The sequence below is a fragment of the Citrobacter sp. Cu231 genome (assembly GCF_030332265.1).
Lineage (GTDB): Bacteria > Pseudomonadota > Gammaproteobacteria > Enterobacterales > Enterobacteriaceae > Citrobacter > Citrobacter meridianamericanus.
Map to the genome: position 1 here is coordinate 1 of NZ_JAOWIE010000034.1, position 230,686 is coordinate 230,686.

Sequence of the window (230,686 nt, forward strand, 5' to 3'; positions counted from 1 at the left end):
GGTAATGACTCCAACTTATTGATAGTGTTTTATGTTCAGATAATGCCCGATGACTTTGTCATGCAGCTCCACCGATTTTGAGAACGACAGCGACTTCCGTCCCAGCCGTGCCAGGTGCTGCCTCAGATTCAGGTTATGCCGCTCAATTCGCTGCGTATATCGCTTGCTGATTACGTGCAGCTTTCCCTTCAGGCGGGATTCATACAGCGGCCAGCCATCCGTCATCCATATCACCACGTCAAAGGGTGACAGCAGGCTCATAAGACGCCCCAGCGTCGCCATAGTGCGTTCACCGAATACGTGCGCAACAACCGTCTTCCGGAGCCTGTCATACGCGTAAAACAGCCAGCGCTGGCGCGATTTAGCCCCGACATAGCCCCACTGTTCGTCCATTTCCGCGCAGACGATGACGTCACTGCCCGGCTGTATGCGCGAGGTTACCGACTGCGGCCTGAGTTTTTTAAGTGACGTAAAATCGTGTTGAGGCCAATGCCCATAATGCGGGCTGTTGCCCGGCATCCAACGCCATTCATGGCCATATCAATGATTTTCTGGTGCGTACCGGGTTGAGAAGCGGTGTAAGTGAACTGCAGTTGCCATGTTTTACGGCAGTGAGAGCAGAGATAGCGCTGATGTCCGGCAGTGCTTTTGCCGTTACGCACCACGCCTTCAGTAGCGGAGCAGGAAGGACATCTGATGGAAATGGAAGCCACTGGAGCACCTCAAAAACACCATCATACACTAAATCAGTAAGTTGGCAGCATCACCATCAATCCATAATAACCACTGCGCTTTGAACGTTGTTGCTGAAGCTCGGAAGCGAGTGAGTTTTTTCCAACCCCTTTCTCTCCCAGTAATAAAACAGGCAGTTCACTGTTTGCCAGCTTATTCAATGAATGATACAACTGAAACAGAGGAAGATTAGTTTGACTGACGACAAATTTTTCACTCTCTTCTGCGGCATATAGCTCGGGAATAGCAGGAGGCGTATTATTTAATAAAAGATTATGTCGGGAAAGGGCAATAAAGGCCAGTAAAGAGAGCTCTCCCCGTACTGATTCGAATAATTCAGCATGTTGAGGTGTAAAAGCATTAGCTCGATGACTAAATATACCCATCGCGCCAAGCCGTAGACCATCCAGGTGCATACGCATCAGGATTAGAGATTTGATATTACGAAAGCAGGTATTAACGACATATTCAGTCAGCGGACATTGGCTCAGAGTATCGATCACTTGGGTAGAGAAGTTATCTGAGTGATTGAATCGCTTGGCTATATTTTCAGGAATCGGGATGATATCCCGTTTCAGTCGCGCTGTTTTGTGCGTCGCTAATGCTAAAAACTGGATACAGCGAATATCGCTTCGATAATAGTTAAAGAAAATACCATCACAAACAATTGAATCAGGTATCGACTGTAGGCAGGCATACATGGATTTCTCCAGTTGTGTACTGCTACATAATGCGGTCCTTAGATGTGAAAATGTCCTGTCCATGGTATATCCATTGTTCACGGTAGACAAAATGTCGGAAAAATATTAGATATATTTATTGATTTTATTGCAACAGCCATGATGGTAACACTATGGCACAATAATGAAGGGGAAAAAACAGACAACAGTGATTTATAGACAGATTTACGCAAATAAAATAAGAAAATAATCCAGATGCATAAGCGCTTACTGGATTATTTAAGAGTAGTTGGCAAGTTTTGTTATCAGGCTTTTACACGCTGAATGTAGTCGCCAAATGCGGTCAACTGGCCGGTCAGGTGGTCCAGCGTGCTTTGATCGATCACTTCACCTGTTTGCGGGTCCACTTTATTCTGAATCACGCCACCCATAAATTCCGGCTTGTTCATTACCATCGCGTCGAGGAACACCAGGATTTGACGCAGATGATACTGGCAGCGCGCGCCGCCAATAGCGCCCATGGAGCTGGTCTGTATCAGCACCGGCTTGCCGGCTAATGGCTGATCGGGCAGGCGGGACAGCCAGTCGATGGCATTCTTCAGCCCTCCAGGGACAGAATAGTTATATTCTGGTGTGACGATGACGACACCGTCAGCTTTCCTGATTTGCTCTGCCAGCGCTTCTACACTGGCCGGAAAACCTTCATCTTGCTGGAGATCGGCATCATACAGTGGGATATCACCAATCGACGGCAGTGCGTTCACTTCCATTCCCGCTGGAGCAATCTTGGGCAGCGTACGGGCAACCATTCCATTAAACGAACCTTTGCGCAGACTTCCCAGTAACGTAACAACATTCATTGTTTCAGACATGGTGACTCCTGTTTCATCATAAAGGTTAAATCAAAGCGTATGGCTCTTCGCTGCGCATAATTGCGAGAACCGGATCAGACGACCCGTTGGCTCATTGGCGCGAGTCTGGATATCAGGCAAACTTTTCCAGTCCTGCTTACCATCAAACTCCCAAACCTTGAGTTTTTCAATGGCTGGCGAAACCGCAACCGACCACACCAGCACATCTTCCGCGTCGCAAATGGCTTCAATCTGTGCAACATGGGCACATTTCAGACGTCCAGCGCCGGGTAAAAGCTGGAGTTCGCGCGGATCGTCATTGCATACATCGCCAGTGAGTTTGAGTACGCTCTGGCGCAATGTAATGAGCTGCGCGCGCGCTTCGTTAGGATCGTTTTGATTGTTTATCCACAGATTCTCGTTGTTGGAAAAGCGCCAGGTTTCCGCTGAATTCGGATTGTGAAAGCCGCGAGTCGCCCGCTGAAGCTCCATATCCAGGCCGCATATTCCTTCCGTGGTTAGCGCAACGCCGACGATATTCCCGGCATAAGAAATCGAAAATCCCGGCAGGTTCTTATCGCGAAAAACTGGCTTTCCTTTGGAGTGAGTAGCAATCTCGGGCAGCGTACTGGTGCCGTAAAGCATAAACATCAGTTCAGCGAGAAGACTTCGGGAAGCCAGGAAACGTGTCCGGCGATGAGCAGGTAGATCTCTTGCTTCGATATGACATGGAGAAGGGAGGCGAGCTGATACCAAGTGTCCCTCCGTAAGAATCCCTCTGGCAAAATGTGTCGCCATTTTCGCTCCGTGATTAATGGTCCGTGATTATCACCAGAGTAACATTTACGCGGCTTTCGGGCAGGCTTTACTGCCTAAAAAGTAGTCGAAAATGGGATTCATTACGCGACATTTACATTTCTGTTGCAAAAGTGGTCGATACAGCAACATCGTAGCGGCGGATCGTCAGGACATATCGCGATAAAGCGCCTTGATCGTGTCTTTCAACCAGACGATCTTAGGATTATGACTGTTACGTTTATGCCAAAGAAGAGTGAACGGTACGCGCATTTTTTCCAGTTGTGCGGCATCAAATGGCATCGGTCGCGCCACGAGCGGGAGCTGGTAGAGTTGGTTATAACGTCGGCAATAGACCGGGGCTGTAGCTATCAGCGCGTGATCTGGCTGCGCGGCCATAAACAGCGACTGCTCAAAACCGGGCAGACATAACGCGATATTACGCTCACGCCCCATTTCTTGCAGGACTTCATCCAGCGCCCAGGTATCGCTTTGCTCCCAGCTAATGCTGATGTGCGGATAGCGCAGAAATGTGTCCAGATTCCACTCTTCTTGCAATGCCGGATGATCTTCACGCAGCCAGACGCAGGGGAGATCGGAAAACAGGACTTCATGGTCGATCGACAACGGCAGCAAACTTAACAGCTCACGCGAACGCGGATGGCTTTCGCGCCCGGTAAAGCCAATATCCACCTCGCCACGAATGATTGCATCCAGCGAATCATAGTCCCAGTTGCGTATTTTAATCGTCGCCTGAGGATAACGCTGATAAATCTGCCGGGAGAGCGCATTGAACATGATCATCACCAGTGGCGTTTCGGCTACCAAATCAAACTTCAGCCCACGCGGCGCTTCATGGTGTGGCTTATCCAACAGTTGGTTGCCCATTTGCATCCATTCCGCCAGGTTCTGCTCCATGCTGACCATCAGCGGCGTTGGCGTTAACCCAAGGGGGGTGTTCACAAACAGCGGATCGTCAAACCAGGTTCGCAGCTTCGACAACGACTTGCTGACCGCCGACGGCGTGACGTTCATTCGTTTGGCGGTTTTGGTGACGCTGCGCTCCTGCATCAGGAGCTGCAGGCAGAGCAATAAATTAAGATCGAGACTGCTGAGGGATTTCTTCATGAGTGAGCGCGGACCGGTTTGGGGCAACAGTGATAATCAGCATGATACTCACTATGCTACAGCCAATCAGAATCCCGATCAGCATATTCAGCGCATCAAGGCCGAGCACCGCTGCCAGCCAAATCCACAGCGAGGAACCGCAAACCTGAGCTATGCCTAACGCCGAGCTTGCCACCCCCGCACGCAGCGAGAACGGCCCCAGCGCCTGGCTCATGGCGACGCCGAAGCCGACCGAGAACCCGGCGCAGATTAAGGTCAGCCCAAACAGCGTGATCATGTGCGTGCTGGCCAGGGTTAACACCACTCCCGCAGACAGGAAGAGTACCTGTGAGGTCAGCATCAGAACGCGAGGCTTAAACACGCTCAGGGCGAATGGTGTAGAGAAAGAGACCGCCATACTGACGCCAGCGGTAATGGCCATGGTAGTGGCGTACTCGCCGCGGTCGAAGCCCATCACTTCCATCAGCAGAACAGGAGACGTATTCACAAAGGTCAGGATCACCGACACGCTGAGGGTGGTAATGGCCAGACGGCTCAGGAAAAAACGGTTCACCAGTGATTCGGTTGTGTGGTTCTTTTCCATCGTCGCCATAAGCGTCGCTGGGCGCGATTCTCGCAGGACAAACACCGACAGCAGACAAACGACTACTCCCATGCCGATCATCGTGTAGAACAGGCTCTGCCACGGGTATTTCAGCATAATCAAATGCCCCATCACCGGCGCCAGCACCGGCACGATGCAGGTGATACCGTTTAACAGCGACAGCACCTTCGCCCGGCGGCGATCGTCGAGCGTATCGCGCAGAATGGCGAAAGCCACCACATAGCAGCAGCCTGCGCCTACACCCTGAATAAAGCGGCCAACAAGAAACGGCGTACCGCTCTCGGCGAACGAACATAGCGAGGAGGCGACAATAAAAATGAGAGCACCCGCAATGGCGACGGGTTTGCGTCCTGACTGGTCGGCAATTTTACCGGCGAATAGCATCGCCGTTGCCATTCCCGCCAGATATACCGAAAACGCGATATGCAGTTGCGCCTCGCTGGCCTGTAAATCGGCCGCAATACGGGGCAGCCCCACCAGATACATATCAATTCCAGCGGGATAAAGCAGAACCAGGGCAAAACTGCAGATTAGAAAGCGTGTCATAGCGACCTCATGAGGAAAGTGGCGCTAAGAATACGGGGAGAGGGTTGTCTGTGCGAGTTGCCATTTGGACAACCGTGATTTCCTAAGAGGAAATCCATTGTTGATTCGGAATGTATTTATATTGGTTAATAAATGTACGAGATAAGATGGGTTAAAAATAGCAATACAAAATGCAAGGGATTGACATGGAAATTATTGGTGATAATACCTGCGTTACGAGTATAAAACCGAAAGGAAAAATCGTTTATTGCCGTGGTGAGCCGCATAAATACTGGCTTGAACTGCAGTTTGTCGATGAGAATAACATTCCTGTATGCGGGCTTAATGTCAGGCTGGAATATCGTCCGCTGACATCATCAGTATGGCATCAGCGTGAAAATAGCTACAACTCAACACCTCCTCCCAACCCTCCAGCGGGCGTTACCGACAATCAAGGATTGGTCCGGTTTGATGATCTTTACTGGATAACTGTAGATGTTAAGACGGATGGGCAGCAACTGGCTGATGTGATGACACTGCGGCCACTGGGTGTCAGACGTAATCCTAACAGCCAGCCAGAGAGTAAAAATATGTTCTGGTCGGGCATCCGTGACAATATCTGGCGCTCAAATGTACAGGAAAAAACAGAAGCGGCTAATCATGTGTATCACTATGTCACTATCGGGGAGTTATGCGACCGCCTACCGTTGATTGAAGGTTGGGATGAACCGGAGCCTCCGGAATTTCATTTCCCACCGAATCGCTCCCTGAGGGGGACGGAGATCCCCTGTGAACTGCTGGAAAAAAGACACGTTATTGAAATCTGTCCATTTCGGGCATGGGTATTGGCACTGCACGATACAAAAAACTATGACCTCGCCAACGCACTGAATCTCGGCATTATGGCTGACTTGGTTTATGCGGCAGAAAAAGATAATAAAACTATCAACTATTTCTTCCGGAATAAGTGTCAGGATCTATCATGCATTCCTCTGTTCGCTGAATTTCCTTCCTGGTACCACACGCTGGCGGTCGATGTCCCTTTTCATGACCGCTATCTCCCACCAGTGTATCTGAGCACGAAAGATAGTGAGCAACCGGAGGGGGACACCCGGCTCTTTACGGTGGAATGTGGCACGCATGTGCTGGTTGCATGGTGTGGGACTGATAGTCTGTTGAATGTGCTAACTGATTTATCATTTGCACCAAAGCGTTGTTTGCCGGAACTGGCTGGGGCGGGAAATGTTCATGGGGGATTTCTGGAGGCTTATGAGCTGGCTAAACGGAAATTTAAGGAACAGCTAGATTCTGTTAAGGCAATTTTAGATAAAGAGAAAAAACTTTTTATCTGCGGGCATAGCTTAGGCGGTGCGTTAGCATTGCTATATGCCGCAGAGATGAAAACCAATCAGCCTATACTGTATACCTACGGAATGCCGCGTACATTTACCCGTGCGGCAATATCTTTTTTGGGTAGCATTCCCCATTACCGGCACGTCAACGACAATGACTCAATCACGCAAATCCCTCCGGATGCCGATCTGGATAATGCGTTTTATGAGAAATGGGGACCATTAGGGGATAAGCTGGGGTTTGACTGGTCACTGACGACGACTGCCGGTCTTGGGGGCGCTGTGCGGGATCTAGCGTATCAATCTGTGGGGCTTGTAGAGAAAAAAGATCCATACTGGCATCACGGTAAAACGGTGATTTTTTTCCGGGCAGAGCAGTGTTCAATGCGGGTTGCCAGCCAGAACCACAAAAGCCTTCTCGACGGACAGATCTACACACGCCATTTTGTGGGCGTAAAACTATATCTGGTTCCTTCTCTGAATGATGAATGTCTGAAATCTAGCGGTGAGCATCAGGAAACGTTCATCCAGTGCCTCACTCCGCTCAGTCTGACAAAGACCTTTCCAAAAAATACCAATCCGACTCTGAACGGTTTAGGTACGGATCCGCAAAGTCATTCGATGGCGCACCGCTATTTGCCCTACATCCATAATCAACTGCTTGAACTGGCAAATCCGGAGCTAAAGATGAGAAGAAAAGAGATGCGGATGCGATTTCGCGATGAGGTTGAGAAAAGTGCATCCAGTAACGGGCAGCCGGATGAGATCCAGCGTAACCGTGAATTTCTGATGCTTCAGGATTTACTGCCGATAGCCCTGCAACTCATGGAGTCTGATGAAGTTGGCCGCAATGCCCTGACCCGTTTCGCGGCGGTGACGGAGGAAAGCGTTGAATTATTTTAATAGAATTAACGTCATTGTGTTAACTATCGCACTACTTTGTGGGTGCGGAGATAACACGGATCAGACGCTTTCCCCTCCTGATAATGCCCGACGTGTCAGCGTGTCATTCCGGATGCCTGAGGGCATCACTCTAATGCCGATGCAGGTACTTTACCGCTCTGAAAAGTGTATGGATAAAAGCTATAACTCCAGCTTTGAATCTTACCCTGTGCGGGGATACAACGGTTTTACGCAGCCTTTCGTCCGGCAGGGAATGGGGGGGCTGTGGCAGACCAGTATTGCCATTGATGGTGGTGGGCCGTGCCAGTGGCAGCTAAATTCACTGAGAGTAAGTTTCAGGATTGCGGATAATATTCCGTTGGTGAAAGGAAAAGAAGTCATTGAGACCAGTTATATCTTTGATTTTGGAGATTATGGCCTCAGTGATGGGTATGGGACAGGGAGGGCAAAAGAGGTCAGTGGAGATCTTGATTTAAAAACGGATTTTTTCCCTATGGTGGCAAACCATATTGATAACACAACGAGTTTGAAATTATTTGGTGGAAATACCGGCCCCGAAAAATGGCGAAGACGTTTTCGGCTTAGGGATACTCAAACCATCCTTATTGAGCCAGTCATTCATTTCGATAAAGTTGTTACTTTGACACCTCCAGATGCTCCAGGCAAACTTACGGCAACTTATCCCGATGGCAGTAGTGAAAAGATCCCGCATATTTATCCCAGCTATGAAAAATTGCTGTCGATGAAATGATAATTTATGTAGTTCCCGCCAGAGAACGTGCTGGCGGGATTTTTCATTAACGGCCAATTTCTGAAGAATTACTTACCAATACAGAAACTGGAGAAAATTCGTCCCAGCAGATCGTCGGAGGTAAATTCCCCGGTGATTTCACTGAGGTTTTGCTGCGCCAGACGTAGCTCCTCCGCCAGCAGTTCTCCGGCCCATGCGCCGAGCAGTTGAGCTTTACCCTGCTCGAGATGCTCCGCCGCTTCAGCCAGCGCTTGCAGGTGACGACGACGCGCCAGGAAGCCGCCTTCCATATTAGTTTCAAAGCCCATGCTCTGTTTGAGATGGTTACGCAACACGTCAACGCCTTCACCAGTACGTGCAGAGAGGCGAACCAGTGAGTGGCCATTTACTTCGCTAAGGCCAAGCGTCTCACCGGTAATATCCGCTTTGTTACGCACCACGGTAATTGGCAGTTTGGCTGGCAGACGGGCAATAAAGTCTGGCCAGATGTCAGCCGGGTCCACGGCGTCGGTGGTGGTTCCATCAACCATAAACAGCACACGGTCGGCTTGTTCGATTTCCTGCCACGCACGTTCGATACCGATGCGTTCAACTTCATCGCTGGCATCGCGCAGGCCCGCAGTGTCGATGATGTGCAGCGGCATACCGTCGATATGAATATGCTCACGCAATACGTCGCGAGTCGTCCCCGCAATGTCGGTCACAATAGCCGCCTCACGACCTGCCAGCGCGTTCAGCAGGCTCGATTTCCCGGCGTTAGGACGTCCGGCAATCACCACTTTCATCCCTTCGCGCAACAGGCTGCCCTGACGTGCTTCGGCACGAACAGCATCGAGATCGCTGATAACACTGTTGAGCTGCGCTTCAATCTTGCCGTCAGATAAGAAGTCGATTTCTTCATCCGGGAAGTCGATTGCCGCTTCCACATAGATACGCAGGTGAGTGAGCGCTTCCACAAGATGATTTACCCGTGCGGAAAATGCGCCCTGCAATGAGTTCAGCGCCGAGCGAGCGGCTTGCTCTGAGCTGGCATCGATCAGGTCAGCAATGGCCTCTGCCTGGGCCAGATCGAGCTTATCATTGAGAAACGCGCGCTCGGAGAATTCGCCCGGTCTGGCGATACGCAGCCCGGGAATCGTCAGAATACGTTTGAGCAGCAGATCAAGAATCACTGGACCGCCGTGACCCTGAAGCTCTAAAACGTCTTCACCGGTAAAGGAGTTCGGGCCGGGGAACCACAGGGCAATCCCCTGATCCAGCGCGCTGCCATCCGCGTCTTTAAACGGCAGATAGTCGGCATAACGCGGTTTTGGTAGTTTCCCTAGTACGGTTTCTGCGACCTCGCGCGCCTTCAGGCCGGAGATACGCAGGATACCCACGCCACCACGTCCCGGAGGGGTGGCCTGAGCGACGATGGTGTCGTTATGGCTCATGATAGTTCTCTTATAAATGTAAAAAAGGCGGTCTATTGACCGCCTTCTCTGGCATTAACTTTACCGTGAATACTCGAAATAATTCAAGTTGCAGGAAGGCGGCAAGTTTGTGAGCCCCAGGAGCTTGACTTCCGTAAGCTCCTGGGACAAGCAAATGCAGCCAACGCACCTGCGGCTTTAAGAATGAAGAGTATCAGGAGTTTTTCTTCTCGCGGCTATGCAAACCACGCTTCTCCAGACCACGGTAAATCAGCTGCTGCTGAATAATGGTTACCAGGTTGCTGACGATATAGTACAGCACCAGACCTGACGGGAACCACAGGAAGAACACGGTGAAGATAACCGGCATGAAGGTCATGATCTTCTGCTGCATCGGGTCGGTCACAGTGGTAGGCGACATCTTCTGGATGAAGAACATCGTGATACCCATCAGGATCGGCAGGATGTAGTACGGGTCCTGTGCGGACAGGTCATGGATCCACAGGATGAACGGCGCATGACGCAGTTCAACGGAGCCCATCAGCATGTAGTACAACGCCAGGAAGATTGGCATCTGGATGATCAGCGGGAAGCAGCCGCCCAGCGGGTTAACCTTCTCAGCTTTATACAGGGCCATCATTTCCTGGCTCTGACGCTGTTTGTCATCGCCCAGACGCTCACGCATAGCCTGAATCTTCGGCTGTAGCATACGCATCTTCGCCATGGAGGTGTACTGCGCTTTGGTCAGCGGGTACATGATGCCACGAACGATAAAGGTGATAACGATGATGGAGAAGCCCCAGTTACCCAGGAAGCTATGGATCCATTTCAGCAGCTTAAACAGCGGCTGAGAGATGAACCACAACCAGCCGTAATCCACGGTCAGATCCAGGTGCGGTGCAACGGCCGCCATTTTATCCTGAATTTCCGGGCCGACCCACAGGGTGCTGGTCATCGCGCCAGTCTGACCAGGCTGTACCAGAACCGGCTGTGCTTTATAGCCGATAGCAGCAATGCCGTTACCCAGATTAGCGGTGTAGAAGTTGTTGGTGCCGTCGTTACGCGGAATCCATGCCGTGGCAAAATACTGTTGCAGCATTGCAACCCAGCCGTCTTTAGCATTGACGTTCAGGTTTTCGTTGTCAGCAATGGTGTCGAATTTGTATTTCTCATACTTCTCATCCGGCGTGGAGTACGCCGCACCACGGAAGGTGTGCAGCGCAAAGTTGCTGCTACCGGTGTCGCGATGAGATGGCAGATTGATGGATTGCTTCAACTGACCAAAGGTGGAGACTTCCAGCGGTTTTTCGCCGGCGTTCTGCACACTGTAGTTAACGTTGACAGCATACTCACCACGCTTGAGTACAAACGTCTTGGTGAACGTGTTACCCGCTGCGTCAGTATAGGTCATCGGGATCTGCAGTTCGTTCTGACCGTCAGCCAGTACAAACGCGTCTTTTTCGACGTTGTACAGCGGACGCGGGCCGTTTGCCGGGTTATCCGGGCCGTCACGACCTGTCAGGCCACTCTGTGCTTGGTAGATGAACTGTGGCGTGGTTTCCAGTAACTGGAACGGTTCGGTAGAACCAAGTTCTTTCGGGTAAGCTGGCAGCGAAGCCTGTTCCACATCACCACCACGGGTGTTGATGGTCAGATCAAGCACGTCAGTTTTAACCGTAATCAGTTTCCCCTGGCCACTGGCCGGTACGCCTTGGTCTGCGGCGCTACCCGCTGCGGTGGTCGTTGTCTGCGTGGTCTGTTGGGCCTGAGGTTGCGGGTTTTTATCCTGCTCCCAGGCTTGCCAGATCATGAAAGACACGAACAGCAAAGCGATGACTAAAAGATTGCGTTGCGAATCCATCGTTAGTGTTCTCTGGTATCAAATGGTCCGGGCGGGACGGGATCGTCACCACCAGGGTGTAAAGGGTGGCATTTTAATACGCGTTTCACCGTCAACCAACTGCCTTTTATCACTCCAAACCTGCGCAATGCCTCAATTCCGTAGCTCGAACAGGTTGGAGTGAAACGGCAATGCGGCCCAAGCAGCGGACTGATCAGGCGTTGATAGACCCGAATGAGGGCTATCAGGACCCGCGAGCCAGGCGACAATGGCGACGCCATAATTTTTCCAACGCTTCCGAGAGAGCACGGTTATCGAGGTCAGCAACCCCTTTTTTCGCCACCACCACGAAATCCATTGCTGGAAGTTCGTGCTGACGTAAACGGAAGCTTTCACGCGTCAGACGTTTAATCCGATTGCGTTCATGCGCACGTTTAACATTTTTCTTGGCGACAGTAAGACCGATACGGGGATGCCCCAGCGAATTCAGGCGGCCGAGGATGGTGATTTGCGGCGTGCCAGCCCGTTGTGGCTGCTGGAAGACGAATGTGAAATGAGTGGGAGTTAACAAACGTAACTCCCTGGGAAATGCGAGCTTAACCACTCAGGGGCTAGCTTTTATTACTTAGAAACGGTCAGACGAGAACGGCCTTTAGCACGACGACGTGCCAGAACCTGACGACCATTTTTATTAGCCATACGAGCACGGAAGCCGTGAGAACGGTTGCGCTTCAGTACAGACGGTTGAAAAGTGCGTTTCATGGCGATTTCTACCTAAACTTGAATAAATTCACTGACTTTTGCGTATACCCGAACGAATTTCGAACGACTTACGCCACAGTGTGGGTGATTAAAGAGGCCGGATTGTAATAATTGTACACTCCGGAGTCAATTCTCTTTCCTTATTTCCCGCTTTTTTCCGCACGGTTTCGCGTAAAAAACAGGCAGCGTTGACGCCGTTAGGCGACCGTTACTCGCTGGGGGTAAGAATTATACGGGCTGGTGGATAAAGCGCAAGGATCGCCCGGGATCTTTATTAGATCGTTTAAGCAGTAAAGCATCTTTACTCATTAATTTTTTCAATATGCGCGCTAAAACCTGCAGCACTTCTCCAGGATCGTTTACACTTAGCCGATTCTGGATCATCCTGTGGATAAATCGGGAAGAATCTGTGAGAAACAGAAGATCTCTTTCTCAGTTTACGCTATGATCCGCGGTCCCGATCGTTTCCATGGATCCTGATCGGGTAAAAATTGCAGATAGCAATTCGCACGTCACCCTTTGCATAGGGTCTTGTCGGTGTGCGTCAACAATCATGAATGTTTCAGCCTTTGTCATTTATCGACTTTTGTTCGAGTGGAGTCCGCCGTGTCACTTTCGCTTTGGCAGCAGTGTCTTGCCCGATTGCAGGATGAGTTACCAGCCACAGAATTCAGTATGTGGATACGCCCGTTGCAGGCGGAATTGAGCGATAACACGCTGGCTTTGTATGCGCCAAACCGTTTCGTGCTCGATTGGGTAAGGGATAAATACCTCAATAATATTAATGGATTACTCAATAATTTCTGCGGAGCGGATGCCCCACAGCTGCGCTTTGAAGTCGGTACTAAACCCGTCACGCAAACGCTGAAAACGCCGGTCAACAACGTTGTGGCGCCCGCCCACGTGACCCAGCAAGTGCAACCGCAACGTGCCGCTCCGGCAGCGCGTTCTGGCTGGGATAACGTCCCGGCTCCGGCTGAACCTACCTATCGTTCTAACGTCAACGTCAAACACACGTTTGATAACTTCGTTGAAGGTAAATCTAACCAACTGGCGCGCGCGGCGGCACGTCAGGTGGCGGACAATCCAGGGGGCGCCTACAATCCGTTATTCCTTTATGGCGGTACGGGTCTGGGTAAAACTCACCTGTTGCACGCTGTCGGTAACGGCATTATGGCGCGTAAGCCAAACGCCAAAGTGGTGTATATGCACTCCGAGCGTTTTGTGCAGGACATGGTTAAAGCCCTGCAAAACAATGCGATCGAAGAGTTTAAACGCTACTACCGTTCCGTTGACGCGCTGCTGATTGACGATATCCAATTCTTTGCCAATAAAGAACGATCGCAGGAAGAGTTTTTCCACACCTTCAACGCCTTGCTGGAAGGTAATCAGCAGATCATCCTGACCTCGGATCGCTATCCGAAGGAGATCAATGGCGTTGAAGATCGTCTGAAATCCCGCTTCGGCTGGGGACTGACTGTCGCGATCGAACCGCCTGAACTGGAAACACGCGTCGCGATCCTGATGAAAAAGGCAGACGAAAACGACATTCGTCTGCCGGGTGAAGTGGCATTCTTTATCGCCAAGCGTCTACGCTCTAACGTGCGTGAACTGGAAGGCGCACTGAACCGCGTGATCGCCAACGCTAACTTTACTGGCCGGGCGATTACTATCGATTTCGTGCGTGAAGCGCTGCGCGATCTGCTGGCTTTGCAGGAAAAGCTGGTCACCATCGACAATATTCAAAAGACGGTGGCGGAGTATTACAAAATCAAAATTGCGGATCTGCTTTCTAAGCGTCGATCTCGCTCGGTAGCTCGTCCGCGCCAGATGGCGATGGCGCTGGCAAAAGAGCTCACTAACCACAGTCTGCCGGAAATTGGCGATGCGTTTGGTGGGCGCGACCATACTACCGTGCTTCATGCCTGCCGTAAGATTGAGCAGTTGCGTGAAGAAAGCCATGATATTAAAGAAGATTTCTCCAATTTAATCAGAACATTATCTTCGTGACGCTATGAAATTTACCGTTGAACGTGAACATTTATTAAAACCGCTTCAGCAGGTCAGCGGCCCGCTGGGTGGACGTCCTACACTGCCGATCCTCGGAAACTTGCTGCTGCAGGTTGCTGACGGCGCGCTTTCTCTGACCGGTACCGATCTCGAAATGGAGATGGTGGCGCGCGTGGCGCTGATCCAGCCTCATGAGCCTGGTGCAACCACCGTTCCGGCGCGTAAATTCTTCGATATTTGCCGCGGGTTGCCGGAAGGCGCGGAAATTGCCGTTCAACTGGAAGGCGATCGTATGCTGGTGCGTTCTGGCCGCAGCCGTTTCTCGCTGTCCACGCTGCCTGCCGCCGACTTCCCTAATCTGGACGACTGGCAGAGCGAAGTCGAATTCACGCTGCCACAGGCGACGATGAAGCGTCTGATTGAAGCTACGCAGTTCTCAATGGCGCATCAGGACGTGCGGTATTACTTAAACGGTATGTTGTTTGAAACCGAAGGGGAAGAGCTGCGTACCGTGGCGACCGACGGTCACCGCCTGGCAGTCTGTTCAATGCCTGTCGGTCAGCCATTGCCCAGCCATTCGGTGATCGTACCGCGTAAAGGTGTGATTGAACTGATGCGTATGCTTGACGGCGGTGACAACCCGCTGCGCGTCCAGATTGGCAGCAACAATATTCGTGCGCACGTGGGGGATTTCATTTTTACCTCCAAGCTGGTTGACGGTCGTTTCCCGGATTATCGCCGCGTACTGCCGAAGAATCCGGACAAACATCTGGAAGCCGGTTGCGATATCCTCAAGCAGGCGTTTGCTCGTGCGGCGATCCTCTCTAACGAGAAATTCCGCGGCGTGCGTCTGTATGTCAGCGAAAACCAGCTGAAAATCACCGCTAATAACCCGGAGCAGGAAGAAGCCGAAGAAATTCTGGATGTCTCCTATCCGGGTACTGAACTGGAAATCGGGTTTAACGTTAGCTACGTGCTGGACGTTCTGAACGCGCTGAAGTGCGAGAATGTGCGTATTCTGCTGACCGATTCCGTATCGAGCGTACAGATTGAAGATGCAGCGTCACAATCTGCAGCCTATGTCGTCATGCCTATGCGCTTGTAAAGAATATCGGGCTATCTTACTTGTTATTCTGGCTCCGGGCAGTGCTCGCAATCCTCACGTACTTCAGTACGCTCCGGTTGCTGTGCGCTGGCCGTAACCAGACTAACTGCGACGATAACGCCCTGGTTATGAGTTGATATGTCGCTATCCCGACTCCTGATTAAAGATTTCCGCAATATTGAAAATGCGGATCTCGCTTTATCTCCCGGCTTTAACTTCCTGGTAGGCGCTAACGGCAGCGGCAAAACCAGCGTGCTGGAAGCTATCTATACGCTCGGCCACGGCCGGGCGTTTCGTAGTTTGCAAATTGGCCGCGTGATTCGCCACGAACAAGAATCGTTTGTTTTACACGGGCGTTTGCAGGGTGATGAGCGTGAGACGTCGATTGGTCTGACGAAAGACAAACTGGGCGACAGCAAAGTGCGCATTGACGGCACTGACGGGCACAAGGTCGCCGAGCTGGCGCACCTGATGCCGATGCAACTGATAACGCCTGAAGGGTTTACTTTACTCAATGGCGGCCCCAAATACAGAAGAGCATTCCTTGACTGGGGATGCTTTCACAATGAAGCCGGCTTTTTCACTGCCTGGAGCAATCTGAAGCGGCTGCTCAAGCAGCGCAATGCGGCACTGCGCCAGGTAAGTCGTTATGAACAACTGCGCCCGTGGGATAAAGAACTGATCCCGTTGGCGGAACAAATCAGCGCCTGGCGCGCGGAGTACAGCGCCGGTATCGCGCAAGATATGGCGGATACCTGCCAGCAGTTTCTTCCCGAGTTCTCTCTCTCCTTCTCATTCCAGCGCGGCTGGGAGAAAGAGACAGATTACGCCGAAGTGCTGGAACGCAGTTTTGAACGCGATCGCATGTTGACCTACACCGCGCACGGTCCGCATAAGGCGGATTTTCGCATTCGTGCCGACGGCGCGCCGGTGGAAGACACGTTGTCGCGTGGGCAGCTCAAGCTGCTGATGTGCGCCTTACGTCTGGCGCAAGGGGAGTTCCTGACCCGCGAAAGCGGACGGCGCTGCCTGTACCTGATAGATGATTTTGCCTCTGAACTGGATGATGCGCGTCGTGGGCTGCTGGCCAGCCGCTTAAAAGCTACGCAATCTCAAGTCTTTGTCAGCGCAATCAGCGCTGAACACGTTATAGACATGTCCGATGAAAATTCGAAGATGTTTACCGTGGAAAAGGGTAAAATAACGGATTAACCCAAGATAAAATGAGCGAGAAACGTTGATGTCGAATTCTTATGACTCCTCCAGTATCAAAGTCCTGAAAGGACTGGATGCGGTGCGTAAGCGCCCGGGTATGTATATCGGCGACACGGATGACGGCACCGGTCTGCACCACATGGTATTCGAGGTGGTAGATAACGCTATCGACGAAGCGCTCGCGGGTCACTGTAAAGATATCGTGGTAACGATTCACGCTGATAACTCCGTGTCCGTTACCGATGATGGCCGTGGTATCCCAACCGGTATTCACCCGGAAGAGGGCGTTTCGGCGGCGGAGGTTATCATGACCGTTCTGCACGCAGGCGGTAAATTTGATGATAACTCCTATAAAGTTTCCGGTGGTCTGCACGGCGTAGGTGTTTCCGTCGTTAACGCCCTGTCGCAGAAACTGGAGCTGGTGATTCGTCGTGAAGGCAAAGTGCATCAGCAAACTTACATGCACGGTGTGCCGCAGGCGCCGCTGGCGGTCACTGGCGAAACCGAAGTGACGGGGACTCAGGTACGTTTCTGGCCAAGCCACGAAACCTTTACCAACGTCGTTGAGTTCGAATACGACATTCTGGCTAAGCGTCTGCGCGAGCTGTCATTCCTGAACTCCGGCGTGTCTATTCGTCTGCGCGACAAGCGCGACGGCAAAGAAGACCATTTCCACTACGAAGGCGGCATCAAGGCGTTTGTTGAATACCTCAACAAAAACAAAACGCCGATCCATCCGAATATCTTCTACTTCTCCACTGAAAAAGACGGTATCGGCGTTGAAGTTGCGCTGCAGTGGAACGATGGTTTCCAGGAAAACATCTACTGCTTCACCAACAACATTCCGCAGCGTGACGGCGGTACTCACCTTGCAGGTTTCCGTGCGGCGATGACCCGTACCCTGAACGCCTACATGGACAAAGAAGGCTACAGCAAAAAAGCCAAAGTCAGTGCCACCGGTGACGATGCCCGTGAAGGCCTGATTGCCGTTGTTTCCGTGAAGGTGCCGGATCCGAAATTCTCCTCTCAGACCAAAGACAAGCTGGTCTCTTCTGAGGTGAAATCGGCGGTAGAACAGCAGATGAACGAACTGCTGAGCGAATACCTGCTGGAAAACCCGTCTGACGCGAAAATCGTCGTCGGCAAAATCATTGATGCTGCGCGTGCTCGTGAAGCTGCTCGTCGCGCGCGTGAAATGACCCGCCGTAAAGGTGCGCTGGACTTAGCGGGTCTGCCGGGCAAGCTGGCGGACTGTCAGGAACGCGACCCGGCTCACTCTGAACTGTACCTGGTGGAAGGGGACTCAGCGGGCGGCTCTGCGAAGCAGGGGCGTAACCGTAAGAACCAGGCGATTCTGCCGCTTAAGGGTAAAATTCTTAACGTTGAGAAGGCGCGCTTCGACAAGATGCTCTCTTCTCAGGAAGTGGCGACGCTGATCACCGCGCTGGGTTGCGGCATCGGTCGCGACGAGTACAACCCGGACAAACTGCGTTATCACAGCATCATCATCATGACCGATGCGGACGTCGATGGTTCGCACATCCGTACGCTGCTGTTGACCTTCTTCTATCGTCAGATGCCGGAAATCGTTGAGCGCGGCCACGTTTACATTGCACAGCCACCGCTGTACAAAGTGAAGAAAGGCAAGCAGGAACAGTACATCAAAGACGATGAAGCGATGGATCAGTACCAGATCTCTATCGCCCTTGATGGTGCCACGCTGCACACCAATGCCCACGCTCCGGCGCTGGCGGGTGATGCACTGGAAAAACTGGTTTCTGAATACAACGCGACCCAGAAAATGATTGGCCGTATGGAACGTCGTTTCCCGAAAGCGCTGTTGAAAGAACTGGTTTATCAACCGACGCTGGCTGAAGCCGATCTCGCTGATGAAGCGAAAGTCACTACCTGGGTGTCCCAGCTGGTTAACGTGCTGAATGAAAACGAAGTTCACGGCAGCACCTGGAACAGCTTTGTGCGTAAAGACGCTGAACTGAACCTGTTCGAGCCGGTGATCCGCGTGCGTACCCACGGCGTTGATACCGATTATCCGCTGGAGCATGAATTTGTGACCGGTGGCGAATATCGTCGTATTTGTACGCTCGGCGAGAAGCTGCGCGGTCTTATCGAAGACGATGCGTTTATCGAACGTGGCGAGCGCCGTCAGCCGGTTGCCAGCTTCGAGCAGGCGTTGGAATGGTTGCAGAAAGAATCACGTCGCGGCCTCGCTATCCAGCGTTATAAAGGTCTGGGCGAGATGAATCCGGAACAGCTGTGGGAAACTACCATGGATCCGGAAAGCCGTCGCATGCTGCGCGTTACCGTGAAAGATGCGATTGCCGCTGACCAGCTATTCACCACGCTGATGGGCGATGCCGTTGAACCGCGTCGCGCGTTTATCGAAGAGAATGCCCTGAAAGCGGCGAATATCGATATCTAAGTCGTTTTGAACATTACGATCCTGACGAAAACGCCTGAATTTGTTCAGGCGTTTTTTTATGGTCTGTCTGAAGGTGATTAGATAATCTGCCGGCCAAAAGGAATGCAGTGAGCGACTATATTATTCACCGTAACGATAAGGTTCTCATTTTCAATATTTATTTGGATATCATCATCTCCTGAAAAGTCGGTGACAGTGATATGAATGACCCGCTTTTCTGTTGAACGCATCGTGAGATACGTCAGCTCTGATATTGAGGGATTGTTTGGCCCTTTGCCGTGGAAGAGCACGCTATTACCTGCCGATAAGCAATAAACCGTGAACTTATCCGGCGACTGCCAGCGCAATTTTACGGGGGTATCCAGATTAACGGCATCAACAGCCATAATGTGCGGGAAGAGCGTGACGGTGTGCCTGGTGCAGAGCGGTTCAGCATTAATCAGGTAACTGGTATTAATCTCCTGATTGTGCGGGTTATCAACTGTAATAATATCAATTAATAAGTCGCTACTTGTGGTGATGTTTCGACGAAAAACCACGTCTTTGTAGGCCTCTGCATCCCATTCGACGCGGGTTTTACTGTCAGGGAGCATTGGCATACTTTGCCACTCGACTTCGGTAACCAGTTGTACCGTGCCATTTTCTTCACGGTATAGCACCACGCTGGGATTTGCCGGTGCCTGGTTTTTCCCATTAATACAGAGTGTGTTATGTGAAAAAGAGTTCTTAAAGTAACCGTAATGCAGCGGTGCGCCGTAGCCTGTGGTACCAAGGTCCGGAAAAATTGCCCGGCCATTATTAAACACGGTTAACCCCAGTCGATCATAGTGATCGTGCTCGCCGCCATAAGGTGTGTGTTTGACACAAATAGCACGCCCAAGTTTATTCCGGATAATCGTCAGACCGCTTTCTGCTGTATGCAGCGTCTCCTGTGGTGGTAAAAGAGCCTGTGAAGGGAGCGTTTTCCCGTAAAATACTGCATCAATACTGTTTCGAGGGTGCTGGCTGTAAATCTGTTTTAATAGCTGTCCATATTCTGGTGTGTCGTAATACCACCAGGCAAACTCATAAATATCGCTATGCGTCAGTTTTTCCTGGCCGTTCACACAGTCGTTAATTTTCGGCAGCGTCATATCTGGCATTAACTGCGTCAGTGGTACGCTCAACATTTTTGGATACCAGGCGGTTTCCAGCAAACTGTAGTCCGAACCACGGGCGACTTTTTCATAGGCGAAAAATCCCTGCAGCGCGTAAAAATGGTAATGCAGAGAACCTTCAAACCACAAACCGTCAGGCATTAAGGCATGTTCTAACTGGTATCGAAGCCCGTACTGGCTGTTAACCGCAAATTCGAGATACGTTTTATCATCTAGCACAGCCCCAATAATGCCGATTGCAGCGCTGATTTTGACTTCATGGTTGTGGATCTGATTACAGCGATGTTGCATAAGGAAATCTGCTCCCGCACGTAAGAGACGTTCAGCGATATACAGGTCTTCCTCTGCGGTGAGTTTATTGCGGATAATGTCGAAGCCTCTGGCAAAATCGGAATGGCAGTTGGCCTCGCATAATGTCTGTGCATTTGCTTTTCCGGGGCCATTGTAGGGAATTCCGCCGTGCTCCTGATAATCCGGATAATATCTGGCGTAAAGCATCAGAATATCCCGCACTTTGCTGAGATAACGGGCCTCATCGGTCAGCAACCACAGTACCGCCAGTTCATAACACGCTTTTGCATTTAAGCCATTAAGCCAGCGCCACCATGCGCCATCATAAGGCTCACCGGAAAATGTTGTACCATCCACGGGGCAGCGATGCACTTCTGGCGAATGGCGATCCCACATTAAACGTACGCTGTGCTCCGGGCAAAAAAAGTAGTGGTTCCAGGTCGCGCATCCCGTTTCAGGAACCAGAACCGGATTATTGATAACATCGCTGTTGCTTGCTCTCAGCGCGTTTATCATCTCTGGCCTGGCGAGTTCACGGGCCTGCAGTACTTGCTTTTGTGTAAACTGCTTCATATCGTCCTCGTTATTTCACCAGCACCGATCCTGGGATCAGGATATTGATATCCTTAGGGTTTTCCTTTGTCATAATGGCTGCATTTTTAATGAAGCTCACATCCTGATACGCTCTTGCAGCCGCGAGTAATGGTCCTGTTGCTTCAGAAGGCGTATAGCGGATATCTTCATGCCCCCAGGCTGTCTGCGGCTTGCCGGTTTGTTCGCTTATTAGCAAAAAGGCTTTTTTCATCGTGCGGTTATCCAATTCGAAACCCCAGACATCATTTTGCGCTTTCTCGCCATAGCGTCCCATGTGTGCATAAGCGGATAGTGCAAAATTAGTGTAATGGAACGAGCGTGTGCGCTCGGTTTCAGATGTGATTTCCCCGGCAGCGTTTACCTGAGAAATCAGGTGGCGCAATTTGAAAATTTCCACCTGCCGTGATGCTTGCTGCTGTTGATCGGTAAACAGAGAAAATGCTGTAACCTGCGCGTCATACCATGCGCCGTGATTGTTATACCAGTTCGACTCTTCAAAGCCGTTGTGACTCGTTAACAACCATTGTGTATAGTCTGCATACCATTTTTTATACCCTTTCAGCGCCTGCGAGGGGATATGACCCGAGTTTTCCAGCAAAACAATGCTGTCAGCCACATCGATCAAAACGCGGGTATCGATAATCCCAATTCCACGTCCGTCGACTTTTCCGGGGATCGCCTGTGCATAGTTTAAGTTAGGGTTCATTCGGGTTTTACTGTCGAGAAACCAGGCCTGTAACAATTGCTGCGCTTTTTTCGCATATTTATCCTCGCCACTGTAAAACCACGCCAGCGCCAGCGCCCGAACATCATCGGAGAATTGCACCATGCGCTTACTGTCGGTACCGTTCGTTTTAGAATCCGGGTTTATTTGTCCATCTTTACGGATATAGGGCATGCCATTTTTACTATCAGGATTTGGCCACCAGTAGGGACCAAAGCTGTAGTAGTCATGTTTATTTCCAGAAACCGGCGTTAAGGTTTTGTCCATGACCGAATACACGGAATGAGTGAGCGCCATGTCAGCCTGTTGCAACAGTGCTTGCCAGGCTGGTGTGTATTGGACATCGTGTTGACTAATGCTTTGCTTGATGCTCAACATTTGTTCACAATCATAAGTCAGGCAAGGGTCATGTTGAGCGGCCAGGATAGTATTTTGTGAACAGAAAACCCCGCTGACAATTAATGCCAGAAAATGTATTTTACATTTCATCTTTTTTAGCCTGTTTATTCGAAGTTGATGGTTAATCCGATGCGGAAGCGGTTTTCTGTTAATCCTGACTCACTATTATATTTTCCTTGTTGCTCCATATAATCCCACTCAACATAAGGTTGAAATGTTTTGTTGAGTTTATATTTAATGACCAGATCATTTTCATAGGCACTTTTCTTGCCATTGTTATAATGGAAATCATTCACATAGCGATAGAACACGGGGTTATCCTGAATACTAAAGTATTCATTCTGCCAGCCGAGATATAAATCCAGTCGTTCAACGCTTCCTTTATCCTGAGTACCCGAAAGATCTTTTGAGTCATACTGATTCCAGTCATAACGAAAACGAACTCCAGAGTAGACCGTATCAGTCATATTCCAGATTATTTTGACGTAAGGGCGAACTTGTGCGCCATCGGTGCTCCAGTGATAAACTATCCCCGGCTGTATTGCCACCATTGGGCTTAGTTTATATTTATAGTTCCCTTCAATTTCATTGTAACTGATCGTGGATTGATCGAGGTTATCGTTACCTTGCTTATTATCGGTTTCCATACTCAGCCAGTAACCGGATTTAAAACTTTGGCTCATTTTAAAGCGAGACTCGTAACTATGGCTGGCCTCTTTATAGCCGCCACGCATATCAAATGTCATGGCGTGGCCGACGATAGGGCAGCAGCAAGCCGCCAGCAATAAAGCTGTTTTTTTCATAAAAAGTTTTCCTTGCCGATAATTTATGCCGTGATGGCTTGTGTGGTTTTTTTAGGTGTTTTTATTAGGGTCCACAGGAAAAGTGCGCCGATTAAATCGAAAACGCCCAATCCTACGAAAAAGGCGTTATAACCGATAACAGTAACCATGGCGCCGAGGAACAAACCAAATAAGAAATTACCCATACTACCGGTAAATGCGGCAAAGCCTGTTGCAGTCCCTACTTCCTGTTTAGGAAACAGATCGGAAGACATACTGATGACCGTGATAGACAGGCACTGGTGGGCGAAGCCCGCAACACAGAATAGGGCAATCGCAATATAAACATCGGTAACAAAGCCAACGGCTGCCATCGATAACATCAAAATAGAGGCGAACGTGAAGGTGATCCGTTTTGCATTCAGTACACAGAAACCTCGATTAACCAGTATGCGAGACAGATAACCCGCAAAGATACAGCCGAAATCAGCCGTCAGAAAGGGGAGCCAGGCGAACATTGCGATATGTGCCATATCCATATGGCGAACGGTGACAAGATACAGCGGCATCCAGTAATGCAGCGTTCCCCATGCAGGATCGGCCATAAAGCGGGGTAATGAGATAGCCCATAAATTGCGGTTAGTGATAATAGAACGAAGCGTCGCTTTTTCTTTTACCACTTCGATTTGGTCGGCAAGGACTGCATCATGTTCCGCTTTGATCAGTGCAGGATGTTGTTCTGGTGAGCGATAGAAAATGTACCAGATTACCGCCCATACAATTCCTATTGCACCAGTAACGACAAATGACATTTCCCAGTTGTAATTAACGATCGCCCACACGACTAACGGCGGCGCCAGCATCGCACCGACGGAGGTTCCCAGACTATAAACGCCACAGGCTAATCCTCTTTCCTTTGCTGGAAACCACTCGGCGGTAACTTTCATACCCGCCGGGTTAAAGGCGGCCTCCGTTAACCCTAAACCACCGCGCAGCCATGCCATTGGCAACCAGGTGCTACATAGGCCTGTGAGCATATTAAAGATTGACCACAGGGCCGCCAGTAGAGCAAAACTTAATCGCAAACCGAATTTATCGATAATAAAGCCGCATGCGATGCCGCCAATCGCATAAGTGAAGGGGAAGACAGAGACAATCCAGGAATACTGCTCGCTCGACAGCCCTAATGTTTTCATCATCTCAGGAGCAGCTACCCCGAGGGTGCTTCTTGCGAGATAGTTGGTAATGGTGCCCAGCATCACAAGGACGATGATATACCATCGCAAATTCTTAATTTTCATTGTTGGTCTCATGTATACAGTTAATGATTTTAAGAAACAGTGAATCTATAAAAATGAAACGCTGTTTTGTATGCATAAGACTCAAAAATGATATTAATTTCCGTGAGGAAATTCACACTTACATGAAGCAAAGAAATACACAAAATATTTTGTGTATAAAAAAATGAATGTGATATGTTGTTTTTTCCTTGTTTTTCATCGTGTTATTCATGACTCCTGAAAGGAAAAATAATTATTATGTGAAAGCAATGGAATATGCATAATTATTGTGAATAAAAAACATTAAATAATAGATTTTTAATATTGAAGTTTGTGATGGTTTATCTACTGATACCGTTTTATTTAAAATAAAATGTTAACGTGTCTATTGTCTGGAAGTTGGCGGAGTTTGTGATTTAATATCTATTGTCGATTTAATTTTAATAATCATACACAATGTTAATGATTAACTTTGTCGGTTAACGCGTGTGCGTAAACGGTAATGAGGATTGCTTTGTCGTTATTCAGCCCCTTTTCGTAGCTGTTTTTTGAGCGGAATCGCGTTAGCATGAGGATGGACTCATTTAATCCGGGGAACTCATGGCTATCAAACTTATTGCTATCGACATGGATGGCACACTTCTGCTGCCCGATCACACCATTTCACCTGCGGTCAAAACGGCGATTGCCGCAGCGCGAGCGCGTGGCGTAAATGTGGTGCTGACCACGGGGCGCCCCTATGCCGGCGTCCACAGCTATCTGAAAGAACTACATATGGAACAGCCCGGTGACTACTGCATTACCTACAATGGAGCGCTGGTGCAGAAAGCCGGGGATGGCAGTACCGTAGCGCAAACTGCGCTAAGCTATGACGATTATCGCTATCTGGAGCAACTTTCCCGGGAAGTCGGCTCGCATTTCCACGCTCTCGATCGCAACACGCTGTATACCGCTAATCGCGATATCAGCTACTACACGGTGCATGAATCGTTTGTCGCGACCATCCCGCTGGTGTTCTGTGAAGCCGAGAAAATGGATCCCGCAACCCAGTTCCTGAAAGTGATGATGATTGACGAACCGGAGATCCTCGATAAAGCCATCTCGCGCATCCCAGCAGAAGTTAAAGAGAAGTACACCGTACTGAAAAGTGCGCCGTATTTCCTCGAAATTCTCGATAAACGCGTCAATAAAGGTACTGGCGTAAAATCGCTGGCCGACGCGTTAGGAATTAAAGCCGAAGAGGTGATGGCTATTGGCGATCAGGAAAACGACATCGCGATGATTGAATACGCAGGTGTGGGCGTTGCCATGGACAACGCTATTCCATCAGTCAAAGAAATCGCCAACTTCGTGACCAAATCTAACCTCGAAGATGGCGTCGCGTATGCCATTGAGAAGTTTGCGCTGAATTAAGTCCGCTTCGTCAGGTTACAACCCGCGCTAAGCGCGGGTTTTTTTATGTCTCTTTTTACCGTCCAAATAACATCCCTTTTACCATTTGTAGTTTTTGTGATCTAAATTGTAGTACAACATTTATTGTTTGTACTACATTGGTCGTGTGACAACGATGATAGATATCATGGTCGTACTACAAAATTGAGGTGAATTTCAGCGGTGACGGTAAAGTAGAGCAGAACATTCAGAGCACAAGGACTATCCATGACTCTCAACAAGACCGATCGCATTGTTATCACGCTGGGCAAACAGATTATCAGTGGCAAATACGTACCGGGGTCGGCACTACCGGCGGAAGCGGATTTATGCGAGGAATTTGAAACCTCGCGCAACATCATTCGTGAAGTGTTCCGTTCGCTTATGGCGAAGAGGCTCATTGAAATGAAACGCTACCGCGGGGCATTTGTTGCACCACGAAACCAGTGGAATTACCTCGATACAGATGTACTGCAATGGGTGCTGGAAAACGACTATGACCCGCGTCTGATTAGCGCGATGAGTGAAGTTCGTAATCTGGTGGAACCGGCGATTGCTCGCTGGGCAGCGGAGCGGGCGAACTCGAGCGATCTGGCTGAAATCGAGTCGGCGCTTAATGACATGATTGCCAACAACCAGGACAGGGATGCTTTTAATGAAGCTGATATTCGCTATCACGAGGCGGTTTTACAGTCGGTACATAACCCTGTTTTACAACAACTTAGCATAGCGATTAGTTCGCTACAACGCGCGGTTTTTGAACGAACCTGGATGGGGGATGAGGCCAACATGCCGAAGACACTCCAGGAACATAAGGCGCTATTCGATGCGATACGGCACCAGGATAGCAATGCGGCAGAGCAGGCGGCTTTAACTATGATCGCCAGCTCAACACGAAGGCTCAAGGACATCACATGACAGCTCGCTACATCGCAATTGACTGGGGATCAACCAATTTGCGCGCCTGGCTTTACCAGGGCGACAAATGCCTGAAGAGCAGGCAATCAGAAGCAGGCGTTACGCGTCTGAACGGTAAATCTCCCGCAGCGGTGTTAGCTGAGGTTACACAAAACTGGCGCAACAGCGCCACCCCTGTGGTGATGGCGGGAATGGTAGGCAGTAACGTGGGCTGGAAAGAGGCTCCTTATCTGGCCGTTCCCGCCCAATTCTCTGCCATTGGCGAGCAGTTAACCTCTGTTGGCGACAATATCTGGATTATTCCCGGACTTTGCGTTTCTCGTGAGGATAACCACAATGTGATACGCGGCGAAGAGACCCAGCTATTGGGCGCCCGTACACTTTCACCCTCTCCTGTCTATGTCATGCCGGGTACTCATTGCAAATGGGTTCTGGCGGATGCACAGCAAATTCATGATTTCCGTACCGTGATGACCGGTGAGTTACATCATTTGCTGCTGCGCCATTCACTGTTGGGGGCGGGATTGCCGGAGCAGGAAGCCTCGGCCGGTGCATTCTCTGCGGGACTGATGCGCGGTCTCGCCACGCCAGCCGTTTTGCCGCAACTCTTTGAAGTTCGTGCCTCGCATGTACTGGGAACACTCCCGCGAGAGCAGGTTAGCGAATTTCTCTCCGGCCTGCTGATTGGCGCAGAAGTCGCCAGTATGAGCGAACAATTCGCTGCCGGGCAGGCTATTACTCTCGTCGCAGGTTCAGCCCTGACCTCACGTTATCAGCAGGCATTTCACGCCATTGGACGTGAGGTATCTGCAGTATCCGGCGACGCGGCATTTCAGGCAGGCATAAGGAGTATCGCTCATGCAGTGGCAAACTAATCTTCCGCTAATTGCAATATTACGTGGTGTAACGCCCGATGAAGCGCTGGCGCACGTCGGTGCGGTCATTGACGCGGGTTTCGATGCGGTAGAGATCCCGCTTAATTCCCCACAGTGGGAAAAGAGCATTCCGGCAATTGTGGATGCGTATGGCGACAAGGCTCTAATTGGCGCTGGAACCGTGCTCAAACCGGAGCAAGTTGACCAGCTTGCACAAATGGGCTGTAAGCTTATCGTCACGCCCAATATTCAACCCGAGGTGATCCGTCGAGCGGTGGGCTATGGCATGACAGTTTGTCCTGGTTGTGCGACCGCTAGTGAAGCCTTTACTGCGCTGGATGCTGGCGCGCAGGCGCTAAAAATATTCCCTTCATCCGCTTTTGGCCCTGACTATATCAAAGCGCTGAAAGCGGTACTTCCGCCAGATGTTCCTGTGTTTGCCGTTGGCGGTGTGACGCCGGAAAACCTGAATCAATGGATCAATGCAGGTTGTGTAGGTGCAGGACTGGGCAGCGATCTCTATCGCGCCGGGCAGTCTGTTGAACGTACCGTGCAGCAGGCTGTGGCATTTGTAAAAGCGTATCGAGAGGCAATGAAATGAAAATTACTAAAATCACCACGTACCGTTTACCCCCGCGCTGGATGTTTTTAAAGATTGAAACAGATGAGGGGATTGTTGGCTGGGGTGAACCGGTCATTGAAGGGCGGGCACGCACTGTGGAAGCGGCGGTTCACGAGCTTGGTGATTATCTGATTGGCCAGGATCCCGCGCGTATTAACGATCTCTGGCAGGTGATGTACCGGGCTGGTTTTTATCGCGGTGGTCCTATCATGATGAGTGCAATCGCTGGTATTGACCAGGCGCTGTGGGATATCAAAGGTAAAGTGCTGAACGCACCTGTATGGCAACTGATGGGGGGGCTGGTTCGCGATAAAATCAAAGCCTATAGCTGGGTTGGTGGAGATCGTCCAGCAGAAGTGATTGACGGTATTAAGAAGTTGCGCAGCATTGGTTTTGATACCTTCAAACTGAACGGCTGTGAAGAGATGGGCGTCATTGACAATTCGCGAGCCGTGGACGCTGCGGTAAATACAGTGGCGCAAATTCGCGAAGCCTTTGGCAATGAAATTGAGTTTGGCCTTGATTTCCATGGTCGTGTTAGCGCCCCGATGGCAAAAGTATTAATTAAAGAGTTGGAACAATACCGACCTCTGTTTATTGAAGAGCCGGTACTGGCTGAACAGGCTGAATATTATCCGAAGCTGGCGGCACAAACACATATTCCTATTGCTGCCGGTGAACGCATGTTCTCACGTTTCGAATTTAAACGCGTGCTGGAAGCTGGTGGCCTGGCAATTCTACAACCCGACCTGTCACATGCTGGTGGTATTACCGAGTGCTATAAAATTGCCGGAATGGCGGAAGCTTACGATGTGGCGCTGGCTCCGCACTGCCCGCTGGGGCCAATTGCGTTAGCTGCCTGTCTGCACATTGACTTCGTCTCGCGAAACGCGGTATTCCAGGAGCAAAGCATGGGTATTCACTACAATAAGGGCGCTGAGTTACTCGACTTTGTGAAAAACAAAGAAGATTTCAATATGGAAGGTGGATTCTTTAAACCGCTAATGAAAGCGGGTCTGGGCGTAGAAATTGATGAAGCTCGGGTGATTGAGCTCAGCAAAAATGCACCGGACTGGCGTAATCCGTTGTGGCGGCATGAGGATGGCAGCGTCGCCGAATGGTAAATGCGCGTTATACTTCGCACTGGTGGTTCGTTGGCTGTATTTTCTTACCCTGGTCGTATGCTCCCGGGGATGTGAAAACTTGCTGCCTTCACCCAGCACGAATTATTTAGCGCATTGCAGTTGAGTTATTAATAAAAAATTTAAATAAACCCTCTGTAAATTACAGGGCATGGTGAGCGGTATCGCTATGCCCAAAATCTGGAGACAGATTGCGATGGATATTTCAGTTACTACTGCAAAACCCGGGCGTCGTCGGTATCTGACGCTAATTATGATCTTTATTACTGTGGTTATTTGTTATGTTGACCGTGCTAATCTCGCCGTGGCATCGGCACATATTCAGGAAGAATTCGGTATTACTAAAGCGGAAATGGGATATGTCTTTTCTGCTTTTGCCTGGCTTTACACATTATGCCAGATCCCGGGCGGTTGGTTTCTCGATCGTGTAGGTTCTCGCCTGACCTACTTTATTGCCATCTTTGGTTGGTCGGTGGCAACCCTGTTTCAGGGATTTGCAACCGGACTAATGTCGTTAATTGGCCTACGTGCGATAACCGGCATTTTTGAAGCCCCCGCATTTCCCACCAATAACCGTATGGTGACCAGTTGGTTTCCTGAACATGAACGTGCATCTGCTGTAGGTTTTTATACATCAGGACAGTTTGTGGGACTGGCATTTCTTACACCGCTGCTGATTTGGATCCAAGAAATGCTGAGTTGGCACTGGGTATTCATTGTTACCGGTGGGCTCGGTATTATTTGGTCACTTATTTGGTTTAAGGTTTACCAGCCGCCGCGTCTGACGAAAAGTATCACCCAGGCTGAACTAGATTATATTCGTGACGGTGGTGGCCTGGTGGATGGTGATGCGCCCGTGAAGAAAGAGGCGCGTCAGCCACTGACCAAAGCCGACTGGAAGCTGGTGTTCCACCGTAAGCTGGTGGGCGTCTATCTGGGCCAGTTTGCGGTGACCTCCACGCTCTGGTTCTTCCTCACATGGTTCCCCAACTATTTAACCCAGGAAAAAGGCATCACTGCGCTGAAAGCTGGATTTATGACTACCGTCCCGTTCCTGGCGGCTTTCTTTGGCGTACTGCTTTCTGGTTGGCTGGCAGACAAGTTGGTGAAAAAAGGCTTCTCGCTGGGAATGGCGCGTAAAACGCCGATTATCTGCGGATTACTGATCTCCACTTGCATTATGGGGGCGAACTACACCAACGATCCGGTATGGATTATGACACTGATGGCCATCGCGTTCTTCGGCAATGGTTTTGCCTCTATCACTTGGTCGCTGGTCTCTTCACTGGCACCCATGCGCCTGATTGGTCTCACTGGCGGTGTGTTTAACTTCGTTGGAGGATTGGGCGGAATCACCGTACCATTGGTAGTCGGTTACCTTGCGCAGGATTATGGGTTTGCGCCTGCGCTGGTCTACATCTCTGCCGTTGCGCTGCTTGGCGCGTTGTCTTACATCCTGCTGGTGGGGGATGTGAAGCGCGTCGGTTAATGTTCTTTAACCAGCCCGTCAGACGTTATGGCGGGCTGCTCTTCCAGACCTAAGGGAATATGTGCCACGCCGCTGCGCATTATCCATTTACGGGAAAACGCTGACGTAAGTGCCCGGCTTTTAAGGATTTTGCCATACAGTTTGAGACGTATTTTACGGGTAGCTTTGCGGTAAGCGAGATTCATATCTGGCGCATCCCGCAGTAGTACAGATTTGAGAATCTCCGCGCTGTCCAGCGCATAGCTAATCCCCTCCAGCGAGCTGGCGCTGATAAAACCGGCCGCTTCGCCAATCAAAAATGCGTTTTCCTCACCACAGACGAAGTCTTTCCAGCGTGAGGGGAATAGCACCGTACATTTTTCGCTTTTCACCGGATTGCCGAATTGAAACTGGAACGCTTCCATCTTCGTTTTCAGCGCGTCAAAGCGTGCCTGGCCGTCCTTCATCGGGTAGGCGCCGCCAAAGATAAAATAGCCGTCTTTGCTGATACTCCAGGAATAACAGTCGGTTGCGTCGTTATCAAAAATACAGGAATAGAACGGCACAGGATGTTTTTCTGCAAACCATTGTTGAATAGCGACATATTTACGAATTTGATGCTGGGGGTAGAGATGACGGCGCACCAGTGAATTCGCGCCGTCGGCCCCGACCAGATAACGTGCGGTGATCTGTTGCTCCCAACCGTCGGCGCGGAAGATAACATGCCATTTATCGCCCTCGCGCCAGATTTTCCGACACAAGCTGTCGTGATACACCTGTACATCGTCGGGAATGAGAGATTTAAGCCATAAATCAAAGGCATGGCGGTTGATGTTTATGTAACTTCGCTGGTAGTTACGCGTCAAAGAGGCTGCAACATCAACCGTTTTAACGCTAAATATCTGTGGATTGGCGATGACATCAACGGGTAAGGTTATCCCATCGCGGATAAACGAACGCTGGGCATCCGGGGCCAGCAGGCCGCCACAGGGTTTAGTGAAACCTTCATTGCCGCACTGACGTTTTTTATCCAACGCGATCACGCGCATTTTTCCGCTCAACTGCCGCGCCAGCGCTGCGCCTGCCGGGCCTAATCCGATAATCGCTACGTCAAAATGTTCCATCTTTCTGTCCGCAAAAATGAAGATGACGATACGCTAAAGCCTGAAAGTGAAGTGCTTGTGAAGTATGATTGCTGAAATCGTCTTGTATCAGGGCATTCCATGAAGCAAATCACCTTTACGCCGCGTAATCATCAGCTTACCAATATCAACACCTGGACACCGGACAGCCAGTGGCTGGTTTTTGATGTACGTCCTTCCGGCGCATCGTTTACCGGAGAGACGATTGAACGCATCAATATTCACACCGGCGAGCTGGAGGTGATTTATCGCGCGACACAGGGATCGCATGTTGGCGTAGTGACCGTTCATCCAAAGTCGGAAAAGTATGTATTTATTCATGGACCTGAAAATCCAGATGAATCATGGCATTACGACTTCCATCATCGGCGTGGAGTGATTGCTACGCAGGCAGAAGTGAAGAATCTGGATGCGATGGATATTACTGCGCCTTACACGCCGGGCGCGCTGCGCGGTGGTAGTCATGTGCATGTTTTTAGCCCAAACGGCGAGTTTGTCAGTTTCACCTATAACGATCATGTGCTGCATGAGCGTTCACCGGCGCTGGATTTACGCAATGTCGGTGTGGCTGCGCCGTATGGTCCGGTGAAGGTATCCGCGCAGCATCCCCGTGAATACAGCGGGAACTCTTGGTGCGTGCTGGTGAGCCAGACGACACCAACGCCAAAACCAGGTAGTGATGAGATTAACCGCGCTTATGAAGAAGGCTGGGTGGGGGATCATGCGCTGGCATTTATCGGTGATACCTTGTCGGCAAATGGCGAGAAGGTTCCCGAGCTGTTTATCGTCGATTTGCCACGGGATGAAAACGGCTGGAAAAAGCCGGGCGAGGCACCGCTGGAGGGTTCTGAGGCGACAATGCCTGCGCCTCCGTCTGGCGTTGTTCAGTGTCGTCTGACGTTTACCCATAACCGTGCTTTCCCTGGGCTGGTGAATCAGCCGCGCCACTGGGTGCGCAGTAATCCACAGGCGTCTGAGATTGCGTTTTTAATGCGTGATGACGGCGGTATAGTGCAGCTATGGTTGATTTCCCCACAGGGAGGAGAACCACGTCAGCTTACCCGCTGCGAAACGGATATTCAGTCGGCATTCAACTGGCATCCGTCGGGAAAATGGCTGGGATTTGTACTGCAGAACAGAATCGCTTGTTGTGATGCTCAGACGGGAGATATTGATTTTTTAACGGAGCGTCACGGCAACCCGCCGTCGGGCGATGCGATCGTCTTCTCTCCTGATGGTCAACAGGTTGCGTGGATGAAAGACGTCGAGGGTTTCCGCCAACTGTGGGTGACAGAAACCGGGCGTTAACTTAAGGCGCTGGCATTTTTGCCGGAGGGATAACGGCGTTTGTGGCCTGCGTCCTCTCCTCGCTCTTTTCTACACGGGATCTCACCGAGCTATCTTTGCGAAAGAGGTCCCACGGAAGCAATACCGTATCCAGGACAACGGTAAACGGCATATCCAGAATCGCCAGCGACTTGGTTCCCCAGTTTGTATCACTTTCGCTAATCATTGTGGCACTGGCGCGCGTGCCAGGATACGTCCCTTCCTTGCCGCCGGTATGCGACATAATGCTGGAACAGCCGCTCACAAACGCCATCCCGCTGCACATTGTCAGTGTTACCAACATTTTTTTTATCATCATTTATTCATCTGTATTTATCGTGTTTGCATGGTGAGTTAAAGCGATCCGTTGCGAAAATAACATCACCATTTCGTCGCACTTTGGCGGCTATCGCGATTTAACGATAACAACTGCTCCCCCCAGTGTATGCAATAGACAACAAACTGCAAAAAAAGTCAGATGAATACGCTTGAAAAGTTTGGTTTAAGACCCACTTTTAGGATGTAGGCAAATGAAGGGCATGCCTGATGGGTGTCCTGGCTACCTGACCTGTCCATGATGGAAGGTCCATTATCCTCGCTGATTTCAGGAGCTATTGATTATGCGTAACTTTGATTTATCCCCACTGTACCGTTCTGCTATTGGTTTTGATCGCCTGTTTAACCTGCTGGAAAACAACCAGGGCCAGAGCAATGGCGGCTACCCTCCGTACAACGTTGAGCTGGTAGACGAAAACCATTACCGCATTGCGATAGCCGTTGCCGGTTTTGCTGAAAGCGAACTGGAAATCACTGCCCAGGACAATCTGCTGGTGGTGAAAGGCGCCCATGCGGACGATCAAAAAGAACGTACTTACCTGTATCAGGGCATTGCCGAGCGCAACTTTGAACGTAAGTTCCAGTTAGCGGAGAACATTCATGTTCGCGGCGCAAACCTGGTGAATGGTCTGCTGTATATCGATCTCGAGCGCGTAATTCCCGAAGCGAATAAGCCGCGCCGCATCGAAATCAACTAATTCTGTGGGCCGCTTCGGGCGGCCTTGTTAAATCATCGGCTTGCCGTCAGGGAGCCGACATGTACCTACTCGCTTCTTAGAAGGAGATTATTATGCGTAACTACGATTTATCCCCACTGCTGCGTCAATGGATCGGTTTTGACAAACTGGCCAACGCCTTACAAAACACCGGTGAAAGCCAGAGCTTTCCTCCTTATAACATCGAAAAGAGCGATGATAACCACTATCGCATTACGCTTGCGTTAGCCGGTTTCCGCCAGGAAGATTTGGATATTCAACTGGAAGGCACGCGTCTGACCGTGAAAGGGACGCCGCAGCAGCCAGAAAAAGAGACTAAATGGTTGCACCAGGGGCTGGTCACTCAGCCGTTCAGCCTGAGCTTTACGCTGGCTGAAAATATGGAGGTCTCCGGCGCAAGCTTCACTAACGGCTTGCTGCATATCGATTTGACCCGTAATGAACCTGAAGCCATTGCTCCACAACGTATCGCTATCAGCGAACGTCCCGCATTAAATAGTTAAATAGCTCCATGCCTTTGCCCCGCCAGAAATGACGGGGCTTTTTTGTGCTTTACCACCCATACATTGCGACTGTACTCTGCGAGAATCCATTTACTTAATGATGTTATTCACAGGGAACAGGATAATGAGTGATATAGCATTGACGGTCAGCGTTCTGGCATTAGTGGCGGTTGTCGGATTATGGATCGGCAACGTAAAAATACGTGGTGTGGGTTTTGGCATCGGAGGTGTACTGTTCGGCGGTATTATTGTCGGGCATTTTGTCGATCAGGCAGGGATGACCCTTAGCGGCGATATGCTGCATTTTATTCAGGAATTTGGCCTGATCTTGTTCGTCTACACCATCGGTATCCAGGTCGGACCGGGCTTTTTTGCGTCATTGCGCGTTTCGGGCCTGCGGCTGAATCTGTTTGCCGTGCTGATTGTCATCATGGGTGGCCTGGTCACCGCTATTCTGCATAAGCTTTTTGCCATTCCTCTTCCCGTGGTGCTGGGTATATTCTCCGGAGCGGTCACCAATACCCCGGCGTTGGGGGCCGGGCAGCAAATTCTGCGCGATTTGGGTACGTCTGGCGATGTGGTAGACCAAATGGGGATGAGCTATGCCATGGCTTATCCATTTGGTATTTGCGGTATTTTGCTCACCATGTGGCTGATGCGCATGATTTTTCGCGTTAACGTCGATGCTGAAGCCAGGCAGCATGAGTCCACACTGACCAACGGACACGCGCTAATTCAGACGATGAATATCCGCGTGGAAAACCCGAACCTCAACAATATGGCCATTCAGGATGTTCCGATCCTGAACAGCGATAAAATCATCTGCTCGCGACTGAAACGTGAAGAAACATTGATGGTGCCATCGCCGGGAACGGTTATCCAGATGGGGGACCTGCTGCACCTGGTCGGGCAGCCAGCCGATCTGCACAACGCGCAGGTGGTGATTGGTCAGGAGGTGGACACATCGTTGTCGACGCGCGGGACTGATTTACGCGTTGAGCGCGTGGTGGTCACCAACGAACAAGTGCTGGGTAAACGTATCCGCGATCTGCACTTTAAAGAACGTTACGACGTGGTGATCTCCCGCCTGAACCGTGCGGGGGTTGAACTGGTAGCCAGCAGCGATGCCAGCCTGCAATTCGGGGACATTCTCAATCTGGTAGGGCGGCCTTCGTCGATTGATGCTGTTGCCAATGTTGTCGGTAACGCGCAGCAAAAACTGCAGCAGGTGCAGATGCTGCCGGTATTTATCGGTATCGGACTGGGTGTTCTGCTGGGGTCAATCCCGCTGTTCATTCCGGGTTTTCCGGTGGCGTTAAAGCTGGGGCTGGCCGGTGGGCCGCTGATTATGGCTTTGATTCTTGGACGTATTGGCAGCATCGGTAAGCTGTACTGGTTTATGCCTCCCAGCGCTAACCTCGCGCTGCGAGAGTTGGGTATCGTGCTGTTTCTCGCGGTGGTTGGTCTGAAGTCAGGCGGTGATTTTGTTCATACCCTGACGCAAGGCGATGGCCTGAGCTGGGTGGGTTACGGTATTTTTATCACCGCGATTCCGCTGATTACCGTTGGCCTGCTGGCGCGCCTTCTCACCAAAATGAACTACCTGACGCTGTGTGGCATGTTGGCTGGCTCAATGACCGATCCTCCTGCGCTGGCGTTTGCTAACAACCTGCATGCCACCAGCGGGGCGGCAGCGCTCTCCTACGCCACCGTTTATCCGCTGGTCATGTTCCTGAGGATTATCACCCCGCAACTGTTGGCGGTGATCTTCTGGGGAATGGGTTAACGTCAGGACGGGTCCGGGTGGACGCGCCGTAAGTGGTAGTCCACCTGGTATTCGCTGGCGTTTCTGAACATGACTGAATAATTTAGAAATTCCCCGCTATCACTGTATGACAACGAGGTAATGCGTAATAACGGCGTCTGTTCAGGTACGTTCATCTGTGCGGAGAGCTGCTTATCGGCAAGAACGGGGGTCAGACTTTCATAGTTGCCGCTGATTGTTATCCCGCACTCTTTCTCAATGTAATCGAATTTTGACCCTTCCAGATGTGCCAGTGACAGATTACGGAATAATTTTACCGGCATGTAGCTGTCTTCAAGCATCAGCGGTTTGCCATCCACATAGCGAACACGGCGTGAGAAGTGGATACGTTCATTAATCTGGATACGCAGCTGACTGGCAATTGCCGGTGGTGCGGGCATCACTTCAAAAACCAGTACCTCACTGGTGACTTCTTTTCCCTGTCTCTTCAGCACTTCCGCCAGTCCGGTTAGATTGGTGGTTTCATGATGGACATCTTTGCGTGCTACATAAGTTCCACTTCCATGACGGCGTACGACCAATCCCCAGCCAATTAACATATCAATTGCTTTACGGATCGTCATTCGTGACACCGCAAACTCTTCGGCAAGTTTTTTTTCGCCAGGTAGCGGGCTACCGATGTTGTAATCAGAAGAATTCAGGCGAATTCGTAGTCGTTCCGCAATTGATTTGTAGATCACTACCAGACCTCTTTTTTCTTTTAATCACCGCACCATAGACCTTTTGATGTCTAACTTTTACGTGAAAAGTAGACCTCATTGTCGAAATTAAAACCATGAAAGCGATCACGAATCGTAGCGGCATACCATGTCCGGAGGATCGCAACTTTCTATTCTCGTATCAGGCCAGCAATGACGAAAAAAAAGGCCTCTCCCCCTACTGGTTGTTCTATGAGGATGTGAAAATGCTCAGTCAAATACAACGCTTTGGCGGCGCGATGTTCACCCCGGTGCTGCTGTTTCCCTTTGCTGGTATCGTCGTGGGTATCGCTATTATGTTGCGCAACCCGCTCTTTGTGGGCGAAGCGCTTACCGATCCCAACAGTTTGTTCGCCCAAATCGTTCATATCATCGAAGAAGGTGGCTGGACGGTATTTCGTAATATGCCGCTGATTTTCGCCGTTGGTCTGCCTATTGGTCTGGCAAAACAGGCTCAGGGCCGCGCTTGTCTGGCGGTATTGGTCAGTTTTCTGACGTGGAATTACTTCATCAATGCCATGGGTATGACATGGGGACATTTCTTCGGCGTGGATTTTAGCGCAGACCCGACTGCTGGCAGTGGTTTAACGATGATGGCTGGAATTAAAACGCTTGATACCAGCATCATCGGTGCAATTGTCATTTCCGGTATTGTTACTGCTCTACATAACCGTTATTTCGATAAACCCTTGCCAGTATTTCTCGGTATTTTTCAGGGGACATCGTTTGTGGTGATCATTGCCTTCCTGGTGATGATTCCCTGCGCCTGGCTGACGCTGCTGGGTTGGCCAAAGGTGCAAATGGGGATTGAATCTCTGCAAGCTTTTCTGCGTTCTGCAGGTGCGCTGGGGGTATGGGTGTATACCTTCCTGGAGCGTATTTTAATTCCGACCGGGCTGCATCATTTCGTCTATGGGCCATTTATTTTCGGCCCTGCCGCGGTGGAAGGCGGCATCCAGGTCTATTGGGCGCAACATTTGCAGGAATTCAGCCAAAGTACTGAGTCGTTGAAAACGCTGTTCCCTGAAGGTGGGTTTGCCCTGCACGGCAACTCGAAAATCTTTGGTTCATTAGGCATTGCTCTGGCGCTCTACTTCACCGCCGCCCCGGAAAACCGGATGAAGGTGGCGGGACTATTGATCCCCGCTACGCTCACGGCTGTGCTGGTTGGGATTACCGAACCGCTGGAGTTTACCTTCCTGTTTATCTCTCCCTTATTGTTTGCTGTACATGCCGTGCTGGCGGCTTCCATGGCGACGGTAATGTATCTCTGCGGCGTGGTAGGCAACATGGGCGGCGGTCTGCTTGATCAGTTCTTACCGCAAAACTGGATCCCAATGTTCCACAACCATGCCGGAATGATGTTCACCCAGATAGCGATTGGTCTGGCCTTTACCGTGCTCTATTTCGCCATCTTCCGCACCCTGATCCTGCGCTTCAACCTGAAAACGCCAGGGCGAGAAGACAGCGAAATCAAACTCTATACCAAAGCTGATTACAAAGCTGCTCGTGGGCAAACCACCGCCGCATCGCCGGAGACCAAACTGGGTCAGGCTGCGGGTTTTCTACAGGCGTTAGGCGGCGCAGGCAATATCGAGAGTATTAATAACTGCGCTACTCGCCTGCGTATTGCGCTTCACGACATGGCACAAACGCAAAGCGATGACGTCTTCAAAGCGTTGGGTGCGCACGGTGTTGTGCGCCGCGGCAACGGTATTCAGGTCATTGTTGGTTTGCACGTTCCTCAGGTACGCGAGCAGCTCGAAACGCTAATGAAATCTTCTTTATCAAACGAACAGATCCCCATGACGGAGGCAGTATCATGAAAAAATTCTCAGTGGTTATCGCAGGTGGCGGTAGTACCTTTACGCCGGGCATCGTGCTGATGTTGCTGGCAAATCAGGACCGTTTCCCGCTTCGTGCGCTGAAATTTTATGACAACGATGGCGCGCGCCAGGAAGTGATTGCTGAGGCGTGTAAAATCATCCTCAAAGAACAGGCACCGGAAATTGAGTTTAGTTACACCACCGATCCTAAAGCAGCATTTACCGATGTCGATTTCGTGATGGCGCATATCCGAGTGGGTAAATACCCAATGCGCGAACAAGATGAAAAAATCCCATTACGTCACGGGGTGTTAGGTCAGGAAACTTGCGGGCCGGGTGGGATTGCCTACGGAATGCGTTCTATTGGCGGCGTGCTGGAACTGGTGGATTATATGGAAAAATATTCACCAAATGCCTGGATGCTTAACTATTCCAATCCGGCGGCAATTGTTGCTGAAGCCACGCGTCGGCTGCGTCCAAATGCGAAAATCCTCAATATTTGCGATATGCCTATCGGTATTGAAGGGCGGATGGCGCAGATCGTTGGCCTTAAAGACCGCAAACAGATGCGTGTGCGTTACTATGGACTGAACCACTTCGGCTGGTGGACATCGATTGAAGATCTGCAGGGGAACGATCTGATGCCGAAGCTGCGCGAATATGTGGCGCAGTATGGTTATGTTCCTCCGTCAAACGACCCGCACACAGAAGCAAGCTGGAACGATACCTTTGCGAAGGCAAAAGATGTACAGGCGCTGGATCCAGATACCATGCCGAATACATATCTGAAATACTATCTATTCCCGGATTACGTGGTGCAGCACTCTGATCCGCAGCGCACGCGCGCCAATGAGGTGATGGACCACCGTGAAAAACAGGTGTTCGGTTCCTGCCGCGCAATCATTGAGGCGGGCAATTCTGCCGCTGGTGAGCTGGAGATTGACGAACATGCTTCTTACATTGTCGATCTGGCGGCGGCTATTGCCTTTAATACTCAGGAAAGAATGTTGCTGATTGTGCCGAACAACGGGGCCATTCATAACTTTGACGATGAAGCGATGGTCGAGATCCCATGCCTGGTAGGGCATAACGGCCCGGAACCGTTGACGGTGGGTGATATACCTCAGTTCCAGAAAGGGCTGATGAGCCAGCAGGTAGCGGTTGAGAAGTTGGTGGTTGATGCCTGGGAGCACCGTTCTTATCAGCGTTTGTGGCAGGCTATCACCTTGTCGAAAACCGTACCGAGCGCATCTGTGGCAAAAGCGATTCTTGATGATCTGATCGAGGCCAACAAAGCGTACTGGCCGGAATTGCACTAATCCTGTTGACCGGCATCCTTTGGGTGCCGGTCCGCATGTTTCAATACCGCCGACGGTGCATAGCCAAACTTGTGTTTAAACGCTTTGCTGAAATGAAACGAGTCAAAGAAGTTAAGCATATCCGCCACCTGTCCGACCGTATTTCCCTCCTGTTTTAGCAGTGACAGCGCCAGTTCCAGCCGGGCATCCAGATAATATTCCTTCGGCGTTTTGCCGGTATAACGTAAAAAAAGACGACGTAGCCAGGCTTCGCTACAGGGAATAGTTGCTGCCATCTCCGCTATGTTCCAGCGTTTTTGTAGGCTGGCATGTAGAGTGGCAATCAGTTTTTCAATTTGCATCCGCTGCGGGTCTTTTTTACCTTCAGCGTAAATAAGACAAATCCATTGATAAATCATTTTTGTAAGAAAAGCGACGGCCAGATTATTTTTCATTGAGTCTGAAGAAGTAATTAATCGTGAAACTTCAGCCAGCTCCTGATTATAAATGTCACCATTATAAATAATATTTTGTTGGCCTAGCGGAATATCCATTACGCTGGTTGGTGTGAACTCCATCCAGTATTGTTCCCATACTAACCCTTCGCAATGATAAGACTGTATATCGGTCGGTTTTAAAAAGATTATACAGTTCCCGTTGAGAGTAATCTGTTCGCCGCCTTTTAGCAGGATTTTTCCACAGCCCTGGACGGTATAGACGGCAACCCAAGAATTAGCTATCAGTGGCTTTTTCTTATCGCGCGGCCAAATAACCCGGTAATGTTCGTCGGCATAGGTGTGCCACAGCGAGATCAATGAAATTCCGCTTGAGATCACATTTTCGTTAATCAACAGGGGAATATTGTATGTAGTTTCGTTTTTTACATGCGAACTTTGCATCTTTCCATTCATTTTAATTTCCCGCCGGAGAATTATGCCCACAACCTGAACTTAACAGAAAAAATCCGTTCAGGGATATGACGTTTTTATTTTATGAAATCTGACTGCCTGACCCGGTGCGCAATACCTCCTGTTACACCCTACAGCTACCGGGACATAATGAAAAAAGGGCTATGAGATGAATACGCTACAAATTTTAAGCTTTGTGGGCTTTACGCTGCTGGTGGCGGTAATCACCTGGTGGAAGGTACGCAAGACGGATACCGGATCGCAACAAGGGTATTTTCTTGCCGGGCGTTCCTTGAAAGCACCAGTGATTGCGGCGTCACTGATGTTAACTAACCTTTCGACCGAGCAGTTGGTTGGTCTGTCTGGTCAGGCTTACAAAAGCGGAATGTCGGTCATGGGCTGGGAAGTTACCTCTGCGGTGACGCTTATCTTTCTGGCGCTGATCTTTCTGCCTCGCTATCTGCAACGTGGTATCGCTACGATCCCGGATTTTCTTGAAGAACGCTACGATAAAACAACACGGATTATTATCGACTTTTGCTTTCTTATTGCCACTGGCGTCTGCTTCCTGCCGATTGTGCTTTATTCAGGGGCGCTGGCGCTGAACAGTCTTTTTCACATCGGTGAATCACTCAATATTTCTCAGGGTGCCGCAATCTGGTTACTGGTTATTTTGCTGGGCATTGCCGGAATTATTTATGCGGTGATCGGCGGCTTGCGCGCAATGGCGGTGGCTGACTCCATCAATGGTATTGGCCTGGTGATTGGCGGACTGATGGTACCCGTGTTTGGCTTGATTGTGATGGGCAAAGGCAGTTTTTTACAAGGTATCGAGCAACTGACCACCGTGCATGCGGAGAAATTAAACTCAATCGGCGGAGCGAACGATCCGTTGCCGATTGGTGCGGCCTTTACCGGTTTGATTCTGGTGAATACTTTCTACTGGTGTACCAATCAGGGCATCGTGCAGCGTACGCTGGCCTCCAAAAGCCTCGCTGAAGGGCAGAAAGGGGCATTGCTCACAGCGGTATTGAAAATGCTCGATCCGCTGGTACTGGTATTACCGGGCTTAATTGCTTTTCATCTGTACCAGGATCTGCCAAAGGCGGATATGGCCTATCCGACACTGGTGAATAACGTGCTGCCTGTTCCTTTAGTGGGGTTTTTCGGCGCGGTTTTATTCGGCGCGGTAATCAGTACGTTCAATGGATTTTTAAACAGCGCCAGTACCTTATTTAGTATGGGCATATACCGGCGAATTATTAATCAACATGCACAACCGGAACAGCTGGTTCGCGTTGGTCGTAAATTTGGTTTTTTTATCGCGGTAATTTCCGTGCTGGTAGCGCCTTGGATCGCTAATGCGCCAGAAGGGCTCTACAGCTGGATGAAACAGCTCAACGGTATTTATAACGTGCCGCTGGTGACCATCATCATTATGGGATTCTTTTTCCCGCGCATTCCCGCGCTGGCAGCAAAAGTCGCCATGGGACTCGGTATTGTCAGCTACATCACCATCAACTATCTGGTGAAATTCGACTTTCACTTCCTTTACGTACTGGCCTGTACCTTCTGCATCAACGTGGTGGTCATGCTGGTCATCGGTGTTATCAAGCCGCGTGCCATGCCGTTTAAATTCCATGATGCTTTCGCGGTAGATATGAAACCGTGGAAAAACGCCAAACTTGCCTCTGTCGGTATCCTGACTGCGATGATCGGCGTCTATGCCGGGCTCGCACAGTTCGGCGGGTACAACACGCAATGGCTGACCATTCTCTGCTACTCAACTACGGCGGCAGTGATGATGTATTTGATGTACAGCAGTTGGCAGACGCGGCGTAACGCGACTGCACAATGTGTCCCTGACGCTAAGGATGAAGCATGACCCGGCCCAATTTTCTGTTCATTATGACCGATACCCAGGCGACCAATATGGTCGGCTGCTACAGCGGTAAGCCGCTGAACACCAATAATATTGATAGTCTGGCAGCGGAAGGTATTCGCTTTAACTCGGCCTATACCTGTTCACCAGTGTGTACGCCGGCCCGCGCAGGGCTGTTTACCGGGATTTATGCCAACCAGTCCGGGCCGTGGACCAATAACGTCGCGCCGGGGAAAAACATTTCCACTATGGGGCGCTACTTTAAAGATGCGGGCTACCACACCTGTTATATCGGCAAGTGGCATCTCGACGGACATGACTACTTTGGGACCGGCGAATGTCCGCCAGAGTGGGATGCTGATTACTGGTATGACGGGGCAAATTATCTCGCAGAACTGACGGATAAAGAGATCGGTTTGTGGCGTAATGGACTCAATAGCGTGGAAGATTTGCAGGCCAATAACATTGATGAGACGTTCACCTGGGCGCATCGTATCAGTAACCGGGCGGTCGATTTTCTCCATCAGCCTGCGCGTGCCGAGGAACCGTTTCTGATGGTGGTTTCCTATGACGAGCCGCACCATCCGTTTACCTGTCCGGTCGAGTATCTGCAGAAATATCAGGACTTTTATTACGATCTCGGTGCGAAAGCGCATGACTCTTTGCTCGATAAGCCCGAGCACCATCGTCTGTGGTCGCAAGCCATGCCATCCCCGGTTAGCGATGACGGGCGCTACCACCATCCGCTCTATTTTGCCTGCAACGACTTTGTTGATGATCAGATAGGTCGGGTGATCAATGCCTTGACGCCGCAGCAGCGAGAGAATACCTGGGTCATTTATACCTCCGACCACGGTGAGATGATGGGCGCGCATAAACTCATCAGTAAAGGGGCCGCGATGTATGACGACATCACACGAATTCCGCTGATTATGCGCCCGCCGCAAGGGGAGCCTATACAGGTAGACACACCGGTCAGCCATATTGATCTGCTGCCGACGATGATGGTGCTGGCGGGTATTGAGAAGCCGCAAATCCTGCCAGGTGAAAACATTCTTGCCGTTGAAAAGCCGCGCGGTGTGATGGTGGAGTTCAACCGTTATGAAATTGAACATGACAGTTTTGGCGGATTTATCCCGGTACGCTGCTGGGTGACGGACGACTGGAAACTGGTATTAAATCTGTTTACCAGCGATGAGCTTTACGACAGGCGTAACGATCCAGATGAACTACACAACCTGATAGATTCGCCGCAATTGGCCGATGTTCGCTGCCAGATGCACGACGCGCTGCTGGACTACATGGATAAAATCCGCGATCCGTTTCGCACCTATCAGTGGAGTTTGCGTCCGTGGCGTGCTGATGCCATACCGCGCTGGATGGGGGCTTTCCGCCCGCGCCCTGAAGACGGCTATTCTCCGGTGGTACGTGATTACGACACCGGTTTACCGACCCAGGGCGTAAAAGTGGAAGAGAAAAAGCAGAAGTTCTGACTACAATGCCAGTTGGCGCAAATATCCTTATTTGCAACTTACTTGTAGGCCGGATAAGGCGCTAGCCACCATCCGGCAATGACAACCAGAGGAGTTTGGATGAAGATTTCCCGCCTGGGTGAAGCGCCGGATTACCGCTTCTCGTTGGCAAATGAACGCACTTTTCTGGCGTGGATCCGCACCTCGCTGGGGTTTCTGGCGGCGGGTGTGGGTCTTGACCAATTGGCTCCGGATTTTGCCACGCCGGTGATTCGTGAACTGCTGGCACTGTTGTTGTGTCTGTTTGCCGGCGGTCTGGCGATTTATGGCTACCTGCGCTGGTTGCGCAATGAAAAGGCAATGCGCCTGAAAGAGGACTTGCCGTACACTCATAGCCTGTTAATCATCAGCCTGATTTTAACGGTAGTTGCGGTGATTGTGATGGCGCTGGTGCTGTATGCCGGATAGCCGTAAATCGCGACGGATCGCCGATCCTGGTTTACAACCGGAACGTACCTCGCTGGCCTGGTTTCGCACGTTGTTGGGCTATGGCGCGTTAATGGCGCTGGCGCTGAAGCACAACTGGCATCAGGCGGGTTTCCTGTTTTGGGTTTCAATTGTAGTGCTGACGCTGGTGGCGATTGTTCTTTGGCGCTATACCCGCAGTCGCAACCTGATGGATGTCAGTCATAGCGATTTTTCTGAATCTCGCGCGGTGCGTGACAAATTTATGATCTCCCTCGCGGTGTTATCCCTCGCAATACTGTTTGCTGTAACGCATGTCCGCCAACTTATGGCATTTATCGGGAATTTAGCATGACAGGATGTCAGGTCATGGCCAAGCCGGCCAGCTCTCGTTGTAATCTCGATTGTCGCTACTGTTTTTACATTGAGAAACCCACTCAACCCGCAATGGATGACGCTACCTTAGAGACGTTTATTCGCCAACATATCGCTGCGCAGCCGGGGCCCGAAGTGATGTTCGCCTGGCAGGGGGGCGAGCCAACTCTTTGTGGCGTAGACTTTTTTCGCCGCGTTGTGACGTTGCAAAAACAGTACGGAGAAGGGAAGCAAATCCATAACGCTTTCCAGACCAACGGAATTTTGCTCAATGACGAATGGTGTCAGTTTTTACGCGATAACGGCTGGCTGGTTGGGATCTCTCTGGATGGCCCGGCCGAGTTGCACGATGCTTATCGCGTTAACCGCAGCGGAAAACCGACGCATCATAAGGTGATAGAGGCTATTGCTAAACTTCGTGAGTATCAGGTGGAGTTCAATCTGTTGGTGGTGATTAACCGCCTGAACAGCCAGCAGCCCGAACAAATGTATCGTTATCTTCGCCAGCGCGGCACGCCCTTTCTGCAGTTTATTCCGTTGGTTGAATATGATGAAAAAGGCGAGCTTACCGCCGACTCCGTCCCGCCGCAGGCGTGGGGAACCTTTCTGAATTCCGTCTTTGATATCTGGGTCAGAGAAGATATTGGTCGCGTATTCGTCCAGCTATTTGATTCAACCCTCGGGGTATGGTGCGGGCATCCGGCGCAGATGTGTTCGCTAAGCTCCACCTGCGGGCATGCTTTTGCCCTGGAAGCGAATGGCGATTTGTATCAGTGCGATCACTATGTCTACCCTGATTATCGCCTGGGTAATATTCATCACACCTCGCTGAGTGAGCTCAATGCCAGCTCTCGGGCTGCGGAGTTTGGTCAGGCTAAGAGAACCACGCTGAGCGCGGAATGTCAGGCGTGTTCGCTTCTGCGTTTTTGCCACGGCGACTGCCCTAAGCACCGTGGCAGAAATGGAAAGAGTGCGATTTGCGGCGGATACAGCGCTTTTTTCAACCATACCGCGCCGCATATGCGCGTAATGCGTGATCTCATTAAGCAGCATCGTTCACCCGCGGAGCTGATGGCGATGCTGCGCTGAGATTAGCGCCCTTTCGCCAGGTACTGCGCCATTTCGGCTTCCGGCACCATACCGCCGCCGGTCGCCCACACGAGGTGTGTGGCGTTATTGAGCTGCGCTGCGCTAAATCCGTGCATGTGCTGATAGTCAGTGGAGGCGCAAACGTGCTGCGGACCGGTCATCCCCGCCAGCGCCGACGGCTCAAGGCGAATGCCTTCTTCCTGCGCCAACCAGCCCAGCATGTCGTACAGGGTCTGATCGTCCAGGGTATACAGACCGTCGAGCAGACGTTCCATCGCCCGGCCAACAAAGCCCGAGGCGCGACCGACCGCCAGCCCGTCCGCTGCCGTCAGGTTGTCGATACCGATGTCCTGTACGGAGATGGTATCGTGTAGCCCGGTATAAATCCCCAGCAGCATGCACGGGGAGTGGGTTGGTTCCGCGAAGAAACAGTGCACGTTATCGCCAAACGCCAGCTTGAGGCCAAACGCCACGCCGCCAGGGCCGCCGCCGACGCCGCACGGCAGATAGACAAATAACGGATGCTCGGCATCCACTACGCGCCCCTGCTGGGCAAACTGCGCTTTCAGACGCTGACCGGCGACCGCGTAGCCTAAGAACAGCGTGCGGGAATTTTCATCATCGATAAAGAAGCAGTTTGGATCGGACTGTGCCGCCTTACGACCTTGTTCAACCGCCACGCCGTAATCTTCTTCGTACTCCACTACCGTCACGCCGTGGCTGCGCAGCTTGGCTTTTTTCCACGCGCGGGCATCGGCAGACATATGAACCGTAACGTTAAAGCCGATCCGGGCGCTCATGATGCCAATCGACATCCCGAGGTTGCCGGTGGAACCGACTGCGATGCTGTACTGGCTGAAGAACTGTTTAAACTCCGGCGAAAGCAGAATGCGGTAATCGTCTTTGGTGGTCAGCAGACCGGCTTCCAGCGCCAGTTTTTCCGCATGGGTCAGTACTTCATAAATGCCGCCGCGCGCTTTGATTGAACCGGAAATCGGCAGATGGCTGTCTTTTTTCAGCAGGAGTTCGCCGTTAATGTGCTGCCCGAACTCTTTTTCCAGCCGTTTTTGCATGGCCGGGATTGCGGCCAGCTCAGATTCGATAATGCCTCCGGTAGCGGCAGTTTCCGGGAAGGCCTGCGCCAGATACGGTGCGAAGCGCGTCAGACGCGCGTGGGCATCCTCAACGTCGTGTGCTGTCAGGCCAACATAGGGTAAACCTTCCGCAAGAGAGGTGGTGCCAGGGTTAAACCAGGTTGTCTCTTTCAGAGCCACCAGATCTTCCACTAAAGGATGCTGGGCGATAAGTGTTTGAATGTTTTCCATAGTCAGTCTCTTCGCGCTTAGATAATAAAGGAAAGCAGGAATGTGCAAGCCAGTGCAATAACGGACGCGATAAATGTCGCGGTCGTATAGTATTTGAACGTTTCATTGAGGGTGGCGCCGCAGTACTGCTTCACCAGCCAGAACAGGGAATCGGTGACGATCGTGCAGCCAATAGCGCCGGAACCGATGGCAATAGCGATGATCTCCGGGCTCACGTTAGGGTAGAGTGGCAGCATCGGTGCCACGATTGCCGTCGCGCCCATCATCGCAACGGTGGCAGAGCCTACCGCCGCATGCAGAATCAGTGCGACCAGCCACGCCAGCAGAATCGGGTGCATATGCATGTTTGAGAGGATCAGAGCCAGAGTATCCGCCAGCCCGCTGCTCTTGAGGATAGCGTTGAATGCGCCGCCTGCACCGATAATCAGCAGAATGTTAGCAATCGAGCCAAAACCGTTTTCGGTGTGGGTCAGCAGCGTCCCCATGCCAATGTGCTGACGCAGACCGAGAATGTAATAGGCCACGAAAACGGCAATAAACATCGCGGTGATTGGGTTACCGATAAACTCCAGCAGCGTATACAACGTACTGCCTTTCGCCATGTTCAGCTCAGCGACGGTTTTGACCAGCATCAGGCCAATCGGCAGGAGTACGGTAAACAGCGTAGCGCCCAGCGACGGCAGCGTACTTTCGTCGCGCACTTTCAGGTCGGAAAACTCAGCCGGTACCGGTTTAAACGGCAGACGGTTACCGAGGAATTTCAGGTACAGCGGCCCACCGACAAGCGAAGCCATTAAACCCACCAGTAAGCCGTAGACAATTACGGTGCCAATATCCGCGCCCAACTTATTCGCCACGAACAGGGCGGCCGGATGCGGAGGTACGACGCAGTGTACCGCCATCAGCGCCGTACACAGCGGAATCGCCAGCTTCAGTAATGAGGTATTGGTTTTTTTAGCAATCGAAAAGGCCAGTGGAATCAACAGCACCACGCCGACTTCAACGAACAGCGTGATACCGCAAATCAGCCCGACCAGCACCATAATGACGTCCGCGGAAAGCCAACGGCAGCGCTGCAGCGTCAGGCCGATGCGTTCGGCCGCGCCGGACACTTCCATCATTTTGCCCAAAATGGTCCCTAGACCAATAACCGCCGCGAGGAAGCCCAGCGTACCGCCAATACCACTCTCAATGGCATTGACCATATCCAGCGGCCCCATCCCCATCATCGTACCCACGAAGAAACTGGCTAACAGCAGCGCCAGAAACGGGTGGAATTTGAACTTCACGATGGTCAAAACGATTAACACGATGCTTATTAGCAGCGTGCTCACAACCCAGATTTGAGAGTGCATAGCTCACCTTGCCCTGTGATTAATATAGGGTTATTGGACAAAAATAAGGCACGGTCTGACAAACGATATAAATCTCCTTTCACATGAGCCAGATTGCATCAAATGAGTGATTTGCGTCTAATTACGCTGCATTTATGCGATATGGTTCACCTTGATTCATCTTTATGCTGATTTTTACAGCGAACTTTTTTACACTCCGGCGAATGAATCAGGAGGACAGGAGGTGAATTTGGATCCCCTACGCGAGGTCAGAAACCGGCTGCTCAACGGTTGGCAGCTGTCAAAACTGTATACCTTTGAAGTGGCGGCCCGGCATCAATCGTTTGCGTTGGCGGCAGATGAGTTATCGTTAAGCCCCAGCGCCGTTAGCCATCGCATTAATCAGCTGGAAGAGGAACTGGGCATTCAGTTGTTTGTCCGTTCGCACCGTAAAGTGGAACTCACCCACGAGGGTAAGCGGGTGTTCTGGGCGCTGAAATCGTCGCTGGATACGCTCAACCAGGAGATTCTTGATATTAAAAATCAGGAGCTGTCCGGGACGCTCACTGTCTACTCACGGCCCTCTATCGCTCAGTGCTGGCTGGTTCCGGCACTCGGCGACTTTACGCGTCGCTATCCGTCGATTTCGCTGACCGTGCTAACCGGAAACGACAACGTCAATCTGCAGCGCGCCGGTGTCGATCTGGCTATCTATTTTGACGATGCACCCTCTGCGCAGCTTACACACCACTTCCTGATGGATGAAGAGATCCTGCCGGTATGCAGCCCGGACTACGCTCGCCGCCATGACCTTACGGGTTCGCTGGTGAATTTGCCGCACTGCACCTTGCTGCACGACAGACAGGCATGGAGTAACGACTCAGGAACCGATGAGTGGCACAGTTGGGCACAACATTTTGCGGCGAATCTGCCGACATCGTCGGGGATTGGTTTCGATCGCTCTGATTTAGCGGTAATTGCCGCCATGAACCATATCGGCGTGGCGATGGGCCGAAAGCGGTTGGTTCAAAAACGTCTCGACAGCGGAGAACTGGTCGCGCCTTTTGGCGATATGGCGCTGAAATGCCATCAGCATTACTACATCACCACATTGCCAGGCAGGCAATGGCCGAAAATTGAGGCATTTATCAGCTGGCTTCAGGAGCAGGTTAAATAAGCGGACTGCGAATATTTTTACGCGTTCTCACTACACGGAAAGTCAAAAAGCATGCTAAATACGTGATATCACTCCTGATGATTTGCGTAAGGACGACCGTGTTAAAGCCGATAGTTTCCCTTTTACTGTTAGCCAGCGCCACCGCGTGTGCCGCGCAACCTGCGCTGACGGCGGCGCAATATGCGCAGCAGCTTGGCGTTGGGATGGACGTAGACTGGGCACGCACCGATCGGGGTATCCGAGAATTTGATCCGCTGGTGGTGCGGGACTACAAGGCGAAAGGGTTGGCCCACGTACGCATTCGTGTGGCGGGAGAGCCCACAGAATCGCGGCTGATTCATCTGCGCAAGCTGGTAGAAGCCTGTGAGCAGTATGGCGTGATCCCGATCATTGCCTATCAGGCTGATGAATATAAAAAAGACCCCAGTGCCGGTAACGAAAAAGAGGTGGTTAACTGGTGGGTGGCAGTGGCGCATTATTTTGGTCAACGCTCGCCGTTGCTGGGTTTTGACCTGATATATGACCCCTCTGATAAGCTCTACCATAATCAGGCATCGCTCAATCGCGTGTATGACAAAACCATTCGAACCATCCATGCCATCGATCCACAGCGAATGATTTTTATCGCGCCGAAACTGCATGCCGCTCCGGAAGATTTGGCCAATCTAAAGCTGCCGCCGCAAAGTCAGAATACCGTGCTGGCCCAATGGCATATTTTTCCGTGGGGACCGATGAAAAATAACGGCAAATATCCGTGGACATCAGGGACTGCGGCAGAAAAGGCCGCCATTCGCGCGCGTATCAATACCGCCATTCATTGGCAGCAGAAAACAGGTCATCTAAGTTGGGTTGGAGGCTGGTCGCCAGGAGAGACCATCAGAAACCCGCCTTCTGCTTCGCAAATGGCGTTTGCACGCTTTATGGCGTGCGAGCTGAAAAAAGCGAAAATTCCCTATGCTATCAATGCGGATACGCAGTTCTATGATGGTGAGGAGGGGGCCTGGCGTCCGGCGCTGGAGCCGTTGCTGACGACGATGATCGCGCCAGAATGCGAAAAGCCCGGCGATATGCCGGGCCATCATACGCTTAAACCGCCTGTCCCTGATGCGATACGCGTGACGCCAGCGGAAGCCAGCAAACAAAAATCAACAGCCCCATAAGGGTCATCAGCAGACCCAGACTGGCTTGCCCGGTTTGCGGCAGCATGGCAGAGAACCATGCCAGCACGCCGGAACCAATGTTCTGTAATCCTCCAACCAGCGCGCCAGCCGTGCCTGCCAGGAACGGGAAAGGCTCCATTGCGCCGCTGGTTGCCAGAGGAAACAACATTCCGGCACCGAAGAAAAACAGTGCGGCAGGAACCAGCAGCGTCCAGACGTTCATCACGTCAAACAGCCCTGGGATCCACATCATTAAACCCGCTACCAGACAGCAGGTCACCGACTGCCACATTAGCGTCGAGAAACGCTTATTCTGACGACCGGCAAACCATGCACCGAAAAATGCCGCCGGGATGGGCAGAATAAACAGGATACTGACCACCATGCTGCTCAGACCGAGTCGTGCGCCCAACAACACCCCGGAGCAGGCCTCAAAGACCGCAACACCCGCCAGACCACCGATCAACATCAGCACGTAACAGGTGAAAGCGCTATTACCAAACAAGGTTTTGTAGCTGGCGATCAGTCGTGGACGCGGCGCACCCGCAGGGCGCGTTTCCGGCATCCAGCGTGCCATGCTAAACGTCACGCCCGCACACAGAATCAACAGGAAAATATAGCAGGCGCGCCAGTTCCACACTGTGTCCAGCACACCACCAATCAGCGGAGCTAACAGCGGACTGACCAGGATCCCCATGTTTAACAGACTATTGGCGTGGCGCAGTTGCGTGCCTTCGTACAGATCGCGCGGTAACGTTCGCGCCATCACACCGCCGACGCCCGTTCCCATCCCCTGGATGGCGCTGGCGATAATCAGTACCGTCAGGCTATGGGTGGTAATCGCGACAAGTGTGGCCAGCATAAAAATAGACATTCCGGCGAGGATCACCGGGCGGCGCCCTACGCGGTCAGAAAGGGGACCGTAAACCAGTTGCGACACGCCGTAGGTCAGCAGATAGGCGGCCATCACGCTTTGTACCGCCCCTTCGCGAACGTTCAGTTCACGCGCCATATCAGCAATCGCGGGGATATAAATGGTTTGCGCCATCTGACCTACCGCCACCAGTAATACCAACATCAACAACAAATTGACGCTTCTATGCCTTTTCATTTCGCTGATTACTTTTAAAAAAGAGAAAAAAGAAGAATAAGGTGCTGCACTTTCCCGTAAATGCGCGTGGAATCTACCACAACAGAAAAAGAAGGCCAGATAGTGGGCTGGAAAGTTTACGTGATGGACGGCAGGAAATGTAAACAAAAAGCGGCAACAAATGTTGCCGGATTGCATCGGGTTTACAACGCGATCATGATAAGCGGAGTAAAACTGCGCCTACAGCAATGCCTGCGGCTGCAACAAGACGTATTCCGGCAACCTTTTCTTTCAGCAGCAGCCACGCGAGCAGCGCGCCAAACAGGATCGACGTTTCACGCAGCGCAGCGACCACCGCCAGCGGAGCCTGGGTCATGGCCCACAGCGCCAGGCCGTAAGATCCCATCGTACCAATCCCGCCAAGAATACCTTTTTTCCACTGCTGTACCAGATAACGTGACGCTTCCCGGCGTCGGGCGAACATCGCCCAGCTCAGCAGGCAAGAGCCGTTCAGAAAGAAGGTCCATAGCGTGTAGCCCAGCGCGGTTTCTGAAAGCCTGACGCCAGTGCCATCAACCAGCGTATAACCGGCGATAAAGCAGGCGTTAACGAGCGCCAGGATAATCCCGCGTTGCGAACCGCTACGTCCGTTAAATGCCATCCCGAGAATAGCCAGACAGATGGTGGCAATCCCTACCCAGGCGAGTAACGAGAGGCTATCGCCAAGGAACAGGACGCTGATAATTGCGACCAGCAGCGGCGCTGTGCCGCGCATCAGAGGATAGGTCTGGCTCATATCTGAAACCTGATAGGTTTTAGCGACCAGAACGGTATAGACCACCTGTAATGCGGTTGAGACAGCTAAAAACGGCAGGCTGGCGGCAGAGGGTTGCGGCGCAAAGGGTAAACAAATCAGCGCCATAATCGCAGCGGTTCCGCTGACGCTGATCGCCGAGTACAGCTTGTCGTTTCCCGCTTTTACAATGGCATTCCAGCTGGCATGCAGCAGTGCGGCGAACAGCAAAATGCAGAAAACAGAAAGCGTCATAGTGGAATTCTTCCCTGAGAATGTCATAAAAACGTAACACATTGGTACGACACAAGCACCAGGGAGAAGGTGAAAGGGGAGCGGAGTGTTACCCGCCCCCCTTCGGTGCGACTTGAATCTGAGTTACTTAACGTATTTCAGAACAGCATCAAGGAGTTGCAGTGCTGCAACAATGAGTTTGAGGATAAGAATAGCGATATCCACGAGGCTCATACGCTCTCCTTTTGGTACAAGGAGCACGGTGCTGGCGTACCTCGCCGCTGCCTGTTGTCAGCACCTTTGTTGACATAACACAGTGTGCTCACACGGGGTTAAGGCGCTGACGGCACCACCCGTTTCAGCCAGGACTTTGTTGCGCCGGTTTACTCTGCGGCCCCCGCATAACACATTGCGTACCGAGACATTATAGATAAATACTGTATAAATTAACAGTATTTTATGGACGTTATGCTATTCATGTTCCATACTCAAAACCATCAAAATTCGTGCCGAAATTGCGTGTTCTTCGCAGAACGCGTATACTTTTTTTGTTGACATAACACAGTGTGTTCGGCGGCTACCAACCGCGCCGCGCTGAAAAAAACCTCGCTCCGGCGGGGTTTTTTGTTTTTCAATTGGGCACAGCGAAATGTGATCCTTGACGCATTTTTGTGCAGATGAAAATTTTTCCATTGTCACACTGAAAAACCTGTGTTTGTATGAATCCAGTTAATCAACAAACAAACAGGTCCCTAATGAACCCTTCTATGCTGACTGCGACCCTACTAAAAACTGCGCCATCTCGCGCAGCGGTTGTCGTGCGTGTGGTGGTGGTCGTCGGCAATGCGCCGTAGGGTCCGGAACAACACACGATTCCAAAACCCCGCCGGCGCAAACCGGGCGGGGTTTTTCGTTTCAGAGACCTGCCCGGAGCAAAGGCCCAGAATAAAAGGACTGGAGCATGGCAAGTTCGGGCATAACATCCAAGCGTACGCGTTTTACGGGCGCAGAATTCATCGTTCATTTCCTGGAGCGCCAGGGGATTCAGGTCGTCACCGGTATTCCAGGCGGCTCGATTCTTCCCGTTTATGACGCCTTAAGCCAAAGTACGCAAATCCGTCATATCCTGGCGCGCCACGAGCAGGGCGCGGGGTTTATCGCGCAGGGGATGGCGAGAACCGATGGCAAGCCCGCCGTCTGTATGGCTTGTAGCGGACCGGGCGCAACCAACCTGGTGACTGCCATTGCCGACGCGCGTCTGGATTCCATCCCGCTGGTGTGTATCACCGGACAGGTTCCGGCCTCGATGATTGGCACTGACGCCTTCCAGGAAGTTGACACCTACGGCATCTCTATCCCCATCACCAAGCACAACTATCTGGTCCGTCATATCAATGAATTACCGCAGGTCATGAGCGATGCGTTCCGCATTGCGCAGTCCGGACGCCCAGGCCCGGTGTGGATAGACATTCCTAAGGATATTCAAACCGCTGTTTTTGACATTGAAGAAATGCCGGAGCCTGCGCAGAAAATGGCGGCGCCGGAATTCAGCCAGGACAGTATTCGTGATGCTGCAGCTATGATTAACGCCGCCAAACGCCCGGTGCTGTACCTCGGCGGCGGCGTGATTAACGCGCCGGGGCGCGTTCGTGAGCTGGCCGAAAAAGCAAAATTGCCTACCACCATGACGTTGATGGCGCTCGGCATGTTGCCAAAAGCGCATCCGCTGTCGTTAGGCATGCTGGGTATGCACGGCGCGCGCAGCACCAATTTTATTCTGCAAGAGTCTGATTTACTGATTGTTCTTGGCGCACGTTTTGATGACCGGGCGATTGGTAAAACCGAACAGTTCTGCCCAAATGCCAAAATCATCCACGTGGATATTGACCGCGCAGAGTTGGGTAAAATCAAACAGCCGCACGTGGCGATCCAGGCGGATGTCGATGAGGTTCTGGCGCAATTGATCCCATTGATTGAAGCGCAACCGCGTGAAGAGTGGCATCAGCTGGTGTCTGACCTGCAGCAAGAATTTCCATGCACGATCCCGCAGGAAAAAAATCCGCTCAGCCATTACGGGCTGATTAACGCCGTTGCCGCCTGCGTGGACGACAGCGCGATCATTACCACCGACGTCGGTCAGCATCAGATGTGGGCGGCGCAGGCTTATCCGCTGAACCGCCCACGTCAGTGGCTGACCTCCGGCGGTCTGGGAACCATGGGCTTTGGCCTGCCAGCGGCGATTGGCGCGGCGCTGGCGAACCCGGATAAAAAAGTGCTGTGCTTCTCTGGTGACGGCAGCCTGATGATGAACATTCAGGAAATGGCGACAGCCAGCGAAAATCAGCTGGATATTAAAATCATTCTGATGAATAACGAAGCGTTGGGTCTGGTGTATCAGCAGCAGAGCCTGTTTTATAAGCAGGGCGTTTTTGCCGCCACCTATCCGGGAATGATTAACTTTATGCAGATTGCCGCCGGGTTTGGGCTCGAAACCTGCGATTTGAATAACGAAGCGGACCCACAGGCAGCATTGCAGGCCATTATCAATCGTCCCGGCCCGGCGCTGATCCACGTACGCATCGATGCCGATGAAAAAGTATACCCGATGGTGCCGCCGGGTGCGGCAAACACAGAGATGGTGGGGGAATAAGCCATGCAACAGCAGACTCATGACAACGTAATCCTGGAACTCACCGTGCGTAACCACCCCGGCGTAATGACTCACGTTTGCGGCCTGTTCGCCCGTCGCGCGTTCAACGTGGAAGGCATTCTCTGTCTACCGATTCAGGGCAGCGATAAAAGCCGCATCTGGCTATTGGTCAACGACGATCAACGTCTGGAGCAGATGATAAGCCAGATCGACAAGCTGGAAGATGTGGTGAAGGTGACCCGCAACCAGTCCGACCCGTCGATGTTTAACAAAATCACGGTTTTCTTTGAGTGAGTTAGTCGCCGTCTGAGTCCGGAGTGATGACTTTGACAGAGCCGTTCCGGCAGTGGGTTGCGTAATCTGCCGGTAACGGACGATCGCTTATCAGTACATCAAAAGTGGAGAGCGGACCAATGCTGGCGGGGGCGACCTCATCAAACAGGGCGTGGCGCGTCAGTAGAATTTTGCGTAATCCGCGTTCCATCGCTTTGCGTTTGGTGGCCAGATCGTCCGGGTTGAACCAGCTAACGCCGAAATGTTCATGGACGCCGCTGGCGGAGATGAATACTTTTCGTGGGTTGAGCGCATCCAGCGGAGAGGGGTTGCTGGTATCGTAAAAGGCGTCACTTTTCGCCCGATAGGTGCCTCCGCAAAGAATCACCGTGGCATTGGGTTTTTCATTCAGCGCCACGAATACCCGGTGCGAGTAGCAAATTCCGGTAAAGGAAATATCATCCGGGATCATGCTGACGACTAATGGCATTTCCGCACCATTATCAAAAAAGACCAGATCGTTTTCACTTACCAGTCCCGCGGCCAGAATGGCAACCGGTAAGTCGTCGCGATGATACTGTTTTTGCGCAGGCACTGGGGCATTAACGTTGGCGGCGGGCTTGTTCACCATCACAATGTAACCACCGAGCAGCGTAAGCGGTAACGGCTCGTCATCCTGGCTGAGATCCCGACGAATGGTCATCACGGAAACCTCCAGCATTCGCGCCGCCTCTTTCAGATGGATTCTGTCGGTCTTCTTCAACAATTCCATCAGACGTCGAATACGTTCTTTTTGCTTGGTTTCCATGCATACTCTCCACGAATCATGTTCTCATGTTCCTTCAGTAACATTTGTGTGTTTCTGAGAACATGACATTGCTGCATTACTATACGTCTGACTATTATGAAATAAAAGCGTGTTTTTTCACGTTTTATTGATTACATGCAGCTTATTTTTAGCCAATTGTAAGCAAGTTAATCATTTTGAATGTGATAGAAGTGCAACACTTAGCGGAATAAATAAACAATAAAATGATCCTCCAATCGCGATCCTAGTCACAAATGATACGAAAGTAACATGATAATGTTATTTTAATATCATTGTTGTGTGATTGTTTCTGAGAGGTAGTAAAATGGATATCGCGGTTATTGGCTCCAACATGGTGGATCTCATCACCTACATCAACCAGATGCCCAAAGAAGGGGAAACGCTGGAAGCGCCCGCGTTCAAAATTGGTTGTGGCGGTAAAGGGGCAAATCAGGCCGTTGCGGCCGCTAAGCTCAATTCCAAAGTACTGATGCTGACGAAAGTTGGTGATGATATTTTTGCGGATAACACCATTCGTAATCTCGAATCCTGGGGGATTAATACGACCTATGTCGAAAAGGTACCTTGTACCAGTAGCGGCGTTGCGCCGATCTTTGTTAATGCAAATTCCAGCAACAGCATTCTGATCATCAAAGGCGCCAACAAATTTCTCTCTCCGGAGGATATCGATCGTGCCGCTGAAGATCTGAAAAAGTGTCAACTTATTGTCCTGCAGCTTGAAGTTCAGTTGGAAACGGTTTATCACGCGATTGAATTTGGTAAAAAACACGGTATTGAAGTGTTACTAAATCCCGCGCCAGCATTACGGGAATTAGATATGTCTTATGCCTGTAAATGCGATTTCTTCGTGCCGAATGAAACCGAGCTTGAAATATTAACCGGTATGCCGGTGGATACCTATGACCATATTCGTGCTGCGGCACGTTCGCTGGTTGATAAAGGTCTGAACAATATTATCGTCACCATGGGTGAGAAAGGTGCACTGTGGATGACGCGTGACCAGGAAGTCCATGTGCCGGCCTTTAAAGTGAACGCTGTCGATACCAGTGGCGCAGGTGACGCTTTTATCGGTTGTTTTGCCCACTATTACGTTCAAAGCGGTGATGTCGAAGCCGCCATGAAAAAAGCCGTTCTCTTCGCTGCATTTAGCGTTACCGGGAAAGGCACTCAATCATCTTATCCAAGCATCGAACAATTTAATGAGTTTCTTACCTTAAACGAATAATACTCCTGCATTGTAAAAGGTAGCACTATGAACGATAAAAACATCATTCAGATGCCTGACGGCTATCTGAATAAGACACCTCTGTTCCAGTTTATTTTGTTATCCTGTTTATTCCCATTATGGGGATGCGCAGCCGCATTAAATGATATTCTGATTACGCAATTCAAAAGCGTATTTTCACTCAGCAACTTTGCTTCGGCATTAGTGCAGAGTGCCTTTTATGGCGGGTATTTTTTAATTGCGATTCCAGCATCATTGGTGATTAAAAAGACCAGCTATAAAATCGCCATCTTAATGGGACTGACGCTTTATATTGTTGGCTGTACGCTCTTTTTCCCGGCATCGCACATGGCCACCTACACCATGTTCCTCGCGGCAATTTTTGCGATTGCGATTGGCCTGAGCTTCCTGGAAACGGCAGCTAATACTTACAGCTCCATGATAGGCCCAAAAGCGTATGCCACCTTGCGCCTGAATATCAGCCAGACCTTTTACCCCATTGGCGCAGCTGCCGGTATTCTGCTGGGCAAATATCTGGTCTTCTCTGAAGGTGAGAGTCTGGAAAAACAGATGGCTGGGATGAACGCGGAACAGATCCACAACTTTAAAGTGTTGATGCTGGAAAATACCCTTGAACCTTACAAGTACATGATTATGGTGCTGGTTGTGGTGATGGTGTTGTTCCTGCTGACCCGCTTCCCGACCTGCAAAGTCGCGCAAACGGCGAGTCATAAGCGCCCGTCAGCGATGGACACGCTGCGTTATCTGGCCAGCAATGCCCGTTTCCGCCGTGGGATTGTGGCGCAGTTCCTGTATGTGGGGATGCAGGTTGCGGTGTGGTCATTCACTATCCGTCTGGCACTGGAATTGGGTGATATCAACGAGCGTGACGCTTCAACCTTCATGGTCTATAGCTTTGCCTGCTTCTTTATCGGCAAGTTTATCGCCAACATATTGATGACGCGCTTTAATCCGGAAAAAGTGCTGATCTTCTACTCCATCATTGGCGCACTGTTTCTCATCTATGTTGCGCTGGCGCCCAGCTTCAGTGCCGTGTACGTCGCCGTGCTGGTGAGCGTCCTGTTTGGACCCTGTTGGGCGACAATCTACGCCGGTACGCTGGATACCGTGGATAACGAGCATACTGAAATGGCGGGAGCTGTGATTGTCATGGCAATTGTCGGTGCTGCGGTAGTTCCGGCAATTCAGGGCTATGTGGCCGATATGTTCCACTCGCTGCAACTCTCGTTCCTGGTCTCCATGTTGTGCTTCGTGTACGTCGGAATCTACTTCTGGCGTGAGAGCAAAGTACGCAACAATCTGGCTGAAGCGACGGTTTCCTGAGGAGAACGATCATGACAACACGTATCACGCTGTGGCGGGAACTCTTTACCGAGCATCCGCGAATCTTACTGAAAAATAGCGATTTCACGGTTACCGCGTTTCGTTATGCCAGCGGTGTGGAAGGGCTGAAGGTAGAAAACAGTCGTGGACATCTGGTTATTCTGCCCTGGATGGGGCAGATGATCTGGGATGCTCAGTTTGACGGGCATGATCTGACCATGCGCAACATGTTTATTCAGCCAAAACCGGCTGCAGAAGTGGTCGCGACCTACGGCTGCTTTGCTTTCCACTCGGGGTTATTGGCTAATGGCTGCCCGTCGCCAGAAGATTCTCACCCGCTGCATGGTGAAATGGCCTGTGCCGCGATGGATGAGGCCTGGCTGGAACTGGAAGGCGAGAATTTGCGCGTAAGCGGACGCTACGAGTATGTGATGGGGTTCGGTCATCATTATCAGGCGCATCCGGCGGTGGTCATGCGCAAGGCGAGCGCGCTGTTTGATATTCAGATGGCGGTCACTAACCTCGCCTCAGTGGCAATGCCGTTGCAGTACATGTGCCATATGAACTATGCCTACGTCCCGGAAGCGACCTTCAGCCAGAATATCCCGGATGAAGCCATAACGCTGCGTGAGTCGGTACCCGCACATGTTAAGCCTACCGAGCAGTGGCTGGCGTTTAATCAGCGAATTATTCAGGGTGAGGCCTCGCTGGCGCGCCTTAATGAACCCGATTTTTACGATCCGGAAATCGTTTTCTTCGCTGACCAACTGGACAGATACACGGATAAGCCTGAATTTAGCATGATCGCACCTGATGGCACCACGTTCGTGACGCGTTTCTCCAGCGCGGAGCTGAATTATGTCACCCGTTGGATCCTCTATAACGGCGATCAGCAGGTGGCAGCCTTCGCACTACCCGCGACCTGTCGCCCTGAAGGCTTCCTGGCGGCGGAACGAAACGGGACGTTGATTCAGATAGAACCGAAACACACCCGCACATTTACCGTCACAACGGGCATAGCCTGATCGCTCAAGGCTTGAACAGCAAAGCACTTATCGTTAAGGTAAGCGCTTTTGCCGGATGGCGGTATTAATGCCTTATCCGGCCTACAACGGCACCCGCCCGTAGGCCTGATAAGCGCAGCGCCATCAGGCATGTCTTAGCGCCAGGATGAACCCATGATCACCGTTGCCCTTATTGACGACCACACTATCGTCCGCTCCGGCTTTGCCCAACTGCTCGGTCTGGAGCCTGATTTGCAGGTTGTGGCTGAGTTTGGCTCAGGCAGCGAGGCGCTGGCGGGATTACCGGGGCGCGGCGTGCAGGTCTGTATCTGTGATATCTCGATGCCAGACATCTCCGGCCTTGAACTGTTAAGCCAGTTGCCAAAGGGAATGGCGATTATCATGCTCTCTGTCCATGACAGTCCAGCGCTGGTGGAGCAGGCGCTCAACGCGGGCGCGCGTGGTTTCCTTTCCAAACGCTGTAGCCCGGATGAGCTGATCGCGGCGGTGCATACCGTTGCGACCGGCGGCTGTTATTTGACGCCGGACATCGCCGTCAAGCTGGCGGCCGGTCGTCAGGATCCGCTGACTAAACGCGAACGTCAGGTGGCGGAAAAACTGGCGCAAGGCATGGCGGTCAAAGAAATTGCCGCCGAACTAGGCCTGTCGCCGAAAACGGTGCACGTCCACCGCGCCAACCTGATGGAAAAGCTGGGTGTCAGCAACGACGTCGAACTGGCCCGCCGGATGTTTGACGGCTGGTAATGAACACGCTCTGTTCCCGGGTAATCACCGTTGTTGCCTGCTTCTTTATCTTCTCTGCCGCGTGGTTCTGCCTGTGGAGCATCAGCCTGCATCTGGTTGAGCGCCCGGAGCTGGCGGTTCTGTTGTTTCCATTTGGCCTGCGTCTGGGGCTGATGCTGCAATGTCCGCGCGGCTACTGGCCGGTGTTGCTGGGTGCGGAATGGCTGCTTCTTTTCTGGCTGACGCAGGAAGTGGCGCTAGAACATTTGCCCCTTTTGATGATCGGTAGCTTCCTCACGCTGCTGCCGGTGACGCTGATCTCCCGTTATCGCCATCAGCGCGACTGGCGTACCTTGCTGTTGCAGGGCGCGGCGCTGACGGCGGCGGCGCTGTTACAGTCGCTGCCGTGGCTGGGGCAGGGGGAAGCTGCGTGGAATGCACTGCTGCTGACTCTCACCGGTGGATTAACGCTGGCCCCAATTTGCCTGGTGTTCTGGCACTATCTGACCAGTACAACCTGGCTGCCACTCGGCCCGGCGGTGGTGTCTCAGCCGGTGAACTGGCGCGGGCGGCATCTGGTCTGGTATCTACTGCTGTTTAGCATCAGCCTGTGGCTCCAGCTGGGATTACCCGCCGAGCTTTCGCGCTTTACGCCGTTCTGCCTTGCCTTACCAATCATCGCATTGGCCTGGCACTACGGCTGGCAGGGGGCACTGATTGCGACGTTGATGAACGCCATTGCGCTGATTGCCAGCCAGACCTGGCACGATCACCCCGTTGATTTACTGCTCTCGCTGTTGGCGCAAAGCCTGACCGGGTTGCTGCTCGGCGCAGGGATCCAACGCCTGCGCGAGCTGAATCAGTCGCTGCAAAACGAGTTAGCGCGTAACCATCGGTTGGCTGAACGCCTGCTGGAGACCGAAGAGAGCGTGCGTCGCGACGTGGCGCGCGAGCTGCACGATGATATCGGCCAAACCATCACCGCCATTCGTACGCAAGCGGGCATCGTCCAGCGCCTGGCTCCGGAGAATGCGGGCGTGAAGCAGAGCGGGAAGCATATTGAACAGCTCTCGCTGGGTGTCTACGACTCGGTGCGCCGCCTTCTGGGTCGTCTGCGTCCTCGCCAACTGGATGATCTCACGCTGGAGCAGGCCATCCGCTCATTGATGCGTGAAATGGAGCTGGAAAGCCGCGGCATCGTCAGCCATCTTGACTGGCATATTGATGAATCGGCTCTCAGCGAAAGCCAGCGCGTGACGCTGTTCCGCGTCTGCCAGGAAGGGTTGAACAATATTGTGAAGCACGCCAACGCCAGCGCGGTGACGTTACAAGGCTGGCAACAAGATGAGCGGCTGATGTTGGTGATTGAGGACGACGGCAGCGGCCTGCCACCGGGGTCGAATCAGCAGGGATTTGGCCTGACCGGAATGCGTGAACGCATTACCGCCCTCGGGGGGGCGTTGTCGATTTCCTGCACCCACGGCACGCGGGTCAGCGTGTCACTGCCTCAACGTTATGTGTAAGGAGCGGCCATGTTTGCGTTTTTAAAAGCTCCGGCCAACGCGCCGCTCATTACCGATAAACACGAGGTGGATACCCGCTATCGCTACTGGCGGCGGCATATTCTGATCACCATCTGGCTCGGCTACGCGCTGTTCTATTTCACACGCAAGAGTTTCAACGCCGCCGTGCCGGATATCCTCACCAGCGGCGTGCTGACCCGCAGCGACATTGGCCTGCTGGCCACGCTGTTTTACATCACCTACGGGCTGTCGAAGTTTGTGTCGGGTATCGTCAGCGACCGCTCCAACGCCCGCTATTTTATGGGGATAGGGCTGATTGCTACCGGGGTGGTGAACATTCTGTTTGGCTTCTCCACCTCGCTATGGGCCTTTGCGGTGCTGTGGGCGCTCAATGCGTTCTTCCAGGGCTGGGGGTCGCCGGTTTGCGCGCGTTTATTGACCGCGTGGTATTCGCGTACCGAACGCGGCGGCTGGTGGGCGCTGTGGAATACCGCACATAATGTTGGTGGAGCATTAATCCCAATGGTGATGGCGGCAGCCGCACTGCATTATGGCTGGCGTGCCGGGATGATGATTGCCGGGATGGTGGCGATTGTGGTCGGTATTTTCCTCTGCTGGCGGCTGCGCGACAGACCACAGGCGATTGGTCTGCCGCCGATTGGCGACTGGCGGCATGATGAGCTGGAAATCGCCCAGCAGCAGGAAGGCGCAGGCCTGAGCCGCAAAGAGATCCTCACCAAATACGTGCTGCTGAACCCGTATATCTGGCTGCTTTCGCTGTGTTACGTGCTGGTGTACGTGGTGCGTGCGGCGATCAATGACTGGGGCAATCTGTACATGTCGGAGACGCTGGGCGTTGATCTGGTGACCGCCAATACTGCCGTGACGATGTTCGAACTGGGCGGATTTATCGGCGCGCTGGTGGCGGGCTGGGGATCGGATAAACTGTTCAACGGCAACCGTGGCCCAATGAACTTGATCTTCGCCGCCGGGATTTTGCTCTCGGTGGGCTCGCTGTGGCTGATGCCGTTTGCCAGTTACGTGATGCAGGCGGCGTGCTTCTTCACCACCGGATTCTTCGTTTTCGGCCCGCAAATGCTGATCGGCATGGCGGCGGCGGAGTGCTCGCACAAAGAGGCCGCAGGCGCGGCGACCGGGTTTGTCGGACTGTTTGCTTATCTGGGCGCGTCGCTTTCCGGATGGCCGCTGGCTAAGGTAATGGAAGTCTGGCACTGGACCGGATTTTTCGTGGTGATTGCCATTGCGGCGGGGATTTCCGCGCTGCTGTTGCTGCCTTTTTTAAACGCCCAGGCGCCGCGCGACGTCAGCGAAGTGTGATGCACCTCACCTTTTTTCCCCGAGTAGGGCAAAACTAAGAAATTTTCCCGGTTTCACCTGGACGCTGTCTCAGGCGTGTCTCCCGACTGATTTTTACAATGCCTGCCATTCGCAGGTATAAAAATTAGCTCGGGAGTGTCAAATGCTGGCCTTTCTAAACCAGGTACGCAAGCCGACCCTGGATCTGCCGCTCGATGTGCGGCGCAAAATGTGGTTCAAACCGTTCATGCAGTCTTATCTGGTGGTTTTCATCGGCTACCTGACCATGTACCTGATCCGCAAAAACTTCAACATCGCGCAGAACGACATGATCTCCACCTACGGGCTGAGCATGACGCAACTGGGGATGATTGGCCTGGGCTTCTCCATCACCTACGGCGTGGGTAAAACGCTGGTTTCCTACTACGCGGACGGTAAAAACACCAAGCAGTTCCTGCCGTTTATGCTGATCCTCTCCGCCATCTGTATGCTCGGCTTCAGCGCCAGCATGGGCGCGGGTTCGACCAGCCTGTTTCTGATGATCGCCTTTTACGCGCTGAGCGGCTTCTTCCAGAGTACCGGCGGCTCGTGTAGCTATTCCACCATCACCAAATGGACGCCGCGTCGTAAGCGTGGATCGTATCTCGGTATGTGGAACATCTCCCACAACCTCGGCGGTGCGGGCGCGGCGGGCGTGGCGCTGTTTGGCGCCAACTATCTGTTCGACGGCCATGTCATTGGGATGTTTATCTTCCCGTCGATTATCGCCCTGATTGTCGGTTTTATCGGCCTGCGCTACGGCAGCGACTCCCCGGAATCTTACGGCCTCGGCAAAGCGGAAGAGCTGTTCGGTGAAGAGATCAGCGAAGAGGACAAAGAGACCGAAGAAAACGAAATGACCAAATGGCAGATCTTTGTTGAGTACGTGCTGAAAAACAAAGTGATTTGGTTGTTATGTTTCTCGAACATCTTCCTGTACGTGGTGCGTATCGGTATTGACCAGTGGTCCACCGTCTACGCTTTCCAGGAGCTGAAGCTCTCCAAAGAAGTGGCGATTCAGGGCTTTACTCTGTTTGAAGTCGGCGCGCTGGTCGGCACGCTGCTGTGGGGCTGGCTCTCTGATCTGGCGAACGGTCGTCGTGCCCTGGTGGCCTGTGTAGCGCTGGCATTAATCATCGCCACGTTAGGCGTTTATCAGCATGCCAGCAATCAGTATGTCTATCTGGCGTCGCTGTTTGCGCTGGGCTTCCTGGTGTTTGGTCCACAGCTGTTAATCGGCGTGGCGGCAGTCGGATTTGTGCCGAAAAAAGCGATCGGCGCAGCCGACGGGATTAAAGGTACTTTCGCCTATCTGATTGGTGACAGCTTCGCCAAGCTGGGCCTGGGGATGATTGCCGACGGTACGCCGATTTTCGGCCTCACCGGCTGGGCAGGAACCTTCGCCGCGCTGGACACCGCCGCCATCGGCTGTATCTGCCTGATGGCCATCGTGGCTGTGTTCGAAGAACGTAAAATTCGTCGCGAGAAAAAGATTCAACAACTGAAAGTCGCTTAAGTTAAGTGTGCATTGGTAACTTTTGCCCGCCTTAATGGCGGGCTTTTTTATGCCGTGGCGTTCATCCATCGACAGCGATAAATTTGCCGTTATGATGGGCATCCTGTCTGGTAATGGATGTGCGCATGATTTGGATAATGCTGACCACCCTGGTGGTTGTTTTTGTGGTGGGATTTCGGGTGCTGACGTCCGGTTCACGACGCGCAATTCGCCGTCTGAGCGAGCGACTGAATATTGATGTCGTGCCGGTAGAATCGATGATCGATCAGATGGGAAAAGTGCAGGGCGAGGCGTTTTTACAGTACCTGCACCGGCCTGACGAATCGCATCTGCAAAATGCTGCCCAGGTGCTGTTGATCTGGCAAATCGTGATTGTCGACAGCAGTGAGCCGAATCTGCTGCAGTGGCACCGTTGGCTGCAAAAAGCTCGGCTGGCTGCGCCGATTACCGACGCGCAAGTGCGTCTGGCGCTCGGATTTCTGCGCGAAATGGAGCCGGATATGCAGGAGCTTAATGCGTTTCAAATGCGCTATAACGCCTTTTTCCAGCCCGAAGATGGCGTGCACTGGCTGCACTGACAGTAATTAATGCCTGATGGCATTACGCTTATCAGGCCGATAAAAGGGCCCTGCCGTAGATGGAATAAGCCACATCGCCATTCAGCCGTGAAAGTTGTTGAAACGTTAAATAGGTCACAAATTTAATGTTACACTGCGTAACTTTTCTACAATAATTCCACGCAGGTAACAAAATGAGTGAAGCTGTTGAACAAAAATCCCGCGCTGAAGTGAATATCCGACCTAACTGGTCGGCGGTATTCGCCGTGGCGTTCTGCGTTGCCTGCCTGATAACCGTTGAGTTTCTGCCCGTTAGCCTGCTAACGCCGATGGCACAGGATCTGGGTATTTCGGAAGGTGTTGCCGGACAATCGGTGACGGTGACGGCATTTGTCGCTATGTTTGCCAGCCTGTTTGTGACGCAAATCATCCAGGCGACCGATCGTCGCTACGTGGTGATCCTGTTTTCGGTGCTGCTGACGCTCTCCTGCCTGCTGGTTTCCTTTGCCAACTCTTTTTCGCTGTTGCTCGTTGGCCGCGCCTGCCTCGGTCTGGCGCTTGGTGGCTTCTGGGCGATGTCGGCGTCGCTGACCATGCGTTTGGTTCCCGCTCGTACGGTGCCGAAAGCGCTGTCGGTTATTTTTGGCGCAGTCTCCATCGCGCTGGTGATTGCCGCCCCGCTGGGAAGTTTTTTGGGCGGCATTATCGGTTGGCGTAATGTGTTTAATGCGGCGGCGGTCATGGGCGTGCTGTGTACGATTTGGGTGGTGAGAGCGCTGCCATCGCTGCCCGGTGAGCCTTCGCACCAAAAACAAAATATGTTCAGTCTGCTGCAACGTCCGGGGGTGATGGCCGGGATGATTGCCATCTTTATGTCCTTTGCCGGGCAGTTCGCCTTCTTTACCTATATTCGCCCGATCTATATGAATCTGGCGGGCTTTGACGTTGATGGTCTGACGCTGGTGCTGCTCAGTTTCGGTATTGCCAGCTTTGTTGGTACGTCGCTTTCGTCGGTGATTCTGAAGCGCTCGGTCAAACTTGCGTTAGCCGGCGCGCCACTGGTGTTGGCGTTCAGTGCGTTGGTCCTGATCCTGTGGGGCAGCGACAAAGTTGTTGCGGCTGGCATTGCGATTATCTGGGGACTGGCGTTTGCGCTGGTACCGGTAGGCTGGTCGACGTGGATCACGCGCTCACTTGCCGATCAGGCAGAAAAAGCCGGATCCATCCAGGTCGCCGTGATCCAGCTTGCCAATACCTGTGGGGCCGCAGTAGGAGGCTATGCGCTCGATAACCTCGGATTGCTGTCGCCCCTGATGCTTTCCGGCAGCCTGATGCTGCTGACGGCGCTTCTGGTGGCAGCAAAAGTTCGCATAAAGGGCATGCAATAAACTAAGCTCGGTATGCCGGATCGCTATCCGGCATCCTGGTTATTTTTAATTAAAACCCTTGTTTTGGGCGGTATGGGCAAACCATTCGCCGCTTTTCTTCACCGTACGTTTTTGCGTGTCTAAATCTAACTGGACAAAACCGTAGCGGTTTTTATATCCGTTGAGCCAGGACCAGTTATCAATAAAAGTCCACATATGGTAGCCAAGACAATTGCAACCTTCGCTAATGCCTTTATGTAGCCATTTAAGATGCCCGGAAACAAATTCAATGCGGTAGCTGTCGTTGATCTGGTCATGCTCAACGAAACGTTGCTCATTTTCCACACCCATACCGTTTTCAGAAATAAAGCAGCGCGGGTTGCCGTAATTATCACGCAGATTAGTAATAATATCGTAAATACCTGGCTCATAAATTTCCCAGCCACGGTAAGGGTTCATTTTACGCCCCGGCATTTCGTAATAATCAAACAGCCACTCTGGCATAAACGGCGCGTTTGGATTAACGGCAGTATCACGACATTTCACGCGGCGCGGCTGATAATAATTGATACCAAGCAGGTCGATTTTCCCCTCGGCGATGAGCTGACAGTCGCCTGGCTGACAGGCTGGTAGCTGATCGTACTCTGTCAGCAGTTCGACCAGATCCGCCGGATATTCCCCTTTTAGTACCGGGTCAAGAAAGCTGCGGTTAAACAGCAGATCCGCATGGTGCGCGGCTTTTACATCCGCCGGGTGCTGCGAGCGTGGATAAGAGGGCGTCAGATTTAGGATCACACCGATTTCACCGCCGTAGTTTCCGGCGCGATACGTTCGCACCGCCTTGGAATGCGCCAGCACAGTGTGATACGCCACGGTGGCCGCGCGTTTGAAATCCACTACGTTAGGGTAATGGAAGTCATACAAATAGCCGCCTTCCACCGGGACAATCGGTTCATTAAAGGTGAACCAGTGTTTAACCCGGTTGCCGAATAATTTAAAACAGGTCTGCGCGTAGCGTCCAAACGCCTCAACCACGTCACGGTTTTCCCAGCCGCCTTTCTCCTGCATCACCATCGGCATGTCGAAGTGAAACAGGGTGATAAACGGTGTAATACCTTGCGCCAACAGCTCGTCGATGACGTTGTTATAGAAATCGACGGCCTCAGGATTAATCTCGCCAGTACCGTCCGGAATCAGGCGTGACCAACTGATTGAGGTGCGGAAGCTGTTATGTTTCAGCTGTTTGAGCAGTGCGATGTCCTGTTTCCAGTGCTGATAAAACGTTGAGGTGTTCGCCGGGCCAACCCCTTGGTGGAAACGCCCAGGCTGACGGTCGAACCACACGTCCCATGTTGTCTGGCTTTTGCCGCCATTCAGGCTATCCCCTTCGGTTTGCAGCGCCGAGCAGGCACTCCCCCACCAAAAGTTATCAGGAAAACGGTATCGCATTATCTTGCTCCTTGATGTATTTCACTTCCCTACACAATAGGCGATTTTGCTACGCAGAAACCGGTTACAGCGCTCGTTTTTCAATACGATAGTTACAAATCCGGGCATTCAACTTTGCCCAACGCTTCCCAGTAGTTGTTCTGGTTATTTCTTTGTATTGCCAGAATAGCCTCGCGGATATGCTGCTGATTACGTGTATCAGACATAATCGTTTTTTCCCACACATCATCGGAGGGTGATCCCTGTGGGGTGCAAATCTTGCGTAAGTCCTTTAATACGGTGTTTTTTTCATGAACGGACTGTAGAGAGCCATAAGCCGAATCGGCCTGCGCAAAACTCGGCAGCGTGAAAAGAATGGCAATAAGCGGTAAAGCGGCTCGTTTCATGATAATAATCCTTGTTGTCGATGCGCATCATCTCAAGAGTAAGTGTAGACGGCATGCGTCTCACTCATCAGCCTGTGTTAATTTCCAAACAAAAAATCAGCCAGAAGTTGTACTTTTTCAGGAGGATAGGATGCAAATACAGATTACAGATACCATTACCGAAGACGATCAAAATGCCCTGCTTGCCGGATTGCGCGCCTACAACCGCCAGTTCCTGCGAACCACCAACTTTGGCGACCTGGCGGTGTACTGGCGCGATGAAAGCAATGAAATTCTGGGCGGGTTGATTGGCAAAATTAAAGGGGAATGGCTGTGTATAGATTTCCTGTGGATGCATGATTCGCTGCGTAAAGGTGGTTACGGCACAAAATTGATGCAGGCTGCCGAACAGACAGCGCATGAGAGAGGATGCCTGCATGCGCTGGTGGACACGATGAGTTTCCAGGCGCTGCCGTTTTATCAGAAAAACGGTTATCAGCTGCAAATGACCCTCGATAACTTTCCGGAAACCGGCTCTGCGCGGCATTATTTGTCGAAAACGTTTTGATGACCGGAAGGTCTGGACGCCGCCTCACTTTCTTGCGCAGCAGAATAGTGTATGTTCTGAACAATCATTTATTTCTTAAGCGGTAAAGAGATGAGACGGATTGAGATAATACTGGGGGAGCTGGAACGGCTGACGCGAGGACTGAATCTTGCCCATCTGGCGCAGGAAACAGCGTTCACAGCAGAAGCTATCGGCTTTAACCTCGGACTGGCGCGCAACTCGGTCAGTAAAGATCTCAATCAGCTCTGGAACGACGGCCTGGCGATTAAAAGCCGCGGACGCCCGGTATTCTTTCTGCATCGTCAGGCGATTGAAACGCTGCTGGGACGCAAACTCGATGAGTCCGAGCGCGAAGTGCAAACAGTTGCCGACCTGTTACCTGTTCAGGAAAACCAGGCGACAGAGGATCCCTTTTCTGGCCTGATTGGTTACGATCGCAGCCTGCGCGACGCGGTGGAAAAAGGCCGCGCGGCGGTGCTGTATCCCCACGGGCTGCACGTTCTGCTGACCGGTCCCTCCGGCGTCGGCAAAACCTTTTTTGCCGAACTGATGCACCGTTTTGCCTGCGAACGCGCAGTGGGAGCGTCGCCGCCGCTGGTTTACTTTAACTGCGCGGAATACGCCCATAACCCGGAGCTGCTTTCTTCGCACCTGTTTGGTCATCGACAGGGGGCATTTACCGGCGCAAATGAAAATAAACCCGGTCTGGTCGAGCAAGCCGACGGTGGCTATCTGCTGCTCGACGAAGTGCATCGTCTGCCGTATGAAGGTCAGGAAAAGCTATTTTCTATTCTCGACAAAGGCGAATACCGGCCGCTGGGTTCCAACGCCGTGGCGCGGTCTATTTCGGTGCGTCTGATTTGCGCCACCACCGAACCGGTAAGTTCGGCATTGTTGCGTACCTTCCAGCGACGTATTCAGGTGTGTATCGATTTGCCCGGCATCCGCCAGCGTTCAGTGGAAGAGCAGGTTGAACTGATCGTTGGCTTCTTACAGCGTGAGAGCCGCAAAATCGAGCGTACGATAAGTATCGACCGCACCTTACTGCTCTGGCTACTGAACAAGCCGCTGGAAGGTAACATTGGTCAGCTTAAGAGCGACATTCAGTTTCTCTGCGCCCAGGCCTGGGCCTCAGGGATGACCGAGCACAGCGACACGCTACAGCTGGATAAACGCCTGGCGGAGATTTCATTTAATGCCACGCCGGAACAGCGTTTGCTGGTTGGCGCGCTGTTCGAAGGCAAAGAGCATTTAAGCATCGATGCCCGCACGCTGCCCGCGCTGAAAAATTCACTGGCGACCGGAGCCGAAATAGAAGAGAGCGATCTCTTCTACAGCTTCCTGACCCGGGAATATATCAATCTGCGTAACAGCAACGTACCGCCAGCCGAAACGCTGGCGATCCTCAAAAACAAACTCAGTTCCATTTTTGAATATGGTCTCTACAGCCGTGACAGCGTGGGGCATCCGCCACGCTATGGCGATCAGATAGAAGAGCGCGTCACGCTGCTGATCGGCTGCGTTGAGCAGGTGCTCGGTTTCACGCTGCCGGAGAATCTGATTAACCCGCTGCGTAAACACTTCCTAGCGCTGATTGGCTATGTGCAGCGCGGGCTTATTCCCCAGCTTTATTCTTCCAGCTTGATCCTCGATCGCTGTAAAGATGAATATGACAACGCCACGCTGTTATGCCGGAAAATCAATGAACTGTTGCATATTCAGTGTCCGGCGACGGAAGTGGTCTGGTTGTGCCTGTTCCTCAAAGAGTGTCGCCATTACCGCCAACGGATTGACGCCAGTCCGGACTGCGGAGTGATTTTGATTGCCCACGGTGCGACGACCGCCACAAGTCAGGCGCAGTACGTGAATCGCGTGCTGGAGCGCGAGGTGTTCAGCGCTATCGATATGCCTTTCGAGCAGTCGGTGCATGACACGCTGGAAGCCCTGACGCAGATGATCCAGACCCGGCAATATCGCCGATTGATCCTGATGGTGGATATTGGCTCACTGGTCCATTTTGGCAGCACGATCAGTAAGTTATTCCAGATAGACGTACTGCTAATGCCCAATATCACGCTCACCAGCCTGCTGGAGATTGGGCTGGATTTAAGCTACGAAACCAGCGACTTGCCGCAGCTGGCGGCGTTGATGCAGAGCAAAAATATTCCCTGTCAGCTCTGTACTCCGCAGCAGGAAAACAGCGGTAAAGTGCTGGTTATCTCCTGCATCACCGGGATGGGAACGGCAGAGAAAATCAAAAAGGTGCTGGAGGAGAGCTTCGGTGAGTTGATGTCGCAGGATACGCGGATGGTGATCCTCGATTACAACGAAGTTCGCAGCCTGGAGCGTGTTCAGCAGGCGATTAACGCCAGTGAACGCCTGGCGGGAATAGTGGGCACTTTCCAGCCAGGACTGCCGGATATTCCGTTTATCTCGCTCGAGGAGCTGTTCTCTGAGCAAGGCCCCGAGCTGGTACTCAGCCTGCTGACGCCAGATCTCTCCAGCAGCGAACGCCGTCTGGAGATGGAGCGCAGCGCGATGCGCTTTATCAGCGCGTTGACTATGGAGAGCATCATTAACCATATTTCGGTGCTCAACCCGCAGCGAATTCTCAAAGAGATGGAAGGCGTGCTGAATCATCTGACCACCGCGCTTTCGCTCAAACCGAGCCGTCAGGTGACACTGCGCTTCCTGATCCACTGCTGCTGTATGGTCGAGCGTATCGTGATTAACCGCAAACCGTTACAGATGGCGCTGGAGAACAAGCCGGATCTGGATAATCGCGCGTTTAGTGTCATTAAATCCGCTTTCCTGCCGATCGAAGAGGCCTATGCCATTCGCTTATCGGACGCGGAATATTTTTATATTTACGAACTGCTGTATAGCTAATTCCTTTACTGGCGCGGCTTTCTGCCTCGCCAGCGCTCCTCTCCTCCCCGCGTGACACAAATTCTGGCACAGCCTTTGCTCTGTTTACCTATGTCTATGTAATCGAGCCAGGAGGCCATTTTGACTACCACTGAATCCTTGCCCCAGATCCTGCTGCTGACCCATGGCGGCTGGGGGCAACAGCTTTGCAACAGCCTGCGCATGGTGATGGGTGAAATCAAAGGCGTGACGGAAATTGCGCTGATGCCCGTTGATACGCTCGGCGAGTTTTATCAGCGCGTTGAAGCCGTAGTGAAAACCATGCCGGAAGGCTCATTGATCCTGACTGATTTTATTGGCGGCACCACCTCCAACGTGGCGGCGCGGCTGAGCGCCGATTACCCGGTGGCTGTTATTTCCGGGCTCAACGCCTCTTTGCTGCTGGAGGCGCTCGACAAACGCGAGCATGGCCGGTTGACCACCTGCGTGGCTGAACTGGTCGACGCCGGGCGTAGCAGTTGCCTGGACGTTGTCGCCCACGTGCGTCAATTACAACAATCACAATAAGGAATAAACATCATGGCAAACATCGTCTTATGTCGTATCGATAGCCGTCTGATTCATGGACAAGTGGTGACCAAATGGGTTGGGCAATCTCAGGCAAACCGGATTGCGGTGGTTAGCGATGAGCTGGATGCCGATCCGTTTATGAAAAACATCTACCTGATGGCCGCGCCGCCAAACATCAAAGTGGATTGTTTCGGTAACCAAAGTTTTGCGGCCGCCTGGAAAGAAAACCAGCTTGGTGACGGCAAAGTGCTGGTGCTGTTCCCTTCTCTGGCGGCGGTTCAGGAAGCGGTCCAGTTGGGGTTTGACGTCACTACCATTCAGGTCGGTGGGCTGGGCGGTGGGCCAAACCGCAAAGCGGTATTCCAGAACATTACGCTGGATGAAAAAGACGTCGGCATTCTGAGCGACCTGAAAAATCGTGGGATTCAGGTGTTCTTCCAGACCATCCCGGAGGATAAGCCGCAGTCGCTGGACGATATCCTGAAAAAATTCTAACTCTTTGATAACATGGTAACTAATTATGGATACTTTAGTCTTTGCAAGCCTGATGGGGTTGTATTACTGGTTTGCCCGCTTACGCCTTGGCTACACCTTCTCCGCTATGCTGCTGCAACCGGTGGTCATTGCCGTATTCGTTGGCCTGCTGTTAGGCAATATGGAAACGGCGATGATCATTGGCGCAGGTATGCAGCTGGTTTACCTCGGCGTGACCTCCACGCCGGGCGGTAACGTCCCGTCGGATCCGGCGCTGGCCGCCTGTATTTCAATTCCTATCGCCGTGAAGGCCGGAATGGACCCGAACCTGGCTATCGCGCTGGCGATCCCGTTTGGCGTCATCGGCGTGTTTCTCGACCAGCTGCGCCGCACGTTAAACGCGGCCTGGGTGCATATGGCCGACAAGCATGCGGAAACGGCCAACATGGCGGGCATTATGCGCTGTGCGTTCCTCTACCCGGCGTTGCTTGGCCTGGTACTACGTTTCCCGGTGGTTTTTGCCGCCAACTATTTTGGTCAGGACGTGGTGGAAAGCTTCCTTAAGCTGATGCCGCACTGGCTGACGCACTCTTTTGAAATTATGGGCGGCATTCTGCCAGCGCTGGGCTTCGCCATCACCATTATGGTGATCGGTAAAAAGAGCTTGCTGCCGTGGTTTATCGGCGGATTCTTCGCGGTGCTGTACCTGAAGGTGGACATCATGGCGATGGCAATCTTTGGAACCTGCGTGGCCTTCCTGATTAAAGGTCTGGCAAAAAATGAAGGAGCAGCATGATGAGCAGCGACGTAATGCAACACGAACTGGTGGAGCGTGCGCGTGAAAGCGGCACGCTGACCAAAGCCGATATCACCAAAGCCTGGTTTATCTACTGGCTGGGCGCGGAAGTTTCCAGCTCCTATGAGCGTTTGCAAAGCCTGATTTTCTGCGCCTCGATGACGCCGATCATCAAAAAGCTTTACCCGCAAAAAGAGGAACAGGTAGAAGCGCTGAAACGCCATCTGAACTTCTTCAACTCAGAGCAGACGTTCGGGGCGGTAATTCAGGGAATCTCCATTGCGATGGAGGAGCAAAAAACGCGCGGTGAGCCGATCAGCGACGCATCCATCACCGGGATAAAAACGGGTTTGATGGGGCCGCTGGCCGGGATGGGAGATTCGATCATCTGGGCCGCCGTGATGCCGCTGTTAATTGCCATTTTCATCCCATTTGCCGCCAATGGCAGCGCGATGGGCGGAATTGTACCGTTAATCCTCTACCCGGCCATTACGTTAGCAATCAGCTACGGTATGGTGCACAAAGGGTACACGCTGGGGCGTGACTCGATTATCGGTCTGCTGCAGGGAGGGCGAATTAAGGAACTGATCTACGGCGCGAACGTGTTGGGCCTGATCATGATGGGCGCGCTGTCGGCAAGCTACGTCAAGATCACCACACCGTTAAAACTCAGTGCCCTGAAAGGCTCTGAAGTGGTGGTCCAGCAAATCCTCGACTCTATTGCCCCCGGCCTGTTGCCGCTGGCGGCGGTGTTCGCCATTTACTTCTATCTGGTGAAGAAAGGGCCGCGTTACACCACGATTTTGCTGTCAATTGTCGCGCTCAGCGTGGTCTGTTCGCTGCTGGGAGTGTTGTAAGCCATGACACAGAATATCTATCAACAACTGGGGCTAAAACAGGTGATTAACGCCTGCGGCAAGATGACGATTCTTGGCGTTTCCAGCGTCGCGCCGGAGGTGATGCAAGCCACCGCGCGGGCAGCTGCGGCCTTTGTTGAAATTGACCGGCTGGTGGACCGTACCGGTCAATTGGTTTCCCGCTACACCGGCGCGGAGGACAGCTATGTTACTTCGTGCGCCTCGGCGGGTATTGCGATTGCCGTTGCCGCTGCCATTACCCGCGGTGATCAGGCGCGAGTCACGTTGATGCCAGATAGCGCAGGTATGGCCAATGAAGTGGTTATGCTGCGTGGACATAACGTGGATTACGGGGCGCCCATCACCAGTGCGATTCGCCTGGGCGGCGGACGCGTGGTGGAGGTTGGCTCAAGTAATCTGGCGGCCCGCTGGCAGCTGGAGAGTGCGATTACCGACAACACCGCCGCGCTACTGTATGTGAAATCTCATCACTGCGTGCAGAAAGGTATGTTAGACATTGCGGACTTCGTGCAGGTTGCGCAGGTTCACAACCTGCCGCTGATTGTTGATGCCGCCGCCGAGGAAGACTTACACGCCTGGGTGGCGAGCGGGGCGGATATGGTGATCTACAGCGGGGCAAAAGCCTTTAACGCGCCGACCTCCGGGTTTATCACCGGAAAGAAACAGTGGATTGCCGCGTGTAAAGCGCAGCACCACGGTATTGCCCGGGCGATGAAGATCGGCAAAGAGAATATGGTCGGGCTGGTGTATGCCCTGGAAAACTATCATCAGGGGCAAACCGTGGTCACCGCTGAAGAACTGCAACCTGTGGCGCAGGCGATTTCAGCGATTCACGGATTGAAGGCGGATATTGAGCAGGACGAAGCCGGGCGCGCCATCTGGCGGGTTCGTATTCAGGTTAATGCACAGGAGTTGGGGCTGGATGCCTACGCCGTAGAAGCACAGCTGCGCGGGGGCGATATCGCGATTTACGCGCGTCGTTATAACCTTCACCAGGGTGTCTTTAGTCTCGACCCGCGTACGGTCGCAGAAGGGGAAATGGTGCTGATCGTGGCGCGATTAAAGGAGATTGCAGAACATGCAGCACATTAATTTTTATCGTAATAAAGTGGCCATTAACGTGCTGGCAAAAGATATCGCCAACGCCCGGGAAATCTATGACGCCGCCGAAGGCCATGCGGCGATCGGCATCCTTTCCGCGCAGTTTGCCTCGGTTGAGGAAGGCGTTGTGGAAGTGAAGCGCTGGATGGCTGAAGTGCCGTCAATTTCCGTAGGGCTGGGGGCGGGCGATCCGGCGCAGTATTACAAAGCGGCAATGATTGCCTCACAGGTCCATCCGGCACACGTCAACCAGACCTTTACCGGTTGTGGTTTTGCGGCAGGCGCGCTGGCTGCAACGGGTGGCGAGCAGACCCACATCAACGCCCTGGTCAGCCCGACCGGAACGCCTGGCGAGGTGCTGATCTCCACCGGCGTCAGCAGCAGTCGGGGTACGCCGGCCCGCGTTTCTTGTGATGCGGCAGTGCGCATGATGCTGGACTCTGGCGCGCATGCGGCGAAGTTCTTCCCGATGGGCGGTGAGAAATCGTTGCCTGAGCTTTACGCGCTGGCGACGACCGCGGCGCGCAACGGCATGACGTTGATTGAGCCGACCGGCGGTATCGATCTGGATAACTTCGGCATTATCCTGCGAACTTGTCTTGAGGCGGGCGTACCGCGGGTCATGCCGCATGTGTACAGCTCGATTATCGACTCGCAAACCGGCAATACCCGGCCTGAAGATGTCGCCAGATTGATGGAGATAGTCAAAACCCTGGCGTGATGTTGCTATCGCCGGATGGCACACAATAAATGCCCGGTAAGCGTTAGGTGCCACCGGGCATTTTTGTACATATGTCTGCTTTATTCTTTTTTCTTCTTGCTGATGCTTTTTCGTTTTTTAAACCGCAGCGGCCTTGCCGCTATAGTCATTTCATTACTCATCAGGCGGTTATTACTAAAGGATAAAACGTGAAGTTGAAGATACCTTATTTCAGGGCTGGGACGGCGGTATTACTGGCAGGATTATTGCTGGCAGGATGCGATCAGCAGAGCAGTGATGCAAAGCATATCAAAGTGGGGGTGATTAACGGCGCAGAGCAGGATGTGGCGGAGGTCGCGAAGAGAGTTGCTAAAGAAAAATATGGCCTGGAGGTGGAGTTAATTGGGTTTAGCGGTTCTTTGCTGCCCAACGATGCCACCAATCAGGGTGAGCTGGATGCCAACGTCTTCCAGCATCGTCCGTTCCTCGAACAAGATAATAAAGCACACGACTATAAGCTGGTTGCGGTGGGCAATACCTTTGTGTTCCCGATGGCCGGTTATTCGAAGAAAATCAAAACCGTTGCGGAGCTTAAAGATGGTGCGACGATTGCGATACCTAACGATCCTACTAACCTCGGGCGGGCGCTGTTGCTGCTGCAAAAAGAGAAGTTAATTACGCTGAAAGCAAATACAGGCTTGCTACCCACAGCGCTGGATATTACTGATAATCCGCGACATCTGAAAATTATGGAACTGGAAGGCGCGCAGTTGCCGCGCGTAATGGACGATCAGAAAGTGGATGTAGCGATTATCAGTACCACCTACATCCAGCAAACCGGACTTTCTCCGGTACATGACAGTGTATTTATCGAAGACAAAAACTCACCGTACGTGAACATCCTGGTGGCGCGAGAAGACAATAAAGATGCCGAGAATGTGAAGGAATTCCTGCAATCTTATCAGTCACCGGAAGTGGCAAAGGCGGCAGAAACTATCTTTAACGGCGGCGCGGTTCCGGGCTGGTAATCGTGACCTGTTGCCGCGCCGATTGGGATTAAACCGCTCTGGCGCGGCGACGTGAGTCCATTGAGATCAGTACTACCGATGAGAGGATCAAAAGCGTGCCCAGCCAGTCAGGCAGGGTAAATGTAATGCCTAACAGCAGCAGGGACAGCAATGCGCTGCTCAAGGGTTCCGCGCAGCTTAAAATGCTCGCCTTCGGCCCACCAATCATCTGCGCGCCTTTCAGGTACAGGCTAAACGTGAGTGACGTGCCGATGACCACCAGATAGAAAAACGCCAGAATTAAACTGCCATTAACCACGAAGTTTGTTCCCTCTCCGGCATAGAACGGGAGCAGGATCAGGCCACCTATCAACATGCTCCAGCCGACGATCGGCAGCGTACCGTAGCGCGCGATAAGCGTAGAGGGGTAAGTGGTGTAGAACGCGGCGGCAAACGCCGAAGCAATTCCCCAGAACAGCGCGGCAGGTGAAATAGACAGCGACGTTGGGTTACCGTGGGTGACCAGTAAGAAGGTGCCAATGAGCGAGGTGAAAATCGCGGTCAACACTAATATTCCCGGTCGTGCTTTGCGAACCACGGAAAACCACGCCACGATAATGGTCGGTGACAAAAATTGCAGTACCGTTGCCGTGGCGGCGTTAGATTTTTCAATAGTCAGCAGGAAGGTGAGTTGTACGGTGAGCGCTCCGGCTACGGAAAAAATCAGCAGACTGATGGCATCTTTGCGGTTTTTGATAATGGAGAAGACTTTATCGCCGTGAACGAAAGAGAGCATCAGCAGAATCAGCCCGGCGAATATCAGGCGCGTCATGGTCAGAAATTGTGACGACATCTGACTTTGCTCCATGATGTACTGCGCACACACGCCCGAACTTCCCCACAATACGGCGGCAATCAGGACGTTCATCATCCCTCTTCTGGTGGAACTCATCTTTCCCTCTGCATGTTGTTTTGTCTTATTTGTGTGCAGGCATCATAGCAGAGATATCGAAGTCAGTAAGACATGACTGGTGCAGCCCCCCTCGCGTAGTAGGGAGGCTTCGTCAGTTATTTTATGGCGCAATCGGCGTCAGATAATCCAGCCGTAGCGGTTCGGCGAGTAGATCGTTCATTTGCAGAATAAATGCCTGGAAATGTGGCAGAGTGATATGTTCATCCAGACTGGCCTGACCGCGCCAGGATTCGCGTACGTAGAATACATCCGGTGTGTCGCGTAACTGGAACAGAGCATATTCAATATTGCCCGGCTCCCGGCGAGTGGGTAACAGCAGGTTCTGCAGCGCTTGTTTCAGTGCGTCGATCTTCCCTGGTTTGGCTTTCAAGACCGCAATAATTGAAATCACTTCTGAATCAGACATGTTAAAACCCCTCCAGCACAATCTTGCCGACCGAACGACCAGTTTCAATTTGCGCATGGGCTTTTTGCAGGTTCGCCGCGTTGATAGCGCCAAAATGCTCGCCCAGCGTAGTGCGGAGGGTGTTGTCGTCGATCAATTGCGCCACACGGGTTAATAGCTGGTGCTGCGCGATGATATCGTGAGTGGTAAACATCGAACGGGTAAACATAAATTCCCAGTGCAGCGAAATACTTTTAGCCTTCAGCGGACGGGCATCGAGGAATTCAGGGTCGTCAATCAGCGCCAGTTTGCCCTGTGGTGCCAGTGCGGCAATAATTTGTTGATAATGCTGCTCGGTATTGTTCAGGCTGGCAACGTGCGTCACTTCCTTAACCCCTATCCGTAACAGCTCATCCGTCAGCGGCTTGCTGTGGTCAATGACATGATGAGCGCCTGCATCACGTACCCATTTCTGGCTTTGCGGACGTGATGCAGTGCCGATGACGGTCATTCTGGTCAGCTTACTGGCCAGTTGCGTCAGGATAGAACCGACGCCGCCAGCTGCGCCAACGATCAGTAACACATCATTTTCATTGCCGTTTTCCTCAACCCCCAGACGGTCAAACAGCATTTCCCAGGCGGTGATCGCAGTCAGCGGCAGCGCCGCCGCAGAAGCGTTATCCAGTGATTGCGGTTTCAGCGCGGTAATACGTTCATCAACCAACTGAAATTCACTGTTACTGCCAGCACGCCCCAGCGCACCGGCGTACCAGACTTCATCGCCCGGTGAGAACAGGGTGACTGCTTCACCGACGGATTTCACCACGCCCACGGCATCCCAGCCCAGAACGCGCGGGATATCAGCGTTAAAACCTTCGCGAACCTTGGTATCAACGGGGTTGACGGAAATGGCCTTCACTTCAACCAGCAGATCGTGCCCGGCGGCAACCGGCACGGGCAGGTCAATCTCTTGTAAAAATTCAATGTTATTGCCGTCGGTCGCGGCGCGGGTAATAGCGATGGCTTTCATAATCTCTCCGGTTCAGAAACCTTATCTCTGTTGAATAATTCGATGGTAAAGCGGCAGCAGAACGGGAAAAATAGCTCCACGGCGACAGGACTTATACTCGGGGAGTGAAAATGTTCCGGCTTGAAGATCTCACGTTGTTTGTCCGCGCCGCGGCGCTGAATAGTTTTAGCGATGCCGCGCGCGAAGTCGGCGTTCAGCCTGCTCAGGTTAGCTCTGCCATCAAGCGCCTGGAGTCGACGTTGGCTATCCGTTTGTTCGCCCGCTCCACGCGCAGCCTGCGCCTCACGCCGGAAGGCGAGGTCTGGCTACCCTATGCCCGCCAGATGCTGGACGTGATGCATGCCGGACTGCAAAAAATACAGACCCCGGAAGATGAAGTTTCGGGCACGCTGCAAATTGCCGTACCTTCCGATCTCGGGCGTAACCTGCTGTTGCCAGTGTTTCAGTCGTTTCGACGCCGCTATCCGGCGCTGCGACTACGGATATTTTTCTCCGACCAGGTGACGGATGTCTTTAAAGATCCCGTCGATGTTGCGTTTCGCTATGGCAACAACGAGGACGCGTCTTACGTTGCACTGCCTGTTGCACCTGGAAACCGACGCGTGCTGGTGGCCTCACCGGAATGGGTGACGCAAAACGGTGCTCCGCAAAGTCCGGGGGACTTGGCGCAGCTTAACGCCATGACCTTCGTATTACGTGGACGCCTGCACGATCGTTGGACGTTTACGCGAAACGGTGAGGTCAGCATCGTGCAGGTTAGCGGCACCATTATGAGCGATGATGCGGAAGTGATCCGGCGCCTGGCGATTGCCGGCGAGGGCGTGGCGTACAAGTCGTGGCTGGATGTCAGCGAGGATGTTCGTGACGGTCGATTACAACTGCTGATGCCGGATTATCAGGGAGAGACAGTCCCGCTGAATATGATTTGCCCGCATCGGCAGCAGCTTTCAACGGCGGTCCGTTTGCTGCACGACGCAGTGAAATCACGGTGTGAGGTGCTGAGCATTTCCCCAGGAAGTGTCTAACTGAAGGCGTATTATTTTTTTATCGATACGCATAAATAATAGCTACTCTCTATTTTTAGCATTAAACTGATCGGAACTCCGATCAGTTTATGATAATTACTCTTGATTATAGTAACCTCGATAAATATTATTCTTTTAATTAATGAGGAATTTATAATATGCTGGTTAATAAATTCCCGGTCATTGGTTAAATGAATTGTATATTTATCAAAATAGATTTGACGACATGCTGTTGCTACGATATAAGAAATAATCACTCTACTATATAACTATTTCTTTACCTAATTGTTAAATGGACTGACGATTTTTGTTATTGCGGTTTTTATTGTTATTGGGTAGGAGAGGGGACATTGAAGTCAAAGACTATAAATGATGTGTTGTATTATATAGAAGATAATTTTGTTTCGGGCATCGATATTGATGATATTTCACGGTTTTCTGGATATAGTCGAAGGCATATTCAGAGTGTTTTAAAACAACGAATTAATATGCCCGTGGGGCTGTATATTCGTAAGCGACGCGTAACCAAAGCGGCAAACTTGTTACGTCTTACCCATATGGATATTATTGATATTTCAGTGCGGGTAGGATTCGATTCCCAGCAATCTTTCTGTCGTGAATTTAAAAAACTAACAGGTTATACTCCCACAGAATATCGGAAAAATTCCAGTTGGGATCTCGCACCATTACTATCATTTGTACAGCGCTGTGATGTTGTTGTCAGCGAATTACAACTTCGTACCTTGCCTGCTGATACCGTTTACGGATTTCAGTATAACTATGATACACCAATCCCACCCGCCAGTGATTCGCATCTGCATCGGTTAAATTTGATATTTGAGCAACTTACCAGTTCAAAACAAAATGTGTGGGCATTAACCGATTTCTCTTCCAATCCAAACTCAATGATGCGATTGAAAGTAAAGAGTATCATTGGCAATAAAACTCATCATTCGCCAAATATCTATAATCGTTATGACTGTCCTTCGGGGGTTTATGCCTGTTTTTCATTCCGGTTTAAGAAAAAGGACTATCCATTCTATTCAAGATATATTTATTTGAAAATACTGCCAGAGAGTAAATTAAAAAGAAAAACAGGTTATGATATTGAAATATTTAAATATAATCAAGAAGATATTAACAATAAAACAATTACCTGTGAACATTACATTCCCATTGATATGTAATGTAAAAAAGCTCCACTTACGTGGAGCAAAGACTTCGCAGTACGCCTAAATTAGGAACGATTATTGGTATTCAGCATTGAAATACAAGACTGAGCGCACAATTCCAGGACTAACTTTGTTAGTTGTTTGATAATATTGTGCATAAAACGGGATAGAGTGGTTTCCATTATTCTGATGCGCTAAATGGATATACGTGGTATTTTTTAAGTTGATAACTCTTTGTTGTTGATCCAAAACCTGAATACCTATGCCAACCGCACCTTTGGGGTGGATATTCTGTAGTACACCACTATTACTGCTGTGATTATTCTCTATGCCGCTCCAGCTTAGAATAATCTGAGAAGGTGTTGTAAAATCACTTTTACAAAAAAGGTCGATAGTAAATGGTTTTCTTCCTGCAGTGCTGCCAGGGCCGCTAAACTGCTCAAGTGCTACACTGGGGAGTTTTACGTTGATTGTACGGTTACCTTTGATCGTGCATGACCGGTTGAGCATAGTAATATATTTTGCCGGCACAATAATATCCATCACGGGCAACGATTGAGTGGCACTTCTGATTTGCAGGTTGATCGCACCCGCAGCAGGCCCGGCCGCAAGCTGATTATCCAGCTTGATTAGCTCAATATTAATTTTGCTGTTTCTGAACTCATCTGCCGTCGCTTTAAAATCTGATGGCCACTGGATCTTTCGTCCGGTTGAGGTTTCCAGGGTGACTTTAATGCCAATACCGCTCACATTGCTACGCATAATACCGGGCTGTTTCATTGCGGACAGATCCCCAATAATCTGGGCAGAAAAAGGATGGCTGTCATTACAACCTGACGACTGAATATTCTGTAGGGAAAGTGTGCGCGTCTGAATAACCCCTCCGGACTGGATTGACTGTTTATCGTTAACGATTTCCGGTGACAAGATAATCTTTTGTGTGTTCAGGGTACATGCAGCACTGGCTGTCTGATGAATGCCCATTACACACCCCAGAATTAGAACGACACGTATTATTGACATGTGGCCTCCTGATTTTTTAACACGATCGTGCATTTCCCCGTTTCCAGTGAAACGAACACTTCTGGTGAGGTAGTTTCATCAATATAAAGCGCACCACCTTGCCCAACGTAGCCGACATGATTATTAGCTTTGTCGCGGATGATGGCGCCGAATGGCATTTTCTGCTGACCCTGCAGACGAGGATAAATAATATTCTGTTTTCTTAGTATCGTTTCAAAAGTGACTGGAATGACATTACCTTCATACGGCGCAATCTTGGCCTGGGTTTTGGTAAAATTCAGGCCTTCAGTTGAACCTTTTGGATCGATAGTGACGTCGTTTACGCGCCATGGACGAAGCCAGGGCAGAATAGCGTAGCCATTTTTATCGAAGCGGGTTCCAGGCACACCATCAAGATGCGCGCCATGCGCATCAGGCGCATGGACTAATGCGACGGTATCTGAGCGCTCTGGAGAGAACGTTATTCCCCCCGAGTGGCCAACCAGCATTCCACTCATTCCCCCGCTGACCTGGTGCCATGAGTTGCTCTGGCTCCACGTTCCGCTCAGAGAGGTATAAGGCGTACGTATCATGCCGTTTGTCCCCCATTCCACATCACCACCACGGGCATAGCCAGTATTTACGCCCCAAACGATATTATTTTCTTCATCAGACGACGTCGTGAAGCCGAGGCGTGTATTGCTCGCTTTGCCGTTATTGCTGTAGCTATCAGAGGAGATTTGTGTAAAACCGGCGTTATTCCGGGGCAGGAAATAGCTGAATGAGAGCATGATTTGGTCGTCTTTGGTGACGGAGCCCTGTTGATCCTCATTCCAGAAACGCTGGGCGGATATGCTCCAGGTCAAGTTGCCCCAGGCATTGGTATAACCCACGGCATACTGGCGATAGTTATCCTGTTGATCCCAGAATTTCTTAAGAGAGCCAGATAAATAGAATGAGCCCCAGGTGTCGGATAACGGCTGATTAATACTGGCGCTAAACGACTGCTTTTCGCGTAATGAGAGGTATTGGTTGACGGATGCTTGTGTATCCAGGGCATCCAGCGCATCGCGTTGACCGTAAAAGTGATGTGAACTGTATTTAGCTTCCAGCCAGAGCGAGGTTTCTGACCAAGGGAGAGTTCGATTCCATGTCAGACGATATTGTTGTCCTTGCTGGCGATCGTCCTCAAGATTCAGGCGAGATTGGGTGACATCAAGGGCGAATGCGCCAAGCTGGGAATTGAGCCCGCTACCGATGAGGGCTGACTGATAGCGCTCGAATCCGGATGCCCCCGTATACAACGTTAAATAGTTGTTCAGGCCATACTGCCAGTAGGCCTGTGCGGCAAACGGATCTTTATCATAATTATCTTCATTGACGGTCCCAAGGGTGATGCCATAGCGCGAAACGCCGGGTTTTAGTAGTTGTGGTACTGAAGAGTATGGAACGGTAAAACGGCGGATACGTCCGTCTGATTCCTGAATCGTGACCAGCAATTCGCCGCCAGTATTCGCGGGCAACACTGATTCAATCGAGAATGGCCCAGCTGGAACCGAAGACTGATGAATAGTTTGGCCATCCTGGGTAACGGTGATGCGGGCGTTGGTCTCTGCTACGCCACGAATGATTGGCGCCCAATTTAGCGTGCTGTCCGGGCGCATTAAATCCTCAGAAGCCAACCCCATCCCAAGAATAGCAATACTGTCGAACATCTGGCTGTCAGTATAGAACTTGCCAGCGCTGAACATGGATTTCCAACTAGTGATTGGCCGCTTTAGCGTTGTACGATTATTCGTGTAATGGCTGCCCATTTTGCTGTCCCAATTTTGGCTACCAAAATGTTCAATTAGCCACCCGCCAGCGGAGCTGCGGATATCCATTCCCAGCCAGGCGCTGTCCGTACTTGAGCGATTGCTACCGCGTTGCTGAGTACTGTAATAATCTGCGTTGTAGCCGAAATTAATCGCCGGAACTCCCGGTTGCCATAATTCAGGTTGGATATAATTAGTTTCTATATTGTCGAGATAGGCCTGGGGGACGGTGATGTGCAGTTCAAGTTGGCTGGTATTGAGCTTCTCAGTTGTTTTACCGCTGGTATCCCAATCAGCCAGACGTTGGCACTCCTTTGGTTGGTGTGCCAGCGTTTGATTCATTTTCCCTGGGTTAATACCCATACCTGTGAGGAAGGCTTCAGAGTAACAACTGACTAACTCTCCGTGATTATCTTTTTTGAATGAGAGCTCACGACGTCCGCGCCAACTATCATTAATATAAATATCTACAATATATGTTCCTGGTAATAAACCAGCGGCATTGAATGATTGTAAATCGTTAAGCGAAGCATTGCCCATCAAGATGGCATTATCAAACTCGTAGCGAGACCTGTCTTCTGCGTGAAGTCCAACTGAAAATAATGAACCATGAAAAATAACGAAACAGGGTATGGTGAGGATCCTTTTACATAAACCCATTGTTAATTCCTTTTATCCCTTTTTATTAATTAACGGTTGTTTTGTGTTCCACAATTCCGCCGTAATCAGTAATTGCTTGTAAAACAACAGACTCGCCCCGGCTAATTTGTTGTTTTGCACTGAGAGTGGTTTTGCTTTTCGGGGCGATCATGACACCCTCGTTTATGAGTCCATGGCCTGATGACGTCACAACATCTGCAACAGTGATGAAGAACGGGGTAGGGTTTACCAGTGTTATGTCTCGTTGGTTTGCCAGAATTTGTACCTTGCTTTCCGCATTCTGACGGTCACCTAACCCACTGGGTCGCCAGAAAAATTTGAAGCGCGAGCGAATAGCCAAATTGAGCATGGCTGAATTTTCCGTGATGTTATTCTTATCTACGGCAGGAATGTCCAGTATGTTTAGCCACCACATAGACTCTCTGTCAGTAGCGACAATATGTTTATCAGCGACTTTTTTTATTCTGAGTGATTGCCCATTACCTGCGTCAATGCGAGCAATGGGCGGGGAAATAATAAATGGAGTGGTAATTTCTTCTGGTAATTTTTCTGGGTCTCCTTCATCTAACCATATCTGGGCCAGCGAAGGGGATTTTCCTGTATTGGTCATTTGTATCGTTATTTCCGCAGAATCCTCAGCGTAAATAAATCGGGTACCATTGACAATGATATTGTTTGCGTGCGCAGTCGAGAGCGAAAATAGAGCTAATAAATAAATAAAGATTTTCATAAGGCCTCTATTAAAATAAATGCTATAGCGCAGAAGGCTATAGCATTGTGTATTTAGAGATAAGTAATGCTATAGTTTGCCTGGGCGCTTACAGGACCCGGTTTAACGTATGACGAATTATTATTATCTTTCGATATAATGTAACCTACATTGAATTTATAAGTTAAAATTGGGCTACCATTGTCATGTCGGAGATAACCTTCCTCAGGATCAAATCGGTTGCTGTTTTTATTCAGGTCAATACTTTTTTGTTTATTATCCGTGATAACTAGCGCTACATTTTTGTCTCCACTACTTGTCATATTTTTGAGATATCCCTCTTTGGTTAAATGGGAATTACCATTCCAGGATAACTTTGGAGTTGCGTTTTCATTAATATAACAATTTTTCACTCTAATACTGAATGATTGGAGTTGTGTTGCATGAGATTTGTTAACTAATGTATTGAGAACCGGGTTTAATTTTACCTGTTTATCTTTATCTCCGGTTTCAATTATGCACGAATTGGCATAAACGTGACCGGTGAAGTTAACTTTCCCTTTTGGATCCGGGTTAGGGCCATGTCCGAAATCTGCCATGGCGGAAGGAATTACGATGGCACAGCTAATTAAAGTAATAATTGATAGTTTACTCATAATGCGTTCCTCATTGAGAGATAGATCGTCCCTATTATCAGTAACATTGTCCGGGCACATTTTGTCTTGCGCCCTATAAGGCTGTCGCCCGCTATCAATTATGTTAGATAAATTATTGTTGTACATCGTAGATTGGACGTATTTCACTCATCCTATGATATTAACAATGATCGTTAAATATGAGCCTTAATGAATTGTTATCATCTGTAAGATGATTGAGGTTAAGATACTTCTTAACTCAACGTGTGATGTTAAAACATATAAAATACAATATGTTAAGTTGTCACTTTTGAAATTTTCAAAAAGTCGCAAACAAAAATCGAACTTTGTATTCGGAAAAAGCGAATGATCGTATTGCACAATTAGCTAAATTTCCATAATTCAATCAGATTATCTTTAATCTTAAGTAATGACTTGTTATTGGTTTTCCATGCAATAACAATAGGGAATATTGTCAATCCTCATTTGAATGAAGGCCACATATGCTTAACATGGACAGTAAGATAATACTGATTAGTAACCAATCAATACAGACGCAGCTGTTGCTGGATTATCTCAATAAGCAAAGCGATATACTGGTTGATTTTGTTAACATTAGCAGACCGGATATGTCTTTTATCGCTGAGGAAAGTATCATCCTCTATGATATTCAGGCATCTAGTCGTAAATTAAAAAATATCTGGTCAAAATTACTTAATGAAAGCGCATGTGGTTTGCGTGTTTATATTATTAATTGCCTGCGTTCGCTCCCGCTCTATGAGAACATGCTATGGCCAAATTTTGAGTCAATCGTACCAAATAATTGCTCTATTGAACATTTATTAACGCTTCTTAAAGAGGGGCGTAAAACCTCTCGTCCACCACGCTCACTGTCACCGCCGCAAAAAAATATAAACCTCACACCATCCGATAGTGACAACGGAGGTTTAACCGAAAGAGAATATGAAGTTCTGACTGAGTTGTCGAAAGGGGCATCAAATGTTGAAATTGCTAACGCATTTTTTATCAGTGAAAATACAGTGAGAACGCATATTTATAATATTTTTAAAAAAATCTCTGTGAATAACCGAACACAGGCCGCCTGCTGGGCCAACTCGCATCTTAGAAGCCCGGTTCTTGATCAACTACCCTGGAAAGAAATGTAAGTATACTGCTGGCACAAAGTTCTGATGTTGACTTTGTGCCAGGATATTATCGTGTCGTTACTCAGTCTTTTTTCGCTGCGTTGGCAAAGAAAATATCAGACTGAATGTCTTTAGTGCGGATGGTAAACAGCTGATTAGTCAGATCTTCCGTCAGCTTCTCGGCGTCAGCCATGATGCGAAGGTTGAAGTCATTCAGCATCTTATCGGCGGCAGGTTTATCGGTTTTCGCCATCTTCAGATACTCTGCTTCGACCTCTTTTTGCTCCTTCGCTACTTTGTCTTCCCACGCTTTGTAGGCCTTTTTGACGATTGGCGCGAGCTTCGGATAATCGGTCATGGTCAGCGTCTGTAATTTACGGTATTTCCAGTAAATGGATTGATCGTCCGCTTTATCGCTACCCATCGTGTAATTAGCCGGATACGCTTTCAGGCCGCTGTAGTACGGAACAAAGGCGGTGAGGTCGGCCATACCCAGACCAATATAGGTCGTTTCACCAATTTCTTTTGGCAACCACGGGCGAACCTGCATAACGTGCGCCTCATAGGTGCGGAAGACGCTGATCGGACGCCATGGCTCTTTACCGTTCAGACCGTTGGTGTATGGATCATGGCTGGTGCCTTCGTAATGGTTACGCAGTACGGCCTTCACATCGTCCAGCGTCATTTTCTTCTCTGGCGTCATGAAGACCGGGAATTCACGTCCTTTGGCCATATCCTGGTTTACGGAAGGATTGAACTCTTTCTGGATGGTCCATACGCGAGGGTCGTTATACGTGCGGTCACGTTCGTCATCACGGGTATAGGCTTTGGAGAAGTTGAATTTTCCGTCTTTTGCCGGTTCGTACAGACCTTTTTCGGTCGCAAATTGAATCAGGTTTTTTGACGCCATCATGTCAGGGTTTTTCGGATCGTAATCCTGTAAACGGCCCTGATTGCCGGTGGCAAAATACTGGTTATTCGGCAGGCGCTGTGCCATCCACTGGTGGCCGCTGCCGGTTTCGAGGTACCAGATCTCGTTATCATCGACGACGGCAACGCCAAAGCCTTCACCCGCACCGACGGTCTCAACGATATGGCCCAGCAGCGCCACGGCTTCACGCGCGGTTTTACTTTGCGACAGCAGAATATCCGGGATATCGTCTTCGGTGATCCCCTTATCCTCAACATACGGGTCGGCGGCCAGCGCTTTTGGTGAGGCAAAAATAGATTCTGTACCGCTCACACCGACGCCCAGTTCGTTAAATCCGGTCGCGCCGTGCAACTGGGTTTTCCAGTTTGGAACAGTGGTATAACGCAGCGAGTTTTTGGGTAGCGGCCAGGTAAAGTCATTCGCGCCGTTATGTGCTTTGGTGCTGTATACCCCGGTCTGATTCTGTTTTGCCGGGTGAATGACAAAATGCTGCGCTTTCAGGGCATCGCTGTCAGCGCTACGTGCTACCAGCATGGAGCCGTCCGCTGATGCTTCATTACCGACCAGCAGGGTCGTACAAGCAAAACCTGATGAAACAACAGCTAAATTTATAGAAAGTGCAATCAGGCACTTTTTAAAAGTAAACATTACGTATCCCTCATATGTACGCCAAAAATACACCGGAAACATACCGTTTCCTGAAATGCGATAACGTCTGAACCCTCAGACATTGCTCGCGAGAGAGATAAACGCCCCTGCCCACGCCTTCTCTAAATATCCATCCGTAGATTGAAGTCTTCTGGGCAAAATAAAACGCCCATTTCGCTTAATTATTACGCAATAGATATCGTGATATTCAGGATGTTTCCTGATTCGGGATGAAGAATAGCAATGGGTTATTAGAGGATTCAGTGACCCATGTCGCGTAAGTTGATGATGGAATATATGAATTCCAACGAGAGGGGGCGCTTTTTGTATCTGGATATGACATTACCTTTTGCGGCAGTACAGCGAAGGAACAGTGGAAGTCGCTACTATCCACGCCCCTTTATACTCCTCCATGACCAGACTCAGGCGCTGTCCGGTTTCGCGATAAAAACTGGGCAAAGTCTCGTTGATATCATCTTTATCGGCAGAGTCCGAGAAGGTTTTTACCAGTTGCGTCGACTGCAGCACGCGCGCGTCGTGGTGCTGGGTATAGGTAAAATAGATGTTTCTGCTAATACCTGTGACGTGACGTCCGTACAGTTTTCCGGTTAAGGTTGCCAGTCCCTGATGGTCGTACAGTCGGTACGACACCGTACCGGTAAAGCGGTTGCTGCCAATGTTCCACTCCACGTTACCGACGCAGTTCAACGGTCTGTCGGCGTAGCGTGAATACCATAACCAGGCTCCTGAACCCAGCATCAATACCACCCCGATCGCCAGCAAGATAAGATTGTGTATTTTGTTCATTTCCCGCGCATCCAGTAATAATGAGTAGAACAAAACGCGTGAACATCTATCCGCGCATCCTTATCGCATACAAAGGCCACCATCCTTTGTGCCTTACGGTAACCTGAAAGAAATACATGTTTATTATCTTCACAAAGATCGGGATGCGATTGCATCAGGCTGAAATAGCTTTCCAGATTGTGTTCATTCGGTGAGTAATAAATTTTACAGTTTTCCTGTGAGGGAATTTGCATAGAAACCGACACGAATTTACTAAACGGCATGACAGGGCGAGTCTGATACCACACCAGCCAGATAATCAGAGTAGTAATAATCACTCCGGTGGTTAAGAAAATGTTCCACCAGGGAGTCGACGTTGCTACTTGCGGTGGAGAGGGTATTACCTCTGGAACCTTGTTTTCCTTAATAAATGGTGCTAAGGGGGGCTCGATTTGGGAATGTGTGATCGTCTCCACATGCGTATTCTCATTTAATCTGAGTCCACGCCGGGAAATAGTTTTGACGGTATCACGGGGCAATCCGACATCCGCCAGTGCATTGCGCAACGTCAAAATTGCCTGGTAAAAAGTATTGGTTGTGGTCACATTGTTTCTTTCTCCCCAACCTACTTTGAGCAGCGTGTTCTGAGAAACAATGTCACTTGCGTGAGTAATTAAATAGAGAAAACAGAGCGAGGCAGGGAGTTGCAGTTGAATTGTTCGTCCTGTCTGTCGATTGACCAGGCTTTTGTTATCAGGATTAAATTCGACCAACTGGTTGATAAGGTACAATGCCCGCCCCTTAGTAACGAAAATGTCTCATATGTTGCATTAACATACCCATTTAATATTACATCGAAATGGATAAGACGCCTCTACCTTTGTACTTGATCAAAGATAAGAATTTTGTGTGCAACTATTAAATCATTTTAATACAATGATTTAGGTTGATGATATCTTAGGTGGTAATTAACTAAGGTTAAATAATGAGAATTAATTACAGGTTTATCTGATTAGTTATTATATTTATCCCATAACATCACAAAGGTTTCTGGTTTTTAGGAATCTTGAGATTTACTAAAATCATTTTGTAAGGTTTTGTTTTAGCAAATAGTGCTGTATTTACGTCTATCGTGATGTCTGGATTTGTGTATAAAACTCCTAATATATTGGCTGTTAGTCTGAGAGAAAGCTTCGTAATACTGATCAACATAACGACATTTACAGGTGGAGATTGTTTTTCTATAGGATTTTATAACAAGTTCACCACTCGACTGTTATTAGCAGAAACGGATTTCACCACGTGTCGGATTGACACATTTATTTACCGATGAAATATTTATGGAAAATAACAGGGGCATAGTTGATGAAGAGAAAGCCGCTACAGAGTGTTCGTTGCATAAGCTGTGAATTATCCTGTGAATTATTTCCGGATGCTGCCGTACGTGCACAGTATTGCCACCGAGCCGCTTTTGCTGTCTGGCCAGAGGGTAATGATTATTTGAAAAAAGGTATTATTGAAAAACTTTTACTTAATAATCATAACCATTTATCCCACGGATTTATTTTTATCGATTTTTCATTCCCGAACTTGCGCTTGTTCACCGACCCGCAATGGGTGGATCGCCTGACGCAGAGTGGTATGCATATCGTATTGATAGCGGACCGGATCCTGGCACCGTTAGCCAATTACTGGTTATCGAAAAGCAATAAAATTCAAGGGGTTATTTATTCCAATGATAGTGATGAAGTTCAACATCAGAAAATACGTCGCTTATTCCGGGGGCATCTCGCCAACAGCAAACGTGGGCGTTCATTAAATTATACGGAAATGATATTACTCAAGCGATTTATTTCAGGGATAAGTATTCAGCAAATCACCAGAATAGATAATATTGATGTTAAGAGAATATATGTCTACAAACTTCGACTTGAAGATAAGTTAGGTCTGAGTATTCATAAAATACTCTCTAACATTTTATAGCTGATTCTCATTTTTATTATTTCCACATCATCGCGATGTGGTGGACGCCCTACGCCCGAAAGCAGGAGGCTATTATGAAAAAACCTAAGCATTATTCACGCATTGCTATCGCGGTATCGACCGCGTTAACGTCAATGGTATTTTCAACCCACGCGGCCTGGATTGATATTGACAGTCTGCCTTCCAGTGGACTGGTGAGCAGCCTTTCTCCGGAGTTGCAGGCTTTATTTCCTGCACAGGCGAATGCCAATTTCGCTAAAACCAGCGCTACGCCGAATTATGTTTATCAATGGAGTGCCGGCACCATTCCTGTTTTTGGCCATGGATTAACGCTGAATGGGCCAGGAGCAGAAGCCTTCGAACACACCATTACCGTTATTCAGAACAGCGCGACGGGTAGCCCGGGCGTTATTTTCGGTGATGACCTGACGATCCGCACACAGTCGAAGAATGCCGCTAATAATGGTAAGGATGTTGATGGTATCCGCACACACGGGGTGAATTCACCGGATAACCCGGTCTTTATCATCACCGGAGATCGCACCAGCATTTATGTGGACGGTCAGGATGGCGACGGTATAAACGCCGGTTACAGTGCCTATAATCAGGGGCAGGGTTGGAAAGGTTCAGCCAACATTTATGTTGGCGACGATCTGTATATTCAAACCACCGGTAATCAGGGGCGTGGTATCACTGCAAACGCAATGAAAGATGCCACGCAGGCCAAAAATACGATTGTCGTCGGTGACCGGGCACACATTGTGACGATAGGTGACAGTTCAGAAGGTCTTCGCACCGGGCAGAGTGGGTCCTCGATCCGCCTTGGTAATGATGCCACTATTGAGACATCGGGCACTTCCTCAATAGGGGTCTACGCCGCTACATCGTCCAAAACCGAACTGGGCAATAACGCTACCATTTCGGTGAGCGGCGCCAGCGCCCATGCGGTCTATTCCACCAATGCGACGGTGAATCTCGGTGAAAACGCGACGATCAACGTAAACAATTCGGCGAAAGCAGCGTCATACAACAGCAAAGCGCCACGCGGCCTGTATGCGACTTCACGCGGGGCAATAAATCTGGCTGGCGGTGCTGCCATTACCATGGCGGGCAATCACAGCAATGAAAGTTATGCCATCAGCACCGAAACGGGCGGCTCCGTAGATGGCTCCGCTGGCGGGCGCTTCCTTATCGACGGCGATCTTCATGCCGCTGGCGCGACTGCTGCAACCAGCAGCCTGCCCCAGCAAAACAGTACGATTAAGCTCAACATGACCGATAACTCGCTATGGAGCGGGGCATCTTATATCACCAGCGCGACTGCCGGGACGGGGGTTATTTCGCTGCAAATGAGCGATGCGGCCTGGAATATGACCAACAGCTCAACGCTCACCGACCTGACGCTGAACGGCGGGTCAGTGGTGAACTTTGGGCATGCTGACGGCGAACCGTGGCAGACGCTTACCATTAATGAAGATTTCATCGGCAACGGCGGCAAACTGGTTTTCAATACCGTCCTGAATGACGATGCCTCCGAAACCGACAAGCTGAAAGTGCTCGGCAACACCACGGGTAACGCGTTTGTGGCGGTGAACAACATTGGCGGAACCGGGGCGCAGACTGTTGAAGGTATTGAGATTATCGAAGTGGCTGGTAATTCTGGCGGTACTTTTGAGAAAGCGGGTCGTATTGTTGCCGGTGCGTACGACTATAACCTGGTGCAAAAGGGCAGCAACTGGTATCTGACCAGCTTTATTCCAGCTCCGCCGGATCCGGAAGACCCGGACCCGGTAGATCCCATCGACCCGGATCCGGTTGATCCTATTGACCCCGGTCCTGTCGATCCAGACCCGGTAGATCCTGTTGACCCGATAATCCCTGAACCGGAAATACCTGTCGCACCTCCGGTCACCGAGCAGCAGTATCGTCCGGAAGCGGGTAGTTATCTGGCGAATAACTACGCCGCAAACACGCTGTTTATGACCCGACTGCACGATCGTCTGGGAGAGACGCAGTACATCGACATGCTGACGGGCGAGAAAAAAGTCACCAGTATGTGGATGCGTAACGTCGGGGCGCATACCCGCTTTAAAGACGGTAGCGGGCAGTTGAAAACCCAAAGCAACAGCTATGTGCTGCAGTTAGGCGGCGATTTGGCGCAGTGGAGTAGAGACGGCCTTGACCGTTGGCACATCGGCGCAATGGCAGGTTACGCCAACAGCCAGAACCGCACGCAGTCCAGCCTGACTGGCTACCATTCACGTGGTCAGGTCACCGGTTACAGCGTAGGGCTGTACGGCACCTGGTATGCCAATGACGCAGACAAGACCGGCACTTACGTAGACACCTGGATGCTGTACAACTGGTTTGATAACAAAGTGATGGGCCAGGAGCAGGCGACAGAGAAATACAAATCCAGCGGGGTAACTGCTTCTGTTGAAGCGGGTTATAGCTTCAAACTGGGTGAAAACGAGCGCAACAGTTACTGGCTGCAACCGAAAGCGCAAGTGGTGTGGATGGACGTGCAGGCCGACAGTCATCGCGAAGTGAACGGTACCCGCGTGAAGGATGACACCGATGGCAACCTGATGACCCGCCTGGGTGTGAAAGCCTTTATCAACGGTCACAACGCCATCGACGACGGTAAATCTCGCGAGTTCCAGCCGTTTGTCGAAGCCAACTGGATCCACAACACGCAGACGACTCGCGTGAAGATGGATGATGTGAACAACGATATGCGCGGCACGAAGAACATCGGCGAGCTGAAAGTCGGTGTAGAAGGGCAAATCACTCCGCGCCTCAACGTGTGGAGCAACGTGGCCCAACAGATCGGCGACAAAGGCTACAGCGATACCCGCGGTATGCTGGGCGTGAAATATAACTTCTGATGTAGTTGCAGGTAATGGAAAAGCCGCTGATTAACCGATCGGCGGCTTTTTTATTCGCGAAGCGGTAGGTCGGATAAACGGCATCCATCAATAAGGCTCATTCATAAAGCCATTTACCCGCTTTTGCAGACTCAGTCAGCATGCGGAGTGTTAATGGCTGCGGCTCATCGTCATCACTGTTACAGGTAAAAGAAGCATCGTGAGGTCTGGAATGTCTTTGAAATCCTCAGGGACGCCTGGAAGTATGTGACATGGGGAGAGGGGCAGGCATACTGGTGTGAACCTAAGGAGCATTATCGCGTGAGAGGAGAATGAGTGATCTCTTATGACGATGCCAGGGGCTGCAGAGGTAGGCAGAGGTATGCACTACATCCTGAGCTACCTCAGCAATCAGCGCTTCACTGGGTCTGCCGTAGGTACTCCCTCCGCCTGGCTAGCAACTAACAGCGCGTCCCAGTTTTTCCCCTGAGAGTGATATACGTAGGCAAGTTGCGCATTGGCGTCAGCACCCGGATGTGCCTGCAACCATTTATTCGCTTCAGTAAGAGCTTGTTGATTGTAGCGAGCATCTGCCCACGATAGCGCTGCCAGATTTCAATAGTGGCGATGTCGTTGTGATCAACTCAGATGGAAACTTGCCGCCAGTCGGCAACCTGATTTGTCGTTAGCGCGCTTTGCTTTCCCTGACCCTCAAGATAACGCAATAACGGCACACTATTACCACCCCGCGCTTCAATAACTAAAGCGTCATGATCTGATATCGCTGTAGAGATTTGCATAGGGAAAAGAACGCTTGACGTAAAAGCGGATTTCGATGCCCTATTTAACCTATCTGAGGGAGGACTTCAGGATACTGTCTTCTGGTAACCCTCCGACAAACAGAACTACAATCAGGTATAACGTAATTATTATATAATTCTCCATTTTTCATATCGTTAGAACGAAAAAGCACCCGAACGTTAATGAACGGATGCTTTCTAAATAGAATAACTTAGTTTTACTTGGCGGCTGCATCGCCTGGTGCGCCAAAGGCATTGCAGGGCAAACGTCTTTTCAGCCCAAAGATGATTCATCCTTGCGCGTGATGTTTCGCCAAATCCCCCCCGAAAGTCTCAGATTTTCCGGACCGCTTTTCAGGATTTCGGTCACACAATTCAGGTAATTGTCTTTCCAGCGTGTAATGAAAGAAGACTGGCTTTCGAACCTCTGCGGATCGACCATTTTCTCCAAAACAAAATGGATGCGCCCATCTCGCCACACCGGAACACCAAATACGGTGGGTAAGTGCATCTTCCAGGCAAGACGAGAGCAAAAGGTGGAGTAGGTAATCTGCTGGCCAAAAAAGTCGATAGTCGGCGCGCTCAAATTCAGCGCGCCGTCTATCGCCACAACAAGCGACTGCCCACTATGTAAAGTCTGTATGCAGGCCCTGACTACGTCCGCTTCGCTTTTATCGCTAACCGAAATCAACCGCTCACCGTAGCCCCCTTTGAGCACGCCAGGTGTGGAAGCCACCCACTTGCTGTTCATTTCCAGCAAGGACAGGATCATCGGCCCGGCATACATTGCGCCCAGATGAGCCGATACAACAATGCAACCACGTTGATCAAGCTGCAGTCGTTGGAAAAATTGCTCGACATGCGATATATCGGCCAATCGGTACATCGGTTCGTCGGCCTGCTCTCCACGGCATTCAAGCCAGTCGAGGAGATAATTATCTGCAAGATATCCCCACTTCGCCCGGCGTTCCCATTCATGGCGCTCGATACCGGACTGCCTGCCAGCAATTTCCCATGCCCAGTCAAGGCGCTCAGGTGGTAGGTTAACGGCAGATATTTGCCCATCAAGCGCCAGCAGCCCCTCTTCGAATGACTGAGGCAGATGGCTCGCTCTGGCCTGAATATAGTGCTCAAAGACGTCTTCCGCTTTGCTTGTTTTCCCCGCCTGTAACAACGCCGCCGCGGCATAACGGTTCCATTTACTCGTTGCCCCTTTTTCCTTTGCAAGTTGTACAAACTCATCGCTGGCAGCAGCGTATTGCCCAACCTGACGCAGTGCTCGGGCATACATCGCTCTGACATAAGGAAGGTCAGGATGAGTCGCGAGCGACTGCTGCAGTAACGGAATGGCTTTCTCATTCTGACCCGTTCTGATTAAGGCATCGGTATACAGGGTCACGATACGTAAATTATCAGGATTAAAATGCAGGGCGTGAGACCAATGCTCAGCGGCCTGAAGCTTCGCTTCCCGGCCACGACCGAATTGATAGTAGGCAAGTCCCAGACTACGACGCAGCGTTGCACCATCCAACCCACGGGCTATTGCGGACTCCCCAGTCTGAATGGCTTCCTGGTATTTACGGGCAGCGCACAGCGTATCAACCGCCAGCCCCGCCGACTCCTGACTTTCTAACGCGAAGAAAGGGAGCAATGCACGAGCCAGGTCATGATCTTCTTGTCGGCGGCTTTTATTTAAGAAACTGAGACAGGTTGCAATCATATCTCCCCGCGGGGGAAATTCCTGCGCCTGTGTTCTGGCCAATGAGATTGCCTGTGACTCTTTATCCACCAGCGCCAGGCTGCGCAAATGGAGGGCAAAAATTTTGCTATTGCCCGAAAAAGCGAGCCATGCCCGCTCGGCTAAGTCAGCAACAGTCGCATATTGTTTACTCTTAAGCAGCACGCTTGCGACCAGCAGGACATCCTCCGACTGGCACACATTCACCGCCAGCAGTTTATTAACCACCTGTAGTACAGCATCCCGACGATGTGATGCCAGCGGCGAAATAACCCAGCGTCGCAATAAATCACGGCCATTCTTTGCAGTCAGAACACGGTCAGACAACAAAGTTAGCCCGACATCTGTTTCATCTCTACGCAAACACGCGATAGCGAAGAGAATAATGTTTTGCTCATTTCCAGCACTATCTCGCACTTTTTCGGGATGCTGACCGAAATAGTGGCATAGCCCCTCCCAATCCTCTCGTTTGAGCAGGGTGGTTGGCGATATTTTTTCACATGTAGAGTGCAAGTTCATCGTATTTCCTTACTCTGCCTTATTCACGCATCCGCCTGATGGTTATCAGGAGAGAAGTCACCAGGTACGCGATGCCCAGCAACACGAAGAACAGTAACCACTTTGTTCCATCGGCATAGCGAGTGGTGTCAGACACCGTCATCGGTTGAGAAATAATCAGCAAATACCGTCTCTCACGTAAAGCTTGAAGCTTCCCTTGCTGTAAGGTCTGTAAGGCAGATTCCCAGCGTGTTTTGGCGATCTCGTTCTGCAGGCGAAGATCTTCAAACAAGGACAGGCTTTCTGAAGAGCCTTGCGACCCTAACTTATTTGACAGGCGGTTACGCTGTTCGCCGATCTGCTTTTCCAGTACCTTGATTTTGGCCGACAGGCGAGGAATAAGGGGGTTCTGATCCAAACCATTAGCCATTAATTGCGCGTACTCTGCTTTCGCTTCCGCCAACTGCGTTTCAAAGCCAGCAATTAATTGATAAATCGCGGTCACGGTTTCCTGCGGTTCAATATCTTTTTGTATATGCTGTATTTTTAGCAATTCTAGCCGAACTGCCCCCAGATTTTCCTGGGCCGATTTAACATCGTTTTCCAGCCATAAAATCCGTTCCTGCTGCATCCGCGCTGAAACGGTATTAACGTGCTGTTCAGCAAAAGCCAGAATACGCTGGGCAAAAAATTCAGCCTGTTTCGCACTCCGCGCCTTCACGTTTAAACGCAGCATGCCCTGTTGAATATCGACAGCAACCGAGACTTTCGATAAATAGTAACGGTAAGGATCATTATTAATACCCAGAGGTGCATGGTAGCGGGAAAATAATGCGATATCGTCTTGCGCGAAATAAGATAAAAAGCCAAGCTCTTTTTCCATCCGCTCCATCATTTCTTTCGAAAGTATAAACTCGCGAACCTGAAAGCTTTCCGACATCTCATTGCCTGCGCCAAAGAAAGCTGTTCCAGAAAAATTATCCTGGCTGGCATCCGTTTGCACAATAAAGGTGGCATCCGCGCTATAAAAACGCGAGGTTAATAGCCACGACATAAGCATAATAACCAGCAGCGGCAAAGCAATATAAAGAAAGAGCCGACGTAGCGATTGTTTGGCTTGCTGAACACGTCGCTCTTTAATAACCAATGACGCTCTACGGACAGAATCAGCATCCGTCGCGGACCATCCGGCGTCTGGGCGATGATGACTTTTCGAATCTGCCTTTTTTTCCGTCTGGCTAAGGGCGCGTTCATCCTCTTTTTGTTGCAGTCGCGAGGCCCGGCTTTCTTCTGCTACCTTCGCCCTTTCCTCTTTCCATTTTTTAATACGTTCTGAATTTTCCACACGCTATCCGTATATTTTCTATCTATATATCAAAGGAATAATCATCAGCTTGAATCGTCGCCTGATTTGACTGATTTTGTTCAAAAAGCGCAGATGCCTGTGCTAAATCTTCACACATCGTAATTTTTCCATGTAGCAAAACGCCAAACGCATGACAGTGTTCTTTAATAAGCCGAGGGTTGCGCGTTAGTACAATCAATCCTTTCTGTTGCAGCTCAAGCGCTAGCGCCGCCTGCATACGCAACTGTGAGGCATTATCCCCGGTGTACAGCTTGTCATCGGCAATATAAAGGCGGCAGGGAAGCAGTAAATTAATGGCAAATGCCAGATGCGCTTTCATCGTGACAGAATATTCACTCACCCTGTCGGTATAACGCTGTTCAAGCTGGGTCAATTGATAGCAGAAATGTGAAAACTCATCGCCATCCAGGCCATAAAGACTTGCCATCATGCGCGCATTTTCTTCGCCGGTTAACCCTGGCAGAACAAAAGCATTTGCCCCCAGCGGGAGCGCATCGCCCCGTAACCCAATAAAATCCCCTTCATCAGGAGCATCTATGCCGCACAGCAATCGAGTTAGCGTCGTTTTGCCTGAACCAGGGGCCGCCAGAATACCGATGTGCTCATGGTAATCCATGACAAAATCTGTTTTATCAAGGACCACCCGCGGGCCCTTATCAGACTCAAAATAGCGTGTACAACCTAATAAACCGAACACGAACGCGTCTCTCCTGAAGCAAAAGTCATTGATTTTCAGCGTCACAGATCAGGTGAAAAATGATGCCCGCGAGGAATAACGTTGCGGAAAATGCCAGAGGGTAAAGAGGTTCAAGGTACAAGGAGTGATACCCCTCAAACATTCCTTCTCTGACTATCTCATTAGCATGAAGTAGAGGGTTCCAGCTGAATATGCTTAATAATGAATAGGGCAATTCATTCGCCGTATAAAAGACAGCCGAAATCAAAAACATAGGTCTTAGCACCACAGGAACGGCTTTGTAGACCAGCGGGAACCGTTCAGACAGGGCATCACAAAAGTAACCAAACGATAACCCCAGAAGCCATGCGATAACCATCCCTTCAAAAATCAGGATCGGTTTCTGGGCTTCCCAACGAGAAAATATAAGAAAGTTAATCAATGAAACAATAATATAAATGATAACCGCATTAACAAATTCGACTGCGGCAAGAGCAAAAATTACATGCCTTTTCTTAACCTGCGAGACAACCGCCAACGATGTAAAGAATGAACGGGTGCGCATAGTTGCGGTAATGGTATAACGAAATAACAGATACGGTAATATACCTGCAATAACAAAGCTGATATCGTCAGTGAATATTGGCACCGTGCGATTTAAATATTGAAAAGAAATAACGGTAATGGTTATCCATACCAGTGGTACGGCCAGCACCATCATATAGTTTAGCAAATTACCGTTATAGCGTGTTTTTATATCGCGTGACATTAACAAAATGATTAACTCACAGACAGTAATGAGTTTCATAAAATAATAAGTATTATTTTTCAAAATATTCATATGGCGACGTTAGAAAGAGTTTGAGCCGCGGATCAAAAAGCTATCGAATGCGGCTTTCACCTTAGCGAAATCAGTCAAAGAGGCGTTCGAGATATAGATAACATCGCCGTTTTCCACTCGCATGGCCTGTGCTAAAAACACCGAGTCAGGTTGGCTCATATCGACATGATAGATATTCAGCTTACGCATCTGCTGCTTCGCCTGTTCCGCTTCGTTATGCTTGTACAGAAAAACCGCCTGCGGATCGGCAAGATTGTCATTTAATCCTTTCGCCAGTGCCAAAGCATCCACCACGCTGGAATGACGCTGAACCAGAGCATGTTTCCCCTGAACACCCGCTGCGCCGAGCACATTAACATACTCGGTCACTTGACGTAGAGTGATACGGTCATCCGGCTGTAAGGCAATATCCAGCTCGGGATACTGATAAATATCTGACAGTCGCGCAGTGAAATAATGCTGCTGGCGCGTCACGTGAACTTCCATCATATCTGCGCTGGTATTTTCTACTGCCACTGCCGTTGCCAAAAAATGACTCAGACGATTCATACTCTGTTCGAGAGGGTAACGACCCGTTTTCCCGCTGCCCTCGATCGTCACCATGGCCCCGGTGCGGGCGGTAAGTGTCACTAGCACCTGGGGATTCAGGACAACGCGCGCAAGTCGCTGTCTGATCTCATCAGCCAGTTGCGTCACATCCAATCCAGTAACCGGGATTGTCCCGGCATAAGGCACCTGAACGGTATTACCGTCAGCCACAAGAATATTTTCAAAATCCGCACGGTCGCCGCTCGCGTTATTGGATAAATACCCCGCCCCGCCCGAGGATAAAATAGTGATATGCAGCACATCGCCTTTAGCCAAAGATGTCCAGTGCCAGTTATTTGCGACAAAGACCGGATCGATAATAGTTTTCGGCACAGTATCGGTATCACTCATTTTTAATGTCGGAGTGACTTCGACCAGATTATAACGAGGATCGTCCTGATTAATCAGGCTGGATTTAAATACCGCCCTGGGAATAGTACATCCCGAAAGCAGGAAAAACGTCGTTAACAATATAATAATTTTTTTCATGGCTTATTTTATAAATGAAATAACTGAAAAAATGCTGCCCATTAATTAACGAGGCTGAGAGGAAATGGTTTGTACAAACGTTCTCACCATATGTTCCACGGTGAAGCGTTCTTGTAAAAATGACCGCGTCTGTTCGCAAATACCGGTTCTGCTGCGCCATAAATTGACCAACTGTTCTGCATAGCGGCAAGCCTGGTCAAGATTGACCGTCAGTGCATCATCAAGAATGAAACCTGAAACACCTTCTATAAAGCATTCTGCCGATCCACCAGCAGGGGTTGAAATCACCGGCACTCCGACCATTTGTGCTTCAATGAGCACATTGGGTAGCCCTTCATAACGCGAAAACAAAATGAATACATTCATTTTTTGCAGCCAATATCCCACGTCACGCGAAACGCCAACAAATAGTACTCTTTCCAGAATCCCCAACTGTTCAGCGCGTTGCTGTGCTTCAGCGCGCATATCCCCATCGCCTACCAACACAAAGCGCGTGGCGGGGTGGTGCTGTAAATAGCGTGCTGCAAAATCAATCCATGCAAGAGGGTTCTTATCGCCGACAAAGCGGAAAACGCCGCCGATAGTCGTGTCCGCATCCTGTGTTTTTTGCGTAAACTGCTGCCAGATTTTATGTGGCACCTCAGAAGAGGGTTCGGTAGATGGCGGTAAGACGCCGTTATATACAACCTGGAAGTGCTTCGCCTCCAACTTCAGCCAGTCGGCATAATGGCGGGTCACACAATGGTTGTTACTCATAAAATCAACGCCAGGCACAACCGCCAGTGCCTGGTAGAGAGGCTCGTATTCCGGCTTGAACAGACGCTTTCTCACTACCGGCGGTAACCCACGTAATCCCAGTTGAATTCTGGGCACGCCAGCAATCAACGCTGCAAGCGCAATCATCAGACAAGCGCCATCCTGCCAAACGGAGAGATAATCCGGCTTGCGCTCGCATAAGTGGGGGACCAGATGCTTGATGCCGTAATTACACACCGGCGGCAGATGAGATAACAATAAGCGCAACTCCGGAGATTCTATTGTCGCATCATCAAAGAAGTTTCCGGTAATCTTCGCGATCTCAAGCACCTCGACCTGTTCTTCCAGCACTTCTTTCAGGAAAAAATCTTGCCTGAGTTCCGGTGTCAGGGAGCGAATAATGAGCTCTACCGGTTCTTCTACTTTCAGGTCGCCAATTTTCCCCTGTTGCCGATACTTTCTGGCGATCTCGATAGCCAGCCTGGAAATCTGACGTTCTGCACCACCGCTACCTAGCGAACCAGTACAGAGCGCAAGACGACCGAAAGACCCGACGGGAAGCTGTCGAGGTTGACGATTTCGGTAGAACAAGATGGCATGCTTCATTGCAATAATACGGGTGTTGGTCCCCACAGGGATCGTTTCCCCTTCAAGACGTTCAAGCAAATCGCAGATCTTATTTATTTTGCCTAAATAATTGTTATATTTTTTCTGTACGTTGTTGCTAACCTTTTTAAGAATTAGCTGCGCATCTTTGGCTAGCCCCGTATTATATAAACGCCGTGCATACTCATAACGTGCTTCATCATTATTTTGCGCAATCAGCGTTTCGTAGAGCGCGTATGCACGCTCCGTTTCATTGAAATCATGAAGAAATTCGGCTTTTTTTAGCATAGCTAATGAAGTTAAAGCTTCAGCCGGTAATTCATTGTCAATTAACGTAATAGCTTGCTCAAGCTTCCTCTCTTTTTTCAATGTTGAAAGCGTTTTACCTAGCACAGCTATCTTTTCTTCCTGCGTAATCATTACGACTTCCCTGATGTATTTTTTTGTAATGCGGTTATGCAGGTCGAGATCTGCTTGGCCACTGGATCCGTTGGCCCATTCACTTTCTCCAGTCGCTGCCAATACTGCAAAGCCTGGTTGTAGTCGCGTAAATGCATTGCATTTAATGCAGCATATTTCAAGGCATAGGCATTTTCGCTATCAAAAACGAGTAATTTTTTCGCATAATCTAGATGTTCATAAGATGCGATAGTACTGCCGCCATCCTTCAGTGACTCATTAAATAACCTGATAATTTGCTTAAATTCACGCATCAGGCGAGAAGCATCAGGATCAATTCGTTTCAGGCTAATCAATACAGATAATGCTTCATCCAGACGACCTTCACTTTTCTTTTGACGTACATATTTAAGTGCTCTGGTTGCAACATTGCGACACTCTTTCTCAAACAACTCGTTCATCGAGGCATTCTGGAATGATGGAGAAATACTCATGACGTTAGCAATCAAATCAATGAGGAACGGAATGTCGTTAATATGACGTATGCTGCGTAACATAATCGACTGCAGGCTGGTAATGTTCGAGTTACGAATCAAGGTCATGTGTGCCAACGTGCACGCTTCTTTCCAGGCACCAAGATTCACCAGAGTTCTTGCACAATATACGGTGCTAATGGGATCGAACTCCAGAAGTGGCCACACAATTTTCGCCCCTGTCAGGATATTTTCATAATCCCCGCGCTCATACATTTCTCTTAATTTCTCGCGCCATGCCGTTTTAACTTCATTATTAAAGCGTGAAATACGTGCATGGGGATAAACCATAAATGCAGAGTAGCTGTACACCAGCGAAGTACTCAGTGAGACAAAATTATCAACCGAATGTAGCGACAGCGCGGTATTGTTCCATGCCTCAAAAACGTCGTGGAGTTTATCTTTATACGAGGTGCTAAGCGCCTGATGATAGCTCATATTTTTGATGCAGAAAGCTGTGCGAATGACGAGACCGGTATCATGAATCGTCGACAATACCGTCAGCGCAAATTCTGACTCATGGCGGAGTAGCTGCTCGAGCGCATGCATGAAAATCAATTCATCACTAAATTTGATTGCCAAAGATAACGCTGTTTCCATAAACGCATCATTTAGGCACTGCGATTGAATGCCGGCATGGAAAGCTTCGGAGAATGCAGTGCCATCATTGAAATATTGCGTGCTGCTCAGGAAATTAACCCATCCGCTTTGGGTTTCAGGATTCAATAACAGCACACGTTTCCAGTATTGATATGACTTATCAAACAGTTGTAAAGCATCGGCTGAGCCGGCGGCAACAGTAAGTACTTCTTCATCTTCAATTTCATTGGAAAGCATCATTTCGGCTGTCGATAAGGCTTCCCGCCAACGCGCTAATCCATGTAGAGACCTCAGTCGACAACGTAATGTACTGTCCGTCGTACCGATAATTTTCTCAACATCACTAATATCCTGATAAGCCTGTTCATAATAACCTAAACGGCTGAAAATTACGGACCGAAGTTGGATCAGAACAGGCTCTTGCTGCTGATTTCTTAATGCGGCAAAAAGTTGCTGTGATGCAGCAATAATGTCGCCATCTGCAAGCTGCTTAGTGATCGATAAGGTAATCTCACGTATTTTATCTTGTTTCTCTTGCCGCCCCTCATCAAGATGATGATTGGTATTGTTGATCACTCCCTTAAAAATAGCCGCAACGATCGCGTCACCAAACATGTCGGTATAATGAGTAAGATCGTCGCCATTTTTTTCCAGGGCACGTTTCTGCCCCCACTTTTCCATCAAATTTGTCGGATTAACGCAAGGAATACCCATTCTGGCGGCGATAGCGTCGACATTTTTAATTAACCGACTGCGGGACTGAATGACGGTTCCGGCACGAGTCACGGCATCAACATGAGTCATAAACATAACGCGATCGTGACCAAGAAGCTGAACGATTTCGATCATATCCTGTTCGATAGCATGCTCATCCATCTGCTCGACATTGATATTGCTTAATAAGGCACGATCGTCTTCCGACATTCCGGCAAAACAGGGATCGTCTTTGAGATAGGCCAGCAGTTTATGTTGATTTCCTTGCGTGGCCAGCGACCAGTACACACGCGCCCGCTCTGTTTGGCTAAAAAACTCATAGAAATGACGATTTAAATAATTTATTTGTAAGCAGAAACCATAGGCCATAATCTTCTTCTGACTTGAAATCTCGACGATATAGAAATCAGAACGACTATGAACATCGGTGTTTGAATAGTTTACGGCAGGTCTAAAAATAAAAGGCCGGACCTTTTTTGGAATATCTATCAAGCCCAAAACAAAACGTACCTGCTGTAATGCCTCGCTGCTCGTATGAGTAAAACCATATACTTTTTTAAAGTTAGCCTGAAAATTAAAATAAGGCTGAGCTCGTTTTACCGGACTCACAATACGGCAACTACCAATGGCTGTTAGCGTAAACATCCCTGACGATTTCATTAAATTCATCCACGTGAAAGGAAAGTGAGTAGTTATACTCAGGAATACAAAGCAGTCTGTTTATCGATATACCATTTTAGAGTCTGCTTAAGTCCTTCTTTGATATCAAATTCAGGTTCATATGAAAGAAATGTTTTTATTCTGGTAATATCTGCCTGGCTATGTTTAACGTCACCGTCGCGAAAATCTTTATAAATTGGTTCAGCTCTACTTTGTTCGTCCCGCCATAAATTCAGCCCATCGCGAATGAGATAATAAAGTTCATTTAACGAAGTTCTATCTCCAACAGCCACATTATAGACTTTATTTTTTGAGGCTAAATCATTAGTCGTTGCTGATAATAGATTGGCTTGAATCACATTCTCTATATAGCAAAAATCCCGACTTGTTGAGCCATCGCCATTGATATAAATTGGTTCATCTTTAAGAAGCGATAGTATCCAGCGAGGAATGACTGCAGAGTATGCTCCGTTAGGGTTTTGGCGGCGACCAAATACATTAAAGTAGCGTAGGCCAATAGCATTAAAATCATAGCTGCGAGCAAATACCTCGGCGTACAATTCATTGACGTATTTTGTCACCGCATACGGGCTTAATGGCCGGCCGATCCGTTCCTCAATTTTAGGTAAATCGGGATGGTCACCATAAGTACTACTGCTTGCGGCATAGGTGAAACCAGATACATGTGCATCTCTCGCCGCCGTCAACATATTTAAAAAACCATCAATATTAGCGCTATTTGTCGTGATAGGATCCTTCAAGGAACGTGGCACGCTTCCCAAAGCGGCCTGATGTAAAACGTAATCGACGTTCTCACAAACAGCCTGGCAATCGGCAAACGATCGGATATCCCCATGAACAAAGGTAAACCGGGACCATTGTTCTTCACTGACAGCGGCACGCACATCCTCTAAATTATGTTGATAGCCAGTTGAAAAGTTATCCAACCCAACTACAGTTTGATTTAAAAACAGTAATTCTTCTAATAATCCAGAGCCGATAAAACCTGCTACGCCAGTAATAAGCCAACGTTTTGGTTCAAGAACGAGTTGTATTTTTAATTCATCATAAGCTGTCATGATTATAACCTCACATCTGACTGCTCAGGTGAAAGGATATACTTCAAATCATAAAGTACGTGTTTATCTTTTCCAAAGCCACGAATATCATTACTCCCCATCTTCTTAAACTGCTCATGGCCAACGGCGACAATAATAGCATCATAAGAAGCTGCCTTGATTTCCGATACAGGTACAATCCCGTATTCCTCTTCGACTTCCTCAGCATCCACCCAAGGGTCAAAAATATCAACATTACAGCTGTAATTGCCCAATTCTTTTACAACATCGATAATGCGGGTATTTCTGATATCCGGGCAGTTTTCCTTAAAGGTGAACCCCAGAATCAGAACGTTAGAACCCTCAACATTAATCCCTTTTTTGATCATGGCTTTGATCAACTGTCCCGAAACATAGTTACCCATATTATCGTTCAGTCGACGACCCGCGAGGATAATTTCCGGATAGTAACCGATGCCCTGAGATTTATGAGTCAGATAATAGGGATCGACGCCAATGCAGTGACCACCAACCAGTCCCGGACGGAATGGCAGGAAGTTCCACTTGCTTCCCGCGGCTCGCAGCACGGCTTCAGTGTCAATCTCTAATCGGTTAAAGATTATCGCCAATTCATTTACCAGCGCGATATTGAGATCGCGTTGGGTATTTTCAATCACCTTTGCCGCTTCCGCGATCTTAATGCTTTCCGTTTTGTACGTTCCTGCCGTGATGATCTGTTGATAGATCTCATCAACCAGACAGGCCGTTTCTGCAGTTGAGCCAGAGGTAATTTTCTTAATAGTTGTCAGACGGTATTTTTTATCGCCGGGATTGATACGCTCTGGGCTATATCCGACGAAGAAATCTTTGTTAAACGTCATTGCGGACATACGCTCAAGGATCGGCACGCATTCTTCTTCAGTACATCCTGGATATACCGTAGATTCATAGACCACAATATCGCCTGGTCTCAGTACTTTACCAACAGTTTCACTTGCCATAATCAAAGGGGTGAGATCTGGCTGCTTATAATCGTTGATCGGTGTCGGGACGGTAATGATGTAAAAATTGCATTCTCTGATTTCATCAATTGATGAGGTAAACGTCAGATGGCGAGCATCACGTAGCTCTTCTTCTGTGGTTTCGAGATTGACATCGATCCCTTCTTTTAGCTCAAGTATACGTTTCTGATTAACATCAAAACCAACCACCTGACGAATTTTCCCAAATTCAGCAGCTAATGGCAAACCAACATACCCGAGTCCAATAATGGCAATTTTCACATCATCTTTGCTGATCATTACTGATAAATCCCTTATTTAATAATTATTCACTTTAAATAAATTCCAGATATTTTCTGGAACGCTACCGCCCCTGACGATCTTAGCCAGCGTATCTATTCTTATCGAAATTACGACAGTTTCTAGTCTAAGGAAGGCTAGAAATGTTATATTTTCTAATTTTAGTTAAATGGAGGTCGTATGCAGTATCAGTTCTAAAACAACAATTAAAGATCGGAGCTTTAATTGTAATTCTTATTGAGATAACGCATATCTGCTTATTCTGGCAATAGAAGATATCGAGGGTCCCGCACGCCGAATTTATGGGCGATTTCTTTTCTCCAACGATACAATGTTGACGGCGAGTTCATGAATCTATCCTGAAGCTCCTCCATACCGCTTTCGGTTAAGAAGTACTTCATCTTCATGATATCTTTGTTGCTAATCTTAAAGTTACATTCCCTTCGCCCTGCCGTTATCTTGTCACCATTTCGATATAGGCTTATTTTCTTAATCATCTCCGACACAGGTGTTGAGGTATCGAAAACAGCAATAACATTTTTGATATTATCCAGCCAAAAAAGAGCCAAAGGCATCAACCGTGAACTTGAAATGATGATTATGATTTTATTGATATTTTTAGATATTTTTATTCCGTGAGAAAAAAACCAAGGTGCTATGTAAGCTGTATTGATTAAGATTCACAAATAAATAATTTCTTTCGTTTGTAATCAGTGACATTTCATCAATAACACTAGCGACACCAACTCCAAAGTAAATATCATTTAGTGGCCAGAAATGTTGATACTTCATGAAGCCTCCATAACCTCGAACAACTCTATTTCATCTATGGAAAGGTAAGTGTGTACTTTTAAGCACATCTACCCTCTAAAAAATACCTAACAATCGAGTAATTGATTTTATTAATATTGTTAAATGCATGAGATGAACTTTTACACAACAAGGATGTGATATCAACCCCTCGCCATTCATAGCTAAAAACTATCAATCATTCATTCTTAGATTTGAATTACTAATGAATATAGGAATTTTAATGCGATTATTGGTGTATTTTTAGCGCTACTTGTGAAAACGCACTTTCATCTTTTATTCAAAATGAGAAAATTCTCAAAACACACAGAAACATTTTCTTACAAACTTACAGCATACATACCGAGGTTAAAGGTACCTTGGCTGAATTGTCACCCGTGTCTTTACGTTTAAATTCTTAGCTATCTCGTGTTATATTTTAATCAGTACGACTCAAGTCTATCTAACTATATTTTTCATGTTTTTCAGCAAGCGTGACATAATATACATAAGGCTCACGAACTACTCAGCATAGCAAGTATTAAAAATGGTATAAATACTAAACTAATTCATATGTTTTTTGTATCTACATAAGTTTTGATCGGATAATGAGACTAAAACTAGTCACCTTAATAAATTATCGATAATGATCAAGCTCCTTAAGATATTTTTAACAAAATAAATAAGTACCTTTTTTAAATCAGACCAAGTCTAAATTATTTAAAAGATGTTACTGCCTATAAGAGAAAATTGACTTGTAAAAAGACTACTTTATTTATGCAGGATGAAAAATCTTATATTGTATTCAAAAAAAGATAACTATGGAATTATATTCTAAAAATTAATTACGTGACTTTTATTTTTACTGATATATTTTCAGACAAGCACTCTAACATATCCCTTGCAATTTATTAAATAAATCCAATTTATTGAACATTAATTTTTTGTACCAGACGGATACAAAAGTGATATTTAGGACACCGGTATCGCGAATTGGAAGGATTAACCAGCCTTTACAAGACCGTACTATCCGAGTGCGTCAAAGATATCTTTTTGGCTCCTGTAGATTGTTAGTTTCATATGAGGTATCTCCCGAAAGTGGTATCGAAATCCGCCGATCGTCTCCCACAATCGGTTTAGCCTTTATCTTCGTGCAGTAAGTGACCGTTAAACAAAGAAACACATTGAAATTACGAAGAATAATTGAATCATGAGAGTCAATAAGAAATAGGTCGTGGAGGGCGAAGGGATTAGAACAAATACATCAATAAATTGAAAAATATGAACTTTTCAAGTTTATACCCCAAAAACCGTTTGAAACTGGTTGAAGTCGATTGCTCTCGGGATACAAGGAATGCCAGATATATAAGGGATTAGAAGGGATTTGTTGACGCCGGGAGAGTTCAGAAGAGTAATTTTGGCGGAAGATCACAGGAGTCGAACCTGCCCGGGAACGCTGGCGTCCCCAACTGGATTTGAAGTCCAGCCACCTCACCGGAGATGACGATCTTCCGCGCCTCGATTGCTACATGGAGGCGGGGCGCATTATAGCTACTTCCTGGGGTTTCCACACCCCCTCACTCACTTTTTTAACTTCCCTTTTGTCTTGCTATGATCGATTTCATATAAATCCTCAATAAATCCGTTAGTTACATTTCATCATATTTTTCGACGCTACCCTGATCACAGAAAACAAGAATCATAATTTGATAACGAGAAATCGGAATACCCGCGCTCACAGGGATGGTTTACAAGAACTGTAACCGGTATCAGGGCGTGTGAAAGTGCTAACAAGGATGCGTAATGAAAAGTGAGATTCTGTCTGTTAAAGAGAAGATTGGCTACGGGATGGGGGATGCGGCGAGCCACATTATCTTCGATAACGTCATGTTATATATGATGTTCTTCTACACCGATATTTTTGGTATTCCGGCCGGATTTGTCGGCACCATGTTTTTGCTGGCGCGCGCGCTGGACGCCATCTCAGACCCTTGCATGGGGCTGCTTGCCGACCGTACACGGTCGCGCTGGGGGAAATTTCGTCCGTGGGTACTGTTTGGCGCACTGCCGTTTGGCCTGGTTTGCGTGCTGGCCTACAGTACGCCAGATCTCAGCCTGAACGGTAAAATGATTTATGCTGCCATCACTTACACCCTGCTGACTCTGCTCTACACCGTAGTGAACATCCCCTACTGTGCGTTGGGCGGTGTCATCACCAATGACCCAACGCAGCGTATCTCCCTGCAATCATGGCGCTTCGTGCTGGCGACGGCGGGCGGCATGCTCTCCACCGTGCTGATGATGCCGCTGGTGAATCTGATTGGCGGCGAGGATAAAGCGTTCGGCTTTCAGGGCGGGATTGCCGTGCTCTCGGTGGTGGCCTTCCTGATGCTGGCATTTTGTTTTTTCACCACCAAAGAACGCGTGGAAGCGCCGCCGAGCACCACCTCGATGCGTGAAGACCTGCGCGACATCTGGCAAAACGATCAATGGCGCATCGTTGGCCTACTGACCATCCTCAACATCCTGGCCGTCTGTGTTCGCGGCGGGGCGATGATGTATTACGTCACCTGGATTTTGGGTACGCCGGAGGTGTTTGTCGCCTTCCTCACCACCTATTGCGTTGGTAACCTGATCGGCTCTGCGCTGGCGAAGCCGCTCACCGACTGGAAATGCAAAGTCAGCGTCTTCTGGTGGACCAACGCCGCGCTGGCGGTGGCGAGCCTGACGATGTTCTTTGTGCCGATGCACGCCAGCATCACCATGTTCGCCTTTATCTTCGTGATTGGCGTACTGCACCAGCTCGTAACGCCAATCCAGTGGGTGATGATGTCCGACACCGTTGATTACGGCGAATGGTGCAACGGTAAACGCCTGACGGGGATCAGCTTTGCGGGCACATTGTTTGTGCTCAAGCTGGGCCTGGCGTTCGGTGGGGCACTGATTGGCTGGATGCTGGCAGGTGGGGGCTACGACGCCGCAGCGAAAACCCAGAACAGCGCCACCATTAGTATCATCATCGCACTGTTCACCATTGTCCCGGCTATTTGCTACCTGCTGAGTGCCGTGATTGCCAAGCGCTTCTACACCCTGAAAACCCCGTATCTGACTGAAATCATGAGTCAACTGTCTCAGGGGACGCGTCGTAATCAGCAGGATTTCACGACGAAAGAATTACAGAACTAAGGAACCAGCAATGAAAATAAGCGATGGAAACTGGCTGATTCAACCCGGTCTGAACGTGATTAACCCGATTCAGGTGTTCGAGGTTGAACAGCAGGGCAATGAGATGATTGTCTACGTTGCGCCGCGCGACGTGCGTGAACGTACCTGGCAACTGGATATCCCATTGTTTACCCTGCGTTTTTTCTCTCCGCAGGAAGGGGTGGTGGGCGTACGTATGGAACACTTCCAGGGTGCGCTGGATACCGGCCCGCATTACCCACTGAACGTGCTGAAAGACGTTAACGTTGAGATGCAGAACACCGTTGAGTTTGCCGAGCTGAAGAGCGGCAACTTAAGCGTGCGCGTCACCAAAGGGGAGTTCTGGTCGCTGGATTTCCTGCGTAATGGCGAGCGTATTACCGGCAGTCAGCTGAAAAATAACGGCTACGTGCAGGATGCCCACAGCGGGCGTAACTATATGTTTGAGCGCCTGGATCTCGGTGTCGGGGAAACGGTATATGGCCTGGGTGAACGCTTTACCGCGCTGGTGCGCAACGGCCAGACGGTAGAAACCTGGAACCGCGATGGTGGCACTAGTACCGAGCAGTCTTACAAGAACATCCCGTTTTATCTCACCAACCGCGGTTACGGCGTACTGGTGAACCATCCGCAGTGTGTGTCGTTTGAAATCGGCTCTGAGAAAGTGTCGAAAGTGCAGTTCAGCGTGGAAAGCGAGTATCTGGAATACTTCGTTATTGACGGCCCAACGCCGAAGGACGTGTTGAACCGTTATACCCAATTCACTGGCCGTCCCGCGCTGCCGCCAGCCTGGTCGTTCGGCCTGTGGCTGACCACGTCGTTCACCACCAATTATGACGAAGCGACGGTCAACAGCTTTATCGACGGCATGGCCGAGCGCAACTTGCCGCTGCACGTTTTTCACTTTGACTGCTTCTGGATGAAAGCCTTCCAGTGGTGCGATTTTGAGTGGGATTCTGTGACCTTCCCGGATCCGGAAGGTATGATCCGCCGCCTGAAAGAGAAAGGGCTGAAGGTGTGCGTGTGGATCAACCCGTACATCGGGCAAAAATCACCGATTTTCAACGAACTGAAAGAGAAGGGGTACCTGCTCAAGCGGCCGGATGGTTCCCTGTGGCAATGGGATAAATGGCAGCCGGGCCTGGCGATTTATGACTTCACCAATCCTCAAGCCTGTGAGTGGTATGCCAACAAACTGAAAGGTCTGGTGGATATCGGTGTGGATTGCTTCAAAACCGACTTTGGCGAACGCATTCCCACGGATGTGCAGTGGTTTGACGGTTCTGATCCACAGAAAATGCACAACCATTATGCGTACATCTACAATGAACTGGTGTGGAACGTGCTGAAAGACACCGTCGGTGAAGAAGAGGCTGTCCTGTTTGCTCGTTCAGCTTCGGTGGGCGCACAGCAGTTTCCGGTACACTGGGGCGGTGACTGCTACGCCAACTATGAATCGATGGCGGAAAGCCTCCGCGGTGGTTTATCCATTGGTCTCTCTGGTTTTGGTTTCTGGAGCCACGATATCGGCGGCTTTGAGAATACCGCCCCTGCGCATGTGTATAAGCGCTGGTGTGCATTTGGGCTGCTCTCCAGCCATAGTCGCCTGCACGGTAGTAAATCCTACCGTGTGCCGTGGGCGTACGATGATGAATCCTGCGATGTGGTGCGCTATTTCACTGAACAGAAATGCCGCATGATGCCGTATCTTTATCGCGAAGCGGCGCGCGCCAACGAGCAAGGCACGCCGATGATGCGTGCGATGATGCTGGAGTTCCCCGACGATCCGGCGTGCGATTACCTCGACCGGCAGTACATGCTGGGCGATAGCGTAATGGTTGCGCCGGTGTTTAGCGAGGCGGGCGATGTGCAGTTTTACCTGCCGGAAGGACGCTGGACGCATCTGTGGCATAACGATGAGGTGTCTGGCAGCCGCTGGCATAAGCAACAGCATGACTTCCTGAGTCTGCCAGTCTACGTGCGCGAGAACACTCTGCTGGCGCTGGGCAGCAATAACCAGAAGCCGGATTACGCCTGGCACGAAGGAACCGCGTTCCAGCTGTTCCATCTGCAGGAGGGCCGGGAAGCGGTGTGTGAAGTGCCTGCGATGGACGGCTCGGTTATCTTCACGCTGAAGGCAAAGCGTGTAGGTAATACCGTCACCGTGCAAGGGAATGGTGAGGCACGTAACTGGACGCTGTGCCTGCGTAATATTCAGCAGGTGGCTAGCGTGCTGGGCGGGGTACCAGCAGCTAGCGAACTCGGCGTGGTGGTTACGGCGCAGGATAATGAACTAGTGATTAGCCTCTAAACGTTAACTCACGTTTCACACTCACCCTTTCCCAATGCAGAGAGGGTGAGTTTTTCTGGTTTCATCACATATTCCCCCCATAGCATCAACAAAAGATACAGGCTCATCGGCAGCAAAAAACTCAGTCGTAAGCTGGTCGCTTCGACAAGCCATGCCTGCGCCAACGGCAGCGCAGCGCCGCCAATTCCCGCCATTACCATAGCGCCCGCCAGCAGACTTGCGAGAGTAGGCCAACGGATCAATGCGTGGCCAAAAATCATCGGGTACATCACCGAATTTGCCAGCCCTACCATTAGCAAAGCAATACCACCTGCGGCGTTATTCAGCACCACGGCAAAAAGTATTAGTGCAAAGCCGGACAGGGTGACGGTGCGAAAGATGGCGGAATGACGAGATGGATGAGCAATAAAGCCAAACAGCAGACGCCCTACCAGCGCCCCTCCCCAGTAGAAGGAGAGCAGCGACAGCGCGGTGTCTGCGCTCCAGGCGCCTGAGGCAATAAGATAGGGCGTCAGGTTCGCGGCCAGCGATACTTCTATTCCGACATATAGAAAAATCGCCAGGATAGTGAGCCAAATTTCCCGAACCCGCCATAGGCTGGCGACCGATGGCGTGTGGGTTGTGATGCGAACGTCCGGCAGGCGAAACAGCGTGGTGCATGCCATCAGCGTCAGCGCAACCATCGCCAGTCCGATAAACAGCCCGCTCACAGGTTGTTGCGCTGGCGATAAGCGAAATAGTAGCGCGATTCCTGCCGGTGCCAGCGTGGTACCCAGTGAGTTTACCGCTGAGGCCAGACTGAGGTTGCCAACCTGACGTGCGGGTGTGCTGAGTGCTGTCAGGTAAGGATTGACGACCACCTGGAGCACCGATACCCCGGAAGCAATCACAAACATGCCGAATAGCGCGCCCAAAAAAGTGGATTTCATCACCATCTGCGCCAGAATTAGCGACCCGGTAGCGCTCAGCAGCAGGGCTCCCTGCAAGACCCGGCGATAGCCCAATCGGGTTATCAGTTGCGCGCATGGCAAGCACACCATGAACGGTGCAACGTAAAAAATCACTGTCACCAGTATTGCCTGCTGCCAGCTAACGGCAAAGTATTGGCTAAAGAAAAGAATAATGGTGCTATTTATCGAGGTAATTATCCCCCATAGAAAAAAGACCATCGCCAGTAGGGTAAAATGCCTGTTCATATTTATATCATTCCGAATGAGTGACCTGATACACAGACTGTAAGCGTTATATCAGCTATGCTATTTTTATTTAACGTCGGAGTAGGTATGGAGCTGGAAAATATATTCCGTGATGTCTCCTTCAATAAAACAGAATTAACGGTGCTACGTTATATTCAAAACGATCCCGAACAGTGTTTGCGAGAAGGCATTCGTTCAGTGGCGGCACGTTGCTACAGTAATCCATCTTCATTAGTCAGGTTATCAAAGAAACTTAATTTCAGTGGTTGGCTTGAAATGGTGTATTTCATTAAATTTAATATCACCTTGCCACGATTGGATGTCACCAACGACATTGATTTTATGCACATTCAGCCAACAGAGCGGTTGCCGCAGTTATTGCAGAATCTTCGCCAGCAGCGCATTCTTATTCATGGTAGTGGTTTTTCACAGCTAATTGCTCAGTATATCTATAATAAATTCCTGGTAACGGGAGTGAATGCCAGCCTGGCGCTGTGGCCAGATTATGAAATTCTGGAACAAAAAGCGGCGACGAAATTTGATGCTATCTGGATTATTTCTAAATCTGGCCGCAGCAGTTCATCTTTAAGTTGGATGAAAGCATTAGAAGGCAAGGATATCGATCTCGTCTGTTTTACCGGTGATTATCAGAGCCCATTATCGCAGGCAGCAAATACATCTTTTATCATTCATGACCCTCAGAAATATGATGATGATATTTACTGGAGTAACCCGTTTTTCGGTTATTGTATTTTGGGTTTTGAACGTCTGCTTAAGCTGTGGTTCGATCAGGAACAGGATAAGGGAACAAGTCGTTCCCTTACCTGAGCATGATTACTGCCAGCCTTCACATAAGCTGTCGCTGAGGTAGTCGTTTACCAGCGCGGTGGCCAGTGACCATGACCCCACCAGTGGATGTGCCATCAGAGCGCGGACGGCTAAATCTCTGTCGCGATTAAGGATCGCCGCGACGGCAAGTCGCTCGTACTCTTTGACGCAAGAAATCATATTCTTTTGCGCGTTCGGCACGTGATGCGGTGTGACCGGCTGCAGCCCGTTCTTGCTCAGATCGCAGCTGATTTCAATAACATCGTCTGACTTCAGGAAATCCAGAGTACCGTTGTTAGACATTGACACCACGATGCGCTTGGTCGTGGTGCTGTTGACTGCATCCAGAATATCCAGCGCGACGCCTGCATAGCCGCCGCTATCAGGCTCATCAATAAACTGCTGTAACGTCAGCGCATCGCGCGTGTTGAATTTCTCCTGCTGCGATTCGCTTTGCATATAGCTGTTTTCACGGCGCAGATAGTGTTTCATCCAGATATCAAAAGCCTGGCCTGGGTTGGTTTTAACGTTTACAGCAGCCAGCTCATCGCGCATATCGCGGTTAATGCGGGCAATCTGCTCGCCGCGTGTTTCCGGTGCGTTTTGGATCGCAGCCAACGCCACTTCACGGTAGTAGTAGTAGTAGAGGTATTCATTCAGCAGCTGGTTATCACACAGGCGCACTAATTCAGGAGAGAAGTATTGCATCGCCGTGTGCTCATAGAGCGCAGGAAGGTTCACCAGCCGCTCTGTGACATCTTCGCCTTTGACCGTGAAGTGGGTGAACCAGGAGAAGTGATTGAGCCCGTAGCACTCTACTTTCAGATCTTCTTCATCACAGTTAAGAATGGTCGGCAGCTCGCGGATCAGTTCTGATGGTGCATCACATATGCCGTAAACCTGGCGCTTAAAGCCTGATTTGATGATGGCTTCGGTCACCAGACCCGACGGGTTGGTGAAGTTAAACAGGATGGCGTCCGGTGCGGCATGTTCTTCGATCAACCGACAATAGCTGAGGATAGCCGGAATAGAGCGCATAGCCATGGCAAAGCCGCCAGCGCCGGTGGTCTCTTGCCCTAGCGTGTTGTGCTGTAACGCGATACGTTCATCGCGAATTCGGCTGTCATCGCCACCCACGCGTAGCGTGGTAATCACGTAGTTGGCGCCGGTCAGCGCCTCAACGGGATCGGTGGTCAGTGAGAAGTGAATATCCGGACGCAGCGTATTAAAAACATAGCGTGCAATTTCACCAAAGATGGCCAAATTTTCCGTTGAATTATCGAGAAAAACGACCTCCTTTAAACCAATACGATGTGCATTCCAGGCCAGAGATTTTGCCAGAAAAGCCGAGCGGACGCCGCCGCCACCTAAAACGGTTAATTTCATCTTATTTTCCTCAATTAATGCGTAGTGAGCCAGTTATCAACGTGCGTCCGAATTTGTCCTACTTTGACACCGTATATAACCTGTACTTCATTTTTATTTCTTACTATTCCATTGGCCCCCGTGGTTCTTAATAGAGCCTCGTCTATTTTATTTAGATCATGAATTGCCGCGCGAAGCCGGGTAAAACAGTTATCTACTGAAATAATATTTTCTTTACCACCAAGGCCCTGAATAATATCGTCAGTGGTACTATTTCCCATCTTGGTTGTGGCTTTTATTTTTTCTCGATACTCTGCTTTACTATAAAGTTTGACATCATCATCGTCTTCACGCCCCGGCGTTTTAAGATTCAGCTTCAGAACCAGAGTACGGAATATCAGGTAATAAACCGCGAACTGACCACAGCCAATCAGGATGTAACCCGGCTAGCGCGTTAACGACACCGGCAGCGGCAGGTTATAGATAATAAATTCAATCAGCCCTGATGCTCCCCACGGTCTGACGGTGAATACATCGCAGATAGCCTGCGAGGCGGCAGTTAGCGCGGCGTGAATCACCCACAGTAGCGGTGATACAAATAAGAAGGTGAACTCAATCGGCTCCGTGATCCCGGTGAGCATAGAGGTAATGATCGCAGGCAGCAGAATGGCTTTCGCCAGTACTTTTTTTTCTGGCTTTGCCGTGTGATAGAAGGCCAGTGAGGCGCCCGCAAGACCAAAGATGGTGGTCATTCCCTGTTGTGAAAAACGCAGCGCATCGTTCATTACTGGGGTGAGATCCGGATGCCGCATATAGGCGAGGAAAATGGCCTGAGTGCCGGAAACCGTTTGCCCATCGACGCTCAGCGTACCGCCAATCTGCGTCAACTGGAACGGCGACCAGACGAAGTGGTGCAGACCGGTTGGAATCAGGAATTTCTCAAAGAAGCCGTACACAAAGACTCCGGCAACACCTGCATTTTTCATAAAACCGGTGAGAGCGGCGATACCATGCGTCATGAACGGCCAGAACCAGGTAAAAGCAACCGCGTAAGCAATAATGATGGGGGTCATCGTGACAAGTGTCAGTTTTGCACCACCGTACATTGAGAGGGCTCCGGGCAGTTCAATGGCTGATACCTTGTTGTGTACCCAGGCAATGGTGCAGCCGAGAATAATTCCTAAAAATATCCCCATATCAACAACAACAAAGCCCAGAAGTTGCGTTTGCCCGGTGCCGTAATATTCACCGTTAATTTTTTCGGCAATGCCACCGGTAAACTCCAGCCACGAGTGGTTGGCACCGAGGAACATAATGAAGCACATTACTGAAACCAGGGCGACTTCAGTTTTTTTATCTTTTGCCAAGCCGTAGCTAATTCCTACGCAGAATAACAAACCCAAATTGCCAAATAAGGGCCAGAATGTATCCCCTAATAGCTGACCAATTTGGTGAAAAAAACCGGTTTCGGAAAACAAAGTCGGATTAGTAAGAACTGAACTTAAAGCCAGAATCAAACCGATAACAGGAAGAAACAATACTGCTCCTATCATCGCTCTGGAGAATGTTTGCATATTCTCCAGAATACGTTGGCGTATTCCAGACATAATAGAGGTTCCTTAAATGTAGGGCGTTTTTAATTATAGATATGCACTTCCAGTAAGTGAGTTATAGCAAGGATGGCTGAAGGGCGGAACCTGTTGCGAAGAATAGGCACAAACTGGCAGGAAATGAAAACAGGTTTCGGAGGGGATTGATTGTGCGAGCTCCGTGCTCGGTTATCTCTATTTGGTATGTCGCTCGGCCAGGCGCGGCGGCGCCGGGGCGGCTCCGAGCCAACCCCGAGGGCGGCGTAAACGCCTCGCCCTGGTTACTTCGTCACACCACCCTGCATCTGCTGCGTTACTTCCTGTTTCTCCACGTTCACTGCATGCAGTTGGCCGTTGACCGTTGGCTTGAGTGGCGCATCGGCCTGAATATTGCCGCTGGCGGTAAGCTGAATATTACCGTCGCCGGAAAGGGGCAGTGCGGGCCATCCCCATTGTTGCAGAATCGTCATTGGCACGCCGCGCCCGTTCAGGCTGATCTGAGCCTGGCGCTGAGGCAACTGCGAAATGCTGGCGGTGGCCTCCAGCAGCCCTTTTTCGGTATAGGCACTCAGTTCGCTGATATTGATGGTGCTATTGTTCGCCGTCAGCGCCAGCGAAGGACGACGCACGTCGGTGCGGTTGAACGTGGCGGCCGCGGCGTTGAGGGTGGCGCTGCCGCTCCAGATCCCCCACTGATTGTTTTGTACCAGCCCGAGGTTGGCACCATAGCCGTCCAGCGCGGTGAGCTGCCATGGGAAGTCCGGATCGATATCAATCACCAGATTACGGCTGGCGCTGAATTTCTTCAGCGTCAGGCTATTTAGCCAAGCGGGTAGGGGTTTCATCCACAGCTGTTTCCAGTTTTCCGGCAGCGTGTATTCCAGACCGGCGATGGCGGCATCATTGAGGATCAGCGCTTTGTTGTTGCGCAGCCAGTTACCCGACGTTCTGACCATACCGCCTTCCCAGCGGGTAGTGAACTGGCGCAGCGCAATACCTTGCGGCGAGAACTCAGCGTTCAGAATCGGATCGAAGAAGTGCAACGAGCCGTAGATAAACTCACTGGCGTTCATTGACAATTTTCCTTCCTGAGTTTGCCAGTCGTCCTTGCTGAAGGTCATGTTGCGCAAGCTCAGGTCGAGATCCGTAACCGCCCAGTCAGGGCCTTGCAGACGGGCATCCGTCACTTCCAGACGACCAATTTGCAGGGAAGGAATGGTGCTTAACGGGGCAAAAAAATCGGCCAACGATTTGTCGCTTTGCAACCGAATATCGTTCAGACGCAGATTCTCCACTACCCAGCTACCGTCGGCATTGCGCTGCGCTACACCGGTTAATGCCCCACGCGCCACGTCCGCGCCAATATTGCTTAGCGTCACCCGGTCATTGTCGATGCTGCCTTCAATCAATACGTTGGTCGTCGGGACGTCGTTCAGCGTCAATGAACTGGCGCTAAGCTGAATTTGCGCTTTGCTGCCGAGAATTTTACCCGCCTCAGGGCTCCAGGGCATGACGCCGCCGTTAACGCGCTGTGCGCTCAGGGTCCATTCGCTGCCGGGGCTGTTAAGCGCCATATCCTGTAACTGCAGGCGATCGGCCTGGAACGGCATCGGTGCGGTTTGTTGGGACAAATTCAGCGTGCCGTTTTGCAACAAAATGGTGTCGACATGCAGCGGGTCGGTGATTTGGCGGCTGCTCAGTCCGATATCGACCGTTTTGGCGACCAGCGTGGCGGGCTGACCATCCCGGCCAAAGGTGACGTTTTCCAGCAGAATATGGGAAGGGGAAGAAAACCGGTGATCGATGGCATCAAATACCAGATGGTAGCTGCTGTTCTGTGAAACCCAGGCGCTGACGCGCTCTGCGCCCCAGCGTGTTTGCAGTAGAAAATAAAGGCCGAGGATCGCCACTGCAAGGGCGATCAGCACGTAAAGAAGCAGCTTTCCAATAAATTTCATGGTCTTCCATCCTGCGAAGTGCACATAATCAAGTTATGCACGATTTAGATGGAATGCTCAAGGCGGGAATGGTGAAAGAGCGTTACAGCGGCGTCGATTCAGAATCAACGCCGCATTTTGCTTATTGCTTCTCTGGAGGGAATATCAGGTTCAGAACGATAGCGGTAATACCGCCTGCAGCAATGCCGGAAGAGAGCAAGTTTTTCACCCAGTCCGGGGCGAACTGCAGGATCAACGGCTGCTGGGAAACGCCCAGACCGACGGCCAGCGACAGCGCGATAATCAGAATCGCACGACGGTTTAGCGGTTCGCGGGACACAATACGCACGCCGGATGCGGCGATAGTACCGAACATTACCAGCGTTGCCCCGCCCAGTACTGGCTCAGGAATATGCTGTACAAAACCGCTGACCGCCGGGAACAGACCCAGCGCGATCAGCATCAGCGCCACCACAAAACCAACATAGCGGCTGGCAACGCCCGTTAACTGAATAACCCCGTTGTTCTGACCAAAACAGGAGTTTGGGAAGGTATTGAACACGGCGGAAACAAATGAGTTCAGACCGTTCGCTAGTACGCCGCCTTTCAGGCGTTTCATGTATAGCGGACCAGAAACCGGCTGCTCGGAGACATCGGAGGTAGCCGTAATATCACCGATGGTTTCCAGCGAGGTAATCATAAAGACCAGCATCAGCGGCAGCAGTAAGCTCCAGTCAATGCCCAGGCCGTAATACAGCGGTGTTGGCACCATCAGCAGGTCCTGACTTACCGGCGCGGTATTTTGCGGCAGCATGTCCATAAACCAGGCCAGCAGATACCCTGCCGCCATCGCAATCACCAATGACGCAACACGCAGGTAAGGGTTGCGTTGACGGTTAAGCAGGATGATTAGTGCCAGCACCACGCCAGCCAGCAGTAAATTCTTCGGTGCGCCAAAGGTGTTGTCGCTCATTGCGGCATAGCCGCCGCCAATCGACGTCAAACCTACCTGAATCAGCGACAGGCCGATAATCATCACCACCACGCCTGAGACCAGCGGAGTAATAATACGACGTGCCAGATGCAGTACGCGTGAGATAACCATCTCAGTGCAACTTGCCAGCATCAGCGTACCGAACAGCGCCGCCATCATGGTTGGAACATCTGCGCCACCGGTTTTTAGCGCCGTACCCCCCATAATCAGTGGAGCAACAAAGTTAAAGCTGGTGCCCTGAATGGATAACAGTCCCGAGCCGACCGGCCCCCAGGCTTTGATCTGAATGATAGAGGCTACGCCGGAAGCGAACAGCGACATACTGATAATGTGTTGAGTATCCTGAGCCGGTAAACCGAGCGCCTGGCAAATTAACAGAGCAGGGGTGATCACCGCGACGAACATGGCCAGCAGATGCTGACAGGCGGCAAACAGGGTCTGGGCTAGCGGGGGGCGATCTTCAAGACGGTAAATCAGTTCACTGTTGTGAGTCTGCGCAACCGGTTGCGCATTTGTTGACTCTACGGCGTTAACGGACATCAGAGGCAATCCCATGGTGGAAAAGCGGTGATTTTATCTGACCAGGGCTGAAAAGCAAACGTTTGCTAGTGAGTATTCTTAATATTTAAAACGGATAAACAAACATTTTTATATAACTTTTCATCATTTTCTGCTTAAAATCCACCCCGAAAACTCAATAAGAGCTAAAAATCGGTCTGAAATGCATCGTGCGTGATTGTGCTAAACGCACTAATGGAGCTGTAAATGTTTTATCTCGATACGTTATCAACACTGGTTGCGGCAACCCTTGTGTTGCTGCTCGGACGTAAGCTCGTCCAGTCTGTCTCATTTCTGAAAAAATACACTATTCCTGAACCTGTCGCTGGTGGGTTGCTGGTGGCGATTGCGCTGCTGGTGTTGAAAAAAAGCATGGGCTGGGAAGTGAACTTCGACATGACCCTGCGCGATCCGTTGATGCTGGCGTTCTTCGCTACCATCGGCTTGAACGCCAATATCGCCAGCCTGCGCGCAGGTGGCCGCGTGGTGGGTATCTTTCTGATTGTGGTTGTTGGCCTGCTGCTGATGCAAAACGCTATCGGTATTGGTATGGCGACCCTGCTGGGTTTGGATCCGCTGATGGGTCTGATCGCCGGTTCGATAACCCTCTCAGGCGGACACGGAACCGGAGCCGCGTGGAGCAAACTGTTTATTGAGCGCTATGGTTTCGCCAATGCGACTGAAGTGGCGATGGCTTGCGCAACGTTCGGCCTGGTGCTAGGTGGACTGATTGGCGGTCCGGTGGCGCGCTATCTGGTCAAACACTCCACTACGCCAGATGGCATACCGGATGATCAGGCCGTGCCGACCGCGTTTGAAAAGCCGGATGTCGGGCGCATGATCACTTCGCTGGTGTTGATTGAAACCATCGCGCTGATCGCTATCTGTTTGACGGTGGGAAAAATCGTTGCGCAAATGCTGGTCGGAACGGTGTTGGAACTGCCGACCTTTGTCTGCGTGCTGTTTGTTGGGGTGATCCTCAGTAACGGTCTGGCATTACTGGGCTTTTATCGGGTGTTCGAGCGTGCGGTTTCGGTGCTGGGTAACGTAAGTTTGTCATTGTTCCTGGCGATGGCGCTGATGAGTCTGAAGCTGTGGGAACTGGCTTCTCTGGCCCTGCCGATGCTTGCAATTCTGGTTGTTCAGGCCATTTTCATGGCGCTGTACGCAATATTCGTCACCTGGCGCATGATGGGTAAGAACTACGATGCCGCTGTGCTGGCAGCCGGGCACTGCGGTTTTGGCCTCGGCGCGACACCAACGGCGATTGCCAACATGCAGGCAATTACCGAACGTTTTGGGCCATCCCATATGGCGTTTCTGGTGGTGCCGATGGTGGGCGCGTTCTTCATCGATATCGTCAATGCGCTGGTGATTAAGCTGTATCTGTTGTTGCCGATTTTTGCGCAATAATGGTTGTGCGGCGGAGTAACATCCGCCGACACTCCGAATTGACTATGCGTTGGAGTAGCGTTCGGTTTCCGGCATCCAGCGCTCTATTAGCGCTACGGCCTGTCGCGGATATCGTTCGTGAATATGGCGAGCAATGCGCTGAACTTCCGGGATAATAGCCTGATCGCGCAGTAAATCCGCGACTTTAAATTCTGCCGTTCCAGTCTGGCGAGTACCCAAGAGCTCACCGGGACCGCGAATCTCCAAATCTTTTTGCGCAATAACGAACCCGTCGTTGCTGTCGCGCAGAACCTGCAGGCGTTTTTGCGCGGTTTTTGACAGCGGTGATTTGTAGAGCAGGACGCAGTGGGAGGCCACCGCGCCACGACCTACACGGCCACGTAGCTGATGCAACTGGGCCAGGCCCAGGCGCTCCGGGTTTTCAATTATCATCAGGCTGGCGTTGGGCACGTCCACACCCACTTCAATCACCGTGGTAGCAACCAGCAGATGCAGTTCACCCTGCTTAAATCCCGCCATTACCGACTGTTTCTCGGCGGGCTTCATTCGGCCGTGTACCAGGCCAATATGGAGTTCTGGCAGCGCAATTTTAAGCTCTTCCCACGTCGCTTCTGCTGCCTGAGCTTCTAACAGATCAGACTCTTCAATCAGCGTACAGACCCAGTATGCCTGGCGCCCCTCGTGGGTACAGGCGTTGCGTACGCGATCAATGATGTCGCTGCGGCGGGTGTCCGGAATCGCCACCGTAGTGACGGGCGTACGTCCTGGTGGGAGCTCATCAATGACCGATGTGTCGAGATCGGCATAAGCGGTCATCGCCAGCGTGCGCGGGATGGGCGTGGCAGTCATGATTAGCTGGTGCGGGTGGAAACCCTGCTGCTGACCTTTTTCCCACAGCGCCAGACGCTGATGCACGCCAAAACGATGCTGTTCATCGATGATAACCAGCGCCAGTCCGTTGAACTGCACCTGTTCCTGGAAAATCGCGTGCGTGCCGACAATCATCTGCACCTGACCGCTGGCGATAGCTTCCTGCTGCGCCTGGCGCGCTTTACCTTTCTGTTTACCTGCCAGCCAGCCCACTTCAACGCCCAGCGGCGCAAACCAGTTACGGAAGTTATTCGCATGCTGTTCAGCAAGCAGTTCGGTGGGTGCCATCAGCGCAACCTGCTTACCATGTGCGATAGCGCGCAGGGCGGCTAACGCCGCGACCAGGGTCTTACCGGAGCCGACATCGCCCTGTACCAGGCGCATCATCGGGACATCCAGTGCCATATCACGTTCGATCTCAGCGGTAACGCGGGCCTGTGCGCCCGTCGGTTTAAACGGTAGCGCTGCCAGCAGCTTATCTTTCAGCGCGTTGTTTACGCTCAGCGGCTGGGCATGAAAACGCTGCGCCCCGGCGCGTAATGCCAGCATACTGAGGTTATGCGCCAGCAGCTCTTCCAGAATGAGACGTCGCTGCGCCGGATGCTGACCGGTTTCCAGATCGCTCAACTGCAGTGACGGCGGTGGACGGTGCAAAGTGCGCAGGGCTTCTGGCAGGCTCATCATGCCTTGCAGTAATTCCGGTGGTAGCAGTTCGGCAATGGCACAAGTATCAAGCAAATCCAGCGCCTGATCGGTCAGTTTACGCAGCGTAGCCTGTTTAACACCTTCGGTAGTTGGATACACCGGCGTGAGCGTTTCCTGTAATTCCGGCGTGCTGAGATCGCCCTGCACGCGGTATTCCGGGTGGATCATCTCAGCGCCGTATTTCCCGCGTTTGGCTTCGCCATAGGCCAGTACCCGACGCCCGGTGGCGAGACTGTTTTTCATTGCTGCGCTGAAGTTGAAAAAGCGCATGGTGAGAATGCCCGAGCCATCGCTGATCTGACAGGTCATCATCCGGCGACCGCCAAAGGTGATATTGCAGTTCAGCACTTCGCCTTCAACGGTGGCATAGACGCCCGGCAGCAGTTCGCCAATAGGGTACAGATGCGTGCGGTCTTCGTAACGCAGGGGGAGGTGTAGCAGGAGGTCCTGCACGGTGTGCAGGCCAATTTTCGCCAGTTTACTGCTTTGCGCTGCGCCAACGCCGGTCAGAGAGTTGAGTGGGATGGCATCCAGTAAACGGCCTTTCATCGCGTTTATCTCGCAGACTGCATAGTGGCCCACCACGTTGCATCGGCTTCAATTTCGCCCTGCGTGTTTACGTGAGGGTAGGGAAGGCCTTTGCGCTTAGCGACATTCGCCAGCACAGGATAACCGCCTTCAAACAGCAAACGCTGCTGCTCATCTTGCGGCAGCATACTGTTTTCTCGGCGGTACATACCGGCGTTTTGCCGCTGACGCTGTGCTTCGTACAGAATCAGCGCGGAGGCGACTGAGACGTTCAGCGACTGCACCATGCCAGTCATGGGAATGATGATATCCTGATCCGCCAGATCCAACGCTTCCTGAGTAATGCCGGTTTTTTCCTGGCCCATCAGGATGCAGGTGGGGCGTGTGTAATCAATCTCGCGAAAATCCACAGCTTTATCTGACAGATGGGTTGCCAGAACCTGCATACCCCGGTTTTTTAAATGTGTGACCGCATCGCTAATGGTGCGGTGCGTTTTAACCTGTACCCAACTATTGCTGCCTGCGGCAGAAGAGGCCATGGTACGCATGCGGCTACCCGGCCAGACGGCGTGGACTTCATGCACGCCGACCGCATCTGCAGTACGAATGATAGCGGAAACGTTATGAGGCTTGTGGACCTCTTCCATGCAGACGGTCAGATCGGGCTGACGACGTGCGAGCATCTCGCGGATACGTGCATAGCGCTGTTCATTCATAAAACGTGTTCTAGTTACGGTTACGGGTGACTTTAATCACGTCCGGCATGACGCGGATTTTGCGCATGATATTCGCCAGGTGCACACGGTCGCGGGCGGTCAGGCGAATAAAGGCGCTATAGACGCGGCCATCTTTCTCTTCCGTATTCAGACTTTGAATATTGGAGGTGGTCGTGTTAATTGCCGCCGTCAGGTTCGCCAGAGCACCCTGGTGGTTAAACATATCCACCTTAATCTCAGTGATGAACTCCTGCTCCGTCTCCTTATCCCATTCCACCGCCATAAACTTCTCAGGCTCTTTCTGGTAGCCACGAATGTTACGGCAGGATTCATGGTGAATCACCAGACCTTTACCCGGGCTGACGTGGGCAATGATGGGATCGCCTGGAATCGGACGACAGCATTTCGCGAAGGTGATCAGCACGCCGTCTGCGCCTTTAATCGGCAGATGACCGTGACCAGATTGCGCTGGGACGTTTGCCGTTGCTTCGCCCTGCTGGAGGTTTTTCGCAACCACCACACTCATGGCGTTACCCAAACCAATTTCTGCGAGCAGATCGTCAAGCGTGGCGAGCTTCATGCGCTCAAGCTCACGCTGGATGCTTTCTGGTGGGATCTCAGCCAGTTTACGGCTACCGCCCAGGGCATGGTTGAGCAGTCGACGCCCCAGGCTGACGGAATCATCGCGCTTGAGGTTTTTCAGCAACTGGCGAATTTTTGCTCGTGCTTTCGAACTAACGACGAAGTTGAGCCATGCTGCATTCGGACGTGCGCCCGGCGCGGTAATAATCTCAACGGTCTGACCGCTAAACAGTGGTTGTGAAAGCGGGTAAGGCTGTCTGTCGACACGTGCGCCGACGCAGGCGTGACCGATATCGGTATGTACGGCGTAGGCGAAGTCGACAGGTGTAGCACCGGCAGGCAGTTCAACAATACGCCCTTCCGGTGTGAAAACATAAATCTCATCCGGGAAGAGATCAGATTTGACGCTTTCAATAAATTCAAACGAGCTACCGGCGCTCTGCTGCAGTTCCAGCAGGCTTTGCATCCAGCGCTGAGCGCGGATTTGTGCGGTGGTGCTGCTTTCGCCACCGTGCTCTTTGTAAGCCCAGTGCGCTGCCACACCCATTTCCGCCATCTGATCCATGTCTTCAGTACGAATTTGTACTTCAACCGGAACGCCGTGAGGGCCGATCATTGAGGTATGCAAAGACTGATATCCGTTCGCTTTTGGAATGGCGATATAGTCTTTCACGCGACCAGGACGTGGTTTGTACAGGCTATGCATCTGGCCGAGTACGCGATAGCAGGTATCGGAATCATGAACGATAACGCGAAAAGCGTAGATATCCATGATGGAGTGAAAACGCTGCTCTTTGAGCACCATTTTGCAGTAGATAGAGTACAGGTGCTTCTCGCGCCCGCTCACGCGACACGGAATACCTGCCTCCTGCAAACGCCCTTCGATTTCTGAGAGGATTTTTTGGATCATCTCTTTGCGGTTGCCGCGAGCGGCTTTAACCACTTCTTTAATCACGCGATAGCGGTTCGGGTACAGCGCTTCAAAACCCAGCTCTTCCAGCTCGGTTTTAATGTGATGAATACCTAAACGGTGTGCCAGCGGACTATAAATTTCGAGGGTTTCACGGGCGATGCGGCGACGCTTGTCCGGGCGTAATGAGCCCAGCGTGCGCATATTGTGGGTACGGTCAGCAAGTTTGATGAGAATGACGCGGATATCCTGCACCATCGCCATAATCATCTTGCGAAAGTTTTCAGCTTGCGCCTCTTTCTTATCGCGAAACTTAAGCTTATCAAGCTTTGATACCCCTTCTACCAGCTCTGCAACGCTTTTACCAAAAAGCTGCTCCATGTCCTGGTAGGTGGCTGGGGTATCTTCAATCACGTCATGCAGTAGCGCAGCCATCAGCGTTTCATAGTCGAGTTTCATCTCGGCCAGAATGCAGGCTACCGCTACCGGGTGCGTGATATAGGGTTCACCGCTTGAACGTGTCTGGCCCTCGTGAGCGTCACGTGCAACGAGATACGCCTGCCGAAGACGCTTAATCTGGTCTTCCGGCAGGTAGTTTTGAATCAGTTGATTCAGGCTTTCAAACAGATACAAGGGCGACCCGCTTTGTGATTAACGACGACCTTCAGCAATAGCGGTAACGGCTTGTAATTCAGCGGCTTCCTGCTCTTGCTGTTCCTGGCGCTCACGCACGTCGAGGATCTGGTTGTTGATCAGACCTTCTTCGATTTCGCGCAGCGCGATAACGGTAGTTTTATCGTTTTCTTCCGGTACGAGCGGATCCTTTCCGCCTACCTGCATCTGACGAGCGCGACGCGCGGCGACCAGTACCAGGTCAAAACGGTTACCAATTTTCTCTACAGCGTCCTGAACAGTTACGCGTGCCATACTTAAAATGCTCCACAGGTGAAGAAATGACTGGGCATGATACTGAATGTGGGTTCAGTCTGCCAACAGTTTGCTGATTAAAGCGTCATGACGCTGCTTTTGGCGGCTCATGCGCAGACGTTCGGCGCGAATGATGGTTTTCAAATCGCCCAGGGCGGTATCGAAATCATCATTCACAATAAGATAATCATATTCGGCGTAATGGCTCATTTCTGCAACAGCTTGCGCCATACGTTTTGCGATCACGTCTTCGCTATCTTGACCGCGGCCACGAAGACGTCGGTCCAGCTCAATCTTAGATGGCGGCAAAATAAAAATACTGCGCGCATGCGGCATTTTTTCACGAATTTGCTGCGCACCTTGCCAATCGATATCTAAAAAGACGTCTACGCCGGATGCCAGTACTTGCTCAATGGTCTCACGCGAAGTGCCGTAATAATTACCGAATACCTCAGCGTGTTCCAGGAACGCGTCTCTGCCAATCATGGCTCTGAATTCATCATGGTTCACAAAGAAATAATGTTCACCGTGCACTTCCCCCGGGCGCGGTGCGCGCGTGGTGTGCGAAACAGAAACCTGGGTGTCATACAACGGTTGGGTCTTTAATAAAGCCTGAATCAGGCTGGATTTACCCGCGCCACTGGGGGCAGAAACAATATAAAGCGTGCCTTGAGCCATGAGTATCTTAATGTATGTGATTGTCGAAAGAGAGCCTACATACGGGCTTATTATACACGTAGCCGCTATGTGACGTAGCCCTTGTCACACTTTTTGCGCATGTTTATTGCGTTTTGCGTATCAGTTTCCTGTTTTATCGATGATTTGCAGCAATACGTGCAAATGTCAGGAACGGTGCTCGCAGGATGCTTTTTTGCCACTCTGTTTCCCTATTATTTCGCGCTATATCTGCCTGGAATTGCAGTGTTCAGCGGAGGTAGCATGGGATTATGCAAATGCATAGGGCTGGTTCTACTGGTCTGGAATTTACCTGTATGGGCGGTTTGCCCCGTCTGGTCGCCTGCCCGGGCAAATGAGGAAATTTCACGACTACAGCAGCAGATAACACAGTGGAATGACAGTTACTGGAAACAGGGTGAAAGTGCTGTAGATGACGGCGTTTATGACCAGCTCAATGCGCAACTAATTCAATGGCAGCGCTGTTTTGGTGATGAAGTTCCACCAGATCTGTCTGCACCCCCAATAAGTGGCACTGTCTCGCATCCTGTTCCCCATACGGGAGTTCGAAAACTTGCCGATAAGCAAGCGCTTCAGCAATGGATGCAGGCTCGCAGCGATCTCTGGGTGCAACCGAAGGTGGATGGCGTGGCAGTGACGTTAGTCTATCGCAATGGCAATCTGGTACGGGCGATTAGCCGTGGTAATGGCCTGAAAGGCGAAGACTGGACGCAAAAGGTTCTTCAGATTCCTTCCGTACCACATTCCACCAAGGGGAATCTCGCTAACAGTACGTTGCAGGGTGAGATTTTTTTGCAGCAAGAGGGGCATATTCAGAAGCAGAGAGGGGGAATGAACGCCCGCTCGAAGGTTGCTGGATTGATGATGCGCCAGAGCAATCCGGAATTATTAGGCTCGCTGGCTATTTTTATCTGGGCCTGGCCCGATGGTCCTGCGGTCATGTCTGAAAGACTGGAACAACTCACTGCTGCCGGGTTCAGTTTCACGCAACATTTTACCAGGGCCGTGAAGAGTGCAGATGATGTCGAGCAGGCACGCGCCAGTTGGTGGACTTCAGCATTACCTTTTGTGACGGATGGCGTAGTTGTGCGAACGGGAAAAGAGCCGCAGGCGCGATACTGGCTACCCGGACAGGGAGACTGGCTGGCAGCGTGGAAATATCCTCCCGTGGCCAGGGTGTCTGAGGTAACGGGTATTCAGTTCTCTGTTGGCAAAAGCGGGAAAATTGCGGTGGTGGCATCGCTGGCCCCCGTCATGTTGGATGATAAACGAGTGCAGCGCGTCAATATTGGCTCTGTCCGACGCTGGAATGAATGGGATATTGCGCCTGGCGATCAGATTCTGATAAGCCTTGCCGGGCAGGGGATCCCCCGTATAGACGAAGTCGTCTGGCGGAGTACTCAGCGTACTAAACCAGCTCCACCTGAGGGTCGCTTTAATTCATTAACCTGTTTTTATGCTACCCCGGGGTGTTATGAGCAGTTTGTTGCCAGGCTGGTCTGGCTGGGTACTAAAGAGGTATTGGGGCTGGAAGGTATCGGCGAGGCGGGATGGCGGGAGCTCAATCAGGCATATCGTTTTGAGCATATCTTTTCCTGGCTTGGGCTAACTCAGGAACAACTACAGTCCACATTTGGTGTAAGCAAAGGGAAGAAGTTATGGCATCAGTTCAACTTGTCGCGCGATCTTCCGTTCACGCGCTGGCTGATTGCTATGGGAATACCGATAACACAGGCTACGCTGAATGCCAGTCGGGATGGTTCATGGTCGCAGTTACACGAGCGTAGTGAACAAAGCTGGCGGCAGCTTCCTTTTATGGGGGAGCGGCGGGCTCGGCAGGTGATCCAGTGGCTGGAGGATCGAGAGGTCACAGCGCTGAGCAACTGGTTAGCTGCTCAGCGGATCGCGGGCTTTATGCCTTAATGGCCTTCATGGCGATAGTAAAATACAGGCAGACCTAACTTCAGGCGCAGCGCCAGTAGTCGGGCGGTAAAGCCGAAAAGTAGGGTGGAGATAACCACCACATCGTGGCTGGAGACATAATGCTGCAGCACGATGTACAGCACGGCAGCGGCAAATGATACGCCGGCATACAGTTCTTTCTGGAACACCAGTGGGATGCGTTTACAGAACATATCACGTAATACGCCGCCGAAAACCCCGGTCGTGACCGCAGCGACCACGGCGATAATCGGTCCATGGCCCATATCCAGCGCCACCTGAGCGCCAATGATAGAAAACACTACCAGGCCCAGCGCATCCAGTACGAGGAATATTTTACGCAGGTAGGGCATGACGGGAGCAATAATGGTCGTGAGTACCGCAGCGGTCGCCACGATAATGACGTATTCAGGGTGCTTTACCCAGCCGAGCGGATAATGGCCGAGAAGAATATCGCGTACTGAACCACCGCCAATGGCTGTCGCGGTGGCAATGATAATGACGCCAAATGTATCCATACGACGACGCCCAGCCGCAAGCGCACCGGTCATGGCTTCGGCAGTAATACCAATTAAGTATAAAACGTGTAACAGCATGTATTCCCCCTGATTTGCTGGGGGCTAAGCTTAACGATTTGTGCGCACTGTCACGATTGAGATTTTCTAAGGTGAAGTGATTACAATAACTACAGCTAATGCTTGTTTGAAGAAAATGCCATATGTTGTGCGCATAACGATATTAGTTATGGTGATAAGTGATGAGAAAATATAATGCGTAGTGAGAGGTTATAAACATGCCCATCGGAAAAGCACGTAGCGCCGCCGTTTACTGGCGAGCCACGTATGATATTTCAACAAAACTATCCCCCCGACCATTGGACAAGTTGACACTCCAGAAGCCATTAGAGAAGTCATCCTAAGTAAACTCTGATATTCAGCGGCCTCTATTCTGAAAAATGCCCCCCTCAGCTATCGCTTCTATGCGTGTAGACACATATACAGCAAAATCTTCAGCATTTAGTCAGTCGGAGTGATAGACATGAGCGTAAGAGAGGAAATTCAGGATGGCAGAGAGGCTGGACATTTAAGAAGTGGGATAATCTACACCGAAGTTTTGGGGTGGATAGATATGGGACATGCTCGAGGAGATGATGTCAGAAAGTTACTCTCGGATATGCACCAAGGCGAGCATTCAGGAAAGGATTATTACGATGTAAAATACACTCAAAGTATGGGAAGAGGAGGGCTCACAATTGGGAAGTTCATCAGATGGAGAATTAGAAAAGGGCGAAGTTTATTTGAACGATATAGTATAGCACTTTCCATGATGATGGCGCTTGCTCATCGTTTTGAAGGTTTACAGTCAAATTTCCCCTTTTATCTTTACACCGACTGCGGTTTCAGTGGTGAGGATTTAGTATCCGATTTGCTGGGGTTCTACCGCGTAGTCTCATATAGTAACCCATTCCCGCTATTGCAGCCCGTCAGCAAAGAGGAAGCCCTCAGGCGTTGGGATTATTATGGTCCAATCGGCTCTTTTAAAAACACCTCATTCCAACCGATATTATTTCCCGATCCGATGAAATCAGCTTTAGCTCTTCCTGTAAAAGGTGTTTTACCCTCATTCATGAGAACAGTGATACCTTACAGCGACTTTAGTTCTGGTAACGTTAAAATAGTTTCAAGAGATGGAACGGTCGTTAACTGGTAAAAAAGGGAAACATATGAAACAGGCAGTCATAATAGTGCTGATGATAATAGCTATATGCAGCTCTTATTTCTGGCCTAATATTAAAATGAGACTTGCAGGTAACGCACAATATACAGAGTTTGATAAAGCCAAATATGATTATTACACTCCTCAAGTTTTAAAAAAAATGCCGAGAATATCCCAAGTGTATGACTTTAATTATACGAACATTTCTGGTCCTAAGGCTGATGTATGGAGTGTTACGTTCCATGATACCAGGGATACGGGGAGGATTAGTAAATATCTCTCAATGGCGGGCTATGAAAAACAGGTAAAATGTGATGTTGAGGCAGAATGCTGGCGTCTCAGGGGATCCGATGAAGTACTGACAGTCGTGAATATGAACAGCAGTAATGCTGTTCGGATTGATATTCTGAAGAGTATTTATAACGACAAATATATGCCAGATAAATAAGTATTCAATTTTATATAAGTCAGCACTTACTGGCGGTACGGATAGCCTGCATTGAGCAGGCTATCTAGTACGTTACGATAGCATAGGGATGATATTCAAAATTACTCGATATTGAATTTGTTTGTTGAGTGTGCCATTCAATGCCGCACCTTCGCTGGGTTTCGTTTAATGATGTTTTTGATTGTGTACACCCCTGTGTACACGGGTTTTTGTGGTGCTCGGCCTTTTGGTCGGTTTTTGGCCTTGCCACAATCTTGCCGTCTCACGTCTTATTGTATGATAGATCTATCCCACAATAAGGAATTAGCCAGCCATGAGAATGACCAGCCGTAAAAAAGAGATACTCAGCTACTTCGAACCGGATAGCCTAGAATGGGTGACGAGTGAGATTGGTGCGCCGCCGCTTGATGTGTCCGGTGTAGCCTACCTTCTTCACGGCATGGAATCGTTCGACAAGCGTCACCAACTCGAATCTACTCGCCGCACGCTCGAAAGTATGGTCTCTGGAGGGCTGCTGGAGCGATTGACGGTGTATGAAGCACGGGAGATAAGGGCCGGAGGCCAAACTAATGCTACGGTGGTGCGCTACGGCCTGCCGGGGCAATGTTCTGTACTGCGTGATACTGGCGGCCCTGATAACTCCATATCAGGTGAGTGTGTGCGGGTTGGTTGACACATCTAGCTGCTCTCTCAGCATTAAAGAGGCAAAATTCTGCCCTTTGGCAGGGCAACAGAGTAACTGAAAGTCACTCTGTTCTGTTTAAGCACCGCCAGCATCACATTCCAAAATTGACGGTATCAGACAAATCAGACAGTTAACTTCAACCCCATCCGTATAACATTGTTATACAGTGGTATACTGTATAGATATAAAACACTGATACGGTTGCCATCATGAGCAAATCCAATCTTGTAGCGTTCCGCGTCCCGGCTGAATTGGTGGATGCGTTTAATGGGTCTGTAGCAGCATCTGGTGGCGACAAAACAGCGTGGCTATCTGGGCAGGCAAACGTTGGGCTTACCTTGCTGTTGTTCTCGATCTGTTCGCAAGGAAACCGGTGGGTTGGGCAATGTCATTCTCACCGGACAGCAAGCTGACCATCAAAGCGCTGGAAATGGCGTGGGAAGTTCGCGGTAAACCAGCCGGAGTGATGTTCCACAGTGACCAGGGTATGGGGATTAATATCCTTGTCGATCCGGCGGCGTAGTATGTCTGGATGCTTCCAGCGAGGCAGTATTTGGCGTTCAAAGTATTCGGCGGCAAGATCTGAAACGCGCATGGCGTTTTTTTCTGCTTCCATCTTCGCCAGGGCCTTGGCTTTCCGTTCCTGTTTTTCTCCTGCCACGTCATAACCAAGCGCAACGCGGGCGGCTAGTTCTTTGGCGGTCTCTCTGGCTTTAGATAGTGATAGCTCGGCATAGGAGCCAATAACCATAGCTCGTTGCTTACCAGAGAACTTATAGCGGAATCGCCAGCTTGGGGATTGGTCTACCTGTCGGTATCGGAGGTATAGCCCGCCACCATCTGCGCGTCCTTCGAAGCGTTCTCCGGCTTTTATCCACGCACGGATCTGCATGTCTGTCAGTTTTGGCATTTTGCGAATATCCAAACTTTGAATAGAGGGTGTACCCAAAGTGATGTACACAAAACTCATTGGGTACACCTTTGGGTACACCTTAACTATGCGCTTTGTTGCGTCTTTATGATAGCCCATGATAACAAAAAAGCCCGGCTAAATGCGGGCTTTTCTAGTTTTGTGCGTCTTTGTGATAGCTCTTAAGTATTTACTCGATATTCTGAATTTGCTCGCGCATTTGCTCGATCAATACCTTCAGTTCAATTGCGGAGTTAGTCACTTCGGCATTGATAGACTTCGATGCCAGAGTATTCGACTCACGGTTGAATTCCTGCATCATGAAGTCCAGACGACGGCCAACCGCCTCTTTTTTCTTCAGAATGTTGTAGGTTTCTTTGACGTGAGCTTCCAGGCGATCCAGTTCTTCAGCCACGTCGATACGCTGTGCCATCAGCACCAGTTCTTGCTCAAGGCGGTTATTTTCCAGCTGCACCTGAGCATCTTCCAGTTTGGCTACCAGACGCTCGCGCTGCCATTGCAGGATTTCCGGCATATGCGCACGTACCTTCGTTACTTCGGCGCTGACGCCTTCCAGACGCTGCTCAATCAACGCCTTCAGTGCCTGACCTTCGGTTTCACGCGCAACGATAAAGTCATCCAGCGTACCGTCAAGCGCGGCGAGGATTTCGGCGGCAATGGCGTCCAGATCTTGCTCCTGGGCTGCCATTACACCTGGCCAACGCAGGATATCAACCGGGTTAATTTCACCTTCATCACTCTGCATTTTGACCCAGTTAGCAGCGCTAACGAGCTGTTTAGCGAGTTTTTCATTCAGAATCAGCTCGCCTTGTGCACTGGCATCAGGCTCAAAACGCAGCGTACATTCTACTTTACCGCGCGTCAGACGCGTGCGAATACGCTCGCGAACAACGGGTTCAAGACTACGGAACTGCTCCGGCAGGCGAAAATAAGTTTCCAGATAACGCTGGTTTACCGAGCGCATTTCCCAGGTAGCGCTACCCCATTCACCCTTGATTTCACGCCGGGCGTAAGCGGTCATGCTGCGGATCATAGACGTTCCTGTTTTTAAAGATGAGATGGGAGGATTATAGCCATCCACGTCTTGTCAGGATAGGAATAACAGTCGGAAGTCCGTATAATGCGCAGCCACATTCGTTTCAAGCCGGAGATTTTATCATGCGTCCAGCAGGTCGTAGTGCCAATCAGGTGCGTCCCGTCACCCTGACCCGTAATTATACAAAACACGCTGAAGGCTCCGTGCTGGTCGAATTTGGTGATACCAAAGTGCTATGTACCGCTTCTATTGATGAAGGCGTACCGCGTTTTCTGAAAGGTCAGGGCCAGGGTTGGATCACCGCAGAATATGGCATGCTGCCACGCGCTACGCACACCCGTAACGCCCGTGAAGCGGCAAAAGGTAAGCAGGGCGGTCGTACCATGGAAATCCAGCGTCTGATCGCTCGCGCGTTGCGCGCCGCCGTTGATCTGAAGACGCTAGGCGAGTTCACCATTACGCTGGACTGCGATGTTATCCAGGCAGATGGTGGTACGCGCACCGCATCCATTACCGGTGCATGTGTTGCGTTAGCTGATGCGCTGAACAAGCTGGTCGCGAGCGGTAAACTGAAAACTAACCCGATGAAAGGGATGGTCGCGGCGGTTTCCGTGGGTATTGTTAACGGTGAAGCGCTCTGTGACCTCGAGTACGTTGAGGATTCAGCAGCAGAAACCGACATGAACGTGGTGATGACTGAAGATGGCCGTATTATTGAAGTACAGGGCACGGCGGAAGGTGAGCCATTCAGCCATGAAGAACTTCTCACCCTACTGGCGTTGGCCCGAGGGGGAATCGAATCCATTGTAGCGACGCAGAAGGCGGCGTTAGAAAATTGATTTTAAAGGCGACTGATGAGTCGCCTTTTTTTTTGTCTGTAATAAAGTGAGATGAGGAGCGAATCCATGAAACCGTATCAGCGCCAGTTTATTGAGTTTGCGCTTAGCAAGCAGGTACTAAAGTTTGGCGAGTTTACGCTGAAATCCGGGCGTAAAAGCCCCTATTTCTTCAACGCCGGACTGTTTAATACCGGGCGCGACCTGGCTCTGTTAGGCCGTTTTTACGCCGAAGCGCTGGTGGATTCCGGTATTGAGTTCGATTTGCTGTTTGGCCCAGCGTACAAAGGTATTCCGATTGCGACTACAACGGCCGTTGCGCTGGCTGAACACCACGATAAAGATTTGCCGTACTGCTTTAACCGTAAAGAGGCGAAGACCCACGGTGAAGGCGGTAATCTGGTCGGTAGCGCACTAAAGGGGCGCGTGATGCTGGTGGATGACGTGATCACTGCCGGTACTGCGATTCGTGAATCCATGGAGATAATCCAGGCAAATGGTGCGACGTTGGCAGGGGTACTGATTTCTCTCGATCGTCAGGAACGCGGTCGCGGCGAGATTTCAGCGATTCAGGAAGTGGAACGCGATTATGGGTGCAAGGTGATTTCTATCATTACCCTGAAAGATCTGATTGCCTATCTGGAAGAAAAACCTGAAATGGCAGAGCACCTGGCCGCAGTCCGGGCGTATCGCGAAGAGTTTGGGGTGTAAGTCATCGCCCGGTAGCGTTAAGCTTACCGGGCAACTGTGTTACTGCAATTGAGCGGCAACTAACGGCCAGCGGGTGTCGAAATCATCCGTTGGACGATATTTAAATTCGCTACGTACAAACCGAGACAGCATACCTTCGCAGAAAGCCAGTAACTGGCTGGCCAGCAGCGTTTCATCCACGGTGTAGCCTTCACCTTCACGCATTCTTTTTTCTCGCAGAACCTGGCGTAGCTGCGACTCAATTCGCTCAAACAGCTGGTTAATGCGGCCTTGCAGACGGTCTTGCTCGAACATCAACGCGTGTCCGGTCAGAATGCGCGTCAGGCCGGGATTACGTTCACCGAACCCTAAAATCAGCAGGACGATTAGACGCAAGCGCGCGTTAGTATCCTTTTCATCTTTCAGAATCAGATTGATACGGGTAATCAGACTGTCTTCGATAAACTCAATCAGGCTATCGAACATGCGAGTCTTGCTGGGAAAATGGCGATACAATGCCGCTTCGGATACGCCAACTGAGGCTGCCAGCTTTGCTGTGGTGATGCGTTGGCTACCATCGCTGGACTCAAGCATCAGCGCCAGAGACTGAAGTATTTCTTCGCGACGATTCCTTTTCGCAGTTTGCTTTTCTACCATGTTACAAAATACCCCTGAAAATAAGCTCTTGCCAGGCAGGCATCCACACAGCGACCGCAAACGGTTTTTTGCGGTATGTTATTGCGTTATTACGCTGTGGGATACTTTTCTGCGGGTTACTTGCGCCCGGAATGGCCGAAGCCACCTTCGCCACGATCGGTGGCTTCAAACTCTTCCACCAGATTAAATTCAGCCTGTACGACCGGTACAAATACCATCTGCGCGATGCGTTCGCCCGGTTCAATCGTGAAGCTGTCCTGACCACGGTTCCAGATGGATACCATCAGTTGGCCCTGGTAGTCGGAATCAATCAAACCGACCAGATTGCCCAGTACGATACCGTGCTTATGGCCCAACCCGGAGCGCGGGAGCATCACCGCTGCCAGAGAAGGATCGGCAATGTGGATAGCTAACCCGGTTGGCACCAGCGTTGTTGCGCCCGGTGCCAGTTCTACGGCGTCATCAAGACAAGCACGCAGGTCAAGTCCGGCAGAACCAGAAGTGGCGTACGTCGGGAGCGGAAATTGTTGCCCTACGCGCGGGTCCAGAATCTTAACGTCGATTTTTTTCATCATAACGGGTCACGATCTCGTCGAGTAATAATTGGCCCAGGAGTTCTTTACGCTCAAGCGGTAAGACTTTGTCTCCATCCTGCCAAAAAAGGTGTAATGCGTTGCTATCGCTGTTAAACCCTTGAGTTGACAGCGAAACGTCGTTCGCACAGATCACATCAAGGTTTTTGCGGATGCGTTTTTGCCGGGCATATTCTTCCACATTATTTGTTTCGGCGGCAAACCCAACGACAAAAGGTCGGTTAGCATCCAGTGCGGCAACACCGGCGATGATGTCCGGATTTTTGACCATTTTTACTGTTAATTCATCACCCTGCGTCGCCTGCTTTTTGATTTTTTCGTGGGCGACAGTTTCAGCGCGGTAATCAGCGACTGCGGCGCAGCCGATAAAAATATGCTGTTGTTGCACCGCAGATTGCACGGCGGCTTCCATTTCCAGCGCGGTCATTACATCAACGCGCTGGACAAATTGCGGTGTGGTTAACGAAACCGGACCTGATACCAGCGTGACGTTTGCCCCGCGTTTTGCTGCAGCGGCTGCGATAGCAAATCCCATCTTCCCGGAACTGTGGTTGGAAATATACCTTACGGGATCAAGCGGTTCACGCGTCGGACCCGCTGTAATCATGATGTTGAGATGTTGCAGATCTTTGACAGGTGAAAAATGTTCTGCCGCCATATCCACAATCATTAATGGATCCAGCATACGTCCAGGACCGACATCGCCACATGCCTGGCTACCGCTGTCAGGGCCCCAAATGAGCAAACCGCGTGAGGCAAGAACGCCCAGATTGTGCTGGGTAGCGGCAGCGCGGTACATCTGCTGGTTCATGGCCGGCAGCACGGCAACAGGCGCTGGAGTTGCCAGACAAATCGTAGACACCAGATCGTTGGCCATACCGGCGGCAACGCGGGCAATCAGGTCTGCCGTCGCAGGGGCCAGGATAACCAAATCGGCCCATTTCCCCAGCTCAATGTGGCCCATCGCAGCTTCGGCTGCGGGGTCAAGCAGGCTGTCGGAAACGGGATAACCCGAAACTGCCTGTAAGCTCAGAGGAGTAATAAACGCTTTTGCCGCTTCGGTCATCGCCACGCGGACGTCAGCGCCGCGTTCCCGTAAACGACGCACCAGCTCAGGGGTTTTGTACGCAGCAATACCGCCACTGACGCCAAGTACGATTTTTTTACCGGCCAGGCTCATCATGATCTTTCCTGTTGGGTTTCACCAGAAGGCGGATATTTTATCACAATCCGCAATGTGTCGTGCTTTTGCCCGCGATCCAGTTTGCGAGGCGCTACGAAGAAGTGATAACAGCGCGTCGATTCTCCGCTGGCGTTATGCCACTATGCGGATGCGAAATGAGGGGAAAAGCATGGAAAATACAGGACGTATAATGCCTCGGGAAAAGCTGTTGGCGCAGGGCGCTAGCTCGCTGAGCGACGTTGAGCTACTGGCTCTTTTTTTACGCACCGGGATGCTGGGTAAAGATGTGCTTACGCTGGCGAAAGAGATGCTTCAGCATTTTGATTCGCTGTATGGCCTGTTGTCTGCTGATTACATGGATTTCAGCTATGTTCAGGGCATCGGTATCGCGAAGTATGCGCAGCTGAAGGGAATAGCGGAGCTGGCAAGGCGTTACTACAACGTACGGGTGATTGAGGAGCGCGCAATACTTAGCCCGGAAATGGCGCGTGAATTTCTGCAAAGTCAGCTCTCACAAGAGGAACGCGAGATCTTTTTTGTGATCTTTATGGATTCTCAACATCGCGTGATTAAACACAGTAAACTTTTTTCCGGTACGATTAGCCACGTCGAGGTACATCCGCGAGAAATTGTCCGCGAAGCGATAAAAATGAATGCTTCCGCAGTGATCCTTGCGCATAATCACCCTTCAGGGTGTGCAGAGCCGAGCAAAGCAGATAAACTCATCACCGAGCGTGTTGTGAAATGCTGTCAGTTCATGGATATCCGGGTGCTTGATCATCTGGTCATTGGGCGCGGAGAGTGCGTTTCTTTTGCGGAACGGGGTTGGATTTAATGCACTTTACGCGATCCATCGGGATCTTTGTCTGTTCGGGACTTGAGCATAACGCCGGGTCAGCGTATACTACGCCACCTTTGAGAATCTCGGGTTTGGCATTTGGGCCTGGCAATCGAGAGTTCACTTAGAACTATGCGATGACCGGGCTGTAAAGCCTGACGAGGCGCCGATACCCCATACGAAGCTCGAGCTAATTTGATTTTTGGAGAATAGACATGTCCCGAGTCTGCCAAGTTACTGGCAAGCGTCCGGTGACCGGTAACAACCGTTCCCACGCACTGAACGCGACTAAACGCCGTTTCCTGCCGAACCTGCACTCTCACCGTTTCTGGGTTGAGAGCGAGAAGCGTTTTGTCACCCTGCGCGTATCTGCTAAAGGTATGCGTGTAATCGATAAGAAAGGCATCGATACAGTTCTGTCTGAACTGCGTGCCCGTGGCGAAAAGTACTAAGTACTTAAAGAGGAAATAAATCATGGCTAAAGGTATTCGCGAGAAAATCAAGCTGGTTTCTTCTGCTGGTACAGGTCACTTCTACACCACCACGAAGAACAAACGTACTAAGCCGGAAAAACTGGAACTGAAAAAATTCGATCCAGTTGTACGCCAGCACGTACTGTACAAAGAAGCTAAAATCAAATAATTTTAGTTTCGATGTAGCAAAAAACCTCGCCTCGGCGGGGTTTTTTGTTTTCTGGCCGTCCCCATATTAATGAGACCTGATACACCGCCGGAGATACTATGCCTGAATTACCTGAAGTCGAAACCAGTCGTCGCGGGATTGAGCCGCATCTGGTGGGAGCAACGATTATGCACGCGACTGTACGTAACGGTCGTTTGCGTTGGCCGGTATCAGAGGAAATCTATCGTCTGAGTGATAAGCCTGTTCTGAGCGTACAGCGGCGCGCGAAATACCTGCTTCTGGAGCTGCCGGATGGCTGGGTAATCATTCATCTGGGGATGTCGGGTAGTTTGCGTATCCTTCCTGAAGAGCTTCCGGCAGAAAAGCATGACCACGTCGACTTGGTGATGAGTAACGGCAAAGTCCTGCGTTATACCGATCCGCGTCGTTTTGGTGCCTGGCTGTGGACTAAAGAACTGGATGGGCATAATGTCTTCGCCCATCTTGGCCCTGAGCCGCTGAGCGACGATTTCAATGCCGGTTACCTGCAGCAGAAATGTGCGAAGAAGAAAACCGCGATTAAACCCTGGCTGATGGATAACAAGCTGGTGGTGGGGGTGGGAAACATCTATGCCAGCGAGTCGCTGTTTGCGGCGGGTATCCATCCTGACCGTCTGGCGTCATCGCTGTCGCAGGATGAGTGTGAACTGCTGGTGCGCGTTATCAAGGCGGTTTTGCTGCGTTCTATCGAGCAGGGCGGGACGACGCTGAAGGATTTTCTGCAAAGTGACGGTAAGCCGGGCTATTTTGCTCAGGAGCTGCAGGTCTATGGGAGAGAAGGCGAACCCTGTCGCGTATGCGGCGCGCCAGTCATTGCGACAAAACACGCCCAGCGCACAACGTTCTACTGCAGGTGCTGTCAGAAATAACACCCTATCGGCCGGACGCTCATCCGGCCAGACGAATTACTTCAGTTTACTCAATAATGCCTGATGGACGTTTTCCGGCAGAAAATGCGTCACGTCACCCTGGTGGCGGGCGACTTCTTTCACCAGTGACGATGAGATAAATGACCACTCTTTAGACGGCATCAGAAAGACGCTTTCCAGTTGCGGCATGAGATGACGGTTCATATGGGCCAGCTGCATTTCATACTCAAAATCAGCCACCGCACGTAGACCACGGATCAGAATGTTAGCCTGATTATCGCGGGCAAAGTTTGCCATCAGATCGCTGAAGCCCAGAACTTCCACATTGCCGAGATGCGCCGTTGCCTGTTGTGCCAGCTCAACGCGCTCTTCAAGGGTAAACATCGGTTTTTTACTGGGACTTGCGGCAATTGCCAGGATTACGTGATCGAACATGCTGGTCGCACGCGTCACGATATCAAGATGGCCGTTAGTTATGGGATCAAAGGTTCCTGGATAAATCGCCCGTTTTTGCATGACTTGCCTCAATGCGTTTTGGGTGGCAGATAAGGTTCCAGCAGCTGCAGCAGACGCTGAAGCGCGCCCTGATTTTGATACAGAACTTCAACTGCATGACGGCCATAAAAATTACGATAATCTGCATCGGTCAGTAAAGAAGAGACTTCTTTCGCCAGCGTGCTTGCGTCGGTGACGGTGATCAGTCCGCTTGCCTGTTCAAGGCGGGCGCAAATATCTTTAAAATTAAACGTATGTGGCCCCATCAGTACCGGAATGGCATGCGCTGCCGCTTCAAGTGGGTTGTGCCCACCACGTTCGACCAGTGAACCGCCGACAAAAGCAAGATCGGCAATACCGTACAACAACATCAGCTCGCCCATGGTGTCGCCAATCACGACCTGAGTACCTGATGACGGAACTTCGCCCGAAGAGCGTGTCGTATAGCTTAGTCCAGCCTGGCGTACGAGGTTGATGGCATCCGGGAATCGTTCAGGATGTCTGGGTACCAGAATCAGTAATAGATTAGGGAACTGGTTTAATAACGCCTGATGGGCGGCAATGATAATGCTTTCTTCACCGTCGTGGGTGCTTGTTGCGATCCATACCGGGCGGTGAGGCGCCCATTGCCGACGCAATGTAACCGCTTTTGCAGCCAGTTGTGGCGTGACGGAAATATCAAACTTCAGGCTACCAGTAACGGTGACCTGATTGCTTCTGGCGCCAAGCGCAATAAAACGCGCGCCATCTTCTTCATTTTGCGCAGCAATGAGCGTAATGCGACGTAGCAATCTGCCAACAAATTTACCCAATTTCCCGTAGCCAGCAGCCGAGCGAGCTGAAAGCCGGGCGTTGGCGATAACCAGAGGAATATGGCGTTTGTGCAGTGCTGCAATGAGATTTGGCCATAGCTCAGTTTCCATAATTAACACCAGCTTGGGGTCAACTTTATTCAGGAAACGATTGAGTGCGTCAGGTAAATCGTAAGGTAAATAGACGTGCTGAACGTCAGCACCAAACGCAGACTGGACACGCTCTGAGCCAGTTGGCGTCATGGTGGTAACCGTGATTGGCAAGTCAGGGTAACGATGTCGCAGAGCGCGGACCAAAGGGATCGCTGCCAGCGTCTCACCCACAGATACCGAATGAAGCATGATGCCGCCTGGCTTTAGCGGACGGCGGTAAAAGCCGTAGCGTTCACCCCAGCGTTTACGGTAGGCCGGAGCCTTACGTCCGCGCACCCAAAGCCGTATCCAGATCAAAGGCTGAATAAGGTAGAAAAGGGCGGTGTAAAGCAATTCGAGCATAATGGTAGCTGACTTATGAATGTGCTGGGGATTCTATGTATTTAACTATGGCTTTACCATCATTTTTATCCAGGTTGTCTCAAAACGATGGAATTGGTGAAGCATTATTTTAACAGGTGGTTATTTCAAAAATGCATAGGACCGCATTTACATGACTTAACGTCTTGTGCGGCGTGGGTTTTCTGGTGAGCTATTTTAATTTATATCTTTATGTTTTTAATAGATTATTTTGTTTTTTGTTCAAAAAATATTCATTTCGGAATGCGTGGCAATAAATGATATACTACTGCACAATTTCAGGTAGCTAGCGGGCAGGGGCGTTTCGAAAACATGAGAGGTAATCTTTTAATGGTTCAGGCTTGGATTACACGACTCTGATGTTTCCGACTCGGTATGTCTGGCGACGCGATGCGGATATTGATGCATGAATATTGCTTTTTGTTTGTACAAATATTTTCCCTATGGTGGGCTACAGCGTGATTTCTTGCGGGTAGCACTTACGGTTGCTGCGCGTGGTCATCATGTTCAGGTGTTTACCCAGTCATGGCAGGGCGAGCGTCCGGATGAACTGGAAATTATACTTGTCCCCGTCTCATCCAGAACCAATCACGGGAAAAATGAGCAATATTATCAGTGGGTTCAGGATTATTTACGTCAGCATCCCGTCGATCGTGTCGTCGGGTTTAACAAAATGCCTGGCTTGGATGTGTATTACGCAGCCGACGTTTGCTACGCGGAGAAAGTCGCCCGTGAGAAAGGCTTTTTCTACAAGTTGACGCGTCGGTACCGGCATTACTCCGCTTTTGAAAAAGCGGCATTTCAGCAAGGTGCTGGTACCACGCTATTGATGTTAACTGATAAACAAATTGGTGATTTCAAACATCATTACCAAACTGAGAGCCAGCGTTTTCGTATTCTGCCACCAGGAATATACCCTGACAGAAAGTACAGCCAGCAACCTGAAAACAGCAGGCAGATTGTCAGAGAAAAAAACGGTATTGGTCTCGATCAGTTTCTACTCCTGCAGGTAGGTTCTGATTTCAAACGCAAAGGCGTGCCAAGAACATTGCAGGCGTTGGCTTCTTTACCTGAGGCTATACGTCACCGTACGCGATTGATGGTTGTTGGTCAGGATAAGGCCGATCGTTACCGCACTCAGGCTCGTCAATTGGGTATTGAAGAACAAGTGCAGTTCTTCTCGGGGCGGGATGATGTCGCTGAATTGATGTCTGCGGCCGATTTATTGCTTCACCCGGCTGTTCAGGAAGCTGCTGGTATTGTCTTGTTGGAGGCTGTAGTTGCCGGGCTGCCAGTATTAACCACTGAAGTATGCGGCTATGCGGGTTATATTAATGCCGCCCAGTGTGGGGTGGTGATTCCTGAACCTTTTGAACAGGAAAATCTGAATACAGCACTTTTCGATGCGCTGCAAAATAATGAGCAGAGAAGTTATTGGGTCAGGAACGCGCGGCATTTTGCTGATACAGAAGATCTCTACAGCCTGGCAGATAAGGCTGCGGATATCATTTTAGGTCTTGATAATGATTGAGTTAAAAGAACCATTTGCCACGCAATGGCAAGGAAAAGACCCGTTTACGGAAGTCACTAAGTTGGATGGTGAAGTTTTTCGCGCTCTGGAAACACGGCGAACCCTGCGTTTTGAGATGATGGGTAAAGGGTATTTCCTTAAATATCATCATGGAACCACGCTTAAAGAAGTGGTTAAGAACCTTATTTCTTTACGTATGCCTGTACTTGGCGCAGACCGTGAGTGGTTGGCAATTCATCGCTTACAGGAACTGAATGTTGACACAATGACCGGTGTTGCATTTGGGCAGAAAGGACTGAATCCTTTAGAGCGAACCTCATTTATCATCACTGAAGATCTCTCTCCTGCCATAAGCCTTGAAGATTTTTGTGCAAGGTGGAAAGTTGAGCGCCCTGATTTTGTATTAAAACGGACAATTATTACCCGCGTGGCAGAAATGGTGGGTAAAATGCATCGGGGCGGGGTAAATCACCGGGATTGCTATATCTGCCATTTCCTGCTACAGCAGCCGATGCCGGCAGACGTTGCGAACATCAAACTTTCCGTAATTGATTTGCATCGTGCACAAATACGCCAGCATGTACCACGTCGCTGGCGGGATAAGGATCTGATTGGACTCTATTTCTCTTCACTTGAGATCGGGTTGACGCCCAGAGATATCTATCGTTTTTTACGTGTCTATTTTTCGATGCCACTACGTGAAATCTTTCGTCAGGAAGTCAGGTTGTTTGAACAGGCTGTCACAAAAGCGCAAAAAATAAGACAAAGAACAATTAGAAAAGCGCTATAAATAACACATGAAGTTTGAGGCCATTTTATTATGAACATTGATTTCCAGAAGCTAATCATTCAAAAACATGTTATCGACAGCTCCTCGCATGATAAGAGTAAAAAATTAAGTGTTGCGTATGGTGTCGATCGTAATTTTTTGTTTGGTTCCGGCATTTCTATGACCTCAGTATTAGTGAATAATCCTGATATTGATATTCACTTTTATATAGCAACAGACTATATCGATGATGATTATCTGGAGAGCGTAAAACGCCTGACGCAAATGTACAGTACGACAGTCACTGTCCTTGTGTTCGATAACGCGGCATTTCGTGAGTTGCCGAGTACGAAAGCATGGACTTATGCAATGTACTATCGTTATTTCGCATTTGAATATTTAAGTACTGAGTTAAGTTCGGTACTGTATCTTGATGCCGATGTCATTTGCAAAGGTTCTCTACGAGAACTTACCGAGATTAACTTCTGTGGGGAATATGCTGCTGTTATCAATGATGTTGATGAAGTACGTACTAAATCAGGCAACAGGCTCGGTATTCCTGAACTGAGTAATGGATACTTTAACTCCGGAGTGGTGTTTGCGAATCTTGAAGTTTGGCGTGAGCAGCAGTTATTGACAAAGGCATTTTCTATCTTAGATGAACGCCAAAAAGAGCTGCTTTATTTTGACCAGGATGTTCTGAATATATTATTCGTTGGTAATGTGATTTTCCTGAGACGAGATTTTAACTGCATTTATGGTGTAGATCAGGAACTAAAAAATAAAAACGATAAAATTTACCAGAATTATATTACAGATGATACTGTTTTAATACATTATGTCGGTGTCACTAAACCATGGCATACATGGGCAAAATATCCAGTGGCTAAATTTTTCATCGATGCATATAAAAAATCCGCATGGGCGGAAAAATCCTTATTAAATGCAAATACAGCAAAATTGTATAAACGAAAGTCACGGCATGAGAGAGTGCAGCGGAAATATATCCGCTCGATACTTAGTCATGTAATGTATATAAAAAACAAACTACATAGTGCACGGTCTCATTAGTATTTAGATGTGCAGATAATTTTCAGATAGCATATAGAAAGGTGTAGTACATGAATTTTGATTGTCATCAGTCTATTAAAGACACTATTGAGGTTTTTGGGGCTCCAGAGACTCAAACTCCACAGCTCAATATTGCATGGGGGGTTGATCAAAACTTTATGTTTGGGGCGGCAGTTTCGATGTCGTCCGTTTTACTACATAACAAAGATATCAGCATACATTTTCATCTTTTTACTGATTATCTTGGCTCAGATTACCGTAAAAGATTAGAAAAACTAGCAAAGCAGTTTTCTACCAATATCACTGTATATGTGATGGATGCTGAAGGATTAAAGATCCTTCCGTGTGGAAATGCATGGTCACATGCGACCTACTTCAGATTTATCGCATTTGAGTATCTTAGCGAAAATATCGATAATCTTCTCTATATTGACGCTGACGTTGTATGTAAAGGGTCGCTTATTGAGTTAACACAAATCACTCTGGAACATCATGTTGCAGCGGTTATTCAGGATGTTGAAGAGAGTCGGGAGTATGCTGCGCAGCGACTTGATACTCCGGAATTTAACGAACAATACTTCAATGCCGGTGTTATATTTGCAAATTTAAAAGAATGGAAAAAGCAAAAATTCTTTTCTGAAGCATTTTCGATTCTCCTGGATAAGACCAGAAAATTCGCTTTTCTGGATCAGGATGTCTTAAATATAATGTTTTTTGGTAAAACGATTTTTTTACCAAGAATTTATGACGCAATTTACGGAATTAAACAAGAGCTCAAAAGTAAGGATACCTCAAGTTATAAAAAATATATAACAGATGATACTATCCTTATCCATTATATAGGCGTAACTAAACCCTGGAATTCATGGGCAAATTATCCTTCAGCACAGTTTTTTGTTGATGCCTGGAAGGCTTCACCTTGGGCTGATGTTCCATTGTTACCCGCCAGAACACCAAAACAATATAAAAAGAAATCACGCCATGAGAGATTACAAGGGAAGTATTTCACTTCGGTAATTAGCTATATTGGCTATTTGCGGGAAAAAATTAAAAGTAAGTAAAAAAACTCCCTTACGGGAGTTTTTTATTAACGTAATTTAGTCTTAAGGTATTTTATATACCATTTGACAGACGCGCAGTAATTCCCCTTTTTGGCTTCCTGGCGCGAGTAAACCCGATAATCAGTAGGCCTCATACGTGGAGCATAGGAGCGCAATGCAGTATCTCGCCATGGCGTGAAATGATGGTAGAAGAGATAAAGTTGTTGTGAAAGCCCGGTATGTTCTTTATACCAGGGCTTCCTTCCACCAGTGAAGTGGATAATTCTTGGCAGAGTATCTTTTTGGTAAAAGAATATCTCTTTTTGTTGATCGGTAAACCAGTTGAACAAAAAATTCCATCGGTTATCAATAAACTTAACGTTACCGTCCATTGCGATATTCAATGCATCCTGGTCAAAGTAAGGTAAGGATTTACCTTGTTCAAATAACACGGTGTTTGCTTTATTTTCAATATCAAACTTGATCCAATTTTCAATATTAATATACAAAAAACCAGCGTTGAAATAATGACCAGTACTCAAACCCAGGCGTTTGGCATTTTTTGTATCATGAGTATCGAGAGAGTCGTGGCTGACTGCACAAATAACCTTGCTGATATCAATGCTGTTAATGTCATTGAGCTTATCAAAACACAGGGTATCGGCATCTAAGTAGATAAAATGCTCAACTGTATCTTTTAGTAAGCGCGGTACGGCCAGACGCATATAGGTCGAACGGTTCAAGTGTTTGATTGCAAAGTCATTATTATACTTTTCAATCTCTTCTTTATCGATATTGATAACCTGAATTTTATCACTGGTAGAACGCAGTTTATTGATTTCTTCGTCAGTAACGTCATACACAAAGACAAAAAATGACAGGTCCTGTTCCGGGTTGTTCATTATGACAGACATAATGGACACTGCTACATATTCCAGATAATTAGCATCTGTACAGTAAGCAATATTAATAATGTTATTTTTGTTGTCCATTTATGCTTTCTCATTACCTTGAACATTGTCATTATCATGAAGTACCGTATCGATAGCGTCAACCACGGCCTGTTCCGGTATCCATGTCAGATATTTTTTTGACCGGTCAAGTTCATCCCGCGAAGGCATCGGATGGTATTCGCCAGCCCATATCAAAATGGCTTTATCAGACCACGGCTTCCATTGTTGAAAATTGGTGGCACCAAACAGGCAAACTTGCGGTGTCTTTAGCGCTGCTGCCATATGCATCGGTGCAGAATCGACACCAATGTACAAAACAGCATGGTCGATCAACGCAGCCAGTTGCAGGAAGGTCGTTTTACCTGCCAGCGTCAGGTCGGGGGGAGATTGGCACAGTTCAGCAATGCGCTGAACCTGTTGCTGCTCACTTAATGCTGGCCCACAGGTAAGATAAACATGTAAACCACGCTGATGCAGGTGGTCTATAACATGCGCGAACTTCTCATCATCCCAGCATTTAAACTCTTGCCTGGCAGTGGGCTGAATAACGACATATTTCTGCGCAGGCAACGTGGGTAACAGGGATACCAGATGTTGATAATCGTCCTGCCGATAACTCAGTGACATCTCTTTCTTCAATTCTGCTTCGCTAAAACCAATGCCTTTTAGAATCGATAGGTTTTGTTCAACAATATGTGTCCCAATTGAGGGGGTTACTCGCGTAAAAAGTCGGTTCCAGTGATCTTTCTCGCGCTGGAAGGCAATTGAAGGACGGCGTAAAGAGGCGATAAGTGCACCAATTGGCCATTGCTCGGTAAGGTTAACAATCAGGTCATAGTGATTTTTCTTCAGTTGCTGACGTACTGAGAGATAATTTTTTGCTGTTGCCAGCAGGCCCTGTTTTTTCTCAATGAGATAAAATGCATTGATGTCTTTGTGGGCTGCTAAGATTGCTTTGGTATCTTTATAAAGGAGCAGATCGATCTTGGCATGTGGATAACGAGCCCGAATGCTGGCAATGACCGGCGTTGTTAACAGAACATCTCCATAAAATTTGAGCTTGCAAATAAGAACTCGGTCAATTTTTTCAAACATGTTAAAATCCCTTTCGAAAAAATAAGTTCTTAAAACCAGATATTGTTTTATATCTTATTTCAGAAATAGAACGATCAATATGGGGGTATTTCATTTTAAGAATTATTTTTTTCTTAACGATTTTTGTGTCACAGCATGCTAGTGCATTCTGAATGTCATTCAGCATGCTTTCGCTGTAGCGATAATAACCTTTTTTCTTGCGTAACAGTTTCCGTCCTTCCAGAAAACAGTTGATGATCATAAGTGTGGCAACAGTACGCTTTGCGCTATTACTATTTATATAGTTATACATTTTACGCATAGCGAAAAAGATACTATCCGCATCACTATCAATAATATTCTCGGTAATACTCTTCTCATTTCTCCGGTAAAAATACAGTTTATTGTCAATCTTTAATATTTTATGGCATTTAAAGTATTGGAAAGGGCAGAAAATCATGTCTTCATACCGACGATGTTCTTCGAATTGATCGTTGCCAATAACGTCACGATGGAAGATTTTTGTCATGAGATGCCATTGTCCTGCCCGGAATATTGGCATCAGAGGAGTATAATTATCATCCGATAATATAATTTCGTGCTGGTTAATTCCGTTTTCTATACCAGATGAGTTCTGATACAGATTTTTTATATCCCGGGTTAAATTAAATTCGAGAATGTCGTATTTTTCTTCTCTTAATTTAGGAAGAAGAATAGTGAAATAATCTGTGCAGACAATATCGTCACTGTCAACAAAGCCAATATATTTCCCTGTCGCATGGGCAAGGCCAACGTTACGGGTGATAGCAACACCTTGATTTTTTTGGCTTATATACTTGACGTTGTGACATTTTTGCTCGCGATAAAATGCCTTGATACGCTCTTCAGTTAAATCTGTTGAGCCATCGTTAACAATAATTAGCTCAACATCATCAGTAATACTCTGATGGATCGACGCCAACGTCGCTGTGATGAGTTCAGCATTGTTGTATGTAGGTATTATAATGCTCAGTAAATAACCTGAAGCGCTAATCATAGCATGATTCTCTCGTTGGATTCGAGCTCAGCACTGCTGCTATACATAAAGCCAGTACGCTGCTCAGAGCTTCACCTTTGGCATATAATAATAAATCACTCAAGCCATAGATAGCGATTGCGCCTGAGATAACGAACAACAAGGGACTACGTTGCCAGTAAGCTGTTAAAAACATGGCGATATAGAGCAAGAGTAGCACAACAACCCCAGGGATGCCCTTTAGCGAAAAGGTGTCAATGATTTCGTTATGCAGATGGACGTTAATGAACTCAAGAGCTCCTTGTAGGGAAGTATCTTGCACCGCAAGTCGTTGAATTTCTGCGCCGCGTTGTTCAAGTGATTGTCCCCAGTCATGACCTTTCCCGGATTCAATACCTGCCCGTTGCATCGCAAGTCTCGCGCCAATAGAGGTGTTGCTATTGTTTTGATTATAAGAGTGCAGATCGACCAGGAAGTTCTGATAGCGACTTTCAATGACTGGTTTTAACGGAATTGCCGCCAGCCCGACCAGCACCACAAAGGCCAGTAATGCTTTTAATAACATAGTGCGGTTATGGCGGTAGTGCATGAAAAATAATCCGATACTCAGGATCGGATACACTAATATCGCTGCTCGGGTCTGCGTTGTGATGATCACCGCCAGCGATATCAAAAAATGTAACAGATAGAATAAAACGGTGCGTTTCAGACGTAGATTAATAATGGCTTGTGACGCCAGTAACGCAATTAACGTAAGCGCATAGGCTGTGCCGGTTTGATGCTCAAAACCCAGTGCAACACGGTAATTTAAAGGTTCAGCTGCTCCAGCAAGTTGGTAGCCCGCGAAAAGATACAAACCGATTGCTGTGAGGAGCGTCCAGATACTGGTAATGCGAGTTTTATCGGCACACGGCTCTCGCGATGTCAGAGCTGTCATAACCAGTGCGGTGAAAATCATCACTTTTCCACCGTTCTGGTATGAACGATAGGCGCCGGTAAAGGCTGAGCCTGGTTGTTTAAATACTTCTACCCAAATAATCTGGAGCAAACCGAAGAGCAGCAACATAAAAGGCAAAACCAGGTTTTGTTTGCTACTGCACACATACTTTATATTTTTTCCTATAATCGGCAGAGACAGAGCCGTGGAGAAAATAAATACCTTCAATGCTTCATCTGGATTGACCAGTAGCATCGCAAGAGTTACCAGGATCCCAGCATAAAATAAGACGTATATAAAATCGAAAGGATTATTTTTGATACTACAAGCAAAACGAGAAAGCGTATGTTGGCGAAGCATAGATCGTCTCTTAAAGTTAAAGCAAATTATTATCAATTAGCGATACGTTGACTAAGCTTGCGTCCAGATCCTGCAATTTTCCGGAATGGCTCTGCTGTGTGTATTGATTCTTTCCATACCCACCAATCAATCCTGGGTCTGTTGGGCCGTACAACGTGATATTGGGGCGATCCAGCGCGGCGGTTAAATGGCTGAGACCTGTATCAACCGACACCACAAATTTTGCCCCTGCCAATACGCGAGCGACCTCTTCCAGAGTCATCCGTGGAAGAACATCAACATAAGAAAAACCATCCGCCAGCCTAAGGGCCCGTGCTTCTTCATGGGGGGAGCCCCAGGGCAGTTTAATACGTATGCCTGCGTTATTTAACAGGCCAATTAGCTCCCGCCAGTTGGCTTCCGGCCAGTGCTTATCATCGCGCGTTGTGGCATGCAGAAATACGGCATATTTGCCTGTATCAGCATTGCATCCATTTACAAAATGCTGAGCGATAGCGTAATCACCTTGCGACTGCGGTTTGGCATATCCCAGACTTTTGGCGAACAATTCACGCGTACGTTCTACCGCGTGCTGCTGTTTGGCAATGTGATGTTTGCGATTATAAAACAGGCTAGCCAACGGCTCGCGGGCCGTACTCCAGTCCATACCATGCTTGACGCCCCGCGCCAGACGCGTCACCAACGCAGCGCTTTTAACCAGACCCTGCGCATCAATTATCGCGTCATACTGCTGCAAACGTACCGCGTCGCGAAATGCTTCACGCTCGGCTTTAATCGGCGCTGAAAACCAGGCTTTACGCCAGCGGCGAATCGCGACGGGGATGACCCGGTCAACGGCTGCATGCCAGGAAGGGATCTGGGCGAATCCTTCCTCGACCACCCAATCAAATTGAATATTCGCAATGGCCTGTTGCGCATCGGTTAATGCGGGCAACGTATGCAGTACATCGCCCATAGAAGACGTTTTAACGATCAGAACCCGCATCCGTCAGGCTTCCTCTTGTAACAACAGGTCATTGAGTTCTTCCAGTACGCGCTGGGGAGTGATGTCAATCAGACTTTGGTGATAGCCTTCTGCCGCATCGCCCTTGCGCACTTTGTGATAGCCCGTAATCAGACGAATAACCCGTGCTTTGTGCGACAACGGCGGAGTAAAGTCCGGACTACTTGGGCCATACAACGCTACCAGAGGTCGATTCAACGCTGCGGCAACGTGCATTAATCCAGAGTCGTTGGTGACGACCGCTTTGCAGGCGGCGAGCAGAATGACGGCCTGCTCAAGCTGCGTTTCGCCCGCCAGATTACGGCACCAGGCCTGCTGCTCAACGCTTAGCGTTGCCAGGATTTCATTTCCGGCTTCATGGTCTTTTGCTGAGCCAAACAGCACAATCTGATGACCTTCGTCGATCAGTTGCTTAGCCAGTTCTGCGTAATGGTAGTGTGGCCAGCGTTTCGCCGGACCAAATTCCGCACCTGGGCAAAAACCGATGATGGGGCGTTCGGCAGAAAGGGAGAACTGACTACAAGTCAGAGGCTTTTCACCTTCGCTGACCTGCAACTGTGGCCATAGCAGAGGCTGCGGCAAATCTTTAGCCGACAGCATCACGCCTTTATCGTAGGCCAGGGCTACATAGCGTTCGACCATCAGCGGCCATGCGTCTTTATCCAGCACGCGCGCATCGTTGAGCAGGCCGTAGCGCATTTCGCCACGCCAACCGGTGCGATGCGGGATGCCTGCAAAAAAAGGCACCAGCGCGGATTTAAACGAGTTAGGCAGCACATAAGCGCGGTCATAGCGTTTCTCACGCAGGCTGTGACCGAGTTTGCGGCGTTCGCCAATCTCCAGCGCGCCGTGTCCCAGCGGCATGGCGATGGCTTCGTTGACTTCAGGCATACGCGACAGCAGCGGACGGCACCATGCCGGTGCCATCACGTCGATTATCGCCTGGGGATAGCGCGCCTTAAGCGTGCGATAGAGACTTTGCGACATCATCATGTCGCCCACCCATGACGGGCCGATCACCAGTATTTTCATGCTAACTTCTTACGCGTCGCGGTTCAGCCAGGCCATATATTCCGTTACGCCTTCGGCAACGGTCTTAAACGGCTTGTCATAGCCCGCTGCGCGCAGGTTAGTCAGGTCTGCCTGGGTAAACGCCTGGTAGCGGCCTTTCAGTTTTTCCGGGAATGGAATGTACTCAATGCTGCCTTTTTTGTGGTACGCAAGCGTAGCATCAGCAACGGCCTGGAAAGATTCCGCACGACCGGTACCGAGGTTAAAGATGCCGGAAACCCCGTTTTCCAGGAACCACAGGTTCACTGCAGCCACATCGCCAACGTAAACGAAATCACGTTTGAAGTTTTCGCTGCCTTCGAACAGTTTTGGCGTTTCGCCATTGTTGAGCTGGGTATTCAGGTGGAAAGCGACGCTCGCCATGCTGCCTTTATGGCCTTCACGCGGTCCGTAGACGTTGAAATAGCGGAAGCCAACAATCTGAGAATTGGCTTCCGGCAGGATCTGACGAACGTACTCGTCGAACAGGAATTTTGAGTAGCCGTAAACGTTCAGTGGTTTCTCGTATTCACGGGATTCGATGAAATCAGAAGTGCGACCGCCGTAGGTGGCGGCGGAGGATGCGTACAGGAACGGGATTTCACGCTCCAGGCAGTAGTGCAGCAGCTCTTTAGAGTATTGATAGTTGTTATCCATCATATACTTGCCGTCCCACTCGGTGGTGGAAGAGCATGCGCCTTCGTGGAAAATCGCTTCGATATCGCCGAAATCTTCCCCGGCCATAATCTGGATCAGGAAGTCTTCCTTGTCCATGTAGTCAGCAATATTCAGATCCACCAGGTTAACAAACTTGGTGCCGTCTTTCAGGTTGTCCACCACCAGAATGTCGGTGATGCCTTTATCATTCAGGGACTTAACGATGTTGCTGCCGATAAAGCCCGCGCCGCCGGTAACGATGATCATAAATGTAACCTTCGAATTATGGAGTCAGAGACAATCTCAGACACGAATACTTTCTATCATATCACTACATGGCCCAGGCTTCAGCCATTCACCGATAAGCCGTGCGGGTACACGTGATTTATGCTTCATTTTGAAGAAGTGGTGATGCGTCATCTCGTATCAACGTATAGCTTTGGGTAATATGTGCTGAAATTTGCCCAGTCTGGAGAATTGAAATGCGTGGGGATTTTTACAAACAGTTAACGAACGATCTCGACACCGCACGTGCGGAAGGATTGTTTAAAGAAGAGCGCATTATTACATCTGCCCAGCAGGCGGATATCACCGTGGCGGACGGAAGCCACGTTATTAACTTTTGTGCAAACAACTATCTGGGGCTGGCTAACCACCCGGAGCTGATTGCGGCGGCAAAAGTGGGTATGGATTCTCACGGATTTGGCATGGCTTCGGTACGCTTTATTTGCGGTACCCAGGACAGCCATAAGCAACTGGAGCAAAAACTGGCGGCATTCCTCGGTATGGAAGATGCCATCCTTTACTCTTCCTGTTTTGATGCCAACGGCGGCCTGTTTGAAACGCTGTTGGGTGCGGAAGATGCCATTATCTCTGATGCCCTGAACCATGCTTCTATCATTGACGGCGTTCGTTTGTGTAAAGCAAAGCGTTTCCGTTACGCCAACAACGATATGGTCGAGCTGGAAGCGCGCCTGAAAGAAGCGCGTGAAGCGGGTGCTCGTCATATCCTGATCGCCACCGATGGCGTGTTCTCTATGGACGGCGTGATTGCTAACCTGAAAGGCGTTTGTGACCTGGCAGATAAATACGACGCGCTGGTCATGGTTGATGACTCTCATGCCGTCGGTTTTGTCGGTGAGAATGGTCGTGGCTCCCATGAATATTGTGACGTAATGGGCCGTGTGGACATCATCACCGGGACACTGGGTAAAGCACTCGGTGGCGCATCCGGAGGTTACACTGCAGCGCGCAAAGAAGTGGTTGAGTGGTTGCGTCAGCGTTCTCGTCCGTATCTGTTTTCCAACTCACTGGCTCCGGCGATTGTTGCTGCGTCCATTAAGGTACTGGAGATGGTGGAATCCGGAGCTGAACTGCGTGACCGACTGTGAGCGAACGCACGTCAGTTCCGTGAGCAAATGTCCGCCGCTGGCTTTACGCTGGCCGGTGCCGATCACGCGATTATCCCGGTGATGTTGGGTGATGCGGTGATCGCGCAGGACTTTGCTCGTGAACTGCAAAAAGAGGGGATTTACGTTACCGGGTTCTTCTATCCGGTGGTTCCGAAAGGTCAGGCGCGTATCCGTACCCAGATGTCTGCGGCGCATACCCCTGAGCAGATTACGCGTGCTGTTGAGGCGTTCACACGCATTGGTAAACAACTGGGCGTTATTGCCTGAGGATGTGAAATGAAAGCGTTATCCAAACTGAAAGCGGAAGAGGGCATTTGGATGACCGACGTTCCTGAACCGGAAGTCGGCCATAACGATTTGCTGATTAAAATCCGTAAAACAGCCATCTGCGGGACTGACGTTCACATTTATAACTGGGATGAATGGTCGCAAAAAACCATCCCGGTACCTATGGTCGTTGGGCATGAATATGTCGGCGAAGTTGTTGGCATCGGTCAGGAAGTTAAAGGCTTTAAAATCGGCGATCGTGTTTCCGGTGAGGGTCATATCACCTGCGGACATTGCCGTAACTGCCGCGGTGGGCGGACTCACCTGTGCCGCAATACCACCGGCGTCGGCGTAAACCGTCCTGGCTGCTTTGCGGAATACCTGGTGATCCCGGCGTTTAACGCGTTTAAAATCCCGGACAACATCTCCGACGACCTGGCGTCTATTTTCGATCCGTTCGGTAATGCGGTACACACGGCGCTGTCATTCGATCTGGTTGGGGAAGATGTGCTGGTTTCCGGCGCGGGTCCAATCGGTATTATGGCTGCGGCGGTTGCGAAGCACGTTGGCGCGCGTCACGTGGTGATTACCGATGTTAATGAGTATCGCCTTGAGCTGGCGCGTAAAATGGGCATCACTCGTGCGGTCAACGTATCGAAAGAGAATCTGACCGACGTGATGGCTGAACTGGGTATGACTGAAGGATTTGATGTGGGCCTGGAGATGTCCGGTGCGCCGCCCGCGTTTCGCTCCATGCTGGACACTATGAACCACGGTGGCCGCATTGCTATGCTGGGCATTCCACCATCCGACATGTCTATTGACTGGACAAAGGTTATCTTTAAAGGTTTGTTTATTAAGGGTATCTACGGTCGCGAGATGTTTGAAACCTGGTACAAAATGGCTGCATTGATCCAGTCTGGTCTGGATTTGTCGCCGATCATCACCCATCGATTCTCCATCGATGAATTCCAACAGGGCTTTGACGCTATGCGTTCAGGCCAGTCAGGGAAAGTGATCCTGAGCTGGGATTAACCCTATCCAGTCAGTGGATTCTGAGTGTTGTCCCCGGATGTTGATTATCATTAACATCCGGGGCTTTTTTTGCTTGCATGAGCCTTCCCGCCCGGCGCATTTTTCGCTAAAGAATTAATATTTTTTTCTGAAAATCTGCCGCTTAATATGCTAAAAAGTGCCGATTACTCTATTGTCTGGCTGGATTTGATATGACCTATACCCCTGGTCTCCTGAGCGTCATTATGCCCCTGTACAACACGGGTGAACCGTTCATTGCGTGTATGGATTCGCTGATTGCGCAAACCTGGAAGAACCTCGAGATCATCATTGTGAATGATGGTTCTACGGATAACTCAGCGGAGCTTGCTCAGTCTTATGCGGATCGTTATCCGCACGTGCATCTGTTGCACCAGCGCAATGGTGGGGTATCTGCGGCGCGTAATACCGGTATGGAAGTCGCCAGGGGCGAGTACATCGCATACGTAGACGGCGATGATATTGCCTATCCGGAAATGTATGAAACGCTGATGAATATGGCGTTGAAAGATAATCTGGACGTTGCGCAGTGCAATGCTGATTGGTGTATTGCGGAAACCGGCCACACATGGGCATCTATTCCTACCGATCGAATTCGTTCTACCGGCGTGATGACCGGGCCGGACTGGTTACGCAAAGCGTTAGCCAGTCGCCGTTGGCGGCACGTTGTCTGGATGGGCGTATACCGTCATCAGACCATTCGCGACGCCGGACTGACTTTCCTGTCCGGTCTGCACCACCAGGATATTATCTGGACGACGGAGTTTATGTTTAACGCCAAACGTGCGCGTTACACGGAAGTCCCGCTTTACAAATACTTCCTGCACGGTGCGTCCGTCAGTCGTCTGCCGCGTACCGGAGAGAAGAACCTGGCTTACCAGCGCCACTACATCAAAATTACCCGTCTGCTGGATAAGATGAATCATGATTACGCCGGACGCATTCCCATTTACCCCGAGTTCAAACAGCAGGTGATTTATGAAGCGCTACGCGTTTGTCATTGCATCCGTAAAGAGCCGGATGAAAAAATCCGCCAGCGTATGATTGCCGAGGTTTTCGTGTCGGGTATGTTCAAGCGCATGGTGAGCAATATTTGCAGCGTTAAGCTGGGTTATCAGGTGCTATTGTGGGCCATCCGCTTTAGTCAGTGGCGCGATAAATCACTGACGCCGCGCCGCCTGGCCCATTTAACGCTGGATATTAAAGACTAATTATTGCCAGCCCTGCCACTGCAGGCGCATGTACTGCACCAGCGTGCTTTGGGTGATGCTTTCACCGAGCACACTGAAGAAGCGGCTGTTGTAAACCGGCTCTATCGGTTTCTTCGGTTTGCACAAATTTACACCGCGGAAAGGGTTACGCGGCGTATCTGGCGTACCGTTCTTCGGCGATGTGAAGTTTGGTCTGGACGTATCCACCTGTGGTTCATTGAGCAGGCTGCTTGGGCGAACCAGTGTGATGTCCGCTGGCAAGTTATAAAGCATCTGCTGCAGAACACGAACCGTCGAAGGGTGTGGGTGCCCAATGGCAATTGCTGAGCCGTTGCGGCGCGCAAGCTCGACGGCACGATTGAACTGACGGCGAATGTCGGCTTCGTTTTGCGTATCATCGAGGAAGACTTTGCGTTTGATGACCTTCACGCCAGTTCCTGATGCTGCGCGCATTGCCTGACTGTTGCCGATGGTCATGCTGTCCAGAAAGTAGAGATCGTAGCGCTCCAGTGCCTGCATCACCTTCTGCATGCCGAACAGGCTGGAGGTCATCGCGCTGCCCATATGGTTGTTCAGTCCGACCGCATTCGGTACTTTGCTGACCGCGTCGCGAATAATTCGCTCAATCTCTTCGCTGCTCATTTCCGGGCGCAAAGTATCTTTCTCTAATGGCTGCTTGCTCAGTGGCGCCATCGGCAGGTGGATCAACACTTCATGCCCGCTGTTATGCGCTTTAGTCGCCATTTCACGCGCATGTGGCGCGTTTGGCAGAACGGCAACAGAGACTGTGGAAGGCATCGCCAGCACCTGATTTTCAGTGTGCGGACGGTAGCCGAAATCATCAATGACGATGGCGAGTTTGCCAGCAAATACAGGTGTTGCGAAGGCCAGCAGGCTGGCGAGAGAGAGTACCAGACGACGAAAATGAGGCAAAACTTATCTTCCCAACCACGGCTGTGGATTGACCGCCTGACCCTGGCGACGAATTTCGAAATAGAGTGCTGGCCTGCCCTGACCGCCGCTGCTACCCACAAGTGCAATAGGTTGCCCGGCGCGAACCTGTGTACCGACGCTGACCAGCGCGCTCTGGTTATAACCGTACAGGCTCATATCGCCTTTACCGTGCTCAACGACCACCACCAGGCCATAGCCCTGCAGCCAGTCCGCGAGAATGACGCGACCATCGGCAATAGCTTTAACTTCGGTGCCTTCGGATGCGCCAATAACCATCCCCTTCCAACGTAGCTCACCCTGCAGCTGTTCGCCATAGCGATGTAGCGTTGGACCACGAACGGGCCAGAATGCCTGGCCGCGCGGCGAACCTAAACCACCGGTACGCGACATCAGAGATTTTTCGCTTTCGGTTGGCTTGTAGGTTGAGCCTTTTCGTGACGCATCCTGCTGCTTATCGCGTACGGCTTGCGCCTCGCGGGCTTCACGTTCTGCGCGTGCTTTGGCTGCGGCTTCGGCGCGAGCAATGCTGTTGCGCAGGCGTGATTCGTTGGCGCGCATTTCGCCCAGTTGCTGCTGACCTTGTTGAATCGATGATTCCAGACCCGAGAGCGTTTTCTTGCGTTCATTACGCGCCTGCTCCAGTTTAGCCTGCTGGGCGCGCTGTTCGTACAGTAACGTCTGCTGTTCGCTTTGCTTATCTTCCAGCTCGGCTTTTTGCGAGTCGACCTCTTCGCGGGTTTGTTTCAGCTGCGCGATAGTTTCTTGCCTCGCCTGGTTCAGGTAGCCGAAATAGGCCTGTAGACGTTGCCCGCGCTGGCTCTCTTCACCGCTTAGGATGAGCTGAATGCCGGTGTGTTCGCCCTGACGAAATGCTGCATCGAGCTGGGCTGCCAGGCTGCGTTCTTGTGCGGCCCGCTGTTTTTCCAGCTTCGCGAGTGCGGCGTTCATCTCAGCGATTTGCGCATTCAACTGCGCCAGTGAGTTTTGTGTTTCGCGCAGTTGCCTTGCGGCCACGGCGATAGCCTGTTCCTGAGCTTTTAGTTGAGCGAGGAGGGTGGAGCGTTGTTGTTGCTGTTGGCGTACCGCGCGTTCTTTTGCCGCGATATCAGCCTGAATAGATTTAAGCTGATCGCGTTCGTCCGCGTGGGCGGTAAAGGCGCACAGCAATACGCCAGCGCTAAGCGCGCTGGCGTAGAACAAGGGCCTGACTGAAAACTTACGCAGTTTCACGGCCCGAGTGATGGTATTAATCGCCTTTCCCCTCATGGGGAGGGATTATTCCACGATGAACAGCGGCTTACCAGTCATCTCTTGCGGGATTTCCATACCCATCAGCGTCAGCATGGTCGGGGCGATATCAGAAAGTTTGCCGCCTTCAACTGCTTTGACGTTTTTGCCACCGACATAAATCAGCGGAACGGGCAGGTTGGTGTGCGCAGTATGCGCCTGACCGGTGGACGGATCGCGCATTTGCTCTGCGTTACCATGGTCTGCAGTGATCAACAACTGGCCGCCAACAGATTCAACCGCTTTAGCCACCTGCTCAACGCAGTGATCCAGCGCTTCAACCGCTTTAACCGCTGCTTCCATCACCCCGGTGTGACCCACCATATCGCCGTTCGGGTAGTTACAAATGATAGTGTCGTATTTCCCACTCTCAATCGCAGCAACCAGTTTTTCGGTCAGCTCAGCAGAGCTCATTTCCGGCTGCAGATCGTAGGTCGCGACTTTCGGTGAGTTGATCAGAATACGGTCTTCGCCTTTGAACGGCTCTTCTACACCGCCGTTAAAGAAGAAGGTCACGTGCGCGTATTTTTCGGTTTCGGAAATACGCAACTGCGTTTTGTCGTTCTTCGCCATCCACTCGCCAAGGGTGTTGGCCAGAGATGCTGGTGGGTAAGCAACCGCAGTTTTGATGTCGGCCGCGTATTCGGTCAGCATCACAAAGTTGAGGTTAACGACTTTCTTACGGGCGAAACCGTCGAAGTCAGCGTTAACAAACGCACGGGTGATTTCACGCGCACGGTCAGCACGGAAGTTCATGAAAATCAGCGTATCACCGTCTTCCATGGCAGCTTCAGCCTGGCCTTCAGCACGGATCACGGTGGCTTTAACGAATTCGTCGTTTTCGTCACGGGCATAAGCCGCCTGCAGACCTTCAACAGCTGTAGCGAACTGGAATTCGCCTTTTGCCAGCGTCATCAGGTCATAAGCCTGCTCCACGCGATCCCAACGGTTGTCGCGGTCCATAGCGTAGTAACGACCGATGATGGACGCTACGCGACCTTTGCCCAGTGCGGCAAATTTCTCTTCGAATTTCTGCAGGGAATGTTCAGCGCTGCGCGGCGGGGTATCACGGCCATCAAGGAAAGCGTGCAGATAGATTTTCTCAGCACCGCGTTCAGCGGCCATTTCTACCATCGCCATGATGTGATCTTCGTGGCTGTGAACGCCGCCAGCAGAGAGCAGACCCATGATGTGTACCGCTTTACCGCTATTTTTTGCCTGGTCGACCGCATCGGTCAGCACCGGGTTGGCGAAGAATGTACGTTCTTTGATTTCAACATCCAGACGGGTCAGGTCCTGATAAACGATGCGGCCCGCGCCCAGGTTGACGTGACCCACTTCGGAGTTGCCCATCTGGCGATCGGGCAGACCGACTTCCAGACCAGACGCATCAATCAAGGTATGCGGACGTTTTGCCCACAGAGCATCCATTACCGGGGTTTTGGCATTAAAGATGGCGTTATCCTGGCTGTCTTCACGATAGCCATAGCCATCCAGAATCACCAGTACCATAGGTTTTTTAGAAACCGACATTGCGACAACCTCACACTCAATAGATAAAAAATAATTGCATAATTTTACTACAGCTGAATCGATAAAGTAGCCCCCGAAGATCAAATAATGGGGGATCGCGTGCCAGGGTGAACACTGATTTACATTTTTTTTTCCGTAGCGCCCCGCAAAAATGCAATCCAATGCACGCTCTGGCTGTATTTGCGCCAACGCGCAGGTATACTCCTTTCCTGGTTTTTTTAATCACTGAGTCGGGAGTTGTTACCCCCCATGCAAGAAATTATGCAATTTGTTAGTCGCCACCCTGTCTTGAGTATCGCCTGGATTGCGTTACTGGCGGCTGTATTGTTTACCACGTTTAAGAGCCTGACCTCAAAAGTGAAGGTGATTACGCGCGGCGAAGCTACACGTCTCATCAATAAAGAAGACGCCGTTATCGTCGATTTACGTCAGCGCGACGACTTCCGCAAAGGTCATATCGCAGGCTCTACTAACCTGCTGCCGAGCGAAATCAAAGCCAACAATTTTGGCGAGCTGGAAAAACACAAAAACAAACCTGTTATTGTGGTTGATGGCTCTGGTATGCAGTGCCAGGATTCAGCAACTGCGCTGATTAAAGCCGGTTTTGAGCAGGTATCTGTACTGAAAGACGGCGTAGCGGGCTGGAGTGGTGAGAATCTGCCACTGGTTCGCGGCAAGTAATTTACCCGCCGTTTTTATCCTGCAGGGTAAAAGAACACTGGAGATAAGTCATGGCCAATATTGAGATCTATACCAAAGCAACCTGCCCGTTTTGCCATCGTGCAAAAGCGCTGTTGAACAGCAAGGGGGTGAGTTTCCAGGAACTTCCGATTGACGGCGATGCCGTGAAGCGTGAAGAGATGATCAAGCGCAGTGGCCGTACAACGGTTCCACAGATTTTTATTGATGCACAGCACATTGGTGGTTGTGACGACTTGTATGCGTTGGATGCTCGTGGTGGACTTGATCCCCTGCTGCGTTAAGGCGTACGGATAGTATTTAAAGGACAACACTAAAGGGTTTTCTCAACATGTCAGAACAAAATAACACTGAAATGGCTTTCCAGATCCAACGTATTTATACCAAGGATGTATCTTTCGAAGCGCCAAATGCACCGCATGTTTTCCAGAAAGATTGGCAGCCAGAGGTTAAACTTGATCTTGATACCGCCTCTACCCAACTGGCAGATGATGTGTATGAAGTAGTGCTGCGTGTCACCGTAACGGCTTCCCTGGGTGAAGAAACCGCGTTCCTGTGCGAAGTTCAGCAGGGCGGTATTTTCTCCATCAGTGGTATTGAAGGGACTCAGATGGCGCATTGCCTTGGCGCATACTGCCCGAACATTCTGTTCCCGTATGCTCGTGAATGCATCACCAGCCTGGTTTCACGCGGTACATTCCCGCAACTGAACCTTGCGCCGGTCAACTTTGATGCGCTGTTCATGAACTATTTACAGCAGCAGGCTGGCGAAGGTACTGAAGAACATCAGGATGCCTGATGAACCAAAGTAATGCTTCAATGACTGTGATTGGTGCCGGCTCGTACGGCACCGCTCTTGCCATCACCCTGGCAAGAAATGGCCATCAGGTTGTCCTGTGGGGCCATGATCCGAAACATATCGCGACCCTTGAGCACGATCGCTGCAACGTCGCGTTCCTTCCTGATGTGCCTTTTCCTGACACACTGCGCCTGGAAAGTGATTTAGCCACTGCGCTGGCCGCCAGTCGTAATATTCTGGTGGTGGTGCCGAGCCACGTCTTTGGCGAAGTGCTGCGTAACATCAAACCGCTGATGCGTCCTGACGCGAGGCTGGTCTGGGCGACAAAAGGTCTGGAAGCGGAAACGGGACGTCTGCTGCAGGACGTCGCACGCGAAGCGCTGGGGGATGCTATTCCACTGGCGGTCATCTCCGGTCCGACGTTCGCCAAAGAGCTGGCAGCAGGTATGCCGACGGCGATCTCTCTGGCCTCGACGGACGACACCTTTGCTGACGATCTCCAGCAGTTGCTGCACTGCGGCAAAAGCTTTCGCGTTTACAGCAACCCGGATTTCATTGGCGTGCAGCTTGGCGGCGCGGTGAAAAACGTCATTGCGATTGGTGCGGGGATGTCTGACGGCATCGGTTTTGGCGCGAATGCGCGTACCGCATTGATCACCCGTGGACTGACCGAAATGTCTCGCCTTGGCGCGGCGCTGGGTGCCGATCCTGCCACCTTTATGGGGATGGCGGGTTTAGGCGATTTGGTGCTGACCTGTACCGACAACCAGTCGCGTAACCGTCGTTTTGGCATGATGCTCGGCCAGGGTATGGACGTGCAGGGTGCGCAGGACAAGATTGGTCAGGTGGTTGAAGGCTACCGCAATACGAAAGAAGTTCGTGAATTGGCGCACCGTTTTGGTGTTGAGATGCCAATAACCGAGGAAATTTATCAAGTATTGTATTGCGGAAAAAATGCGCGCGAGGCAGCATTGACGTTATTAGGTCGTGCGCGCAAGGACGAGCGAAGCAGCCACTAGCCGTAAGGAACCGTTTCAATCTAACGACCCGACCCGCGTAGAACGGGTTGGTCGTTTTGCTACCTTCTGGAGTATGCAATGCCGTGTGAAGAACTGGATATCGTCTGGAAAAACATTAAAGCGGAAGCCCGGGCACTGGCGGAATGTGAGCCAATGCTAGCCAGTTTTTACCACGCAACGCTGCTCAAGCATGAAAACCTCGGCAGTGCGCTGAGTTATATGCTGGCGAATAAACTCGCTTCTCCGATCATGCCTGCCATTGCGATTCGAGAAGTCGTGGAAGAGGCCTACGCGGCCGATCCTGAAATGATTGCTTCGGCGGCTTGTGATATTCAGGCGGTGCGCACGCGTGACCCGGCCGTCGATAAATATTCCACCCCACTTCTTTATCTGAAGGGTTTTCACGCGCTTCAGGCCTATCGTATCGGTCACTGGCTGTGGCACCAGGGGCGTCAGGCGCTGGCGATCTTTCTGCAAAATCAGGTGTCCGTTAGCTTTCAGGTAGACATTCACCCGGCGGCAAAAATTGGCCGGGGGATTATGCTCGATCACGCCACCGGTATTGTGGTCGGTGAAACTGCGGTGATTGAAAACGACGTCTCTATTTTGCAATCCGTCACGCTTGGCGGGACCGGTAAATCCGGCGGTGACCGACATCCTAAAATTCGTGAAGGTGTGATGATTGGTGCGGGAGCAAAAATTCTCGGCAATATTGAAGTCGGGCGTGGCGCAAAGATTGGCGCAGGTTCCGTCGTTTTACAGCCTGTTCCCCCGCATACGACTGCCGCAGGCGTTCCGGCGCGCATCGTCGGCAAGCCTGACAGCGATAAGCCGTCTATGGATATGGATCAGCATTTCAACGGGATACATCATACGTTCGAGTATGGCGATGGCATCTGATTTCGAGCTATCTTACTTGTCATCTTGAACCAGGACTGTGCTCGCCATCCTCACGTACTGCGCGCAGTCCATGTTCAACCTGACTGCGCCGATAACGCTCGAAAAGTAAACGTTAAATTCTGCCGTAGGTCGGATAAGGCGTTAGCCGCACCCGACACAAATCAACTACGCAATACCGCGCCAGGATAACCTAACTGGCGCCAGGCTTCATACACCACTACCGACACCGCGTTAGACAGGTTCATGCTGCGACTGTCCGGCATCATCGGAATACGAATTTTTTGTTCGGCTGGTAACGCGTCGAGAATGCTGGCTGGCAGACCGCGTGTTTCCGGGCCAAACATCAGATAATCGCCATCCTGATAGTTTACTGCGCTATGCGCTGGCGTACCTTTGGTGGTCAGGGCAAACAGACGTTGCGGATTTTCTGCGGCGACGAAAGTGGCATAATCAGGGTGGCGCAGCACGGCGGTAAATTCATGGTAATCCAGCCCTGCGCGACGCAGGCGCTTGTCGTCCCAGGTAAAGCCCATTGGCTCAATAATATGCAGACGAAAGCCGGTATTGGCGCAAAGACGGATAATATTGCCGGTATTTGGCGGGATTTCTGGTTCGAACAAAACGATGTTAAGCATACTGCCCCCTTAATAACGGGGGGCAGAATAACAGATATTTAATTCACCCTCACGCGGCATCACCCTGGACCAGAGGAGCCAATGCGGCAGGCAGGCTCTTGCCCAGTTCCTGTACCAGCGAATCGCGGCTGATTTCGCTAATGGTTTTCGCACCGGTCAGGGTCATTGCCACCTTCATCTCTTTCTCGATCAGGTTCAGCAGATTCGCCACACCGGCCTGGCCGTGGGTTGCCAGCGCGTACAGGTAAGCACGGCCCAGCAGCACGCTATCCGCACCCAGCGCAATCATGCGCACCACGTCCAGACCGTTGCGGATCCCGCTGTCGGCCAGAATCGCGATATCGCCTTTTACCGCATCGGCAATGGCGGGCAGCGCGCGGGCGGAAGAAAGCACGCCATCTAGCTGGCGCCCACCGTGGTTGGAAACCACAATCCCGTCGGCGCCAAAGCGCACGGCGTCGCGGGCATCTTCTGGATCGAGGATCCCTTTGATCACCATCGGGCCATCCCAGAACTCACGGATCCACTCGAGGTCTTTCCAGGAGATGGACGGATCGAAGTTATTCGCCAGCCAACCGATGTAATCCTCAAGGCCGGTGGGCTTGCCAAGATACGTCGAAATATTGCCTAAATCATGCGGCCGACCGTTCAGGCCAACGTCCCATGCCCATTGTGGATGGGTAACTGCCTGCCAGTAACGACGCAGTGCCGCATTTGGTCCGCTCATACCTGAATGAGCGTCACGATAGCGTGCGCCGGGCGTGGGCATATCGACGGTAAAAACCAGCGTGGAGCAGCCTGCGGCTTTGGCGCGTTCCAGGGCGTTACGCATAAAGCCGCGATCGCGCAGGACGTAAAGCTGGAACCACATCGGACGCTTGATGGTCGGGGCGACTTCTTCAATTGGGCAGACGGATACCGTCGAAAGCGTAAATGGTATGCCTTTGGCATCAGCGGCGGCGGCAGCCTGAACTTCGCCCCTGCGTGCGTACATGCCGCACAAACCGACAGGCGCGAGGGCTACTGGCATCGACAGTTTTTCGTTAAACAGGGTGGTTTCCAGACTAAGATCTGACATGTTCTTCAGCACGCGCTGGCGTAGTGCTACCTCTGATAAATCTTCCACGTTACGGCGCAGGGTATGCTCCGCGTACGCCCCACCGTCAATGTAGTGGAACAGGAAAGGAGGTAGAATGCGCTGGGCTGCGGCGCGGTAATCGCTGGCTGCTGAAATAATCATGTGTTGTTCTCCCTGCTAATTTCATTATGGTCACCGGGCAGACGGGTGATACGCGCCTGGCGGGCCTGGTCTTCATCAAAGCGTTTAATGGTGGTATGGACAAAACTGAGATGCGCCATCATTGCCTTTCGCGCGCCGTCGGCGTCCCCAGCGACAATCGCGTCCAGCACAGCAAGGTGTTGTTCTGTGAGCTGTGAAAACACCGGCGGCACCAGATACATACGTTGGCGACTCTGTTTTACCGAAGACTGCAATACGTCGAAGAAACCACGCATGGTTTGTAGCAACACCACGTTATGCGAGGCTTCAGCGATGGCAAGGTGAAAGCGAACGTCTGCTTGTGAAGCGAGATCCGGATCTTCACTTTGTGTGGCCTCGAAACAGAGCCTGATTTTCTCTTTGTCGGCGGCCGTGGCGCGCATGGCGGCGTGCCAGGCGGTGCTGGCCTCGATGGCGTGGCGGGCTTCGAGAATATCGAAGCTGTAATCAGGGTCGTCCGCCATCAGGCTTTTCAGTGGCTGGACAATGTTTTGTTCGGACCACGGTTCATGCTGCCAACGGATAAACGTCCCGCCGCCACGACGGCTAATCAGCACGCCTTCACTTACCAGCTTGGCTAACGCCTCGCGCAGTGAGTTACGGGATACGCCGAGCTGTATGGCCAGTTGGCGCTCAGCGGGCAATTTCATGCCCGCCTCCAGCTGTTGTTCTTTAATCAGCGCCCGCACACGAGATGCGACCTCGTCTGACAGGCGTCTGGGCATCACTATCATGGAATCATCCAGGTTAAGACATAGGCCTGCAGCGTGGTGATCACACCCACCATACAGGTGAAAATAAGGCTGTGTTTCACGGTAAAGCGGAACAGGTCAGATTCTTTACCCACCAGCCCCACGGCCGCACAGGCGATGGCGATTGACTGCGGGGAGATCATCTTACCGGTCACGCCACCGGTGGTATTCGCCGCAACCAGCAGTACATCAGAGACGCCAATTTGCTGAGCTGCCGTTGCCTGCAGAGCCGCGAACAGTGCGTTTGATGAGGTGTCTGAACCGGTCAGGAATACCCCCAGCCAGCCGAGGAACGGCGAGAAGAAGGTAAAGGCGTGGCCGGTGTGCGCCAGCGCCAATGCCAGCGTTGAAGACAGCCCCGAGTAGTTAGAGATAAACGCGAATGCCAGTACCATTCCGATGGAGTAGATGGGCAGCGCCAGCTCTTTTAGCGTGCTGCCAAAGGTTTGCAGAGCGGCAGACGGCTTCATTTTCAGCCAGACGATTGACAGCAGCGCGGCAAACAGAATGGCGGTACCGGTTGCCGAGAACCAGTCGAACTTGTACACCGCCGCGTAGGCTGTGGCTTCGTGTACCACCGGCGGCATGCGGGCTACCAGTTTGTCGAGGAATGGGACCGGAATATTGACCACCCAGTGGTACATCGTGCCGCCAGGGGCAAACAGCGCTTTAAACGGCGGGATGCTCCACAGTGTGACGGTGGCGGTCAGGAACAGGAATGGAGACCAGGCGCGAACCACCTGTCCAACGGTATAACGGGTGCGAGTCAGCGTCTGATCAACCTGGGAAGCGCCCATGTCGCCAAAGCGGAAGATGCGCACTGGCTGCCAGCGTTTCAGGAACAGCGTCAGGCAGACCAGAGAAACCAGAGAAGAGATGATGTCCGGTAGTTCCGGCCCGATAAAGTTCGAGCTGAGGTACTGCGCGATAGCAAACGAACCACCAGCGACCATTACCGCAGGCCAGGTCTCTTTCACGCCGCGCCAGCCGTCCATAATCGCCATGATCCAGAACAGTACGATAATCGTCAGGAACGGCAACTGGCGACCCACCATCTGGCCGATTTCAAAGCTGTCCAGCCCGGTGACCTGACCGGCAACCAGAATTGGAATACCCATTGCACCAAACGCCACCGGCGCAGTGTTCACAATCAGGCATAACCCTGCCGCATACAGCGGGTTAAAGCCGAGGCCAACCAGCAACGCAGCGGTAATTGCGACGGGCGCACCAAAACCAGCGGCACCTTCCAGAAACGCCCCAAAACAGAAGCCCACGATGATCATTTGCAGACGTTGGTCAGGAGTGATGGAGAGAATCGACGAACGGATAATGTCGAACTGCCCGGTTTTTACCGAGATTTTATAGACGAATACCGCGGCGATAATGATCCAGGCAATCGGCCACAGACCATAGAAGAAACCGTACACCACAGAAGCCAGCGCGTGATCGACCGGCATTTTGTAGAACAATAAGGCGACCGACAATGCGATCACCACCGTCCACGATGCCGCAACATAGCCTTTCAGCTTGAGCTTAATCAGCGCGAAGAAAAAGAACAGAATAGGTAGCGAGGCAATCAGGCTTGAAAGCCAGATGTTACCGGCCGGGTCGTAGTTTTGTTGCCAGAGATTCATTGCAGGTCTCCTGGGGGCCGCTGACATAATGCAATGAGTCTGTGCTCATCTCTTCGTCACATTATGTGTAAAAGTGGCCCTGCCAATATTGTTGTGTAGGGGTAATGACAATGAATGGTTAATCAAATGTTATTTGTTGGCAACGGTAATGTACGCACATTTTAATGAAATGTGAGGTGTTGGTAGGATCTGACTGAAATTGGTAGGGCCAATTGCGAGGGGAAGCGAAGAACCGGGCAAGCGAGTGTTGCCCGGTGGCAGACTAGAACTCGTTTTTCGCGAAGCCCGTCATCTCTTTCAGGCCCATTTCACGGCCAAGTTCGGTCATCGGGTGAACGACGATCAGGCCGCGCACGCTCTTCTTCAGCTTGCCCATGTCGGCCTGTTCTTTTTTGGTGATGGCACGACGGAACGGGAGTTTGCTGAGCTTCTGCGCTTCTTTGCTCAGCTTCTGGCCGTGCACTTCACGCAGTCGTGCGATCTCAGTTTCCAGTGTTTCTTTCTCTTGCTCAAGCTCGGCATATTTGTCGGCGGCTTCAACCAGGGACAGGTCAGCCTGCTGGTGGCGGATTGCGTCAAGACGATCGCTCAGGCGTTTAATTTCGTTTTTTTCGACTTCTTTCATAGGATAGCTTCTGATAAAAATAGGATGAATATCCTATAGTATGCGCGCAGAGCGGGATTATTCACAACTCATCGAAGATAAATAATCAAATGCTGTAAGTATTATTCAGCTAATGGTAATGCTACTTTTTTGATTAATAAGGAACTTTAAGCGATAAGATTGGCTATGGCGCTTTTTGTTGGCAGGTTTATAGCGAAGCACGTTTTCCTCAATATAATCGCCCAACCGATCCTAAACTTAAATGAGCAACCGCACAGGCTGGGTGCGGTTAATACATGGAGGAGGGAAGATTATGGCGAAAATAGGTGAGAACGTTTCGGCTTTAATTGATAAGACGGTCGATTTTATGGCTTCTAGCCAGGCTTTTCGCGAATATTTGAATAAAACACCGCCGCGCGACGTAGTCCCTTCTGAAATACCACAGGAGAACGCGCAGCTGTATCTGCAACGTCTGGCGTACTATCGGCAGCTGTATCGACCGCAGCAGGAAGAGAAGTAAGCCGGCAGGCTCTTATTTTTGAAAGGCTTTTTTTAAGCTGATTTTAGAAATCAGCTCGGTCAGGGAAAGTACCATCGTGGAGCGCACCATTTGCTGGTAGCGCTGGATCTGCATAGCGTGCAAACCTGAGTCTGAGGTATCAAACTGTGGCGGCGGCGGGAGTGCCGCCACGCAGTGAAGTTCGCCAAACGGACCAAGAATCTCGTCGTCGGTGAACGCGTATTCATTGCCGTCATGGTTTAACTCTTCCCGCAGCGCCATCAGCAGTTCCGCATCTTCATACTCCGGGCGGCTGAGTACGCCCAGACCGTAAATGAGTTTCAGACGAACGGAAAGATCGCCCAGCGGTCCATCGCCGTCAAGCAACGGTTCTACAGCATATTTTACCGCATAGTCATCTTTGCGAAATACCTGAAGCACAAGGATATTCACCGCCTCGGTGAGCAGTTCTACGGCGGTGATGAGGAAGCTGCGTACGGTTTTGCCAGCATTCAGACGCTCAAGCACACGATTTTCAAAGGCCTGCGTTTGTTCCATTATTGCCTGCATATCTGACAATCTGTCATTTGGGCGCAGGCTGACCTGCGCCACATTCTCAATCATTTGGTCGCGTTATATGCGTTAACCGCCTCCGCCACCACATCACTATTGGCATCCAGACCGGAAACCTGCGCCAGCGCGGCCTGCGGACCTTTTTCGTCAATCAGCGCGGCCAGTTCCTGTGCCTGCGGATCTTCTTCACTGCGATAATGCATCGCTGCTGCAATACCGGTGACCAGATTCGCGTGCGGCAGGCCGTACTCCAGCGTGCCCAGCAGCGGTTTAATCAGACGGTCGCCCGCGCTCAGTTTACGCAGTGGCTGACGGCCAACGCGCTCAACGTCATCTTTCAGATACGGGTTTTCAAAGCGACCGAGGATTTTCTGAATATATGCTGCATGTTTTGCCGCATCAAAGCCATAGCGTTTGATCAGTACCGCGCCGCTCTCTTCCATCGCACCTTTAACCACTGCACGGATTTTCTCGTCGAGAATCGCGTCACGGATGGTCTGATGACCGGTCAATTTTCCGAGGTACGCGGTTATAGCATGCCCGGTGTTCAGCGTGAAGAGTTTACGTTCGACAAATGCCATCAGGTTATCAGTTAATTCCATTCCCGGGATGTTTGGCAGTTCGCCTTTGAATTGCGTTTTGTCGACAATCCACTCACTGAAGGTTTCGACGGTGACTTCCAGCGGATCGTTGGTTGCAGAAGCTGAAGGGGGAACGATGCGATCTACGGCGGAATCGACGAAGCCAACATGTTCTTCAACCCAGGCTTTGTCTTCATCTGCCAGCGCGTTCATGACGTGGCCTTTCAACTGGGTTGTTCCGCGCACCATGTTCTCACAGGCGATGATATTCAGCGGAGCCACGATACCCTGCGCTTTGCGTTTCACCAGCCCTTTGGCGATGGCCGGAGCGATACGCTCAAGCACGACCGGACCGACGGCGGTGGTGATTAAATCTACCTGAGCAATCAGGTCGACGACATCATCGCCGATACTGCTTACGGCGTTGACGCCGGAAACGGTATCAACCTGCTCGTTTTCACCGACCACATGAACCTGATAGCTATGACGGGCATTCAGGGCATCGAGCACGACCTGGTTTACATCCGCGAACGTCAGCTGTATCCCCGCGTCCGCCAGCAGTTTGCCGATAAAGCCACGACCGATATTACCTGCGCCAAAATGTAATGCTTTCATAGTATTAACCTTCATTAATGTTTTTTACCCAAGAGGGCTGGGGTGAGGGACTGCATAGATTTCCCCTCACCCAAACCCTCTCCCTTGCGGGAGAGGAAACCGTAGGCCCGATTAGCGTAGCGCCATCGGGCAACGGGGTTTACTTACGACCAGCCAGCAGCTCCAGAACTTCATCCACGCTGGTGGTATGGGCCAGACGTTCGATCACGGATTCGTCATCCAGCGCGTTAGTCAGACTGGTGATCACCTGGATGTGCTCGTTGTTACGTGCAGCGATACCAATGACCAGGCGGGCGATATCGTCTTCTTCTTCACCGAAACGTACGCCTTCTGGATACTGGCAGAATACCACGCCGGTTTTCAGCACGCGGTCTTTGGCTTCAACCGTACCGTGCGGTACAGCGATGGACTCGCCGAGGTAAGTTGGGGTCAGTTTTTCGCGGTCCAGCATCGCCTCGACGTACTCTGGCTCAACGTAGCCGCCTTTCACCAATTGCTCACCGGCAAAGCGAATCGCTTCTTCTTTGTTGGTGGCTTTACGGCCAAGGAAGATATTCTCCGCACCCAGTTTGAACAGGTGGGTATCACCCTCTTCAAAGCTGTCTTTCAGGTGATCGCGGACTTTCTCTTCGTTCACGTTGTGGCGCTGCGCAGCGACCAAACGTTCGGTCAGATTGGAGTACAGACCGCTGTCGAGGAAGTTGGTCAGCGAAATGTGCTGTGCCTGCGGAACCTGGCGCATAGCGCGTTCGGTCAGGTCACGGTGGGTAATGACCAGATCCACATCCGGCGGCAGATTGTTGATCGCGCTATTGGTGACAGAAATCTGAGACAGACCGGCATCCTGCACTTTCTTACGCAGTACGCCCGCACCCATGGCGCTGGAACCCATGCCGGCATCGCAGGCAACAATGATTTTACGCACATGGCTCAGGTCGTTGGTAACGTCACCCGCTGCCAGCTGAGATGCGCCTTTGGATTCCGCTTTCATGTCGTTCATACGACGGGTTGCGGCTTCAATGTCATCTTCTTCTTTCACTTTGCTGGTTTTCAGCAGAATGGCTGAGACCACAAAGGAGACCGCCATTGCAGCACAGATAGCTGCGATGTTAGCGAAGTAAGCACCCTTCGGCGTCATTGCCAGTACAGCCAGAATAGAACCCGGAGAGGCCGGAGATACCAGACCGCCGTTCAGGATAGTCAGTGTAAATACGCCAGTCATACCGCCGAGAATAACGGCCAGGATCAGACGCGGGTTCATCAGCACGTACGGGAAGTAAATTTCGTGGATACCACCCAGGAAGTGGATGATAGCCGCGCCGCCTGCAGACTGTTTAGCGCTGCCGCGACCGAAGAACATGTATGCCAGCAGAACGCCCATACCCGGACCCGGGTTAGCTTCAATCAGGAAGAAGATGGATTTGCCCATCTCATGGGACTGCTGAATACCCAACGGTGAGAAAATACCGTGGTTGATAGCGTTGTTGAGGAACAGGATTTTCGCCGGTTCAACGAAGATTGACGCCAGCGGCAGCATGTCATGGACAACCATGAAGTTAACGCCTGCCGCCAGGATTTTGGACAGTGCTTCAACCAATGGGCCAATGCCAAGGAATGCCAGAATGGCGAGGATCATCCCGATGATGCCAGCGGAGAAGTTATTCACCAGCATTTCGAAACCGGACTTGATCTTACCGTCTACCCAGCCATCGAAATGTTTGATAGCCCAGCCGCCCAGCGGACCTGCGATCATCGCGCCGAGGAACATCGGCATATCCGCACCGACGATAACGCCCATGGTGGTGATAGCACCGACCACACCGCCACGCTCGCCGCCAACCAGCTTACCACCGGTATAACCGATCAACAGCGGCAGCAGATAGGTGATCATTGGGCCGACCAGCTTCGCCAGCGTTTCGTTCGGCAACCACCCTGTCGGAATGAATAATGCGGTGATAATACCCCACGCGATAAACGCGCCGATATTTGGCATCACCATGTTGCTGAGGAATCGACCAAAGCTTTGCACCTTGATCTTAATATCGGATGACATAAAAACACCCCTTCTTATGTTTGCTGTCGCGCAGGCTAAAAGCCCGAGGTTTGTTAATGTAGCGGCAGGAGGTAGCCGGACCCTGTAGATACTGCGAAATCTGGCACTGAATCGTTCAACTGTCCAGTCGACGACTTTTAGTGTGATCAATGTCACGTAAATATAGGGTTTACGGTATTACTTAATGTGATTTTGATCACAAATTGTCAGTATAAAAAAACATCATTACGCAAGAATGCGCTGAAAAAGACACTTAAATGTGAACTTGTTCACGTTTTTGCTTTGGCTGTTTGTTGGGTATTTGTGATCTGCTTCGCAATAAATATTTGCCTGGATTTCTCCTGGTGTGATCTGGCGCGGATTCTGTTTCATCATCCATTTCTTGTTGCTACCTCGCGAGCCGTCAACCTGCAAATTTTTACCCTGATGGGATGGCGAAAATGACTAACTGCAATTATGTTCAAATTACCAGCCATGACTCCTTTCGGCTGCCTGCAATTGAAAGCTCTGATTAGCGTGAATACGAGGCGGGTATGTTTCTAAACTATTTCGCGTTAGGTGTGCTGATCTTCGTTTTTCTGGTTCTGTTTTACGGAATCATCGCTATCCATGATATTCCCTATAACATGGCTAAGAAGCGCAATCATCCCCATGCCGATGCCATTCATACGGCGGGCTGGGTGAGCCTTTTTACACTGCATGTGATTTGGCCGTTCCTGTGGATTTGGGCCACGCTCTATCAGCCAGAACGAGGCTGGGGGATGCAGTCACACATTACGCCAACCGGAAAGGAACCTGACCCTGAAGTTGCCGCGCTGGCTACGCGCATCACCCAGTTGGAAAAAAGACTGGATGGGGAGAAAAAAGACGATAACTCCACCTTTCCGGAGATTTGATCATGGATTTGTTGATTGTCCTGACTTACGTGGCATTTGCCTGGGCCATCTTTAAAATATTCCGTATTCCTGTAAACCAATGGACGCTTGCCACCGCCGCATTAGGTGGAGTGTTTATTGTGGCGGGACTCATCTTATTAATGAACTATAACCATCCGTATACCTTTACGGCGCAAAAGGCGGTTATTTCAATTCCTCTAACCCCGCAGGTCACTGGAATTGTGAGTGAGGTGACAGATAAAAATAATCAGCTAATTAAAAAAGGCGAGGTGTTATTTAAACTCGATCCCGTGCGTTATCAAGCGCGAGTGGATCGACTGCAGGCTGATCTTGTTACCGCCACGCACAACATCGACAATTTGAAAGCCCAACTTTCTGAAGCCGTCGCCAATACTACCCGCGTTTCCGCTGAACGCGATCGTCTGTATAAAGATTATCAACGCTATTTGAAGGGCAGCCAGGCGAAGGTTAATCCCTTCTCTGAAAGCGATATCGACAACGCGCGGCAGAACTACCTGGCACAGGATGCGCTGGTAAAAGGCTCCGTTGCCGAGCAGACGCAGATTCAGAGCCAGTTAGACAGTATGGTCAACGGGGAGCAATCTCAGGTTGCGTCTCTGCGCGCTCAGCTCGCTGAAGCCAAATACAATCTTGAGCAGACTATCGTCCGTGCCCCCAGCAACGGCTATGTTACGCAGGTGCTGATTCGGCCCGGGACCTACGCCGCCGCGCTGCCTCTGCGCCCGGTGATGGTGTTTATTCCGGAACAGAAGCGGCAAATCGTGGCGCAATTCCGTCAGAATTCGTTGTTGCGTCTTAAACCGGGTGATGAAGCGGAAGTGGTCTTCAACGCGCTGCCAGGCCAGGTATTCTCCGGCAAGCTCACCAGCATTCTGCCGGTTGTGCCGGGCGGTTCTTATCAGGCCCAGGGAGCATTGCAGTCTCTGACTGTGGTGCCGGGTACCGATGGCGTGCTGGCCACGATTGAGCTGGATCCCAATGGCGATGTGGATGCGCTGCCGGACGGTATCTATGCTCAGGTGGCGGTCTATTCCGACCATTTCGCTCACGTTTCAGTGATGCGTAAAGTGCTGCTGCGCATGACCAGCTGGATGCATTACCTTTATTTGGATCATTGAGATCGTCATCACCTGCCATTTACGGCGACCTGAGCCATACTGATATTTTTGTTGGCAAAAAGGACCCGGCATGAAACTCATTGGCAGCTATACCAGCCCTTTTGTGCGTAAAATTTCTATTCTGTTACTGGAAAAGGGTATCACCTTCGAATTTGTGAATGAACTTCCTTATAACGCGGATAGCGGCGTGGCGCGTTATAACCCGCTAGGAAAAGTGCCCGCGTTAGTCACCGATGAGGGTGAGTACTGGTTTGACTCTCCGATCATCGCAGAATACATAGAGCTGCTGGATATTGCGCCAGCCATGCTGCCGCGTGAACCGTTAGCGGCACTCAAAGTTCGTCAACTGGAAGCGCTGGCCGACGGTATTATGGATGCGGGATTAGTCTCGGTACGCGAGCAGGCTCGCCCCGCCGCGCAGCAGTCAGAAACCGAACTGTTACGCCAGCGAGAGAAAATTACCCGTAGTCTGGATATGCTGGAAGGCTATCTGGCGGACGGTACGCTGAAAACGGATACGGTTAACCTGGCTACCATCGCGATTGCTTGTGCCGTCGGTTATCTCAATTTCCGTCGGGTCGCACCCGGCTGGTGTGTGGACCGCCCGCGTCTGGTCAAACTGGTGGAAACGCTCTTTCAACGCGAAAGTTTTGCCCGCACAGAACCGCCAAAGGCTTGATGTGCATGTATGTCCGCCTGAGCAAAGTCACGGTACAATCCTCCCTATATCGATAGCCCTCTCCACGGTGGAGAGGGCCACCAACAGCCAGGCCCTTTCATGACAACCGACATGCGTTCACTCTACAGCCAGCTTCCCGCTATCGATCGTTTATTGCGCGATAGCGCCTTCCCAGCCTTACGTGAGTCTCACGGTCATACCCGGGTGGTTGACCTGCTGCGTCATATGCTCGACGAAGCCCGAGAAGCGATTCGCGACACGCACGTGCTCCCGGCATGGTGTGAGGACTGGGCGCAAGAAGCGAGCGCCCGTCTGGAACGAGAATCGCGAAGCGCGTTGCGTCCGGTGATTAATCTCACTGGAACGGTGCTGCATACCAATCTTGGGCGCGCGTCGCAGGCCGAAGATGCGATCGAGGCGGTGGTGCAAGCAATGCGCACGCCGGTGACGCTGGAATATAGCCTGGATGATGCCGGACGTGGACATCGGGATCGGGCGCTGGCGGATCTACTCTGCCGTCTGACGGGGGCGGAGGATGCCTGTATCGTCAATAACAATGCGGCAGCGGTTTTACTGATGCTGGCCGCCACGGCTAACGGTAAAGAGGTGGTCGTTTCGCGCGGTGAGCTGGTGGAAATTGGCGGCGCGTTTCGTATTCCGGATGTGATGTGTCAGGCCGGATGTTTTCTGCGCGAAGTCGGTACTACCAACCGGACCCATGAGAAAGATTACCGTCAGGCGGTGAATGAAAACACCGGTCTGCTGATGAAAGTCCATACCAGTAATTACAGCATAGAAGGCTTTACGAAGTCGGTGGATGAGGCTGAGCTGGCCGCCATTGGTCAGGAACTGGATGTGCCGGTAGTGGCGGATCTCGGCAGCGGCTCGCTGGTCGATCTCAGCCAGTATGGATTGCCACAGGAACCGATGCCGCAACAGCTGATTGCCGCTGGAGTGAGTCTGGTGAGCTTCTCTGGGGATAAACTGCTGGGCGGGCCGCAGGCCGGGATTATCGTCGGTAAAAAAGAGATGATCGCTCGTTTACAGAGTCATCCGCTGAAACGCGCATTACGGGCTGATAAAATGACGCTGGCAGCGCTGGAAGCGACGCTGCGGCTCTACCTGCACCCGGAAGCGCTGGCGCAGAAGTTGCCGACGTTACGCCAACTCACTCGCTCGCAGGAGGCTGTCCACGCGCAGGCACAACAATTACAGGCGCGGCTTGCTGAGCATTACGGCGATGAATTTGCCCTGAACGTCATGCCTTGCCTGTCGCAAATTGGCAGCGGCTCGCTACCGGTTGATAGGCTGCCCAGCGCAGCATTAACCTTTACCCCCCATGACGGGCGCGGTAGCCGCCTCGACGCACTGGCCGCCCGCTGGCGTGCGCTGCCCGTGCCGATCATTGGCCGAATTTATGATGGCCGTATGTGGCTGGATCTGCGCTGCCTTGAAGACGAGACCCGGTTTATGGAGATGATGCTGAAATGATTATTGCAACCGCCGGACACGTTGACCACGGAAAAACAACGTTATTACAGGCGATTACCGGCGTGAACGCCGACCGTCTGCCGGAAGAAAAAAAACGCGGCATGACCATCGATCTCGGCTATGCCTACTGGCCGCAGCCGGACGGGCGGATACTGGGATTTATCGATGTGCCCGGACACGAAAAGTTTCTGTCTAACATGCTGGCGGGTGTTGGCGGCATCGACCATGCGCTGCTGGTGGTGGCGTGTGATGACGGCGTGATGGCGCAAACGCGTGAGCATTTGCAAATTCTGCAGTTGACGGGCAATCCTCAGATCACCGTGGCGCTCACCAAGGCCGATCGCGTGGATGAAGCTCGCATCAAGGCGGTGCGTGCCGAGGTGCACACCACACTTGAGAACTATGGCTTCGCGGATGCGGTTCTGTTTGTGACGGCCGCCAGTGAAGGCCGTGGAATCGAAGAACTACGCGATCATTTGCTGCAATTGACGTCGCGTGAGCATGCCTGCGATCGCAGCTTTCGCCTGGCGATTGACCGTGCCTTTACGGTTAAAGGTGCGGGGCTGGTGGTGACCGGGACGGCGCTTAGCGGTGAAGTGAATGTCGGTGACACGTTGTGGCTCACCGGCGTCAACAAACCGATGCGCGTACGTAGTCTGCATGCGCAAAATCACGCCACCGATCGCGCACAGGCGGGGCAACGTATTGCGCTGAATATTGCCGGTGATGCGCAAAAAGAAGAACTTAACCGCGGCGACTGGCTGCTTTCTGATGCGCCGCCAGAGGCGTTTACCCGCGTGATTGTCTCTTTAGAACATGCGGCACCGCTGATGCAGTGGCAACCTCTGCATATTCACCACGCTGCCAGCCACGTTACCGGGAGAATCTCGCTGCTTGAAGGGACGCTGGCGGAACTGGTGTTTGATACGCCGCTCTGGCTCGCCGATAACGATCGTCTGGTGCTGCGCGATATTTCGGCCCGCACGACGCTGGCTGGCGCCCGCGTGGTAACGCTCAATCCGCCGCGTCGCGGGAAGCGTAAGCCGGAGTATTTACAATGGCTGGCGGCGCTGGAGAAGTCGCAAAGTGACGGTGACGCCCTGGCTCTACATCTGACGCGTGGAGCGGTGAATATTCCCGACTTCGCATGGGCGCGTCAGCTCAACGGTAACGGCATGCGTCCGTTGATTGAGCAGCATGGCTTTATTCAGGCGGGATACAGTCTGTTGGATGCCACCGTTGCCGCACGCTGGCAGCGCAAAATCCTCGATACGCTGGCGACTTACCACGACCAGCACCGTGATGAGCCAGGACCTGGGCGCGAACGCCTGCGCCGGATGGCTTTACCAATGGAAGACGAAGCACTGGTGCTGCTGCTGATTGAAAAGATGCGTGAGAGCGGCGTCATCCATAGTCATCATGGCTGGCTGCATTTGCCCGATCATAAGGCCGGTTTTAGCGATGAGCAGCAGGCTATCTGGCAAAAAGTAGAATCACTTTTTGGTGATGAGCCATGGTGGGTACGCGATCTGGCAAAACAGACCGGTACGGATGAGCAGATAATGCGTATGGCGTTACGGCAAGCGGCGCAGCAAGGCATCATCACCGCGATCGTTAAAGATCGCTATTACCGTAACGATCGGATTGTGGCCTTTGCCAATATGATCCGCGAGCTGGATCAGGAGAAAGGATCGACCTGTGCTGCCGATTTTCGCGACAGGCTTAACGTTGGACGAAAATTGGCTATTCAGATTCTGGAATATTTTGACCGCATTGGTTTTACGCGTCGTCGGGGAAATGATCATTTATTACGCGATGCATTACTGTTCCCTGAAAAGTAATGAAACAATTAATTCAGGAATTAAATGAATTAATACAAAATAGATATTGAAAGAAATAAGCACATTAGATTATGAACCTAATGTGCTTTTTAATTGTGGGTGTTATTAAAATAACAACCACGATCATATTTTGTTGGATATTTCACTCGTATGCTTCCTGACTCTTTAGAGTAATTAAGGATCGTACAATGGCTGCTTCAACATTTTTTATTCCTTCCGTGAATGTAATTGGCGCTGATTCATTAAAAGACGCAATGAATACAATGGCGGAATATGGTTTTCGCCGTACGCTGATTGTCACGGATGCCATGCTGACGAAATTAGGTATGGCTGGCGAGATTCAAAAGGCATTACAGGAACGTGATATTTTCAGCGTAATTTACGACGGTACGCATCCTAATCCCACGACCAGCAACGTTGCCGCTGGCCTGCAAATGTTGACAGAAAACGAATGTGATAGCGTTATTTCTCTCGGCGGCGGTTCTCCGCACGATTGTGCGAAAGGTATCGCTCTGGTGGCCGCTAACGGCGGCGATATTCGCGATTACGAAGGTGTAGACTGTTCTGCAAAACCGCAGTTGCCGATGATCGCCATTAACACCACCGCGGGCACGGCATCAGAAATGACCCGTTTCTGTATCATTACGGATGAAGTACGCCACATTAAAATGGCGATTGTCGATAAGCACGTTACGCCGCTGCTGTCGGTTAATGACTCCTCGCTGATGGTCGGCATGCCGAAGTCTCTGACGGCGGCTACCGGTATGGATGCGTTGACCCACGCTATCGAAGCCTACGTGTCAATTGCCGCCACGCCAATTACCGATGCGTGTGCGCTGAAAGCGGTCACCATGATTACACAAAACCTGCCGGTCGCCGTTGAAGAGGGCAGCAATGCTCAGGCGCGTGAAGCCATGGCTTACGCGCAGTTTCTCGCGGGCATGGCCTTTAACAATGCCTCTCTGGGTTACGTACACGCTATGGCGCACCAGTTGGGTGGCTTCTACGATCTGCCGCACGGCGTATGTAATGCTGTGTTGCTGCCACATGTGCAGGTCTTCAACAGCAAAGTAGCTGCCGCTCGCCTGCGCGATTGCGCAGGGGCAATGGGCGTGAACGTTGCTGGTTTGAGCGCAGAGCAAGGGGCAGAAGCCTGCATTACGGCGATCCGCGAACTGGCGCAGAAAGTGAATATTCCGGCTGGTTTGCGTGAGCTGAACGTGAAGGAAGAGGATATTGCCGTACTGGCGACCAATGCCCTGAAAGATGCCTGCGGCTTCACTAACCCGATTCAGGCGACTCATGAAGAAATCATGGCGATTTATCGCGCTGCCATGTAATTCGTGATACCTGTCGTAAAGCAGTAAATGGCTGGCGAATAATTCGCCAGCCCCGTCTACCCTTGTAGTACCCCTACAGCAAGGAGACGGTCATGACCAACAACCCCCCTTCAACGCGTATTTATCCCGGCGAGTATGGTTACCCTCTGAAGTTAAAAGCCCGATACGATAACTTTATCGGTGGTGACTGGGTCGCCCCTGTGGACGGCGAGTATTACCAAAACCTGACGCCGGTAACCGGGCAATTACTGTGCGAAGTGGCCTCTTCCGGCAAAAAGGATATCGATCTGGCACTGGATGCCGCGCACAAAGTAAAAGACAAGTGGGCGCAAACATCCGTGCAGGACAGGGCGGCGATTCTGTTCAAAATCGCCGACCGTATGGAGCAAAACCTGGAACTGTTGGCGACGGCAGAAACCTGGGATAACGGTAAACCCATCCGTGAAACCAGCGCGGCAGACGTGCCGCTGGCGATTGATCATTTCCGCTATTTCGCTTCCTGTATTCGTGCGCAGGAAGGGGGAATAAGCGAAGTTGATAGCGAGACCGTGGCTTATCACTTCCATGAACCTCTCGGTGTGGTAGGACAAATTATTCCGTGGAACTTCCCCTTGCTGATGGCCAGTTGGAAGATGGCGCCTGCGCTGGCAGCGGGTAACTGCGTAGTGCTTAAACCTGCCCGCCTGACGCCACTGTCCGTACTGCTGCTGATGGACGTTATCGGCGATCTGCTCCCACCTGGCGTGGTGAACGTGGTAAACGGCGCGGGTGGGGAAATTGGTGAGTATCTGGCGACGTCTAAACGCATTGCGAAAGTGGCGTTTACCGGTTCAACGGAAGTTGGGCAGCAGATCATGCAGTACGCCACGCAGAACATTATCCCTGTGACGCTGGAGCTGGGTGGGAAATCACCCAACATCTTCTTCGCTGACGTGATGGATGAAGAAGATGCGTTTTTTGACAAAGCGCTGGAAGGTTTTGCGCTGTTTGCCTTCAACCAGGGCGAAGTGTGTACCTGTCCGAGCCGTGCGCTGGTACAGGAATCCATTTACGAACGTTTTATGGAAAGAGCCATTCGCCGCGTGGAGAGTATTCGTAGCGGTAATCCGTTAGACAGTGTGACGCAGATGGGTGCGCAGGTGTCGCATGGTCAACTGGAAACTATACTGAATTACATCGACATTGGTAAGAAAGAAGGGGCAGATGTTCTCACCGGTGGGCGGCGCAAGCTCCTCGATGGCGAGTTAAAAGAGGGTTACTACCTCGAACCGACCATTCTGTTTGGCAAGAATAACATGCGAGTTTTCCAGGAAGAGATCTTCGGACCGGTGCTGGCCGTCACGACCTTCAAAACCATGGAAGAGGCGCTGGAAATCGCCAATGACACTCAATATGGGCTAGGCGCTGGCGTCTGGAGCCGTAACGGTAATTTGGCGTACAAGATGGGCCGTGGGATTCAGGCGGGGCGTGTATGGACCAACTGCTACCACGCTTACCCGGCACATGCGGCGTTCGGCGGTTATAAGCAATCGGGCATCGGACGCGAGACGCATAAGATGATGCTTGAGCATTATCAGCAAACCAAGTGCCTGCTGGTGAGCTACTCGGATAAACCGCTGGGGCTGTTTTAATTTCTCATCACTTATTGCCCGGTTTTGCGCCGGGCATATCTTTATTCTTCAGTTATATATAAACCCATATGTCGTTATATAAATAAGATAATTGCACTTCATATACATACTCATCTACTATCATTCAATCTATTTGTTAATCTAAATAGAATTCTTATTTGTTATTTCAATCTCTGAGGCAAATATGTTTCTTGATTATTTTGCATTAGGAGTGCTTGTTTTTGTATTCCTGGTCATTTTTTATGGGGTTATTATTCTGCATGATATTCCCTACCTGATTGCAAAAAAACGTAACCATCCTCATGCCGACGCAATACATGTTGCGGGCTGGGTGAGTTTGTTCACCTTACATGTTATTTGGCCTTTTTTGTGGATCTGGGCAACACTGTATCGCCCGGAGCGAGGCTGGGGGATGCAGAGCGCTGATTCTTCCCTTATTCAACTGCAGGAACGGGTAGCTGATCTGGAAAAGAAACTGGGTGAGGTTAAGACCTCTCCGGCGGAGTAATATCGATGGATTTACTGATCGTTTTGACCTATGTGGCGTGTGCGTGGTCAATATTTAAAATATTTAAAATACCTGTCAACAAATGGACCGTGCCCACTGCGGTATTGGGCGGTATATTCATTGTTTGTGGACTGATACTACTGATGAATTATAACCATCCGTATACCTATAAGGCGCAAAAGGCGGTAATTTCTATTCCCGTAGTGCCGCAGGTAACGGGTGTAGTAACAGAAGTGACGGATAAGAAGAATACGCTGATTAAAAAAGGCGAAGTTCTGTTCAAGCTTAATCCGGGGCGTTATCAGGCACGGGTTGATCGCCTGAAAGCCGATATTGTTACAGCACAACATAAAGAGCAGGCGCTGGTGGCGCAGTTGGACGAAATGAAAGCCAACACGCAGCGGGCTAAGGCTACCCGTGACAAGCTGGCGAAAGATTACCAGCGTTATGTGCAGGGGAGTCAGGCGAAGGTGAATCCTTTTTCTGAACGCGATATCGATGCGGCGCGGCAAAACTATCTGGCGCAGGAAGCGTCGGTGAAATCCTCTGTCGCAGAGCAGCAGCAAATACAAAGCCAGTTAGACAGCCTGATAATGGGTGAGAATTCGCAAATTGCCAGCCTGAAGGCACAACTGGCTGAGGCGGAATTCAATCTGGATCAAACCGTGGTTCGTGCGCCCAGCGATGGTTACGTTACGCAGGTGCTGATGCGTCCCGGAACCTATGCCGCTGCGTTACCGATGCGTCCGGTGATGGTGTTTATCCCGGATCAAAAACGGCAAATTATCGCCCAGTTCCGTCAAAACTCGCTGCTGCGTCTGGAACCAGGTGATGAAGCTGAAGTGGTGTTTAACGCGCTGCCGGGTAAGGTATTTCGCGGTAAACTGGCTGCGATTAGTCCGGCAGTGCCGGGCGGCACATACCAGTCGAACGGGGCGCTGCAATCTTTAAATTCCACGCCCGGTTCGGAAGGTGTGATTGCCACGATTGAGCTGAATGATAATGCGGAGGTTAGCGCGTTACCTGATGGGATTTACGCGCAGGTCGCCGTTTATTCAGACCACTTCGAACATGTGTCAGTCATGCGCAAGGTCTTGTTGCGCATGACCAGTTGGGTGCATTACCTGTATCTCGATCATTAAAATCAGGCTATTTTGCTTACTCAGTCTGCTGTTTCTGCGACTGAGTAAGCTGCCGGCGAATTTCCCCTAACATCTCATCAAGAATAAACTGTACTCGCCAGGGCTGGTATTCGCGTTTGCGGAAAATGGCCACCAGATCCAGCCACCATTCATATTGTTCAGTGAAGCACGGAACCAGCAGTCCGGCTTCAATATCTTGCTGTACGCTGGTATTTGGCGCAAAAACAATACCAAGATGGTTACGTGCCAGTGCCAGTGCGGACTGCGTATTATCGCAAACGTAATTCCCTGTCACACGATAGTCGCGCATCTCCTTACTTTCGAGAGTGGTGAATCGCCAAATATTTGCATCGTCAATCATCATTGAATCAATCAAGATACAGGAGTGGTGTTCAAGGTCTTCGGGGCAGTTAATAGGATGGTTTCTGAGATACTCCGGACTGGCAAAAGCCATCACTGCATATTTCGTTATGAAACTCGCAACCAATGACTCATCTTTTGGACGAGCGTAGGTAATTAAAACATCACAATCATCCGGAAAATCAACGCCTTCATAAAATGCTTTACGTTCCAGATTACATGTTTTTAGTGTAAGAGAAATACCGCCAATGTTTTTTATTTCTGCAATAACTTTTTGTGATAAGTAAGAAATTATCCCAGTTGGCGCATAAACTGTGACTCGCCCGCTTTTTTCATGCTTATAATCAGCAATGAAATTATTCAGCTGTTCGGTTCTGTCCAGCATGTCGTTGATGTAGGGAAGCAGTGCCTTGCCAAACGGAGTAAGGGTGAGTTGTCGGGTGGTTCTGTCGAAAACTTTTAACCCTACTTTTGATTCAAAATCAGCAAGATATTTGCTGACGTTGGCTTGCGCAATGCCGAGGATGGTCGCTGCGTGGCTGATGTTCTCACTGGCAGCGATTACCGAGATAATCTTCAATTCCCGGTGTTTGAGTTGTAATTTATTCATCGCAAAGCCCAATATATATATGATTTTATATATTACTATATAAATATGAATGTTGCATCGATGAAATTGTAAGCATTATTATGCACGCGCTTTGTAGCTTATTTTAAAATGGAAAGTTGGCATGTTAATTAAACGCAATGTTGTGGCGCTAATTGCTTTTTCTTTTATGGCGAGTGCATCAGCCGCAGAATTTTCTCTTGGCGGTGGCGCTGTATATAATGAATCACCTTATCGTGGATATAATGATAATGTTCACGTTGCACCGCTTGCCAGTTATGAAAGTGAATCCTTTTATTTTAGGCAAACAACGTTAGGTTATATTCTTTCAAAAAACGAAAGTAATGAATTTAGTATTACTGCCTCATATATGCCGCTTGAGTTTGATCCAGGCGATAACGACGACCATGCGATGAAAATGCTGGATAAGCGTGACGCTACCGCGATGGCAGGTGCAGCATGGTATCACCATGAAAGATGGGGCAGCGTGAAAGTCTCCGCCGCAGCGGATGTGCTGGATAACAGCAACGGTTGGGTCGGGGAATTATCTCTGTTCCGCCAAATGCCGATGGGCAAGCTGACGCTGACGCCGGCGATTGGCGTGCTCTACTATGACGAAAACTTCAACCAATATTATTACGGTATCTCTGGCAATGAATCCCGCCGTAGTGGGTTATCAAGCTACTCCCCTGGCGACAGCTGGACACCGTATGTTGCACTGACCGCGAAATACGCTTTGACCAGCAACCTGACGCTGCTGGCCAGCGCCAACTACAGTGCGTTGCCGGATGACATCAAAAATAGCCCGATGGTTGATCGTGACGACAGCTTCACATTCCTGACCGGGTTAACCTGGCGTTTCTGATTCTCACCCGTTTGTCCTCAGGGAAGAGGGCAATCTTTTCAGTGCGCCAGGCCGGATAAAGCGCGAAGCGTCATTATCCGGCACGTTTTCAATTACAGCTCATTCACCCAAATACGCATTTCGCCTTCACCACGATTCGCCCAGCTAAACCACGGAATAAACGTCAGCGTATGCGCCTCACGCAAAGCCGGTGAAACATCGTAGTGCCACAAGGATTGCTGTGAGGCGTTGGCACTACTTTGCTTCACACCTTCAGCCTGAATTAGCACCTTATGGCTGAATAAACCTTTACCTTCGAATACCCGGAATTCACTCTCTTTCGGCAGCCACAAATTATGTAGCTCCTCACCGTTGTCGGCCTGTTCCAGGCAATACACCAGCGGCCCACGTTGAATGGCGACCTTCCCTGCCACATGGCGCATCAGTGGATTTCCGTACACCCGACGTACCGGCATCGGCAGGGTCAAACTGAGCGTATCGCCTTCCTGCCAGGTTCGGCTGATGTGCAAATAGCCTTTGCGAATATCCTGCGCAACCGGCTGACCATTCAACAAAACCTGCGGTGCGGAGCACCAGTCTGGCAGGCGCAGAGCGAGGGTGTGATACACCGATTGCGGTGATTCGATGGCGATTTTTACCTGTTCATGCCATGGGTAATCCCCGCTAATACGTAGCTTAAGCGAGCCATTTGCAACAGGGACCTCCATGCTATTGCCCACGTACATATTGATATACAGCGCATCCTGACGTGGCGTGTAGAGGTAATGACCAATTGAGGTTAACACGCGGGCGATATTCGGTGGACAGCAGGCGCAGCCGAACCAGCGCTGGCGAACGGGCTTCACGTGGTCATAAATATGATTGAATTTTAATGATTTAGGGTGTACTTCCAGCGGGTTAACGTAGAAGAAATGCTTGCCGTCGAGCGCCATACCTCCCAGCACCGTATTATACAGGGCGCGTTCCATCACGTCGGCATACTGACTGTCGGCCTCCATTTCCAGCATTCTACGGGCGAACATCATCAGGCCTATTGAGGCGCAGCTTTCTGCGTACACTGAGTCGTTAGGCAGATCGTAATCGCTGCTAAACGCTTCGCCACTGCTTTGCGAGCCGATCCCGCCGGTAATGTACAACTGGCGCTGGGCCATGTTTTTCCACAGACGCAGGCAATCCTGGCGCTTGCCTTCGTCCTGGCTTAAGCGTGCCAGATGCGCCACGCCGGTCATCAGGTAGACAAAGCGTACCGCGTGACCAATAGCCTTTTGCTGCTCTGAAATCGGTTGGTGTGCCTGGCTATAGGGCTTATCTTTCACCATCCACGCCGGGCCGTAGGTGTGCCAGTAAGAGGTTTGGCCGCGTTTCTCGTACTCTTCGTCATAGAAATGAGGCTGTGTGCCGCGCTGTTCAACAAAGTAATTTACCAGCGCCATATAGCGAGGTTGCTGGGTCACTTCGAACAAGCGCATCAGCGCCAGCTCGATTTCCGGGTGTCCGGGGTAGCCGTGCAGTTGATTCTCCCCGAGTCCAAACACGCTGTCGATGTGATCCGCCAGGCGACACACCACCTCTAACAGACGGCGCTTTCCCGTTGCCTGGAAGAACGCGACACCCGCTTCAATTAAATGACCGGCACAGTACAGCTCATGACATTCGGCGAGGTTGGTCCAGCGTTCATTCGGGGCTTTCACCGTGAAGTAAGTATTGAGATAGCCATCTTCACACTGCGCTGCGGCCACCAGTTCAATGACTTCATCGGCCGTTTTCTCAAGTTCCGCATCGGGTTTCTGACACAGCGACCAGGCAACGGCCTCCAGCCATTTCGCCACGTCGCTATCCTGAAAAACCATCCCGTAAAACTCACCATCCTGCAGACCTGCGGCGATACGGAAATTCTCTATCGCATGGCTGGGTTCCGCCTCTGCAATGCGGTCATTGAGCGCATCCCACTGATAGGGGATCACCACGTCGCGCACCAACTGCTGATATTGTCCGAGGAACGGATCGCTGACTGTGAGCTTATGCAGGTCGACTTCCAGTACGTTCATTTCGTGCTCCTTAAGGCTGTACATGACGCTGACGCAGATCGGTGGCAATGCGCGACATCATCGGGTTATTGAGTTTGCAGATGCGGATTGACAGCGCCAGCAGCAGGTGGAACAGCGCGGGCAGCAGCGTTTCCATTGCGGTAATCCCTTGCAGCGAACTGGCGGTTTGGTTACCGGCGCCTGGCTGATAGGCGACAAAAATAAATAGCAGGCTGATGATCCCTGCACTTGAGGCCCAGGCCAGCTTGATGAAAAACAGATTGAAGGCGAAATTCATGCCGGAGGAACGCACGCCGGTTTTCCACTCGCCGTAATCGTCGGCGAAGGCCATCAGTGAGAAGTGCAGCGGCAGCGTGAAGCCTAAAATAATGCCGTTACCGAGGATGACTGCCAGCCACAGTGTCTGATGAGCCGGGCCGGTTGGCAGGAACCACATCAGTATCGCCAGGGCCGTCAGCACCAGGTTGGTGTAGTAATAGAGTTTGACGGTATCAATGCGGCGGGTCAGGGGGCTGACGATCACTGACCCGATGATGGACGCGAAGGTGACCATGGTGAAAAACAGCGACGTATAGGCGGTGCTGCCTTCCAGCACGTAGGTAATAAAATACATGTACCCGCCGCCGCGAATATTAAAGACGTTGATCAGCAGGAAAGACATTACCAACATCAACAATAGCTGATCGTTTTTGCGCAGTCCGCCAATGTGCTCACGCAGGGTAAATTTTCCCATCATTGCCAGCGGCACACGCTCGCGCACCCAGAAGAAGCAGCACAGGAACATCACCACCGCAATGGCACACAGGATGCCCACGCCAAACTGATAACCCTGCGCGGCATTGCCCTGACCCAGGACATCCACCATCCACGGCAGGCCAACAGAGACCAGGAATCCCGCTACACCGCACAGCACGAAGCGCCAGGACTGGCAGGCGATCACTTCATTGTGGCGAGTCGTCATCGTATTGATCAGCGCACAGTACGGCACGTTGATGGCGGTATAGCTGACGGAGAGTAGCAGATAGGTGCCGAACGCCCAGGCGATTTTGACGCCCATGCTGGCGTCCGGGACGGTAAAAGTCAGTACGCCAATAATACCAATCGGAATCGCAACCCACAGTTGCCACGGGCGAAAGCGCCCCCAGCGGCTTTGCGTACGGTCGGCCAGCACGCCCATGACGGGATCGGAAATGGCGTCAAATATACGCAGGGCAATAAATAATGTGCCGACCAGCGCAGGCGTTAACCCGAAGACATCGGTGTAGAAAAATGTCAGGAAGTTCATGATCAGGCAGGTAATTACCGTCCCGCCAGCATCGCCTAGCCCATAACCAATTTTTTCACGCAGGGATAATTTGTCGTCCTGGGCACGCTGTGCCAAATCAGATGTTGTAATCGGAGCCGAAGTCATAAATAACTCCCGGAGAGGATGTTCAGAAAGTTTCCCGCTACGTTGCGGGTTATTTGTTTGTAATTTGCAAAATACGTTATTTATTCTGCACGAAATGTTTGGGTCAACAAGGGAAGAGAAAAGTATAAAAAGATGACAATTCCGACTTCATTATAAAAATGTGATTTCGATCCAGCGGAAAGCTAATTTATCGTGAATAATCAATGATAAATAGCAGTTTAAATAATGTAAAAAGCGGGAATTTGAATATATATGCTCGAATTATCCATGTCTCTTCCGATTAAAGTGCAAAATGGTGGGCTATTTATTTCCCGGGGCGTGGGCAGTCATCCTGCGCGACGATTGCAATCCTGGGAAATTATCTTTGTTGAAAAAGGGACATTAACGATTCGCGAAGGCCAGACAGTTTTTTGCGTGAATGCCGGAGAAAGTTTGCTGCTGTGGCCACAGCGATCGCATATTGGCGTTGGGCAATTTCCGGCTGATTTGAAATTTTACTGGTTGCACTTTGAGGTCACAGCAGAAAATGAAGCATCAATAGCAGGATCGTTACTTGCTATACCTCAGCATTCCCGGGTGGGTGAGCCACAATATATTATTTCGTTGTTTCGCCAGTTCTTACGTGAACAGGAAAATATTCATCGCAGCATGGCGCTGGAACTGATTCTACTGCTGATTTTGCAGCAAATATCCGCAGCCGCCAGCGAGCAACCCGTCGACAGCCCCGGGAATGCCCTGGCCTGGAAAGCACAGCAAATTATTCACACCCGGTTTCACCTGCCGATTTCCGCCTCAACGTTGGCGAAAGAACTGCATTGCAATGCGGACTATCTGGGGCGCGTTTTTCGTGGCGCTTTTCGTCTGACGTTAACCGAAGCGTTGCATCGCCAGCGGGTGAGGGCGGCAGAAAAACTGCTGATCAGTGATTCGCTATCGCTTACTGAAGTGGCAATGAAATGTGGGTTTAATGACGTGGGCTATTTTCGCAAAATCTTCCGCAAACACACCAGCCTGACGCCCGCGGCGTGGAAACGGCGCTATTGCAAAGAACATATCAATAGCGCCTGACCCGTTATTGCCCGTAATACGCATTTGCCCCGTGTTTGCGCAGATAATGTTTATCCAGCAACTCAGACTGCATATCCGGCAACTGCGGGGCTAACTGGCGAGAGAACAACCCCATGTATGCGCACTCTTCGAGCACCACGGCGTTATGCACCGCGTCTGCCGCGTCTTTACCCCAGGCGAACGGTCCGTGGGAGTGCACCAATACCGCCGGAACCTGCAGCGGATTGAGATCGCGTTGCTCGAAGGTCTGAATGATCACCTCTCCGGTTTGATATTCATATTCGCCGTTGATCTCTTCAGCGGTCATCAGACGCGTACATGGAATAGAACCATAGAAATAATCGGCATGCGTGGTGCCCCATGCCGGGAGATCCAGACCCGCCTGCGACCAGATCGTCGCGTGGCGAGAATGGGTATGGACGATCCCGCCGATCTGTGGATAACGACGATACAGCGCCAGATGGGTTGGCGTGTCGGACGACGGTTTTTTGTTGCCTTCCACCACGTTGCCGCTGGCAATATCCACCACCACCATGTCGTCGGCGGTCATCACGTCATATTCCACGCCGGATGGCTTAATCACCATCAGTTTACGTGTTTCATCCACTGCGCTGACGTTGCCCCAGGTAAAGGTAACTAAGCCATGAGCCGGAAGCGCCAGGTTTGCCGCCAGCACCTCGGCTTTCAGTTGTTTTAACATGGAAATCCTCCTTCCTGCATGCGTGCTTCTATCCAGCGCCGTGCCTGGATAATTTCCAGTACCGGCTCTTTCGCTTTTTCAGTCCACATTTCAATCAGAAACGACCCGCGATAGTTCAGTTGATGCAACGTTTTGAAGATACCAACAAAGTCCACGCACCCTTCGCCAAACGGTACATCGCGAAACTGGCCTGGATGCGTTTCGGTTACCGGCAGCGTGTCTTTCAGGTGGATAGCAGCGATGCGGTCAATGCCCAGCGTCAATTCAGCAGTGACGTCGTTCCCCCAGGCGCTGAGGTTGCCCACGTCTGGATAGACGGTGAACCACGGCGATGACAGCATTTCATCCCACTTTTTCCACTTGCTGATCGAGTTCATAAATGCGGTATCCATGATTTCTACCGCCAGCATCACCTGCGCAGCGGCAGCCTGCTCCACTGCCCATGCCAGTCCTTCGGCAAAGCGCTGCTGCGTGCCTGCGTCATGTTCTTCGTAATAGACGTCGTAGCCTGCCAGTTGAATGGTGCGAATGCCTAAATCGCGCGCCAGGCGAATGGCTTTGCTCATAATTTCTCGTGCCCGCTCACGCACGGCTTCATCGCGGCTGCCAAAGGGAAAACGACGGTGGGCGGACAAGCACATTGATGGGATCGCCACGCCGGTTTCCAGCATCGCGCTCACCAGCGATGCGCGCTGAGCCGGACTCCAGTCGAGACGCGACAGACGTTCATCGGTTTCATCCACCGACATCTCGACGAAATCAAAACCGCAGCTTTTTGCCAGCACCAGCCGTTCCGGCCAGGAAAGGTCTTTGGCCAGTGCTTTTTCATAGATACCTAATGGATGGTTACGCATGCAGTGTTCCCCAGATGGTCTCGATTTGCGCATGGAATTCGCCAGCAACCTGCGCTGGGTTTTGCGCCCCCGCCAGCGCGCGCCCGGCGATAAAGGCTTTGACGTTAATGTCGCGGAACAACGGCAGATCGGCGGGCGTGATCCCACCGGTAATCGACAGTTCCAGACCGATATCAGAAAGCGCCTTCATGCGTGCCAGGTCTGCTTCTCCCCACGGTTGTCCGCTGGCCTGAGCATCGCGTCCGCGATGGTAAATCGCCTGGCGAACGCCAACGCGATACCAGTCGCGGGCATCATCCAGCGTCCAGTTGCCGAACAGCTCCATCTGAATTTCACCGCCGCAGGACTGCGCGACGTCATGACCTTTCTCTACCGTCGCCAGCGGCGCGGCACAGATGATGGTCATCCAGTTTGCGCCTGCTCCAAAGGCTTGGAGCGCGAGGGTTTCGCCCGCATCGGCCACTTTCCAGTCGGCGACGATGATTTTATTCGGGCACTGGGCGCGCAGGGCTTTCACGGCGCTCAGCCCTTCGGTTAAGCAGAGAATCGTCCCCGCCTCAACGATATCGACGCTCTCTTGTAGCAGCGCGACGTCGCGTTGTGCGGCTTCAAGGCTGGTGTGGTCGAGCGCCAGTTGCAGTAATGGTCGACTCATCATTCGTGCTCCTTAATGCGGGCGTGGTAGCCCTGTAGTGCGGTAATTAAATCCAGATATTGGCGGTATTTACGCTGGTAGCTCGCCTGTGCGGCGGCGTCCGGCAACAGCGTGCGCACCGGGTGCTCCAGGCTGCGCTGGGCGTCGCTGAAGTTGGAATAAACGCCGGTGCCGACGCGGGCGGCGAGCGCAGCGCCAAAGCAGCCGGTCTCTTCAATCTGCGGCAATTCGATACGTAAACCGCTGACGTCTGCCAGCATCTGCATCCAGATGTCGGAGTGCGCCGGACCGCCGGTGACGCGCAGGGTATGCGCCTTCGTAAAGCGTTCGCGCATGCGATTGAGGTGGGTCATGTGGCTGAAAACCACGCCTTCGTAGATGGCCTGCAATAAGTGGGCGCGAGTGTGTATCGCCTGCATGCCATAAAAGCCGCTGGTCATCTCCAGCCCGGCGTTGCTGCCGTACAAAAATGGGAGAAAGAACAGCTCGCTACCCGCTTTCGGTAAGCTGGCAACGGCCTGATTGATCTCAGCAAAAGAGAGTTCGCCCCACTGGGCGGTAAACCATTCCAGATTGCCGGAAGAGGTCGGGCTGGCTTCGTGAACGATGTACTGCCCGTCATTGACATAGCGGCCATAAACGTAGGGATGAGCTTCGTGGTCGCGCAGGCCGTGGGCGATCCCGCTGGTGACGGCCCAGGTTCCCATCACTGCGTTGAGGGTGTGTTCATCTTCGATACCGGCGCAGAGTGCGGTGGAAACCACATCAAACAGTCCGCCGACGACGGGTGTGCCCGCCGCCAGACCGGTTAGGGCGGCTGTCTGAGCGGTGATTTCCCCGCATATTTCTGCTGAGCCGACAATCGGCGGTAGTGCATTGTCGATCTCGCTGATGCCCAGCCACTGGGTCAGGCGCGAGTCGTACTGACCCGAAGTCATGTTGTAGAGGTTCGACTCGGAAATATTGCTCTCTTCGCAGCCTTTGACGCCGGTTAAGCACCAGCGCAGATAGTCATGGCCCATCATGACGCAGCCAATTTGCGCGTAACGATGGGGTTGATTCTCTTTCACCCAGCGCAGCAATGATGCCGGATGCCCGGTCCATAACGTCTGGCGGGTGATCGGGTAGAGCTGCTCGGGAATTCCATCCTGCTGCCAGCGCTGGACGATTTCCATCGCCCGGCGGTCGGAAGAGAGGATGGCATTGCCCAGCGGTTTATCCTGCTTATCGAGGAGGAACAGGCCTTTGCCCTGAGCGGAAATACCGATACCTTTGATTTGATCTCCGCAGACGCCGGTGCGCGCTAACAGCCCGGCGATCGTAGCTACACACTGTTGCCACAACTGGTGCATATCGCGTTCGGCGTAACCGGGCAATGGCGATGCGGTCTGTAACGATTGCCGATTAATGCCATGCTCATGACCTTTGGCGTCATACAACCCGGCTTTCAGATACGTACCGCCACAATCAATACCCAGCCAGAAGGTCTTTTTCTCACTCATCTTGTTATCTCATTTTTGCCGGATGGCGCTGTGCTAGCGCCACCGGGCATTGTTTTACGCTGTGCGTTTATGTGGATTCAGTGTCTTTAGCGGAGCGGCACCGGCATCGCATTTGGCTGGCAGCAGCAGCGCCATCAGCGCGGCCAGAGCCAGTGAGATAGCCAGGCAGTAAACCCCCGCATCTTTGCTATACAGGGTGATGAGTACGCCGACCGCATAAGGACCGCAGAAGCCGCCGAGATTGCCCAGCGCGTTGATGACCCCGCGTGCGCCACCGGCCATTTCCGCACTGAACAAACGCGCCGGAATGGTCCAGAACACGCCCGCTGCCGATTGTAGGAAGAAGCCGCAGCCGACCAGCGCGGCATAAGCCAGCCAGACGTTATTTTTCAGCGCGACGGAAAGGAACATGCACAGGGCAAAGCCAATCAATGGCAGGCAGACGAATAGCTTGCGTTTACCGGTGCGGTCAGAGAGAGAAGAGAACAGGAACATCCCGGCAATGGCCCCGACGTACGGCAGAATGGCGAGCATACCGACCTGTCCCATGCTGCTGTGCGTCAACTCTTTGAGGATGGTCGGCAGCCACAGGGTGTAACCGTAAATCCCGGTCTGATAGAAGAAGTTCAGTGCGATGAGCTGCCACATGGTTTTATCGGAAAGCACCGCGCCCAGCGAGGCGTTTTTGACTTCCGTTCCGGCAATGGCTTTTTGCTCGGCGGCCAGTGTTTCGACCAGATAATTTTTCTCGGCCTCAGAGATCCAGCGTGCCTCCTGCGGACGGTCGTAAACGGTATAGGCCCACAACACCAGTACAACGACGGAAAGCAAACCTTCAATGATGAACAGCCAGCGCCAGTCGAGAATGGTGATAATCCAACCCGAGAGCGGGGCAGTAATGATTCCGGCAATCGGCACAAACATAATCACGATCGCATTGGCACGACCACGCTCGGCGTCGGGGAACCAGTTACTGATCATCGTCAGCACCACCGGCAGCATGCCGCCTTCGGCTACACCGAGTAAAAAGCGCAAAACCAGCAGTTGATATTGATTAGTGATCAACCCCGTAAGGACGGATATCACTGCCCAGGCAACCAGTGACCAGCCGATAAATTTCTTGCCGCTACCGTGAACGGCAATTTTTCCGCCGGGAACCTGTAAAAACAGATAACCGATAAAGAAAATACCGCCAGCCAGTCCTGCCATGCTGGCGGAAATACCTAATTCGGCATCCATACCCCCCGGCATCGCAAAGGCGATATTGACGCGGTCCATATAAGAAATAATACAGGCGATTAAAATAGGTGGGATAATTCGCAGCCAGCGCTGACGGGGTATATCTTTGAGTGTAGGGCGAGAGGTCATGTTCATATTAATATTCTCGTAGAGTAGTATTTTATTTTTATATTTTTGCTTTATTTAACGTCGTGATACCGTCACGCAATATCGCTACGCGATGGTTCACATCTGCATTGGCGTTTATTTCCAGCAATTTAATACCAGCAAATTGCAATGGTTTGGCTTCTGCGCAGGCGAATAATTCGCGGGCATGGTCGATGGTCATCAGACTTTGTGAGCAGAACGGAGCAAACGGGGCGTGCAAGTCCTGCCACTCGCCGTAGTCTCCCGTTATTGTGGTGCCGGAGAACATCAGCGCCCCCAATTTTCCAGCCTGTTTGGTCTGCTGCGTGTGGGTCAACGCCAGGGCGGGATTTTGCCCTTCAATGGCCGATCGCGCCCAGTTAATGCACACGCTGATGTCATACCCGGCAATGACCTCCAACACATTGTCTAACGGCAGAAAGCCTTTGCGCGGCGCAATGCCGGTCATAGCATCACAATGTTCCAGCACCAGATCGCATGACCAGTCCCAATTGGCTATCTCTTTAAGCGAACGGGCGAGTGCGTTGGTGGCCTGCGCAACATTTGGATTGCTGGCATTGGGAGCGGCATGTAGTTCCAGCGCAATCACTTTTCCGGCGTGGGCCGTATTGATATGGTTGATTTTCTGCTGCAGATGACGGTAATACGCCACGCAGGCTTTACGCTGATCTTCGTCGCTGGAAGCCAACCCGAAACCGCTGTTTGCGCCACGACGGCGCATGGTTTCCATAATGGCGGTGACCACGATTTGCCAGTCGCCCGGCGTATGGCGCAATAACCATTCGTCGCCTAACGGGTGAAGATGTTCAAGGCAGGGCTGCTCCAGCCCTCGAATATCCGGGGTATCGGCGAGCTGTCGCCAGAATTCCTTCTCTTCCTCTTCACTCTTTTGGTGAAATGAGGGTGCACAGGGGTACGCACCGATTATATAACCGGCATTATTAACGCTCATGTTGTGCTCCTTTTATAAAACTGAAATAGCAACCTTCACAACTATTTTGCGGATCGGTGTGGCGACAGTTTTATGACATGCAGGACGGTGAACATCCTGCGGGAAAAATATGGCATAGCTTCCCGGAATCATTTCGATGAAAGATTCATGTTCGCTGGCGTGATAAAAAATAATATCGCGCTGTTCTAATAACGATTCACTGATTTGGTTATTCCCGGTATCAATCGCGATACCGATTTTTTCTTCACCCCAGGCCAGAAATTGAATATCCAGGTAGCGGCGATGCACTTCCGGGCGATTTTCGGCAACATCACGCGTGGTTAAATCGATAATTTGCGCAAAGATGTTTTTACCGTCGATTTCCACTACGCCCGGTTCCAGTTTGCGGAAGTCTGTGCTGCGCAGAAAGTCGAGCGCTCTTTCAATCGCCGCGGGTAAACGACACGGGTTAGGCTGAGCGATATGTCCAAAGATCATACTCTGACTCCTTACAACGCCTGAATTTTGGCCCAGACGCTGTCATCAACGGTGATACCGTTGCGGCGGTTTTCATCCAGCAACTTTGTAAACTCGTGACCTGGTAGACGAACAGGTGTGTTTTCATCGGCGCGTTCGGCGGAGGTGATGAAATCCATAATCCGCTGCAGTTTGGCGTCGCGGGATGCGCCATCGATCAGCTTGTCTACTTCGATGGCGATGAAAATCTGTGAAACGCCATATTCATCACTGTTGTCCTGGGTGACTTCGGCCACGGAAGAACCGTCTGAAAGCAGGGTGGCGATCATATCCAGCACAATCGACAGGCCAGAACCTTTCCAGTAACCCATTGGTAAAATACGGCGGTTTTTCTCGATAACGCCAGGTTCTCTGGTGAGGTTACCTTCATCGTCGAACCCGCCGTCCACCGGCAGTTCACGACCGGCCAGGCGATTCACTTCCAGCATGCCGTAGGAGAACATCGACATCGACATATCGACCATGGTGATCGGCGTGGAGGGGATGGCAACAATCAGCGGGTTAGTGCCTATGCAGCACTCTTTAGAACCCCATGCAGGCATCACGGCAATGGAGTTGGTCCAGCAGATACCAATGTAGCCTTTCTCCGCTGCTTGCCAGCCATAGCTGCCGCCGCGCATCCAATGGTTGGCGTTACGTAGCGCGACCAGGCCAATACCGTGATCGGAGGCCAGTTCGATGGCTCGGTCCATCATCTTTTTCGCCGTCAAATTGCCGATCGAACGTTGGGCATCCCACTGCTCAATCGCCCCCAGGCTGGTAATGCGCTGCGGTTTGGCTTCAGGAATGATGTCACCGTTATCCAGTTGCTGAATGAAACGGGGAAAACGGTTCACGCCGTGCGAATACACGCCGGATTCGGTGGTACGGGCAAACATTTCGGCACAGGCATCGGCGGTTTCAACGGCGATACCGCGTGCCAGCAGTACCCGATTGAACGCTTCTTTCAACTGCTCAAAAGTGACTTTCATTCCTGTTTCCTTGTTTAAATTTGATCGCTTTTTTATCTCTAAATTTCACTATGCGAAATCTGATTTCAAATATAGCGATCAAATTTTGACAGATCAACGGGGCGGCTTGTTTTTTAAAATCATCAAAATCAAACAGTTGTGTTTTTTTGGTTCAGATCGTGAACTGAAACACACTTTGCGCTACCATCAGAGCGCGACGAAAAGGGGAGCGGAAGCGATGGGCACTAAAGAGAGTGAAATGACGCAAGACAAAGAGAGGCCAGCCGGAAGTCAGAGCCTGTTCCGTGGTTTGATGTTGATTGAGATTTTGAGCAACTATCCGAATGGTTGCCCGTTGGCGCATTTGTCTGAACTGGCAGGGCTAAACAAAAGTACCGTGCATCGACTGCTGCAAGGGCTGCAATCCTGCGGATATGTCACCCCCGCGCCAGCGGCGGGGAGTTATCGCCTGACCACCAAATTTATTGCCGTGGGTCAGAAGGCGCTGTCGTCACTGAATATCATCCATGTTGCTGCGCCGCACCTTGAAGCGCTGAATATCGCCACCGGTGAAACCATCAACTTCTCCAGTCGTGAAGACGACCATGCGATTTTGATTTATAAGCTGGAGCCGACAACGGGCATGCTGCGTACCCGCGCTTATATCGGTCAGCATATGCCGCTGTATTGCTCAGCGATGGGCAAAATTTATATGGCGTTTGGTCATCCGGACTATGTGGAATCTTACTGGCAGAGCCACCAGGATCTGATTCAGCCGCTGACCCGCAATACGATTACTGGTTTACCGGCCATGTACGATGAGCTGGCACAGATTCGCGAAAGCAGCATGGCAATGGATCGGGAAGAGAACGAGCTGGGGGTTTCCTGCATTGCCGTGCCGGTGTTTGATATTCATGGGCGGGTGCCGTACTCGGTATCGATTTCACTCTCTACCTCGCGCCTGAAGCAGGTCGGAGAAAAGAATTTACTCAAGCCGCTGCGGGAAACCGCGCAGGCCATTTCCAATGAGCTGGGCTTTACCGTTCGCGATTAGGCGCATGCCTGGCGTCGTTCAGGCACCTGACAAAATTTAACCGTTTCCCCTGTCCGATCAAAGCGACAAGGGTGACCTCTCTGGCACTCTGTGTTTTTCACGCAGAGGGAGGGGAAAATGAACGCGTTTATTATGGCGGATGCGGCAAAATGTATTGGGTGTCGTACCTGCGAAGTGGCCTGTGTCGTCGCGCATCAGCAAAACCAGGATTGTGCGTCGGTCTCTTCCACTGCGTTTACTCCGCGGATCCGCGTGATTAAAGATGACGCCTTTACGACGGCGGTCGCTTGTCATCAATGTGAAGATGCTCCTTGCGCGAATGTTTGCCCAACGCACGCTATTCGTCGTGAACATGGACATATCTTCGTTGAACAGGCGCGTTGTATTGGCTGTAAAAGCTGTATGCTGGCTTGTCCGTTTGGGGCAATGAATGTCGTCGCCCGCTCGTCACGGGTGCAGGCGATAAAATGCGATTTGTGCTGGCACCGTGAGGCGGGACCCGCGTGTGTCGAAGCCTGCCCGACCAGCGCGTTGCAGTGTATAGATGCGGTCAGCGTCCAGAAACAGCGTCTACGTTCCCAGCCGCTGTGAAAGTAGCCCGACCCGTGCCTGGGTCGGGTTTATCATCAGCCTTCCAGCCAGGTGCGTTCGATCTCTTCAGCCAGAATCTTCACTCCCGCTTCGATTTTCTCCGGCTCTGGCACGTAGTTCATCCGCATGCACTGATGCGTATGCGGCCAGGGTTTATCCAGCCCTGGGAAGAAGTAGTCGCCGGGAACCATCAGCACGCCACGCGCTTTCAGGCGCTGATACAGCAGTTCAGTAGTGATGGGTAAATCTTTGAACCACAGCCACAGGAAAATCGCGCCCTCTGGTTTATGAATCAGGCAGCGATCTTCAGGTAAATAGCGGCGAATGATCGCAATTGTCTCCTGTACGCGCTGGTAATAAAACGGTTTGATAACCGTCTCGGACAGACGCAAGAGGTCGTTGCGCTTAATCATTTCGCACATCATTGCCGGACCCATTCCGCCAGGTGCAAGGCTGATGATGCCGTTCATATTGGTGATAGCTGTGATGATTTTTTCATTGGCGATAATGATGCCACAGCGGGAACCCGGCAGACCCAGCTTCGAAAGACTCATGCACAGCACAATGTTGGGGTTCCACAACGGGCGTGCTTCGCTAAAGATGATGCCAGGGAACGGTACGCCATAGGCATTATCAATCACCAACGGGATCCCATGCTGGTTGGCCAGCCGATCCAGCTTCATCAGCTCGTCATCGGTGATCACGTTACCTGTCGGATTGGTCGGACGTGACACGCAGATCATGCCTGTCTCTTCACCGATGTGCAGGTGTTCAAAATCAACGTGATACTTAAACTGACCTTCCGGCAACAGTTCGATGTTCGGACGCGCGGAGACAAAGAGATCTTCTTCCAGCCCGGAATCGGCATAGCCAATGTATTCCGGTGCCAATGGGAACAACACTTTTCGGGTGGTTCCATCGGCGCGACGTCCGGCGAAGAGGTTGAATAAGTAGAAAAACGCGCTCTGACTGCCATTTGTCAGTGCAATATTTTGTGGCTCAATATCCCAACCCAGATTCTCACGTAGCAGTTTCGCCAGCTCAGACAGTAGCTCGGTTTTACCTTGTGGACCGTCATAATTACAAAGCGCATCAGTGGCTTTGCCGTTTTCCAGCATATCTGCCAGCAGAGAATGAAAGTAATTTTGCATCTCTGGAATTTGCGCTGGATTGCCGCCGCCGAGCATGATGGCGCCAGGGGTGCGTAAACCGTCGTTGAGGTCCTCCATCAGGCGTGTGATGCCTGAATGGCGGGTAAATTTGTCGCCAAAAAGTGAGAATGTCATAGCTGGTGGTCTGTCGAACTGAGTAATAAAGTGGCTAACCATAGCGCTACCCATAGCAGGGTGCAAATCAGGGGTATCAGGCTGGATTGATGTTTTATGCTGCCTAAACGTATCAGGCTGGTGAATTGTTTTGAGCTGCGTCCGGCCAGATGACGACACCGGACGCTAGCCTGGTTAATGCTGGCCGGCCCACACCACCATGACTTTATCATCGCCATGTTCGCGGATAAATCCGTATCCCTGCTTCAAAGCCAGCGTGGTTTGTTGACCGGCGCCAATAGCGGAATGTCTGGCCCTGAACTGACTGATACGCTGCCAGTGCGCGACGCTGGTGGCAGATTTGCCGGTCACCTCCTGCCAGTTCATCTCTGAGCGTGTACCCTGTAATGGGTCAGAGCCGGTTGGGCCAAAAGGTCGGGCCGACTCGTCGCCATAAAAGAGCTGTACCGCGCCCGGCGCCAGCAGCAATAGCTCGGCGGCTTTGTCTCCACCTTCGCGGAACAACCGCGTATCGTGCGAGGAGAGATAACTCAGAACGTTGAAGTCCTGCAGTTTATCCGCCATCTGCTGCCAGATGAGATCCATGTTTGCCAGACAATCGACGGCCTTTGCCGCCTGTTCCTGATAGTCAAAATTGATCATCGCATCGAAGCCGTGACGATAATAATCGCTCTGCATTACGCCGTGACCCCAGGCTTCGCCGGTCATCCAGAAGGGGTTATCATCCAGCGCTTTGTCCGGGTTGGCTTTCTTCCATTCGAGCAGTGCCGCGCTGGCCTGTGTTTTTAGCTGCTGCCAGGCGGGAAGCTCGACGTGTTTGGCGGTATCGACCCGAAAGCCGTCAATCCCATAATCTCGCACCCACTGGCTGAGCCAGTGGGTCAGATAATCCCGGGGGGTGTAACCAGCAATGGCTTTGGCGCGCGTATCCGGCTTGTGCTGATAAAAGTTTGGCAGCCCGGAAGGTGTGGTGGATTCGGTTTTCAGATCGGGCAGGAACGCCAGCGACATGGTCAGGTCATCAAAGCCAGGATTGTCGTAATCGCCAATATCGGTGCGGATCCAGTTTTTCCCCCACCATTTTTCCCAGCCGGCTTTATTGCTGAAGTTGATGTAATCATTAAAACTGTGCCAGCTCTGTCCGGCAGCGGGCTTCCAGTCCGTCCAGCGTTCCCCGAGCGTTTTTTTCAGCTCATCGCCCGATAGGTACAGTGCCCCAAACTGATACTCCTGCATATCCGCCAACGTGGCGTAGCCGGTATGGTTCATCACCACATCAAACAGGACACGGATGCCGCGCTGGTGTGCGCCATCAACCAGCGCACGCAGATCCGCTTCATTACCCATGTTGGCGTCAAGCGTGGTCCAGTCCTGGGTGTAGTAGCCGTGGTATGCGTAGTGGGGAAAATCTCCTTTGGCGCCGCCCCCAACCCAGCCGTGGATTTGCTCAAACGGTGCGCTGATCCACAGGGCGTTGACGCCCAGTTGTTGCAGGTAGTCGAGTTTACTGGTGAGGCCGCGCAAATCGCCACCGTGGAAAGTGCCAATTTCCTGCATGCCGTCGTTGCGACGTCCGTAGCTGTGGTCGTTGCTCGGATCTCCATTCACAAAGCGGTCCGTCAGGACGAAATATACCGTGGCGTTATGCCAGTCGAAAGCGGCGGGGGCATCGGTTTCTGCCCGTTCCAGCAGCAACAGTCCGTTACTGGTTGCGGCGGGTTGTAAGGTAATCGACCCGTTTTTTACTGTTGCCGTTTGCTGGCTGTAGAAATCGCGCACCACGGCACCTTCCGGGAAGGTCTGGCTCACGTCCAGCGTTAACGGCGAACCATCCCATTTTGGGCACTGGCGAATCTGGACGGTGGCGGGCCCTACGGTGTTTTTGACCGAGAGCATTAGCGTCGGTGTGCCGGACCGGGTATCGACTTCCAGCGTGTAATCGCCGTCTTTGAATAAACGCCACTGCGACGGCGCGCCTTCACACGGTTTTAGCGATAGCATCTGGTTGAGTTTTATCGCATCGGCAGGCTGCCAGCACTGTTGGTCAAAATTCAGAATCAAAGGGCGAGTACCCTTCGTCAACGCTGCATGGCTGACGAATTTACCCGTACCTTCCGCTTCGAAGGTGGGAAGTTCTGGAGAAGTCCATGATGAGGCGATGGCAAAGCCGGGTATCAGCGCCAGCGCAACGGCGGCAAGTTTCATAATGCTGTCCTTGATGCTGCGATTTTCGCCAGTTTGCCAGTGAAATCAGGCCGGAAACTCCTCCTTTGAGTCGATTCCGCCAGGAGGAGAAGTGAGGGGGAGCTAACGCGTTCAAAAAATGAACTGATTTTGCGATAACCTCCACATTTTCTTCGAATTAATGGCGCCCTGAACCGTTAATGCGTGACATAGTTTCAGAATTGGACTATTCCTTTGGGTGCTCTTGACGGCTATTTTTGATATGATTTGAGATTCATCTCTCATTTTTGTGAAAAATATAAGGTGTTGGAATGCATAAATCCGACCAGGAGACCTAATGATATTGACTCCCATTCGACGATATGGGGCAATGATTCTTATGTTACTCACCGTGGTATTTTCGGGTGAGGCGCTGGCAAAGACACACACGGCGACAACGAGTCACAAGCCTCAGGTAATCAAGGCAAGTAATAAACAGGTAAGCAGTAAACAAGAGTATTCTCGCAATAGTGCAAAGAGTAGTTCACTTCCTGATTTGCGAAAATACCCTTCCGGAACACCAAGGAAAAAAGCGTTTCTCCGGACGGTTATGCCTTATATTACCAGCCAAAATGCTGCCATTGCGGCGGATCGTAACTGGTTGATTTCAAAACAGTACCAGAACCGCTGGTCACCCACTGAGCGCACGCGTATGAAAGACATCGCGAAGCGCTACAAGGTGAGCTGGTCTGGCAACACGCGTAAAATTCCGTGGAATACGCTGCTTGAGCGCGTAGACATTATCCCGACCAGCATGGTTGCAACCATGGCTGCGGCCGAAAGCGGCTGGGGGACGTCGAAGCTGGCGCGTAGCAACAACAACCTGTTTGGCATGAAATGTGGCAAAGGTAGTTGCAATAACGCACCGGGTAAGGTGAAAGGCTATTCACAGTTTGAATCGGTGAAAGAGTCGGTAAATGCCTACGTCATTAACCTGAACACGCACCCGGCTTACTCTTCTTTCCGTAAGTCACGCGCGCAGTTGCGTAAGGCCGATCAGGAAGTCACCGCTACCGCGATGATCCATAAGCTGAAGGGGTATTCCACGAAAGGACAGAGCTACAACAACTATCTGTTCGCCATGTATCAGGATAACCAACGCTTAATCGCCGCACATATGTAATTTCGTGTGCTAATCCGGTCTACAAATCACCTTGTAGGCCGGATCAGACCAGGTAGCCATCCGGCAATTCCCTCTATAGCAACACTTCACTGTTCACATCGCGATACTCTTTTGGCGTCGTATCGTACTCTTTCTTAAAGACTGAATAGAAATACTGCAGCGACGGATAGCCGCACATCTGTGAAATTTCGTTGATCGAAAGCGTGGTAGAAACGAGCAGACTGCGCGCTTTTTCCAGCTTTTCGGCATGAATCACGGCGTGGATGGTCTCTCCGACCTCTTCTTTAAAGCGCTTCTCCAGATTCGAACGTGAAATTCCCACTGAATCCAGCACTTGTTCAACCTTAATCCCTTTACAGGCATGATTGCGAATAAAGTGCATGGCCTGAATTACGGCAGGATCGGTCAAGGAGCGGTAATCGGTTGAGCGCCGCTCTACCACGCGCACTGGAGGAACCAGAATGCGTTGTAGCGGCAGCACTTCATTCGCCAGCAAGCGGTGCAGGAGTTTTGCGGCCTGGTAGCCCATCTGCCTGGCTCCCTGAGCCACGGATGACAGCGCTACCCGCGACAGGTAACGGGTCAGTTCTTCGTTGTCTATTCCTATCACACACAGCTTTTCTGGTACCGGAATATGCAGGTGCTCGCAGACTTGCAGGACGTGTCGTGCCCGCGCGTCGGTGACCGCGATAATGCCGGTTTGAGGCGGCAACGTTTGTAGCCAGTCTGCCAGACGATTTTGCGCGTGCTGCCAGTTTTCCGGCGCAGTTTCCAGCCCCTGGTAGACGACGCCGCGGTACTTTTCTTTTGCCACCAACTGGCAAAACGCATATTCACGTTCCGCGGCCCAGCGTTTACCGCTTGACGAAGGCAGGCCGTAAAACGCAAAGCGGTTTACCCCTTTTTCTTTCAGATGCAGGAAAGCACTTTCTACCAGCGCGTGATTGTCGGTAGCAATGTAATGTACCGGGGGATAATCTTGCTCCCGATGGTAGGAACCCCCAACGCCGATGATTGGAACATCGACATCGGCAAGTAATTGTGCAATGTCATCATCGTCATAATCGGCAATAACGCCATCGCCGAGCCAGTCTTTAATATTATCAATACGGGCGCGGAAATCTTCCTCAATGAATATATCCCACTCGGATTGCGATGCCTGTAAATATTCACCCACTCCTTCTACCACCTGGCGGTCATAGGCTTTATTGGCATTAAATAACAGAGTGATGCGGTGACGTTTATCAAACATAAGAACCTGTCCTGGAAAGGTTAACGTGGGCCTGTCGATACTAGCAAAACCGCCGGTACGACTGCTTGATGAAGCGTGACAAATTTCCTGATTGCCTGAGGCCAGGCAAAATTTACATACAGCCAGCGGGAAGGCAATTGTCATTTTTAATCTACGCATTACGGTTTTTTGTTTAATGGCTAACCTTCGATCGCGATCGCTTTTTTATTTCTTCTTTCATCGCGTTTTTTTGGGAGCCAGCGCACGTTTGGGTATTCTCTTAATAGCGGTGTGAAATAACGTAATTGAGCAATAAATCAGGAAATTCCAGTATAGCCATATCGCAGTTTACTTACCGTATTACCTGATTATGGAGCTTATTATGCCGGCTTATTTTGACCAACTCGATCGCGTTCGTTTCGAAGGGACTAAATCTACTAACCCGCTCGCATTTCGCCATTACAATCCTGACGAAATCGTGTTGGGCAAACGCATGGAAGATCATCTGCGTTTTGCTGCCTGCTACTGGCATACCTTCTGCTGGAACGGTGCGGATATGTTCGGCATGGGCGCTTTCGATCGTCCGTGGCAGCAGCCTGGTGAAGCACTGGCGCTGGCGAAACGCAAAGCGGATGTGGCATTTGAGTTCTTTCACAAGTTGAATGTGCCTTACTACTGCTTCCATGACGTGGATGTCTCGCCTGAAGGGGCTTCACTGAAAGAGTACAAAAACAACTTTGCGCAGATGGTTGATGTGCTGGCGGCAAAACAGGAACAGAACGGCGTGAAGCTGCTGTGGGGAACGGCAAACTGCTTCACCAACCCACGCTACGGCGCGGGCGCGGCAACGAATCCGGATCCGGAAGTATTCAGCTGGGCCGCCACGCAGGTGGTTACGGCCATGGATGCCACACATAAGTTAGGTGGCGAAAACTATGTCCTGTGGGGCGGTCGTGAAGGCTATGAGACGTTGCTGAATACCGATCTGCGTCAGGAGCGTGAGCAAATTGGTCGCTTCATGCAACTGGTGGTGGAACACAAACACAAAACCGGTTTCCAGGGTACCTTGCTTATCGAACCGAAGCCGCAGGAACCGACCAAGCACCAGTACGATTACGATGCGGCGACCGTCTACGGCTTCCTCAAGCAGTTCGGTCTGGAAAAAGAGATCAAACTGAATATTGAAGCTAACCATGCCACGCTGGCGGGCCACTCGTTCCATCACGAAATCGCCACCGCTATTGCGTTGGGTCTGTTTGGCTCTGTCGATGCCAACCGTGGTGACGCGCAGCTGGGCTGGGACACTGACCAGTTCCCGAACAGCGTAGAAGAGAATGCGCTGGTGATGTACGAAATCCTGAAAGCGGGCGGTTTCACCACCGGTGGCCTGAACTTCGATGCCAAAGTGCGTCGTCAGAGTACCGATAAATACGATCTGTTCTATGGTCATATTGGCGCGATGGATACCATGGCACTGTCGCTGAAAATTGCAGCGCGCATGATTGAAGACGGTGGTCTGGACCAGCGCGTGGCAAAACGTTATGCCGGTTGGAATGGTGAGCTGGGCCAGCAAATTCTGAAAGGGCAGATGACGCTGACGGAAATTGCGCAGTACGCTGAACAACATAACCTGGCGCCAGTGCACCAGAGCGGTCATCAGGAATTGCTGGAAAATCTGGTGAACCATTATTTGTTCGATAAATAACGGGTCTCTGAGAGCGTCCGTAAGCCCGGTAAGCTCGCGCTACCGGGCCTTTCTTTAAGGAACGATGCCTTATGTATATCGGGATAGATCTTGGCACATCAGGCGTAAAGGCCATTCTGCTTAACGAGCTGGGGGATGTGGTCGCTTCGCACACGGAGAAACTCACCGTTTCGCGCCCGCATCCATTATGGTCTGAACAAGACCCTGAGCAGTGGTGGTTGGCAACGGATCGGGCTGTGAAAGCATTGGGTCACCAGCATTCACTTCGCGAGGTGAAAGCACTGGGGATTGCCGGACAGATGCACGGTGCGACGCTACTGGATGAGCAACAGAAGATATTGCGTCCGGCTATTCTGTGGAACGATGGTCGCTGTGCTGAAGAGTGCGTCATGCTTGAGGAGCGGGTTCCGCAATCGCGTGGCATCACCGGTAACCTGATGATGCCTGGCTTTACCGCGCCAAAGCTGCTGTGGGTGCAGCGCCACGAACCGGAGATTTTCAGCCGGGTTGATAAAGTCCTGCTGCCGAAAGATTATCTGCGCCTGCGTATGACCGGCGATTTCGCCAGCGATATGTCCGATGCGGCAGGTACCATGTGGTTGGATGTCGCGAAGCGTGACTGGAGTGATGTCATGCTGGCCGCCTGTCAACTGACCCGTGCGCATATGCCTGAGCTTTATGAAGGTAGTGAGATTACCGGAACATTGTTGCCGGAGGTCGCCAGGGCCTGGGGAATGCAGGAGGTTGCGGTGGTTGCCGGAGGCGGTGATAACGCGGCGGGAGCGGTTGGCGTCGGCATGATGAATGCCGGTCAGGCAATGTTATCGCTGGGGACTTCAGGGGTCTATTTTGCGGTCAGTGATGGTTTTCTCAGCAAACCGGAAAGCGCGGTCCATAGTTTTTGCCATGCTTTACCTGAAAGATGGCACCTGATGTCCGTGATGCTAAGTGCGGCATCCTGCCTGGACTGGGCGGCAAAATTAACCGGGCTGGCGAGCGTTCCTGCGTTGATTGCCGCAGCGCAACAGGCGGATGAACACGCTGAGCCGGTCTGGTTTTTACCCTATCTGTCCGGCGAACGTACGCCACACAACAACCCTCAGGCGAAGGGTGTATTTTTTGGTCTGACGCATCAGCATGGTCCGGCGGAACTGGCTCAGGCGGTGCTGGAAGGCGTGGGTTTTGCGCTGGCTGACGGTATGGACGTGGTACATGCCTGCGGCGTGCAGCCTGCCAGTATTACGCTGATTGGCGGCGGGGCACGCAGTGAGTACTGGCGTCAGATGCTGTCTGACATCAGTGGATTGCAGCTGGATTACCGTACCGGCGGCGATGTCGGCCCTGCACTCGGCGCGGCGCGACTGGCGCAAATTGCCATGAATACGCAGCGGCCTTTATCAGACCTACTGCCTCAGCTTACGCTGGAGCAGGCGCATTATCCTGACGCCGGGCGCCACGCGCTGTACCAACAGCGTCGGGAAACCTTCCGCCGAATCTATCAGCAATTACAGCCGCTGATGTCCTGACCCTAAATCCCCTCTGGTAAACAGAGGGGATTTATCAAATGTATATTTCAATCAAACAAATAACCATCACGCATGAATTTATTCTGAAAGTCCGGCGTAGTGGCATTTTTCTGTGTTGTCTGTAGTGGGTTATTCATATTGTATCTCTGATGGATAAGGAGATCCCAATGAAGACGACAAGGCTGTTGCCATGGATACTATTCCTCTCTGGCGCACTGATTTACGTTATTGGCCTATGGCGGGCGTGCCCGTTATTGAGCGGCAAAGGCTATTTTTTCGGCGTGCTGATGACGGGAATGTTTGTGACCTACGCTTATCAACGTGCTGTAAATCTCAATCAGAACGACGAACGCTTCGCTTCCGTGTGTCAGATGGTGGCGCTCATAACGATTGGATTGTTGCTGGTGGGCGTATGGAATGCCCCGGTATCGTCCCTCGAAAAGGGGCTGTACCCGGTGGCATTCATCATATGTCTACTGGGGCAAGTTTTGTTGCTGCGTCTGCAATATATGGGGGATTAACTTACCAACCTGCGCGTATCGATGCGCTGCAACAATATGGACAACAGTAAACTTCCTGCCAGCGTGGCGCTGAAAATCCACAGCATATCCAGCGGTGGCCAGTTCTTGAATTCTATACCGTTGGTGCGCAACGCGTGAATGATCAGCGCATGAAAGCCATAAATTCCTAATGAGTGGCGGGAAATAAGGCCCAGTACCGGCAGAGTGCGCGTGCTGAGCGTATTTTTGACCAGTGTCAGGAGTGAGGCTGCACAAATAAACACTGCCGGGCCGCAGTAGAGGTACCAGGTATCGGCAAAATTGCCTCGCCAGCGCAGTTCATGCAACGTGCCTCGAGAAATAATAAACACGGCGGTGATGAATAACGCCGCACAGAGCCAGGTGAGCGCGCGCTTTTGCGTATCCATCATGCCAATCGCCCGGCCCAGCATGCCGTACACGATGTAGTAGAAAGTGTCGCCGCTGATGTACAGGTTGACCGGAAGCCACTCAAAGCCGCCAATTTTTTGCGAGACGGTGTTGGGATTGGCAATCACACCTATCACCACCATGAGTGCCAGCAGCATCTTGCCGCTGATGTTTTTTACCTGTATCAGCGGCGAAATCAGGTAGATAACGGCGATCGCGAAGAAAAACCACAGGTGATAGAACACCGGCTTTTGCAACAAGTTTTTCAGCGACAGCTCAGCGTTGATCGAGGTAAACAGCAGGATATAGGCCAACGCCACGCTGCTGTAAAACAAAATGCAGAGCGCGATGCGCGTGAAATGGCGCGGTTTGGCGCTGCGCTCGCCAAAAAACAGATAGCCCGAAATCATAAAGAACAGCGGGACGCTGACGCGAGAGGCGGAATTGAGCACGTTGGCCAGATCCCAATTCAACAGGCTGACGCTTTGCGCATTAGTGATATACCAGGTCGTGGTGTGGATCATCACGACCATAAGACAGGCGATCCCGCGCAGATTATCAATCCAGTAAATTTTGGGCTGCATCAGTTCCTCTGTATCCATTAAAAAAAGTCTGACCGAAATTTTGCATGCGTAGCTCACTGGAATAATCCGAGTTCTTACGCTAAAGCTTGAGATGGTCTGATGAGATTCTGAAAATAGGATCCGTTTCCAGACACTAATAATAAGACTGACCAGCAAACCAGGCGGTAATAAAATGATGATGAAGTATTTCTTTCCCGCGTTCGCGACCCTTTTGCTGGTGGCGTGCGCCGACACACCGCCGCCCGCGCCCGCGCAGAAGGCGCAAAAGGTTAAGGTCAATGCAACGCGCTCGCTGGATATGGAGTCACTGTGCAAAAATGAGGCGGCACAGATTTATAACACTGACGCGCTGAAAATTGATATCTCCGGCCTGGAACAATTCCAGGGCAGCTATGAGATGCGGGGTTCGACCTTCCGTAAAGAGAGTTTTGTCTGCTCTTTTGATGCAGACGGGCAGTTTTTGCACCTTTCCATGCGCTAAGTTCCCCCTTTTTCCCGTTTCGTACTGTATATCTTGCAGCCAGCGGGTATACTGACCGCTTCCTTTAAATCCACACGTATCCAGCACGAAATAATATGCAAAAGTTTGATACCAGGACCTTCCAGGGCTTGATCCTGACCTTACAGGATTACTGGGCTCGCCAGGGCTGCACCATTGTTCAACCATTGGACATGGAAGTCGGCGCGGGGACATCTCACCCAATGACCTGCCTGCGTGCGCTAGGGCCGGAACCGATGGCGACTGCTTATGTGCAGCCTTCCCGTCGTCCGACCGATGGCCGCTATGGCGAAAACCCGAACCGCTTACAGCACTACTATCAGTTCCAGGTAGTGATTAAGCCGTCACCGGACAACATTCAGGAGCTGTACCTGGGTTCTCTGAAAGAGCTGGGTATGGACCCGACCATTCACGATATTCGTTTCGTGGAAGATAACTGGGAAAACCCGACGCTGGGTGCCTGGGGTCTGGGTTGGGAAGTGTGGCTGAACGGCATGGAAGTGACGCAGTTCACCTACTTCCAGCAGGTTGGTGGTCTGGAATGTAAACCCGTGACCGGGGAAATTACCTACGGTCTGGAACGTCTGGCCATGTACATTCAGGGCGTAGACAGTGTTTACGACCTGGTCTGGAGCGACGGCCCGCTGGGTAAAACCACCTACGGCGACGTGTTCCATCAGAATGAAGTGGAGCAATCCACCTACAACTTTGAATACGCTGACGTGGACTTCCTGTTCACCTGCTTCGAGCAGTACGAGAAAGAAGCGCAGCAGCTTCTGGCGTTGGAAAACCCGCTGCCGCTGCCTGCGTATGAGCGCATTCTGAAAGCCGCCCATAGCTTCAACCTGCTGGATGCGCGTAAAGCCATCTCCGTCACCGAGCGTCAGCGCTACATCCTGCGCATTCGCACCCTGACCAAAGCAGTGGCAGAAGCTTACTACGCTTCCCGTGAAGCCCTTGGCTTCCCGATGTGCAACAAAGACAAATAAGAGGCGGCCATGTCTGAGAAAACTTTTCTGGTGGAAATCGGCACTGAAGAGCTGCCACCAAAAGCACTGCGCAGCCTGGCTGAGTCCTTTGCTGCGAACGTTACCGCGGAGCTGGACAACGCTGGCCTCGCACACGGCAACGTAGAGTGGTTCGCCGCTCCACGTCGTCTGGCGCTGAAAGTAGCTGCCCTTGCTGAATCTCAACCGGACCGTGAAGTTGAAAAACGCGGCCCGGCCATTGCCCAGGCGTTTGACGCGGAAGGCAAACCGAGCAAAGCGGCAGAAGGTTGGGCGCGCGGTTGCGGTATCACGGTTGATCAGGCTGAGCGTCTGACCACCGACAAAGGCGAATGGCTGCTGTATCGCGCGCATGTGAAAGGCGAAAGCGCTGAAACGCTGTTGCCGAACATGATCGCCACCTCACTGGCGAAACTGCCGATCCCGAAACTGATGCGCTGGGGCGCGTCTGACGTTCACTTCGTGCGTCCGGTTCACACCGTGACCCTGCTGCTGGGCGACAAAGTCATCCCGGCAACGATTCTGGGTATCCAGTCCGATCGCGTGATCCGCGGCCATCGTTTTATGGGCGAGCCGGAATTCACCATCGATTCTGCCGATCAGTACCCGGAAATCCTGCGTGAGCGCGGCAAAGTGATTGCGGATTACGCTGAACGTAAAGCGAAAATCAAAGCCGATGCTGAAGAGGCGGCTCGTAAAATTGGCGGCAACGCCGATCTGAGTGAAAGCCTGCTGGAAGAGGTCACCTCACTGGTGGAATGGCCGGTTGTTCTGACCGCGAAGTTCGAAGATAAATTCCTCGCTGTTCCGTCTGAAGCGCTGGTACACACCATGAAAGGTGACCAGAAGTACTTCCCGGTTTATGCGAACGACGGCAAATTGTTGCCGAACTTTATCTTTGTGGCCAACATCGAATCAAAAGATCCGACCCAGATTATCTCTGGCAACGAGAAAGTGGTTCGTCCGCGTCTGGCGGATGCCGAATTCTTCTTCAATACCGACCGTAAAAAACGTCTGGAAGACCATCTGCCGCGTCTGCAAACCGTGCTGTTCCAACAGCAACTGGGTACGCTGCGCGACAAGACTGACCGTATCCAGGCGCTGGCGGGCTGGATTGCTGGTCAAATTGGCGCTGACGTTAACCACGCAACGCGAGCTGGCCTGCTGTCCAAGTGCGACCTGATGACCAACATGGTCTTCGAGTTCACCGACACCCAGGGCGTGATGGGAATGCACTACGCGCGTCACGATGGCGAAGCGGAAGATGTTGCCGTGGCGCTGAACGAGCAGTATCAGCCGCGTTTTGCCGGTGATGACCTGCCGTCTAACCCGGTGGCTTGTGCCGTGGCGATTGCTGACAAGATGGACACCCTGGCGGGTATCTTCGGTATTGGTCAGCATCCGAAAGGCGACAAAGATCCGTTTGCGCTGCGTCGTGCCGCGCTGGGCGTGCTGCGTATCATCGTTGAGAAGAACCTGAATCTGGATCTGCAAACGCTGACGGAAGAGGCTGTTCGTCTGTATGGCGACAAGCTGACCAACGCCAACGTGGTGGATGACGTTATCGACTTTATGCTCGGTCGCTTCCGCGCCTGGTATCAGGATGAAGGTTACACCGTCGATACCATCCAGGCCGTGCTGGCGCGTCGTCCGACTCGTCCGGCTGATTTCGATGCGCGTATGAAGGCTGTTTCGCACTTCCGTACGCTGGAGGCTGCGTCCGCGCTGGCTGCCGCGAACAAGCGCGTATCAAATATTCTGGCGAAGTCTGAAGAAACGTTGAATGACCGTGTGAATGCGGCAACGCTGAAAGAGCCGGAAGAAATTGCGCTGGCGATGCAGGTTGTGGTGCTGCGCGATAAGCTGGAGCCTGTTTTCGCCGCTGGACATTACCAGGAAGCGCTGGTTGAGTTATCAGCACTGCGTGAACCGGTTGATGCGTTCTTCGAAAAAGTGATGGTTAATGTAGAAGATAAAGATCTGCGTATTAACCGTCTATCCATGCTCGAAAAACTGCGCGAACTGTTCCTGCGCGTGGCGGATATTTCGCTGCTGCAGTAACGGTCCTGAGCTGACTTAGAAAATGCCGGATAAGCAATTGCGCCATCCGGCTTTTTTTTGTTAGCGCAATTGTAATTTAGTCAGACAGGTCTGGCTGTCTTCCATGGTTTTAATGGGATACTCCGCTTTTTTGCCGTTGTAGCTTACTGCGATTGTGCCTGCCATATTGCGCGGTAGCCAAACCCCGACGAAGCCATTTCGACCACTCTTCATCTCTTTTTGTAGCACCACATCACCCTTGTTATCCGTGACTTTGACATTGAATGTCTGCTCCGGCATTTCGCCCTGGCAACCGGAAAGGCTGTGGTTGAAGCAAGGATGTGTTTGCCATTCATAAGGGGCAAATGACAGATAGAACTTGTCACCGAGCGGCAGGGTATAGATCTGATCGCCCGAAGAGAGCTTCAGTTCAGTGCTGGTGATGGATGCCGAGTACGGCAGCGGGCGGCTCTGGGGAGACTGGTCAATGGCCTCGACGATTTGCTCGACGGATTTTCCGCTGAGCCCGTGTTCCGCCAAAAAAGTGGCTTCCGGAGTTGCCGCGAACACGCTACCGGTGGTGAGTAAACCTAAAGCCAGCAGCAATGAGGATTTCGACATAGCTTCAATTCCTTGTGAACGTTGTGGAATACAGACTGGCTCACTATAAAGCTTGCCCTTAGGGAAAGGTCAAAGGGGCGACGGGTAAAGTAATGCAAAGACGTGTGGGCGAGGCGTTGTACGAACTATAAATAAAAAAATCCCCGCCGTTCGGCAGGGATTCAGAATTTTGAGCTTTTTAAGCTTACAGGCTGGTTACGTTGCCAGCTGCCGGGCCTTTAGCGCCGCTTTCGATGGTGAAGGAAACTTTCTGACCTTCGTCCAGAGATTTGTAGCCATCGTTCTGGATAGCAGAGAAGTGTACGAACACGTCTTTAGAGCCATCGTCAGGAGTGATGAAGCCGAAACCTTTGTCAGCGTTGAACCATTTTACGATACCAGTCATTTTACCGGACATAGTGTATTACCTTTTAAAAAATAAGTGTGCCTTTCGGCGATATGGCGTGCTTTACAGATTTTTTAACAGTAAAGGAAATGCTCACTACGAGGGTATCAACGATAACTCTTGAAGGGACTTGCCTTACTAACTGCTGTAATGGTCTGTACGTCAAACCGTTGAGGGCATTAACTCATTTTACGCATGTGGATGCAACTACTATTTTCTTTTTTGTGGATAACCTTCTTAAGGGAACGGCCCTTTTTCAGGACCGTTATGAAGTAAAATTAAAAAATAGTTCAATCCATCAATTGCTTACTTAATCTCGGGTCTGCCTGAATCAGACGCATCAGCTTCAATTCGGTACTGGAAGGCTTAACGCGTTTAGACTCCCATTCGTGAACCATCGCGACTGTCACGCCCATTGCCCGGGCAAAATCGTCTGTTTTTAAACCTGTCCCTCGTCGTAGCTGTTCAAATTCAGTGAAAGGGTTGGTTTTTTGCGTCAGAGCGACGGTCTGCGATACATCTTTAAAAACAATCTGCTCCAGACTGCTTAGCAGTTCAAACATAGGATCTTTGTATTCCATTGAGAACTCCTATAAATCACACAGCGGGATCGTGAATTTTCTCGAAGCTCATTAAGAGTAGTCGCAAAAAATGAAGTCGGATTTGGGGTTTGAGAGGTGGATTCGTTTCAGCAGGTAGTGGGTAACAATCTTTCGCAGGCTAACAAACTGATAAAGGTCGGGATCTCGAACGATCGACCCCGATTGTAAAGATGACTAAAATATGATGACGCGCAGTGAATGGCGCATTGTTTCGCAAAACGCAGGATGGCCAGAACGGTTATTTTCCCCCACAAGATTACGCGGAAAGGGTATCTTGCGGGGCTGACCTGGACTATCCTTGTCAACGTCAGGCACGCGGGTGTCGTTGTGCGCATTTTTGGGTGAAAGGAGTATTAAAATGGCGACAGGTAAGTCCTGCTCTCGCTGGTTTGCGCCTGTTTTGGCGCTCTTAATGGTAGTTGGCCTGAGTGGGTGTTTTGATAAAGAAGGCGATCAGCGCAAAGCGTTTATCGATTTTCTGCAGAATACTGCAATGCGTAGTGGAGAGCGTTTACCAACGCTGACCGCAGATCAGAAAAAACAGTTTGGCCCGTTTGTGTCCGATTACGCGATTCTGTATGGCTATTCGCAGCAGGTTAATCAGGCGATGGACTCCGGTCTGCGCCCGGTGGTTGATAGCGTGAATGCGATTCGTGTTCCTCAGGATTATGTGACTCAGCGTGAACCGCTGCGTCAGGCAAATGGTGCGCTGGGCGTGTTAGGGCAACAGTTGCAGAATGCGAAACTGCAGGCGGATGCTGCGCATGGCGCACTGAAGCAGGGCGAGGATCTGAAACCGGTCTTTGACCAGGTTTACAATAAAGTTGTCACTGTACCTGCAGAGGCGTTACAGCCGCTGATCCCTGCCGCGCAAATCTTCACGCAGCAGTTAGTGCAGGTTGGTGATTTTGTGGCGCAGCAGGATACGCAGGTGAGCTTTGTCGCCAACGGTATCCAGTTCCCAACGTCGCAGCAGGCAAGTCAGTACAACACGCTGATTGGCCCGTTGGCTTCTCAACATCAGGCATTTAACCAGGCCTGGACTGCTGCGGTGAATGCCGCTCAGTAATTAAGCCGCTGTAAGAGCTGTAAGATATGGAAGGCCGGGTGAGCGTAAGTGCTACCCGGCCTTTTGTTTATCGCGTGACTTGCGGGTTCACGCAGTTCTTCTCAACGCGTCCTTGCAGCGCATCGATTAAGTTATCCACCGCACAGGCCGCCATGTTATAGCGTGTTTCGTGCGTGGCTGAGCCAATGTGCGGCACGGCAACCACGTTTGGCAACGACAGCAGCGGTGAGTCTGCCGGTAATGGCTCCTGCTCAAACACATCCAGGCCAGCAGCATGAATTTCCCCGTTTTGCAGGGCAGCAATCAACGCTTTTTCATCGACCACCGGCCCGCGTCCGGCGTTTATGAAAATGGCGGAAGACTTCATTTTGGCAAATTGTTCGCGACTAAACAGATGATGCGTTTCTTCGGTTAACGGCAGGATCAGGCAGACAAAATCGGACTCCTGCAACAGCGTATCAAGATCGCAGTAGCGCGCGTTGAAGCGCTCTTCCGCTTCCTGATGATGGCGGCGGGCGTTATAGAGAATCGGCATGCTAAAGCCGAAATGCGCCCGTTGCGCCAGCGCTAGCCCAATACGGCCCATGCCAACAATCCCCAGCGTTTTGTGGTGCACATCCGTACCAAACCAGTCCGGCCCGATACTTTTGGTCCATTCACCAATTTTCACCCGTTCAGCCACTTCCACCACGCGGCGAGCGGTGCTTAACACCAGCGCCATCACCGTATCAGCGACGGTTTCCGTCAGTACGGTTGGCGTGTGCATCAGCAGCACCTTACGGGTGTTAAGAGCTTCGACGTCGAAGTTGTCATAGCCGACGGAAATCGTGGAGGTCGCACGCAGTTTCGGCATTTTCTCCAGTAGAGCGGTATTGACGGCTTCACTGGAGCCCAGCAGACCTTCCGCATTGGCAAAAGCTTCGGCGTGCTGTGCGACGGTTTCCGGGCGCAGGTTAGGCACACGTGTCACAGTAAAATGCTCTTCCAGGCGATGCAGTAAATCGTCAGGTAACGCTTTATAGAGAATAATGGACGGTTTCATGCGAATCTCCGTAAGTTAAAATTTAAGCGTGGCGTGCGCCAATAGGTAGCTGTTGATTATTAGCAGGCTTAACGATCAAAGTTAGCCACACTGAGACAAAAAGCGCTACCCCCATAAAAATGTACGACGCGGACGGGCTGCCGGTTGCGCCATTGAGGTAGCCGACAAACCATGAACCAAAGAATGAGCCTAGCGCGCCCATACTGTTAATCAGCGCCATTGCACCCCCGGCAACGTTACGCGGCAGCATTTCAGGAATGATGGCAAAGAAAGGACCATAAGGGGCATACATGGCCGCGCCCGCAATCACCAGTAGGGTGTAAGAAATCCAGAAGTGGTCTGCACCCACGGCCCAGGAGCCGATAAAAGCGAAAGCAGCTATCAGTAACAGTGGCCAGACAAACAGCTTACGATTTTGCAGTTTATCGGAGGCCCAGGAGACGAGGATCATTGCTGCCGTCGCCGCCAGATAAGGTACGGATGACAGCCAGCCAACCTCAACCATCCCCAGATTTGCGCCGCCGTTGCGGATAATGGACGGCAGCCACAGAACAAAACCGTAGACCCCAATACTCCAGGCGAAATACTGCATGCACAGCAGGATCACGTTACGTGAGCGGAAGGCTTCGCTATAGTTACGCACAGCTTTGATGCCTTGCTGCTCTTTTTCCAGCTGTGCCTGAAGGGCGGCTTTTTCAGACTCTGACAGCCAGCCGACCTGAGACGGTTTGTCTTTTACCAGTACCCACCAGCAGAATGCCCAGATGATGGCCGGGAATCCCTCGATGATGAACATTTCCCGCCAGCCCAGCGCCTGAATCAAATATCCGGAAACCACAGACATCCACAGGACGGTGACTGGGTTACCGAGGATCAGAAAGGTATTAGCACGCGAACGCTCGGACTTCGTAAACCAGTTACTGATATAAATCAGCATTGCGGGCATGACCGCGGCTTCAACGACACCAAGAATAAAGCGGATGGCGGCAAGCATTGGAATATTGCTGACCATGCCGGTTAACGATGCGCATGCGCCCCAGAGAATTAGACAGATAAAAATCAGTTTTCGCACGCTGCGGCGTTCGGCGTAAATTGCGCCTGGGATCTGAAAGAAGAAATAGCCGAGGAAAAACAGCGCGCCCAGTAGGGAAGAGATCCCTTTAGTAATGCCGAGATCTTCATTGATACCGGCGGCGGAGGCGAAGCTGAAGTTCGCGCGGTCAAGGTACGCCAGGCTGTACGTGATAAACACGATTGGCATGATGTACCACCAGCGTTTTGCTGCATTGGTTGAGCTATTCATAGACTGCCCTCTGGTTATGCTGATACGCCGCCTCTGAATGTAGGGTACAGAGACAGAGTTGGTCGGGAATTTATTCCCCTAATTGTTCACGTGTGGGTAATCCTTCGCTGTCGCCCTGAACCTGAATGGCCAGTGCGCCAATTTTATTGCCACGAGTCACCGCCTGATGCAGCGAACGCCCTTCCAGCAGGGCACTGATAACGCCAACGGCAAAGCCATCGCCTGCGCCGACCGTATCGACTACGTTGTCGACTTTTACCGGTGCGACGCAGCCTTGTTCGCCGCTGGCGGTTTTGTACCAGGCACCATCAGCCCCGGTTTTGATAATCACGGCCTTCACCCCATGGCGCAGATAAAAGTCGGCGATGGCTTCAGGCGTCTGCTGACCGGTTAGAATAATGCCCTCTTTTAACCCAGGTAAAACCCAGTCAGCCTGGAACGCCAAACGGTTCAGTTTTTCCACCATTTCAGCTTCGCTTTTCCACAGCACTGGGCGTAAATTCGGGTCGAACGAGATGCTCTTCCCTTGCGCTTTCAGTGTCCGGGCGGTATGGGCTAACAGTTCATAAGAGCTGGCAGAAAGCGCAGCCGCTACGCCGCTCAGGTGCAGGTGGCGTGCGCTGGCGAAGTAAGCTTCGTGATAATCCTCAATGCTGAGGTGGCTGGCAGCAGAACCTTTGCGGAAGTATTCCACAATGGGATCGGTTCCATTTTCGACCTTAGATTTAAGCTGAAAGCCGGTAGCGTAACGGCCATCCCGGGTGACTCCCTGCGCATCAATCCCTTCTTTTTCCAGCGACTTAACGATAAAACGGCCAAAACTGTCGTTGCCAACGCGGCTTACCCAACCGACCTTCAGCCCCAGTCGGGCAAGACCGGTCGCCACATTGAGTTCAGCGCCAGCAACGCGCTTGATAAAAAGCTCCACATCTGCCAGTTCGCCGGTTTGCGTGGCGACAAACATCGCCATCGCTTCACCAATCGTTACCACATCCAGTGAATTTTTCATGCGTTACTCCTTGCGTAACAGCTCGACGTAATGGCGGGTAACCGCCGTCAAATCCAGCCCTTCCAGGGGAAACTCAATGCCGCGCGGGACATCGCCGGGCAGCGTTTTCAACAGCGCCAGCCAGCGCGGATCGGCTGCATCAGGCGGCACGGCACGATAGCTATCGCGATGCGTCACTGCGGCTTTGACATGGATATACCCAACGGTTGACGCCAGTTTCTGCGCCGCCAGTTCCGGGGAGTCGCCCACCCACAGCCAGTTGCCCATATCGAAGGTCAGAGATATCGGCAGATTCTGCGTCTGGCAGGCCTGGTTAAAGCGCTGCATCGGCTGCAGGCGTCCGCAGGTTGTCTGATCGTTTTCGACAACCAGTTCCATTCCGCTGTTATCCAGCCATTCACGTAAAACGTTGAACTGTTCGGTATGGGAGAAATGGCCGAGGGAGAGTTTTAGCCACAGCGCCTGCAGGGCCTGTGCTTCTTCAAGTAGTGCAGGAAGTCGGGGATTGAGGCTACCGTCCTTAAGGAACAGTGGCTCAGGGGCTGAGTAACAGGCCAGCAGGCCGAAAATTTCGATAGCAGAGGCCATCGTGGACAGCGTGTGCAGCTCGGCATCGGTCAGCAACTCGCGGCGAATTTCGACGCCGTCAGCACCGGCTTCGGCAATAATAGGCAACATTGCCGTTTGCCCGCCTGCGATCCGTACCTGGTCGTGGCCGTAGGCGGCAGTGACCACCATAATTTTTCTTTTCATGGAAACTCCAGACTAGCGTTCTTGCTATAACGCTAGATGGAACCGGTTCCAAAGAAAAGCTTATGATGTCGAATTTATGATCACCATCACGAAGGAAATTTAACGGGCGGTAGAGCCGCGAACGATCAGTTCGCCGGAGAAGACCTGTTCCTGAATGGCAGCAGAGCCGCCATCTATCCGGCGTACAACCTGCTCAACGGCGGTGTAGCCAATCTGCCATGTGGGTTGTTTCAACGTGGTAATACCAACGCCCGCCAGTTCGGCCCATTCCAGTTCGTCAAAACCGAGTAGGCCGATATCGCTGCCCCAGTTAAGGCCAATGCGCTTCAGGGCGCGGGCAACCTGCAGCGTGAGGGCGCCGTTGGCTGAGATAACGGCTTTGCGCATTCCCCGATGCTGCTGGTGAAACTGGCGCAGTGTGTCATCCAGTTGTGTATTGTCCGTTAGTGGGACTTCGGCATTTTGCGCGATAACGCCGGGGTACTGTGCGAGGGTGGCGCGAAAAGCGCTCAGGCGCTCGCGGCGGGTATTCACCATGCCCAGCGGTTCGCTGAGGAACAAAATGGCTTCAAAACCTTGCTCAACCAGATGTTCCGTGGCAACCGTTGCCGCCTGGGTGTTATCCAGCCCGACCATATCACAGGCGAAATCCGGAATTTTGCGATCAATCAGCACCATTGGCAGAGCAGACTGCTGCAGGCGGTTTAGCCCTTCTTCGCGCATCCCTACGGCGTTGACCACAATCCCTTCGACCTGGTAACTGCGCAGCAGGTCGAGATAATGCAACTCCTGATCCACTTCGTTGTTGGTGTTGCACACCAGTGGAGTAAAGCCTTTATCGCGACAGGCGGCTTCAATACCGCTTAGCACGTTGACGGAGTAGGGATTAGTAATATCGGCGATGATCAGGCCAATCAGACGGGTACGACCGTGTTTAAGGCCTCTTGCCATCAGGCTGGGACGATAATCGAGATCGGCAATAGCTTGTTCAATGCGGGCCAATAGCGCGTCGGAAAGCAGGTGCTTTTCACCGTTGAGATAGCGTGAAATGCTGGTCTTGCCGGTTTTTGCGGCTTTCGCCACATCGCTGATGGTTGCCCTTGTTGATTTGCTCATCGCTGATTTCCCTGACTTTGGTGTGAACACCTTAACGCGAAAATCAACGATGGCAAGTGCTACATGCCGGATTGGGCACTGCCAGTATCCGGCACAAAACGTTACTGGAGAGGGCTTAAGGTAATCTCTACGCGACGGTTCTGCGCTTTACCTTCCGCCGTGCTGTTGCTGGCGATCGGATTTGACGGACCCATACCCTGAGTGCGGATACGGTTAGCTGCAACTCCTTGAGTGATCAGGGCGCTGGCCACGGAGTCCGCGCGTTGCTGCGACAGACGCATATTCAGATCCTGGCTGCCAGTGCTGTCGGTGAAGCCCAGCACGTTGACGGCGGTTTTATTGTACTCTTTCAGTACCATTGCCACGCCGGTCAGGGTGTTGGCACCAGCAGGTTTCAGGTTGGCGCTGCTGCTGTCGAAGGTGACGTTATTCGGCATATTCAGAATGATGTTATCGCCACTACGCGTCACGCTGACGCCCGTTCCCTGCATTTTGTCGCGCAGTTTGGCTTCCTGCACGTCCATGTAATAACCGACACCGCCGCCAACGGCCGCACCCGCCGCCGCGCCAATTAGTGCGCCTTTGCCGCGATCTTTCTTCGAAGAAGAGAGTGCGCCAATGCCCGCGCCGACCAGAGAACCAATACCCGCGCCAATGCCGGATTTACCCGCTTCACGTTCGCCGGTGTAAGGGTTTGTTGTGCAGCCAGAAACCGCCAGGGCGCCGCTCACGATGGCAGCAATAACAAAAACACGTTTCTTCATCTTAATTCCTTAATGACTTTTTCTTCTTTGCCACAGCGACCGTGGCGGTTGATTATGACGTGTGAACATGAAGAAAATTCCAGGGAAGACTCTGAAATTTGTAAGTAACATTGAACGGCATAATAAATAATCCGTTACATCGCATTCAGGAGCGCCATCTTGGCTAATTCACCCGCACATTACTCGGTGTTAACCGCCGCCCACTGGGGACCTGTTCTCGTCGAAACCGATGGAGAGACGGTTTTCTCCTCGCGTGGCGCGCTGCCCACTTCCCATCCCAACTCTTTGCAAACCGTGGTGCATGACCAGGTGCACAGTAAAACGCGGGTACGTTTTCCAATGGTGCGTAAAGGCTTTCTCGCCTCGCCGGAGGATCCGCAGGGCGTGCGCGGGCAGGATGAATTTGTTCGCATCAGTTGGGACGAGGCACTGAATCTTATCCATACGCAGCATAAACGTATCCGTGACAGCTACGGCCCGGCCTCGATTTTTGCCGGTTCCTATGGCTGGCGCTCTAACGGCGTGTTACACAAAGCGGCAACTCTGCTACAGCGTTATATGGCGCTGGCAGGCGGTTATACCGGGCATCTGGGGGATTATTCGACGGGGGCTGCGCAGGCCATCATGCCTTACGTGGTGGGCGGTAACGAAGTTTACCAGCAGCAAACCAGCTGGCCTGTGGTATTGGAGAACAGCGAGGTGGTGGTGTTATGGAGCGCTAATCCGCTGAATACCCTGAAGATCGCCTGGAATGCCTCCGACGAACAGGGTCTTACTTACTTTGAGGCTTTGCGGGACAGCGGCAAACGTTTGATCTGTATCGATCCGATGCGATCGGAAAGCGTCGAATTCTTTGGCGATAAGATGGAATGGGTTGCCCCGCATATGGGGACCGACGTGGCGCTGATGTTGGGCATCGCGCATACGCTGGTGGAAAACGATTGGCACGATGTCGATTTTCTCGCCCGGTGTACGACGGGATATGACTTTTTCTCGGATTATCTACTGGGTAAATCTGACGATGTTGCGAAAACGGCGGAGTGGGCGGCTAAAATTTGTGGTGTTCCGGCAGCAAAAATACGTGAACTCGCGGCGATATTTCATCAAAATACTACCATGCTGATGGCGGGATGGGGCATGCAGCGTCAGCAGTATGGCGAGCAGAAACACTGGATGATCGTTACCCTGGCCGCCATGCTTGGGCAGATTGGGACGCCAGGCGGTGGTTTTGGTCTATCGTACCATTTTGCCAATGGCGGGAACCCGACGCGCCGTGCTGCGGTGCTGGCTTCAATGCAGGGCAGCGTTAAAGGCGGCACCGATGCAGTGGATAAAATCCCGGTGGCGCGGATAGTCGAAGCGCTGGAAAACCCGGGTGGTTTTTACCAGCATAACGGTATGGATCGCCATTTCCCGGATATCCGGATGCTGTGGTGGGCGGGCGGTGCCAACTTCACGCATCATCAGGATACCAACCGTCTGATTCGCGCCTGGCAAAAACCGGAGCTGGTGGTTATCTCGGAATGTTTCTGGACCGCCGCAGCGAAGCATGCCGATATCGTGCTGCCAGCGACCACTTCTTTTGAGCGCAATGATTTGACCATGACTGGCGATTACAGCAACCAGCACCTGGTGCCGATGAAGCAGGTCGTCCCGCCGCAGTATGAAGCGCGAAATGATTATGATGTTTTTGCCGAACTGAGTGAACGCTGGGAAGAGGGCGGTTATGAGCGATTCACCGAAGGCAAAAGCGAGCTGGAATGGCTGGAGACGTTTTACAATATTGCCGGGCAGCGTGGGGCCAGCCAGCAGGTGACGTTGCCGCCATTCTCCTTGTTTTGGCAGCAAAATGCGCTGATTGAAATGCCGGAAAACGCCACCAGCGCGCAGTTTATCCGTTTCGCGGATTTTCGCCGCGACCCGCAGGCGCATCCGCTGAAAACGGACAGCGGCAAAATTGAAATCTACTCCGCGAAGATTGCCGGTTACGGCTATGCGGATTGTGCGGGCCACCCGATGTGGCTGGAGCCGGATGAATGGTTCGGTAACGCCGAGCCGGATCAGTTACAGCTGCTTTCCGCGCATCCGGCGCACCGTTTGCACAGCCAGCTTAACTACAGCGCGTTGCGTGAGCAGTATGCAGTAGCGGATCGTGAGCCGGTAACGATTCATCCGCAGGATGCCAACGCGCGCGGCATTGCGGATGGCGACACAGTCAGGGTGTGGAATCAACGTGGACACGTTCTGGCGGGGGCCGTGGTGACGGAAGGCATCAAACCTGGCGTCATCTGTATTCATGAAGGTGCCTGGCCTGATTTGGAGCCGACAGCTGACGGTATTTGTAAAAATGGCGCCGTCAACGTGCTGACCAAAGATCTCCCCAGCTCGAAGCTGGGGAATGGCTGCGCGGGCAACACTGCGCTGGTGTGGCTCGAAAAATACAGCGGACCGAACCTGGCGCTTACTGCGTTTGATCCGCCTGCCAGCCCATAATCCACGTAGGATGGT

General features: G+C 51.0%; 205 protein-coding genes, 1 tRNA gene, 7 pseudogenes and 1 other annotated feature (1 of these 214 cut by a window edge). Of the genes and pseudogenes, 101 read left to right on the forward strand and 112 right to left on the reverse strand.

What is annotated here, in order from left to right; all coding sequences use genetic code 11:
* Positions 1 to 15: 15 nt before the first annotated feature.
* From OGY15_RS10960 to OGY15_RS10985, 6 genes are all read right to left on the reverse strand, one after another.
* Positions 16 to 713 (reverse strand): IS1 family transposase gene (locus tag OGY15_RS10960; RefSeq protein ID WP_230138812.1). Its coding sequence is split into 2 segments (ribosomal slippage): positions 16 to 464 and positions 464 to 713, totalling 699 coding nucleotides; the frame shifts between segments, so codons are not numbered across the junction.
* Positions 714 to 746: 33 nt separating this feature from the next.
* On the reverse strand, positions 747 to 1,433 hold the full coding sequence (locus OGY15_RS10965; RefSeq protein ID WP_286539145.1) for a sigma 54-interacting transcriptional regulator: 687 nt from the start codon (positions 1,431 to 1,433) through the stop codon (positions 747 to 749).
* Between the two features lie 284 nt (positions 1,434 to 1,717).
* Complete coding sequence (locus OGY15_RS10970) at positions 1,718 to 2,284, reverse strand: NADPH-dependent FMN reductase (protein ID WP_151217158.1); 567 nt, start codon at positions 2,282 to 2,284, stop codon at positions 1,718 to 1,720.
* Positions 2,285 to 2,314: 30 nt separating this feature from the next.
* Positions 2,315 to 3,061, reverse strand: a complete 747-nt coding sequence (locus tag OGY15_RS10975; RefSeq protein WP_151217156.1) for a 4'-phosphopantetheinyl transferase family protein — start codon at positions 3,059 to 3,061, stop codon at positions 2,315 to 2,317.
* 165 nt (positions 3,062 to 3,226) lie between these two features.
* Positions 3,227 to 4,186, reverse strand: coding sequence for an HTH-type transcriptional regulator YidZ (gene yidZ / locus OGY15_RS10980; protein WP_151217154.1), 960 nt, complete (start codon positions 4,184 to 4,186; stop codon positions 3,227 to 3,229).
* A complete protein-coding gene (locus OGY15_RS10985) occupies positions 4,155 to 5,336 on the reverse strand; it encodes an MFS transporter (RefSeq protein WP_252838605.1) in 1,182 nt (393 codons plus the stop codon). The genes yidZ and OGY15_RS10985 overlap by 32 nt, the downstream gene beginning before the upstream one ends.
* Positions 5,337 to 5,521: 185 nt before the next feature.
* Here OGY15_RS10985 and OGY15_RS10990 point away from each other — a divergent pair, with 185 nt between their 5' ends.
* Both OGY15_RS10990 and OGY15_RS10995 read left to right on the forward strand, forming a co-directional pair.
* Positions 5,522 to 7,570 (forward strand): lipase family protein, encoded by a 2,049-nt coding sequence (locus OGY15_RS10990; protein ID WP_286539152.1) that lies wholly within the window; start codon positions 5,522 to 5,524, stop codon positions 7,568 to 7,570.
* 169 nt (positions 7,571 to 7,739) lie between these two features.
* Positions 7,740 to 8,321 carry a hypothetical protein gene (locus OGY15_RS10995; RefSeq protein WP_247605087.1) on the forward strand — a complete coding sequence of 194 codons (582 nt, stop codon included), beginning with the start codon at positions 7,740 to 7,742 and terminating at the stop codon, positions 8,319 to 8,321.
* Positions 8,322 to 8,389: 68 nt separating this feature from the next.
* Here OGY15_RS10995 and mnmE read toward each other — a convergent pair whose 3' ends face one another.
* The 6 genes from mnmE to OGY15_RS24830 form a co-directional block, all read right to left on the reverse strand.
* Positions 8,390 to 9,754 carry a tRNA uridine-5-carboxymethylaminomethyl(34) synthesis GTPase MnmE gene (gene mnmE, locus OGY15_RS11000; RefSeq protein ID WP_032945460.1) on the reverse strand — a complete coding sequence of 455 codons (1,365 nt, stop codon included), beginning with the start codon at positions 9,752 to 9,754 and terminating at the stop codon, positions 8,390 to 8,392.
* Positions 9,755 to 9,947: 193 nt separating this feature from the next.
* Positions 9,948 to 11,594: a membrane protein insertase YidC gene (gene yidC / locus OGY15_RS11005; protein WP_187253930.1), complete on the reverse strand. Its 1,647-nt coding sequence runs from the start codon at positions 11,592 to 11,594 to the stop codon at positions 9,948 to 9,950.
* Between the two features lie 2 nt (positions 11,595 to 11,596).
* Entirely contained in the window at positions 11,597 to 11,854 is a 258-nt protein-coding gene (yidD, locus tag OGY15_RS11010; RefSeq protein WP_003023846.1) for a membrane protein insertion efficiency factor YidD, read from the reverse strand.
* The gene (gene rnpA / locus OGY15_RS11015) at positions 11,818 to 12,177 is read right to left on the reverse strand and encodes a ribonuclease P protein component (protein WP_003844432.1); all 360 of its coding nucleotides are present in this window, start codon (positions 12,175 to 12,177) and stop codon (positions 11,818 to 11,820) included. The genes yidD and rnpA overlap by 37 nt, the downstream gene beginning before the upstream one ends.
* Before the next feature lie 17 nt (positions 12,178 to 12,194).
* Complete coding sequence (gene rpmH, locus OGY15_RS11020) at positions 12,195 to 12,335, reverse strand: 50S ribosomal protein L34 (protein WP_003023858.1); 141 nt, start codon at positions 12,333 to 12,335, stop codon at positions 12,195 to 12,197.
* 228 nt (positions 12,336 to 12,563) lie between these two features.
* A complete protein-coding gene (locus OGY15_RS24830; RefSeq protein ID WP_419866962.1) occupies positions 12,564 to 12,719 on the reverse strand; it encodes a hypothetical protein in 156 nt (51 codons plus the stop codon).
* A 222-nt stretch (positions 12,720 to 12,941) separates the two neighbouring features.
* Between OGY15_RS24830 and dnaA the strand changes: the two genes are divergently transcribed.
* The 4 genes from dnaA (at position 12,942) to gyrB (ending at position 19,105) form a co-directional block, all read left to right on the forward strand.
* Positions 12,942 to 14,345, forward strand: a complete 1,404-nt coding sequence (gene dnaA / locus OGY15_RS11025) for a chromosomal replication initiator protein DnaA (protein WP_003844433.1) — start codon at positions 12,942 to 12,944, stop codon at positions 14,343 to 14,345.
* A gap of 4 nt (positions 14,346 to 14,349) precedes the next feature.
* Entirely contained in the window at positions 14,350 to 15,450 is a 1,101-nt protein-coding gene (gene dnaN, locus OGY15_RS11030) for a DNA polymerase III subunit beta (protein ID WP_005121477.1), read from the forward strand.
* 138 nt (positions 15,451 to 15,588) lie between these two features.
* Entirely contained in the window at positions 15,589 to 16,662 is a 1,074-nt protein-coding gene (gene recF, locus OGY15_RS11035; RefSeq protein WP_151224039.1) for a DNA replication/repair protein RecF, read from the forward strand.
* A 28-nt stretch (positions 16,663 to 16,690) separates the two neighbouring features.
* Entirely contained in the window at positions 16,691 to 19,105 is a 2,415-nt protein-coding gene (gene gyrB, locus OGY15_RS11040; protein ID WP_187253929.1) for a DNA topoisomerase (ATP-hydrolyzing) subunit B, read from the forward strand.
* A gap of 77 nt (positions 19,106 to 19,182) precedes the next feature.
* Here gyrB and OGY15_RS11045 read toward each other — a convergent pair whose 3' ends face one another.
* The 4 genes from OGY15_RS11045 to OGY15_RS11060 are packed head-to-tail and all read right to left on the reverse strand — an operon-like array spanning position 19,183 to position 24,353.
* Complete coding sequence (locus OGY15_RS11045; RefSeq protein WP_210904060.1) at positions 19,183 to 21,126, reverse strand: heparinase II/III domain-containing protein; 1,944 nt, start codon at positions 21,124 to 21,126, stop codon at positions 19,183 to 19,185.
* A gap of 10 nt (positions 21,127 to 21,136) precedes the next feature.
* Positions 21,137 to 22,360, reverse strand: a complete 1,224-nt coding sequence (locus OGY15_RS11050) for an alginate lyase family protein (protein ID WP_286539160.1) — start codon at positions 22,358 to 22,360, stop codon at positions 21,137 to 21,139.
* Positions 22,361 to 22,374: 14 nt separating this feature from the next.
* On the reverse strand, positions 22,375 to 23,073 hold the full coding sequence (locus tag OGY15_RS11055; RefSeq protein WP_210904062.1) for an oligogalacturonate-specific porin KdgM family protein: 699 nt from the start codon (positions 23,071 to 23,073) through the stop codon (positions 22,375 to 22,377).
* Between the two features lie 23 nt (positions 23,074 to 23,096).
* On the reverse strand, positions 23,097 to 24,353 hold the full coding sequence (locus OGY15_RS11060; protein WP_187253925.1) for an MFS transporter: 1,257 nt from the start codon (positions 24,351 to 24,353) through the stop codon (positions 23,097 to 23,099).
* A gap of 579 nt (positions 24,354 to 24,932) precedes the next feature.
* On the opposite strand from OGY15_RS11060, the gene yidA reads away from it, so the two are divergent.
* The 6 genes from yidA (at position 24,933) to OGY15_RS11090 (ending at position 30,809) form a co-directional block, all read left to right on the forward strand.
* Entirely contained in the window at positions 24,933 to 25,745 is an 813-nt protein-coding gene (yidA, locus tag OGY15_RS11065; protein WP_003023871.1) for a sugar-phosphatase, read from the forward strand.
* A gap of 246 nt (positions 25,746 to 25,991) precedes the next feature.
* Entirely contained in the window at positions 25,992 to 26,681 is a 690-nt protein-coding gene (gene dgoR, locus OGY15_RS11070; RefSeq protein ID WP_151224037.1) for a D-galactonate utilization transcriptional regulator DgoR, read from the forward strand.
* Positions 26,678 to 27,556 (forward strand): 2-dehydro-3-deoxygalactonokinase, encoded by an 879-nt coding sequence (locus tag OGY15_RS11075; protein WP_286539164.1) that lies wholly within the window; start codon positions 26,678 to 26,680, stop codon positions 27,554 to 27,556. Before dgoR ends, OGY15_RS11075 begins: the two co-directional genes overlap by 4 nt.
* Positions 27,540 to 28,157, forward strand: a complete 618-nt coding sequence (locus tag OGY15_RS11080; protein WP_151217135.1) for a 2-dehydro-3-deoxy-6-phosphogalactonate aldolase — start codon at positions 27,540 to 27,542, stop codon at positions 28,155 to 28,157. The genes OGY15_RS11075 and OGY15_RS11080 overlap by 17 nt, the downstream gene beginning before the upstream one ends.
* Positions 28,154 to 29,302: a galactonate dehydratase gene (gene dgoD / locus OGY15_RS11085; RefSeq protein ID WP_151217134.1), complete on the forward strand. Its 1,149-nt coding sequence runs from the start codon at positions 28,154 to 28,156 to the stop codon at positions 29,300 to 29,302. Before OGY15_RS11080 ends, dgoD begins: the two co-directional genes overlap by 4 nt.
* A gap of 169 nt (positions 29,303 to 29,471) precedes the next feature.
* Entirely contained in the window at positions 29,472 to 30,809 is a 1,338-nt protein-coding gene (locus OGY15_RS11090) for an MFS transporter (protein ID WP_151217132.1), read from the forward strand.
* Here OGY15_RS11090 and cbrA read toward each other — a convergent pair.
* Positions 30,806 to 31,912, reverse strand: coding sequence for a colicin M resistance lipid reductase CbrA (cbrA, locus tag OGY15_RS11095; protein WP_286539169.1), 1,107 nt, complete (start codon positions 31,910 to 31,912; stop codon positions 30,806 to 30,808). The genes OGY15_RS11090 and cbrA overlap by 4 nt on opposite strands.
* A gap of 99 nt (positions 31,913 to 32,011) precedes the next feature.
* On the opposite strand from cbrA, the gene OGY15_RS11100 reads away from it, so the two are divergent.
* Positions 32,012 to 33,238: a YidR family protein gene (locus OGY15_RS11100; protein WP_286539171.1), complete on the forward strand. Its 1,227-nt coding sequence runs from the start codon at positions 32,012 to 32,014 to the stop codon at positions 33,236 to 33,238.
* 1 nt (position 33,239) lies between these two features.
* Here the strand turns inward: OGY15_RS11100 and OGY15_RS11105 are convergent, their stop codons facing one another.
* On the reverse strand, positions 33,240 to 33,575 hold the full coding sequence (locus tag OGY15_RS11105; protein WP_370607881.1) for a YceK/YidQ family lipoprotein: 336 nt from the start codon (positions 33,573 to 33,575) through the stop codon (positions 33,240 to 33,242).
* Positions 33,576 to 33,810: 235 nt separating this feature from the next.
* Positions 33,811 to 33,883 (forward strand) — a sequence feature (ROSE (Repression Of Heat Shock gene Expression) occurs in the 5'-region of heat shock genes and acts as an RNA thermometer to modulate expression.).
* Here OGY15_RS11105 and ibpA point away from each other — a divergent pair.
* The 3 genes from ibpA (at position 33,877) to OGY15_RS11120 (ending at position 36,597) form a co-directional block, all read left to right on the forward strand.
* On the forward strand, positions 33,877 to 34,290 hold the full coding sequence (gene ibpA / locus OGY15_RS11110) for a small heat shock chaperone IbpA (RefSeq protein ID WP_003023882.1): 414 nt from the start codon (positions 33,877 to 33,879) through the stop codon (positions 34,288 to 34,290). It overlaps the preceding feature by 7 nt.
* 92 nt (positions 34,291 to 34,382) lie before the next feature.
* Entirely contained in the window at positions 34,383 to 34,811 is a 429-nt protein-coding gene (gene ibpB, locus OGY15_RS11115; RefSeq protein WP_151217127.1) for a small heat shock chaperone IbpB, read from the forward strand.
* 124 nt (positions 34,812 to 34,935) lie between these two features.
* The gene (locus tag OGY15_RS11120) at positions 34,936 to 36,597 is read left to right on the forward strand and encodes a putative transporter (protein ID WP_151217125.1); all 1,662 of its coding nucleotides are present in this window, start codon (positions 34,936 to 34,938) and stop codon (positions 36,595 to 36,597) included.
* Positions 36,598 to 36,599: 2 nt separating this feature from the next.
* Here OGY15_RS11120 and OGY15_RS11125 read toward each other — a convergent pair whose 3' ends face one another.
* Positions 36,600 to 37,316 (reverse strand): GntR family transcriptional regulator, encoded by a 717-nt coding sequence (locus tag OGY15_RS11125; RefSeq protein ID WP_049000657.1) that lies wholly within the window; start codon positions 37,314 to 37,316, stop codon positions 36,600 to 36,602.
* 224 nt (positions 37,317 to 37,540) lie between these two features.
* On the opposite strand from OGY15_RS11125, the gene OGY15_RS11130 reads away from it, so the two are divergent.
* A complete protein-coding gene (locus tag OGY15_RS11130) occupies positions 37,541 to 39,160 on the forward strand; it encodes an alpha-glucoside-specific PTS transporter subunit IIBC (protein ID WP_286539174.1) in 1,620 nt (539 codons plus the stop codon).
* On the forward strand, positions 39,157 to 40,479 hold the full coding sequence (locus tag OGY15_RS11135; RefSeq protein ID WP_286539176.1) for a 6-phospho-alpha-glucosidase: 1,323 nt from the start codon (positions 39,157 to 39,159) through the stop codon (positions 40,477 to 40,479). Before OGY15_RS11130 ends, OGY15_RS11135 begins: the two co-directional genes overlap by 4 nt.
* Here OGY15_RS11135 and OGY15_RS11140 read toward each other — a convergent pair.
* Positions 40,476 to 41,369: an AraC family transcriptional regulator gene (locus OGY15_RS11140; RefSeq protein WP_286539178.1), complete on the reverse strand. Its 894-nt coding sequence runs from the start codon at positions 41,367 to 41,369 to the stop codon at positions 40,476 to 40,478. The genes OGY15_RS11135 and OGY15_RS11140 overlap by 4 nt on opposite strands.
* A gap of 166 nt (positions 41,370 to 41,535) precedes the next feature.
* On the opposite strand from OGY15_RS11140, the gene OGY15_RS11145 reads away from it, so the two are divergent.
* From OGY15_RS11145 to OGY15_RS11165, 5 genes are all read left to right on the forward strand, one after another.
* Complete coding sequence (locus OGY15_RS11145) at positions 41,536 to 43,251, forward strand: solute:sodium symporter family transporter (protein WP_286539180.1); 1,716 nt, start codon at positions 41,536 to 41,538, stop codon at positions 43,249 to 43,251.
* A complete protein-coding gene (locus tag OGY15_RS11150; RefSeq protein ID WP_210904068.1) occupies positions 43,248 to 44,741 on the forward strand; it encodes a sulfatase-like hydrolase/transferase in 1,494 nt (497 codons plus the stop codon). Before OGY15_RS11145 ends, OGY15_RS11150 begins: the two co-directional genes overlap by 4 nt.
* A 99-nt stretch (positions 44,742 to 44,840) precedes the next feature.
* Positions 44,841 to 45,188: a YidH family protein gene (locus tag OGY15_RS11155; RefSeq protein WP_057101861.1), complete on the forward strand. Its 348-nt coding sequence runs from the start codon at positions 44,841 to 44,843 to the stop codon at positions 45,186 to 45,188.
* Positions 45,178 to 45,540 (forward strand): DUF202 domain-containing protein, encoded by a 363-nt coding sequence (locus tag OGY15_RS11160; protein ID WP_151217117.1) that lies wholly within the window; start codon positions 45,178 to 45,180, stop codon positions 45,538 to 45,540. Before OGY15_RS11155 ends, OGY15_RS11160 begins: the two co-directional genes overlap by 11 nt.
* Positions 45,537 to 46,649: an anaerobic sulfatase maturase gene (locus OGY15_RS11165; protein WP_187259910.1), complete on the forward strand. Its 1,113-nt coding sequence runs from the start codon at positions 45,537 to 45,539 to the stop codon at positions 46,647 to 46,649. Before OGY15_RS11160 ends, OGY15_RS11165 begins: the two co-directional genes overlap by 4 nt.
* Before the next feature lie 2 nt (positions 46,650 to 46,651).
* Here the strand turns inward: OGY15_RS11165 and dsdA are convergent, their stop codons facing one another.
* Positions 46,652 to 47,974 carry a D-serine ammonia-lyase gene (dsdA, locus tag OGY15_RS11170; protein ID WP_187253915.1) on the reverse strand — a complete coding sequence of 441 codons (1,323 nt, stop codon included), beginning with the start codon at positions 47,972 to 47,974 and terminating at the stop codon, positions 46,652 to 46,654.
* A gap of 17 nt (positions 47,975 to 47,991) precedes the next feature.
* Complete coding sequence (gene dsdX / locus OGY15_RS11175) at positions 47,992 to 49,329, reverse strand: D-serine transporter DsdX (RefSeq protein ID WP_151217111.1); 1,338 nt, start codon at positions 49,327 to 49,329, stop codon at positions 47,992 to 47,994.
* 229 nt (positions 49,330 to 49,558) lie between these two features.
* Here dsdX and dsdC point away from each other — a divergent pair, with 229 nt between their 5' ends.
* Both dsdC and OGY15_RS11185 read left to right on the forward strand, forming a co-directional pair.
* On the forward strand, positions 49,559 to 50,485 hold the full coding sequence (gene dsdC, locus OGY15_RS11180; protein ID WP_151217220.1) for a DNA-binding transcriptional regulator DsdC: 927 nt from the start codon (positions 49,559 to 49,561) through the stop codon (positions 50,483 to 50,485).
* 77 nt (positions 50,486 to 50,562) lie between these two features.
* Positions 50,563 to 51,645 carry a cellulase family glycosylhydrolase gene (locus tag OGY15_RS11185; protein ID WP_286539489.1) on the forward strand — a complete coding sequence of 361 codons (1,083 nt, stop codon included), beginning with the start codon at positions 50,563 to 50,565 and terminating at the stop codon, positions 51,643 to 51,645.
* Here OGY15_RS11185 and emrD read toward each other — a convergent pair.
* The 3 genes from emrD to tisB form a co-directional block, all read right to left on the reverse strand.
* A complete protein-coding gene (gene emrD / locus OGY15_RS11190; protein WP_151217108.1) occupies positions 51,572 to 52,756 on the reverse strand; it encodes a multidrug efflux MFS transporter EmrD in 1,185 nt (394 codons plus the stop codon). The genes OGY15_RS11185 and emrD overlap by 74 nt on opposite strands.
* Before the next feature lie 193 nt (positions 52,757 to 52,949).
* A complete protein-coding gene (locus OGY15_RS11195) occupies positions 52,950 to 53,783 on the reverse strand; it encodes an EamA family transporter (protein ID WP_151217106.1) in 834 nt (277 codons plus the stop codon).
* Between the two features lie 123 nt (positions 53,784 to 53,906).
* The gene (tisB, locus tag OGY15_RS11200) at positions 53,907 to 53,996 is read right to left on the reverse strand and encodes a type I toxin-antitoxin system toxin TisB (RefSeq protein WP_003023909.1); all 90 of its coding nucleotides are present in this window, start codon (positions 53,994 to 53,996) and stop codon (positions 53,907 to 53,909) included.
* Between the two features lie 521 nt (positions 53,997 to 54,517).
* On the opposite strand from tisB, the gene ivbL reads away from it, so the two are divergent.
* The 3 genes from ivbL (at position 54,518) to ilvN (ending at position 56,706) form a co-directional block, all read left to right on the forward strand.
* The gene (ivbL, locus tag OGY15_RS11205) at positions 54,518 to 54,616 is read left to right on the forward strand and encodes an ilvB operon leader peptide IvbL (RefSeq protein WP_003827118.1); all 99 of its coding nucleotides are present in this window, start codon (positions 54,518 to 54,520) and stop codon (positions 54,614 to 54,616) included.
* A gap of 107 nt (positions 54,617 to 54,723) precedes the next feature.
* Entirely contained in the window at positions 54,724 to 56,412 is a 1,689-nt protein-coding gene (ilvB, locus tag OGY15_RS11210) for an acetolactate synthase large subunit (RefSeq protein ID WP_187253912.1), read from the forward strand.
* A gap of 3 nt (positions 56,413 to 56,415) precedes the next feature.
* On the forward strand, positions 56,416 to 56,706 hold the full coding sequence (gene ilvN, locus OGY15_RS11215) for an acetolactate synthase small subunit (RefSeq protein ID WP_151224031.1): 291 nt from the start codon (positions 56,416 to 56,418) through the stop codon (positions 56,704 to 56,706).
* Position 56,707: 1 nt separating this feature from the next.
* On the opposite strand, the gene OGY15_RS11220 is transcribed toward ilvN, so the two are convergent.
* The gene (locus tag OGY15_RS11220; protein ID WP_151224030.1) at positions 56,708 to 57,493 is read right to left on the reverse strand and encodes a DeoR family transcriptional regulator; all 786 of its coding nucleotides are present in this window, start codon (positions 57,491 to 57,493) and stop codon (positions 56,708 to 56,710) included.
* Positions 57,494 to 57,818: 325 nt separating this feature from the next.
* On the opposite strand from OGY15_RS11220, the gene rbsK reads away from it, so the two are divergent.
* Genes rbsK through OGY15_RS11235 form a run of 3 tightly spaced genes read left to right on the forward strand, consistent with a single transcriptional unit; the run spans position 57,819 to position 61,108 of the window.
* Positions 57,819 to 58,739, forward strand: coding sequence for a ribokinase (gene rbsK, locus OGY15_RS11225; protein ID WP_003844463.1), 921 nt, complete (start codon positions 57,819 to 57,821; stop codon positions 58,737 to 58,739).
* A gap of 27 nt (positions 58,740 to 58,766) precedes the next feature.
* Entirely contained in the window at positions 58,767 to 60,083 is a 1,317-nt protein-coding gene (gene fucP, locus OGY15_RS11230) for an L-fucose:H+ symporter permease (RefSeq protein WP_286539191.1), read from the forward strand.
* Between the two features lie 11 nt (positions 60,084 to 60,094).
* Positions 60,095 to 61,108, forward strand: coding sequence for an aldose 1-epimerase family protein (locus OGY15_RS11235; RefSeq protein WP_286539193.1), 1,014 nt, complete (start codon positions 60,095 to 60,097; stop codon positions 61,106 to 61,108).
* Here OGY15_RS11235 and OGY15_RS24835 read toward each other — a convergent pair.
* Positions 61,054 to 61,239: pseudogene (locus OGY15_RS24835) on the reverse strand (hypothetical protein); the annotation flags it as partial. The gene OGY15_RS11235 and the pseudogene OGY15_RS24835 overlap by 55 nt on opposite strands.
* Before the next feature lie 22 nt (positions 61,240 to 61,261).
* Here OGY15_RS24835 and uhpA point away from each other — a divergent pair.
* The 6 genes from uhpA (at position 61,262) to nepI (ending at position 68,171) form a co-directional block, all read left to right on the forward strand.
* Complete coding sequence (gene uhpA, locus OGY15_RS11240) at positions 61,262 to 61,852, forward strand: response regulator transcription factor UhpA (RefSeq protein WP_151217095.1); 591 nt, start codon at positions 61,262 to 61,264, stop codon at positions 61,850 to 61,852.
* Positions 61,852 to 63,354: a signal transduction histidine-protein kinase/phosphatase UhpB gene (gene uhpB, locus OGY15_RS11245; protein ID WP_286539196.1), complete on the forward strand. Its 1,503-nt coding sequence runs from the start codon at positions 61,852 to 61,854 to the stop codon at positions 63,352 to 63,354. The genes uhpA and uhpB overlap by 1 nt, the downstream gene beginning before the upstream one ends.
* Before the next feature lie 9 nt (positions 63,355 to 63,363).
* Positions 63,364 to 64,692, forward strand: a complete 1,329-nt coding sequence (locus OGY15_RS11250; protein WP_286539198.1) for an MFS transporter — start codon at positions 63,364 to 63,366, stop codon at positions 64,690 to 64,692.
* Positions 64,693 to 64,834: 142 nt separating this feature from the next.
* Positions 64,835 to 66,226 carry a hexose-6-phosphate:phosphate antiporter UhpT gene (gene uhpT / locus OGY15_RS11255; RefSeq protein ID WP_003023929.1) on the forward strand — a complete coding sequence of 464 codons (1,392 nt, stop codon included), beginning with the start codon at positions 64,835 to 64,837 and terminating at the stop codon, positions 66,224 to 66,226.
* A 125-nt stretch (positions 66,227 to 66,351) separates the two neighbouring features.
* Complete coding sequence (locus OGY15_RS11260; RefSeq protein ID WP_151217091.1) at positions 66,352 to 66,804, forward strand: DUF1198 family protein; 453 nt, start codon at positions 66,352 to 66,354, stop codon at positions 66,802 to 66,804.
* A 173-nt stretch (positions 66,805 to 66,977) separates the two neighbouring features.
* Positions 66,978 to 68,171, forward strand: coding sequence for a purine ribonucleoside efflux pump NepI (nepI, locus tag OGY15_RS11265; RefSeq protein WP_252838592.1), 1,194 nt, complete (start codon positions 66,978 to 66,980; stop codon positions 68,169 to 68,171).
* A 45-nt stretch (positions 68,172 to 68,216) separates the two neighbouring features.
* On the opposite strand, the gene gmuD is transcribed toward nepI, so the two are convergent.
* A complete protein-coding gene (gene gmuD, locus OGY15_RS11270) occupies positions 68,217 to 69,599 on the reverse strand; it encodes a 6-phospho-beta-glucosidase GmuD (protein ID WP_187253907.1) in 1,383 nt (460 codons plus the stop codon).
* 92 nt (positions 69,600 to 69,691) lie between these two features.
* A complete protein-coding gene (locus tag OGY15_RS11275) occupies positions 69,692 to 69,985 on the reverse strand; it encodes a YicS family protein (RefSeq protein WP_286539204.1) in 294 nt (97 codons plus the stop codon).
* Between the two features lie 130 nt (positions 69,986 to 70,115).
* On the opposite strand from OGY15_RS11275, the gene OGY15_RS11280 reads away from it, so the two are divergent.
* The 9 genes from OGY15_RS11280 to nlpA all read left to right on the forward strand — a co-directional run bounded on the left by OGY15_RS11280 (position 70,116) and on the right by nlpA (position 78,947).
* Complete coding sequence (locus OGY15_RS11280; protein WP_210904079.1) at positions 70,116 to 70,532, forward strand: GNAT family N-acetyltransferase; 417 nt, start codon at positions 70,116 to 70,118, stop codon at positions 70,530 to 70,532.
* 90 nt (positions 70,533 to 70,622) lie between these two features.
* Positions 70,623 to 73,421: a transcriptional regulator DagR gene (gene dagR, locus OGY15_RS11285; protein WP_286539207.1), complete on the forward strand. Its 2,799-nt coding sequence runs from the start codon at positions 70,623 to 70,625 to the stop codon at positions 73,419 to 73,421.
* Positions 73,422 to 73,541: 120 nt separating this feature from the next.
* The gene (locus OGY15_RS11290) at positions 73,542 to 73,967 is read left to right on the forward strand and encodes a PTS sugar transporter subunit IIA (protein ID WP_003840671.1); all 426 of its coding nucleotides are present in this window, start codon (positions 73,542 to 73,544) and stop codon (positions 73,965 to 73,967) included.
* A gap of 12 nt (positions 73,968 to 73,979) precedes the next feature.
* Positions 73,980 to 74,465 carry a PTS sugar transporter subunit IIB gene (locus OGY15_RS11295; protein ID WP_003023959.1) on the forward strand — a complete coding sequence of 162 codons (486 nt, stop codon included), beginning with the start codon at positions 73,980 to 73,982 and terminating at the stop codon, positions 74,463 to 74,465.
* A 25-nt stretch (positions 74,466 to 74,490) separates the two neighbouring features.
* A complete protein-coding gene (locus tag OGY15_RS11300; protein ID WP_003023960.1) occupies positions 74,491 to 75,240 on the forward strand; it encodes a PTS mannose/fructose/sorbose/N-acetylgalactosamine transporter subunit IIC in 750 nt (249 codons plus the stop codon).
* A complete protein-coding gene (locus tag OGY15_RS11305) occupies positions 75,237 to 76,097 on the forward strand; it encodes a PTS system mannose/fructose/sorbose family transporter subunit IID (RefSeq protein ID WP_005121522.1) in 861 nt (286 codons plus the stop codon). Before OGY15_RS11300 ends, OGY15_RS11305 begins: the two co-directional genes overlap by 4 nt.
* Before the next feature lie 3 nt (positions 76,098 to 76,100).
* Positions 76,101 to 77,210, forward strand: coding sequence for a D-glucosaminate-6-phosphate ammonia lyase (gene dgaE, locus OGY15_RS11310; protein ID WP_151224025.1), 1,110 nt, complete (start codon positions 76,101 to 76,103; stop codon positions 77,208 to 77,210).
* A complete protein-coding gene (dagF, locus tag OGY15_RS11315) occupies positions 77,197 to 77,940 on the forward strand; it encodes a 2-dehydro-3-deoxy-phosphogluconate aldolase (protein ID WP_286539209.1) in 744 nt (247 codons plus the stop codon). Before dgaE ends, dagF begins: the two co-directional genes overlap by 14 nt.
* A 188-nt stretch (positions 77,941 to 78,128) precedes the next feature.
* A complete protein-coding gene (gene nlpA / locus OGY15_RS11320; RefSeq protein ID WP_151224024.1) occupies positions 78,129 to 78,947 on the forward strand; it encodes a lipoprotein NlpA in 819 nt (272 codons plus the stop codon).
* A gap of 28 nt (positions 78,948 to 78,975) precedes the next feature.
* On the opposite strand, the gene OGY15_RS11325 is transcribed toward nlpA, so the two are convergent.
* The 3 genes from OGY15_RS11325 to OGY15_RS11335 all read right to left on the reverse strand — a co-directional run bounded on the left by OGY15_RS11325 (position 78,976) and on the right by OGY15_RS11335 (position 81,314).
* Complete coding sequence (locus OGY15_RS11325) at positions 78,976 to 79,878, reverse strand: carboxylate/amino acid/amine transporter (RefSeq protein ID WP_187253902.1); 903 nt, start codon at positions 79,876 to 79,878, stop codon at positions 78,976 to 78,978.
* Positions 79,879 to 79,999: 121 nt separating this feature from the next.
* Positions 80,000 to 80,305: a putative quinol monooxygenase gene (locus OGY15_RS11330; protein WP_151217080.1), complete on the reverse strand. Its 306-nt coding sequence runs from the start codon at positions 80,303 to 80,305 to the stop codon at positions 80,000 to 80,002.
* A gap of 1 nt (position 80,306) precedes the next feature.
* Positions 80,307 to 81,314, reverse strand: coding sequence for a zinc-binding alcohol dehydrogenase family protein (locus tag OGY15_RS11335; RefSeq protein ID WP_187253901.1), 1,008 nt, complete (start codon positions 81,312 to 81,314; stop codon positions 80,307 to 80,309).
* Positions 81,315 to 81,424: 110 nt separating this feature from the next.
* On the opposite strand from OGY15_RS11335, the gene OGY15_RS11340 reads away from it, so the two are divergent.
* Positions 81,425 to 82,339 carry a LysR family transcriptional regulator gene (locus OGY15_RS11340; RefSeq protein WP_278238214.1) on the forward strand — a complete coding sequence of 305 codons (915 nt, stop codon included), beginning with the start codon at positions 81,425 to 81,427 and terminating at the stop codon, positions 82,337 to 82,339.
* 350 nt (positions 82,340 to 82,689) lie between these two features.
* Positions 82,690 to 83,526 (forward strand): helix-turn-helix domain-containing protein, encoded by an 837-nt coding sequence (locus OGY15_RS11345; RefSeq protein WP_151224020.1) that lies wholly within the window; start codon positions 82,690 to 82,692, stop codon positions 83,524 to 83,526.
* A gap of 60 nt (positions 83,527 to 83,586) precedes the next feature.
* Here the strand turns inward: OGY15_RS11345 and OGY15_RS11350 are convergent, their stop codons facing one another.
* The 4 genes from OGY15_RS11350 to OGY15_RS11365 are packed head-to-tail and all read right to left on the reverse strand — an operon-like array spanning position 83,587 to position 88,352.
* On the reverse strand, positions 83,587 to 84,534 hold the full coding sequence (locus OGY15_RS11350) for a fimbrial protein (RefSeq protein WP_151224019.1): 948 nt from the start codon (positions 84,532 to 84,534) through the stop codon (positions 83,587 to 83,589).
* Complete coding sequence (locus OGY15_RS11355) at positions 84,525 to 86,987, reverse strand: fimbria/pilus outer membrane usher protein (protein ID WP_187253899.1); 2,463 nt, start codon at positions 86,985 to 86,987, stop codon at positions 84,525 to 84,527. The genes OGY15_RS11350 and OGY15_RS11355 overlap by 10 nt, the downstream gene beginning before the upstream one ends.
* 25 nt (positions 86,988 to 87,012) lie before the next feature.
* The gene (locus OGY15_RS11360; RefSeq protein WP_187253898.1) at positions 87,013 to 87,717 is read right to left on the reverse strand and encodes a fimbrial biogenesis chaperone; all 705 of its coding nucleotides are present in this window, start codon (positions 87,715 to 87,717) and stop codon (positions 87,013 to 87,015) included.
* A gap of 53 nt (positions 87,718 to 87,770) precedes the next feature.
* Positions 87,771 to 88,352 carry a fimbrial protein gene (locus OGY15_RS11365; protein ID WP_187259849.1) on the reverse strand — a complete coding sequence of 194 codons (582 nt, stop codon included), beginning with the start codon at positions 88,350 to 88,352 and terminating at the stop codon, positions 87,771 to 87,773.
* A gap of 482 nt (positions 88,353 to 88,834) precedes the next feature.
* Here OGY15_RS11365 and OGY15_RS11370 point away from each other — a divergent pair, with 482 nt between their 5' ends.
* Entirely contained in the window at positions 88,835 to 89,497 is a 663-nt protein-coding gene (locus OGY15_RS11370) for a LuxR C-terminal-related transcriptional regulator (RefSeq protein ID WP_286539213.1), read from the forward strand.
* A 61-nt stretch (positions 89,498 to 89,558) separates the two neighbouring features.
* Here OGY15_RS11370 and OGY15_RS11375 read toward each other — a convergent pair whose 3' ends face one another.
* The 3 genes from OGY15_RS11375 to OGY15_RS11385 all read right to left on the reverse strand — a co-directional run bounded on the left by OGY15_RS11375 (position 89,559) and on the right by OGY15_RS11385 (position 92,632).
* The gene (locus OGY15_RS11375; protein WP_187253895.1) at positions 89,559 to 91,055 is read right to left on the reverse strand and encodes a C69 family dipeptidase; all 1,497 of its coding nucleotides are present in this window, start codon (positions 91,053 to 91,055) and stop codon (positions 89,559 to 89,561) included.
* A gap of 342 nt (positions 91,056 to 91,397) precedes the next feature.
* Positions 91,398 to 91,862, reverse strand: coding sequence for a YqeJ family protein (locus tag OGY15_RS11380; protein WP_151217068.1), 465 nt, complete (start codon positions 91,860 to 91,862; stop codon positions 91,398 to 91,400).
* Positions 91,859 to 92,632 carry a winged helix-turn-helix domain-containing protein gene (locus OGY15_RS11385; RefSeq protein ID WP_151224017.1) on the reverse strand — a complete coding sequence of 258 codons (774 nt, stop codon included), beginning with the start codon at positions 92,630 to 92,632 and terminating at the stop codon, positions 91,859 to 91,861. Before OGY15_RS11385 ends, OGY15_RS11380 begins: the two co-directional genes overlap by 4 nt.
* Positions 92,633 to 93,206: 574 nt before the next feature.
* On the opposite strand from OGY15_RS11385, the gene OGY15_RS11390 reads away from it, so the two are divergent.
* Together OGY15_RS11390 and misL are read left to right on the forward strand one after the other, a co-directional pair.
* Positions 93,207 to 93,824, forward strand: coding sequence for a helix-turn-helix transcriptional regulator (locus OGY15_RS11390; RefSeq protein ID WP_286539215.1), 618 nt, complete (start codon positions 93,207 to 93,209; stop codon positions 93,822 to 93,824).
* 74 nt (positions 93,825 to 93,898) lie between these two features.
* A complete protein-coding gene (gene misL / locus OGY15_RS11395) occupies positions 93,899 to 96,712 on the forward strand; it encodes an intestinal colonization autotransporter adhesin MisL (protein ID WP_286539219.1) in 2,814 nt (937 codons plus the stop codon).
* Between the two features lie 97 nt (positions 96,713 to 96,809).
* On the opposite strand, the pseudogene OGY15_RS11400 reads toward misL, so the two are convergent.
* The 12 genes and pseudogenes from OGY15_RS11400 to OGY15_RS11450 all read right to left on the reverse strand — a co-directional run.
* Positions 96,810 to 96,878 (reverse strand): annotated as a pseudogene (locus tag OGY15_RS11400) (DUF1493 family protein); the annotation flags it as partial.
* Between the two features lie 251 nt (positions 96,879 to 97,129).
* Positions 97,130 to 97,515 (reverse strand): annotated as a pseudogene (gene hmsH / locus OGY15_RS24690) (poly-beta-1,6 N-acetyl-D-glucosamine export porin PgaA); the annotation flags it as partial.
* 250 nt (positions 97,516 to 97,765) lie between these two features.
* Positions 97,766 to 99,748 carry a Vi polysaccharide transport protein VexE gene (vexE, locus tag OGY15_RS11405; protein WP_187253893.1) on the reverse strand — a complete coding sequence of 661 codons (1,983 nt, stop codon included), beginning with the start codon at positions 99,746 to 99,748 and terminating at the stop codon, positions 97,766 to 97,768.
* A 19-nt stretch (positions 99,749 to 99,767) separates the two neighbouring features.
* A complete protein-coding gene (gene vexD, locus OGY15_RS11410) occupies positions 99,768 to 101,072 on the reverse strand; it encodes a Vi polysaccharide ABC transporter inner membrane protein VexD (RefSeq protein ID WP_151217061.1) in 1,305 nt (434 codons plus the stop codon).
* A gap of 22 nt (positions 101,073 to 101,094) precedes the next feature.
* The gene (gene vexC / locus OGY15_RS11415) at positions 101,095 to 101,790 is read right to left on the reverse strand and encodes a Vi polysaccharide ABC transporter ATP-binding protein VexC (protein WP_151217059.1); all 696 of its coding nucleotides are present in this window, start codon (positions 101,788 to 101,790) and stop codon (positions 101,095 to 101,097) included.
* Positions 101,791 to 101,815: 25 nt separating this feature from the next.
* Complete coding sequence (gene vexB, locus OGY15_RS11420; protein WP_210904098.1) at positions 101,816 to 102,610, reverse strand: Vi polysaccharide ABC transporter inner membrane protein VexB; 795 nt, start codon at positions 102,608 to 102,610, stop codon at positions 101,816 to 101,818.
* Between the two features lie 9 nt (positions 102,611 to 102,619).
* Positions 102,620 to 103,687 (reverse strand): Vi polysaccharide ABC transporter protein VexA, encoded by a 1,068-nt coding sequence (gene vexA / locus OGY15_RS11425; protein WP_286539223.1) that lies wholly within the window; start codon positions 103,685 to 103,687, stop codon positions 102,620 to 102,622.
* 45 nt (positions 103,688 to 103,732) lie between these two features.
* Complete coding sequence (gene tviE, locus OGY15_RS11430) at positions 103,733 to 105,469, reverse strand: Vi polysaccharide biosynthesis glycosyltransferase TviE (protein ID WP_210904100.1); 1,737 nt, start codon at positions 105,467 to 105,469, stop codon at positions 103,733 to 103,735.
* On the reverse strand, positions 105,469 to 107,964 hold the full coding sequence (tviD, locus tag OGY15_RS11435) for a Vi polysaccharide biosynthesis protein TviD (RefSeq protein ID WP_286539226.1): 2,496 nt from the start codon (positions 107,962 to 107,964) through the stop codon (positions 105,469 to 105,471). The genes tviE and tviD overlap by 1 nt, the downstream gene beginning before the upstream one ends.
* Positions 107,965 to 107,993: 29 nt before the next feature.
* Positions 107,994 to 109,034 (reverse strand): Vi polysaccharide biosynthesis UDP-N-acetylglucosaminuronic acid C-4 epimerase TviC, encoded by a 1,041-nt coding sequence (tviC, locus tag OGY15_RS11440; protein ID WP_151224014.1) that lies wholly within the window; start codon positions 109,032 to 109,034, stop codon positions 107,994 to 107,996.
* Between the two features lie 2 nt (positions 109,035 to 109,036).
* Complete coding sequence (tviB, locus tag OGY15_RS11445) at positions 109,037 to 110,314, reverse strand: Vi polysaccharide biosynthesis UDP-N-acetylglucosamine C-6 dehydrogenase TviB (protein WP_151217050.1); 1,278 nt, start codon at positions 110,312 to 110,314, stop codon at positions 109,037 to 109,039.
* Between the two features lie 2,207 nt (positions 110,315 to 112,521).
* Positions 112,522 to 112,616 (reverse strand) — tRNA-Sec (locus OGY15_RS11450).
* Between the two features lie 290 nt (positions 112,617 to 112,906).
* Here OGY15_RS11450 and OGY15_RS11455 point away from each other — a divergent pair.
* Together OGY15_RS11455 and yicI are read left to right on the forward strand one after the other, a co-directional pair.
* Positions 112,907 to 114,289, forward strand: coding sequence for a glycoside-pentoside-hexuronide family transporter (locus OGY15_RS11455; protein WP_286539229.1), 1,383 nt, complete (start codon positions 112,907 to 112,909; stop codon positions 114,287 to 114,289).
* A gap of 10 nt (positions 114,290 to 114,299) precedes the next feature.
* Positions 114,300 to 116,618 (forward strand): alpha-xylosidase, encoded by a 2,319-nt coding sequence (gene yicI / locus OGY15_RS11460; protein ID WP_286539231.1) that lies wholly within the window; start codon positions 114,300 to 114,302, stop codon positions 116,616 to 116,618.
* Between the two features lie 8 nt (positions 116,619 to 116,626).
* Here yicI and OGY15_RS11465 read toward each other — a convergent pair whose 3' ends face one another.
* Complete coding sequence (locus OGY15_RS11465; RefSeq protein ID WP_187259829.1) at positions 116,627 to 117,814, reverse strand: MFS transporter; 1,188 nt, start codon at positions 117,812 to 117,814, stop codon at positions 116,627 to 116,629.
* Between the two features lie 87 nt (positions 117,815 to 117,901).
* Here OGY15_RS11465 and OGY15_RS11470 point away from each other — a divergent pair, with 87 nt between their 5' ends.
* Complete coding sequence (locus tag OGY15_RS11470) at positions 117,902 to 118,642, forward strand: MurR/RpiR family transcriptional regulator (protein ID WP_286539234.1); 741 nt, start codon at positions 117,902 to 117,904, stop codon at positions 118,640 to 118,642.
* 6 nt (positions 118,643 to 118,648) lie between these two features.
* On the opposite strand, the gene OGY15_RS11475 is transcribed toward OGY15_RS11470, so the two are convergent.
* The 4 genes and pseudogenes from OGY15_RS11475 to xanP form a co-directional block, all read right to left on the reverse strand.
* Entirely contained in the window at positions 118,649 to 120,028 is a 1,380-nt protein-coding gene (locus OGY15_RS11475; protein ID WP_151217039.1) for a family 4 glycosyl hydrolase, read from the reverse strand.
* Between the two features lie 14 nt (positions 120,029 to 120,042).
* Positions 120,043 to 121,614 (reverse strand): annotated as a pseudogene (locus OGY15_RS11480) (PTS transporter subunit EIIC).
* Between the two features lie 263 nt (positions 121,615 to 121,877).
* Positions 121,878 to 123,554, reverse strand: a complete 1,677-nt coding sequence (locus OGY15_RS11485) for an AsmA family protein (protein ID WP_151217037.1) — start codon at positions 123,552 to 123,554, stop codon at positions 121,878 to 121,880.
* Positions 123,555 to 123,675: 121 nt separating this feature from the next.
* Positions 123,676 to 125,067, reverse strand: coding sequence for a xanthine/proton symporter XanP (gene xanP / locus OGY15_RS11490; RefSeq protein ID WP_137376861.1), 1,392 nt, complete (start codon positions 125,065 to 125,067; stop codon positions 123,676 to 123,678).
* 225 nt (positions 125,068 to 125,292) lie between these two features.
* Between xanP and gltS the strand changes: the two genes are divergently transcribed.
* On the forward strand, positions 125,293 to 126,498 hold the full coding sequence (gene gltS, locus OGY15_RS11495; RefSeq protein WP_151217035.1) for a sodium/glutamate symporter: 1,206 nt from the start codon (positions 125,293 to 125,295) through the stop codon (positions 126,496 to 126,498).
* A gap of 42 nt (positions 126,499 to 126,540) precedes the next feature.
* Here the strand turns inward: gltS and recG are convergent, their stop codons facing one another.
* The 5 genes from recG to gmk are packed head-to-tail and all read right to left on the reverse strand — an operon-like array spanning position 126,541 to position 132,414.
* The gene (gene recG / locus OGY15_RS11500; RefSeq protein WP_278238191.1) at positions 126,541 to 128,622 is read right to left on the reverse strand and encodes an ATP-dependent DNA helicase RecG; all 2,082 of its coding nucleotides are present in this window, start codon (positions 128,620 to 128,622) and stop codon (positions 126,541 to 126,543) included.
* 5 nt (positions 128,623 to 128,627) lie between these two features.
* Positions 128,628 to 129,317, reverse strand: coding sequence for a tRNA (guanosine(18)-2'-O)-methyltransferase TrmH (gene trmH / locus OGY15_RS11505; protein WP_151217031.1), 690 nt, complete (start codon positions 129,315 to 129,317; stop codon positions 128,628 to 128,630).
* Between the two features lie 10 nt (positions 129,318 to 129,327).
* Positions 129,328 to 131,442 (reverse strand): bifunctional GTP diphosphokinase/guanosine-3',5'-bis pyrophosphate 3'-pyrophosphohydrolase, encoded by a 2,115-nt coding sequence (gene spoT / locus OGY15_RS11510; RefSeq protein ID WP_003024038.1) that lies wholly within the window; start codon positions 131,440 to 131,442, stop codon positions 129,328 to 129,330.
* Between the two features lie 18 nt (positions 131,443 to 131,460).
* Entirely contained in the window at positions 131,461 to 131,736 is a 276-nt protein-coding gene (gene rpoZ / locus OGY15_RS11515; RefSeq protein WP_000135058.1) for a DNA-directed RNA polymerase subunit omega, read from the reverse strand.
* 54 nt (positions 131,737 to 131,790) lie between these two features.
* Entirely contained in the window at positions 131,791 to 132,414 is a 624-nt protein-coding gene (gene gmk, locus OGY15_RS11520) for a guanylate kinase (protein ID WP_151217029.1), read from the reverse strand.
* Between the two features lie 261 nt (positions 132,415 to 132,675).
* Here gmk and ligB point away from each other — a divergent pair, with 261 nt between their 5' ends.
* Positions 132,676 to 134,355 (forward strand): NAD-dependent DNA ligase LigB, encoded by a 1,680-nt coding sequence (gene ligB, locus OGY15_RS11525; RefSeq protein ID WP_151217027.1) that lies wholly within the window; start codon positions 132,676 to 132,678, stop codon positions 134,353 to 134,355.
* Here ligB and OGY15_RS11530 read toward each other — a convergent pair.
* Positions 134,352 to 134,969, reverse strand: coding sequence for a trimeric intracellular cation channel family protein (locus OGY15_RS11530; RefSeq protein ID WP_003024049.1), 618 nt, complete (start codon positions 134,967 to 134,969; stop codon positions 134,352 to 134,354). The genes ligB and OGY15_RS11530 overlap by 4 nt on opposite strands.
* Positions 134,970 to 135,411: 442 nt before the next feature.
* On the opposite strand from OGY15_RS11530, the gene OGY15_RS11535 reads away from it, so the two are divergent.
* From OGY15_RS11535 to OGY15_RS11550, 4 genes and pseudogenes are all read left to right on the forward strand, one after another.
* On the forward strand, positions 135,412 to 136,083 hold the full coding sequence (locus OGY15_RS11535; RefSeq protein WP_278238190.1) for a hypothetical protein: 672 nt from the start codon (positions 135,412 to 135,414) through the stop codon (positions 136,081 to 136,083).
* A gap of 13 nt (positions 136,084 to 136,096) precedes the next feature.
* On the forward strand, positions 136,097 to 136,537 hold the full coding sequence (locus OGY15_RS11540; RefSeq protein ID WP_048213724.1) for a hypothetical protein: 441 nt from the start codon (positions 136,097 to 136,099) through the stop codon (positions 136,535 to 136,537).
* Between the two features lie 313 nt (positions 136,538 to 136,850).
* Positions 136,851 to 137,210 (forward strand): hypothetical protein, encoded by a 360-nt coding sequence (locus OGY15_RS11545; RefSeq protein ID WP_286539243.1) that lies wholly within the window; start codon positions 136,851 to 136,853, stop codon positions 137,208 to 137,210.
* 322 nt (positions 137,211 to 137,532) lie between these two features.
* Positions 137,533 to 137,709 (forward strand): annotated as a pseudogene (locus OGY15_RS11550) (DDE-type integrase/transposase/recombinase); the annotation flags it as partial.
* Between the two features lie 3 nt (positions 137,710 to 137,712).
* Here OGY15_RS11550 and OGY15_RS11555 read toward each other — a convergent pair.
* Together OGY15_RS11555 and OGY15_RS11560 are read right to left on the reverse strand one after the other, a co-directional pair.
* A pseudogene (locus OGY15_RS11555) lies at positions 137,713 to 138,132 on the reverse strand (Arm DNA-binding domain-containing protein); the annotation flags it as partial.
* Between the two features lie 190 nt (positions 138,133 to 138,322).
* Positions 138,323 to 139,186 carry a YicC/YloC family endoribonuclease gene (locus OGY15_RS11560; RefSeq protein WP_003024052.1) on the reverse strand — a complete coding sequence of 288 codons (864 nt, stop codon included), beginning with the start codon at positions 139,184 to 139,186 and terminating at the stop codon, positions 138,323 to 138,325.
* A 125-nt stretch (positions 139,187 to 139,311) separates the two neighbouring features.
* Here OGY15_RS11560 and rph point away from each other — a divergent pair, with 125 nt between their 5' ends.
* On the forward strand, positions 139,312 to 140,028 hold the full coding sequence (rph, locus tag OGY15_RS11565) for a ribonuclease PH (protein WP_003024054.1): 717 nt from the start codon (positions 139,312 to 139,314) through the stop codon (positions 140,026 to 140,028).
* 66 nt (positions 140,029 to 140,094) lie between these two features.
* Positions 140,095 to 140,736 (forward strand): orotate phosphoribosyltransferase, encoded by a 642-nt coding sequence (gene pyrE, locus OGY15_RS11570; protein WP_286539245.1) that lies wholly within the window; start codon positions 140,095 to 140,097, stop codon positions 140,734 to 140,736.
* 39 nt (positions 140,737 to 140,775) lie between these two features.
* Here pyrE and slmA read toward each other — a convergent pair whose 3' ends face one another.
* The 3 genes from slmA to coaBC all read right to left on the reverse strand — a co-directional run bounded on the left by slmA (position 140,776) and on the right by coaBC (position 143,145).
* The gene (gene slmA / locus OGY15_RS11575; RefSeq protein WP_005122608.1) at positions 140,776 to 141,372 is read right to left on the reverse strand and encodes a nucleoid occlusion factor SlmA; all 597 of its coding nucleotides are present in this window, start codon (positions 141,370 to 141,372) and stop codon (positions 140,776 to 140,778) included.
* Between the two features lie 116 nt (positions 141,373 to 141,488).
* Positions 141,489 to 141,947, reverse strand: a complete 459-nt coding sequence (gene dut / locus OGY15_RS11580) for a dUTP diphosphatase (protein ID WP_006687626.1) — start codon at positions 141,945 to 141,947, stop codon at positions 141,489 to 141,491.
* Entirely contained in the window at positions 141,925 to 143,145 is a 1,221-nt protein-coding gene (gene coaBC, locus OGY15_RS11585; protein WP_286539491.1) for a bifunctional phosphopantothenoylcysteine decarboxylase/phosphopantothenate--cysteine ligase CoaBC, read from the reverse strand. Before coaBC ends, dut begins: the two co-directional genes overlap by 23 nt.
* Before the next feature lie 172 nt (positions 143,146 to 143,317).
* Between coaBC and radC the strand changes: the two genes are divergently transcribed.
* The 4 genes from radC to mutM all read left to right on the forward strand — a co-directional run bounded on the left by radC (position 143,318) and on the right by mutM (position 145,536).
* Complete coding sequence (radC, locus tag OGY15_RS11590) at positions 143,318 to 143,983, forward strand: RadC family protein (protein ID WP_151217024.1); 666 nt, start codon at positions 143,318 to 143,320, stop codon at positions 143,981 to 143,983.
* Between the two features lie 218 nt (positions 143,984 to 144,201).
* Positions 144,202 to 144,438: a 50S ribosomal protein L28 gene (gene rpmB, locus OGY15_RS11595; RefSeq protein ID WP_002436699.1), complete on the forward strand. Its 237-nt coding sequence runs from the start codon at positions 144,202 to 144,204 to the stop codon at positions 144,436 to 144,438.
* A gap of 22 nt (positions 144,439 to 144,460) precedes the next feature.
* Positions 144,461 to 144,628 (forward strand): 50S ribosomal protein L33, encoded by a 168-nt coding sequence (gene rpmG, locus OGY15_RS11600; protein WP_003024094.1) that lies wholly within the window; start codon positions 144,461 to 144,463, stop codon positions 144,626 to 144,628.
* 98 nt (positions 144,629 to 144,726) lie between these two features.
* Positions 144,727 to 145,536: a bifunctional DNA-formamidopyrimidine glycosylase/DNA-(apurinic or apyrimidinic site) lyase gene (gene mutM / locus OGY15_RS11605; protein WP_151217022.1), complete on the forward strand. Its 810-nt coding sequence runs from the start codon at positions 144,727 to 144,729 to the stop codon at positions 145,534 to 145,536.
* A 36-nt stretch (positions 145,537 to 145,572) separates the two neighbouring features.
* Here the strand turns inward: mutM and coaD are convergent, their stop codons facing one another.
* Both coaD and waaA read right to left on the reverse strand, forming a co-directional pair.
* Positions 145,573 to 146,052: a pantetheine-phosphate adenylyltransferase gene (coaD, locus tag OGY15_RS11610; protein ID WP_114681566.1), complete on the reverse strand. Its 480-nt coding sequence runs from the start codon at positions 146,050 to 146,052 to the stop codon at positions 145,573 to 145,575.
* A gap of 8 nt (positions 146,053 to 146,060) precedes the next feature.
* Positions 146,061 to 147,338, reverse strand: coding sequence for a lipid IV(A) 3-deoxy-D-manno-octulosonic acid transferase (waaA, locus tag OGY15_RS11615; RefSeq protein ID WP_187253873.1), 1,278 nt, complete (start codon positions 147,336 to 147,338; stop codon positions 146,061 to 146,063).
* Positions 147,339 to 147,762: 424 nt separating this feature from the next.
* Between waaA and OGY15_RS11620 the strand changes: the two genes are divergently transcribed.
* From OGY15_RS11620 to OGY15_RS11635, 4 genes are read left to right on the forward strand one after another with little or no spacing between them, the layout of a single operon-like run.
* On the forward strand, positions 147,763 to 148,887 hold the full coding sequence (locus OGY15_RS11620) for a glycosyltransferase family 4 protein (protein WP_151217020.1): 1,125 nt from the start codon (positions 147,763 to 147,765) through the stop codon (positions 148,885 to 148,887).
* Positions 148,880 to 149,677, forward strand: a complete 798-nt coding sequence (gene rfaP, locus OGY15_RS11625) for a lipopolysaccharide core heptose(I) kinase RfaP (protein ID WP_151217019.1) — start codon at positions 148,880 to 148,882, stop codon at positions 149,675 to 149,677. The genes OGY15_RS11620 and rfaP overlap by 8 nt, the downstream gene beginning before the upstream one ends.
* A 30-nt stretch (positions 149,678 to 149,707) precedes the next feature.
* On the forward strand, positions 149,708 to 150,727 hold the full coding sequence (locus OGY15_RS11630; protein WP_151217017.1) for a glycosyltransferase family 8 protein: 1,020 nt from the start codon (positions 149,708 to 149,710) through the stop codon (positions 150,725 to 150,727).
* 50 nt (positions 150,728 to 150,777) lie between these two features.
* Positions 150,778 to 151,788, forward strand: coding sequence for a glycosyltransferase family 8 protein (locus OGY15_RS11635; RefSeq protein ID WP_151217015.1), 1,011 nt, complete (start codon positions 150,778 to 150,780; stop codon positions 151,786 to 151,788).
* Positions 151,789 to 151,814: 26 nt separating this feature from the next.
* Here OGY15_RS11635 and OGY15_RS11640 read toward each other — a convergent pair whose 3' ends face one another.
* Genes OGY15_RS11640 through rfaD form a run of 7 tightly spaced genes read right to left on the reverse strand, consistent with a single transcriptional unit; the run spans position 151,815 to position 159,083 of the window.
* Positions 151,815 to 152,759, reverse strand: coding sequence for a glycosyltransferase family 8 protein (locus tag OGY15_RS11640; protein ID WP_151217014.1), 945 nt, complete (start codon positions 152,757 to 152,759; stop codon positions 151,815 to 151,817).
* Complete coding sequence (gene rfaQ / locus OGY15_RS11645; RefSeq protein ID WP_151217012.1) at positions 152,760 to 153,815, reverse strand: lipopolysaccharide core heptosyltransferase RfaQ; 1,056 nt, start codon at positions 153,813 to 153,815, stop codon at positions 152,760 to 152,762.
* Between the two features lies 1 nt (position 153,816).
* Positions 153,817 to 154,830 (reverse strand): glycosyltransferase family 2 protein, encoded by a 1,014-nt coding sequence (locus tag OGY15_RS11650; RefSeq protein WP_151217010.1) that lies wholly within the window; start codon positions 154,828 to 154,830, stop codon positions 153,817 to 153,819.
* Positions 154,823 to 156,106 (reverse strand): O-antigen ligase family protein, encoded by a 1,284-nt coding sequence (locus OGY15_RS11655; protein ID WP_279574226.1) that lies wholly within the window; start codon positions 156,104 to 156,106, stop codon positions 154,823 to 154,825. The genes OGY15_RS11650 and OGY15_RS11655 overlap by 8 nt, the downstream gene beginning before the upstream one ends.
* A 16-nt stretch (positions 156,107 to 156,122) precedes the next feature.
* Positions 156,123 to 157,091, reverse strand: a complete 969-nt coding sequence (rfaC, locus tag OGY15_RS11660; protein WP_278238188.1) for a lipopolysaccharide heptosyltransferase RfaC — start codon at positions 157,089 to 157,091, stop codon at positions 156,123 to 156,125.
* A gap of 3 nt (positions 157,092 to 157,094) precedes the next feature.
* On the reverse strand, positions 157,095 to 158,141 hold the full coding sequence (rfaF, locus tag OGY15_RS11665) for an ADP-heptose--LPS heptosyltransferase RfaF (protein WP_286539262.1): 1,047 nt from the start codon (positions 158,139 to 158,141) through the stop codon (positions 157,095 to 157,097).
* A gap of 9 nt (positions 158,142 to 158,150) precedes the next feature.
* A complete protein-coding gene (rfaD, locus tag OGY15_RS11670; RefSeq protein WP_003827312.1) occupies positions 158,151 to 159,083 on the reverse strand; it encodes an ADP-glyceromanno-heptose 6-epimerase in 933 nt (310 codons plus the stop codon).
* A 215-nt stretch (positions 159,084 to 159,298) separates the two neighbouring features.
* On the opposite strand from rfaD, the pseudogene kbl reads away from it, so the two are divergent.
* The 3 genes and pseudogenes from kbl (at position 159,299) to OGY15_RS11685 (ending at position 162,759) form a co-directional block, all read left to right on the forward strand.
* A pseudogene (gene kbl / locus OGY15_RS11675) lies at positions 159,299 to 160,495 on the forward strand (glycine C-acetyltransferase).
* 9 nt (positions 160,496 to 160,504) lie between these two features.
* The gene (tdh, locus tag OGY15_RS11680) at positions 160,505 to 161,530 is read left to right on the forward strand and encodes an L-threonine 3-dehydrogenase (protein ID WP_278238187.1); all 1,026 of its coding nucleotides are present in this window, start codon (positions 160,505 to 160,507) and stop codon (positions 161,528 to 161,530) included.
* Positions 161,531 to 161,721: 191 nt separating this feature from the next.
* Entirely contained in the window at positions 161,722 to 162,759 is a 1,038-nt protein-coding gene (locus OGY15_RS11685) for a glycosyltransferase (RefSeq protein ID WP_151224005.1), read from the forward strand.
* Here the strand turns inward: OGY15_RS11685 and OGY15_RS11690 are convergent, their stop codons facing one another.
* Genes OGY15_RS11690 through gpmM form a run of 3 tightly spaced genes read right to left on the reverse strand, consistent with a single transcriptional unit; the run spans position 162,760 to position 166,533 of the window.
* The gene (locus tag OGY15_RS11690) at positions 162,760 to 163,692 is read right to left on the reverse strand and encodes a divergent polysaccharide deacetylase family protein (RefSeq protein WP_151217005.1); all 933 of its coding nucleotides are present in this window, start codon (positions 163,690 to 163,692) and stop codon (positions 162,760 to 162,762) included.
* 3 nt (positions 163,693 to 163,695) lie between these two features.
* Positions 163,696 to 164,955, reverse strand: a complete 1,260-nt coding sequence (gene envC / locus OGY15_RS11695) for a murein hydrolase activator EnvC (RefSeq protein ID WP_286539493.1) — start codon at positions 164,953 to 164,955, stop codon at positions 163,696 to 163,698.
* A gap of 33 nt (positions 164,956 to 164,988) precedes the next feature.
* A complete protein-coding gene (gene gpmM, locus OGY15_RS11700) occupies positions 164,989 to 166,533 on the reverse strand; it encodes a 2,3-bisphosphoglycerate-independent phosphoglycerate mutase (protein WP_040231588.1) in 1,545 nt (514 codons plus the stop codon).
* 249 nt (positions 166,534 to 166,782) lie between these two features.
* On the opposite strand from gpmM, the gene OGY15_RS11705 reads away from it, so the two are divergent.
* The 5 genes from OGY15_RS11705 (at position 166,783) to cysE (ending at position 169,950) form a co-directional block, all read left to right on the forward strand.
* Positions 166,783 to 167,214 (forward strand): rhodanese-like domain-containing protein, encoded by a 432-nt coding sequence (locus tag OGY15_RS11705; protein ID WP_005120473.1) that lies wholly within the window; start codon positions 166,783 to 166,785, stop codon positions 167,212 to 167,214.
* 50 nt (positions 167,215 to 167,264) lie between these two features.
* A complete protein-coding gene (grxC, locus tag OGY15_RS11710) occupies positions 167,265 to 167,516 on the forward strand; it encodes a glutaredoxin 3 (protein ID WP_003024152.1) in 252 nt (83 codons plus the stop codon).
* Positions 167,517 to 167,563: 47 nt separating this feature from the next.
* Complete coding sequence (gene secB / locus OGY15_RS11715; RefSeq protein ID WP_003024155.1) at positions 167,564 to 168,031, forward strand: protein-export chaperone SecB; 468 nt, start codon at positions 167,564 to 167,566, stop codon at positions 168,029 to 168,031.
* Entirely contained in the window at positions 168,031 to 169,050 is a 1,020-nt protein-coding gene (gpsA, locus tag OGY15_RS11720; RefSeq protein WP_252838567.1) for an NAD(P)H-dependent glycerol-3-phosphate dehydrogenase, read from the forward strand. Before secB ends, gpsA begins: the two co-directional genes overlap by 1 nt.
* 78 nt (positions 169,051 to 169,128) lie before the next feature.
* A complete protein-coding gene (gene cysE, locus OGY15_RS11725) occupies positions 169,129 to 169,950 on the forward strand; it encodes a serine O-acetyltransferase (RefSeq protein WP_151216999.1) in 822 nt (273 codons plus the stop codon).
* Between the two features lie 161 nt (positions 169,951 to 170,111).
* On the opposite strand, the gene trmL is transcribed toward cysE, so the two are convergent.
* The 5 genes from trmL to OGY15_RS11750 all read right to left on the reverse strand — a co-directional run bounded on the left by trmL (position 170,112) and on the right by OGY15_RS11750 (position 174,875).
* Complete coding sequence (trmL, locus tag OGY15_RS11730) at positions 170,112 to 170,585, reverse strand: tRNA (uridine(34)/cytosine(34)/5-carboxymethylaminomethyluridine(34)-2'-O)-methyltransferase TrmL (RefSeq protein ID WP_151216997.1); 474 nt, start codon at positions 170,583 to 170,585, stop codon at positions 170,112 to 170,114.
* Positions 170,586 to 170,634: 49 nt separating this feature from the next.
* A complete protein-coding gene (lldD, locus tag OGY15_RS11735; RefSeq protein WP_286539272.1) occupies positions 170,635 to 171,825 on the reverse strand; it encodes an FMN-dependent L-lactate dehydrogenase LldD in 1,191 nt (396 codons plus the stop codon).
* Positions 171,822 to 172,598 carry a transcriptional regulator LldR gene (lldR, locus tag OGY15_RS11740; protein WP_151216993.1) on the reverse strand — a complete coding sequence of 259 codons (777 nt, stop codon included), beginning with the start codon at positions 172,596 to 172,598 and terminating at the stop codon, positions 171,822 to 171,824. Before lldR ends, lldD begins: the two co-directional genes overlap by 4 nt.
* The gene (gene lldP, locus OGY15_RS11745; protein WP_151216992.1) at positions 172,595 to 174,250 is read right to left on the reverse strand and encodes an L-lactate permease; all 1,656 of its coding nucleotides are present in this window, start codon (positions 174,248 to 174,250) and stop codon (positions 172,595 to 172,597) included. Before lldP ends, lldR begins: the two co-directional genes overlap by 4 nt.
* Positions 174,251 to 174,512: 262 nt before the next feature.
* Entirely contained in the window at positions 174,513 to 174,875 is a 363-nt protein-coding gene (locus OGY15_RS11750) for a YibL family ribosome-associated protein (RefSeq protein ID WP_151216990.1), read from the reverse strand.
* Between the two features lie 292 nt (positions 174,876 to 175,167).
* Between OGY15_RS11750 and OGY15_RS11755 the strand changes: the two genes are divergently transcribed.
* A complete protein-coding gene (locus tag OGY15_RS11755; protein WP_151216988.1) occupies positions 175,168 to 175,374 on the forward strand; it encodes a hypothetical protein in 207 nt (68 codons plus the stop codon).
* A 12-nt stretch (positions 175,375 to 175,386) separates the two neighbouring features.
* On the opposite strand, the gene mtlR is transcribed toward OGY15_RS11755, so the two are convergent.
* The 3 genes from mtlR to mtlA all read right to left on the reverse strand — a co-directional run bounded on the left by mtlR (position 175,387) and on the right by mtlA (position 179,175).
* The gene (gene mtlR / locus OGY15_RS11760; RefSeq protein ID WP_151216987.1) at positions 175,387 to 175,977 is read right to left on the reverse strand and encodes a mannitol operon repressor MtlR; all 591 of its coding nucleotides are present in this window, start codon (positions 175,975 to 175,977) and stop codon (positions 175,387 to 175,389) included.
* Positions 175,974 to 177,122, reverse strand: a complete 1,149-nt coding sequence (gene mtlD / locus OGY15_RS11765; protein ID WP_210904139.1) for a mannitol-1-phosphate 5-dehydrogenase — start codon at positions 177,120 to 177,122, stop codon at positions 175,974 to 175,976. The genes mtlR and mtlD overlap by 4 nt, the downstream gene beginning before the upstream one ends.
* A gap of 139 nt (positions 177,123 to 177,261) precedes the next feature.
* Entirely contained in the window at positions 177,262 to 179,175 is a 1,914-nt protein-coding gene (mtlA, locus tag OGY15_RS11770; protein ID WP_151216986.1) for a PTS mannitol transporter subunit IICBA, read from the reverse strand.
* Between the two features lie 533 nt (positions 179,176 to 179,708).
* On the opposite strand from mtlA, the gene OGY15_RS11775 reads away from it, so the two are divergent.
* The 9 genes from OGY15_RS11775 to OGY15_RS11815 all read left to right on the forward strand — a co-directional run bounded on the left by OGY15_RS11775 (position 179,709) and on the right by OGY15_RS11815 (position 189,842).
* The gene (locus OGY15_RS11775; RefSeq protein WP_151216985.1) at positions 179,709 to 180,071 is read left to right on the forward strand and encodes a DUF3302 domain-containing protein; all 363 of its coding nucleotides are present in this window, start codon (positions 179,709 to 179,711) and stop codon (positions 180,069 to 180,071) included.
* Between the two features lie 2 nt (positions 180,072 to 180,073).
* Positions 180,074 to 181,210 carry an HlyD family secretion protein gene (locus OGY15_RS11780; protein ID WP_151216984.1) on the forward strand — a complete coding sequence of 379 codons (1,137 nt, stop codon included), beginning with the start codon at positions 180,074 to 180,076 and terminating at the stop codon, positions 181,208 to 181,210.
* A 70-nt stretch (positions 181,211 to 181,280) separates the two neighbouring features.
* Positions 181,281 to 181,889: a glutathione S-transferase gene (locus OGY15_RS11785; protein WP_075145483.1), complete on the forward strand. Its 609-nt coding sequence runs from the start codon at positions 181,281 to 181,283 to the stop codon at positions 181,887 to 181,889.
* 99 nt (positions 181,890 to 181,988) lie between these two features.
* Entirely contained in the window at positions 181,989 to 183,380 is a 1,392-nt protein-coding gene (gene selA / locus OGY15_RS11790; RefSeq protein WP_286539279.1) for an L-seryl-tRNA(Sec) selenium transferase, read from the forward strand.
* Positions 183,377 to 185,221 (forward strand): selenocysteine-specific translation elongation factor, encoded by a 1,845-nt coding sequence (gene selB / locus OGY15_RS11795; RefSeq protein ID WP_151216978.1) that lies wholly within the window; start codon positions 183,377 to 183,379, stop codon positions 185,219 to 185,221. Before selA ends, selB begins: the two co-directional genes overlap by 4 nt.
* 188 nt (positions 185,222 to 185,409) lie before the next feature.
* On the forward strand, positions 185,410 to 186,561 hold the full coding sequence (yiaY, locus tag OGY15_RS11800; RefSeq protein WP_286539283.1) for an L-threonine dehydrogenase: 1,152 nt from the start codon (positions 185,410 to 185,412) through the stop codon (positions 186,559 to 186,561).
* Positions 186,562 to 186,653: 92 nt separating this feature from the next.
* A complete protein-coding gene (gene aldB, locus OGY15_RS11805) occupies positions 186,654 to 188,192 on the forward strand; it encodes an aldehyde dehydrogenase AldB (RefSeq protein ID WP_151216974.1) in 1,539 nt (512 codons plus the stop codon).
* Positions 188,193 to 188,376: 184 nt separating this feature from the next.
* A complete protein-coding gene (locus OGY15_RS11810) occupies positions 188,377 to 188,700 on the forward strand; it encodes a DUF3302 domain-containing protein (RefSeq protein ID WP_187253861.1) in 324 nt (107 codons plus the stop codon).
* A 5-nt stretch (positions 188,701 to 188,705) separates the two neighbouring features.
* Positions 188,706 to 189,842, forward strand: a complete 1,137-nt coding sequence (locus OGY15_RS11815; protein ID WP_187253860.1) for an HlyD family secretion protein — start codon at positions 188,706 to 188,708, stop codon at positions 189,840 to 189,842.
* A gap of 16 nt (positions 189,843 to 189,858) precedes the next feature.
* Here the strand turns inward: OGY15_RS11815 and OGY15_RS11820 are convergent, their stop codons facing one another.
* On the reverse strand, positions 189,859 to 190,812 hold the full coding sequence (locus OGY15_RS11820) for a LysR family transcriptional regulator (protein WP_151216971.1): 954 nt from the start codon (positions 190,810 to 190,812) through the stop codon (positions 189,859 to 189,861).
* A 121-nt stretch (positions 190,813 to 190,933) separates the two neighbouring features.
* On the opposite strand from OGY15_RS11820, the gene OGY15_RS11825 reads away from it, so the two are divergent.
* Positions 190,934 to 191,674: a MipA/OmpV family protein gene (locus OGY15_RS11825; RefSeq protein WP_151216970.1), complete on the forward strand. Its 741-nt coding sequence runs from the start codon at positions 190,934 to 190,936 to the stop codon at positions 191,672 to 191,674.
* 92 nt (positions 191,675 to 191,766) lie between these two features.
* Here OGY15_RS11825 and OGY15_RS11830 read toward each other — a convergent pair whose 3' ends face one another.
* The gene (locus OGY15_RS11830; RefSeq protein WP_286539291.1) at positions 191,767 to 193,722 is read right to left on the reverse strand and encodes a glycoside hydrolase family 127 protein; all 1,956 of its coding nucleotides are present in this window, start codon (positions 193,720 to 193,722) and stop codon (positions 191,767 to 191,769) included.
* Positions 193,723 to 193,732: 10 nt separating this feature from the next.
* Positions 193,733 to 195,133: an MFS transporter gene (locus OGY15_RS11835; RefSeq protein WP_151216966.1), complete on the reverse strand. Its 1,401-nt coding sequence runs from the start codon at positions 195,131 to 195,133 to the stop codon at positions 193,733 to 193,735.
* Positions 195,134 to 195,385: 252 nt separating this feature from the next.
* Between OGY15_RS11835 and OGY15_RS11840 the strand changes: the two genes are divergently transcribed.
* Positions 195,386 to 196,201 (forward strand): helix-turn-helix domain-containing protein, encoded by an 816-nt coding sequence (locus OGY15_RS11840; protein ID WP_187253858.1) that lies wholly within the window; start codon positions 195,386 to 195,388, stop codon positions 196,199 to 196,201.
* A 4-nt stretch (positions 196,202 to 196,205) separates the two neighbouring features.
* Here the strand turns inward: OGY15_RS11840 and araD are convergent, their stop codons facing one another.
* From araD to yiaK, 8 genes are read right to left on the reverse strand one after another with little or no spacing between them, the layout of a single operon-like run.
* The gene (araD, locus tag OGY15_RS11845) at positions 196,206 to 196,901 is read right to left on the reverse strand and encodes an L-ribulose-5-phosphate 4-epimerase (RefSeq protein WP_151223994.1); all 696 of its coding nucleotides are present in this window, start codon (positions 196,899 to 196,901) and stop codon (positions 196,206 to 196,208) included.
* Entirely contained in the window at positions 196,895 to 197,755 is an 861-nt protein-coding gene (locus tag OGY15_RS11850) for an L-ribulose-5-phosphate 3-epimerase (protein ID WP_003024218.1), read from the reverse strand. The genes araD and OGY15_RS11850 overlap by 7 nt, the downstream gene beginning before the upstream one ends.
* Positions 197,748 to 198,410, reverse strand: coding sequence for a 3-keto-L-gulonate-6-phosphate decarboxylase UlaD (ulaD, locus tag OGY15_RS11855; protein WP_286539495.1), 663 nt, complete (start codon positions 198,408 to 198,410; stop codon positions 197,748 to 197,750). Before ulaD ends, OGY15_RS11850 begins: the two co-directional genes overlap by 8 nt.
* Entirely contained in the window at positions 198,410 to 199,912 is a 1,503-nt protein-coding gene (locus tag OGY15_RS11860; protein ID WP_286539295.1) for an FGGY-family carbohydrate kinase, read from the reverse strand. The genes ulaD and OGY15_RS11860 overlap by 1 nt, the downstream gene beginning before the upstream one ends.
* A gap of 54 nt (positions 199,913 to 199,966) precedes the next feature.
* The gene (locus OGY15_RS11865; RefSeq protein WP_286539298.1) at positions 199,967 to 201,286 is read right to left on the reverse strand and encodes an MFS transporter; all 1,320 of its coding nucleotides are present in this window, start codon (positions 201,284 to 201,286) and stop codon (positions 199,967 to 199,969) included.
* 31 nt (positions 201,287 to 201,317) lie between these two features.
* Complete coding sequence (locus OGY15_RS11870) at positions 201,318 to 202,250, reverse strand: DUF4862 family protein (RefSeq protein WP_286539300.1); 933 nt, start codon at positions 202,248 to 202,250, stop codon at positions 201,318 to 201,320.
* Between the two features lie 12 nt (positions 202,251 to 202,262).
* Positions 202,263 to 202,727 (reverse strand): YhcH/YjgK/YiaL family protein, encoded by a 465-nt coding sequence (locus OGY15_RS11875; RefSeq protein WP_151216956.1) that lies wholly within the window; start codon positions 202,725 to 202,727, stop codon positions 202,263 to 202,265.
* Positions 202,728 to 202,738: 11 nt separating this feature from the next.
* The gene (gene yiaK, locus OGY15_RS11880) at positions 202,739 to 203,737 is read right to left on the reverse strand and encodes a 3-dehydro-L-gulonate 2-dehydrogenase (protein ID WP_151216954.1); all 999 of its coding nucleotides are present in this window, start codon (positions 203,735 to 203,737) and stop codon (positions 202,739 to 202,741) included.
* A gap of 217 nt (positions 203,738 to 203,954) precedes the next feature.
* Between yiaK and yiaJ the strand changes: the two genes are divergently transcribed.
* Positions 203,955 to 204,770, forward strand: coding sequence for an IclR family transcriptional regulator YiaJ (yiaJ, locus tag OGY15_RS11885; protein WP_048213806.1), 816 nt, complete (start codon positions 203,955 to 203,957; stop codon positions 204,768 to 204,770).
* Positions 204,771 to 204,887: 117 nt separating this feature from the next.
* On the forward strand, positions 204,888 to 205,361 hold the full coding sequence (locus OGY15_RS11890; RefSeq protein ID WP_005120516.1) for a 4Fe-4S dicluster domain-containing protein: 474 nt from the start codon (positions 204,888 to 204,890) through the stop codon (positions 205,359 to 205,361).
* Between the two features lie 35 nt (positions 205,362 to 205,396).
* Here the strand turns inward: OGY15_RS11890 and avtA are convergent, their stop codons facing one another.
* On the reverse strand, positions 205,397 to 206,647 hold the full coding sequence (gene avtA, locus OGY15_RS11895; protein ID WP_353655353.1) for a valine--pyruvate transaminase: 1,251 nt from the start codon (positions 206,645 to 206,647) through the stop codon (positions 205,397 to 205,399).
* 174 nt (positions 206,648 to 206,821) lie between these two features.
* The gene (gene malS / locus OGY15_RS11900) at positions 206,822 to 208,852 is read right to left on the reverse strand and encodes an alpha-amylase (RefSeq protein ID WP_286539307.1); all 2,031 of its coding nucleotides are present in this window, start codon (positions 208,850 to 208,852) and stop codon (positions 206,822 to 206,824) included.
* 316 nt (positions 208,853 to 209,168) lie between these two features.
* Between malS and OGY15_RS11905 the strand changes: the two genes are divergently transcribed.
* Positions 209,169 to 209,993: a protein bax gene (locus tag OGY15_RS11905; protein ID WP_187259797.1), complete on the forward strand. Its 825-nt coding sequence runs from the start codon at positions 209,169 to 209,171 to the stop codon at positions 209,991 to 209,993.
* Between the two features lie 73 nt (positions 209,994 to 210,066).
* Here the strand turns inward: OGY15_RS11905 and xylR are convergent, their stop codons facing one another.
* On the reverse strand, positions 210,067 to 211,245 hold the full coding sequence (gene xylR, locus OGY15_RS11910) for a D-xylose utilization transcriptional activator XylR (protein ID WP_151216945.1): 1,179 nt from the start codon (positions 211,243 to 211,245) through the stop codon (positions 210,067 to 210,069).
* A 361-nt stretch (positions 211,246 to 211,606) separates the two neighbouring features.
* Between xylR and xylA the strand changes: the two genes are divergently transcribed.
* The 3 genes from xylA (at position 211,607) to yiaB (ending at position 214,976) form a co-directional block, all read left to right on the forward strand.
* On the forward strand, positions 211,607 to 212,929 hold the full coding sequence (gene xylA / locus OGY15_RS11915; RefSeq protein WP_187259796.1) for a xylose isomerase: 1,323 nt from the start codon (positions 211,607 to 211,609) through the stop codon (positions 212,927 to 212,929).
* Between the two features lie 71 nt (positions 212,930 to 213,000).
* The gene (xylB, locus tag OGY15_RS11920; protein ID WP_151216943.1) at positions 213,001 to 214,455 is read left to right on the forward strand and encodes a xylulokinase; all 1,455 of its coding nucleotides are present in this window, start codon (positions 213,001 to 213,003) and stop codon (positions 214,453 to 214,455) included.
* A 167-nt stretch (positions 214,456 to 214,622) separates the two neighbouring features.
* Positions 214,623 to 214,976: an inner membrane protein YiaB gene (gene yiaB, locus OGY15_RS11925; RefSeq protein ID WP_151223988.1), complete on the forward strand. Its 354-nt coding sequence runs from the start codon at positions 214,623 to 214,625 to the stop codon at positions 214,974 to 214,976.
* Here the strand turns inward: yiaB and OGY15_RS11930 are convergent.
* A complete protein-coding gene (locus tag OGY15_RS11930) occupies positions 214,973 to 215,968 on the reverse strand; it encodes an acyltransferase (RefSeq protein WP_210904157.1) in 996 nt (331 codons plus the stop codon). The genes yiaB and OGY15_RS11930 overlap by 4 nt on opposite strands.
* Positions 215,969 to 216,140: 172 nt before the next feature.
* On the opposite strand from OGY15_RS11930, the gene OGY15_RS11935 reads away from it, so the two are divergent.
* The 3 genes from OGY15_RS11935 to glyS all read left to right on the forward strand — a co-directional run bounded on the left by OGY15_RS11935 (position 216,141) and on the right by glyS (position 219,535).
* Positions 216,141 to 216,449, forward strand: coding sequence for a YsaB family lipoprotein (locus OGY15_RS11935; protein ID WP_151216940.1), 309 nt, complete (start codon positions 216,141 to 216,143; stop codon positions 216,447 to 216,449).
* A 95-nt stretch (positions 216,450 to 216,544) separates the two neighbouring features.
* Positions 216,545 to 217,456: a glycine--tRNA ligase subunit alpha gene (gene glyQ / locus OGY15_RS11940; protein ID WP_001168551.1), complete on the forward strand. Its 912-nt coding sequence runs from the start codon at positions 216,545 to 216,547 to the stop codon at positions 217,454 to 217,456.
* A 9-nt stretch (positions 217,457 to 217,465) separates the two neighbouring features.
* Positions 217,466 to 219,535: a glycine--tRNA ligase subunit beta gene (glyS, locus tag OGY15_RS11945; protein ID WP_187253849.1), complete on the forward strand. Its 2,070-nt coding sequence runs from the start codon at positions 217,466 to 217,468 to the stop codon at positions 219,533 to 219,535.
* A gap of 60 nt (positions 219,536 to 219,595) precedes the next feature.
* Here glyS and cueP read toward each other — a convergent pair whose 3' ends face one another.
* The 3 genes from cueP to OGY15_RS11960 form a co-directional block, all read right to left on the reverse strand.
* Complete coding sequence (cueP, locus tag OGY15_RS11950; protein WP_151216939.1) at positions 219,596 to 220,135, reverse strand: copper-binding periplasmic metallochaperone CueP; 540 nt, start codon at positions 220,133 to 220,135, stop codon at positions 219,596 to 219,598.
* A gap of 184 nt (positions 220,136 to 220,319) precedes the next feature.
* Positions 220,320 to 220,532 carry a transcription antiterminator/RNA stability regulator CspE gene (gene cspE, locus OGY15_RS11955; protein ID WP_000014594.1) on the reverse strand — a complete coding sequence of 71 codons (213 nt, stop codon included), beginning with the start codon at positions 220,530 to 220,532 and terminating at the stop codon, positions 220,320 to 220,322.
* 278 nt (positions 220,533 to 220,810) lie between these two features.
* Entirely contained in the window at positions 220,811 to 221,101 is a 291-nt protein-coding gene (locus OGY15_RS11960; RefSeq protein ID WP_151216938.1) for an HTH-type transcriptional regulator, read from the reverse strand.
* A gap of 379 nt (positions 221,102 to 221,480) precedes the next feature.
* On the opposite strand from OGY15_RS11960, the gene OGY15_RS11965 reads away from it, so the two are divergent.
* Positions 221,481 to 222,191 (forward strand): DUF3053 domain-containing protein, encoded by a 711-nt coding sequence (locus tag OGY15_RS11965; RefSeq protein WP_003837709.1) that lies wholly within the window; start codon positions 221,481 to 221,483, stop codon positions 222,189 to 222,191.
* A gap of 67 nt (positions 222,192 to 222,258) precedes the next feature.
* Here OGY15_RS11965 and ghrB read toward each other — a convergent pair whose 3' ends face one another.
* The 6 genes from ghrB to OGY15_RS11995 all read right to left on the reverse strand — a co-directional run bounded on the left by ghrB (position 222,259) and on the right by OGY15_RS11995 (position 228,178).
* On the reverse strand, positions 222,259 to 223,233 hold the full coding sequence (gene ghrB / locus OGY15_RS11970) for a glyoxylate/hydroxypyruvate reductase GhrB (protein WP_151223985.1): 975 nt from the start codon (positions 223,231 to 223,233) through the stop codon (positions 222,259 to 222,261).
* A gap of 22 nt (positions 223,234 to 223,255) precedes the next feature.
* The gene (locus OGY15_RS11975; protein WP_151216936.1) at positions 223,256 to 224,536 is read right to left on the reverse strand and encodes an MFS transporter; all 1,281 of its coding nucleotides are present in this window, start codon (positions 224,534 to 224,536) and stop codon (positions 223,256 to 223,258) included.
* 70 nt (positions 224,537 to 224,606) lie between these two features.
* The gene (locus tag OGY15_RS11980) at positions 224,607 to 225,545 is read right to left on the reverse strand and encodes a sugar kinase (RefSeq protein WP_286539316.1); all 939 of its coding nucleotides are present in this window, start codon (positions 225,543 to 225,545) and stop codon (positions 224,607 to 224,609) included.
* Between the two features lie 3 nt (positions 225,546 to 225,548).
* Entirely contained in the window at positions 225,549 to 226,298 is a 750-nt protein-coding gene (locus tag OGY15_RS11985) for a sugar phosphate isomerase/epimerase family protein (protein ID WP_286539319.1), read from the reverse strand.
* A 99-nt stretch (positions 226,299 to 226,397) separates the two neighbouring features.
* Positions 226,398 to 227,414: a LacI family DNA-binding transcriptional regulator gene (locus OGY15_RS11990; RefSeq protein WP_005133828.1), complete on the reverse strand. Its 1,017-nt coding sequence runs from the start codon at positions 227,412 to 227,414 to the stop codon at positions 226,398 to 226,400.
* A 101-nt stretch (positions 227,415 to 227,515) separates the two neighbouring features.
* Complete coding sequence (locus tag OGY15_RS11995) at positions 227,516 to 228,178, reverse strand: OmpA family lipoprotein (protein ID WP_151216934.1); 663 nt, start codon at positions 228,176 to 228,178, stop codon at positions 227,516 to 227,518.
* Between the two features lie 159 nt (positions 228,179 to 228,337).
* Here OGY15_RS11995 and OGY15_RS12000 point away from each other — a divergent pair, with 159 nt between their 5' ends.
* Positions 228,338 to 230,671: a molybdopterin guanine dinucleotide-containing S/N-oxide reductase gene (locus OGY15_RS12000; RefSeq protein ID WP_286539323.1), complete on the forward strand. Its 2,334-nt coding sequence runs from the start codon at positions 228,338 to 228,340 to the stop codon at positions 230,669 to 230,671.
* Here OGY15_RS12000 and OGY15_RS12005 read toward each other — a convergent pair.
* Positions 230,640 to 230,686, reverse strand: partial view of an N-acetyltransferase gene (locus OGY15_RS12005; RefSeq protein WP_151216932.1) — the end only. It continues 394 nt past the right edge of the window; the window shows 47 of its 441 coding nt (coding positions 395-441); its start codon lies off the right edge, out of view — the gene reads right to left on this strand; it ends in the stop codon at positions 230,640 to 230,642. The two genes, OGY15_RS12000 and OGY15_RS12005, sit on opposite strands and share 32 nt — an antisense overlap.

What these genes read in the sequence shown, in the direction of transcription:
- ilvB (WP_187253912.1), top strand. Translation starts at nt 54,724, where the DNA reads ATGGCAAGTTCGGGCATAACATCCAAGCGTACGCGTTTTACGGGCGCA.
- OGY15_RS11960 (WP_151216938.1), bottom strand. Translation starts at nt 221,101, where the DNA reads ATGGAATACAAAGATCCTATGTTTGAACTGCTAAGCAGTCTGGAGCAG.
- avtA (WP_353655353.1), bottom strand. Translation starts at nt 206,647, where the DNA reads ATGACATTCTCACTTTTTGGCGACAAATTTACCCGCCATTCAGGCATC.
- ligB (WP_151217027.1), top strand. Translation starts at nt 132,676, where the DNA reads ATGGGATTATGCAAATGCATAGGGCTGGTTCTACTGGTCTGGAATTTA.
- OGY15_RS11620 (WP_151217020.1), top strand. Translation starts at nt 147,763, where the DNA reads ATGAATATTGCTTTTTGTTTGTACAAATATTTTCCCTATGGTGGGCTA.
- OGY15_RS11305 (WP_005121522.1), top strand. Translation starts at nt 75,237, where the DNA reads ATGATGAGCAGCGACGTAATGCAACACGAACTGGTGGAGCGTGCGCGT.
- rfaP (WP_151217019.1), top strand. Translation starts at nt 148,880, where the DNA reads ATGATTGAGTTAAAAGAACCATTTGCCACGCAATGGCAAGGAAAAGAC.
- trmH (WP_151217031.1), bottom strand. Translation starts at nt 129,317, where the DNA reads ATGAATGAACAGCGCTATGCACGTATCCGCGAGATGCTCGCACGTCGT.
- OGY15_RS11775 (WP_151216985.1), top strand. Translation starts at nt 179,709, where the DNA reads ATGTTTCTAAACTATTTCGCGTTAGGTGTGCTGATCTTCGTTTTTCTG.
- rfaC (WP_278238188.1), bottom strand. Translation starts at nt 157,091, where the DNA reads ATGCGGGTTCTGATCGTTAAAACGTCTTCTATGGGCGATGTACTGCAT.
- OGY15_RS11260 (WP_151217091.1), top strand. Translation starts at nt 66,352, where the DNA reads ATGATTTGGATAATGCTGACCACCCTGGTGGTTGTTTTTGTGGTGGGA.
- dut (WP_006687626.1), bottom strand. Translation starts at nt 141,947, where the DNA reads ATGATGAAAAAAATCGACGTTAAGATTCTGGACCCGCGCGTAGGGCAA.
- OGY15_RS11890 (WP_005120516.1), top strand. Translation starts at nt 204,888, where the DNA reads ATGAACGCGTTTATTATGGCGGATGCGGCAAAATGTATTGGGTGTCGT.
- OGY15_RS11530 (WP_003024049.1), bottom strand. Translation starts at nt 134,969, where the DNA reads ATGCTGTTACACGTTTTATACTTAATTGGTATTACTGCCGAAGCCATG.
- OGY15_RS11540 (WP_048213724.1), top strand. Translation starts at nt 136,097, where the DNA reads ATGAAACAGGCAGTCATAATAGTGCTGATGATAATAGCTATATGCAGC.
- waaA (WP_187253873.1), bottom strand. Translation starts at nt 147,338, where the DNA reads ATGCTCGAATTGCTTTACACCGCCCTTTTCTACCTTATTCAGCCTTTG.
- OGY15_RS11455 (WP_286539229.1), top strand. Translation starts at nt 112,907, where the DNA reads ATGAAAAGTGAGATTCTGTCTGTTAAAGAGAAGATTGGCTACGGGATG.
- nepI (WP_252838592.1), top strand. Translation starts at nt 66,978, where the DNA reads ATGAGTGAAGCTGTTGAACAAAAATCCCGCGCTGAAGTGAATATCCGA.
- OGY15_RS11350 (WP_151224019.1), bottom strand. Translation starts at nt 84,534, where the DNA reads ATGTCAATAATACGTGTCGTTCTAATTCTGGGGTGTGTAATGGGCATT.
- coaD (WP_114681566.1), bottom strand. Translation starts at nt 146,052, where the DNA reads ATGCAAAAACGGGCGATTTATCCAGGAACCTTTGATCCCATAACTAAC.
- gpsA (WP_252838567.1), top strand. Translation starts at nt 168,031, where the DNA reads ATGAACCAAAGTAATGCTTCAATGACTGTGATTGGTGCCGGCTCGTAC.
- OGY15_RS11820 (WP_151216971.1), bottom strand. Translation starts at nt 190,812, where the DNA reads ATGAATAAATTACAACTCAAACACCGGGAATTGAAGATTATCTCGGTA.
- uhpT (WP_003023929.1), top strand. Translation starts at nt 64,835, where the DNA reads ATGCTGGCCTTTCTAAACCAGGTACGCAAGCCGACCCTGGATCTGCCG.
- OGY15_RS11090 (WP_151217132.1), top strand. Translation starts at nt 29,472, where the DNA reads ATGGTGAGCGGTATCGCTATGCCCAAAATCTGGAGACAGATTGCGATG.
- OGY15_RS11140 (WP_286539178.1), bottom strand. Translation starts at nt 41,369, where the DNA reads ATGAATGGAAAGATGCAAAGTTCGCATGTAAAAAACGAAACTACATAC.
- trmL (WP_151216997.1), bottom strand. Translation starts at nt 170,585, where the DNA reads ATGCTTAACATCGTTTTGTTCGAACCAGAAATCCCGCCAAATACCGGC.
- dgoR (WP_151224037.1), top strand. Translation starts at nt 25,992, where the DNA reads ATGACTCTCAACAAGACCGATCGCATTGTTATCACGCTGGGCAAACAG.
- OGY15_RS11300 (WP_003023960.1), top strand. Translation starts at nt 74,491, where the DNA reads ATGGATACTTTAGTCTTTGCAAGCCTGATGGGGTTGTATTACTGGTTT.
- OGY15_RS11870 (WP_286539300.1), bottom strand. Translation starts at nt 202,250, where the DNA reads ATGAGCGTTAATAATGCCGGTTATATAATCGGTGCGTACCCCTGTGCA.
- uhpB (WP_286539196.1), top strand. Translation starts at nt 61,852, where the DNA reads ATGAACACGCTCTGTTCCCGGGTAATCACCGTTGTTGCCTGCTTCTTT.
- dgoD (WP_151217134.1), top strand. Translation starts at nt 28,154, where the DNA reads ATGAAAATTACTAAAATCACCACGTACCGTTTACCCCCGCGCTGGATG.
- OGY15_RS11875 (WP_151216956.1), bottom strand. Translation starts at nt 202,727, where the DNA reads ATGATCTTTGGACATATCGCTCAGCCTAACCCGTGTCGTTTACCCGCG.
- OGY15_RS11135 (WP_286539176.1), top strand. Translation starts at nt 39,157, where the DNA reads ATGAAAAAATTCTCAGTGGTTATCGCAGGTGGCGGTAGTACCTTTACG.
- vexB (WP_210904098.1), bottom strand. Translation starts at nt 102,610, where the DNA reads ATGAATATTTTGAAAAATAATACTTATTATTTTATGAAACTCATTACT.
- OGY15_RS11195 (WP_151217106.1), bottom strand. Translation starts at nt 53,783, where the DNA reads ATGACGCTTTCTGTTTTCTGCATTTTGCTGTTCGCCGCACTGCTGCAT.
- rpmB (WP_002436699.1), top strand. Translation starts at nt 144,202, where the DNA reads ATGTCCCGAGTCTGCCAAGTTACTGGCAAGCGTCCGGTGACCGGTAAC.
- mtlD (WP_210904139.1), bottom strand. Translation starts at nt 177,122, where the DNA reads ATGAAAGCATTACATTTTGGCGCAGGTAATATCGGTCGTGGCTTTATC.
- slmA (WP_005122608.1), bottom strand. Translation starts at nt 141,372, where the DNA reads ATGGTAGAAAAGCAAACTGCGAAAAGGAATCGTCGCGAAGAAATACTT.
- OGY15_RS11365 (WP_187259849.1), bottom strand. Translation starts at nt 88,352, where the DNA reads ATGAGTAAACTATCAATTATTACTTTAATTAGCTGTGCCATCGTAATT.
- OGY15_RS11145 (WP_286539180.1), top strand. Translation starts at nt 41,536, where the DNA reads ATGAATACGCTACAAATTTTAAGCTTTGTGGGCTTTACGCTGCTGGTG.
- OGY15_RS10990 (WP_286539152.1), top strand. Translation starts at nt 5,522, where the DNA reads ATGGAAATTATTGGTGATAATACCTGCGTTACGAGTATAAAACCGAAA.
- OGY15_RS11275 (WP_286539204.1), bottom strand. Translation starts at nt 69,985, where the DNA reads ATGAAACGAGCCGCTTTACCGCTTATTGCCATTCTTTTCACGCTGCCG.
- OGY15_RS11995 (WP_151216934.1), bottom strand. Translation starts at nt 228,178, where the DNA reads ATGAAGAAACGTGTTTTTGTTATTGCTGCCATCGTGAGCGGCGCCCTG.
- secB (WP_003024155.1), top strand. Translation starts at nt 167,564, where the DNA reads ATGTCAGAACAAAATAACACTGAAATGGCTTTCCAGATCCAACGTATT.
- OGY15_RS11835 (WP_151216966.1), bottom strand. Translation starts at nt 195,133, where the DNA reads ATGACTTCGGCTCCGATTACAACATCTGATTTGGCACAGCGTGCCCAG.
- rpmH (WP_003023858.1), bottom strand. Translation starts at nt 12,335, where the DNA reads ATGAAACGCACTTTTCAACCGTCTGTACTGAAGCGCAACCGTTCTCAC.
- OGY15_RS10970 (WP_151217158.1), bottom strand. Translation starts at nt 2,284, where the DNA reads ATGTCTGAAACAATGAATGTTGTTACGTTACTGGGAAGTCTGCGCAAA.
- tisB (WP_003023909.1), bottom strand. Translation starts at nt 53,996, where the DNA reads ATGAGCCTCGTGGATATCGCTATTCTTATCCTCAAACTCATTGTTGCA.
- OGY15_RS11050 (WP_286539160.1), bottom strand. Translation starts at nt 22,360, where the DNA reads ATGAAATGTAAAATACATTTTCTGGCATTAATTGTCAGCGGGGTTTTC.
- dsdA (WP_187253915.1), bottom strand. Translation starts at nt 47,974, where the DNA reads ATGGAAAACATTCAAACACTTATCGCCCAGCATCCTTTAGTGGAAGAT.
- gyrB (WP_187253929.1), top strand. Translation starts at nt 16,691, where the DNA reads ATGTCGAATTCTTATGACTCCTCCAGTATCAAAGTCCTGAAAGGACTG.
- malS (WP_286539307.1), bottom strand. Translation starts at nt 208,852, where the DNA reads ATGAAACTTGCCGCCGTTGCGCTGGCGCTGATACCCGGCTTTGCCATC.
- OGY15_RS11640 (WP_151217014.1), bottom strand. Translation starts at nt 152,759, where the DNA reads ATGGACAACAAAAATAACATTATTAATATTGCTTACTGTACAGATGCT.
- OGY15_RS11045 (WP_210904060.1), bottom strand. Translation starts at nt 21,126, where the DNA reads ATGAAGCAGTTTACACAAAAGCAAGTACTGCAGGCCCGTGAACTCGCC.
- OGY15_RS24830 (WP_419866962.1), bottom strand. Translation starts at nt 12,719, where the DNA reads ATGATCCAGAATCGGCTAAGTGTAAACGATCCTGGAGAAGTGCTGCAG.
- OGY15_RS11185 (WP_286539489.1), top strand. Translation starts at nt 50,563, where the DNA reads ATGATTTGCGTAAGGACGACCGTGTTAAAGCCGATAGTTTCCCTTTTA.
- dagR (WP_286539207.1), top strand. Translation starts at nt 70,623, where the DNA reads ATGAGACGGATTGAGATAATACTGGGGGAGCTGGAACGGCTGACGCGA.
- dnaN (WP_005121477.1), top strand. Translation starts at nt 14,350, where the DNA reads ATGAAATTTACCGTTGAACGTGAACATTTATTAAAACCGCTTCAGCAG.
- OGY15_RS10975 (WP_151217156.1), bottom strand. Translation starts at nt 3,061, where the DNA reads ATGGCGACACATTTTGCCAGAGGGATTCTTACGGAGGGACACTTGGTA.
- OGY15_RS11935 (WP_151216940.1), top strand. Translation starts at nt 216,141, where the DNA reads ATGATGATGAAGTATTTCTTTCCCGCGTTCGCGACCCTTTTGCTGGTG.
- OGY15_RS11375 (WP_187253895.1), bottom strand. Translation starts at nt 91,055, where the DNA reads ATGTTTACTTTTAAAAAGTGCCTGATTGCACTTTCTATAAATTTAGCT.
- OGY15_RS11980 (WP_286539316.1), bottom strand. Translation starts at nt 225,545, where the DNA reads ATGAAAAATTCACTGGATGTGGTAACGATTGGTGAAGCGATGGCGATG.
- OGY15_RS11815 (WP_187253860.1), top strand. Translation starts at nt 188,706, where the DNA reads ATGGATTTACTGATCGTTTTGACCTATGTGGCGTGTGCGTGGTCAATA.
- yiaB (WP_151223988.1), top strand. Translation starts at nt 214,623, where the DNA reads ATGAAGACGACAAGGCTGTTGCCATGGATACTATTCCTCTCTGGCGCA.
- ibpB (WP_151217127.1), top strand. Translation starts at nt 34,383, where the DNA reads ATGCGTAACTACGATTTATCCCCACTGCTGCGTCAATGGATCGGTTTT.
- dsdX (WP_151217111.1), bottom strand. Translation starts at nt 49,329, where the DNA reads ATGCACTCTCAAATCTGGGTTGTGAGCACGCTGCTAATAAGCATCGTG.
- OGY15_RS10985 (WP_252838605.1), bottom strand. Translation starts at nt 5,336, where the DNA reads ATGACACGCTTTCTAATCTGCAGTTTTGCCCTGGTTCTGCTTTATCCC.
- rfaQ (WP_151217012.1), bottom strand. Translation starts at nt 153,815, where the DNA reads ATGTTTGAAAAAATTGACCGAGTTCTTATTTGCAAGCTCAAATTTTAT.
- OGY15_RS11780 (WP_151216984.1), top strand. Translation starts at nt 180,074, where the DNA reads ATGGATTTGTTGATTGTCCTGACTTACGTGGCATTTGCCTGGGCCATC.
- OGY15_RS11100 (WP_286539171.1), top strand. Translation starts at nt 32,012, where the DNA reads ATGAAGCAAATCACCTTTACGCCGCGTAATCATCAGCTTACCAATATC.
- OGY15_RS11785 (WP_075145483.1), top strand. Translation starts at nt 181,281, where the DNA reads ATGAAACTCATTGGCAGCTATACCAGCCCTTTTGTGCGTAAAATTTCT.
- uhpA (WP_151217095.1), top strand. Translation starts at nt 61,262, where the DNA reads ATGATCACCGTTGCCCTTATTGACGACCACACTATCGTCCGCTCCGGC.
- OGY15_RS11545 (WP_286539243.1), top strand. Translation starts at nt 136,851, where the DNA reads ATGAGAATGACCAGCCGTAAAAAAGAGATACTCAGCTACTTCGAACCG.
- OGY15_RS11330 (WP_151217080.1), bottom strand. Translation starts at nt 80,305, where the DNA reads ATGTCTGATTCAGAAGTGATTTCAATTATTGCGGTCTTGAAAGCCAAA.
- yidZ (WP_151217154.1), bottom strand. Translation starts at nt 4,186, where the DNA reads ATGAAGAAATCCCTCAGCAGTCTCGATCTTAATTTATTGCTCTGCCTG.
- OGY15_RS11650 (WP_151217010.1), bottom strand. Translation starts at nt 154,830, where the DNA reads ATGATTAGCGCTTCAGGTTATTTACTGAGCATTATAATACCTACATAC.
- rbsK (WP_003844463.1), top strand. Translation starts at nt 57,819, where the DNA reads ATGGATATCGCGGTTATTGGCTCCAACATGGTGGATCTCATCACCTAC.
- yicI (WP_286539231.1), top strand. Translation starts at nt 114,300, where the DNA reads ATGAAAATAAGCGATGGAAACTGGCTGATTCAACCCGGTCTGAACGTG.
- pyrE (WP_286539245.1), top strand. Translation starts at nt 140,095, where the DNA reads ATGAAACCGTATCAGCGCCAGTTTATTGAGTTTGCGCTTAGCAAGCAG.
- OGY15_RS11235 (WP_286539193.1), top strand. Translation starts at nt 60,095, where the DNA reads ATGACAACACGTATCACGCTGTGGCGGGAACTCTTTACCGAGCATCCG.
- OGY15_RS11965 (WP_003837709.1), top strand. Translation starts at nt 221,481, where the DNA reads ATGGCGACAGGTAAGTCCTGCTCTCGCTGGTTTGCGCCTGTTTTGGCG.
- selA (WP_286539279.1), top strand. Translation starts at nt 181,989, where the DNA reads ATGACAACCGACATGCGTTCACTCTACAGCCAGCTTCCCGCTATCGAT.
- grxC (WP_003024152.1), top strand. Translation starts at nt 167,265, where the DNA reads ATGGCCAATATTGAGATCTATACCAAAGCAACCTGCCCGTTTTGCCAT.
- OGY15_RS11860 (WP_286539295.1), bottom strand. Translation starts at nt 199,912, where the DNA reads ATGAGTGAGAAAAAGACCTTCTGGCTGGGTATTGATTGTGGCGGTACG.
- selB (WP_151216978.1), top strand. Translation starts at nt 183,377, where the DNA reads ATGATTATTGCAACCGCCGGACACGTTGACCACGGAAAAACAACGTTA.
- yiaY (WP_286539283.1), top strand. Translation starts at nt 185,410, where the DNA reads ATGGCTGCTTCAACATTTTTTATTCCTTCCGTGAATGTAATTGGCGCT.
- OGY15_RS11810 (WP_187253861.1), top strand. Translation starts at nt 188,377, where the DNA reads ATGTTTCTTGATTATTTTGCATTAGGAGTGCTTGTTTTTGTATTCCTG.
- cbrA (WP_286539169.1), bottom strand. Translation starts at nt 31,912, where the DNA reads ATGGAACATTTTGACGTAGCGATTATCGGATTAGGCCCGGCAGGCGCA.
- xylR (WP_151216945.1), bottom strand. Translation starts at nt 211,245, where the DNA reads ATGTTTGATAAACGTCACCGCATCACTCTGTTATTTAATGCCAATAAA.
- OGY15_RS11685 (WP_151224005.1), top strand. Translation starts at nt 161,722, where the DNA reads ATGACCTATACCCCTGGTCTCCTGAGCGTCATTATGCCCCTGTACAAC.
- OGY15_RS11370 (WP_286539213.1), top strand. Translation starts at nt 88,835, where the DNA reads ATGCTTAACATGGACAGTAAGATAATACTGATTAGTAACCAATCAATA.
- rfaD (WP_003827312.1), bottom strand. Translation starts at nt 159,083, where the DNA reads ATGATCATCGTTACCGGCGGCGCGGGCTTTATCGGCAGCAACATCGTT.
- OGY15_RS11750 (WP_151216990.1), bottom strand. Translation starts at nt 174,875, where the DNA reads ATGAAAGAAGTCGAAAAAAACGAAATTAAACGCCTGAGCGATCGTCTT.
- OGY15_RS11390 (WP_286539215.1), top strand. Translation starts at nt 93,207, where the DNA reads ATGAAGAGAAAGCCGCTACAGAGTGTTCGTTGCATAAGCTGTGAATTA.
- OGY15_RS11485 (WP_151217037.1), bottom strand. Translation starts at nt 123,554, where the DNA reads ATGAAATTTATTGGAAAGCTGCTTCTTTACGTGCTGATCGCCCTTGCA.
- OGY15_RS11990 (WP_005133828.1), bottom strand. Translation starts at nt 227,414, where the DNA reads ATGAGCAAATCAACAAGGGCAACCATCAGCGATGTGGCGAAAGCCGCA.
- tviB (WP_151217050.1), bottom strand. Translation starts at nt 110,314, where the DNA reads ATGATCAGCAAAGATGATGTGAAAATTGCCATTATTGGACTCGGGTAT.
- lldD (WP_286539272.1), bottom strand. Translation starts at nt 171,825, where the DNA reads ATGATTATTTCAGCAGCCAGCGATTACCGCGCCGCAGCCCAGCGCATT.
- OGY15_RS10995 (WP_247605087.1), top strand. Translation starts at nt 7,740, where the DNA reads ATGGATAAAAGCTATAACTCCAGCTTTGAATCTTACCCTGTGCGGGGA.
- vexE (WP_187253893.1), bottom strand. Translation starts at nt 99,748, where the DNA reads ATGAACTTGCACTCTACATGTGAAAAAATATCGCCAACCACCCTGCTC.
- yidC (WP_187253930.1), bottom strand. Translation starts at nt 11,594, where the DNA reads ATGGATTCGCAACGCAATCTTTTAGTCATCGCTTTGCTGTTCGTGTCT.
- OGY15_RS11165 (WP_187259910.1), top strand. Translation starts at nt 45,537, where the DNA reads ATGACAGGATGTCAGGTCATGGCCAAGCCGGCCAGCTCTCGTTGTAAT.
- OGY15_RS11150 (WP_210904068.1), top strand. Translation starts at nt 43,248, where the DNA reads ATGACCCGGCCCAATTTTCTGTTCATTATGACCGATACCCAGGCGACC.
- OGY15_RS11055 (WP_210904062.1), bottom strand. Translation starts at nt 23,073, where the DNA reads ATGAAAAAAACAGCTTTATTGCTGGCGGCTTGCTGCTGCCCTATCGTC.
- recF (WP_151224039.1), top strand. Translation starts at nt 15,589, where the DNA reads ATGTCGCTATCCCGACTCCTGATTAAAGATTTCCGCAATATTGAAAAT.
- rph (WP_003024054.1), top strand. Translation starts at nt 139,312, where the DNA reads ATGCGTCCAGCAGGTCGTAGTGCCAATCAGGTGCGTCCCGTCACCCTG.
- araD (WP_151223994.1), bottom strand. Translation starts at nt 196,901, where the DNA reads ATGTTAAAACAACTGAAAGCCGAGGTGCTGGCGGCAAACCTGGCGCTT.
- ulaD (WP_286539495.1), bottom strand. Translation starts at nt 198,410, where the DNA reads ATGAGTCGACCATTACTGCAACTGGCGCTCGACCACACCAGCCTTGAA.
- xylA (WP_187259796.1), top strand. Translation starts at nt 211,607, where the DNA reads ATGCCGGCTTATTTTGACCAACTCGATCGCGTTCGTTTCGAAGGGACT.
- OGY15_RS11985 (WP_286539319.1), bottom strand. Translation starts at nt 226,298, where the DNA reads ATGAAAAGAAAAATTATGGTGGTCACTGCCGCCTACGGCCACGACCAG.
- OGY15_RS11155 (WP_057101861.1), top strand. Translation starts at nt 44,841, where the DNA reads ATGAAGATTTCCCGCCTGGGTGAAGCGCCGGATTACCGCTTCTCGTTG.
- OGY15_RS11295 (WP_003023959.1), top strand. Translation starts at nt 73,980, where the DNA reads ATGGCAAACATCGTCTTATGTCGTATCGATAGCCGTCTGATTCATGGA.
- tviE (WP_210904100.1), bottom strand. Translation starts at nt 105,469, where the DNA reads ATGATTACGCAGGAAGAAAAGATAGCTGTGCTAGGTAAAACGCTTTCA.
- glyQ (WP_001168551.1), top strand. Translation starts at nt 216,545, where the DNA reads ATGCAAAAGTTTGATACCAGGACCTTCCAGGGCTTGATCCTGACCTTA.
- OGY15_RS11930 (WP_210904157.1), bottom strand. Translation starts at nt 215,968, where the DNA reads ATGCAGCCCAAAATTTACTGGATTGATAATCTGCGCGGGATCGCCTGT.
- dagF (WP_286539209.1), top strand. Translation starts at nt 77,197, where the DNA reads ATGCAGCACATTAATTTTTATCGTAATAAAGTGGCCATTAACGTGCTG.
- OGY15_RS11865 (WP_286539298.1), bottom strand. Translation starts at nt 201,286, where the DNA reads ATGAACATGACCTCTCGCCCTACACTCAAAGATATACCCCGTCAGCGC.
- vexA (WP_286539223.1), bottom strand. Translation starts at nt 103,687, where the DNA reads ATGAAAAAAATTATTATATTGTTAACGACGTTTTTCCTGCTTTCGGGA.
- ibpA (WP_003023882.1), top strand. Translation starts at nt 33,877, where the DNA reads ATGCGTAACTTTGATTTATCCCCACTGTACCGTTCTGCTATTGGTTTT.
- OGY15_RS11250 (WP_286539198.1), top strand. Translation starts at nt 63,364, where the DNA reads ATGTTTGCGTTTTTAAAAGCTCCGGCCAACGCGCCGCTCATTACCGAT.
- OGY15_RS11060 (WP_187253925.1), bottom strand. Translation starts at nt 24,353, where the DNA reads ATGAAAATTAAGAATTTGCGATGGTATATCATCGTCCTTGTGATGCTG.
- cspE (WP_000014594.1), bottom strand. Translation starts at nt 220,532, where the DNA reads ATGTCCGGTAAAATGACTGGTATCGTAAAATGGTTCAACGCTGACAAA.
- OGY15_RS11465 (WP_187259829.1), bottom strand. Translation starts at nt 117,814, where the DNA reads ATGAACAGGCATTTTACCCTACTGGCGATGGTCTTTTTTCTATGGGGG.
- mutM (WP_151217022.1), top strand. Translation starts at nt 144,727, where the DNA reads ATGCCTGAATTACCTGAAGTCGAAACCAGTCGTCGCGGGATTGAGCCG.
- OGY15_RS11470 (WP_286539234.1), top strand. Translation starts at nt 117,902, where the DNA reads ATGGAGCTGGAAAATATATTCCGTGATGTCTCCTTCAATAAAACAGAA.
- yidA (WP_003023871.1), top strand. Translation starts at nt 24,933, where the DNA reads ATGGCTATCAAACTTATTGCTATCGACATGGATGGCACACTTCTGCTG.
- OGY15_RS11635 (WP_151217015.1), top strand. Translation starts at nt 150,778, where the DNA reads ATGAATTTTGATTGTCATCAGTCTATTAAAGACACTATTGAGGTTTTT.
- gltS (WP_151217035.1), top strand. Translation starts at nt 125,293, where the DNA reads ATGTTTTATCTCGATACGTTATCAACACTGGTTGCGGCAACCCTTGTG.
- radC (WP_151217024.1), top strand. Translation starts at nt 143,318, where the DNA reads ATGGAAAATACAGGACGTATAATGCCTCGGGAAAAGCTGTTGGCGCAG.
- OGY15_RS11335 (WP_187253901.1), bottom strand. Translation starts at nt 81,314, where the DNA reads ATGAAAGCCATCGCTATTACCCGCGCCGCGACCGACGGCAATAACATT.
- OGY15_RS11475 (WP_151217039.1), bottom strand. Translation starts at nt 120,028, where the DNA reads ATGAAATTAACCGTTTTAGGTGGCGGCGGCGTCCGCTCGGCTTTTCTG.
- rfaF (WP_286539262.1), bottom strand. Translation starts at nt 158,141, where the DNA reads ATGAAAATACTGGTGATCGGCCCGTCATGGGTGGGCGACATGATGATG.
- OGY15_RS11355 (WP_187253899.1), bottom strand. Translation starts at nt 86,987, where the DNA reads ATGGGTTTATGTAAAAGGATCCTCACCATACCCTGTTTCGTTATTTTT.
- glyS (WP_187253849.1), top strand. Translation starts at nt 217,466, where the DNA reads ATGTCTGAGAAAACTTTTCTGGTGGAAATCGGCACTGAAGAGCTGCCA.
- xylB (WP_151216943.1), top strand. Translation starts at nt 213,001, where the DNA reads ATGTATATCGGGATAGATCTTGGCACATCAGGCGTAAAGGCCATTCTG.
- OGY15_RS11120 (WP_151217125.1), top strand. Translation starts at nt 34,936, where the DNA reads ATGAGTGATATAGCATTGACGGTCAGCGTTCTGGCATTAGTGGCGGTT.
- OGY15_RS11360 (WP_187253898.1), bottom strand. Translation starts at nt 87,717, where the DNA reads ATGAAAATCTTTATTTATTTATTAGCTCTATTTTCGCTCTCGACTGCG.
- gpmM (WP_040231588.1), bottom strand. Translation starts at nt 166,533, where the DNA reads ATGTCGGTTTCTAAAAAACCTATGGTACTGGTGATTCTGGATGGCTAT.
- OGY15_RS11755 (WP_151216988.1), top strand. Translation starts at nt 175,168, where the DNA reads ATGGCGAAAATAGGTGAGAACGTTTCGGCTTTAATTGATAAGACGGTC.
- OGY15_RS11825 (WP_151216970.1), top strand. Translation starts at nt 190,934, where the DNA reads ATGTTAATTAAACGCAATGTTGTGGCGCTAATTGCTTTTTCTTTTATG.
- cueP (WP_151216939.1), bottom strand. Translation starts at nt 220,135, where the DNA reads ATGTCGAAATCCTCATTGCTGCTGGCTTTAGGTTTACTCACCACCGGT.
- OGY15_RS11075 (WP_286539164.1), top strand. Translation starts at nt 26,678, where the DNA reads ATGACAGCTCGCTACATCGCAATTGACTGGGGATCAACCAATTTGCGC.
- OGY15_RS11655 (WP_279574226.1), bottom strand. Translation starts at nt 156,106, where the DNA reads ATGCTTCGCCAACATACGCTTTCTCGTTTTGCTTGTAGTATCAAAAAT.
- mtlR (WP_151216987.1), bottom strand. Translation starts at nt 175,977, where the DNA reads ATGATTGAGAATGTGGCGCAGGTCAGCCTGCGCCCAAATGACAGATTG.
- OGY15_RS11160 (WP_151217117.1), top strand. Translation starts at nt 45,178, where the DNA reads ATGCCGGATAGCCGTAAATCGCGACGGATCGCCGATCCTGGTTTACAA.
- OGY15_RS11905 (WP_187259797.1), top strand. Translation starts at nt 209,169, where the DNA reads ATGATATTGACTCCCATTCGACGATATGGGGCAATGATTCTTATGTTA.
- mtlA (WP_151216986.1), bottom strand. Translation starts at nt 179,175, where the DNA reads ATGTCATCCGATATTAAGATCAAGGTGCAAAGCTTTGGTCGATTCCTC.
- cysE (WP_151216999.1), top strand. Translation starts at nt 169,129, where the DNA reads ATGCCGTGTGAAGAACTGGATATCGTCTGGAAAAACATTAAAGCGGAA.
- OGY15_RS10965 (WP_286539145.1), bottom strand. Translation starts at nt 1,433, where the DNA reads ATGTATGCCTGCCTACAGTCGATACCTGATTCAATTGTTTGTGATGGT.
- OGY15_RS11280 (WP_210904079.1), top strand. Translation starts at nt 70,116, where the DNA reads ATGCAAATACAGATTACAGATACCATTACCGAAGACGATCAAAATGCC.
- gmuD (WP_187253907.1), bottom strand. Translation starts at nt 69,599, where the DNA reads ATGCGATACCGTTTTCCTGATAACTTTTGGTGGGGGAGTGCCTGCTCG.
- tdh (WP_278238187.1), top strand. Translation starts at nt 160,505, where the DNA reads ATGAAAGCGTTATCCAAACTGAAAGCGGAAGAGGGCATTTGGATGACC.
- misL (WP_286539219.1), top strand. Translation starts at nt 93,899, where the DNA reads ATGAAAAAACCTAAGCATTATTCACGCATTGCTATCGCGGTATCGACC.
- ilvN (WP_151224031.1), top strand. Translation starts at nt 56,416, where the DNA reads ATGCAACAGCAGACTCATGACAACGTAATCCTGGAACTCACCGTGCGT.
- dgaE (WP_151224025.1), top strand. Translation starts at nt 76,101, where the DNA reads ATGACACAGAATATCTATCAACAACTGGGGCTAAAACAGGTGATTAAC.
- OGY15_RS11840 (WP_187253858.1), top strand. Translation starts at nt 195,386, where the DNA reads ATGCTCGAATTATCCATGTCTCTTCCGATTAAAGTGCAAAATGGTGGG.
- OGY15_RS11830 (WP_286539291.1), bottom strand. Translation starts at nt 193,722, where the DNA reads ATGAACGTACTGGAAGTCGACCTGCATAAGCTCACAGTCAGCGATCCG.
- yidD (WP_003023846.1), bottom strand. Translation starts at nt 11,854, where the DNA reads ATGGCGTCGCCATTGTCGCCTGGCTCGCGGGTCCTGATAGCCCTCATT.
- ghrB (WP_151223985.1), bottom strand. Translation starts at nt 223,233, where the DNA reads ATGAAACCGTCCATTATTCTCTATAAAGCGTTACCTGACGATTTACTG.
- ivbL (WP_003827118.1), top strand. Translation starts at nt 54,518, where the DNA reads ATGAACCCTTCTATGCTGACTGCGACCCTACTAAAAACTGCGCCATCT.
- xanP (WP_137376861.1), bottom strand. Translation starts at nt 125,067, where the DNA reads ATGTCCGTTAACGCCGTAGAGTCAACAAATGCGCAACCGGTTGCGCAG.
- OGY15_RS11380 (WP_151217068.1), bottom strand. Translation starts at nt 91,862, where the DNA reads ATGAACAAAATACACAATCTTATCTTGCTGGCGATCGGGGTGGTATTG.
- OGY15_RS11130 (WP_286539174.1), top strand. Translation starts at nt 37,541, where the DNA reads ATGCTCAGTCAAATACAACGCTTTGGCGGCGCGATGTTCACCCCGGTG.
- OGY15_RS11535 (WP_278238190.1), top strand. Translation starts at nt 135,412, where the DNA reads ATGAGCGTAAGAGAGGAAATTCAGGATGGCAGAGAGGCTGGACATTTA.
- OGY15_RS11560 (WP_003024052.1), bottom strand. Translation starts at nt 139,186, where the DNA reads ATGATCCGCAGCATGACCGCTTACGCCCGGCGTGAAATCAAGGGTGAA.
- OGY15_RS11340 (WP_278238214.1), top strand. Translation starts at nt 81,425, where the DNA reads ATGTTCCGGCTTGAAGATCTCACGTTGTTTGTCCGCGCCGCGGCGCTG.
- aldB (WP_151216974.1), top strand. Translation starts at nt 186,654, where the DNA reads ATGACCAACAACCCCCCTTCAACGCGTATTTATCCCGGCGAGTATGGT.
- yiaJ (WP_048213806.1), top strand. Translation starts at nt 203,955, where the DNA reads ATGGGCACTAAAGAGAGTGAAATGACGCAAGACAAAGAGAGGCCAGCC.
- lldP (WP_151216992.1), bottom strand. Translation starts at nt 174,250, where the DNA reads ATGAATCTCTGGCAACAAAACTACGACCCGGCCGGTAACATCTGGCTT.
- tviC (WP_151224014.1), bottom strand. Translation starts at nt 109,034, where the DNA reads ATGACAGCTTATGATGAATTAAAAATACAACTCGTTCTTGAACCAAAA.
- fucP (WP_286539191.1), top strand. Translation starts at nt 58,767, where the DNA reads ATGAACGATAAAAACATCATTCAGATGCCTGACGGCTATCTGAATAAG.
- mnmE (WP_032945460.1), bottom strand. Translation starts at nt 9,754, where the DNA reads ATGAGCCATAACGACACCATCGTCGCTCAGGCCACCCCTCCGGGACGT.
- OGY15_RS11705 (WP_005120473.1), top strand. Translation starts at nt 166,783, where the DNA reads ATGCAAGAAATTATGCAATTTGTTAGTCGCCACCCTGTCTTGAGTATC.
- emrD (WP_151217108.1), bottom strand. Translation starts at nt 52,756, where the DNA reads ATGAAAAGGCATAGAAGCGTCAATTTGTTGTTGATGTTGGTATTACTG.
- gmk (WP_151217029.1), bottom strand. Translation starts at nt 132,414, where the DNA reads ATGGCTCAAGGCACGCTTTATATTGTTTCTGCCCCCAGTGGCGCGGGT.
- OGY15_RS11220 (WP_151224030.1), bottom strand. Translation starts at nt 57,493, where the DNA reads ATGGAAACCAAGCAAAAAGAACGTATTCGACGTCTGATGGAATTGTTG.
- yiaK (WP_151216954.1), bottom strand. Translation starts at nt 203,737, where the DNA reads ATGAAAGTCACTTTTGAGCAGTTGAAAGAAGCGTTCAATCGGGTACTG.
- OGY15_RS11630 (WP_151217017.1), top strand. Translation starts at nt 149,708, where the DNA reads ATGAACATTGATTTCCAGAAGCTAATCATTCAAAAACATGTTATCGAC.
- lldR (WP_151216993.1), bottom strand. Translation starts at nt 172,598, where the DNA reads ATGATAGTGATGCCCAGACGCCTGTCAGACGAGGTCGCATCTCGTGTG.
- rpmG (WP_003024094.1), top strand. Translation starts at nt 144,461, where the DNA reads ATGGCTAAAGGTATTCGCGAGAAAATCAAGCTGGTTTCTTCTGCTGGT.
- OGY15_RS11080 (WP_151217135.1), top strand. Translation starts at nt 27,540, where the DNA reads ATGCAGTGGCAAACTAATCTTCCGCTAATTGCAATATTACGTGGTGTA.
- tviD (WP_286539226.1), bottom strand. Translation starts at nt 107,964, where the DNA reads ATGAATTTAATGAAATCGTCAGGGATGTTTACGCTAACAGCCATTGGT.
- OGY15_RS11105 (WP_370607881.1), bottom strand. Translation starts at nt 33,575, where the DNA reads ATGATGATAAAAAAAATGTTGGTAACACTGACAATGTGCAGCGGGATG.
- OGY15_RS11325 (WP_187253902.1), bottom strand. Translation starts at nt 79,878, where the DNA reads ATGAGTTCCACCAGAAGAGGGATGATGAACGTCCTGATTGCCGCCGTA.
- OGY15_RS11975 (WP_151216936.1), bottom strand. Translation starts at nt 224,536, where the DNA reads ATGAATAGCTCAACCAATGCAGCAAAACGCTGGTGGTACATCATGCCA.
- OGY15_RS11850 (WP_003024218.1), bottom strand. Translation starts at nt 197,755, where the DNA reads ATGCGTAACCATCCATTAGGTATCTATGAAAAAGCACTGGCCAAAGAC.
- coaBC (WP_286539491.1), bottom strand. Translation starts at nt 143,145, where the DNA reads ATGAGCCTGGCCGGTAAAAAAATCGTACTTGGCGTCAGTGGCGGTATT.
- recG (WP_278238191.1), bottom strand. Translation starts at nt 128,622, where the DNA reads ATGAAAGGCCGTTTACTGGATGCCATCCCACTCAACTCTCTGACCGGC.
- rpoZ (WP_000135058.1), bottom strand. Translation starts at nt 131,736, where the DNA reads ATGGCACGCGTAACTGTTCAGGACGCTGTAGAGAAAATTGGTAACCGT.